Source organism: Limnospira fusiformis SAG 85.79 (assembly GCF_012516315.1).
GTDB classification, from domain to species: Bacteria; Cyanobacteriota; Cyanobacteriia; order Cyanobacteriales; family Microcoleaceae; genus Limnospira; species Limnospira fusiformis.
In genome coordinates, this window is sequence record NZ_CP051185.1 from 1,784,540 (window position 1) to 2,015,225 (window position 230,686).

A 230,686-nucleotide genomic window follows, 5' to 3' on the forward strand; every position below is an offset into this window, starting at 1 on the left:
CACCGAAGCCCTGTGGATTCTCACCCAAATGGCCCGTTGGGGCATTACCCCCTTCCCCCGCAACTGGATTGAAGTCATTGATCGCGTCCGCCGTCTCGATATGTTCTCCCAAGCCGCCCAAGGCTTAAACATGATGGACATTGGCCGCGATCGCTATCCCATCATCCTCTTCGACGGGGCTATTTTCAACCCAGACGATCCCATCCATTACCTAGAACAACTACAAATCAAAACCAACCTAACCATCACAGAAATCGATCTCAACCCAGCCCCCCGAGAACTATCGGCCGCCTAACCCCAAAGAACCCACCCCTAAGCCATCCCTAGAGGACAACCGATCCCCCATTCCTCTTTCACCCCTGCTACCTACTGTCTATTTCCTTCTTACCCAATGCAAACTGTAACCAACTCCACCTCCCACACCTACACCACCAATGACTCTTATCTGGTCATTGATGGCCTTAGCAAAACCTATGCCACCCCAGAGGGGCCCTATCGAGTTCTCGACAACATCCAACTCACCGTCCGGGAAGGAGAATTCTTATGTCTGATTGGGCACTCCGGCTGTGGTAAATCGACCCTCCTGGATATGGTTTCCGGCTTCCGTCAACCCAGCGAAGGAGAAGTTCGCTTAGAAGGACGACGAATTAAAGAACCCGGGCCTGATCGCATGGTGGTCTTCCAAAACTATGCCCTCCTGCCCTGGCTAACCGCCTACGAGAATATCTTCCTGGCTGTCAACTCCGTCTTTCCCAAGCTCAAACAACGGGACAAAGTGGCGATCGTGCGAGAACATCTGGAACTGGTGGGCTTAACTGAGGCCGCCGACAAGAAGCCCAAAGAACTCTCCGGGGGAATGAAACAACGGGTATCCATCGCCAGAGCCTTAGCCCTTCGCCCCAAAGTTCTCATTCTCGATGAACCTTTCGGCGCTCTCGATCCCATCACCCGGGAAGAACTGCAAGAAGAACTGCTACAAATCTGGGCCGATCACAAAGTCACCGTACTCATGATTACCCATGATATCGACGAAGCCCTCTTCCTGGGCGATCGCCTGGTCATGATGACGAACGGCCCGGCCGCCCGCATTGGTGAAATCCTCGACTTACCCTTCCCTCGGCCGCGCGATCGCACCCGACTCATGGAACAGCCAGAATACTACGAGCTACGCAACGAAGCCCTAGACTTCCTCTATCGTCGTTACGCCCACGACGACACCTAAAGCCCAGAAGAATCCTTTACGCCTCTGGATGAAATGGTCACCACCCCCGTTTCTGAGGCACTTCTTGGCGGCTGGGGAATAATACGTTTGCGTCAGATTGTAACAGTTTCAGATATTCAAATCTCCCCTAACCAAGTTTCGATTCTCCCAGGTCAACGCCTAAGCGATCGCCTATATCAATCAGATTCCCTTGATTCGGCGGAAAGCCTTTTAACGGCGCTTTTAGGGGTTCTGAGGTGAGAAATCGTACTCTCCTAGGTCAACGCCGAAGCGATTCTCCTGCCCAGACGCTTCGCGATCGCTTTTGGGGTCGGTTTTGTCGGGGTGAAAATTCGCCGCCAAAGAGGATGGCACTGTGGGGGAGGAGGTGGGGCGCGTTTTAGGGTTTTGAGGTGGCGATCGCATTTCCGGCGGGGTCTTCCTCGGGACAAGTGATTTCCCAAATCAGGGGGACATTGAGTCAGAAAAATGTTAATATAAGTAAATCGGCACGACAATAAATCTGAACATAAAATCAACCACTAGCGATGAAAAAGTCCATCGAACTCAATGAAGAATTGGTGAAAGAAGCATTGCGCTTAACCAATATTCAGACAGAACAAGAATTAATTAACTTGGCTTTATCCGAGTTAGTCAAAAACCGCAAAAAACGAAATTTACTCGATTTGAGCGGACAGATTCAATTCTCAACAGATTACGACTATAAAGCCTTACGGTTAAACCGGAATGTTTTTGATTGATACATCAGTTTGGATTGCTGTTTTGCGAGACAAGACGGGTACGGTTGGTCAATCTTTATCAGAAATTATTAAGGAGCAACCCATTTTTTTGAGCCGATTTACTCAAATGGAACTGTTGCAAGGTTGCCGAGATGAACGGGAGTGGAGGTTATTAGAAACCTATCTGCAAGACCAAGACTATATCGAACCCACTCCTAATACTTGGGTGGCGGCTGCCCGAATTTATTACGATTTACAACGACAGGGATTAACGGTTAGAAGTAGTATTGATTGTTGTATTGCTCAACTGGCGATCGCACATCAGTTGATCTTAATTCATAATGACAGGGATTTTGAGACAATTGCAACGGCAACCAGCCTTAATAGTTTACGCTTTCGACCTGACAATAATTAATTATCAACTCTCCTCTAACCCTATTCTAACCTAAAAAATGCCAATCCTCAAATCTCCCCTAACCAGGTTTCGATTCTCCTAGGTCAACGCCGAAGCGATCGCCTATATCAGATTCCCTTGATTCGGCGGAAAGCCTTTTAATGGCGCTTCTAGGGGTTCGTCGGTGAGAAATCGTACTCTCCTAGGTCAACGCCGAAGCGATCACTTCTGGGGTGGGTTGATTAACGGTGACTCGGAGCGATCGCCTCAATTTGAGAACACCAAGAAAAGTCCTTGATGTTAAAAGTGTAGATTGTGGTAACATCATGGGCTAACATAATCCCAATGTGCAGTAAATCAAAAACACCTCCATTGCTTACAGGTCTTTCTGCCAATAAACCGATCCAACGTTCAAACAAATCCACCGGAGTTGAAAGTAGACAGATATGGGGCATCTGACAAATCCGGTTAATGCGGATAATTGCTTCCGTTGGCTGTAAAGGCGTGGCTAAAATAGCGGGATTAGTAATATAGGAGTAAAATTCCGCTCAAACCTGCGATGAGACACACAAAATTTCCCTTTCGGTGGGTCTAAATATTTCTCAAGCGGCTTGATGTTGAGGGGCTTTGGTATTAGCAACATAAGCGAGGATGTTCGTATCCAGATAAATTCGTTTAGCTTCCCCTGCCATAAAGCATCGTCCGATTAAAGGGCTGGAGAATTTCGCTGGCAAAAAACCAGGAATTCAAGTCTGATTCTGAGAGATTTTCTCGGGTTGATTGTTTCTGCTGTTGATTAATAGTTTTAAAAGTTTCTATCATCTTGTGAATTTGCTCGATTTGTTCTGGGGTGAGTCCGGTGATATCAAGAGTTTGAGTCATTTTTGAGTTGGGGGCTAGGGGTTGTTGACATTTTAGCTAATTTTGGCGCTAAGGGTCAAAAACCGGGTTTCTTGAATCATCAAACCTCCTCTAACCCGGTTTCAATGGCGGATATCAGATGAGGTTGATTGGGGGGAAACCCTTTTTACCGAATCACTCGAATTTCGAGGTTAAGATTTAACTGACTCCATTGGCGGTCTGCGGTAATCACGGGTTGATTGAGAACAAGACCCAGGGCTAGACAAGCGCGATCGCCTAGGGATAAGCCTAGAGGTTTAGTCATGGGTCGTAGCATACCCGCAATTTGAGCTTGCGGTTCATCAAAGGGAACAATTTTTAAGTTCAAGTCGGACAAAATTTGCAAAATCTCGGTTTCTGAGATGCCAATTTCGGCCAATTTAGCAATAACTTCCGATAAATTAATGGTGCTAATCGTTGCATTTTCAATCAAGTCTGTTATTTGTTCACTCCCGCTTTCTTGATTGAGAAATGCTAATATAGCAGAGGCATCCATGATGACATTACTCATGGATAGACTCGTGACGGCGTTCTTGAATCAGTTCCTCTGTTAGGTTGCGATTTTTCGCATATTTTTTGACTATTTTTTGAGCCTGGGTGAGGGGGCTGGTGGAGTCAGTTATTAGTGGGCGATCGCCTTGTTTCTGCTGTTGATTAATAGTTTTAAAAGTTTCTATCATCTTGTGAATTTGCTCGATTTGTTCTGGGGTGAGTCCGGTGATATCAAGAGTTTGAGTCATTTTTGAGTTGGGGGCTAGGGGTTGTTGACATTTTAGCTAATTTTGGTGCTAAGGGTCAGAAACCGGGTTTCTTGGCTGCTTAAATCTCCTCTAACCAGGTTTCGATCGCAGATATCAGATTCCGTTGATTGGGGGGAAAGCCTTTTAACGGCGCTTCTAGGGGTTCTGAGGTGAGAAATGCGATTCTCCTACGGAGACGCTTCGCGATCGCAATTACCCCCGTCAGTTTTTGGCAAAAGGCGATCGCTTCTGGCGTGGGTTTCGTCCGGGTGGAAATTCGCCGCCGAAGAGGATGGCACGGTGGGGGAGGAGGTGGGGCGCGTTTTAGGCTTTTGAGGTGGCGATCGCATTTCGGCGGGGTCTTCCTCGGGATAAGTGATTTCCCAAATCAGTTGGCGATCGGGTGAGGGCGATTTCCCCTTCGCGGGTTTGGTTAGCGAGGATGTCAGCGTTGAGGCAATACAGGGGTAGGTGTTGCAGGGATTCCCCGGTGAGCGCTTATTCGGAGAAAGAATTGAGGAGCGCGATCGGCTATAATTTATGAGGTGTAATCACACATTCAGCCTTAAAAATATGACTTCAACTCCTGAATTAATGAGCCGAATTACGCAAAATCCCGGTCAATGTGGGGGTCGTCCCTGTATTCGCGGGATGCGAATTAGAGTCACCGATATTTTAGAAATGTTAGCGGAAAATGTGAGCATTTCTGAAGTTTTAGAAGATTTTCCCGATTTAGAACTAGCAGATATTCAAGCCTGTCTGCTGTTTGCGGCAAGACGTACTGATTTTCCCAGACTCACCGCATGAAAATTTGGGTCGATGCTCAACTTCCGCCTACGTTGGCAAGTTGGCTGACAGAAACCTTTGGTTTAGAAGCGAGTGCATTGCGGGATTTAGGCTGGCGGGATGCTCAAGATATCGAGATTTTTGCAGCAGCACGGTCTGAAAATGTGGTGATTGTCACGAAAGACAGTGATTTTATTGATTTGGTCTGTCGTTTAGGATCGCCTCCTCAAATTTTATGGCTAACTTGTGGCAATGTCACGAACCGTAATTTGCGAAAATTGTTAATGGCAACTTTACCGAATGCGTTAGAGCAATTGCAGCAAGGAGAAATGATTGTGGAAATTACGAATACTCCTTAATTTCCTCTAACCAGGTTTCGATCGCAGATATCAGATTCGCTTGATTCGGCGGAAAGCCTTTTAAGGGCGCTTCTGGGTTGTCGGAGAGGATGGTAATTTTCGCTCAGATTTGAGTGCAGTGGATTTTTTCAGGTTTTAATCAGGTTTTGTTGGCCGAGTTCCAGGGAGATGCCACTAATGCGATCGTCTCCAGGGCGATAGGATAACACTTCGATGCCAATGGGTTCATTGGTATCTCCATCTTTGAAAAGGATAATATCGTTCCCCAGTTCCGTAGCAATTTGGTTAGGGCGGGGAGATTGCCAAAAAATGGTTAAGAGTTCGGTTTCGGGTTCGTAAAAGACTTTTATTTGGGCCATAATTTTGCTCCTGTTTTGATTGCATCAGTTTGGTAAGCTGTAATCAAGTAACCCTCGCCATTTAAACGCCGATGCAAGGCAACCAGCCATCTTTTTGCTTTGATGGTGCGATAAAATAGCAAGACATCAATATCGCGCTGACTTTGGTAAATGGCATCGGGTTGATTAAGGGTTTGCTGAATTTCTGTTTCATAATGGGTAATATCGGGATGTTTGATTAGCAAAGTTTGCCAGTAGCTTTCGGTGGTGCGGACGGTGAACCCTAGGGGAGTAGAAACAATAAATTTAACAATTGATTCCATGTTTTAGCTGAAGGCTAGGGTTTGATGATATTTTAGCGAATTTGAGAACTTGGGGTGAGGGTTCAGAAACCGGGTTTCTTGGTGGCTGCTTAAATCTCCCCTAACCAAGTTTCGATCGCAGATATCAGATTCCGTTGATTGGGGGGAAAGCCTTTTAACGGCGCTTCTAGGGGGTCGTCGGCGAGAAATCGTACTCTCCTACCCAGACGCTTCCGGAACGCAATTACCCCCGTCAGTTTTTGGCAAAAGGCGATCGCTTTTAGGGTGGGTTGGGTCGGGGTGGAAATTCGCCGCCAAAGAGGATGGCTCCGTGGGGGAGGAGGTGGGGCGCGTTTTAGGGTTTTGAGGTGGCGATCGCCAGTCAGGCTATACTACAATTAATCAGAGCCTAAAATGAGGAATCAAGCCAAATGACTACCCAAAAATTATTAGAAAAATGGCAGCGTTTAGACCCTGAACAACAGCAACAAGTTCTCGCTTTTATTGACTCTCTTCATCAAACGCCCCAACCGACTAAACCCAGTTCCCCGCTTGGAGCAAAGTTAAGAAAAATCCGCCAAGAAATTATAGAATCGGGCATCCCCTTGTTAACGCCAGAAGAAATAGAACAAGAAAAAGCCGAACGCCGTGGAGGCTATGTGGACTAATAATGATCCGAACTTTTGTTGATGCTGGAGTGTTAATTTATGCGGCTCGCGCTGAAAATGAAATGGCTGAACTCGCTTTACAAATCTTAGAAGATGACCAGCGAGAATTTGCTTCTAGTATTTTTTTGAAATTAGAGGTTTTGCCAAAAGCCATTTATCATCAACAAAGTAGCGAGATAAAGTTTTATGAAACTTTTTTTGATGCCGTCATTTACTGGGCAAACGATATCAACACTATCATTGAACAAGCCTATCGAGAATCTAGTCAATTTGGACTAGGGGCTATGGATGCTTTACATATTGCAGCAGCAGTCTCGGTTGGAGCAACGGAATTCATAACCAATGAAAAACCTCAAAAGTCAATTCGTCGAACTCGAAGTATTAAGGTGATTTCTATTTATCAATGATAGTGTTAATTCATCAACTTGACAACGATATCGCCAAATATTTTAATCAATAAATAGGGTTTTATCACTCATCACTTTCTGTCGTGAATTTCATCTCGGGTTGGTTTGACCCACCCTTGAACCGGAATGGGGTTTTCTGCCAGTTTATCCATTAATCTGGGTTGGGGCTTTGCTTCTGAAACCACAATCACTCTCAATCCCTTCCTTCTTGAATACTTTGTTGATATTCCGGCGGAATTTCTATCATGCCTTGTTTGATTTTCGCTTTAAATTCAAAAGAATTAACCATTTTTTTACCTTTTTTGTCTATTAATCTATGGATATTTTAACCTAAAAAATGCCAATCCTCAAATCTCCCCTAACCAGGTTTCGATCGCAGATATCAGATTCCGTTGATTGGGGGGAAAGCCTTTTAAGGGCGCTTCTAGGGGGTCGTCGGTGAGAAATGCGATCGCAATTACCCCCGTCAGTTTTTGGCAAAAGGCCATGAGTTCTGGGGTGGGTTGGGTCGGGGTGGAAACCGTTTCGCTACCGAAGAGGATGGCACGGTGGGGGAGGAGGTTACCGCGTTTTAGGGTTTTGAGGTGGCGGCGCAGTTCAGCGGGGGTGGCGGGTTCCGGGGGGTCTTCGTCGGGACAGGTGATTTCCCAAATCAGTTCGCTGAGGGTGAGGGCGATTTCCCGTTCGCGGGTTTCGTCAGCGAGGAGGTCCGCGTTGAGGTAATACAGGGGCAGGTGTTGCAGGGATTCGCAGGTGAGGGGAGAGGCGAAAGAGGGTTCGCCGCTATGGGGGGAGGTGGGGGGATTGTGCCATGCTTGGTAAAATTCGGGATAGGGCAGATTTTCGGCACAATTCCAGAGGACGTTGTAGGATGGATGGAATCGTTTAAAGTTGTTTTGGTCAACTCCATCGCTGAGGTTGTGTTTTAAGGCGGTGACAACCCCTGCATATTGTTGGGGGGTAGTGAGGATTTTTGGCAGACTCAAAGCTAACCGCCAGCGGGTATCTTCATCCTCAGTAGTTTCTATAAGTTTAACCAAAACAGCGATCGCCTCGGGATTCCCTGGGTTGATTTCCCCTAAACTCTGAGCCGCCCACATCCTGTTTTTTTCATCCTCAGTGGTGGTGATAACATTGACCAACCCAGCGATCGCTTTACAATTTCCCGGGTCAATCCTCCCTAAACTCGCCGCCACACGCCAACGGATATCTTCAGACTCAGTGTTTGCGATAATGTTCTGCAAATTAGCGATCGCCTCGGGATTTCTTTGTCCGATTTTTTCTAAGGTCTCAGCCGCCATCCAACGGATATCTTTAGACTTAGTGTTTGCCATTATTTTGACCAAACCAGAGATGGCTTGAGGATTTCCCTGTCCGATTTTCTCTAGCAACAAAACCGCATCCAGCCGGGTATATCCAGACGGACTGGTTTCGATAACTTCGAGTAAATCCGCAATTTCTTGAGAGTTTACTGTGTTAATTTTATCTGGGCTCTCAGACGCTTGCCGCGAGGTATCTTTATCCCCGTTGGAGATTCTAATTGTGTTCCAAGGGCAAACTTTAGCATTTTTGGGATCAATTTTTTTTAAAATCAACATTGCCTGCATCCGGGTATCTTCATCTGGGCAATTATCAATAATTGCACTCAGTTCTGTAATCGTCAGCCGTCGAATGGTCTCATGTATCGCCTTTCTTGCCCCTTCTTCAACCGCTGCGCGAAAAGTCATCCATTTTGGCTTCTGAATGTCGAACTCACTCAACCCCCACTTCACCACCTGTCGCACAATCCCAGCAGCCAGGGAACAAGCCTTAAATTCATTAATTCCTGCTGCTGCTAAAAAATAGGCTTGATATTCATAAAATTCTCTATCTACTTTCTCAAAATTCCACTCTCCACAACCATCCTTAAACTCAACCAACCCCCGAATAAACCCCTCCTTCTCATCCTCCCCAACATCCTCACGCCCCAACCACAACAAAATCACCTGCTTCCACTGCGGTTCAAAAATCCGATACCGCTTCCCCTCCACCGGACGATCGCAATGATCCTTCGGCAGAAAATAATCCCAATCCTCCACCGCCAACGCCGCAAAATACTCCTGAAACGTCGCATGATAAAACGTATAGACTTTTTCGCGGCGACTTTCCTCCGCTACTCCCACCTCATTCAACCAGCTTAACTTCAACGCCAGAGGAAACAACGACCCCGCCGCCTTCGGTTTCCCCAAATGCTCACATACCAACCGATGAGTTAACCGAAATCGACTCGTTTCCGCCTCTAGGGATGCCTTCGCCAACTCTCCCAAAGCCGCATTTAACTGTTCCTTTTCCTCCTCCGTCACCGGAAAAGCCGTTTCCTTCCACCCATAGACCGACTCCACAAACCCCGCATACAAGTCCGCCATCGTTTCCGGTAGCGCATCCTCCACCTTCCAAGTCGCACATAACAACGTTAACCGCAGGGGATTGCGGCATAAATCCTTAATCCGTTCCTTCCCGGACTCTTGCAACTCTGACCACAAGGATTCCGCTAACTGGACATCCTCACCCTCCGCCACCAACCCCCGAAACCAGCGCCGGATAAACTCCTGCATTTTTTCATCCTGAAACGGTTGGGTGAGATAGGTTTGAAACCCCTGTAACTGGCTGGGGTTCCCTTGCCACAAATTCAAGCGACAGGTCATGATAATCTGTGCCTTGCTCACCCAACCTTGTAAATCTAAAGACTGTTGCTCACTCTGACTCATTTCATCGAAGCCATCTAAAAGCAGCCAGACTGCACCTGCCTCAAATTTTTTCCTCCAGTCTGCTTTGATTTGCTCCGTTGCATCAACTAATGTTTGATCAATCCAATTTTCTTTTAAATATTTGTGGAGTGGCTGATTGCCCAATTTTGCCAAGGATACCCAAACCACTAAATCATCGGTTTTTTGTAATAACCAAAATGCTAATTTTTGGAGTAACGTTGTTTTGCCCGCTCCCGCTTCTCCAACAATAGCAATATTTTTCTCGGTGCGTTCGCGAACGATTTTATCACGAAATTTTTCGTAAGCGAACTTTTCCTTTTCCTGCACTTCCTGCCTGGTGAAAAAGTCCGAACCTCTTTCCGGGTCAATATCTTGGGGGTGTTTTGGTTTCTCACTCTGTTTCGGTTTCACCAGGGCTAAATCGACAAACAAATCCTCATCAATTAAGTTGCGATCGCGATTTCCATCAACCTGACCGATAATTTCATTAATGGTTAAGTATTTCTGTTTAAGTAACATACGACGGCAAATATCTTGCCATTCATCAATGACATATTCTACCTGAAACTTCCCAATTTTTGTGTTAATCAGGGTTTTAAGTTGCTCATACCCGGTTTGGGAACTCTCCACAATCAGGATAATACTGCCTTCCTCAACCTTGGTAATGGAGAGGGTTTTATCCTTGAGGCGGTTTTGCAGGGTAGTGGTAATTTCGGTGAGTTGCCGTTGCGCTTCTTGATAGTTGCCTTTGAGTCCTAAAATGCAGCGATTGAGGGTTTGAGGGCGATCTATTATTATAAATTGCTCAATCAGCCATTGCCGCAAAATCCCCAATTTTCCCCGAGAGGACTGTTGGAGTTGGGGACAATCTGCCTGAAACTTTTTATAAATTTCTTGCATTCGCTTGGTGACAGTATCGACACCAATTTTATGCTTGACATCGGAAATTCCTTCATTGAGTATCTCGGTAAATTGGGCTTCAGTTTTAATATAACGCTCTTTCTCTGGAAATCGCTTCAATAAAGTCTCTGTCTCTTCTGGGGAGAGGCTGTGATTTTTGGCTTGTTGTCGGAGAAAGTCTTGCCACATTGCCCTGACCTCGACTCAGTGGATTCTGTTTCAAGTCTAGTTGATTTGAGTCTAAAAGTCAATTTAAATGCTATAAAATCATACCTTTCCACTTAATTCCACTTAATTATACTTAATTCTATTTGTGCTTCCAATTCACGGCTGTAGCCCGCCTATAGTCTAGGTTTTGTGATTCTAAACCAGACTAAAAATGAGGTTAATTAGCCATGATAGATGTGCAAGACAAATTCAAACAACGCGCCGCCTTAGAAGACGCATATAGTAATTTCGTCGAACCCTATGTTAATGAGGTGATGGAAATTCAGCTTAATTCCTCCTTAGAGACTCCTCCGGCTCCGGTGATGTCGGCTTGTTTGGGCTGTGTATCGGGATGGTTGCTGCTGACGTTCGTTTATTGTCTGTGGATGCGGGGACGGTGAGGGGGTTTGGGATGAAATCTCTCAAAATTGGGGGCGGTGAATGGTTGGGTTTCGCGCTTCGCTGCACCCAACCTACCAGACCAAGGCGCGGTCAATCTCTCGTTAAGTGAAATCATCCAGGGGTTTGGGTAAGTTTGATCTGGCGGTGAGTACATTACAATACTGATCAGGCAAAAATACAGAGGTCAAGAAATGTTGACCGTCGTTTCACCGCAAAAACTTTATCTTTCCGCCGGAACAGTAATGCGATCGCCTGCGACCTGGCAGGAATATCAAGCATTGTGCGAACAGCGGGGAGATGGTTCCATTCCTCGGCTTAAATATCGTTCTGGGGAAGTATTGTTGATGTCGCCTTTACCTAAGCATGGTCGAGATGTGAGTTTAATTGCTGCCATCATTACAACCTTGCTGGATCATCAGGAGCGAGAATACGATGCTTTCACACCCGTGACAATGCAACTGCCAGAAGAAAGCGGGATTGAACCAGATTATTGTTTCTACATTGACCATTGGCAAGCGGTTTCCGGTAAAGAACGGATTGATTGGCGCAATGACCCCCCGCCAGATTTGGTGTTAGAAATTGACATCACCAGCTACTCAGATGTGCAGGATTATCTGCCCTATCAAGTGCCAGAAGTCTGGCTATTTCGGAACCAGCAACTGATGATTTACCAACTTCAGGGCAATGAATACGGCATCACATCCCAAAGCCAATATTTCCCGGCGGTAAATCCAGCGGCTCTCGTTGCTCAATGTTTACAAATTGCCTATCAGAGAAATACCAGTGCAGCCATTCGTGATCTCAAGCAGCAACTCGGAGGGTAGGAGAGCGGAGAAAAGGTTGACATACTCTCCAGAAGATTCTCCAAACATCACTTTTGTTGAATAAAGGCTTGATGTTCTGGGGAAGCTAGTCCCCCTTGTAGGGTTTCCCAAACGGCGGCGAGGTTATTTTGCTATGACCTTCCTGCTATTCCGGGTGTTCTAAGTAGCGCACGATATTTTCTATGCTTTGCTTGAGCCATGGAAGTTCTTGCTCTACGACAACCCAAACCATATCCAAGTCAATTTCAAAGTAGTTGTGAGCTAAGATATTCCGCATTCCGATGATGTTTTTCCAAGGTATTTCTGGATGCTGGCTTCTGATTTCTGAAGTCAGCGCGCGGGCAGCTTCTCCGATGATTTGAAGGTTTTGTATAAACCAAGTCTGGATCAGTTCATTTTGCTCATAAGCCGATCGCCCCTGAACAGCATATCGCTCAATGCGTTCTATTGCTTCCAACATATCCAGCAATTTTTCGAGATCGCTTCTCATAACCGTATCGCTTCCGCTAGGACTTGTTGGCGAATCCTAGGACGTAACCCCTTCTCTGTGATAATATCAACCCGACAGCCTAGTAACTCTTGGAGTTCCATCAGCAGTCCACCCATATCCAGCAAGCTGCGTCCGGGCTGCATTTCCACCAAAAAATCTACATCACTATCCGCATCGGCTTCCCCCCGTGCCACGGAGCCAAAAACACGGATATTGCTGGCTCCATACTGGGCAGCTAATGCCAAAATTTCCTCTCGTTTCTCTTGCAGTCGCTCTGGTAAATTCATCAGTCGTTAAGTTGTTCTAACCTCTGTTTTAATCCGGTTGAATAAAGGCTTGATGTTCTGGGGAAGCTAGTCCCCCTTGTAGGGTTTCCAAAACGGCGGCGAGATTATTTTGTAATAGTTGCCTTGCGTTTAACCATAAACCGGGAAACACCCGACTGCACAAAATCCCCTCATCATTGGGAGAAAGAGACTGATAAACTCCCTCCTCCAGATAAAACCAATCTAGTTTTTGGTCGAAGATTTGCCACACTAGATATTCTTGCACCCCATTGCGCCGATAAACCCGTTTTTTATCCCCTAAATCGATCGCCGCACTACTAGCCGCAATTTCTACCACCAATTCCGGTGCGCCTTGAATGTAGCCTTCTGAGGTCAGTTGGGAACTTCCCCCCGGAATCAACAAAACTCCATCGGGTTGAAATTCGTTGTCGGAGTCCAGGCGAACCGTCGGTTCAATGCCTATTTCTGTCCCTGGGGTTGCCATTTTATAAGTCCATAGCAACCCGATTAAATCCGCGTGGGGTTTCGCATGGGTGGTAAACCGCAGGGGTGATGCCATATAAACTACTCCTTCAATTAATTCCGCTTTCTGATGGGTAGTCATGGCGGCGTAACGTTGCTCAAATTCTCGGTAAGTTAGGCGATCGCCATTTTCCAAAGGCGGATAGATGGGAGATTGAATCTGCATAGTATCGACCAGAGACTAGGGGACAGTTTGATTATAACAATTCCGTCATCGCCATCTATTGTTAAATGTTTGTATCTCGGCTGGCGGAAGATGTAAACCGACAAATATTAGTCATAAATCATCTTGATGGCCACGTTGTTGTAGCTTCTGTTGCAGTTGGCAGAAAACTGTTTCCCCATCAACAACCTCACCCCCTTCGGAAGCAGCAACACCAACCATAATTTCCCGTTGCAATTCCTCAAACCGCCGTTGATAAATGCGTTCTCGGTCTGCTAACAGCCTAATACCTGCGACGATCGCATCTTCAGCCGAAGCATACTTACCGCTTTCTACCAGACTTTCCAGAAACTGCTCAATTTCTGAACTTAACGATATATTCATTTCTCACCTCTGTTTTAATCCGGTTGAATAAAGGCTTGATGTTCTGGGGAAGCTAGTCCCCCTTGTAGGGTTTCCAAAACGGCGGCGAGATTATTTTGTAATAGTTGCGTTGCGTTTAACCATAAACCGGGAAACACCCGACTGCACAAAATCCCCTCATCATTGGGAGAAAGAGACTGATAAACTCCCTCCTCCAGATAAAACCAATCTAGTTTTTGGTCGAAGATTTGCCACACTAGATATTCTTGCACGCCATTGCGCCGATAAACCCGTTTTTTATCCCCTAAATCGATCGCCGCACTACTAGCCGCAATTTCTACCACCAATTCCGGTGCGCCTTGAATGTAGCCTTCTGAGGTGAGTTGGGAACTTCCCCCCGGAATCAACAAAACTCCATCGGGTTGAAATTCGTTGTCCGAGTCCAGGCGAACCGTCGGTTCAATACCCATTGCGGTGGAAGGGGTAGCGGCTTGATAAACCCCTAACCAGGTGATGAGACGACCGTGGGGTTCTGCATGGGTGGTAAACCGCCGAGGTGATGCCATATAAACTACTCCTTCAATTAATTCCGCTTTCTGATCTGTAGTCATGGCGGCGTAACGTTGCTCAAATTCTCGGTAAGTTAGGCGATCGCCATTTTCCAAAGGCGGATAGATAGGAGATTGAATCTGCATAGTATCGACCAGAGACTAGGGGACAGTTTGATTATAACAATTCCGTCATCGCCATCTATTGTTAATCGTAATTCATGGGGGCGATTTCCCATTGGTGATAATTATTTGATTACCCCCCCATTGGCGATACTTAGGTTAATTTCATCGGCGTTAAGATTTCTTGAGCATATTCACCTATACCATCATCTCAGGTGCGATCGCACTTTGGCGACCTTCTCTGGTGGGAATTGAGCCGCAGTTTTTCCCAAATTTAACCATCATCAGAAAAGCCGGGAGAGTTGGGTGTTGAGTTTTGTGGGTCTTAACCCATTGATAGATTTTTCAAACCCCCACAGATTCGGTATCCGTGTCAGAATATCTGTAAACTTGCACATTATTAGATAGCTAAATTTTGGGAGGTCATACATGGTAGCCCTCACTGACCGGGTTAAAGCAGGTCGGTTGACCGTTGAGGTAGCAGAAGTTACTACAGACACCACCACCATTCGATCGCTTGATTGGGACCGCGATCGCTTTGATATCGAATTTGGTCTGCAAAACGGTACAACCTATAACTCATTTATCATTCGTGGCGACCAAACCGCCTTAGTAGATACATCCCACGCCAAATTTCGGCAACTATACCTAGACACTCTCCAAGGATTAATCGACCCCGCCGCCATTGATTATCTGATTATTAGCCATACAGAACCCGACCACAGCGGTTTAGTCGCCGATATTCTGCAACTTGCGCCCCAAATTACCGTCGTCGGCGCAAAAGTTGCCATTCAATTTTTAGAAAACCTAGTTCATCAACCCTTTAAGTCTCAACAAGTTAAAAACGGTGATACATTAGACCTCGGTAACGGTCATGTGCTGGAATTCGTTTCCGCGCCTAACCTGCACTGGCCTGATACTATTTTCACCTACGATCGCCAAACCGAAACTCTCTTTACCTGCGACGCTTTCGGAATGCACTACTGTTCCGATCTCACCTACGACTCAAACCTCGCTGACATTGAGGCTGATTATCGATTCTACTATGAATGTTTGATGGCTCCCAACGCCCGGTCTGTTCTCAGCGCCATTAAGCGTATGAGACAACTGGGAAATATTACCACGATCGCCACCGGACACGGCCCCCTACTGCGCCATAACGTTCAGGAATTGACCGATCGCTATCAAAAATGGAGTCAGGAACAGTCCAAAGCCGAAACCACGGCGGCGGTATTTTACTATTCCGATTTCGGTTATAGCGATCGCCTTTCTCAAGCGATCGCCCACGGAATTACCAAAACTGGTGTCGCTGTCGAAATGATGGATCTGCGATCGGCTGATAACCAGGAAATCCGCGAGTTAGCTAGTATGGCTACCGGATTAGTCATCGGAATGCCTCCCGTATCTGGTCAAGATGCCGAACTCGCCCAGGAAGCCGAGGAAGCCATCAGCACCATTTTAGCATCTACCAACAAAAAGCAAACCTTTGGTTTGTACGAATCTGGTAGCGGTAATGATTTGTCTGTTTACCCCCTGGAAGTCAAGTTTAAAGCCGCCGGACTTAAACCCGCTTTTCCCTCAATTCGGATTACAGAAACCCCCACCGAAAACACCTATAAACTCTGTGATGAAGCCGGAACCGATATGGGACAGTTACTCAGTCGGGATAAGGCTATTAAGCAGATGAAATCCCTAGATAGCGATGTTGATAAAGCCTTGGGTCGCATTAGTGGCGGGTTATATATTATCACCGCGACTAAAGGGGAAGTGAGTAGCGCTATGTTGGCTTCCTGGGTGTCTCAGGCGAGTTTTGAACCTCTGGGGTTAACTATTGCGGTCGCTAAAGATAGGGCGATCGAAGCCCTAATGCAGGTGGGTGATACCTTTGTTCTCAATGTGTTGGAGGAGAACAATTATCAAGCCTTAATGAAGCATTTTCTCAAGCGTTTTCCCCCTGGTGCCGACCGTTTTGAAGGTGTGAAAACTCAAGCCGCTAATAATGGCAGTCCGATTTTAAATGATGCTCTGGCTTATCTGGAATGTCAGGTCGCTAGTCGCATGGAATTAACCGATCATTGGATTGTTTATGCCACTATTGATGGCGGTCGCGTTAGTAACCCTGATGCTTTACCAGCCGTTCATCATCGCAAGGTGGGAAATCACTACTAAAAAATTCCCTGATGGCGGGTTGATTCATATCTAAATATGGCTAAATCACCCGCCTTTCCTGGGTTGCTATGTTCACCACATTACTTTAAAAAAATGTATAATTCAAAAGCTCGTGATGTTCAAGTTTTCTTGATTGGGAATGATACAAAAGTTTTGCGATCGCGCACTTGGGATAGACTCAAGTTTGAGGTAGAATATTCCCTACAACGGGGGACTACAGCTAATAGTTATCTCATCGAAGCTGACCAAGTGGCGATTATCGACCCTCCCGGAGAATCTTTTACCGCCAACTATCTGAAATCCCTGGAAGACCGCTTAGATTTTAACAACCTAAAATATGTGATTTTAGGGCATTTTAACGCTAACCGAGGTGCGACAATTAAAGCATTGTTAGAAAAGGCTCCCCAAATTACTTGGGTGTGTTCTAACCCCGCTACCTTGGCGCTGCGGGAATCTTTCCCAGAATTAACCTTAAATATTTTAACAGTTAAAAGTGAGGAAAAATTAAACCTGGGTCGCGGACATGAACTGCAATTAATCACCGCACCAACTCCCCGATGGCCTGATGGTCTATTGACCTATGACCCCTGTACTAAAATCCTGTTTACAGATAAGTTTTTTGGCGCTCATGTCTGCGGTGATCAAGTCTTTGATGAAGGCTGGTCAGTCTACAACGAAGACCGCCGGTTTTATTATGACTGTCTCCATGCGGCACAACCCAAAAAAATTCTGTCAATCTTAGATAAAATTGCTGAGTTATCACCCATTGAATTTTATGCCACGGGTCACGGTCCCTTAGTTCGCTATGGGATGAATGAATTAACTAATTTATATCGACAATGGAGTGAAAAACAAAAATCTCAGGATTTGAATGTGGCGCTGCTATATGCTTCTGCTTACGGGAATACCGCCTCTATTGCTAATGCGATCGCCAGAGGATTAACTAGGTCGGGAGTAGCGGTAGAATTGATTAATTGTGAACACGCTAAATCTACCGAAATTCAAACATCCGTTGAAAAATGCGATGGATTTATTATCGGTTCCCCTACCCTCGGCGGTCATGCTCCCACCCAAATACAAACCGCTTTGGGAATTATTCTAAATACCGCATCAACTAATAAATTAGCCGGGGTTTTTGGTTCCTTTGGTTGGAGTGGAGAGGCGGTAGATTTAATCGCGGATAAGTTAAAAGATGCTGGCTATAAATTCGGCTTTGAACCAATTAGGGTCAAGTTTAAACCCACAGATATCACCCTACAAACCTGCGAGGAAACTGCTATTGATTTCGCCCAAATGTTGCGACGTGACCAAAAACGCCGCGCTCTCAAATCTACTTCCCAGTCTGCTAGTGCTGACCGAACCGCTCAGGCTGTAGGTCGTTTGGTGGGTTCCCTGTGCGTGGTCTCCTGTCGCCGTGGAGAGGTGGTAAGTGGGATGTTGGCTTCGTGGGTATCTCAAGCTACTTTTACCCCCCCAGGATTGACTGTGGCTGTGGCTCGCGATCGCGCTATGGAATCCATGACTCACATAGGCGATCGCTTTGTTTTAAACATTTTGGACGAAGGTAAACAACTGCGTAAACACTTTATGAAAAAGTTTGCTCCCGGTGAGGATAGATTTGCATCCTTATCAACCACAGAAGCCTCTAACGGATGTCTGATTTTAAATGATGCTTTGGCTTATTTGGAATGTGAGGTAAAAAACCGCATGGAATGCGGCGACCACTGGGTTATTTATGCTCAAGTCCAAAACGGCAAACTATTAAATAATGAAGGTGTAACAGCAGTTCACTATCGCAAAACCGGAACTTTTTACTAATCTTCTCCTCAAAAGGCGGGTTGATCAATCTTCCCCTTGGGAGGTGAGCAAATACCCGGTTTGGAGAGGGCGGGTTGATCAATCTTTCTGTGGGGAGGTGAGCAAATACCCGGTTTGGAGAGGGCGGGTTGATCAATCTTTCTGTGGGGAGGTGAGCAAATACCCGGTTTGGAGAGGGCGGGTTGATCAATCTTTCTGTGGGGAGGTGAGCAAATACCCGGTTTGGAGAGGGCGGGTTGATCAATCTTTCTGTGGGGAGGTGAGCAAATACCCGGTTTGGAGAGGGCGGGTTTATCAGTCTTCCTGTGGGGAGGTGAGCAAATACCCGGTTTGGAGAGGGCGGGTTGATCAATCTTTCTGTGGGGAGGTGAGCAAATACCCGGTTTGGAGAGGGCGGGTTTATCAGTCTTCCTGTGGGGAGGTGAGCAAATACCCGGTTTGGAGAGGGCGGGTTGATCAGTCTTCCTGTGGGGAGGTGAGCAAATACCCGGTTTGGAGAGGGCGGGTTGATCAGTCTTCCTGTGGGGAGGTGAGCAAATACCCGGTTTGGAGAGGGCGGGTTGATCAATCTTCCTGTGGGGAGGTGAGCAAATACCCGGTTTGGAGAGGGCGGGTTGATCAGTCTTCCTGTGGGGAGGTGAGCAAATACCCGGTTTGGAGAGGGCGGGTTGATCAGTCTTCCTGTGGGGAGGTGAGCAAATACCCGGTTTGGAGAGGGCGGGTTGATCAATCTTCCTGTGGGGAGGTGAGCAAATACCCGGTTTGGAGAGGGCGGGTTGATCAGTCTTCCTGTGGGGAGGTGAGCAAATACCCGGTTTGGAGAGGGCGGGTTGATCAGTCTTCCTGTGGGGAGGTGAGGAACTCGGAGAACCCGCCCCTACAGGATCTAACTTACCCAGTAGGGGCGAAAAATTGGTCGCCCCTATCATATCGATTTAATCGACAACTCTCATGCGCTGGGTAATGGAAGTAATACCATCACGACGCATAAGAATAGTAGAAACCCAGCTATCCTCAGGTGATGTGGGCGCTTGACCAATTTTGAAAATACCACCAGAAGTTAAAAACTGAATAGATACAGGCGTAGGCTCAAAGTAAGCATTAGTATTAACAGGTTGGACGATCGCCCCTCCAATCAACAATTCCGAACCTAGGGGTTCTTCGACTATAGCATCAAGGCTGAATTCTCGACCAGTGGTCACCTGTTGAGGAATATTCAATGTAACAGTTGGGGGAGCCTCACCAGAAGTTAACTGATTGCGTTCGGCTAAAATTTCTTGAGCCACAATCATATCATTCTCAATGCGCTGTTGGGAAGTAATCGTCGATCGCAAAATTACATCGCGATCGGGAAAGCGTTTCACCCCTTCAATTTCCGTAACCGTTGTCGCAATAATCGCATTTCCATCTCGTTCCCAATCCTGCAAAGTCGTGCGATAATTAAGAGAGTAGTATTGTTCCCAAAAATGCCTTAACCCCCGTTTTAAAGTATCATGATTTAAACCATCAGTATTTTGAAAATCGGGAGCATAAAACCTCATCAACGCTTCCAGATTTTGGCGATTAGCTTCAGTCTCAATATTTTCTAACAGCATTTTCAGTTCCGGTGGGGCGGTGGCTGGTTCCTCAGCCCAAGCGCGATCGCTCCCCCAGCCTAAACCGCACCAGAGAGCAATTGTCAGAATGGCTGATAAAACTGGGGAAAAAGCCGGGTAGCGCAGCGGAAAAATCACAAAGCGGGTCATAAGTATAGTTGTCAGGTGTGCGTCTTGGTTGTAAAGTGATCAGCAGTTAGGGATTTCCGTTAGGAATGCCCCCTCATGATGGCTCGATGTGTTTTGATTGTAGCGAAATTATTGAATATCGAAAGGAAAAGCAGCCTTGACCGAGACACCCACGCGATTATTAGTTGCAGCCAGTGGTACTGGAGGGCATCTATTTCCGGCGATCGCCACCGCCGACAGTTTAAGTGATTATCACATCGAATGGCTAGGCGTTCCAGACCGCCTGGAAACCCAGTTAGTTCCGCAAAAGTATCCGATCCATACTATCGCCGTGGGTGGATTTCAGGGAAAACCCGGCTTAGGAACTCTCATGACCGGGACTCGTCTAGCTACCGCTATCCTCAAAGCCCGCCACCTCCTCAAACAGGGTAATTTTCAAGGCGTATTCACTACAGGCGGTTATATTGCCGCCCCCGCCATTTTAGCAGCTCGTTCCCTCCGTTTACCCATAATTCTCCATGAGTCTAACGCCCTTCCCGGTAAAGTCACCCGCTGGTTAGCCCCTCGCTGTACCCAGGTGGCGATCGGCTTCGCCGTGGCTGCTAGATATCTTCCCAAGGCACAAACTACCGTCGTGGGTACTCCTGTACGCGCCGACTTTACCAACGAGTCAGAACCCTTGGAATTCCCTATTCCTGACCATGCGCCACTGGTCGTAGTTTTAGGAGGTTCTCAGGGCGCTGTCGCTGTCAATCGCTTAGTCAGGGCTGCTGCACCAGCTTGGTTAGAAGCAGGTATTTGGATAGTTCACCTCACCGGAAATCTCGACCCCGATGCACACAGCCTCCAGCATCCCCACTATATTGCTATGCCTTTTTATGATCATATAGCTCCTCTGCTGAAACGCGCTAATTTCGCAGTTAGTCGCGCCGGGGCGGGGACTTTAACTGAATTGGCGATTACTAAAACCCCCGCTATTCTGATTCCCTATCCCTACGCCGCCGAAGACCACCAAACTTTTAACGCCAAGGTTTTTGCCCAACAAGGGGCGGCGGTATTAATTCAACAGCAGGACTTGACACCAGAACAACTTCAAGGTAAAGTTTTGTATCTATTGGGTGACTCTACAGAACTCAATCGGATGGCTGAGGCGGCTGGGTCCTTGGCAGTAGTTGATAGCGCTAACCGCCTAGCTGAGGTGGTTAGGGCTGTTGTCGTGTAGATATAAAATGCGATCGCAGCATCTATTTTAGCTCCTGACTGTGATCTCGATCAGCTTACGGTGAGATTTTACTCATTTCTTTTTGGCTCAAAATGAGTCATAGTATATAGTATCGAGAGTCGAGGAGGGTGTGGGATGAAATTATTAACTTACGCGGCCGCAACATTAATTATTACCATTGGTATCACTACTGCAGTTCGTGCAGAAAACCCCGCCCACCTGAAGCAGTTGCTGGAGACTAAAAGCTGTGAGGGATGTGACCTGACCGGGGCACAGTTACAAGGATTAGACCTTAATGGTGCTAACCTAAGAAGGGCTGATCTAACTGGCGCTAACCTCGCGGGTGCTAATTTGAACGAGGCTAACTTCAACCGGGCTATCCTGGTTGATGCCAACCTAGCAGATACTACCCTGATTGCAGCTAAACTCCACGGCGCTGACTTAACCCGTACTAACTTGAGGAATGCTAATCTAACCCTAGCGGGGATGGTGATTGCTGACCTGACTGAGGCGAACCTGAGAGGCGCAAATCTAGTTGGTGCGAATTTGGAAAGTGCTGATTTAACTGGGGCGAATCTTCAAAATGTTCGTCAGTCTGTAGTTAGTTTGGGTTTGGTGCGTCTTCAAGAAGGCAGCCTATATGGCTTTGATATCATTGGTGTTAATTTGCGGGATACTGATTTAACAGGAACTAATCTAAGTGGGGCTGATTTGACTGCATCAGACTTAGCAGGCGCTAATTTGGATGATGCCAATTTATTCAATACTAATTTAATGAATGCCAGACGTTAGGAACCTGCTGAATTATCTGAACGTCAAAAGGAGGGGTGTAGCCTGGCTAGATCCCTCCTTCGTTGATTTTGAGATAGCTTTAAGATTCTTTGAGAGGATCAATATTGACGTGCATTTTCGATTTGCTTTCCTCATATTTCTCGGAATTGCCATCTCGATTTAATCGGGCTAATCCCCATACTAGGCTGACTAATGCTGCTTGACAAACGGCATTATTGCCTTCAGCGTTGGCTTTATCTATTAATGATTCATTGTTAGATTCATTGTTAACTGTTGGCTTATCCGTAATAACACCTCCTTCGTATTTCAGACTGGCTGAGTCGATCGCAGTTAAAGGTTCATATAATACTATTGTAGTCTCAATTTGCTCTTTTTGTGTATACAAGAGTCGATAGCCTCTATCGGGATCAAGGATAAATATGAGTCACTGATCAAGATCCTCCCTGTACAGTTGTCGGTCATAACAGGTTATGATAGAAAAATTAGGGTATCTCAGAATTGACTGAACCCATTTTGACGCAATTTTAACCATCCAACGAGATCCTACAAATGTCTTCCCAGTTACCTCCTGTTTCTAACTCCCCATCTAACCAGAGTCCTGAAGTATTATTACACCAGGCTGAGACTTCTTATCTTCAGGGAGAGTATGATCAGGCGATCGCCGCCTGTCAAAGGGCGTTAGAATTGAAACCTAACTGGCCTCCGGTTTATGTGACTATGGGTAATGTGTCTCAGGGTCGGGGTCAAATTGAAGAGGCGATCCGATGCTATGCCAAGGCTTTAGAATTTGACCCGAATTTACCCCAAGCCCATGCTAACTTGGGTAGTATGTTCTATAAACAAGGAAAATTGGAATCGGCGATCGACAGTTATCAAAAAGCGATCGCCCTCAAGCCAGATTTAACCGCAGTTTATGTTAACCTCGCCCGTGCTTTGCGACAAATGGGGCGAGAGTCGGAAGCCTTAATTGTTGAACAAAAAGCTAATCAAATTCATTCCTTAACTGGGGGTTCAGTTCATCTTTATAATCAGGGAAATCAACTTTTCAATCAGGGGAAACTAGAAGAGGCGATCGCCCTGTGGAAACAGGCTATTGTCGCTGACCCGAATTTGGCAGAAGCCTACTGTCAACTCGGTATAGTTCATAGACATCAGGGCCAGCCCCAAGAGGCGATTCCCTTCTTAGAAAAGGCGATCGAATTAAAACCCAATTTGGTCGCCGCCCACCAAAATATCTGTGGCATATATCGGGACTCCTCCGACCTCGCCGCCGCCCGCAATGCCGTAGATCGCTACCTGAAAAATTGTAGCAGTATCGACCCGATTATGACCGCCATTTATGCCGTTAGTATCTGTCAGGTTTCCGGTTTAAATGCCGTGGCTTTACCAAGATTTTTGCAGCTAGAATCACAACTGCCCGGTTTACTGGCTCACACCAAACCAGTAGAGATTAAATCCCTTTATGCTAACCTATTATTCGCCCTGCCCTATCTGCGGGATGATTTGGAAAAGAATTATAAACTACAACGATTAATTGGCGATCGCTATGTGAGCCTGATATCTCCTACTTCCACCCCCCCCCGTATTCAAACTACTAAAGGATTTGGCAATATCCCCAGCCCCAAAACCGTTAAAATTGGGATTCTTTCTAAAAACTTTTGTCGTCATTCCGTCGGCTGGTGTAGTGCCGATGTCATTAAAGAATTAGCAGCCCTCAATACAGAAATTTATCTATATTGGAGCGATCGACCTATCCGAGATAAGCAAACTCCAGTATTTGAACAAGTTGCCCACAAAGTTTTTGCCCCCCAAAACTTCCCCCAGGGACTCCCCAACCCCCAAGAAATTGTTAACGCTATTCGCCAAGACCAAATCGATATTCTCCTAGACTTAGACTCTCTCAGTGTGCAAATTAATACCGAAGTTTTAGCCCAAAAACCTGCCCGCTTTTGTATATCTTGGCTAGGTTTTGATAGCCCTCAAATTGCCTCCGATAACTATTTTATTGGCGACCATTATACCCATCCCCCCGGACGAGAATCTTATTATACCGAAAAGTTAATTAGGATGCCTCAGACATTTATGGCAGTCTCTGGCTTTCAGAGAGTATCAGCAGATCCAAATACCCTCAGACAAGCCTACCGTATTAGTCGCGACCAGGTGGTTTATTTGTGTGTAGCACCAGGACGTAAATTTAACCCTGATTTGGTGAAAGCCCAGGTCAATATCCTTAAACAAGTTCCCGACAGTATTTTAGTTCACAAAGCATTAGGAGATACCCAGATAATTCGTGAGACCTATGCGGCGGCTTGTAAGGCGATCGGTGTCGGTCAACATCGCATTAAGCAAATAAGTCGATTTGCTACCGAAGAAGAACACCGCAAAATCTATATGTTGGCAGATGTGCTATTAGATTCCTACCCCTACAATGGTGGTACTCATAGCTTGGAAGCCCTCTGGTTTAATACTCCCCTAGTCACTCGCCGTGGCTCACAATTTTTATCCCGCATGGGTTATTCTTTCTTAAAGGGTGTGGGTGTGGAAATGGGAATAGCCGACTCCTGGGAAGAGTATCAAAATTGCGGTATCCGTTTGGGTATTGAACCTGAACTTAGACAATCAATTCGCCAACAGTTAATGGCATCGAAAAAATCTGAGAATTTAGCCCCTTTATGGAATCCTAAAGCCTTGGCGAAAAATTTATATTCCCAGTTTCAGCAATTACTCAATCAATAAACCTAAAAATTACAATATATTTGACATTCTGGTAAATTTCCGGTATAATCGGGATAGTCGGTGATATAATGGGGTGTATTGTACCCATTCATACCCATGAGCAACCTTCCAGACTTCCAAAATCAAGGTTATCACACCATTAGGCAATTGGGATGTAACCCAGAAGGGGGGCGGATAACCTACCTGGCAACCCATGCCAGAACTAATCAACAGGTGACAATCAAAGAATTTCGCTTTGCGTTTACAGGGGCGAGTTGGGCGGGGCTAAAAGCCCATGAACGGGAAATTGAGATGTTACAACAGATTAGACATCCCCGAATACCACGCTATCTGACATCTTTTGAGACTCCGGCTGGCTTCTGTTTGGTGCAGGAGTACAAAAAGGCACCATCCCTAGAGTCTGGTCAACGCTTCACGCCAGAACAGATTAGGCAAATTGCCATTTCTATATTAGGAATTCTGGTATATTTACAACAGCATAATCCCCCAATTATTCACCGTGATATTAAGCCGGCTAATATTTTAGTAGACGATCGCCTGAATGCTTATCTAGTCGATTTTGGCTTTGCTAAAGTAGGTGGAAAAGATACCGCCACCAGTAGTATCGCCGCTGGGACACCGGGGTTTATGCCACCGGAGGAACTATTTAACCGACCGTTAACAGAATCTTCAGACCTCTACAGTTTGGGGGCTACCCTAATTTGTCTGCTAACAGGGACTCATCCCGCCCATATTGGTCAGCTTATTGATGATAACTATTGTTTCCAATTTAGACAACTGGTAAAAGGTGGCGATCGCCGTTTTTTGGCATGGTTAGAAAGGCTGGTAGAACCTAGCACAAAAAGACGGTTTAAGAATGCCTCCCAAGCCTTATCCGCTTTGACTAGGACGACCACTTCCCGGGACGTAGTTATCTCTCAACTCAAACCCAGACGACCACTTCCCGGGACGTAGTTATCTCTCAACTCAAACCCATTGGGGCGCTATTTTTTATGGTGCTAGTGGGCAATATGGCTATGCAAGAGGCGCGAGATTTTAGCAATTCTCAAGAAGCAAAATTTAGCCGACCATCAGATGGTTTAAGAGTTAGTGCGCCCTGGTCAGAGGCGGTAAAATTACGCCGTCAAGGTCAGAATTTTTTGGATTTACAACAATATGATCAAGCCTTAGCCGCCTATAATCTGGCTTTGGATATTAACCCCAATTATCTGCAAGCCCTAGAGGGTCGCTGTTCAGCATTATATCATTTAGAACAGTATGATCAAGCCCTAAAAAGTTGCGAGGCGGCGATCGCTATTAACTCTCAGTCATATCAGAGTTGGCATCAACGAGGCAACATCTTAAATAAATTAGGGCGATATCGGGAAGCCTTAGAATCTTATAATAAGTCTATTGCGATTCATCCTAATTATGTCCATAGTTGGAATGGTCGCTGCTGGTCTTTGAATAACTTACAGGAGTTTCAGGATGCTTTAAACGCCTGCGATCGCGCTATGGAAATTGATGATAATTCCGAGTGGGTATGGAATAATCGAGGTTATGCTTTAGAGAGATTATCACGCCACCAGGAAGCGCTACAATCCTACAGTCGCGCCCTCAGTATCAACCCTCAGAATACCATGATCGCCCGCAATTATCAACGGGCTACGGAGAGATGGCAGAAAGCAGCTATATCTAACTACACACCTACTGAATTGTTTAATCAGGGAGAAATATCGCGCCATAAAGGTGATTATGAACAGGCTCTAAGTGCCTATAATCAAGCCCTTGCCAAAAATCCTCACTATTTTGATGCCCACCTTTATCGTTGTCGGGTGTTGCGTATTTTAGACAGAATGCCGGAAGCCCTGGGGAGTTGCGATCGCGCCTTAGTAATCAATTCTAACTCCCATTTAGCCTGGGAAAGTCGCGCTTGGGTGTTGCGAGGTTTGGGTCGTTATCGGGATGCTATACAAGCAAGCGATCGCGCTTTAGCAATTAATCCCCACGCCTATTGGTCTTGGATAGAAAAAAGTGTAGCCTTGCGGAATTTAGGGGAATATCAACAAGCATTAGAGGCGGCGCAAAAGGCGATCGCCATTGACCCCAATCAACTAAATGGCTGGTTAGACACGGGGATAGCCTTAAATCATTTGGGCCTTTATGAACAGGCATTAATAGCCCTAAATAAAGCCCTAAATGCCGACCCCAAAGACCGAGAAGTGTGGCATCAAAGGGGATTAGCTTTAGAGGGTTTAAACCGCGATGCAGAAGCCACCGATGCCTATAATCAAGCCTTAATCTTGGATTTGAAAAGTCAACAGCCAACCGCCAACTGAGCCATCAATTACAACCTGTTCAGAAATCATCTGATCACATCTCAAAGTCCCTCTCCCTCTTTGGGATCCAGATTTAGGGTGAGGGCAATATATTAAGCGACTGGTGAACAAGCTGTAATGATTGAAATCATCATCAACTCTAAAATGTTCCCAAATTGTCCGTAAATATGAGATAATATCAAATGGTGGCTTGAGGGATAGAGATGGCGAGAATCGCAGTAATTGACTATGATATGGGTAATCTGCACTCCGTCTGTAAAGGCTTGGAAAATGCAGGAGGAACCCCAGAAATTACCGATGATCCAAAGGTGATCAGTGCGGCTGATGGTGTGCTTTTACCAGGAGTAGGGGCTTTTGACCCGGCGGTACAACATCTGCGATCGCGTAATCTCATTGAACCCATTAAACAGGTAATTGCGGACGGTGTGCCATTTTTGGGGATTTGTTTAGGGTTGCAAATTTTGTTCGAGTCCGGGGAAGAAGGGGACGAACCCGGGTTAGGAATTTTTCCAGGTAAAGTGCGACGGTTTAAATCCGAACCCGGACTGACTATTCCTCACATGGGTTGGAATCAACTAACATTTACTCAACCATCAGTCAGTCTTTGGGAAAATTTAGGAGATAATCCCTGGGTGTATTTTGTGCATTCCTATTATGTCGATCCGGCTGATGCGACAATTACCGCCGCCACTATCACCCACGGAAGCCAAACCGTCACTGCTGCGATCGCTTACCAAAATGTGATGGCGGTACAATTCCACCCCGAAAAATCCTCAGTCGCCGGACTGCAATTATTATCTAATTTTGTGCAGTTGGTGAACTCTTCTCAGAAGGTAATTACTTCGATGGGATAGTGTTCACAGATGGCCTTGAGAATTTATGGTAATCGCCAACTAAAAACCCTCCCCGGACAAAATACCCGACCTACTCCCTCACGGGTCAGGGAAGCCGTGTTTAATATTTGGCAGGACATTACTGGATGTCGTTGGCTGGATCTTTGTGCTGGTAGTGGGTCAATGGGGGCAGAGGCCCTATGTCGTGGGGCGGCGATGGCAGTGGCGATCGAACAGTCGGGGTCAGCTTGTCAAATTATTAAGCAAAATTGGCAGCAAGTGGCTACACCAGAACAACAGTTTCGCGTCCTACGGGGAGATGTAGTTAAACGGCTAAAATCCTTAGCCGCCGAGGAGTTCGATCGCATTTATTTTGACCCACCATATACAGCCAATTTATATGAACCTGTCCTAGAAGCGATCGCCAAATATTCCCTACTCGCCGCCGGAGGAGAGTTAATTGCTGAACATGACCCAAAACGAGAAATGGTAGAGGTTTCCGGTTTAGCGATCGTCCGCCAAAAAGTCTACGGAGGATGTGCGATCGCCTTTTATGAACCGATTAATTCCCCTGTTCCTTAATGATAGCTTTAGCCCTATCCCATAAGACATCTAATTCCGCTAGGGTGTAGTCTGCTAAAGGGCGATCGCAGGCTGCCTCTACCATAGAAAATCGGCGAATAAACTTATGATTAGTCTCCCGTAGTGCTTCATGAGGGTCGATATCATACCAACGAGCTAAATTGACTAACACGAATAAAATATCTCCCAATTCCGCTTGTTGTTCTGCCTTATCTTGGTGGTGTAAGGCTTCTTCAAATTCCGCCAATTCCTCATGAAACTTATCCCAAACCCCCTCAATATTATCCCACTCAAAGCCAACAGCAGCCGTTTTTTTAGATAATTTCATAGCTGCTATGAGAGGCGGAAGTTGTCGGGAATAACGGTTTAATTTAGCACTCAAAGACTGGGAATCTTGATGATTTCCCGCTTCTTTATCCTTAATAGCTTCCCAGTTTTCGTGTACTTCTTCGACGCTATCAACCTTCACATCTGCGAAAACGTGGGGATGTCTGCGGATGAGTTTTTCCGTAATACCAGCCGCCACATCAGCCAGGGAAAATTGCTGAGATTCGCTGGCAATTTGAGCCTGGAGAACTACTTGCAATAATAAATCTCCTAATTCATCAGCGATCGCTTTTGGGTCTCCCGTAGCGATCGCATCAACTACCTCATAGGCTTCTTCCAGAATATAAGGGGTTAAACTTTGGGGAGTTTGAGCCAAATCCCAAGGACACCCACCATCAGGCGATCGTAATTTAGCCACCACATCAATTAGTTCTTGCAAGGCATTTAGGGTGTCGTTTTCCCGTTGATTATGACTAGATTCAGACATATTGATTAATAGGGTCGGATTATACAAATTTGACTCACTGATAAAAGGCTACAGTATATATGCCCATTATTGCTCCCAACAGTTAGGATATATGCTATTGTTTGCGGGAGTTTCCCACAGTCGAGGAATTGCTAGAACGACGACTGCTTTTTTTTTAGGGGAAGTTGACGACGAATTGGAACGAGACCGCCGCGAGGTGCTATTTTTCGGTTTTTTGACTAGAGCCGATGGTGGTATCAGTCCATATACCCCTTGGCTTTGAAGACGTTTATAAATAGATGACCCCCAATCAGATAGATAGTGGCTCATAGCACCGACTTCTAAACCGCAGAAGATAGCGATCCATTCCATAGAGTGGTTTAACAGAAATTGCCATAGTTCCCCTGCTAAACTCGATAGCGTCCACTCTACCGGAAACAGAAACTCGATCGCCATAGTCATAATCAGACCAAAACCGCCTAGCCAGGTGAACAAGTACAGAACCCGTAAAGCCGTCCCAATAAAAGGCCCGTGGGACAGAAACGAGCGATGATGTAAACTGTTTTGATAGGGAACCCATAGCCAACGGAACCACCCCCAACGTTGAAACTGTCGTGAGTTTAGATCTAAATCTGGCCCAAACATCAGGCCACTAAATAGAAAACTGCCAGATACTAGGAGAGTTAGATGGCTGCTGCGAGTTTGTCCAAACGTCAAAGCCGCCACCAGTGGCAAGCTCCAGAGTGTTATGCGATCGTGGGTTTTGCCAGAAGGCATAGCGCAAAAATTTTTTTCAAAAATAGCTTCCCTATTTTAGCGATTGCTGCTACAATAGAAAACATCGAATGCAAAAGGGCGATTAGCTCAGTGGTAGAGCGCCTGCCTTACAAGCAGGATGTCACTGGTTCAAGTCCAGTATCGCCCATTTTCGGGAAATCCTTATCCTAGCAGCGATAACCGGGATTCACTTAACCCGATAGTCGCACCTAATTACTCAGATATTACTCACAATCTAGTCCTAGCACAGGAAAATAATTCTGTCAATAGGATGATTACTCAGTCAACAAGCACAACTTAATCAATCTGTCAAATACCCATATCACTCCCTAAACCCGACGCTGATAGGGTAGTTCCCTTGTGATACCTGTCAATGGCAAGCCTATCGGTTCGTTCGTCACCATTGACTGCTATCACGTCGGTCACTTCCCCAAGAGTGCTTTTCCCGGTTATGGGGGGAGGGTATGTTTCAAAGCCAACACGATAGCCGTAGGTGGGGGGGAACCCGCTAGGGAATCAACGTACAAAGATATCAGACCGCCTTTCAGTATCAGATTATGAAAGTATGGCGATCGCCTATCCGGTTATCTATGGGTCTGATTCATAATCTCCGGTGAGGGGAAACTATGGGCTATCATCTGGCTGATATTAAAAGTGCGATCGCCAAATCTAAACTATCATCTACCGGAACCAACCCGATACCCCTCAACAACTTTTCAACTGGAGGCAATTACCGGGGGTAGTGCCTAATATTAATGATAGAGGTGTAAAAACCGACTCGGGTTCAATTTCCATGCCTACCTGCCCAACTTGTACATCTACCCAATTGTTAGACTAAATGGATTAGGCTCAATATCATTTTGAACCGCTGGCTCCGAACCCATACGCATCGATGACTTTGGCGCCGTCAGTATTGCTGACGTCGTCGGTATCGGAACCACAGTAGCACAAACAAGATTAGATGTTAATGGAAATATAAGAGGGCATAGAATTAATTTCAGTAATTTACCGACAAGCCCTACAGGTTTAAGGGTTGGTGATTTATGGTGCGATACAGCTAACGATCATGTAATCAAACAGATTAGATAATGCCTAACAACTATGATATATCTGAGACTCATTGGTTTTGAGTTTATCACCAATATTTCATCAAAGAGGATGATTCAAAACATGGTAGTCAGAAATTTCCAGATATATCAGGTAGCCAATTTGTGAGGATATTATTTGAGGCGGACCAAATTCCTGTAGATTGGAAAATCGCGGGATGGTTAAAATTTTACGCATACAATGATGCCCAACAGAATATGATGGTTAAACAATATATTATTTGGCTTAATCAATATCAAATCATTGCCGAGCCGCCATATAGCAATTTTGACGCAGTATTTGACCCCTTAGAGAGGATTAAGTGGTTGACCATTTATTTTTGGAGATTAATACAATGAATCTAATTATACTAGAGGTGGCATTATTGATAATTGTTATTTTTTATTTGGTAATTTCTTTATTTATAGGTAATAAAATCATGGAGTCTAAGCTAGATTAAGACAATAAAAATTTAGACATATTATTTGAGTTTTTTAAATATTCGTTAGATAGTATAATCTGCCCCAAAATATATGACCATGATACGCGTTTACCACCTAACTCAATCAACAGAGATGATATTGACGATGATGGTTGGCGTAAACCCTAACAGCCTAACAGCTAACTCAATAACTTAATGACCCCCTATGGTTTCTGACTGTAGGGGGTGTCTATGTATTTTGGGCTAACAGTCTAACGGCAACAGTCTAATTAAATGTCAATTTTTTCATTAGCTTAAATGCTAACAGTCTAACTGCAACAGTCTAATTACGGGTTTATATGAATGCTCACCCTATCATGTCCAGATATTACCCATAACGGATATTACCCCTAACCGATCGCTTTACCTACAACCTACGACTAAGATTTTTGGGTAAGGCGATTATGTTGGTAGTGACTGTTGGACGTGATGATTACCATCAAAGATTGGAGACTTGCTGAGAATTATGTGGGTATCGATTCCCATCCCGGTAATTGCCTCCAGTTGAAAAGTTGTTTGGGGGGTATCGGGTTGGTTCCGGTAGATGATAGTTCAGGTTTTGCGATCGCACTTTTAGTTTCCCTCACCGGAGATTATCAATTGGACCCATAGATAACCGGATAGGCGATCGTGTTGGCTTTGAATCATACCCTCCCCCCATAACCGGGACAAGCACTCTTGGGGAGTGACCGATGTGATAGCAGTCAATGGTGAGGAACGAACCGATAAACTTGCCATTGACGGGTATCACAAGGGAACTACCCTATCAGCGTCCGGTTATGGGGGTGATATGGGTATTTGACATATTGATTAAGTTGTGCTTATTGATTAACCCGTCAATGATTAAGATTTATTGCTAAGGGATATGCACTAATTGTCCCGTGTGCTAAGACTGAATGGAGTGCATTTTGAGTGTAACGGTACGACTATCGGGTTGAGTGTTTCCCGGTTATCGTAGCCAGAATAGGCTTTTAAGCGATATGGAGAATAGGGGGGTCGAACCCCTGACCTCTGCGGTGCGATCGCAGCACTCTACCAACTGAGCTAATTCCCCAAGTATAGAGAGAGATAGGACACAACCGCCCATTATAACATCAATCGGGTTCCGATAGTGCAACTTCTCCAGAGATTCCCAAAATCCTCTCTAACTCCAAGTCCTGGAGATAGTCCACACACCAATCAGCGCGACGCTGTAGCATATGGAAAGGATAAGTATGGGCTACCCCCACGACAGGAATACCCGCGCGTTTCGCCGCCTCAATACCAGCAAAAGTATCCTCAATAGCTAAACACTCTTCCGGCTGCAAATTCAAGGTCTCATCAGCAGAATTTAGCCTTTGTAGCGCCAATAAATAGCCATCAGGTTCCGGCTTGCTGGTGGTAATATCATCCCCAGCGACAATGATGGAAAAATAATCAATCAACCCCGCGCGAGTCAAAACTAACTCAACTTCCTCTCTAATAGCGCCGGTAACTAGGGCGATTTTCAAATTCGCCGTCTGAATGCGTGTAATTAGTTCCCGCAACCCATCATATAGAGGTAGGTCTGACATAGCATTTAACCGCTGTTGATAGGCTTGTGCTTTCCGCGCGATCAGGTTTTCTAGCTCCTCAGAAGTTACGACTCTGCCGTATAATGAGAGTAAATCCTGTAAACAGGCGCGATCGCTTCTTCCTAAGCAAACTTCACGAATTTTATCTGGTTTCACCCGCAGATTTTCAGCGACCAATAATTCCTCGATTAACTGTTCATGAATCGATTCATCATTGATAATTACACCATTAAAATCAAAAATAACAGCCTTTAAACTCATACCCAGTTAATGGATAATGGACAAATGTTATCTATGGAAATTATTAATTAATAATTATTAATTAATAATTATCTGTGGGAATTGAGATTGACAGCAGAACCCGCCCCTACATGATAACCAATTATTGATGGATATGGGGTGGGTTGGGGGCGGGTTTACCAGTTTTATCTGTGGGAATTGAGATTGACAGCAGAACCCGCCCCTACATGATAACCAATTATTGATGGATATGGGGTGGGTTGGGGCGGGTTTACCAGTGTTATCTGTGGGAATTGAGATTGACAGCAGAACCCGCCCCTACATGATAACCAATTATTGATGGATATGGGGTGGGTTGGGGGCGGGTTTACCAGTTTTATCTGTGGGAATTGAGATTGACAGCAGAACCCGCCCCTACATGATAACCAATTATTGATGGATATGGGGTGGGTTGGGGGCGGGTTTACCAGTTTTATCTGTGGGAATTGAGATTGACAGCAGAACCCGCCCCTACATGATAACCAATTATTGATGGATATGGGGTGGGTTGGGGGCGGGTTTACCAGTGTTATCTGTGGGAATTGAGATTGACAGCAGAACCCGCCCCTACATGATAACCAATTATTGATGGATATGGGGTGGGTTGGGGCGGATTTACCAGTGTTATCTGTGGGAATTGAGATTGACAGCAGAACCCGCCCCTACATGATAACCAATTATTGATGGATATGGGGTGGGTTGGGGCGGGTTTACCAGTGTTATCTGTGGGAATTGAGATTGACAGCAGAACCCGCCCCTACATGATAACCAATTATTGATGGATATGGGGTGGGTTGGGGGCGGGTTTACCAGTTTTATCTGTGGGAATTGAGATTGACAGCAGAACCCGCCCCTACATGATAACCAATTATTGATGGATATGGGGTGGGTTGGGGGCGGGTTTACCAGTTTTATCTGTGGGAATTGAGATTGACAGCAGAACCCGCCCCTACATGATAACCAATTATTGATGGATATGGGGTGGGTTGGGGGCGGGTTTACCAGTGTTATCTGTGGGAATTGAGATTGACAGCAGAACCCGCCCCTACATGATAACCAATTATTGATGGATATGGGGTGGGTTGGGGGCGGGTTTACCAGTGTTATCTGTGGGAATTGAGATTGACAGCAGAACCCGCCCCTACATGATAACCAATTATTGATGGATATGGGGTGGGTTGGGGCGGGGTTTACCAGTGTTATCTGTGGGAATTGAGATTGACAGCAGAACCCGCCCCTACATGATAACCAATTATTGATGGATATGGGGTGGGTTGGGGGCGGGTTTACCAGTGTTATCTGTGGGAATTGAGATTGACAGCAGAACCCGCCCCTACCATGATAACCAATTATTGATGGATATGGGGTGGGTTGGGGGCGGGTTTACCAGTGTTATCTGTGGGAATTGAGATTGACAGCAGAACCCGCCCCTACATGATAACCAATTATTGATGGATATGGGGTGGGTTGGGGCGGATTTTACCAGTGTTATCTGTGGGAATTGAGATTGACAGCAGAACCCGCCCCTACATGATAACCAATTATTGATGGATATGGGGTGGGTTGGGGGCGGGTTTACCAGTGTTATCTGTGGGAATTGAGATTGACAGCAGAACCCGCCCCTACATGATAACCAATTATTGATGGATATGGGGTGGGTTGGGGCGGGTTTACCAGTGTTATCTTTGGGAATTGAGATTGAAGCACCCTCGACCTGGGATTGGAATGAGATTGACAGCAGAACCCGCCCCTACATGATAACCAATTATTGATGGATATGGGGTGGGTTGGGGCGGGTTTACCAGTGTTATCTGTGGGAATTGAGATTGACAGCAGAACCCGCCCCTACATGATAACCAATTATTGATGGATATGGGGTGGGTTGGGGCGGGTTTACCAGTGTTATCTGTGGGAATTGAGATTGACAGCAGAACCCGCCCTGCATGATAACCAATTGATGGATATGGGGGGCTTGGGGCGGATTTACCAGTGTTATCTGTGGGAATTGAGATTGACAGCAGAACCCGCCCCTACATGATAACCAATTATTGATGGATATGGGGTGGGTTGGGGCGGGGGTTTTTACCAGTTTTATCTGTGGGAATGAGATTAAACCCCCCGCCCTACTGATAACCAATTATTGATGGATGGGGATTGACAGAACCCGCCCTACTGGTGGGGTTAACCAGTGTTATCTGTGGAATTGAGATTGACAGCAGAACCCGCCCCTACATGATAACCAATTATTGATGGATATGGGGTGGGTTGGGGCGGATTTACCAGTGTTATCTGTGGGAATTGAGATTGACAGCAGAACCCGCCCCTACATATGATAACCAATTATTGATGGATATGGGGTGGGTTGGGGCGGATTTACCAGTGTTATCTGTGGGAATTGAGATTGACAGCAGAACCCGCCCCTACATGATAACCAATTATTGATGGATATGGGGTGGGTTGGGGCGGGTTTACCAGTGTTATCTGTGGGAATTGAGATTGACAGCAGAACCCGCCCCTACATGATAACCAATTATTGATGGATATGGGGTGGGTTGGGGCGGGTTTACCAGTGTTATCTGTGGGAATTGAGATTGACAGCAGAACCCGCCCCTACATGATAACCAATTATTGATGGATATGGGGTGGGTTGGGGCGGGTTTACCAGTGTTATCTGTGGGAATTGAGATTGACAGCAGAACCCGCCCCTACATGATAACCAATTATTGATGGATATGGGGTGGGTTGGGGCGGGTTTACCAGTGTTATCTGTGGGAATTGAGATTGACAGCAGAACCCGCCCCTACATGATAACCAATTATTGATGGATATGGGGTGGGTTGGGGCGGGTTTACCAGTGTTATCTGTGGGAATTGAGATTGACAGCAGAACCCGCCCCTACATGATAACCAATTATTGATGGATATGGGGTGGGTTGGGGCGGATTTACCAGTGTTATCTGTGGGAATTGAGATTGACAGCAGAACCCGCCCCTACCAAAGTATTAATTATCTTAGGCTGGGGCAGGAAATGGGTTATGATTGGGCTGTTGTTCCCATTGTGAATTGATGTTGGGGGAATGGTTAATAATCGGTTTGAGACCTACGGTAACTTGATTTATCCACCATATATCCTCCGATCGCACTTTCGCAAAACCCGCCGCCCCAAGAGTTGCATCAACGCTTCCGGTGGCATAATCTTTGAGATAGGGTTCCTCAAAAATTTCGGTTAGCCAGGGGTTTTGGCGTAAGATTTTCTGATGACCGTCAAGAATCATTACTTCTCCCCCGGCTTTCAGAAGTCGGAAAGCCTCCCGCGCTATGGCTATGGCTATTTCTGGGGGGGTTTCATGGAAAAGCAGGGAAGCGGAAACTAAGTCAAAAGATTGAGATTCAAAGCGATCGCTTTCTTCTGCTAAACCATGATAGAATTTGATATCTAAGCCGGCTTGTTTGGCTTTAGTTTCCGCCACCGCCAACATATAGGGAGATAAGTCTAAGCCGATCACTTCGGCATTAGGAAAGGTTTGTTTTAATAGTAGGGTAGTTGAACCTGTGCCGCACCCTAGGTCTAATATGCGTCTAGGTTTAACGGTAATGGTATCAATAGCTTCTTGGCGGACCCAGGTTTCATTGGGGGGAATGGCGTATTGGGTAATGGGGTCGTAGGTGAGGGCGGCGCTTTTATTCAGGTATCCTCCCTCGATACCGTGAAAGTCTTGGGTTTGGTAATATTGGGGATAGACGAGGTTGGGGTCAGTAAGGCGATCGCACACTGATTCCCAATCGATACTTTTGTCCAAGTTATCGATCGCTTCTCGGTCTACCAATAATTTGAACATGGGCGCTAAATAGCGCTCAAAAATTGTATCCTGACGTGGCATGACTGCGACCTGATTTTGGGCAAAGCTGCCACCATTATAACTAATTTTTCTCGATTGGGAAGGTTTTAGGATCGTTCAGGACCGGCGATTTTCTCATTTAACGCACGGCGGGCGATTTGGGTGACATAGACCGTGACGGCTACGGTGGCTACAAGTCCCACGCCATAGAGTATCCACTCCCCTGTTGTGCGCGATCGCTCAGTTCCCAGGGTGGCTAAACTACCCGCAATAGATCCAATATACACATACATGACTGTTCCTGGCATCATACCTATCCAGGAAGCCAGAAAATAATCTTTTAGGGAAACTTTGGTTAAGCCCAAACTATAATTTAGCAGGTTAAACGGAAAGATGGGCGACAGGCGCAGGAGTCCTACGATTTTCCAGCCTTCCTTCCCTACTGCATTATCGATCGCTTGGAATTGGGCTTGACCTGCGATTTTTGCCGATACCCAACCCCTAGCTAAATATCGCCCGATTAAAAAAGCACAAATTGCCCCCAAAGTTGAGGCGATCGATACATAAACAGAACCCCAAATTACCCCGAAGACAAACCCCGCACCTAGGGTTAATATCGAACCCGGTAAAAAGGCAACAGTTGCCACAATATACAGGAGCATAAATACTCCCGCCCCCCAGCCGCCTAAGCTGTCTATCCACTCGATCGCATTTCTTAATATATCTTGAATTGCCAACATTTTTGCCAAACTCACCTTATAACTTATCCGCTAATTAGCCAGGAATTATCATTGATTTTACTTGACATATTCCCGGCTTTATGGTAGGCGATAGTCAAGGGTATGAGCCTAAACTAGCCCCCAAATCATTATGTTAAAGCACCTCCACAACTAGAACCGCAGCCCGCAGTACAACCATAGCAATAGGCTTCAGTGTGGACGGTTTGAATGATATCTAAACTGTCAGCTTCCAGAAGTGTTTGAACTGTGATATTTTGACCATCAGGGGTTCTGGCGGGTCGATTTTCCATCTGGTTAAAATCACAGTCGTAGACATTTCCCAGATAATCAATTGATAATTCATTCCGACACATGAGATTTTCCACGGTATCAGGATTATAGTGATCCGCCAAAAAATCTAAGTATTTATCGTGGAGTTTTTGACGCTGTAAAAATAACTTAGTGCGACCTATGGGAAGGTTGGTAATGGTGAGAAGTTGATTAAACTCAATATCGAATTTCTCTCGCAGATAGACCTTATAGGCTTGTTGTAGGTTTTCCTGTTGGGGGGGGAGGGAAAAGCTGTCTGAGGTGGGTAAAGCTGGGTTATAGACTAGATCTAAAATCAGATCCGGCGCGTGACCATATCCTAGCTGGTTGAGTTTTTGAATGGCGGCGATCGAGTCTTGATATACCCCTGAACCTCTCATGCGATCGACATTATCTTGCAAATAGCAGGGTAAAGATGCTATAATCCTGACTTGGTGGTGGCTACAGTAGGCGGGGATATCCTCAAATCCCTTAACCAAATAAATAGTTAAGTTGGAACGGACAATTACTTGTTTATTGAGGGATTTCGCCACTTCTAATAATGGCTTAAAACCATAATTTATTTCGGGCGCACCACCAGTTAAATCTACCGTTTCAATTTGTGGAAAACGCCGAATTAACTCAATTAATTGTTCACAAATTTCTGGGGTTAATTCTTCGGTGCGTCGCGGACCAGCTTCTACATGACAATGAGTACAGGCGAGGTTACAGCGTTTTCCTAGATTAATCTGTAAAACCCTAATCGAGTTTTTGGTTAAAGGGGATTTAATTGTTTCGTGAAATGGTGCGATCGTGGTCTGAATCATGATTAATTGGCTAGTACTATGATGATCAGTTATTGTAACAACTATCTAGCTAAAATTACCGGAAATTTTGAAAACACAAGTTTCTTCCCCAGTCTATCTCAGATACCATATTTATGCCATGGTTAGATCTAATCATAGCTGAAAATTTCTAAAATTATCCCATGTTTGGTAATCGCGGATACAGTCAATCAGGAGAGATGATATAAATGCAAATCTTTGACCCAGAATCAAAAGAAGTTTTTTTATGGGAATGTTTATTAGTTTTGGTGATACTATACAATTTTGTTGTTATCCCATTTCGCATAGCTTTTGATACCACTACTTCCCATTTATGGTTAGGGATAGATTTAGCCGCAGACTTAATTTTCATCATGGATATTTTCCTAAGATTTAGGATGGCATATATTGACCAAGGAGAATGTATTACAGACCTGCAAAAAATCGCTCAAAATTACCGGGCTACATATTTGAAAATGAACCTAGCCGCTAGTCTCCCCCTGGATTTAATGGCTAGGCTATTTTTTCCTCAATTATCAGTATTGATATTGGCTATCCTCAGAATACCGAGGCTGTTGAGACTGTCGCAATTTTTTAGAATTTTTCGGCGATGGGAGACTAATGTTAAAATTAATCCAGCCCTAGTGCGTATGACTGAGTTAGTGCTGATTATATTTCTGATTGATCATTGGGTCGCCTGTATCTGGTTTTGGATTGGTAAGTCAATGATTGCTTACGGAGACTCTTGGTTAATTAATTCTAACTTAGATACAGCCCCCATAGCTACCCAATATATGAAATCTCTATATTGGTCAATTACTACTTTAACAACTGTCGGTTATGGCGATATTACCCCCACCAGTAACTTAGAGATTGCATTTACTTTAGTTGTAATGATTTTGGGGGTGTCTATGTATGCGTTTATTATTGGTAATGTGGCTTCTGTGGTCAGTAGTTTAGATGCTAGTCAGGCTAGGTTTAGAGAACAACTTGATCAAGTTCAGTCTTATATGCGCGATCGCCAAATTCCCGCTTTTTTACAGGCGCAGGTTAGGGACTACTATCAATATCTGTGGGAATGCAACCGAGACACATCATTTGACCGGGATTTTCTTGATGAAATCCCCAATTCTTTAAAAACCAAAATTTATCTGTATTTGTATCAGGAATTATTGGAAAAAGTCCCCCTATTTAAAGATGCTGATCCGGCTTGTATTGAAGCCTTAGTGGTTAAACTAAAGCCGAGAATATTGCCACCTAATGACTATATAATTAGGGAGGAACAGTTAGGACATGAAATGTATTTTATCCAACGGGGAGAAGTGCAAGCCTTTTCCGAGAAAACTGGAAAAGTATATAGAATCATGTCAGCCGGGTCATTTTTTGGCGAAATTGCTCTACTTTATTCTACCCGTCGCACAGCTTCGGTTAAAACCCTCAGCTATTGTGAGCTTTTTGTGCTGTTAAAAGAAGATTTTGACAGTGTTTTAGAAAACTATCCGCAATTTTCTAAAAAAGTCAAAGAAATCGCCGAACAGCGGTATAATACGGAATAATTAATCAGAAAAGAAAATTCATAACAATTCTTCAAATGGTGGGATGCTAGAGTTATTACTAGGTTGAGCATTAATATCCAATCGATTCATGATATAGACAACCCCCGCCGCAATAAACAACCCTAAAACTAAGCCAATAACTACTAGAAACAGAAAGGAATTTTTGAGATTTTTAACCACTCGCGGATCATATTCATTAAATTGCAGGTCTTCGATTTCTGATTCCGAGGGATGATGGATATTGCTTAATCCATTGGGGGATTGATGATTTTTATGAGAATTAGGGTTCTGATGGGAAAATGGATTCATGAGCTTTCCTGGTATCAACAAGACAAGACTATATACAATTATATCATATATGGTTTTCACCAGACCAGCGGCCATAAGTCTTTTGTGAATTTACCCCCCCACATACTAAGCAACCCTTGTGTCAATCATTGGCTAGTGAAGGCGGGTTCATTATTGTGATTGACCTGGTGGGTCAGCAGCCGACGAGAATAGGTAAAATCAAAAAATCCCCCCAGCAGTTGGGGGGGGAATGATTAATTAGGTATTGAATTGGTTAAATTGGTTAATTCTCAGACAGGGACTTACCGATAATGGGAGCATTTAGAGAAACCAATTCTTGAGTATTGGTAGCAATGGGATTATTGTTAACCAAAGTGGGGACAGACTGCCGCATTAAAGCGGTGAGTTGAGTTGTGGTTGAATCATACATTTGTGTTACCACTTTGGGATATAACCCAATGCCAATTATCGGCACTAATAAACAGGCGATAACGAAGACCTCCCGGGGTTCTGCATCTACGAGTTTTTCGTGGGAGGTGAGTTCCTGATTTTCAGGGCCATAGAGAATTTCCCGCAGCATGGACAGCAGATAAATTGGGGTAATAATTACACCTACGGCGGCGAGGAAGACGACTAAGACTTTAAAGGTGGCATTGTAAGCGTCACTGGTAGCAATACCAATAAACACCATTAATTCAGCCACAAATCCACTCATTCCAGGTAGGGCTAGAGATGCCATTGAACAAGTAGTCCACATGGCAAAAACTTTCTTCATCTTTAAACCAACCCCCCCCATTTCATCTAACATGAGGGTATGGGTGCGGTCATAAGTACAGCCGACCAGGAAGAATAAACTAGCCCCAATTAAGCCATGGGAAATCATCTGCAACATGGCACCACTGAGGCCTATTTCTGTGAATGAGCCCATACCAATTAACACAAACCCCATGTGAGAAATTGAGGAATAGGCAATTTTGCGCTTGAGGTTGCGTTGGGCGAAAGAAGTGAAGGCGGCATAGACGATGTTAACTACGCCTAAAATCACTAAAATGGGGGCGAAGGTGGCATGGGCATCGGGTAGCATTCCCACATTCATGCGTAGCAAGGCATAACCGCCCATTTTTAGGAGGATACCCGCTAGTAACATATGGGCGGGGGCGGTAGCTTCTCCGTGGGCATCAGGTAGCCAGGTGTGAAGGGGAAAAATGGGTAATTTGACCCCGTATGCAATCAGAAAGCCACCATACAGGAGTAATTGTAGTTTAATGGGGAAGTCCTTAATGGCGATCGCCTGCATATCAAAGGTAACAGCATCGCCATAGAAAGCCATAGTCAGGGCTGCCACCAAAATAAACAGGGAACCGCCTGCGGTATACAAAATAAACTTAGTAGCCGCATACAGGCGCTTTTTACCGCCCCAAATTGAAAGAATTAGGTAAACCGGAACTAATTCCAACTCCCAAACCAGGAAGAATAACAACATATCCTGGACAGCGAAAACGGCAATCTGACCGCCATACATCGCCAACATTAGGAAGTAGAAAAGTTTGGGCTTAAAAGTCACTGGCCAAGCGGCTAAAATCGCTAGGGTGGTGATAAATCCGGTGAGGATAATTAGGGGCATAGATAAGCCATCAGCCCCCACAGACCAACTCAAACCGATTTCGGGCAGCCAGTCATAACGTTCTACCAACTGTAAACCGGGGGTATTCAAGTCATAGCCAGTACAGAAGGCATAAACAATAATTGAAAAGTCAATCAATCCCACGATTAGGGCATACCAGCGCACCGTTTTCCCTTCTTTATCAGGGATAAACGGTAGAAAAAGTGATGCCACAATGGGAAACAGAATTGTAATCGTCAGCCAAGGAAAATTAGCCATTGTCATGTTTTAGTTGTCCTTTCACGCTTAGGACACAAGCGCCAATCATTCACTACAAGATTGGGAAAGTGTTGTGAATCTAATGGTTAGTTAAACCGGAGATTTTCCACTTCCCCAAATTACGGAAACACGGGGGTAATTGCAGTTAGCCAATGCCGGAAAATACGACAAAGCCGAGGACTGCTACAAATACAATTAGGGCGTAAAATTGAGCGCGACCATTCTCTAAGTATTTGAGACCTTCTCCGGTGACTAAAGCGACTAAACCTGTTAAGTTAACAGCACCATCAACAACTCGATAGTCAACTTCGAGAATTTGACGGGCGAGGCGGCGACTTCCTTTGACAAAAAGGAGGTCATTAATATCGTCGAGATACCATTTGTTTAGGGAGAATTGGTAAAGAGGTTGGATTTTTTTAGCGATCGCATTTGGAGCTATTTGATGTTTCAAGTACATCAAGGATGCCAAAGTAATACCAATCAAAGCAATGCCAACGGAACTCCCCGCCATAATCACAAATTCGCCGAGTTCAAACTCAGCCAAATGTTCCATAACCTCGGCTATTGACTCCCCAGGAGCATGAATAAACATCTCGAAATAGTTATTAAAGGGAGTTCCTAATAACCCAATAAACACAGAGGGAACAGCCAAAGCCATCAAAGCTATAGTCATAGTCCAGGGAGACTCATGGGGGCTATCACTATGACCATGACCGTGATTATGACCATGACCATGATCATCGCTATGTAGTTCCTCTGGGTTCATCGCACCCGGACCAAAGGCATAATTAGGGCCGTTAGCCTCCGCCGTTAGCTGTTGCTGTATGGTTGTATCATTACCCCGAAATTGACCTTCAAAGGTACTGAAATACATACGGAACATATAAAATGCCGTAATACCAGCCGTTAGCCAGCCTACCACCCACAAGGCAGGATTAGAAGCAAAGGCACTGCTGAGAATCTCATCTTTTGACCAGAAGCCAGCAAAGGGGGGAATGCCGCAAATAGCCAGAGTCCCAATCAAAAAGCAGGTGCTAGTGATGGGCATATATTTCCGCAGTCCCCCCATTAGTCGCATATCCTGGGCTAGAACCGGGTCGTGCCCGACTACGGCTTCCATACCATGAATAACCGAACCGGAACACAGGAACAACATTGCCTTAAAGTAGGCGTGGGTCATTAGGTGGAACAGTCCGGCGCTATAAGCACCGACACCCATTGCCATGACCATATAGCCTAGTTGGGAAATGGTGGAGTAGGCGAGTCCTTTTTTGATGTCGTTTTGGGTGATAGCGATACTAGCGCCTAGAAATGCAGTAAAGCAACCTGTCCAGGCGATCGTAGTCATCACCACGGGGATACCCTCAAACACCGGGTACATTCTGGCGATCAGGAATACCCCAGCCGCTACCATGGTGGCGGCGTGAATGAGAGCGGAAATCGGGGTCGGGCCTTCCATTGCGTCTGGAAGCCAAACATGGAGGGGAAATTGAGCCGATTTCGCCACGGGACCTAAGAACACTAGGATGGCAAATAGAGCAGCCAGCGCCCCACTAATGGACCCGCTTTCTACTAGGTGTTCTAGACGAGACCCCATTAACTCAAATTCAAAGGTGTTAGTCGCCCAATATAAACCGAGGATCCCTAACAGCAGACCGAAGTCACCGACACGGTTAGTGATGAAGGCTTTTTGACAGGCATCTGCTGCTGGTTTGCGATCGTACCAAAACCCGATCAGTAGGTAGGAAGATACCCCCACCAATTCCCAGAAAATATAGACTTGTAGCAGGTTGGGACAAACTACCAGACCCAACATAGACGAGCTAAATAGGCTCAGATAGGCATAAAAACGAACATATCCTGGATCATGAGCCATATACCCGTCGGTGTAGACCATTACCAATAGGGCTACAGTCGTGACGATCGCCAACATCACAGCGGTCAGATGGTCAATTGTGTAGCCCATACTGATTTTAAAGTCTCCAGCCGCCGCCCACTCAATTATACGAGTGTAGGATTCATGGCCGTTGATTTGACTGGCTAGGAGAGCAAAGGACAAAACCATTGATGCACCTAACAGGGAAATCAGGAATATAGCGCTTCCCTGTCTAATTTTGTTAGTGGCTTTGTTCAATGAGATTAGCCCTATGCCTACCAGCATTGCACCAAAGAGGGGCAACACCGGAATTAACCAGGCATATTGATAAAGGGGTTCCATAACTGATGACAGCTTTATACTTCTTAACAAATGGGTTAAACCGATCCCAATTGTGACACAGAGTTTGTCGCTTCTGAATAAATATCCATCTTTTTCAACCAAAGTCCCTAGAAGTGGTCCACCGACCCCATTTTTTAATAGACTCAAATGAGTTGACATACCTATAACCATAGACTATAATCAATCTTGACAGTCAAGGATCACCCAGGACACAAAAAAAAACAAAGCCTGAAACCCTGACTGTCAAGTGAATTCAGACAATCTCGAAACAAAATTTGCCAAAAGGCTTAACAAAACTTTACTCTTTGAGTATAATTCACTAACAACCAACCAATAGGTATTTATTCTCACACACTGACCATGAGCAGTCAAATTCCCTGGTTAACAGCAATTATCCTATTTCCCCTGTTGGCATCCTTTGCCATTCCCCTAATTCCCGACCGAGAAGGCAAAACTATCCGCTGGTATGCCCTAGGAGTCGGTTTGCTCGACTTAGTTCTGACAATTGTATGCTTCTTTTCTAACTACAATCTCAACGATTCAACATTCCAACTAGCCGAAACCTATAGTTGGATTCCCCAATTAGGCATGAACTGGTCAGTAGCAGTAGACGGCCTATCAATGCCCCTAATCGTGCTAACAGGTTTCGTTAATACATTAGCTATTCTAGCTTCCTGGCGCGTCACCAACAAGCCCAGACTATTTTATTTCCTCTTATTAGTGCTGTACTCCGCCCAAATGGGGGTATTCGCAGCCCAAGACCTGCTATTATTTTTCCTGATGTGGGAACTAGAACTGGTTCCCGTTTATATCCTGATTTCCATCTGGGGTGGAGCCAAGCGCCTCTATGCAGCTACTAAATTCATCCTATATACTGCCCTAGGTTCCATCTTCATCCTAGCCGCCGCCCTAGCCATGGCATTCTACGGCTCCAACCCCAGTTTCGACATTAGCACCCTCGCTCACAAAAACTATCCCCTAGCCTTAGAATTATTCTTGTATGCAGGCTTCCTAATTGCCTTCGCCGTCAAACTCCCTATCTTCCCCCTCCACACATGGCTACCTGATGCTCATAGCGAAGCATCCGCCCCTGTATCAATGATTTTAGCGGGTGTTCTGCTCAAAATGGGTGGTTACGGCTTAATCCGCATGAACATGGAAATGCTACCCAACGCTCACCTGTATTTTGCCCCAATTCTGGCAATTCTAGGAGTGGTTAATATTGTCTACGGTGCATTAAGCGCCTTTGCTCAAGATAACCTCAAACGTCGATTAGCTTGTTCCTCTATCTCCCACATGGGTTTTGTCCTCCTGGGTATTGCTTCCTTAACTGAATTGGGACTGAACGGCGCGGTTCTGCAAATGATTTCCCACGGTTTAATCGCCGCCATGCTGTTCTTCCTAGCAGGTGTTACCTACGAACGTACCCACACCCTATCAATGGCAAAATTAGGCGGTATGGCTAAGGATATGCCTAAAGTGTTTGCCCTCTTCACTGCTGGTTCAATGGCTTCTTTAGCACTACCTGGAATGAGTGGTTTTGTCGGAGAATTAACTATCTTCCTCGGTATCACAACTAGCGATATCTACAGTTCCAGCTTCAAAATTGTAGTGATTGGTTTAGCTGCTGTCGGTCTAATTTTAACCCCCATTTATTTACTGAACCTATTGCGGGTTGTCTTCTACGGTGAAAATAGTGGCGGATTCAACATTGATAAATATCTGGGAGATGCCCAACCTCGCGAAGTGATGATTGCTACCTGTTTGCTATTACCAATTATCGGGATTGGTTTATATCCCAAAGTAGCTACTCAAACCTATGATGTAAAAACTGTTGAAGTTGCTTCTCAAGTCCGTGAAATCTTCCCGGTATTTGCTCAACAACAACGCGGTTCGGTGCTTTACTCAGGCGGGTTTGTAGCTCCCAAAATCGCCCCCGATACCTCGGTAGAAGCTCTCCTACCTACTAACGATTCTAACGCCTAGAATCGTGTGTAATTAACCGCTAAATCAACAAATAAATAAAGACGGAAGGTTGGTAATATCTTCCGTCTTTTAATTGGGGAGAAACCAGATTTATCAATATATCCAATATATCTCTTTCTGATTAGTGATAATTAGCAGATTAAACTAACTCATGATAAGTTAGTGTCCAATTCCCACATATTGGAAACCAAGTTCTTGGAGTTTTTCGCGGTCTAAGAAATTCCGACCATCGATGATAACAGGACTGTGCATAGATTTAACCATTTTGGCATAGTTAAGGTTTTGGAACTGTTCCCAATCGGTTACTAAGACCAAAGCATCACAACCCTCAGCCATCAATTCTGGGTCGGTTTCCACCATCACATTAGACAGACCATGACGCATTCCGCTTTGGGAAATAATCGGGTCATAGGCTTTCACCCTGGCTCCCAAACGGCTGAGTTGTTCAATCAAATTCAAAGCGGGTGCATCCCGCATATCATCAGTATCCGGCTTAAAGGTTAACCCCAGTAAACCAATGGTTTTCCCTTTCAGAATTTTGAGAACTTGCTGCAATTTTTCGATCGCAATTACCCGCTGCTGATTATTGACCTCTACGGCTGATTTCAACAGTTTGGCATCATAATTATAATCATCGGCGGTATGAATTAAAGCCGAGACATCTTTAGGGAAACAGGACCCCCCCCAACCAATACCAGCTTGCAGGAATTTGTTACCAATACGGGAGTCTAAACCGATACCAGTGGCTACCTGTTTAACATCAGCACCAACGCGATCGCAAATATTGGCGATTTCATTAATAAAACTGATTTTAGTCGCCAGGAAGGAATTAGCCGCATATTTGACCATTTCCGCAGAACTTAAATCAGTCATCACCACCGGAACCGGAGGTAAATCGGGATCATCAGCATATTTACGGTCTACAATGGGTTGATATAATTCCTGCATCAGACCCAAAGCCTTTTGGCTATTGCTTCCCAAAACAATGCGATCGGGATTAAAAGTATCAAAAATCGCCGAACCTTCCCGCAGAAATTCCGGGTTACTAACCACATCAAACTGCAATTCTCCCGCCGACCCAGAAGTTCCTTGTTCCTTTTGTTGTTCAGTAAAACCATCAAGAACAATCATCCGCACCCAGTCCCCCGAACCGATAGGAACCGTAGACTTATTCACCACCACCTTATAACCAGATCCACGGGTCAAATTAGCGCCAATTCCTCGCGCCACTGCTTCCACATATCGAGTGTCACTTTCTCCTGTTGGTAGGGGAGGGGTTCCCACCGCAATAAACAAAATATCCCCATGTTCAACCCCAGCTTTCAGGTCAGAAGTAAAAGACAACTTCCCAGACTCCGCACAGGACTTCATCAACTCCGAAAGTCCCGGCTCATAAATTGGGGACTGTCCCGACTTCATCAACTTAACTTTTTCTTCGTTGTTGTCCACACAAATCACATCATGACCTGTATGAGCCAAACAAACCCCGGTTACTAAACCCACATATCCAGTACCGATTACACAAACACGCATACAAACTTCCTCAAATGATTGATACAACAGGAGTTATAGCAGTGCCATGATTTATTAGCACAACCATTTAGAATTGTAGAAGACCCATCAATCGGCAATTACCTAAACTACTTACTCTCAAGGATAACCCGACTCCGAAAATCTTCAATGGTTAGCTCGAGTCCATCATCTAAATGTACCGTAGGTTCCCAATTAAGATACTTCTTGGCTTTGGTAATATCCGGTTGTCGCTGCTTCGGATCATCTTGGGGTAAGGGTTTATATTGAATCTCGGCATCAGGATTAATCATCTGTTGAATTTTGGTAGCCAACTCCAAAATCGTATATTCTCCCGGATTACCCAAATTAACTGGCCCTATATACTCCCCATTCATCAGGCGAATCAGTCCTTCCACCAAATCCGAAACATAGCAAAAACTACGGGTTTGGGAACCATCACCATAAACTGTTAAAGGAATTCCCCGGATAGCTTGGACAATAAAATTGCTCACCACCCGTCCATCATTTTCCAGCATACGGGGTCCAAAGGTATTAAAGATGCGCGCCACCCTAATATCTACCTTATTTTGATGGTAGTAGTCAAAAGCCAGAGTTTCCGCTACCCGTTTCCCCTCATCATAACAGGAACGGGGACCAATACAGTTAACATTACCCCGATACTCTTCAGTTTGGGGGTGAACATCTGGATCTCCGTAAACTTCTGAGGTGGAAGCCAGCAAAAATCGAGCCTTGACCCGTTTGGCTAAACCCAGCATATTCAAAGTCCCCATGACATTAGTTTTAATGGTCTTGACCGGGTTGTATTGATAATGTACTGGGGAAGCAGGACAAGCCAAGTGATAAATCTGATCCACCTCTAGGCGAATTGGCTCAGTGATATCATGGCGGATCAGTTCAAAGTAAGGATTCCCTATCCATTTAAGAATATTCTGCTTATTCCCCGTGAAAAAGTTGTCCAGACACAGAACATCGTGTTTCTGTTCCATTAGTCGGTCAATCAAATGGGAACCAATAAATCCGGCTCCACCCGTTACTAATATTCTCATACCCTCAACTCCTACTTGGCTGAATGTCCTAAACTGTAGATGTTATAGTTGGTTTAGGCTTAACTTGGTGGCCATGTATGCCAACTCATCTCTTGTCTAAGATACAATCCAGTTTACTCTTAACAGAACTGACATGATTACAATTGCTCAACCTCAGCTTGAGTTGGAGGAGTTTCTGAAACTTCCGGAAACTAAGCCAGCTTCAGAATTTATCAATGGAGAAATTACTCAGAAAGTTATGCCACAGGGAGAACATAGTTCAATTCAAGTCGATCTTTGTGAAGCTATCAATCAGGTAGCCAAGACTCAGAAAATTGCTAAGGCTTTTCCTGAATTGCGCTGCACTTTTGATGGCAGGTCAATTGTGCCAGATATTTCTGTATTTCGCTGGTCCAGGATTCCTCGCGAACCTTCCGGGAGAATTGCTAATCGCTTTCAAACATATCCTGACTGGTGTATTGAAATTTTGTCCCCAGAACAAAACTTGACCAGAGTTCTGTCTAAGTTGTTATTGTGTTCAAGAAATGGTACGGAGTTGGGATGGTTAATTAATCCAGATGAAGATGGCAGTGTCATCCTGGTGTTTCCTGAACAAAAAATAGAGTTGTATGAGGGAGATACTGTGCTACCTGTTTTGGATGGTATCCAGTTGGAATTAACACCCAATCAAATTTGGGGATGGTTGAGTTTTGATTGAACTATCCCCAATTTATGGGTATCTTTATTGCCATAATCGTAGATTTAGGTCAACTCTTCTGGGTTGACCAATGATGAGTCTTGAGGTAGTCCTAAACTCAAGATAAAAGTCTTAGAATAACGAGCCTGTTCCCAATTTTTGGCTACTCTAATTTGTTGGGGGGTTAATCCCTGAGCATTTTGCAGGTTAGCGCTTTGTAAATTGGCTTCTTCAAAATTCACCCCGGTTAAATTGGCATCTTTAAGATTGACTCCCCGCAAGTTGGCTCGTTTAAAGTTGGCATCCTGAAGATAGGCTCCCTGAAGGTTTGCACCTTTTAAATTTGCTTCTTGAAAGTTGGCTCCTTGTAAGTTTCCTAAAATATAGGCTCCCTGTAGGTTGGCTTGCTGTAAATTAGCTTCTAATAAATTGACTCCCTGAAGTTCAGCATTTTCTAAGTTGGCTGCATTTAGGTTGACTTTCTGGAGTTGGGTAAGCAGAAAAAAACATTCCTGTAAATTGGCTTTCCATAGGTTAGCGCCTTGGAGTTGGGTGAGTTCAAAGGTACTGCCTTTTAGGTTGGCTTCCTGGAGTTTAGCGGTTTTTAGATTTGCTTCTTTGAAGTCGGTGTCTACCAAGGTCACTTGTTCCAGATCAGCCATTGGTAAAGATAAACCTTTAAGACTTACTCCGTCTTTTGATAATTCTTCTAGGGCTTTAATGCGAGCATGGCTAATTTTAATGCCTTGAGCTGAGTCAATGACTTGCCATGCTTCGTAATGAGATTTCTTTTTTCCTTGTCTGACATAAATTACTAATGCTGTGACAATACTGATGCTTTCAAATGTGCCAAGAATTCGGGACTTTTCTAGGGCATTTATAAAGAATTTACCCCATTCTGTGTTGGCTTGTAGGGTGTCTTCTATATATAGGATTGCAGAAATTAACAGGAAAACAGCTACTAAAATTAACACGATTTCTATCAATTCTCGGAGTAGTTGGGCTAAGGCTCTAACCAGTTTAGATAGTTGTCTGCGGTTGAATATTTTGGACAACTGCCATTTTAATCTATTCATAATTGGTTAATATATATTGAGTATAAATGGTGACTAACTAGGTGTTAGTCAAATTTACTATCTATTATAAATCTACTGTCACGATAAATATCAGGACTAAAAGTACATCCCTCAAGGTGACTAGCCAGCTCATCAGATCATGGTCCTGTAACTTGTCCTCGCAGTCTTGGTGGGTGGTAATACCCATGATGGGCATAACCCCTTATTATATTGTTGTTCTTTACAAACCTCTGGGATTTATAAAATTTGCTCAAAATTGCGTAAATTTTTGATAAGGAGACAGAGAATATTGAGCCAATCCACAAGTAATATGCTACTGATTTAAATATAGAACTATTACTATATAATTCATGAAATGAATACTACTAACGATAACAAACCGCCACAATACCAAAATGTGATGGAGATTTGGGTAGATGAAGAAATTGATCGTCAGTTACAGCGTCTGTCACAGAATTTACTAAAGTATATTAGTCGGGTTGAAGTAGCAACCTATGCTCTTAACCGTCTGCCGCCGTTGTATGCGTCTTGTCAGGAGGGTAGAAACAAACAGGAGCAACGAGCGAAAACCTACAGGGGTAAAATCCAAGAAACGGTGCGTCAGGCGATCGCTGCTGTTCAGCGAGATCCAATTAGATTATCCACCCCGTTGATATCTCCCGAAGAAGTCCAGTACGAGCAAACTATCCGGGAACTAATAGATTTGTTACCGAAACAAACAGATGCTCGTAACAGTGCGATTAAACTGCTCAAGGATGCGATCGCACCATTAGCATCTCCCCCGACTTCTCCTACTCCTCCTCCCCCTCCGCCTCGGAGAACTGTAGCGGGTCGGAAAGTTCCCCGTGAACCGCTTCTGAGTCACCGAGATCAGATTCAAGAGCAGCTTAGAATTGCCAAAACGCTGAACGGTGATCCTTCTGAGTCATCGGGAACCGAGAAAACAGGCGATCGCAGTTGGCCACAGTCCCGCCAAACCACCGTCAGTCATCGAGAGCAAATCGAAGAACAGCTTAAACTGGCAAAAAAAAGCCAACTCTGATGATTCTGACGCAGCCAAATCAACTTGAGACTCCCTTCGCCTCTGTTAATCATCAGTAGGAGCGAAAAATCTCCCCCCTACTGATGACTGGCTATTGGTTGGGGGAGTTATTCTGCTGGGGACAGTTTATAACCAGCCAAAAATGTGACCAACAAACCAACCGTAAAGCACAAAAAATAGCAATCCTTCCCATTGTGTTACCTGTTTATCTTGGGTGACAAAGAAAAACAGTAAAGTCGCCGCCAGCATGACCGGAAGAGCATTAATTAAGATCTCATCAGGGATATCTAACGGTTTAATCAGTCCCGGCACTCCCATAACGATTAAGGAGTTAAAAATATTGGAGCCGACCACATTTCCGATCGCCACTTCTGCATTACCTTTTCGAGCGGCAGAAATAGTGACTACCAACTCCGGTAAAGATGTCCCTAAAGCCACTACAGTAACGGCAATAATCTCAGTTCCCAGATGGAAAATTTCTGAGAGTTTAATAATCGATTCAATGGTATAGTTAGCGCCGACAAAGATAAAAACCGCGCCCAAAATCACAATCGCCAAATTCACAATCACAAATCGAGTGGAGTTCACCTCCTCGTCAATTTGCTGGTCATTATCCTCTTGACCTTCTCGGATAATATAAACCAGATAAATCACAAATCCGATGAGACATAACAGAGCTTCTCCGGTGGTGAAAAAATCATCACTAATGGTAAAATAGAGCAAAATAGCGGAACCAACCAACATAGGTAGATCCACAGAAATCAGGTCATAATTAATCTTCATCGGACTACTGATAACGGCGGCAAACCCAACAATCAGAAAAATATTAGTAATATTAGAACCAATAACATTACTAGCTACAATTTCTGATGTATCTCGATAAACGGCTACCAGAGAAGAAACCAGTTCAGGAAGAGAGGTACCGATCGCCACAATGGTCACGCCCACAATAAAGGGACTCAAGCCGAAAAATAGCCCCAGTTTACTAGCTGATTCTGTAAAGGAATCCGAGGCATAGATGAGAACCGCCAGACTAACTGCAAAAATCCCTATCCAAATAAGTGCTTCTAACATTTTGACTGCCTGTTGTCCATCAAGTAAATAGTGAGCCCCAAGAGAGCGCGGTTTAATTTATTTTTATTTTATATGGCTTGTGTATATTTGGGTAAATATAGATTCTGTTCTGTGAAAAAACCGGGATTTAATAGTCCATAAATCCACATAACTAAACAACGAAGAGTTGACCTAATGCGATAAAATCAGCCAGTATAGATGTTGATCACCCTTGGGGATGGTCAAAGGGCCGATTTGTATATAATCGGCAAAAAATATCATGTTTTCTGTAATCCAACCACTGCGTAATCGGCAGCCGAAAATTATGTCTTCTCTAATCCAACAGATGCGATCGCGATTTGAAACAGCCCTAACTGATGCCTTTGGGGAAACCGTCAGCGGGACTGATCCATTAATAGTTAACAGCAGTAACCCCAAATTCGGGGATTATCAGTGCAACGTTGCCATGTCCCTAACCAAAAGGCTCAAAAGTAACCCTCGCCAGATAGCCAGCACCATTATAGAGCATCTTCAAATTGATGATATCTGCTCCCCTCCAGAAATTGCCGGACCTGGGTTTATCAATTTGCGCCTCAAATCAGAGTACCTAGAAACCCAACTTAATGCTAAATTAACTGACCCTCGGTTAGGAATCGCCCCGAATGGAAACCCACAAAACGTGATTGTAGACTTTTCTAGCCCCAATATTGCCAAAGAAATGCACGTTGGTCATTTGCGATCGACCATTATCGGGGACTGTATCGCCCGGATTTTAGAGTTTGAAGGTCATCAGGTGCTACGACTGAATCACGTTGGCGACTGGGGGACACAATTCGGGATGTTGATTACTTACCTACAGGAAAAATACCCCTCAGCCTTAACTACTGCTGACGTTTTAGATATTGGGGATTTAGTCGAGTTTTACCGTCAAGCCAAAAAGCGGTTTGATGAAGATGAAGAGTTTAAAGAAGCCTCTCGCGAGCAGGTAGTCCGTTTACAATCAGGAGCCGAGGATAGTCGCCGCGCCTGGGAATTGCTTTGTGATCAGTCTCGCCGGGAGTTTCAACAAATCTATGATCGCCTTGATATTAAACTCACCGAAAGGGGTGAATCATTTTATAATCCCATGTTGGCGGAAGTGGTGGCGGATTTGGAAGCATCTGGGTTATTGGTGGAAGACCAAGGCGCAAAATGCGTATTTTTAGAAGGATTTACCAATAAGGAAGGAGACCCCCTACCATTAATCGTGCAGAAGTCCAATGGCGGCTATAACTACGCTACTACGGATTTGGCCGCGGTGCGTCATCGGATTAACACGGAAGGTGCTACTCGTCTAATTTATGTCACTGATGCAGGTCAGGCTAATCATTTCGCCCAGGTGTGGCAGGTGGCCCGTCGGGTGGGGTGGATACCGGATGGGGTGGATGTGGTCCATGTTCCCTTTGGTCTCGTTAAGGGAGAGGATGGGAAAAAGCTAAAAACTCGGTCTGGGGAAACGGTCAGGCTGCGGGATCTTTTGGACGAAGCGGTTAAACGCGCTCAGGAGGATTTGGAAACTCGCCTACAGCAGGAAGGACGCGCAGAGTCTCCAGAATTTGTGCATCATGTGGCGGAGGTGGTTGGTATTGATGCGGTTAAATATGCTGATTTGAGTCAAAATCGCACCAGTGATTATATCTTTAGTTTTGATAAGATGCTGTCTCTACAGGGTAACACGGCTCCCTATATGTTATATGCCTATGTGCGGATTCAGGGGATTAGCCGTAAGGGGAGTATTGATTTTGAACAGGTGGGGGATAGGGCGAGTATTCATTTACAAGACCCTTCTGAGTTGACTTTGGCTAAACATTTACTACAATTACATGAGGTTATCGATACGGTAGCCCAAGAGTTGTTGCCGAATCGATTGTGTCAGTATCTGTTTGAATTGAGCCAGAAGTTTAATCAGTTTTACGATCGCTGTCCAGTTTTGAAAGCTGATGAATGCGATCGCGCTTCTCGTTTAGCTTTGTGTCACTTAACGGCTGAAACTTTGAGGCTGGGTCTATCCCTATTGGGGATTTCGGTATTAGATCGAATGTAAGGGCTTTGCCTAAACTTTACAAATTTTTGCATAAAGTTCACACAATATGCTTGTTTTTTGTGCTTCTATGGGTTATTATCTAACTTATAGAATCCGAAAAGACCTTTACCTAACTGGGAAAAACGGATAACTAGACTGACTATTAAATTGGGTGGTCTACTCGATATTTGACTGGACACTGATAGGGGACTTTTTTGAAAGTTCCCTTTTTTCATGGCTAGGGCTGGGAACTGTGGATATTCAATAATTATTACTGGTCAATTACTTAGATATTTACCATGGCTTTTTTTCAATCGTAGGGCTGTCGGGTTTCAGAATCATAGTCTTCATAGGAGGGTGGGTTTCCCCCTAATTGAAGTCGATCGCGATCGGATGGTAGTCTCTGGGAGGAGCGTTCTGGGGGTAAACTGGGTTGGTGGGAAGGGCGACCTTTACCCGTGAAGGTTCCCCAACCGACACGGATACCTGCGACAATACTCCCAGTCCCGATTTTTAGTTGTTTCGCTTGTTGTTTAGCGCTGCTAATACTGCGATCAACTTGTTTAACTACTTGGTTAGCACTTTGGACTCCTTCGGCTACATCATCTGTCAGATCGCTAATTTCCATCCCCGTTAGGCGAATAGCCTCTAGGGTGGGAGGAAATTCCCGCGACAGGGTATCAGCTAATTTTTCGACGCTGCGTGCTGCTCTCCCCAAGGCGAGTATCGCCGGGAGTGCTGCAATTAATAAGGCGGTCAGGCTGACTGCAACCAATAATAGGGACAGTCCTAGCCAAAAAATAGGATCAAGCACAACAATGGTAGGATTCGGCGATAACGGACAACACTATGATATCGAAACTGGCGATCGCTAGTGTCTCTTCGCTCCAAACACGATAACTATTTTTAGCGGCGATCGCTTTTCGTCTCCTGGGGTTCAGCCAAATTCTGATTCTCAAGTTCCGATAGAGTCTGACGTTCCATCTGACTCGCTTCTAGTCCGGCGGCGATCGCTTCTTTTAGTCGCACTAGCGTATCATCCCAACTACGCAAAGCTGATGCTGACATTCGTTCAGCTTGATTTTGCACTGTGGTTGATACATCTTCCGCTAACTCCGGGAGAGTCGCCGCCGATTTTTGTAATAGTTTTCGAGTCTCGCGACCAGACCGCGGCGCAATCAGTAGACCGACTACTGTACCAAGGGCAGACCCAATCACTAGACCGCTAACAAATAATCCAGAACGGTTTTTTGACATATTTTCTGATCAATATCTGTACATATAATTTTAGGCAATCTGATGAAGCTCACCCCACCTGCCCAAGGCAGGTGGGGGTGTCGGTGCTAACCTGGAACCGTGCTAGTCCACAGGTCACACAAACAAGCCCAGCTTCTAGGCGATCGCCCTCGAACTTTGGCTCGAGGGCTCCTCACTGTCCTTTCGGCGAGTGAGCTGAAGAATACCTCGTGCAGCAATATTGAGCGCCCCATTGAGGTCGGCATTGTATCGCTTGCCCGAGGAAAATTTAGCCAGGGCATAGTTTTGGCCGTCCCGCCCTTTCGACTCCACTGCCGTCATAAGCCAGCTTTTAGGTGGAGCTACGACATCAATGACCTTACCGCCTATCTCTTGCCACTTCATCTCCGTCAAATCTCGAATCATCCTTTTGAGCCATCCATGAAAGCGTTGGCGAAGTAAGGAGCGTTTTCGCCCCCCCTTAGCCTTCCATCCTTTCAGGTTCTCAAAGACAATAGCATCGGCATTGAACTGTTGGGCAATCTGCACGATGCGCTTCGAGACAATTTGCCCAATTTGACGGTTGATATTACGGCATTTGCGGTAGGTATGAGAGCAGAAGCCTTTCTGGAGACTTCCACCTAGCCCCATCGTCTTACTATAGCACAAGACAGAACACTTAGGACGTATAATGGAGAGGACGAGATGACTAAGAAGACCAAAAATGCCAGCCCCCTATAGTTACGACCTCAGACAAAAAGTTATTGATGCCATTGAACTAGACGGTATGCCCAAAACAGAAGCCAGTCAAGTTTTCCATGTTAGCAGGAACACCATTAATCTCTGGCTGCAAAGAAAAGCACAGACCGGAGACTTCCTCCCTAAACCTCATCACCGACCTGGCAATAACCACAAAATTACCGACTGGCAAAAATTCAAGGCTTTTGCCCAAGAGCATGGCGACAAAACAGCAGCTCAAATGGCTGAACTTTGGGATGACGACATCTCTCCTCGCACCATATCCAGAGCCTTGAAGAAAATTGGCTTCACCAGAAAAAAAAACTTACGGCTACCAAGAACGTGATGAGCAACAGCGAGAGGAGTTTATGGCTCAGATTGAACATATGGAGCCGGAAGAAGTGGTCTACCTCGATGAAGCCGGCATGAATAGTCAGGACTCGGATTACCCTTATGGTTACTGCGAGGAAGGAAAACGCTTCCATGCACTCAAATCAGGGAAGAGGCAGGGCAGGGTAAGTATGATAGCCGCATGGTGTCATCAACAACTCTTAGCTCCCTTTAGCTTTGAGGGTTGTTGTCATCGGACAGTGTTTGAGTTGTGGTTGGAGTTCATCTTAATTCCAACATTGAAGCCAGGTCAGACTCTAGTATTGGACAATGCAACGTTTCATAAAGGGGGACGGATTGCTGAACTGGTGGAGGCAGCTCAATGCCGTTTACTCTATCTACCACCTTATTCGCCAGACCTCAACAAGATAGAGAAATGTTGGTCGTGGCTGAAAGCCCGTATTCGCCACTGCATTGAGCAGTTTGATTCTCTCCATGATGCCATGGATTCCGTTCTCAAAGCTGCGTCCTAACCACCTTGACTAATGCTATAGCTCGTTTAGATACTGATTTCAGCCGCTTATCCCGACGGTCGCCGTTCCGCTGGACGCAGGTTCCAGCGGCTGCGGCGACTTCGTCTATGTCTCTGGCCGGATGAATAAACTCCCGATGGATTACAGTGCCGTCAAAATTCACGACTGCCACAGTAGCGGTGGTGTTGATACCCAGGTCAACACTTACAACTCGACCCTCTCCCTCCCGTTGAGGTGGATGACACTCAAATGGAACTGAGAGATGACAGGCTTTTTTCTGCTCATTGAAGATAAGGGACGGTGACAGCAGCTTGTTACTATCTACGGTATGCCGTTCTCGTAGGCTGGTTATCTCAATGGTAGTCCAGACCCAATCAGTTCCGTTAAATACCTTGATGTCGATGCGGTCATAGCCATGGAGTTTATAGCACTGACCCTTATACAGGGTCGGATAACAGCCACTGTTGGGATTGAGGACGGGAGGTTTGGCATCCCGACGTTGACGAGTTCCCGATTGCCATTCCCGATATCGGGTCATGTAGCTACTGACTTGGCCAGAGCGCGAAGACGATGGCAGCCCTTCGGTAGTAGCTGGGGAACTTGTAAAAGGTCTGGTCAAATTGCCGGTATTTGGGGTTAGGGTTCTTGGCGGTTTGGTGAATCAGTTTCTCAACGGCTAGAACCCGTTTTTGACTCGATAACCCTCCGATAGACGGCCAATGGGTTAAGAGAATTCCCATCAAATGCCGACAGACACCTAGGGAGACCTCAACCGTTTGGCTCAGAAGCACTCGCGCTGCTGCTGTCGGGTTAAGATTCCATCGGTCTGTACGGATGATTGATGTGGTTTGTGCCATAACGGTATGATAACCCAAGGTTTGTCAGATCGGCGGCTCCTTGACCCCCACCTGCCGTTCGGCGAGGTGGGGGAATGCATCGCTATTTTTGTTCGTGCGAGACGTTTAGGAGTGAAATAGGGCTGCAATGCCTGAAATAACTTCCTAGTGGGACTTTCACACCTTGGTGAAATATAAGGGACTCGTACCCTGACCATCCCATAACTGTTTATATGTCCCAACGCTTGGAGAAATCTAAGCAAGGCAGGGAACTCAAGGTCAATCCCATTTTAAGAAATCGCAATATACCGTCCAAGTATACCTAGGAGGAGTATTAAACCCACTTGGGGCGATTATGGGATAGAGTAACGGCGATAGCCACCCCCAATTTGAGGATTCACACTCCTAGGGTTGAAGCGGGGAACGGAAGGCGTAATAGGGGAACCTACCTCTCACTCGACCACTGCCAACCATCCATGACTAAGGAAATCTGAATGTTCCGACTTGAACCATCGTCAATAGTAAGTAGCGAAATAGGTTGATACGCTGCACTCAAAAGAGTAAGGAGAAAAGTAGGAGTCTGAGCACGCTACCTACACAGACCTTTTTAAGTAACCCGGTGGATAGGACAAGTCTAAAGATGGAATGCCCGTATAAACGGAACGTTTAAACCCCTTTTAGGCTCTCAGTAGTGTTGTGTCTATTGAGTAGTCAAAAGTGTAAGCGTATACCTTTAAGGGGAAAGGATGTGACTGAAAGCTAATGCCTAACTGTAATGGTTAGGATATGCCCACTAGTCACGGTGTGGATATAGAGACTGCGGTAAGTAGGAGTCCTACGGCGAAAGCGAGTTTAAAGACTACGTATGTCATATAGCTCTGAAAGTTGAAGTCATAAAGCGGGGGGTTGTAGTCCCGTTCCTACTGACAATAGGGTATTCACATTAGGAGCCGTGTGATGTGAAAGTATCAAGCACGGTTTGGAATTGGAGTTGGCGAAGGTGACTTCCCTTTCGACCATAACAACGAAAGAAAATTTAGATACTACTGAGCAGGTCTCCTCCGTCGTTGCCACCGCCACAGGCTTAGGCCCAAATTTACCAGGGTTAATATTTTCTGAAGCTGTTGGATTTGGACCTCAAGACGCGAATATCGCTGTTTCAGATTAGAACTGACGACCTGTTGCTTTTCAAAAACATGGGTCGTCTGTTGCAGAACCGTATTTACCCGTCGGTCTAGTAAAAGTATCCGGCGTTCTAGGCGTTCTAGTCTATAATGAAGTCTCCAAGTCCGTCTGGCCAAAGAAAAACAGCCTATGGCAATGGTGACATTCATTAAAACAACAATCCACATTTTTCTGGTTCAGTTACATACCAGACATTATACAAGATTACTTGTTGAATTTAAACCATTTCCGGTGAATTTTGATACAATAGCAGTAGTCAAGCATCCTTAGTATTTATTCCTAGTTTTAAGTTGACTTGATGCCTGAGCAGAGCCGCAGCAGTTAACCTGCTTGGTCATGAGCATTGGTATTTGGGGAGAACCATTCAAAGTGTTCCGTAATTTTTTTGACCATTTGCCACTACAGTTTTTTCTGATTGTTCCTTTTGTCACTCAGATTTTTGTCGCTGTTGGCTTAACTGGGTGGCTGTCCTGGAGTAATGGCGATCAAGCTGTTAATGAAGCCGTCAATCAGCTTCAGGATGAAATTACTAATCGGATTGAGGATCAACTTGATCAGTTCTTGATGACTCCGAATTTGATTAATCAACTTAATCGCGATCAGGTATTATCCAATAACTTGGATTGGCAAGATGGTCAACAAATGCAAAAATTGTTTAGGAGCCAATTAGAGCATTTTGATTTAATTGACTCGATTTTTTGGGGCAGTGACACTGGTGAATTTGTCGGGTTGGCACGCATTGACGGTAAACAACCTCACTTAATGATTGCCGGAGAAAAAACTAATGGCAACATTCAATTTTTTAGCTTGGATGAATCAGGAAATCCTCTGGTAATGGTCAATGAAAAACCTGATTTTCCGGTGAAAAGTCGGACATGGTATCAGGCGGCGATCGCCTCTGGGCATGGGGTGTGGGGGGATATTTTTTCCTATCATGCCTATCCGAAAATGGCTTTAGCTGCTAGTGTAGCCGTGAGGAATCCTCAAGGGCAAATAAATAATTGGGGTATTTGTCAGCAACTTTTTTTTGGACAAAATTAGTGATTTTTTGCAATCGTTAGATGTTTGTAATTATAGTAGAATTTTGATTGTAGAAAGGTCTGGATTAGTGGTAGCTAGTTCTACAATGGCACAGCCATTTCATATTTAAAATAAACAAGCATCCCGAATATATATTGATTCTAGCCAAGATAATTTAAGCCGAGAAGTTTATAGTTTTTTAATTGGTAATTGTGGTAGTTTATTTAATATTAATTAAAGTTTTAACAAAAGGTTAATAATACATCAGGATCGCTACTTTTTACATGTTTTACCATATCAGGATAATCTAGGTTTAGATTTGTTAATTGTCGTGGTAATTCCTGAGTCGAATTTTATGGAGAGGATTCACAGTAACGCTCGTTAAACGTTGTTGTTATGTTTATTAACTTTAATTGTGGCAATTTTCCTTGGTGTTTACACTTCCCGTTGGGTCGCAGAACCGATTTTACAATTGATTAAAGCTAGTGAAGCGATCGCCAATGGAGAATTCAACCATCGAGTCGATATTAAAAAAATCAGAGAGGTCAAGAAATTATCCCAAACTTTTAACCAGATGAGCAGCCAGCTACAAGAATTATTTGAAACCCTAGAAATTCGTGTCGAACAACGGACAGCAGAACTCCGAAAAGCCAAGGAAAACGCCGAAGTTGCCAATCAAGCTAAGAGCCAATTTTTGGCTCACATGAGCCACGAACTGCGAACCCCATTAAATGCAATTCTTGGTTTTACTCAACTGATGCTGCGCCAAATTAGCTTAGAAAATAACCATAACCCGAATAATTTTAGAGAGCATCTGTGCATTATTCAACGCAGTGGGTAACATCTGCTGCAACTAATTAATGATGTCTTAGATATGTCGAAAATTGAGGCTGGTCAAATCTCCCTTAATCAGAATAACTTTGACCTGTGGAGTTTACTAGATTCTTTAGAGGAGATGTTCTCTATCAGAGCCGCAGCGGAGGGATTAAAATTAATTTTTGTGCGATCGCAGACTCTCCCCCATTATATCAAAACTGATGAAAGGAAACTGCGACAAGTGCTAATTAACTTAATCGGAAATGCCGTGAAGTTTACGGAAAGTGGCTCTGTGACTCTCCACAGCGAAGTTATTGACCCACCTAGCCAAATTGATAACCAACAGGAAGCGGAGATGGTTTTACAGTTCACAGTAGAAGACACCGGACCCGGTATTGCACCCGAAGATATAGACCAGCTTTTTGAGCCATTTATACAGACGGAAACTGGCCGAAAATATCAGCAAGGAACTGGCTTAGGTTTACCGATTAGTCAGGAATTTTTCCAGTTAATGGGGGGTGATATTTCCGTATCTAGTACACGAGGGGTCGGTAGTGTGTTTAAATTTAATATCAAGGTAAATTTAGGATACCCAGAAGAAATATCAAGCAGTCAACTCCTGGCTCAAAAGATTGTTTCCTTGGCTCCGAATCAACCGAAATATCGGATTTTGGTGGTCGATGACCGCGAAAGTAACCAACAGCTTTTGGTTAAATTCCTCATTCCTGTAGGGTTTGAGGTACTGGAAGCTGAAAACGGCCAAGAAGCGATCGCCATCTGGAATCAATGGGAACCTCATCTAATTTGGATGGATATGCGAATGCCAGTTATGGACGGCTACGAAGCCACTAAACGAATTAAATCCCATTTAAAGGGTCAAGCCACCGTGATTATTGCTCTCACCGCCAGCGCCTTTGAGGAAGAACGTGAAGTTGTCCTCTCCGCTGGATGTGATGATTTTGTCCGCAAACCTTTTGAAGAACAGATTTTGTTTGAGAAAATGGCTAAACATCTAGGTGTTCGCTATATTTATGAAAAACAGATAAGCTCTCAACCTACGCGTGTGGTTCAACATCAGCCCTTAGAGGCGAATTGTTTGATGGTGATGCCAACAGACTGGGTTGTGCAACTTCACCAGGCAGCTACTGAATTAGATGATAAGCTAGTTCTACAACTTCTTGAAGAGATTTCCGAAGACCAACTGGCATTGAAGCAGAGTTTAATTGATTTGGTTGAAAGGGTGCGGTTTGATATGATTCTTAGTTTGACCCAATCGGCATTGAAGTTATGAAATCTGATGAGGTGAATATTATTCCTGGTCATATATTAATAGTTGATGACTTTCTGGAAACCCTTAATCTTTTGACAAATTTGTTAGAAGAACGCGGTCATCAAGTCCGGCGTGCAATTAGCGGGGAAATGGTACTAATGGGAGCAAAAGCTAGTCCTCCAGACTTGATTTTGCTGGATATTAATATGCCGGGAATCAGTGGCTATGATGTTTGTAAACAACTGCAATCTGAACCAAACACACGGGGAATCCCGGTAATTTTTATTAGTGCTTTTAATGAGGTTTTTGATAAGGTTCAAGCCTTTGAGGTCGGCGGGGTTGATTATATTACTAAACCCTTTCATATTGAGGAGGTTATTGCTCGCATTGAAAATCAGATTGCTCTCAAACAGGCTCAGAAGCAAATTCAGCGCCTTAATTCTGAACTGGAACAGCGGGTTCTACAACGAACTGAAGAACTAGAGTCCGCTAATGAAGAGTTAAAAAAAATGAATAGTCTTTTAGAGAGGGAGATTCTTCATCACCAACAAACACAAAGTAAGCTGCTACACATGGCTTCCCATGATGCACTAACGGGTTTACCTAATCGTGTGTTTTTTATGGATAAATTGATGCAAGCGATATCCCAAACTAAACAAAATCCAGATTATCGCTTTGCGGTGTTATTTTTGGATTGCGATCGCTTTAAGGTCGTTAATGATTCCCTCGGACATTTAACTGGCGATCGCCTTTTAATTTCCTTAGCCAGAAGGTTGCAATTAACCTTAAAAATGTCTCCCACTAATTTGGCGAGATTTGGAGGAGATGAATTTACAATTTTACTGGAAAATATTGAGAGTCCCCAAGCCGTTACCAATATTGCTAAACGCCTACAAAAAGCCTTAACTTGGCCGTTTCAACTAGATGATCAAGACTTGTTTTTAGAGGCTAGTATTGGTATTGTTATCGGTACATCAGAATACACAGAACCCGAACAAATCTTGCGGGATGCTGATATTGCTATGTATAAGGCAAAAAGTCAAGGTCGCGGCTGCTATCGGGTTTTTGATGGCACAATGCACGATGATGCTCATCGCAGATTTCAACTAGAAAATGAACTGCGATTAGCAATAGAAAATAATCACTTTGTCCTCAACTATCAGCCTATTATTGAACTCGCAGATGGCTCCGTCATAGGCTTTGAGGCCCTTTTGCGTTGGCATCATCCCGAACATGGCATAATTTCCCCCGCCGAATTTATTCCCATAGCTGAAGATACTGGGTTAATTATTCCTATTGGTTTATGGGTTTTAGACCAGGCGGTTAAACAGTTAAATGAGTGGCAAAAAAAAGGGTTAATTACTCACGGGTTTCGGATGAGTGTTAATTTGTCAGTTAAGCAGTTTACTCAGCCTTATTTGATTGAAGAAATCGACCGTATTCTGGTTAAAAATAACTTTCAAAGTTGTTACCTAAAGCTGGAAATAACCGAAACGGCGATCGTCGAAAATCCCGAAGCTGCTAGACAACTTTTACAACAGCTTACTCATCGCAATATCCATTTGAGTTTGGATGACTTTGGCACCGGTTATTCCTCCCTAAGTTATTTACATAGGTTTCCCGTTAACACTTTAAAAATTGACCGTTCATTTATTACTTGTATTGGCACACCTAACGAAAACCTACAAATTGTTGATGCCATTATCACCCTCGCTCATCAATTGCAAATTAGCGTAGTTGCGGAAGGTATAGAAACCGCCGAACAACTCGCTAAACTTCGCAGTTTAGGCTGTGACCAAGGACAAGGTTACTATTTTTCTAAGCCAGTGGAAAGCATCATTGCTGAGAACTTGCTCAAACAGAGAATCTTATGTTAAACTTGAAACAACTATGAGAGAATCATCTAGTTATCAGCTTCCCGTTCTAATAACAGGGTTACAGGACCATCATTTTCAATATACACATTCATCATCGCTCCAAACTCACCTGTGGCGACTTTTAACCCACTTATTCGGAGCTTTTCAATAAATAACTGATATAACTTTTCGGCAGCTTCTGGAGCCGCTGAACGCTCAAAGGATGGACGGCGGCCCTTGCGACAATCTCCGTAGAGGGTAAACTGACTCACAACTAATAATTCTCCTCCAATATCTTGCACGGATTTATCCCAACGTCCGCTATGATTATCCGGGTCGGGAAATAATCGCAAATCCAGACATTTTCTAGCCATCCAGTCTAGTTCTGCTTCTGTATCCGTCGCTGAAATACCCACCAGCAGATTTAGTCCTTGATTAATTTTACCAATAATTTGACCATTAACTGTGACCTGTGAAGATTTAACTCTTTGGATAACAACTCGCATAGGTTACTGATTGCTTAATTTGACTGAGAGGGTAGGCAACCATAGAAGGTTGCCACTACCATCTAACTACCTCGAAAAGCCTTGACCGCGAGTTGGGGAAGGTTTACAGAAACAATTTTCAACCTGAGATTTTAGGGTGGGTTTATCTAGGTTTTGACCAATTAACACCAGTTGGGTTTTTGGGGAACCTTTCCACTCATCATCATCAATGGAAAATCGCTTACCGCTGAGGTGGAAAATATGACGTTTCGGACTTTCATCAAACCAGAGAATTCCTTTAGCGCGAAATATATTAGCTGGTAATTGATTGTCTAAAAAATATTGGAATTTCCGCAGGGATAGGGGGCGATCGCTCTCAAAGGAAATCGAAGTAAACCCATCATTTTCTAGGTGGTTAGAATGATGGTCATGGTGGTGATGATGTTCGTGTTCATGGTCATGGTCATGGTCATGGTCATGGTGGTGATGATGTTCGTGTTCATGGTCATGGTCATGGTGATGATGGTCTGATTCTTCCCTGTGTTGGAAATACTTGTCAGACTCAAATAAACCCACACTGAGAATCAAAGGAAGGGGAACTTGAGAACGTTTAGTTCTGAGGATTCGAGCATCTTTTTTCATGTCTCGGAGGCGAACTTCTAGCAGATCCACATCAGCCTCATCTACCAAATCAGTTTTATTGAGGATAATAATATCCCCATAGGCGATTTGACTCTCCGCCGCTTGGCTATTAAACAAATCCAAACTAAAGTTTTCACAGTCTACCATAGTGACAATGGAATCGAGGCGAGTCATGTCTCTTAATTCCGTCCCCAGAAATGTCAAAGCCACCGGTAGCGGGTCAGCCAAACCCGTAGTTTCAACTACGATATAATCGACTTTTTCGGGGCGTTCCAGGACTTTGTAAACTGCGTTCACTAAATCTTCATTAATGGTACAACAAACACAACCATTGCTTAGTTCTACCATAGTATTATCTGAGTCGGTAGCCACAATTAACTCGTTATCAATTCCGACTTCGCCAAACTCATTAACCAAAACCGCCGTTTTTAAGCCTTGTTGGTTGGAGAGTATGTAGTTAAGAAGGGTAGTTTTACCGCTACCGAGAAAACCGGTAATAATTGTCACAGGTAAAGCGGCTTGGGGTTCGTCCATGGTCTTTTCGGGATGGGGATTGACTGCTGATTGCATAGCCCTACTGTCCAAAATGTTAGAAACTCGAGAATCTCCAGTTGTTATTTTATCGCAATTACTGAATTTTATTTAATAAATTTGCATAATCCTCTCTCGGAGGTGCGGATAAATTCGCACAATTCCCGGACTAATTCTGAGGTAAACTCAGATTCTAGTTTTTCCAGAGCTTGAGAAATATTGAGATTTGACCTATACAGGATTTTAAAGGCTTGCTGAAGTTCCCGGCGCTGTCCTTCGTTGAAGCCAGACCGTCGCAGTCCGACCACATTCAAACCCATAACGGTATTAGTGCTGAGGCTGCGGGTGATACAGAAGGGGGGAACATCTTTTTGGATAGCACAGCCGCCAGACATCATGGCTAATCGCCCAACTCTGGTAAACTGGTGAATGAGACAGTTACCGCTGATAAAAGCCCGATCGCCTACTTGGGCATATCCAGCTAATAAGGCTCCATTGGCAATAATCACGCGATCGCCTACCTTCACATTATGACCTATATGGGAGTTAGCCATCAATAGGCAATCATTACCCACCAGGGTCATTGAACCTGCCTTAGTGCCGCGATGGATAGTTACACCTTCACGGATTACACAATTATTACCTATTTTGACTGAGGATGGTTCGTCTAAGAATGCTAAATCTTGGGGTGTGTCCCCCAATACCGCCCCGGCATGAACTTGGGTGCGATCGCCTAGGGTAGTTCCACATAGAATGGTAACATGGGATGCGATCGTGCAGTGGTCGCCAATTGTCACCCCCGCTTGAATATAGCTAAGTGGTCCAATTGTTACATTCTCGCCTAATGTTGCACCCGGTTCAATTATAGCTGTGGCGTGAATCGTCATCTGTGGATAGAAGGTTTGATGGGAGACGACATAATCATACCATTACTGCTCAATTGGTGGGTGAGTTGATTTGTATCTGTCATCAATCAATGATTATCGATAGGTCTAACCCTACCAGCTAACAGCTAAACCCCGTCAATGAATAATTAATAATTAATAATTAATAATTAATAATTATCACCGCCGTAGGGTGCGTCACAGGGATAACCTATCGGGTCAACGGCCAATTTTGTTCATCTGACGCACCGCCCCTATCGTGGTCAAGAAACCCGGTTTATCAAAGAAACCGGGTTTCTAAGCAAACGGTGGGGTGAGAGAACTAACAGCAGAACCCGCCTCTACAATTAATAATTATCACCCTCGTAGGGTGCGTCACAGGGATAACCTATCGGGTCAACGGCCAATTTTGTTCATCTGACGCACCGCCCCTATCGTGGTCAAGAAACCCGGTTTATCAAAGAAACCGGGTTTCTAAGCAAACGTTGGGGTGAGAGAACTAACAGCAGAACCCGCCTCTACAATTAATAATTATCACCCTCGTAGGGTGCGTCACAGGGATAACCTATCGGGTCAACGGCCAATTTTGTTCATCTGACGCACCGCCCCTATCGTGGTCAAGAAACCCGGTTTATCAAAGAAACCGGGTTTCTAAGCAAACGTTGGGGTGAGAGAACTAACAGCAGAACCCGCCTCTACAATTAATAATTATCACCCTCGTAGGGTGCGTCACAGGGATAACCTATCGGGTCAACGGCCAATTTTGTTCATCTGACGCACCGCCCCTATCGTGGTCAAGAAACCCGGTTTATCAAAGAAACCGGGTTTCTAAGCAAACGTTGGGGTGAGAGAACTAACAGCAGAACCCGCCTCTACAATTAATAATTATCACCCTCGTAGGGTGCGTCACAGGGATAACCTATCGGGTCAACGGCAATTTTGTTCATCTGACGCACCGCCCCTATCGTGGTCAAGAAACCCGGTTTATCAAAGAAACCGGGTTTCTAAGCAAACGTTGGGGTGAGAGAACTAACAGCAGAACCCGCCTCTACAATTAATAATTATCACCCTCGTAGGGTGCGTCACAGGGATAACCTATCGGGTCAACGGCCAATTTTGTTCATCTGACGCACCGCCCCTATCGTGGTCAAGAAACCCGGTTTATCAAAGAAACCGGGTTTCTAAGCAAACGTTGGGGTGAGAGAACTAACAGCAGAACCCGCCTCTACAATTAATAATTATCACCCTCGTAGGGTGCGTCACAGGGATAACCTATCGGGTCAACGGCCAATTTTGTTCATCTGACGCACCGCCCCTATCGTGGTCAAGAAACCCGGTTTATCAAAGAAACCGGGTTTCTAAGCAAACGTTGGGGTGAGAGAACTAACAGCAGAACCCGCCTCTACAATTAATATAGCATTAGTCAAGGTGGTTAGGACGCAGCTTTGAGAACGGAATCCATGGCATCATGGAGAGAATCAAACTGCTCACGTGCAGTGGCGAATACGGGCTTTCAGCCACGACCAACATTTCTCTATCTTGTTGAGGTCTGGCGAATAAGGTGGTAGATAGAGTAAACGGCCTGAGAGGGTGACAATAGAGCTAGACTGATTGCTGTACAAGGGATAGAGCATTTAGTCCTTGCCGAAAATTCTGAGCTTTATGAGGCTTGAGGGCCATTAATGCTAACATCTCTTCTTGCCAGAAAACTAGCGACTGGCTCCAAGCATAACCCGATAATCCGAGCCCAAAAATACTGTGATGGGGAAAATTATTAGGAGTTTTTTCGCTTCGACCGAGGTAAGCTACTAAGTGATTAGCTTCCCACTCATGACCTCCTAGTGTCGCCAGCCAATAAGCAAAAGTAATCAACAAAACCAAGGCTAAAAATCGGGTTGAATCCACCCGAGTAGATTCCATATTATAGCCCCCACTTTGACAATCTCTAAACATCATTTCGATACCCCACCGCGCTTGATAAAGTTGCTTAACCAGCTTGGGGTTATCAAGCGTAGTTAGTAAATACCAAGGTTTTTTTACCTTTTTTCCTCGGTGAATTTTTTGCCAATAAACTCCTAGGTTAAATCCATGAATAGGTGCAAATTTTTGCAAGGTTACATTTTTAAAAAAATGGGATTCGCCCGACTTAAATCCTTGAGTTTTTAAAGACTTACCTGGCTGGCATGAGGTAGCTACAAAAGCACTCTTTTTCTGACGAAATACAACATTTACACCCCTTACTCTGAGCCAGTCCGCGAGTTGAGCACTATGAAACTCACGGTCTCCTATCACTACAACCGGATAAGGTTTTAAAAGAGCCAACACCGGCCCTAATACCCGTTTCTGTTCCCGGAAAGAGCTACTGCCTAACTTTGGGAGTAGCTCCCAATATATTGGTAAAGCATGATGTCCCCAAATTATCGTGACCATCAGGAGATTTCGGTCTCTCCATTGAGTGCGGTCGAGAGCAACCGCTACATAGTTTTTGGTTTTCAATCTGAATTTTGAGCGCTTTCTCCGTTGCTCTCTATTTAAATGTTTTTCTCTAAATTCAGATTTGAGAGCGGCCTTGATTATTGGGAACCACAGCAACTTAGCCGAAAGTTGGGGGAGTTTCAGAAATCGTTGGATATTTCGGAGGCGACTACTGTATTGAATGGGTTGTGGAAAAACGTTGGCGAGGGTTGATAATCTGACTTGCCGATAACTTTGAAGCATCAACACTAAGAGTTCTAACGTCTGTGCTTGACTCTCGCTCAAATTGATTCGTAATAGTTTTTGGTATAATGTCCTTAGCATTTTTTGTCAGGGTGGCTCCCAAGGCCACCCGCTTTTTGACGATATCTCCATTATCTCAAACAATTGCCCTGTCTGGGTTTGACCTCCGTTGTCACCCTCTCAGGTAAACGGCATTGAGCTGCCTCCACCAGTTCAGCAATCCGCCCCCCTTTATGAAACGTTGCATTGTCCAATACTAGAGTCTGACCTGGCTTCAATGTTGGAATTAAGATGAACTCCAACCACAACTCAAACACTGTCCGATTACAACAACCCTCAAAGGTAAAGGGAGCTAAGAGTTGTTGATGACACCATGCGGCTATATAGCTTACCCTGCCCTGCCTCTTCCCTGATTTGAGGGCATGGAAGCGTTTTCCTTCCTCGCAGTAACCATAAGGATAATCCGAGTCTTGACTATTCATGCCAGCTTCATCGAGGTAGACCACTTCTTCCGGCTCCATCTGTTCAATCTGAGCCATAAACTCCTCTCGCTGTTGCTCATCACGTTCTTGGTAGCCGTAAGTTTTTTTTCTGGTGAAGCCAATTTTCTTCAAGGCTCTGGATATGGTGCGAGGAGAGATGTCGTCATCCCAAAGTTCAGCCATTTGAGCGGAGGTTTTGTGGCCATGCTCTTGGGCAAAAGCCTTGAATTTCTGCCAGTCGGTAATTTTGTGGTTATTGCCAGGTCGGTGATGAGGTTTAGGGAGGAAGTCTCCGGTCTGTGCTTTTCTTTGCAGCCAGAGATTAATGGTGTTCCTGCTGACATGGAAAACTTGACTGGCTTCTGTTTTGGGCATACCGTCTAGTTCAATGGCATCAATAACTTTTTGTCTGAGGTCGTAACTATAGGGGGCTGGCATTTTTGGTCTTCTTAGTCATCTCGTCCTCTCCATTATACGTCCTAAGTGTTCTGTCTTGTGCTATACATCAGGAGCCGTGTGCTGGGAAACTCGCAAGCACGGTTTGGAATTGGAGTTGGGGAAGGTGACTTCTCTTTCGACCATAACACAGTCAGGCTAGGAGCCGTATGAGGTGAAAGTCTCACGTACGGTTTTGTATGGGAGGGGGAGATGGCGACATCTCTCTCGACCCCTACTCAGTTCGAGGAAGGTATGGAAGAGCAGAGAGAGGATATTAAGGGTTGCCAGTAAAGAGGAAAGATGCTGCTTACCATGGCCGAAATTGTGTTCCAGATTGTAGCCCTTGGTCTTGAGGGTGTTGTGGTTTTCATTTTCCACCTTCCACCGGGTTCGCCCTGCCAGCACGACTTCTGCGACATTTTCCTCACTGAGGGGATAATTCGTAGCAAAGGCATTGTGATAGCTCACCTGGCCATCGGCAGTGGTGACGGTGAGTTCGCACCAGTTGACCAACAGGGCATCATCACTGTCTCTGAGCGGCACGGCGTTGAGATAGCGGTAGGTATAGGTTTCCTCGACTTTCCCGGTCCAACCAAGGGTTGTGACTGTGGGTAGCTCAATGCCATCAAGGTGTTCATGGAGGGTGGTGTGGGACTCCTGACGACAGACGAGGATGAAGTTGAGTTGGTGCTTTAGAAATTGCTCACACAAGGGTTGGTGACAATACAGGTCATCCCCTAAGACCGTAACGTTCCATCTAATGATACGTTCCCCTTGCCGCGATAATCACCGTTTGGCTGCCGCCGTCTCACAGTCCTGCTTGTCATGACCATCTTGGGGCACGATAAATTCAGGAACCAAGGGAATCAGATGCTTTTGTCCTGGACAAACGATGACCGCAGTCACCACCCCATGGAAGTAATGGGTTGCCCCAGACTTATAGGTGCGTGTCGAGCACTGGGGGCAGTGGATTTTCTCCGAACTCAAATATTCAGTCCCATCCAACGCCACTAACAGACTGTTGACAATAGAACGGAATTTTACCAACTGCCCCTGGACTTCGAGCACCGGCAAGATATCCTCAAAGACCGGAAAGATGTGGTCTGGTGACACTGTCGCCCAAAAATCCCGGATGTGGTTGTCGCCGGGAATTTGATGAACCCCAAACAAGCTTTGAGCATTGCTCTTGCCTTTGTTGCCTTCCATCGTGCGTTGATAGGCAAGGAATGATGGGGTTTGAGTGAAGAACACACTAAACGCGCGATTGGCTGCGTCTTCCATCCCATAGTGGCTATTCTTACCAGTAGGCTTGTCCGGTAACGAGGACAAACGCTGGCGAAAAGAACTGACGATTGTGTCAAACAACTCATGTTTTTCCAACGGCTCTGACCCTATTGGCTCTTGGATGTCCTTACAGTACCCCATTTTCCGTCCTTGAGTCGCTTTTTTCTCAAATGAGAATTGCTGATATCATCCAATGCCTATTGACATATAGGTGTCAAGCTGATCTATAATGGAGAGGTTTGAGTACAACGGGATGTAGCGCAGCTTGGTAGCGCGCCTGCTTTGGGAGCAGGATGTCGCAGGTTCAAATCCTGTCATCCCGATTTAACTTAAACCCTTATCCTGACTACTATCGCGGGAATTGCTTTAACCCGATAGTCGTACCGTTACACTCAAAATACACGTGCGAGACGTTCAGGCATGAAATAAGGTTGCAATACCTGAAATAACCGCCTGGTGGGGATTTCAACCCCTCGGTTGAATATAAGGAGCGCACTCCTGACCATCCCCATAACTGTTTATATGTCCCGACGCTTGGAGAAATCTAAGCAAGGCAGGGAACTCAAGGTCATAAACAAACTGAGAAATCAGGGAGTAGAGAGTAAAGGCGATAGCCACCCCCAATTTTGGGAATCACAACCCCAGGATTGAAGCGGGGAACGGAAGGCGTGAAGTAGAACCTACTACCAGATGCGACCACTGCCAACCATCCATGATTAGGGAAACCGAATGTCCGGCTTGAACCATCGTAATGAGTGAGTAGCGAAATAGGTTGATACGCTGCGTTCAAAAGAACATGGGGAAAAGTAGGAGTTTGTTTGTACTATAGCATTAGTCAAGGTGGTTAGGACGCAGCTTTGAGAACGGAATCCATGGCATCATGGAGAGAATCAAACTGCTCAATGCAGTGGCGAATACGGGCTTTCAGCCACGACCAACATTTCTCTATCTTCTTGAGGTCTGGCGAATAAGGTGGTAGATAGAGTAAACGGCATTGAGCTGCCTCCACCAGTTCAGCAATCCGCCCCCCTTTATGAAACGTTGCATTGTCCAATACTAGAGTCTGACCTGGCTTCAATGTTGGAATTAAGATGAACTCCAACCACAACTCAAACACTGTCCGATTACAACAACCCTCAAAGCTAAAGGGAGCTAAGAGTTGTTGATGACACCATGCGGCTATCATACTTACCCTGCCCTGCCTCTTCCCTGATTTGAGTGCATGGAAGCGTTTTCCTTCCTCGCAGTAACCATAAGGGTAATCCGAGTCCTGACTATTCATGGCGGCTTCATCGAGGTAGACCACTTCTTCCGGCTCCATCTGTTCAATCTGAGCCATAAACTCCTCTCGCTGTTGCTTCCAACGTTCTTGGTAGCCGTAAGTTTTTTTTCTGGTGAAGCCAATTTTCTTCAAGGCTCTGGATATGGTGCGAGGAGAGATGTCGTCATCCCAAAGTTCAGCCATTTGAGCGGAGGTTTTGTGGCCATGCTCTTGGGCAAAAGCCTTGAATTTCTGCCAGTCGGTAATTTTGTGGTTATTGCCAGGTCGGTGATGAGGTTTAGGGAGGAAGTCTCCGGTCTGTGCTTTTCTTTGCAGCCAGAGATTAATGGTGTTCCTGCTGACATGGAAAACTTGACTGGCTTCTGTTTTGGGCATACCGTCTAGTTCAATGGCATCAATAACTTTTTGTCTGAGGTCGTAACTATAGGGGGCTGGCATTTTGGGTCTTCTTAGTCATCTCGTCCTCTCCATTATACGTCCTAAGTGTTCTGTCTTGTGCTATAGCATTAGTCAAGGTGGTTAGGACGCAGCCTTGAGAACGGAATCCATGGCATCATGGAGAGAATCAAACTGCTCAATACAATGGCGAATGCGGGCTTTCAACCACGACCAACATTTCTCTATCTTGTTGAGGTCTGGCGAATAAGGTGGTAGATAGAGCAAACGGCATTGAGCCGCCTCCACTAGCTCAGGAATCCGTCCCCCTTTATGAAACGTTGCATTGTCTAGCACTAGAGTCTGACCTGGCTTCAGTGTTGGAATTAAGATGAACTCCAACCACAACTCAAACACTGTCCGATTACAACAACCCTCAAAGCTAAAGGGGGCTAAGAGTTGTTGATGACACCATGCGGCTATATAGCTCACCCTGTCCTGCCTCTTCCCTGATTTGAGGGCATGGAAGCGTTTTCCTTCCTCGCAGTAACCATAAGGGTAATCCGAGTCCTGACTATTCATGCCGGCTTCATCGAGGTAGACCACTTCTTGTGGCTCCATCTGTTCAATCTGAGCCATAAACTCCTCTCGCTGTTGCTTCCAACGTTCTTGGTAGCCGTAAGTTTTTTTTCTGGTGAAGCCAATTTTCTTCAAGGCTCTGGATATGGTGCGAGGAGAGATGTCGTCATCCCAAAGTTCAGCCATTTGAGCTGCTGTTTTGTCGCCATGCTCTTGGGCAAAAGCCTTGAATTTTTGCCAGTCGGTAATTTTGTGGTTATTGCCAGGTGGGTGATTAGGTTTAGGGAGGAAGTCTCCGGTCTGTGCTTTTCTTTGCAGCCAGAGATTAATGGTGTTCCGGCTGACATGGAAAACTTGACTGGCTTCTGTTTTGGGCATACCGTCTAGTTCAATTGCATCAATAACTTTTTGTCTGAGGTCGTAACTATAGGGGGCTGGCATTTTGGGTCTTCTTAGTCATCTCGTCCTCTCCATTATACGTCCTAACTTTCCTGTCTTGTGCTATACAATAACCCCTTTGTGCGAGACGTTTAGGAGTGAAATAGAGCTGCAATGCCTGAAATAACCTCCTAGTGGGACTTCTACCCCTTGGTAGAATATAAGGAGTGCGCCCTGACCATCCCATAACTATAGCATTAGTCAAGGTGGTTAGGACGCAGCTTGGAGAACGGAATCCATGGCATCATGGAGAGAATCAAACTGCTCAATACAATGGCGAATGCGGGCTTTCAACCACGAACAACATTTCTCTATCTTGTTGAGGTCTGGCGAATAAGGTGGTAGATAGAGCAAACGGCATTGAGCCGCCTCCACTAGCTCAGGAATCCGTCCCCCTTTATGAAACGTTGCATTGTCTAGCACTAGAGTCTGACCTGGCTTCAGTGTTGGAATTAAGATGAACTCCAACCACAACTCAAACACTGTCCGATTACAACAACCCTCAAAGCTAAAGGGGACTAAGAGTTGTTGATGACACCCTCAGTACAGGACAAAAAAGCTGAAAGTCTTAGCCAAAAGGGAATCTAGCCGAAAATTCTGAAGGGGGCGCTCCGGGCTGAGGTGAAAGTCGAGGGGTGGGGGGGTAGCGCCAAGTTGGGGTGAGAGGGTTAGATCGGAATTACCACAAACCAAACTTCCCTCTCATGAACGAGCTTAACCGATTACGAGACACTTTGCGCCCTCACTTGCCCTGGCACGGGGCGAGATTAAACTTTGTCTGCCTGTTCCTGATGGCGCTATTCCAAACAAAGACGGTTAATCTGATGGAAATAGCGACTGTATTCGCAAATCCTGTGCAAATTTCCTCAAATTACCAGCGATTACAACGTTTTTTTCGGCAATTCAAATTTGACCGGGCAGAGATTGCCCGTTTCGTCGTTAGCCTCATTGACATTCCCCAACCTTGGACTCTTAGTCTCGACCGCACCTGTTGGTCTTTCGGTCAAACCCATTTCAACATCTTGATGTTGGCAGTCGTCCACGAGGGGATTGCCTTTCCCCTGCTGTGGACGATGCTTGACAAAAAGGGTAATAGCAACAGTGGCGAACGCATGGACTTATTCGACCGCTTCGAGGCACTATTTCCTGACGTGGAGGTGGCTTGTCTGACCGCTGACCGGGAATTTGTGGGGCGAGATTGGCTCTCGTATCTTCTCATCGACCCCGAGGTTCCTTTCCGCCTACGCATCCGCCACAGCGAGCTGATTAGTCCTAAGTTAGGAGGAACTCGGCGTAGCGGCGAACGAATGTTTGATTCTCTGCGACCCGGAGAATTTCGCCAGCTTTCGGGTCGCCGTTGGGTTTGGGGACGGCAGGTTTACGTCATTGGCTCTCGTCTGGCTGATTCGGGGGAGTTGTTGATTCTCATCACTAACGCTTGCCCCGAAACGGCCCTCCCCGACTATGCTCGGCGTTGGGGTATTGAAAACCTCTTCGGAGCCTTGAAGACTCGGGGCTTCTGTCTCGAATCGACTCACTTTAAGGACCCTGAGCGCTTGAGCCGTTTATTGGCTTTGCTTAGCCTGGCTTTTACTTGGGCTATGAAGGTGGGTTTGTGGATTCACCAAGGTTCACCCATTCCTTTGAAGGCTCACGGACGATGCTCCCAGAGTCTTTTCCGCACTGGCTTCGATTTTCTACGCCGCACTTTCTCTAATCTGCCTTTGTTTTCAGGGCGGTTTCACCAGGCTCTACAACTTTTGTCCTGTACTTAGGATGACACCATGCGACTATATAGCTCACCCTGCCCTGCCTCTTCCCTGATTTGAGGGCATGGAAGCGTTTTCCTTCTTCGCACTAACCACAAGGGTAATCCGAGTCCTGACTATTCATGCCGGCTTCATCGAGGTAGACCACTTCTTCCGGCTCCATCTGTTCAATCTGAGCCATAAACTCCTCTCGCTGTTGCTTCCAACGTTCTTGGTAGCCGTAAGTTTTTTTTTCTGGTGAAGCCAATTTTCTTCAAGGCTCTGGATATGGTGCGAGGAGAGATGTCGTCATCCCAAAGTTCAGCCATTTGAGCTGCTGTTTTGTCGCCATGCTCTTGGGCAAAAGCCTTGAATTTTTGCCAGTCGGTAATTTTGTGGTTATTGCCAGGTCGGTGATGAGGTTTAGGGAGGAAGTCTCCGGTCTGTGCTTTTCTTTGCAGCCAGAGATTAATGGTGTTCCGGCTGACATGGAAAACTTGACTGGCTTCTGTTTTGGGCATACCGTCTAGTTCAATGGCATCAATAACTTTTTGTCTGAGGTCGTAACTATAGGGGGCTGGCATTTTTGGTCTTCTTAGTCATCTCGTCCTCTCCATTATACGTCCTAACTTTCCTGTTTTGTGCTATAATTATCACCCTCGTAGGGTGCGTCACAGGGATAACCTATCGGGTCAACGGCCAATTTTGTTCATCTGACGCACCGCCCCTATCGTGGTCAAGAAACCGGGTTTCTAAGCAAACGGTGGGGTGGGAGAACTAACAGCAGAACCCGCCTCTACAATTAATAATTATCACCCTCGTAGGGCGCGTCACAGGGATAACCTATCGGGTCAACGGCCAATTTTGTTCATCTGACCCACCGCCTTTAGCCGGAGAAATTCGCCCAATTGTTCGGTAAAATAAATTACCATATTAATCAAAACCGGAAAGACAATTAGGTATAAAGCATGACCGCAACCACATCAAAACCCGTTTCCGCCATTCCCGAATTTTGTCAGGGCATCCAGTATTTTAGCGAAACATTCCCCAGATTAGAAACTTACGGTCAGAAGCCAGCCATAGCTGAGGGGAAAGTGGCTATTTCCGACCCTAAAGACCCCGTAGCAGTATATCAAACCCTGCTGTACGCGGACGCGCTGCGGTACTTAATTCTACAGGTAACAGGTAGTAAAGCATCAGGACACCCAGGGGGTTTCGCCAGCCAAGCGGAAGCCTATGCAGCCTTAGTCATGCTGGGTTATAAAAATATTATTACGGAAGTGGGACACCATGCGCCAGGCTTCTATAGCGCGGTTTTCCTCGATCGCTCCTTAGAAGACATGGAAATCTACACCGTGCAACAACTGCGCGATCGCTTCCGGGAAATGCACGGACTGCTGGGGCATCTTTCCGGTTATATTCCCGGTCTACTGAACCCCGCCGGACCCCTAGGACAAGGTCAGCATTTCGCCATGGCCGCCGCCCTCTTACACAGGGACAAACTCTTCCCCTTCACCCTAGGTGATGGTGGTATGGGAGAGCCTTACCCCATGAGCAGCATGGCGCATTTTAACACAGCCTATCCTAATGTAACCAACTTCCTGCCCATATTAGTTTGGAATGGCTACAGCCAGGAACATCACAGCATGGTCTCCACTAAAACTAATGAGGAAATGATCGCCTATTGGAAAGGTAACGGCTTCAAAGAAGTCTTGCTAGTCGATGCTAAAGACTTCGACGACCAAAACCAACCCGGAGATTATGTTGATAGTACCGCTTTTTCCATTGATCGGCGCATGGCTTTCACCCAGGCGGTGATGGAAACAGTAGACAAAGCCGCAAAATCCGCCCTAAATGGTACATTGACCGTATTTATTATTAAACAACTCAAAGGGGCCGGTGTTCATGCCCGGGGTGCGAAATCCCATAATCTCTATCCCGGAGATACCCTCGACAGTCCCCATATTATTAAGGCCCTCCAGGAGCGATCGCTACCAGTAGCCGCTTGGGAGTTGGTGCGTAAAAACATTGAACGAGCAGGCGGTGGTCCCGCTTCTAAGACAGTCGTAACTGAGTTTGAGTACCCGATCGCCGATTTGGGTACACTCCCCTTAGAAGAATATACAGTCGGCGGTGATCCGAAAGTCGCAACTACCGCTATGGGGGCGATCGTTGGTCATGTTGGCCAAAAAGACCCCCATTTTCTCGTCACCAACGCCGATGGTAACGCCGCTTCCGGTATTAACAACATTAACCAAGCCCTGAAAATTATTCACCCTACCCCTGATGATACCTATTTCCAGGGACCCAATGGACAGGTTTATGAGCCACTCAGTGAAGACGCTTGCGCCGGAATGGCTGCAGGTTTAGCCTTAATGGGCGCACGGACTCTGTGGTGTTCCTACGAGTCTTTTGCTATTAATGGTTTACCGATTTGGCAAACTGTCACCCAGGCTATGGCTGAGTTGCGCCACCTCACCCCCTCCACCATTACCTTATTTACCGCCGGCGCTTTGGAACAGGGACGCAACGGCTGGACTCACCAACGCCCGGAAATTGAGGCTTATTTTGCCGCTATGTTACGCAACGGTAATGTTTTCGCTCTGTTTCCCCCAGATGCCAATAGTATCCAGGTCTGTTATCAATGGGCACTCAATACTAAAAATAAGGGCATTACTATTACTGCTAGTAAGTCACCTTTACCGATTCGTACTACCTTTGAACAAACCCGCCAAGGCTTGCGAGATGGAGCCGTGATTTTGGAAGAAGTCAAAGGTGATAAAACTGTCGTTTTTGCTGTCATTGGAGATATGACTTTAATCCCCGTTTTTGAGGCGGCGGCTTACCTGGAAACCGAGGGAATTGGTACTCGCATTGTCTCCGTGATTAACCCCCGCCGTTTGTATCGTCCTACTGATGTCGCTTGGGATACTTGTTCCGAACCTGATGGCGATTTTATCAGTGATGAACTCTTCGATAATTTGTTTGGTGGGGATGCTTTGATTGGGGTGACAGGCGGCGCTAGTTTGATGCTGGAACCGATTATGTTGCGTAGTAGTGTCCGCCGCGATACTTTCGCATGGAAACGGGGAGAAACTACTTCTAGTGCGGGTCAGTTGATGGCTTTTAATGGCTTGACTGCTGAGACTTTGACTAAAAGAGCGATCGAGTTAATCCACTAGGTTTAACTGGTTTTTCCTGCGTGTCCGTTGGGGGGGAGGAGTATTCCCGTTTTCCGTCATTCTCCCCGACCCCCCCTACTTCTTCCTACTTCTTCCTAGGACTCGACACCCTTCCAACTCTGATTGGTGTCACAATATAATCTTGATGTAATCTGCAATTATACCTTATGTATCTAACTTGGTTGGACAGTAACTCTTGGTTAGTGGAGATGGCTGGTAAGTCTATCCTGGTTGACCCTTGGTTGGTGGGGTCTTTGGTGTTTGGTAATTTACCCTGGTTATTTAAAGGGGAAAAACAGAAAACTCGCCCCATTCCCGAACGCATTGATGCTATCCTTCTGTCTCAGGGGTTGGAAGATCATGCTCATATTCCTACCTTAAAAATACTCGATAAAAATATTCCCGTCGTCGCTTCCCCTAATGCGGCTAAGGTGGTGCGAGAATTGGGTTATACTCAGGTTCATTCTTTGAATCATGGGGAGACTTTTCAACTGGGCGCGAGCCTCGAAATTAGGGCGGTTCCCGGTTCCCCTATTGGTCCGACTTTGGTGGAAAATGGCTATGTTATCTCTGATACTACTACTCACCACAGTCTCTATTATGAACCCCACGGCTATCATTCCCCCACTTTGAAAGAATTGGCTCCCATTGATGTCGTAATTACTCCTATTATGGATTTGGCTTTACCCTTGATAGGTCCCATTATTCGTGGCACAAAATCCGCCCTAGAGTTAACCAAAATGGTACAGCCACAGGTGATATTACCAACCGCCGCCGCTGGTGATGTCTCCTATGAGGGATTATTAGTTGCGGCTTTAAAGGTAGTCGGAAACCTAGAAGATTTTCGCTCTCTCATCGCTCGCAATAACCTGAAAACTCGCGTGCTTAATCCGCAGGCGGGTGAACGTTTTGCCATTGATTTATAGTTGGCTTTCCATAGAGGCGATCGCATTTTTCCCCAGCCGGGAATTTCGGAAAAGTAAACCTAGGTGGCAAAAAAAAATTTTCTGGGCGCGCCCCCGCGCTTTTTTTTCAGAAAACCCTATCTTTTTCAGGGAGTCCGTGCTACAGTATAAGATAATTGCGATAGTTGCGAAAATATTATTTTGGCTCACATCTAATTATGTGATATACTCCTATCATAGCCGACTAGCGCCGCCGTGTCAACCCCCTTTTCACTACTTTTTGATATACTAGATCACACTGGTAGCAATTTTCGTGGCGAGAATGCCAGCTTGTTCGATCATAAATACCCTTGCATCCGGGCTAGGGTCATCAGTGTAAATTGCAAATATAAAATATCTATGTCTGCTCTATAAAACTTAAACAAAACCGGACATAGCCGGATATTGATGTTTATTTCTGGCTTCGTCCGGGACTGTCGGCAGCACCCCGTCCACAAGTGTAATCGTCGAAACCCGGCAATTTTTCTAAATTTATACTGGCGTTCAAATCTCTATCAATCTTCAGGCCACAGTTTGGACATTCAAAAGTCCGACGGACTAGGGGCATTTTTTGACGATAACCGCAATTAGAACACAGTTGACTGGATGGATAAAATCTATCGGCAATAATCAACTTTGAACCATAACGTTCTGCCTTGTCACCTAGTTGCCGACGGAACTCATAAAATGAAGCATCAGCGATAGAACCCGCCAAACCATGATTTTTCAGCATACCTGACACATTCAAATCTTCAATGACTACTTGGCTGTGGTTTTTAGCCAAAAAAGTAGTGATTTTATGAATGGTGTCACGGCGAATATTAGCGACTCTTTGATGTAGCTTTTTAACTTTTAAGAGACATTTGGCCCGATTTTTTGAGCCTTTGACTTTGCGACTTAAATGACGTTGTAATCTGGCTAGTTTTTTGGTCGCTGCTTTATAAGCCTTGGGATTAGAGAATTGGGTCCCATCGGAGCAAGTCGCCCAATTGTTAATTCCTAGGTCTACCCCGATTCTCTCTCGATATTTCGGTGTAATTTCTGGTGTGATTTCTACGAAAAAGCTCATATACCAGTCCCCTGCTTGGCGGGCTATAGTGACTTTCTTAACCCAACTTTCGGGTTGTGCCTCAAATGTAGAAACCCAGCCCACAAAAGGCAGCTTATGGCGAGTTCCTGACAGATTGAATGGCTGTCCGGAATTGTCAAGCGTAAAACTATCATGGTGGCCTTTCTTCTTAAATTTAGGATAACTGCTTATTCCCTTGAAGAAGCGCTTAAAGGCATCCCCTAGATTAATGAAGGCATATTGATCAACTTTAGAAGACAATTCGGACATCCAAGGATATTGAGGTTTCACATAATTAGTAAAAACCTTTTTAATGGAGTTTATATTAGGCTTGAGTCCCTCTTCATAAGCTGACCTCCATAAGTGTAATCCCCAATTAAACACGAACCGAGCATACCCCGCGTGTTTGGCCATCAAGGTGCGATGACGGTCATTGAGTTTGAGTTTTGTCCGGAAAGCTTTGATTGGTTATGGTCGAAAGGGAAGTCACCTTCCCCAACTCCACTTCCAAACCGTACTTGAGACTTTCACCTCATACGGCTCCTAATGTAGATACCCTTTTTGTCACTAGGAACAGGGTTACGAACCCCCGCTTTATGATTCCAACTTTGGGAGCTTGGCATACAACTCGTAGTCTTTAAACTCGCTCTCGTCATATTACTCCTACTTGTCGCAGTCTCTATATCTACACCGTGACTAGTGGGCATATCCTAATCATTACAATTAGGCATTGGCTTTCAGTCACATCCTTTCCCCTCAATGGGTTAGGGGTCGAGAGTGAAGTCACCTTCACCCTCTCCCATTCAGAACCGTGCTTGATAGTTTCCCATCACACGGCTCCTGGTGTGGATACCCTATTTGTCAAAGGAGCAGAATCAAGAGACCTGCTTTCTACTTCGATGTTCAGAGCTATATGCACCACGTAGTCTTTAAACTCGTCCTCGCCATTATACTCTTACTGACCGCAGTATCTATATCCCCACCGTGACCTGTGGGCATATCCCCACCATGACAATTGGGCTTTAGCTTCTGGTCACATCCTTCACCCTCTAAGCATGCGCTTACATTTTTCACTACTGCCTTGTGAATAGCATTACTCACTGGTTTATAGGCAGAGCATTAGAGGGGTTACAACGTTCCGATTATATGGGCATTCCATCGTTAGATTTGTCCTCTCCGCCGGGGTACTTTTAAAGGTCTGTGTAGGTAGTCGCACGAACCCCCTACTTTTCCCCTTGCCCCTTTTGAGCGCAGCGTGTCAACCTATTTCGCTGCTAGTGTATTACGATGGTTCAAGTCGGACATTCGGTCTTGCTAATCATAGATGGTTGGCAGTGGTCGCGTCTTGGTAGTAGGTTCTACCTCACGCCTTCCGTTCCCCGCTTCAATCCTGGAGTTATGATTTCCAAAACTGGGGGTGGCTATCGCCGTTACTCTCTACTCCCTGATTTCTCAGTTCGTTTATGACCTTGAGTTCCCTGCCTTGCTTAGTTCCCTAAGCGTCGGGACATATAACCAGTTATGAGGATGGTCAGGAGAGGTCTCCTTATATCCAGATTCGGAGCTGGAATCCTCACCGGGTAGTTATTTCGGGCATTTCAGCCCTATTTCATACCCGAACGTCTCGCACTATACGCTTACACTTTTCACTACTCCTTGTGAGTAATATTGCTCACTTTTTTGATAAGGAGAACCAATGAGGAGTTTAAACGTTCCGTTTATATGGGCATTCCATCTTTAGACTTGTCCTCTCCACCGGGGTACTTAAAAAGGTCTGTGTAGGTGTTTTATGCAAAACCCTACTTTTCCCCTTGCTCTTTTGAGCGCAGCGTGGCAACCTATTACGCTGCTAAATCATTACGATGGTTCAAGCCAGACATTCGGTTTCCCTAGTCATGGATGGTTGGCAGTGGTCGCATTTGGTAGTAGGTTCTACCTCACGCCTTCCGTTCCCCGCTTCAATCCCAGAATCGTGTATCCTGAAATTGGGGGTGGCTATCGCCTTTACTCTCTACTCCCTGATTTCTCAGTTTGTTTATGACCTTGAGTCCCCTGCCTTGCTCAGATTTCTCCAAGCGTCGGGACATATAAACAGTTATGGGATGGTCAGGATACGAGTCCCTTATATTCCACCAAGGGGTGGAAGTCCCACTAGGAGGCTATTTCGGGCATTGCATCCCTATTTCACTCCTAAACGTCTCGCACGGTTATGGTCGAAAGGGAAGTCGCCTTCCCCAACTCCAATTCAAAACCGTGCTTGATACTTTCACATCACACGGCTCCTGATGTGGATACCCCTTTTGACATCGGGAACAGGGTAACGACTCCCTGCTTTTGTGATTTCAACTTTTGGAGCTAAATACAACATCGTAGTGTTTAAACTCGCTTTCGTCGTAAACACTCCTAATTGTCGCAGTCTCTATATCCACACCGTGACTAGTGGGCATATCCTAACCATTACAGTTAGGCATTGGCTTTCAGTCACATCCTTTCCCCTTAAATAAAGGTATACGCTTACACTTTCACTACTCCGCAGGTACATCCTGCCACTTGAGAGCCTAAAAGGGGTTTAAACGTTCCGTTTATACGGGCATTCCATCTTTAGATTTGTCCTCTCCACCGGGGTACTTTTAAAAGTCTGTGTAGGTGATGTCATGATTACCCTACTTTTCCCCTTGCTCTTTTGAACGCAGCGTATCAACCTGTTTCGCTGCTAAATCATTACGATGGTTCAAGCCGGACATTCGGTTTCCCTAATCATGGATGGTTGGCAGTGGTCGCATTTGGTAGTAGGTTCTACTTCACGCCTTCCGTTCCCCGCTTCAATCCTGGGGTTATGATTCCCAAAACTGGGGGTGGCTATCGCCGTTACTCTCAACGCAATTGTTAAGGAATCATTAATATTTCCAGTTGGGCGTTTTGACCTTGAGTTCCCTGCCTTGTTTTGTATATTTCTATACCAAACGTTGGGACATATAAACAGTTATGGGATGGTCAGGGTACGAGTCCCTTATATTTCACCAAGGGGTGAAAGTCTCACTAGGAGGTTATTTCAGGCATTGCAGCCTTATTTGACTCCTAAACGTCTCGCACCATGATTGGATTTTACCATGAAGAATCCGACTTGATGAGTATGTCGTCAGGGAAATTTGGCATGGTCTGGGGTTTGACCGTATATTCATTATTGAGTTGCGAATCTTTTTGGGTATTGTACCTTATTGTCCTAAGATGTCAAGCAAATCTTGGATTAAATTCTTGCTCCCCCCCTGGAACAATACACCGTTAACCTAGAAGAAACCGGCGAGTTAATGATTCCCGAACCTGTGCGGAAACAACTGAACCTGCAAGCGGGCGATCAACTCACTTTAACCCTTGAAAAAGATGGCAGCCTGCGTCTGGTCAGTTGGCGTGAGCAAGTCCAAAAACTCCGGGGAATTTTTAAAGATATTTCAAACGGTGTAAGTCTCGCCGACGAACTGATTCGAGAACGGCGTTCCGAAACACAGCCGGACGACCAATGGTGAGTCAAAATCCCCGTGCCTCAATGTCCTGAGAATTGGGGCGATCGCATTTTTCCCCCGCAGGGAATTTCGGAAAAGTAAACCTAGGTGACCAAAAAAAAATTTTCTGGGCGCGCCCCCGCGCTTTTTTTTTCAGAAAACCCTATCTTTTTCTGGCAGTCCGTGCTACACTCTAATATAATGGGAATATTTGCGAAAATATTATTTTTTCTCACATACCATTATCTAACATACTCCTATCATAGCCAACTAGCGCCGCCGTGTCAACCCCTATTTACTAAGGCGGGCGGGCCATAATTTTTTAAAAAAAAGCGGCAGGTTGATAACCTAGTTAGAGCGATCGCCTAAAACTTTCCAGGTTTTTTCATCTACAACCCCGGTAGCTTCTAAGCCCATAGCCAACTGAAAGTCAGAGACAGCCGACAAAGTTTTCGGACCAAATATACCATCAACAGGACCCGGATCATGTCCAGTCAACTCTAGGCGAGTTTGCAGAGTTCTGACTTTAGAACCGCGATCGCCTTGTTTAATGAGAGTTTCTGCTATAGTCTGCTGGTGAGGATCTTTTGAGAGAGCCTGCCAAGTGCTGCGATCGACCACTCCAGTAGGTCTGAGACCCTTAGCCAATTGAAACTGAATGAGGGATCGTTCAGTGCGGGGACCAAAGAGACTATCTATACGACCGACAGAAAAGCCATGTACTTCCAGGCGCTGCTGTAAACCGGCGACCTGTGCTCCTTCAGTTCCTCGCGCTAGGGTCATTTCCCTAGGTCGAACCTGGTTTTCTTCAGGTTGATAGAAGGGTTCAGCAAAGGTAGTTTCTTCGCGAATTTCCTCACTGGGTTGGTAGAAAGGTTCAGCAAAGGTAGTTTCTTCGCGAATTTCCTCACTGGGTTGGTAGAAAGGTTCAGCAAAGGTAGTTTCTTCGCGAATTTCCTCACTGGGTTGGTAGAAAGGGTCAGCCAAAGTGCGACGATCGCCTGTTGGCTGTTCTGGCTGATAAAACGGTTCCGAGAATAGACTTTGATCATCAGAGAAACTCCGACGATCTTGGGTTAGTTGGAGAAGTCGTTCAATTTCGGACTCTGCGATCGCCGATCTAGTCCCGGACGTGGCGATCGCGGGACCTGTAAAGCTGGGAATTGCTAAAGCCATGATGCCAGCAATGATAGCAGTTTTGATACCCATTATGACTAAGCGTGCGTATTATGGTTTGAGGTTATAGCTGTTAGTTAAGCTATCCGAGATCACATTGTAACATCCGGATCGGTTTTCCGACACACTCAAACCGATCCCAAATGACTCAAATCTCTAGCCCGGTTCGCGGAGACCAAGCTATCTCTAACGCTGTAGATGCTGTTGTAATAACTCCTGAGACCTGGGTTTATAGATCAAATAGAATAAAGCCTCCAAATAGCGCATCATATCGGCGCGTTTTTCTTTAGAGATATATTTCCAGAACCCATAGACGCGGGTAAGAGTCAACAATCGGGAAGTGTGTATTTTCCAAGTATAGCTGCTGTAAACCCGATCCATGCCCCGTTGAGAAATTTCATTCCAGAAGCCAATATTATATTGACATCGAAGCAGAAACTCATCTAACTTAGCAGCAGTCTCGTCATAGTTAGTGGGGTTAATGTAAAAGCCATTAATTTTATCTTTGATAATTTCCAGGGGTCCACCGAATTGAGTAGCAAAGGTAGGTAAACCGGATATCATGGCTTCTAAAATAGTTAACCCAAAGGCTTCAAATAGAGCCGGTTGTACAAAGACACCATGATGGTCAGCAATTACCCGATACATTTCCCCGGTATCAGTTTTAGAAAGACGGACACCGAGCCAGCGAACTTTATCATAAAGATTATAATGCTCAATGAGATGATACATCTTTTGAATTTCTTCGGCTTCTTCATAGTCGCTAGAATCTTCAACCCGCAGTTTTCCCGCAATAAAAATCAAGTTAGCTTTTTCTTGGAGTTCGGGATGTTGACCATAGCATTCTACCAAACCAGTGATATTTTTAATCCGGTCTAAACGAGCGACAGAAAATAGGGGTGGTTTAGTTGGGTCAGCCAATTTCCCAAACACTTGACTAGGGTCATCCAGGTGAAAAATCAAATTTTCTAGTCGTTGGCGATCGCTTGATATGCGTTCTTCGGTGCGAGTATAGGGGAAGAAAATGGTCTCATTGACCCCAGGGGGAACCACATTAAATTTCGGGCTAAATAGTTCGATACCATTGACCACATGATATAAACCGGGCATAGTATAAGACTTATAAGACTCATACTGACCGACACTATCAGTAGTGCCAATAATTTCTTGATAGGTGCTGCTAATAATAAAATTAGCGGCATTCATAGCAATCAAATCGGCGGTAAATTGCAAGGAGAAATGATATTTATCCTCCATATTCTGCCAGTACAAATCACTAAACACATATTTAGATTTTTCTAAAGCATGAGCTACATTACACTGAATAACATTCAGGCGTTTAGACAGCAAAAATGCCACCAAATTACCATCAGAATAATTGCCAACAATTAAATCAGGGCGACCTTGGAACTCCGCCAAAATTTCAGTTTCAGCATCAATAGAAAAAGTTTCTAGGTAAGGCCATATCTCAAACCGAGATATCCAGTTTTGGGTAACATTAGGGTTAAATTCCCGGAAGGGAACCCTGAGAATCCAGGCATTTTTAGTGCCATAAACTTTTTCTAATCGTTGATGACAACGAGTTCCATCACTATGAGGAATTAAACGAGTTAAAATCATCACTTTTGGTTGCACCCCCAAAACACTCAAGCCCGAGAGTTTCAATTCTTCCTCTAGTTCCATTTCTAAGCTACGCGCCTGGTCTAAAATATAGACAACTTGACCGCCTGTATCAGGACGACCTAAGACCCCTTCCTGACCAAACCAGCCATGAATAGAGACTAAAACGATACGGAAAATCATGGGAATACGAGCGAGGAATGCTTCTAAAACTTGATGGTCGGGAGAGTCCAGAAGTTCGTCTAGCATTTCTAGGGTTTCTAAGGCGCGTCTGGCGGTATTTCCCCATCCGGGTTCAAAGCCAATTTCTTGCAATTCAAACCGGAAGTTTTCGTAGGGTTCTTTGGGGGAACGCTTATTAAGTAATGAAATGGCTTTTTTAATGGCGTGGGAAAGTTGGTTTTGATTAGTGATGCGATCGTTAATCATTAATTGTAAGCCATTATAAGAATGGAGGCTCAGAAATTGATACAGAGATTCCAGCCATTGATTAGAGTCTTGAAAGAGTTTGCTCGATAAATAGCGGTTGAGATAACGGACTCCTTTACCGATATTTTTGGAGTCTCGCAGTTGGGGAGAATAGTCATAAAAGGGGCCAAAGTCTATGGCGAAAATATTACCTTCATGGGGATGGTGATGGTCCACGAAGTGATCTCGTAAATCGAGCAATTCCTGAACACTCATGACATCAACGGATAGATCAGGTCGGAGACGAAACCTTTCCTGGGTGGCTATCTGGGGACGTACAATCAAGCAAATGCTTTCATTTTCGAGAATAATTTCTTGGGTATAGTAAATCAGTTTACTGAGGTTAGAACTATGAACAAAATGATCTGATTTTTGAAATTTAAGGCAATAATCAGCAAAGGCTTGTAGGATATCATTGCGGAGTAAATATCGCTTTTCTGAGATTCTCAGTTCACTAGCGAATTGTCGCAGATCCTGTTTTTCGTCGCTATCAATTACGTTCTGAATGAGTTCGGACATGAAAAATTCTCCTGATTAGTTTCTTGTCGATGTTGTGGTTATCCCTAACCCTGGCTTGATTTATAGGTCTTCGTTTGTTGATCACACATCTTACCCAGTATAGATTTTGGCTGGGAAGGTTTGACAAAAATTTATGGTGATATGGTGATATGTTGATGGGTCTTGTATTTTGGCTATTTTCTGATTTCCCATATCTGTCAGGGAGAGGGGTGGAGACTTAAATATCCCTGAAATGGGGGGTTATGCTAATGGGGGTGACTCTGGTTGGGACAATATACTTAGGGGGTGGGCGCTATTTCATCAAAAATGGTGAAATGATGATTTAGATCCTGATCCCCCGGGAAGGCGATCGCATGATTTCATAGAAATATGGTAGTTTTCTATGATTTAGCTTTCCCCTTATACCTGGGTCCCTAATCTGTTGTTAGGTATAGTTATGATCCGAATTATTAGATTAATTATTATTTGTTGTACAATCTGATGGTATTTTGGTCTCTCAATCTATAAGTGATATGTCAACAATGGATTACAACAATACGCCGAAACCCATCACGGGTGAAATGGATGATAAGGCTAAAGCCCGTTTGCTTCTGACATTATGGGCGTTGGGAGGAACACAGACTAAGGTTAAGAAAAGTGATCTGACCAGTAAAGTCAAACAAAAACGACAAGGTAAGAAAGTCGGGATTTATCAGGGACTCTATGAGGATCTCAAAAATGCTGGGGCGATTGAGATTCATAAAGAAAACCAAGTCCCAATGGTTTTATTAACAGAAACAGGTAAATGGATGTTGGTTGAAGCCTTACAAAATCATGAATTTGAGTTTGAGGGAACTGTGGTTGCGTCTCGGTTGGCTAATGGATTAGTTGATTTAGTTCGAGCCATAAGTCAGAGAACATCTGGGACTGATACCTAATCATATTTAGCCAAAAATTGGGAAGTTGAACTGTCTTGACTATCCCCCAACCAATGACCCTATTTCCCCCTAATCAAAACATGGGATAGATTTGAAAAACCTTCCTTGTAAATACCAGCACTCAAATCTGGATCGCCTTTCATTTCCGTGATCAAGTTTACTCCTCACACTTTCTTAAACGCGATAACGGATTCAGATCCAGATTGATGTGGTCTAATTATGAGGTGTGTCTACTAACAATCAATACACCCCTATCATGTTGCTTGAATGGAGATGTTATTGTGGCTTCGATTTGCCTTTTTTAACCATAGCACCAACTCCTCAAACAATTAAAGCTACAGTGGCTGAAGGTTCGGGGACAGATTTCTTATTATATTCTGTTTGCATTTGATGATAAACGCCACTAGCAATAATTTGATGGGCTGTGGTAGTGGGGTGGATATAATCCCAGAATAGATACTCGTGGGGGTTCTGACAAATTGTGCCTGATCTTAAGGATAGACAGCTATCAGTTACGTTGGTTAATCCAAATTGTTGAGGGTTAGCGATCGCATTATCGAATAAACTACCCACATCAAAAAAGCTAATATGGGCATTAGATAAACTTTTATTTAACCCTAATATTCCTTGCTGTAAGGCTTGATTATGTTGGATACTGAGGCTATTAAGTGCGGCGGGGTTAAAGGAATTAAAAGGGTCAACTGGGTCGAAGGGATTAAATTGGGCAATGGGTGTTTTTCCTAATTGCGGTAAATTTAGCACTAGAAAATTACGGGCTCCCACACCATACAAAGAACTTACAGCTTGCGTAATATTATTAACCGGGATATTTACATCAGTTTCCCTTCCCCCTAAATAATCATTTGCTCCCGCCCAAAGAATATATAACGCATCAGATTCGCGGATTGACCGGACATTAATAAAGGGGCAATAAATGCCTGTAATTGAGTTGATCAACCTGGTCAAAATCCTGGGTGGCGTTAAAATCTCCGGTTGTCGCTCCATTAAAGGCAAAATTTACCCCGTCAATGGGAGAGTCTGGGTCGATTAATGTAGTCGGATTTAAACCGAATTCTGAGGCTAAATAATCTACAAATAGTAATCCATTAGATGCTCGTTGGTCGAAGTAGGGTAGACCTTGAAAAATGGCTCCGCTAGTGGCTTGATAAGCGTTACCTGTATCTGATCAACCATCTCCAAATATATAGATTTGACTAAAGTTAAAGGTGGCGGTGATCGCTGAGGTCTCGGTAATTATATTTATGGCGATCGCACCAATAATGCTAGTAGTTAATGAGATGCTTTTGTAGATGCTTTTCATAACCAGCCCTGGTGTGAATTGGGGTAATTTGTACATGGTAAGGCAACTTTAACATGATGACTCCGTGAAATTACATAGGCTGGTGTAAACTTTCAGGATGATTTTAGTAAAGGTTTGGTAAAGCCATGGCGCTGAGGTCAGGGGATAATCAATAGTTAATTTACCCCCAGACCTAAAATTAATGGGAATTAAGTATCTTTGAAGGAACGCATAGTTGGGAATAAAATAGCATCGCGGATACTCTGGGTATCAGTTAAAAACATAACTAGGCGGTCAACTCCAATTCCCATACCACCACAGTTAGGCATCCCCAAAGAAAGTGCTTGAATAAAATCTTCATCCATGGGGTGTGCTTCATCATCTCCGGCTTGTTTTTGAGCCAATTGTTCCTCAAATCGCTGGCGTTGATCTACGGGGTCATTTAACTCAGAAAACCCGTTAGAATATTCAGTGCCATGAATAAATAATTCAAACCTCTCTACAAATCCCGGCTTAGAACGGTGTCGTTTAGCCAAGGGACTGACTTCTACGGGAAAATCAATAATAAATGTAGGTTCAATTAGGGTTGATTCTACCTTTTGGTCAAAGACGGCATAGAGTAAATATCCCAAATTTTGAGTATTTAAGTCTGTGAGTCTCACGCCGATCGCTTCAGCTTTGGATTTAGCTTCTGAGAATTCCAGGGTATCAAAATCTAAGCCAGTTTCATCTCGGACAGCTTCGACCATAGTTTTAACCCGCCAATGTTTTCCGGTGAATGTGGGATAAATATTGCTGTAGTCATATTGGCGATCGATACTGATTTTATCTCCCTGATAATCAATCTGAGTAGACCCGCCCAAAACCTCTGTAGCTACGGCACAGATTAAGTCTTCAACCAAAGCCATAATTTGGAAATAGTCAGCATAGGCTTGATAGACTTCAATGGAGGTAAATTCTGGGTTATGGGTGCTATCAATTCCCTCGTTACGAAAGACACGACCAATCTCGAAAACCTTTTCCATACCGCCACAAACGGCACGTTTTAAGAACAATTCGGTAGCAATACGCAAGTATAAATCAATATCTAGGGCATTGTGATGGGTAATAAAGGGTCGCGCCGCCGCGCCGCCATAAATAGTCTGGAGGACGGGGGTTTCAATTTCATCAAATCCGGCATTCCATAGATAGGTGCGAATGCTGCGGATAATGCGGCTACGGAGTTTAAACCGCTGTAGGGATGTGGAATTACTAACTAGGTCTATTTCCCGGTGGCGGCGACAGAGTTCGGGGTCATTGATGCCATAGTAGGAGTCGGGGAAGGGTATGGTAGCTTTGGAGATCACGTCAAGGCGGGATACTTGAATGGAGAGTTCCCCCCGGTTGGTGCGGCAGCCAATACCCTCGACTCCGATAAAGTCGCCAATATCGAGAAGTTTTTTAATTTGGTTGAATGTTAAACCGGGGTCGCCTGTGACGAGTTTTTTCTCGATTTTGAGTTGAATGGTTGCTGATGCGTCGGTTAAGCCAATAAAGCCAATACTACCGCTATCGCGTTTGAAGGTGATGCGACCACAGACTCGCAGGGGAAGTGCTTGGGGGTCGGCTTCTCCGTTGGCGAGTTGGTGTTGTGGTTGGGAAAAGTGATCGTGAATTTCTTGGGCGAGGTGCGATCGCTCAAAAGCTACGCTAGGATAGGGTTCAATACCCTGACTACGCAATTCTTCGACTTTTTTGGCACGAACTTCTAATTCGTTGCGGGTTGGATTCTCAGGCATTTCGGAAATTACATTATAGATTAGAGTCCTAGGATCTCATATCATAGCGATGGTGAAGATCAGAAGAACCGGATATTTATCAGTTACTGTGGTTAACACTTGTTTATCCCATGAGGAAGGTTAAACCCAAAGTTAGGCTCGTTGTCCTGGGTGCTATTATACTGGCAGTAGGTGCGATCGCTATTGGTTTAGCGTTCAGGCCTGATGCTGAAAAGGATTTGAAGGCTAATGGGGATGCTCTGTTTGAGCCGATAGTGGGGAATCCTGGCTTTGAGGGGGAACCGCCGCCAGAGGTGAGGCGCAATTTTCCTGATGGTGAGTTTCGGGGTGCTGATTTTTACCCGCGAGCCAAGGCTAGAATTAGGAGTAATCGGGTAAATGTTCGCCGACTGGCTACTCTCAACACTGGAAGTATTGCTAGGTTATCGGAGGGGACGGTGGTGGAGGTGGTCGATCGCATTGATATAGCATTAGTCAAGGTGGTTAGGACGCAGCTTGGAGAACGGAATCCATGGCATTATGGAGAGAATCAAACTGCTCAATACAATGGCGAATGCGGGCTTTCAACCACGACCAACATTTCTCTATCTTGTTGAGGTCTGGCGAATAAGGTGGTAGATAGAGCAAACGGCATTGAGCCGCCTCCACTAGCTCAGGAATCCGTCCCCCTTTATGAAACGTTGCATTGTCTAGCACTAGAGTCTGACCTGGCTTCAGTGTTGGAATTAAGATGAACTCCAACCACAACTCAAACACTGTCCGATTACAACAACCCTCAAAGCTAAAGGGGGCTAAGAGTTGTTGATGACACCATGCCGCAATCATGCTCACCCTGCCCTGCCTCTTCCCGGATTTGAGGACATGGAAGCGTTGTCCTTGCTCACAGTAACCATAAGGATAATCCGAGTCTTGACTATTGATGCCAGCTTCATCGAGGTAAACCAACCCTTCCGGCTCCATCTGTTCAATCTGAGCAATAAACTCCTCTCGCTGTTGCTCATCACGTTCTTGGTAGCCGTAAGTTTTTTTTCTGGTGAAGCCAATTTTCTTCAAGGCTCTGGATATGGTGCGAGGAGAGATGTCGTCATCCCAAAGTTCAGCCATTTGAGCGGAGGTTTGATCGCCATGCTCTTGGGCAAAAGCTTTGAATTTATGCCAGTCGGTAATTTTGTGGTTATTGCCAGGTGGGTGATTAGGTTTAGGGAGGAAGTCTCCGGTCTGTGCTTTTCTTTGCAGCCAGAGATTAATGGTGTTCCGGCTGACATGGAAAACTGGACTGGCTTCTGTTTTGGGCATACCGTCTAGTTCAATTGCATCAATAACTTTTTGTCTGAGGTCGTAACTATAGGGGGCTGGCATTTTTGGTCTTCTTAGTCATCTCGTCCTCTCCATTATACGTCCTAACTTTCCTGTCTTGTGCTATAGATACTGCGATTAGTAGGAGTATTACAGCCTTTACACAAAACACAAAGTACAGTATAATGTATGGCTATTGTATAAGTTATCACAACCAACTACCATGAGCCGTTACTCTTTAGATTTTCGGAAAAAGATAGTAGAAGCCTATGAAAAAGGAGACACTTCTATCCGAAAAGTAGCGAAACGCTTTTTGGTGAGTCCAGACACGGTAAGGCGACTGGTCAAACAGTATCGATTAACGGGAGACTTATCTCCTCGTAAGTGTGGCACTAAAAAGAAAAGCATTTTATCTAAGCATGAGGAAGCCGTGATAGATATTGTAGAAGCCCACCCCGACCTGACCTTATGGCAATATAGTGATAAGCTCAGAGACAAGCTGGGCATAAATGTCAGTACGACCATGATAGATAGATTTTTAAAGCAGCACGATATAAGTCTCAAAAAAAACATACAGGAGCGAAAAAGTAGTAACAGAAGAAGTACAGAAAGCGCGAGTAGATTATTGGTAAAGAATTAGAGATGTGGCTCCTGAAAAGCTTGTGTTTATTGATGAAAGTGGGTTATGGGTAGGGATGAGCAGACCGTTAGCCAGAGCTACGAAAGGGAAAAAAGTCTATGAACTGCGGAAATCCTATCGAGGTCAAAAAATGACAATAATTGGTGCAATTAAGCTCTCCGGAGTGGTGGCGACTCAAACATTATAAATGTCCATGAAAAAAGAGGATTTTCTCCAATTAATCAAGTTAGATTTATTGCCAAAATTAAAAAAAGGAGATGTAGTGGTAATGGATAACTGAAATTCTCATCATCGAGAAGAAGTCAAAGAAATGATAGAGTCAGTAGGAGCCAGGGTAGAATATCTGCCGGTGTATTCCCCTGAGTTTAACCCGATAGAGATGATGTGGTCACAGCTCAAAAGTTTAGTGTGCAAGTTCAGGACGGAGACCATGGAATTATTAGTGAGATTGGTAGAAGTGGCGGTAAGCCTTGTGGATTTACAGTGTTTGAATAACTGGTTTACCAAGTGTTATTACTGTGCTTAATGATTGAGATAAAGGCTGTACTGCGACGATTAAGAGTATTATGACGAGAGCGAGTTTAAAGACTACGTGGTTGTATACAGCTCCAAAAGTCGAAGTACGAAAGCAGGGGGTAGTAACTCTGTTCCTACGAAAAAGGGTGTCCATATCAGAAGCCGTGTGCTGGGAAACTCGCAAGCACGGTTTTGAAGTGGAGTTCGGGAAGGTGACTTCCTGTTCGACCATAACTCAGGGAGTTGTCAATCATTGGGGGGGATACAGACCACCGACCAATTGAGCAGGTCTCTAACGTAATACATCGAGGAAGGCGAAAACCGCCGGAGGATGCAGACCATTACTAAGAATAGCCGCGCCGATCGCCCTTTCTAAGGGTACTGGAAGCGATCGCACTTTCACCGACTTAGGAATAGGTAGCGCCGCCAACCGGGGCAGAATTGCGGCCCCTAAACCTTGAGCCACCATACTAACAATAGTAGAATCTTCCTTAATCTCATAGGCAATTTTTAGGGTCTGTCCCCACCTAGCCCAATGTTCTCGCACCGCCGAAGTACACTCAGCATAATTGTACAATATAAAAGCATGAGCTGACAACTCTTCCCAGGTTAAATTTTGGGGAATTGGTTGCTTAGAATTGGGCAATAATACTACATACTCATCCCGGGCAATTTCCCAAGTATCAAACTCTTCAGATCGCGGTAAAGGAACTAAACCAATATCCACCTGACCCGTCCGCAAAGCCTGTTCCACCCCCACAGGATCAGTCTCGGTAATTTTCACCTCTACATTAGGAAAACGACTGCGAAACTCAGCCACTTTCGGCGGCAAAATATGGGTAGCCGCACTGCGAAAAGAAGCCACCCGCACCTTAGACCCCTGTAACCCCTTTTCCAAATTCACCTCGTGGTCGATAGTCTCCCGCAGTTCCAGGATTTTCTGGGCGTGACCTAGGACTTTTTCACCAATGGGGGTTAAATGCGCTCCAAAGCGCCCCCTACACAATAGGGGAATCCCTAACTCATTTTCTAAAGATGCGATCGCCCTACTCACCGAGGATTGGGAAATATTCAAATCCAGCGCAGCCTCAGAAAAGCTACCCTTGGCGACCACAGCCATTAACACCCGCACATGAAACAAATTCATAACAATTGACCGAACCGGAGACCATCGTCATTAACAATCATCCATCCAGTTTACGCATGGAAATTATGCTTAATGAGTTTTGCATGATACCGAATCAGATCATTAAGCTATGGGAGAACTGAAAAATTTAATCGCTACTCTAATCATTTATGTTCGAGTTACTGCCCTTCCATAAGTTCCGTGATACCCCTAGCGTGCGTTTTTTCGATATCACCATCCCCAACTCTAATGCTAGGGATCTGGTTTTTCACGAAGGACCAGCTACCAGTCCCAACAACACGGAGGATGGCCACTGGCAGTTCTATCTACACCCCAACCAAGAAGATAACCTACTGGCTGTTTCCGGGGGTCGTACTTTCTATCTAGTTAATTTCGCTTGGGAATGTCCCTATCATATTGTCCGACTAGACGCTAATCGACACATTTTGCGGATTCCCCCAGGAACCTTCCATCGGTCAGTATCCGACCCCGAAGGTTCCCTAGTCTTGAATCAAGCTATCCGTACCCACAGGGCTACTGTAGAAAGCGAGTTCCGAGTATATAATAGCGCCGAAATTTCCCGCCTGTATAGAGTGACTTCTGATAAGGCTCGCCCCCCTATCTTACACGGCTTTGAACGCCTGCGCGTCGCTTGATGGATTATCCATCATCTGGGGGAGAGTTCCCAACCATCCGGGACTCTCCCAGATTATGTTAACTTTTGTAACAAAAAGTTAAAAAATGTTACAAAAAATTTTTTTTGTGGGCGGGTAGGTTGATTTTTGGGTAAGTTTCTGCTATAATTTTAGATAATTGGAATAGTGACAATTTAAAAAAAAGTAGCTATGAAAAAATTATATATTTTCCTGACAGAATATCACAATTGAGCAGTGTTTGTCAACCCCCCAAAATATCCGGGGAGAGGGAGGCGTGATAGAATTAGTTATTGATTATTGATGATGGATTACTTCGAGTTAGAATGTGGTTTCATATTAATTCAGCCACCCCAAAGTGAGTAGAGATATATTTGCGATCGAAGCCCTAGGGCAAATTCCTAAAATTCTCACCTTGCTAGATCGGAACCCCCACAGTCCGACCTATGGGTGTTTTGACCGAAACTTCTGGCATTATAAAATTATCGACTTCCCCAGTGGCATGGCCCAGGAGTTTGTCTGGCCCCTGGCTTTAGCCCACGAAGTCAATGTTCCCGATAATTCCTATTACCAACACCCCGCTATCAAGGAATGGGTACAAGCGGGGATAGCTTTTGCAGCCCGCAGCGCCCATGCAGACGGTTCTAGTGATGACTATTTCCCCTATGAAAGGGCGGCGGGGGCTTCGGCGTTTTCTTTGCTGGCTTGTGTGGAAAGTTATCGACTATTGGGGTTAGTTGATTATGAGGCGCTGAGGTTTTTTGAACGACGGGCGAACTGGTTGGCTAACCACTACGAAAGTGGTCAACTGGCGAACCATGAGGCGTTAATTATTCTAGCTTTGGAAAGGTTGGGAAACCTGCTGCAAACTTCTAAATGGCGGCGGATACAAGGGACGAGACTCGATCGCCTTTTAAGTTGGCAAACTGAAGAGGGATGGTTTCGGGAGTATGAGGGTTGCGACCCCGGATATCATACTCTCACCCTTTCCTGTTTGGCAGAATTGGACTGCCTTAAACCTGATGACCGGGTGAAAAATGCGATCGCCAAAGGTGTAGAATTAGCGTCCCATTTCATCCACCCTGATGGCACTTATGGCGGGGAATATGGCTGCCGCAACACTTATAATTTCTTTCCCCATGGTTTTGAGTTAGCGGGGAAGTGGCTACCAGAAGCCCTGCGGATTAATGACCAGTTTTTACAGGGTATAAAAAATGGCTTGGGTCCTTGCTATGCTGATGATCATATTATTGGGCATCATGCCTGGAATTATCTGCTGGCTTGGCAAGATTTCGTGAGCGATCGACCTCAGCCTCTGCCCCGGGACGTGGCTAGTCTTTGGTTAAAAGACGCCCAAATTTTAATCAAACGTCGTCCCGGGGTTGAGTTATATATGGGCTTAAATAAAGGCGGAGTTTTCAAGATATTTAGGAACAATAAATTAGTAATTTCTGACACTCAAATATCCCTGCAAATTAGCAAGGGGAAAAATTTAAAAAATGCCGTCAGTCACCTAATCGAACCTTACCAGGTCAAAGTAGAACAGGACGAAATCACTATCGAAGGGCAGTTAGGATGGGCGAAACAAACCCAAATGTCACCCTTAAAATTAATCCTGTTACGGGTAGTCATGTTAACTTTTGGGCGGTTTTTTCCCAACTTAATTCGGAAAATGCTGCAAAAAATGTTAATAACAGGCAAGCAGGATGCACCGTTTCACTTTCGGCGAAAATTACTCTGGCAAGATAATCAATGGCTGGTGACAGATGAAATTACCGCCTCTTCTTGGCAGGGTGTAATTAGTGCAGGAATTGGGGCTTCCCAAACCTCTATTTATGTGGTCATGAGTCGCACATTTCAACCGGGACAACTACAACCCTGGTTAGATTTAACTGAGGAAATTAAGAAACTTACACCGGGTCAAACACTGAGGGTAGAACGCACTTTTTAGGGGGCTTTCTGTTATCAATTAATTATCGGGTGCGAAACGTTCAGGCATAAAATAGGATTGTGATACCCTAAATAACCGCCTGGTGGGGGTTTCAGCCCCTGGGGTGAATACAAGAAGCTCGCTTCTGACCACCCCATAACTGTTTATATAGCACAAGACAGAACACTTAGGACGTATAATGGAGAGGACGAGATGACTAAGAAGACCAAAAATGCCAGCCCCCTATAGTTACGACCTCAGACAAAAAGTTATTGATGCAATTGAACTAGACGGTATGCCCAAAACAGAAGCCAGTCAAGTTTTCCATGTCAGCCGGAACACCATTAATCTCTGGCTGCAAAGAAAAGCACAGACCGGAGACTTCCTCCCTAAACCTCATCACCGACCTGGCAATAACCACAAAATTACCGACTGGGAAAAATTCAAGGCTTTTGCCCAAGAGCATGGCGACAAAACAGCAGCTCAAATGGCTGAACTTTGGGATGACGACATCTCTCCTCGCACCATATCCAGAGCCTTGAAGAAAATTGGCTTCACCAGAAAAAAAACTTACGGCTACCAAGAACGTGATGAGCAACAGCGAGAGGAGTTTATGGCTCAGATTGAACAGATGGAGCCGGAAGAAGTGGTCTACCTCGATGAAGCCGGCATGAATAGTCAGGACTCGGATTACCCTTATGGTTACTGCGAGGAAGGAAAACGCTTCCATGCACTCAAATCAGGGAAGAGGCAGGGCAGGGTAAGTATGATAGCCGCATGGTGTCATCAACAACTCTTAGCTCCCTTTAGCTTTGAGGGTTGTTGTCATCGGACAGTGTTTGAGTTGTGGTTGGAGTTCATCTTAATTCCAACATTGAAGCCAGGTCAGACTCTAGTATTGGACAATGCAACGTTTCATAAAGGGGGACGGATTGCTGAACTGGTGGAGGCAGCTCAATGCCGTTTACTCTATCTTCCGCCTTATTCGCCAGACCTCAACAAGATAGAGAAATGTTGGTCGTGGCTGAAAGCCCGTATTCGCCACTGCATTGAGCAGTTTGATTCTCTCCATGATGCCATGGATTCCGTTCTCAAAGCTGCGTCCTAACCACCTTGACTAATGCTATATTTCGGGTATTTCAGCCCTATTTCATACCCGAACGTCTCGCACGTTAGGGGTCGAGAGTGAAGTCACCTTCACCCTCTCCCATTCAGAACCGTGCTTGATAGTTTCCCATCACACGGCTCCTGGTGTGGATACCCTATTTGTCAAAGGAGCAGAATCAAGAGACCTGCTTTCTACTTCGATGTTCAGAGCTATATGCACCACGTAGTCTTTAAACTCGTCCTCGCCATTATACTCTTACTGACCGCAGTATCTATATCCCCACCGTGACCTGTGGGCATATCCCCACCATGACAATTGGGCTTTAGCTTCTGGTCACATCCTTCACCCTCTAAGCATGCGCTTACATTTTTCACTACTGCCTTGTGAATAGCATTACTCACTGGTTTATAGGCAGAGCATTAGAGGGGTTACAACGTTCCGATTATATGGGCATTCCATCGTTAGATTTGTCCTCTCCGCCGGGGTACTTTTAAAGGTCTGTATAGGTAGTCGCACGAACCCCCTACTTTTCCCCTTGCCCTTTTGAGCGCAGCGTGTCAACCTATTTCGCTGCTAGTGTATTACGATGGTTCAAGCCGGACATTCGGTCTTGCTAATCATAGATGGTTGGCAGTGGTCGCGTCTTGGTAGTAGGTTCTACCTCACGCCTTCCGTTCCCCGCTTCAATCCTGGAGTTATGATTTCCAAAACTGGGGGTGGCTATCGCCGTTACTCTCTACTCCCTGATTTCTCAGTTCGTTTATGACCTTGAGTTCCCTGCCTTGCTTAGTTCCCTAAGCGTCGGGACATATAACCAGTTATGAGGATGGTCAGGAGAGGTCTCCTTATATCCAGATTCGGAGCTGGAATCCTCACCGGGTAGTTATTTCGGGCATTTCAGCCCTATTTCATACCCGAACGTCTCGCACCATCCGCTTACACTTATCACTACTGATTACCTCGACCAGATAATCAGAGCCTTAGAGGGATTACAACGTTCCGTTTATATGGGCATTCCATCTTTAGATTTGTCCTCTCCACCGGGGTACTTTTAAAGGTCTGTGTAGGTAGTTGCAAAAGTCCCCTACTATTCCCCTTGCTCTTTTGATCGCAGCGTATAAAAACTTATTCCGCTACTAAATATTTACGATGGTTCAAGCCGGACATTCGGTTTCCCTAATCATGGATGGTTGGCAGTGGTCGCTTTTGGTAGTAGGTTCTACTTCACGCCTTCCGTTCCCCGCTTCAATCCCAGAGTTGTGATTCCCGAAACTGGGGGTGGCTATCGCCTTTACCCTCAACATACTTTGTAACAAATTGTTAGGATTTATTACAAAGTATGTTGACCTGGGGTTCCCTGCCTGGTTTTGGTATCTTGTGATACAAAACGTCGGGACATATAAACAGTTATGGGGATGGTCAGAAACGAGTTGTCTTGTATTCAACCAAGGGGTTGAAGTCCCCACTAGGAGGTTATTTCGGGCATCTCAGCCCTATTGAACTCCTAAACGTCTCGCACTTTGCTGATATTTTAGCGAATTTGAGAACTTGGGGTGAGGGTTCGGAAACCGGGTTTCTGGGTGGCTGCTTAAATCTCCCCTAACCAGGTTTCAATGGCGGACATCAGATTCGGTTGATTGGGGGAAAGGCCTTTTAAGGGCGCTTCTAGGGGGTCGTCCGTGAGGAAGGCGATCGCTTCTACCGAGACGCTTCGCGATCGCTATTTCCCCCGTCAGACAAAAGGCGATGATTCTGGGTGGGTTGATTAACGGTGACTCGGAGCGATCGCCTCAATTTGGGAACACCAAGAAAAGTCCTTGATATTAAACGTGTAGATGCTGTTCACTTCATGGGCTAACACGATCCAAATATGCAGTAAATCAAAAACTCCTCCATTGGTTACAGGTCTTTCTGCCAATAAACCAATCCAACCTTCAAACAGATCCACCGGAGTTGAAAGTAAGCAGATATGGGGCATCTGACAAATCCGGTTAATGCGGATAATTGCTTCCGTTGGCTGTAAAGGCGTGGCTAAAATAGCGGGATTAGTAATATAGGAGTAAAATTCCGCTAAAACCTGCGATGAGACACACAAAATTTCCCTGTCGGTCGGTCTAAATATTTCTAAGGCGGCTTGATGTTGAGGGGCTTTGGTATTAGCAACATAAGCCAGGATGTTCATATCCAGATAAATTCGTTGAGCTTCCCCTGCCATAAAGCATCGTCCGATTAAAGGGTGGGAGAATTTAGCTCTCAAAAAACCAGGAATCCCGGTCTAATTCCGAGAGATTTTCTGGGGCTGATTTGTTCTGCTGTTGATTGATAGTTTTAAAGATTTCTATCATTAGATAAATTGGCTCGATTGGTTTTGGGGTTAGTCCGGTGATATCAAGAGTTTGAGTCATTTTTTCGTCGTGGGCTAGGGGTTGCTGACATTCTAGCTAATTTTGCGGCCCAGGGTCAAAAACCGAGTTTCTTTGCTGCTTAAATCTCCTCTAAACCGGTTTCAATGGCGGATATCAGATTCGGTTGATTGGGGGGAAACCTTTTTACCGAATCACTCGAAATTCGAGGTTGAGATTTAGCTGACTCCATTGGCGGTCTGCGGTGATTACGGGTTGATTGAGAACAAGACCCAAGCCTAGACAAGCCTGATCGCCTAGGGATAAGCCTAGAGGTTTAGTGATGGGTCGTAGCATACCAGCAATATGAGCTTGCGGTTCATCAAAGGGAACAATTTTTAAGTTCAAGTCGGACAAAATTTGCCAAATCTCCGGTTCTGAGATGCCAATTTATGCCAATTTAGCAATAACTTCCGATAAATTAATGGTGCTAATCGTTGCATTGTCAATCAAGTCTGTTATTTGTTCACTCCCGCTTTCTTGATTGAGAAATGCTAATATGGCAGAGGCATCCATGATTACATTACTCATGGATATAGCAATCCTAAATCAGTTGTGGAAGACCCTCACCCCCAACCCCTCTCCCAGAACGGGAGAGGGGAGAAGAAGATGTTATAAATCATTTAGGACTGCTATAGACTCGTGACGGCGTTCTTGAATCAGTTCCTCTGTTAGGTTGCGATTTTTCCCATATTTTTTGACTATTTTTTGAGCCTGGGTGAGGGGGCTGGTGGAGTCAGTTATTAGTGGGCGATCGCCTTGTTTCTGCTGTTGATTAATAGTTTTAAAGGTTTCTATCATCTTTTGAATTGGCTCGATTGGTTCTGGGGTGAGTCCGTTGATATCAAGAGTTTGAGTCATTTTTGAGTTGGGGGCTAGGGGTTGTTGACATTTTAGCTAGTTTTGCCGCTAAGGGTCAGAAAGTGGGTTCTTGAATCCTCCAATCTCCCCTAACCCGGTTTCGATTCTCCTGGGTCAACGCTTCCGGAACCCCGATATCAGATTCGCGCTTATTGGGGGGAAGCCTTTTAATGGTGCTTCTAGGGGGTCCTCGCTGTTTAAAGCTATGGCGATTACCCCCGTCAGTGTTTGGCAAAAGGCGATTCTCCTGGGTCAACGCTTCGCGATTCTCCTGTGGAGACCCTTCGCGATCGCTTCTGGGGTGGGTTTCGTCGGGGTGGAAAATGTTTCGCCGCCGAAGAGGATGGCGCGGTGGGGGAGGAGGTGGGGCGCGTTTTAGGGTTTTGATGTGGCGATCGCCGATCAACTGTTGCGGCGGCGCAGGCGAGTCATAGCCAGGGCTCCGACCCCCAAACCGATCGCCAGGGTGGGTTCGGGGACAGGTTGCGTTTCCCAATTCACCACTTGAATTGGGTAAGCCAGAGCCGATTTGAGGCGGTTTGCTGCAGCCCGTGAGGGTGAAGGGTTCGGTCACGTCGCCAATCCACAGGTAGTCCGCGCCCCATCCGTCGGTGGGATTCTCCACGGCGGAGCGATCGCCCACCGCCACGCCGTCCCGGAACCGGTTGTCCACCACCCGGCTCATCCCAAAACATCCGTAAATTATCGGTTAAAATTAGGCTAATGAGTCCGAGTTTATTAAGAGTTTAAATATATCCATAAACCGGCTGCCCCTGATGTCCAGGTAATTTCAATTCTCGATGGCCTGACGGAGCTGTGGCCGCTTTTCTGCGGGCAGCTCCATGACTTTATTAAAAAAATAAAAAGAATCGACTTCCTGCCATCGCTTGAAGGCTAAGGTATTAAAAAATTATCCGATAGTTTCTCGTCCCATTTGCGGGTGCAGTAACCGACAGAACGACTAGGATTCACTCTTTTTTTTGAAGGGGGATGAGTTTTTTCGTTAGTCCCAGCCCCAAACTGGCATCAGGGAAAATGTGATCAGCATCGTGACAACTGCAAGGGGAGCGATCGGGCCAGGAAGCGGCGATCGTGTCCTTGGCTAACAATGTAGAATCTCTCAACAAAACAGGAACTTATGTACCTAACAAAAGACAAACTCCAACATATTAGTACAATTACCCATGAGGGTAAGGTCGTCGTATTCGGCACCGATACCGAGGGTAAGGTCTTCTATACGGTGAAGCAAGATGGCTTTGAAGATAGCTACTTGAATACCCCTGCCGACCAAAGAACCGGATGGGAAACCTGGCAACCTCTGGAATTCCCCAATGAGGTGGATGATCAATCGGTGATTGAACAGGAGAAAGCTGAACTCACCTATCAGAATGATCCAAGTCGCTATTTGCTACGATCGCGCTACTCGACCCAAGGTATGACAGCCGTTGCCCCCGTTCAGGCGATCGCGGCCCTTGATCATATTTATGTGTTCCGTCAATCTACAAACAATACGCTATTAGTGGATCGATTTGTGTTGGATGGCATGGCCAACAAACTGAACCGCAAACTGGAAGTTCGCTTTAAGCGGAGTCGGCAAAAGCATATCCCGACTAAAACGATGGCGATGGGTAACAACGGCCTCAGCAATGTTGATACCCTCGACTTCCGGGATGCCAATGGTAATTTCTTCTATGAACCCACAACGGAACTTTGCTTGGTCAGCAACCTGCACAAAGGTTGGTTTTCTGTGGTAGTAGTGCCCACGATTGAAAATGATGTTCATCGGTGGCATATCTTTGCCTACAATAGCCAGACTAAAAAAGTTGAACTGACGACCCTACGCGCCTCACAGGAAGGTCTCTTCGACCTCAAAGACTACACCATTTACGAAGAGGCGGAGGGTAGTCTGGTGCCCAAGAAGATTCCAGGGATTATCCAGCGCACGTTGGATATTGATGGGGTTTCCATTACCAATGGTCTGTCAGCCACCAAGTACGATCTTCAACAGGAACAGGAAACCCAAGCTGGGGATACCCAACTGCTGCGGAGCGCCACTAAACTGATGGTCGCTATCCCCACTGATAAAGGGGTTGCAGCCCTGAGCTTTGCCATTGCCGGAGATGGCACCCTGTCTGAAATTGATGAAACCCCTGAACGCACCATTGCCCGCAGTCGTCAGCGGGAAATTTTGCTGCCCCTCAATACCCTAGATGAAGTCAAAGCCCTGGCCGACCAAACCCCACCACCCCTGGGGGTGATCCGTGGATTGGCCCTGGGTACTGATGCCGATGATGCCGAAGACCTGGTGATGGTATCCACCGAAGGAGAGGCGGGCCAACTGGCCAACGGCGATCTGGTGAAAATCTCCGGAACCCCTGATATACGGGGGCTCTATGGGGCTCAGAAGATCGACGACCGTACCTTCGAGATTGCGCTACCTACCCCCGCCGATAACTTAGGCTATTGGGAAAAGGAAGATCTAGAGGAGGCGGGCTTAATTTTCGATGGCATGATTGCCGCCTATGAAAAGACTGCTGACGGCAAGCTGCGCGTTACCTGCGATTACCACGGTCTTGAGGATGGGGATGAGGTGCAAATCATTGGCACCGATAGCTATGACAATACCTATCCCGTGCAGACCGTTGATGATAATCACTTTGTGATCGAGCGGCGGTGGGCTAAAGGGGAAGCCGTCAACATCAAAGTTGTCTCTCGCAAACGGCGCGGCATTGTCTTTGATGGCGTGAAAGATTACGTCGAAATTTCCCAAAAACCATCACTAAACTCCAAGTGTTTTACGGTCTCTTTTTGGGCAAAGGTTACGGGCGGTCAAGGTACCCATCGTTCACCCTTGACTTCCCGTGATCCCCATGCCTTGACGGGGTATTTAGTCTATGCCAATGCCAAGAATCAGTGGGAATTGGTTGTTGGGAATGGTCAATGGAGTGCTGTAACAGGGCCAACGATTCTCCTGGATACCTGGACACACATTGCTGGCACCTATGACGGCAAGACGCTCAAGCTCTATGTCAACGGTGTTTTATCCGGCAGCTTAGAGACTCCTTATACACCGAATCGCCAAGCTCCTCTACGGGTGGGTACTGGAAGTCATCACCACCATGGCCCTTTCTACTTTTTCCCTGGCCAAGTCTCTGAGGTTTGCATCTGGTCACTGGCTCAAGATGCTGAAACCATCAAAAATAATATGTACTTGCCCTTGCGAGGTAAAGAAGTAGGGCTAGAAGGATATTGGCGTTTGGGTGGCCTTGCAGAAGGCAAGGTGAGCGACTTTTCTATCCATGGCAATGAGGGCACCGTTTATGGTGATCCCTATGTCAGTGCGGCTACCCTCAGTCGCAAGCTGGCCAGTGGAGCCAATGTGGTGAAATACAGCAATCCTGACCTGTTTGCCGTGAGTCAACGCGCCACCTATGAAGAAAGCTTTGAGTTCAAGGTCAATGCTGCCAAACCATTGACGCTGGCGGATCTGAACAATGCCGATGGTCGGGGGCAAGGTACCAAGATCTTCACCTTCTCTCACTGGGGTAAAACTAGCCGCAGCACTAACGACATCATTGCAGTCTCGGCGGTGCAAGATGAGTTTGAAGATCTGGGAAGCGGCTGGTATCGGGCTTCCTGTACCCTAACGATTCCTGATGAGATCAGTCTGCTGCGCTCCTTTGAGATTGCTAAGGTACAGGGTAACTGGAACGCATTGGAAATCCGAAAGCATCGCATTCGTCTGTTGTCTGATGCAATTACAACGGCAAAGTATACCGATGACGTAGCTCTAGCAACGTTGGCTAATGACCAGACTACGCTGTCAGCAAAGTTGAAAGAATTGCAGTTGAAAGAGAAACAGGAGAGGATTTTACTCAAAGAAAAGTGGGAGTTAGAAGCAAAAATTGCTGGGTCAAAGAATCTCGAACAAACACGAGTAAATTTCAATAATTTAACCGCTCAAGTTCAACGTCTTGAATTCGAAGAACAAAATCTCAAGTCAATTTATAATTCTGGCGCGGACAACCCTTTAAATTACTGGTGTTTTCTTCAACATAAACAAACAGGCTTGTTTTGGGAACACGTGAAGAGTGGCGACACTGTAACGGTTGAACTGATCTCTTCTTGTGGTGATGATTGGACTAAGTGGAAATTCACGGATGCAGGCGGTGGATACTACTATATCCAAAATAAGCAAACAGGCTTGTTTTGTGAACACGTGAAGAGTGGCGACACCGTAATGGTTGAACTGATCTCTTCTTGTGGTGATGATTGGACTAAGTGGAAATTCACGGATGCAGGCGGTGGATACTACTATATCCAAAATAAGCAAACAGGCTTGTTTTGTGAACACGTGAAGAGTAGCGACACCGTAATGGTTGAATTGATCTCTTCTTATGGTGATGATTGGACTAAGTGGAAACTTGAACGAACAGATGAGCAAACCAATAATAAGATCGAAAAGTATTATCAAGATTGGCAACTAATATGCGAAAAACTTAATCTAGCAAGGATTGAATTAGATCAAGCAAGGCAAGTATTAAACGCTGGTGAGACTGAGAAACAACAATGGGAAACTCGCCTAAAAGCAGTTATTGCTCAACTCACCCAAATTCAAACTGATATCAACACCCTGAATACTGACTTCCTCAATGTTGTCAAAAACACCCAAACAAAACCCCAAGCCATGCCCGAGTTTGCTAAAGATAGCAAGGGATTAGTGACTCAAGGAGCGTTACTTGGTTTTGTCGAATCTATCAGCCGCCTCCATGCCCTAGAAACCTGTGAGGGGAACGTCCAACTGAGTTATTTTGATAATCAGGGACGGATGCGGCAAACCAACTACGATGCCACTGCTGATAGTCGAAATGCAACCTTTGAACAGTGGATTCCTGATGCCCATCGGGCTTGTCTCAACTTCAACCTCAGCACTAGTGTCTTGACCTTAAAAACCACCTTGCCCCTACCGATGGATTGGAGCATGGAAGCTTGGTTTGTCTATCCTTTGCCTGAAAAGTTGGAATGGAATACCTTAAGTCGTTCAGACGGTGGGCACCATGTTCTGGTCAAAAATGGTAAACAGTTGGGGATCTGGTTGCAGGATGATATTCAAGGACAGAGGTTCTTTGACTGCGGTTTTAATTTAGATCGACTCTCCTTTGGCTGGCACTATCTAACCGCAGTTGCTAAAGGAGATACGACCCTGTTTTACGTTGATGGCCAACGGGTTGGTGACACCAAGGCTAAGGCTCTAGCTGATGCCAAGGAAAGTTTGACAAAATCCCCCAATGATTCTGCGGCACAGCAGAAAGTCGAAGCCATCAAGAAGGCAATCATCAAAGTGACTGGCGCTGTCCATACGATTGGCAATACATCTGATGGGGGACAACCCTTTGGCAAGCTTTCCGAAGTTCGCATCTGGAGAGATGCCCTCAGTGAAGAGGAAATTGCTATTAACAGCAAAACCTTACTGAGTGGTAATGAACCAGGGTTATTGGCCTACTATCCCATGAGTGAAGCGACGGGCGTAGAAGTTCGCGATCATTCTGGCAACGGCAACAATGGCACGGTATCCGGTACTAGTTGGTGGGCCTCTACGGTACCTATCGGTAATCCTGGGCATACAGTGATGCAATTTGATGGGGTTGATGACTATCTGGAACTAGCACGGCCATTGCCCATTTTCTCAAGTTCGTTCACCGTTTCTATGTGGGTGAAAATTCCGACTCATAAGCGGGGAATCTTGCTAGGAGACTATGGTCTGCAAAACGCGCTCAATATCAACTTTGAGATTCTTGCTGGTGGAAGCCTGAGATTTTACTGGGATGGCTCCGGGGCTCTTGGCACTGTAAAGCTAGGGCTCAATCAATGGCACTTCATTAGCTTTGTCAGAGATCGAGAAAACCAGAAAGTTTACACTTATGTTGATGGTGTGCGTGATCTGGAACACTCCGGAGCCTTTGCCGATAAAACTGCGACCATTTCTCACCGTATTGGGCGCGATGTGCGGGGCAGTGACAGCGGCACTGTGTTTCAGGGTTGTATGGCTGATCTTCGTATCTGGAATATCGCCCGTACCCAGGATGAAATTCAGGCAGACATGAATACCCGCCTCGGCGGCAAGGAACCTAACTTGGTTGCCTACTATCCACTGAATGAAATCAAGATGGAAGGCAACACTGGCAAGGTTCAAGACCTAGCGGGCAACCGCCATGGCACAGTTCATGAAGCACTAACCACCGCAGACAATACCCTGCCCATTGGCGGCGATGCCCTGGTCTCTGCGGAGTACAGCACCGTTACCCTGGATCCAACCACCAAGCGCAAGGCCGCAATCATGCGGCGCTTCCTGGGTGCGCCCACCATCAATGGGGCCACGCTGCTGCCGGATAAGCGAATCGAAACCCTGGAACTGAAGTGGATTGGCAATGCCCAGTTTGCCCCAACCCTGCTGGGGTACATCGAAGGGCCACCACCCGTTCCCAGCGAGAACTTGACCATCGAAGAAGACTACAACGGTGCCACCTCGGTGGAGCTGACCATGTCGGAAGATGTGGACTTTAGCTGGAACCGCGCCCAAGATAGCGGATTGGGTGCAGCGGCAGAGATTTTTGCCGGGGCCGAGACCGAGGCCGCAGCGGGTCTCGGATTCACGACCCGAGTGGCCACCATGCGGGCCGGGTTCAAAGGCAACTTTGACTTCAGCTACCAGTTCTTAAACGAGAGCAACATTACCTCCAGTTCGTCCCTCAGCTTGACCGATAGACTGGAACTGCGGGGAACCCCTGAAGTGAAGCCCCACTTCCCTCATCTCGGCACCCGCTTTATTCCCAAGAATATTGGCTATGCCCTAGTAGTCTCGGCCATCTCCGATGTGTTTGTGACCCGCCTAGCCCGCAGCGGCAAGATGGTGGGCTACCAGGTGCGTCCCGTCGAAGGTCTGCCGCCAGATGTCAATACCATCACCTTCTTGATGAACCCGGCCTACACCATGAACGGCAGTCTGGATGGCATGACCGGCAGCAGCGCCACCAGCGATCGCTTCTTCAAGCACGTTCCCGAAATGCGATCGCAATATGGCTCCCTCTATCCAGCCAGCTACTACCGCCTCAAAGAAGCCTACGACCTGAAAGAACAGATCGAAGCGGAGGACAAGCGCCGAGAATCCTACTTCTCTAACTTCAATGTGCGCCTCTTGGATGAAACCTCCCTGAATCGAAACATTGACAGCGGCCCAGCGCCTAGCACGATTGGCGTTAATCGTGAGGAAGACCAACCCGCCACCCAAATGACGGAAGAAGAGAAGAAAGCCGCCGACGCGGCAAAGCTTCAAAATCTCCAAGCCAATGCCAATGCCAATGTGGATAAACAGAGCCAGGCCACCCAAGCCAAACAAGCGGAAATTCAGAGCAAAATCACCGACCAAGAGAAGCAGGTTCAAGCAACAGAAAGCTTTGCCGGTTGGCAGAAACGGATGGAAGATCTGCAAATTCGCGCTGCGAAACGGAACATTGTCAATACCTATGTGTGGGATGCCGATGGTGGGCTGCGCTCAGAACAGCAAAGCTTTGCCAACACAGTGGAACATACCATTGGTGGTTCATTTACGATGAATGCAGCCTTGGGGGCAGAAGCCAAGTTTGGTGCAATGGCTACGGCAGAACTCACCGCCCAAGCGACTGTAAACCTGACCCAAACGATGACCAAAACTGAAGCCCGAAGCAAGGGATTTGAGTTGAGTGTAGACCTGAGTGGTTTGGAATATAAAGGCATCACCGACTACAACGATCGCCCCATTCTGCCTGGGGAAAAAGTCGATCGCTATCGGTTTATGAGCTTCTACCTGGAAGGCAGCACCGATCACTTCCAAGACTTCTTCAACTATGTAGTCGATCCCGAATGGCTACGCAGCAACGACGAAGAAGCGCGGGCACTGCGCCAGACCCAGGCGGGTAAACCCAACAAAGCCTGGCGGGTGCTGCACCGGGTCACCTATGTAGAACGTCCGGCCTTGATGGGCTTTGGTCGGGATGTGCGTAAATTGCGGGTGGCGGCTGAAGTTTCAGAAAATCAAGCACTGTTGGATAAGATTGCCAAATTGGAGGATAAAAACCAAAAACTTGAGGAAAAACTGGATACTATCCTCGGCTTGTTGAAAGAGCAGAAATAGTCGATCATTAGATCATTAAAAGGAGGGGAAATAATTTCCTCTCCTTTTTTGATTGAGGGCGATCGCCGGATGATTTGGAAATTTTGGTTGGATCGAATCATATCAAATCCAGTTATAGCATTAGTCAAGGTGGTTAGGACGCAGCTTTGAGAACGGAATCCATGGCATCATGGAGAGAATCAAACTGCTCAATGCAGTGGCGAATACGGGCTTTCAGCCACGACCAACATTTCTCTATCTTGTTGAGGTCTGGCGAATAAGGTGGTAGATAGAGTAAATGGCATTGAGCTGCCTCCACCAGTTCAGCAATCCGCCCCCCTTTATGAAACGTTGCATTGTCCAATACTAGAGTCTGACCTGGCTTCAATGTTGGAATTAAGATGAACTCCAACCACAACTAAAACACTGTCCGATTATAGCACAAGACAGAACACTTAGGACGTATAATGGAGAGGACGAGATGACTAAGAAGACCAAAAATGCCAGCCCCCTATAGTTACGACCTCAGACAAAAAGTTATTGATGCCATTGAACTAGACGGTATGCCCAAAACAGAAGCCAGTCAAGTTTTCCATGTCAGCCGGAACACCATTAATCTCTGGCTGCAAAGAAAAGCACAGACCGGAGACTTCCTCCCTAAACCTCATCACCGACCTGGCAATAACCACAAAATTACCGACTGGCAAAAATTCAAGGCTTTTGCCCAAGAGCATGGCCACAAAACAGCAGCTCAAATGGCTGAACTTTGGGATGACGACATCTCTCCTCGCACCATATCCAGAGCCTTGAAGAAAATTGGCTTCACCAGAAAAAAAAACTTACGGCTACCAAGAACGTGATGAGCAACAGCGAGAGGAGTTTATGGCTCAGATTGAACAGATGGAGCCGGAAGAAGTGGTCTACCTCGATGAAGCCGCCATGAATAGTCAGGACTCGGATTACCCTTATGGTTACTGCGAGGAAGGAAAACGCTTCCATGCACTCATATCAAGTCCGGATAATCAATTATAGTAAAGTCTCGGTTTGAGGCCACCAATGAAAACTGGTCAAGCCTCGAATTAATTCGCGCTGTTTCCACAAACTTCGGCAGCGAGCACACAAGAGTTCCTCTAGCTGATCAAGATTCTCAAATGAACGATTGGCAATGGGTTCATCTACCAGAGGCCACAGTCTTTCTGCTGGTTGTAGTTCCGGGGAATGGGACGGTAGAAACATTAAATGCAGTCCTTCGGGTACTTTCAGATTCTTACTGATATGCCATCCGGCTTGATCAACCACTAACATAATGTGTTGATTTGGACCTAATTTAAATTCGGCAGCAAACTCCTGTAACACTCGACTAAATAGAGTTGTATTGACGTAAGGTATAATCCACCAATAAGTCTCTCCCGTTTCCGGTCTCACAAAACCATATAGCCATAACCACTCGAATTTCCAATTAATATGGGCGAGTGGTTGACAATCTTCCGCTACATAAATACGTCGCATCACCGGTTTGAGTCCCAGACGGTGTTCATCTTCGCTCCACAATTGCACCTGTGCATCAGGGTATCTCCGGCGAAGTCCCTCTAACTCCGTTACCAGTTTTTTTTCCAGGCTTGCTGCTCGTCTTCGTCACTTTCGATGTGAGCCGGTCTCGGTACACGAAGCCGAAATGTCATTTGTCGCAGAATCTCCCATCCCCTTTGTCGGCTAATTTTTCGTCCAGTTACTCCTGTCAACCAGTCTGCCACCTGGCGACCGTTCCACAGTCCCCCATCCGGCGCTGTTCCTTGCAGGGCTTGCCATAACTGAGCTTGAGTCACATCATCAATTAACGGTGGATGTCCGGGATTTCCTTTTCGGCGCGCACCCAGCCCTTTTAATCCCAATTGGTTGTATCTCTTTACCAATTCATAAATCCAGATGCGACTGTAGCCCGTAATTTCTTGGACTTCCTCCGTGGTCTTCCCCTTAGCCAACAACCAAATATAGCACAAGACAGAACACTTAGGACGTATAATGGAGAGGACGAGATGACTAAGAAGACCAAAAATGCCAACCCCCTATAGTTACGACCTCAGACAAAAAGTTATTGATGCCATTGAACTAGACGGTATGCCCAAAACAGAAGCCAGTCAAGTTTTCCATGTCAGCCGGAACACCATTAATCTCTGGCTGCAAAGAAAAGCACAGACCGGAGACTTCCTCCCTAAACCTCATCACCGACCTGGCAATAACCACAAAATTACCGACTGGGAAAAATTCAAGGCTTTTGCCCAAGAGCATGGCGACAAAACAGCAGCTCAAATGGCTGAACTTTGGGATGACGACATCTCTCCTCGCACCATATCCAGAGCCTTGAAGAAAATTGGCTTCACCAGAAAAAAAACTTACGGCTACCAAGAACGTGATGAGCAACAGCGAGAGGAGTTTATGGCTCAGATTGAACAGATGGAGCCGGAAGAAGTGGTCTACCTCGATGAAGCCGGCATGAATAGTCAGGACTCGGATTACCCTTATGGTTACTGCGAGGAAGGAAAACGCTTCCATGCACTCAAATCAGGGAAGAGGCAGGGCAGGGTAAGTATGATAGCCGCATGGTGTCATCAACAACTCTTAGCTCCCTTTAGCTTTGAGGGTTGTTGTCATCGGACAGTGTTTGAGTTGTGGTTGGAGTTCATCTTAATTCCAACATTGAAGCCAGGTCAGACTCTAGTATTGGACAATGCAACGTTTCATAAAGGGGGACGGATTGCTGAACTGGTGGAGGCAGCTCAATGCCGTTTACTCTATCTTCCGCCTTATTCGCCAGACCTCAACAAGATAGAGAAATGTTGGTCGTGGCTGAAAGCCCGTATTCGCCACTGCACGTGAGCAGTTTGATTCTCTCCATGATGCCATGGATTCCGTTCTCAAAGCTGCGTCCTAACCACCTTGACTAATGCTATAATTCCAACACTGAAGCCAGGTCAGACTCTAGTGCTAGACAATGCAACGTTTCATAAAGGGGGACGGATTCCTGAGCTAGTGGAGGCGGCTCAATGCCGTTTACTCTATCTACCACCTTATTCGCCAGACCTCAACAAGATAGAGAAATGTTGGTCGTGGTTGAAAGCCCGCATTCGCCATTGTATTGAGCAGTTTGATTCTCTCCATGATGCCATGGATTCCGTCCTCCAAACTGTGTCCTAACCACCGTGACTAATGCTATAATTTGATATTGGCGACTTTCCAAGCTCTCTTGGGCTTGGTGATCAGCCCGGCCAAGTTCTTCGGTACTTAAGTGGGGAGCTATACTAATTCGTCTGGGCATAACGCAAGTTTGGCATTGGTCACTGATATTATAACCGATTAAGCGAACTTGATATCAAATCAGGGAAGAGGCAGGGCAGGGTAAGTATGATAGCCGCATGGTGTCATCAACAACTCTTAGCTCCCTTTAGCTTTGAGGGTTGTTGTCATCGGACAGTGTTTGAGTTGTGGTTGGAGTTCATCTTAATTCCAACATTGAAGCCAGGTCAGACTCTAGTATTGGACAATGCAACGTTTCATAAAGGGGGACGGATTGCTGAACTGGTGGAGGCAGCTCAATGCCGTTTACTCTATCTTCCGCCTTATTCGCCAGACCTCAACAAGATAGAGAAATGTTGATCGTGGCTGAAAGCCCGTATTCGCCACTGCACGTGAGCAGTTTGATTCTCTCCATGATGCCATGGATTCCGTTCTCAAAGCTGCGTCCTAACCACCTTGACCAATGCTATACAAGCGATTACAACGTTTTTTTCGGCAATTCAAATTTGACCGGGCAGAGATTGCCCGTTTCGTCGTTAGCCTCATTGACATTCCCCAACCTTGGACTCTTAGTCTCGACCGCACCTGTTGGTCTTTCGGTCAAACCCATTTCAACATCTTGATGTTGGCAGTCGTCCACGAGGGGATTGCCTTTCCCCTGCTGTGGACGATGCTTGACAAAAAGGGCAATAGCAACAGTGGCGAACGCATGGACTTATTCGACCGCTTCGAGGCACTATTTCCTGACGTGGAGGTGGCTTGTCTGACCGCTGACCGGGAATTTGTGGGGCGAGATTGGCTCTCGTATCTTCTCATCGACCCCGAGGTTCCTTTCCGCCTACGCATCCGCCACAGCGAGCTGATTAGTCCTAAGTTAGGAGGAACTCGGCGTAGCGGCGAACGAATGTTTGATTCTCTGCGACCCGGAGAATTTCGCCAGCTTTCGGGTCGCCGTTGGGTTTGGGGACGGCAGGTTTACGTCATTGGCTCTCGTCTGGCTGATTCGGGGGAGTTGTTGATTCTCATCACTAACGCTTGCCCCGAAACGGCCCTCCCCGACTATGCTCGGCGTTGGGGTATTGAAAACCTCTTCGGAGCCTTGAAGACTCGGGGCTTCTGTCTCGAATCGACTCACTTTAAGGACCCTGAGCGCTTGAGCCGTTTATTGGCTTTGCTTAGCCTGGCTTTTACTTGGGCTATGAAGGTGGGTTTGTGGATTCACCAAGGTTCACCCATTCCTTTGAAGGCTCACGGACGACGCTCCCAGAGTCTTTTCCGCACTGGCTTCGATTTTCTACGCCGCACTTTCTCTAATCTGCCTTTGTTTTCAGGGCGGTTTCACCAGGCTCTACAACTTTTGTCCTGTACTTAGAGTATTGTCCTATTTTTATGGCAGAGTATATTCTACCAATTGCATCTTGTGCGGACCGTCCAGGACGGAACCCGTAGCTAGTGTCTTCAAATCTTGATTCCCATTCGGGTTCGAGAGCCGATTTAACCAAGGCTTGCCTTGCTCTATCTTGGATTGTAGGAATACCTAGTGAGCGTTTTTCATCCCTTCCAGGTTTTGGTATCCATACTCTCCTAAGTGCTTTTGCTTTGAGGTTTCCCTTGATGTTCTCGACGAGTTCAAACCTTTGTCTTGGGGAGATTGCTCTCATTCCGTCAACGCCGGCTGTTTTCTTGCCTTGATTATCTTGGAGGGCGGGTTTATTAAGCTGACTGTTGGGAAGCATGGCTGACCGTGGAACCCGCCCCTACAGTCGCACTGCTAAGAGTCGGGCATAATATGATTTCACCAATAGACGTTGCAACCTTCGTGCCTTTGCGTCCTGTCCCGATTTAGCTGCTTGAAATATCCTCTTTTGGAGTTTGAAAACTTTTCGCTGGACTTTCGCCCATGGAATTGCTTTCCATGCGTTTTTCGTAGTCTTGATTGGTTTGGGTTTACCAAAGCCTTTCTTTAAACTCGCTTGCGCCATATATGCTCCTATTAGACTCTATTCTTGACAATCAAACCGCAACCTGTCAGCATATCCCTACCATTACAGTCGGGCGTTGGCTTCTGGTCACATCTCACATCCTCTAAGACTTGCGGTTACACTTATCCCTACTGATATCTCGACCAGATATTCAGAGTCTAAGAGGACTTAAAACGTTCCGTTTATATGGGCATTCCATCTTTAGATTTGTCCTATCCACCGGGGTACTTTTAAAGGTCTGTGTAGGTGTCTTGTAGAAAACCCTACTATTCCCCTTACCCTTTTGGGTGCAGCGTGTCAACCTGTTTCGCTGCTTCATAATTACGATGGTTCAAGCCAGACATTCGGTTTCCCTAATCATGGATGGTTGGCAGTGGTCTCGCTTCTGGTATTGGGTTATACCTCGGAGCCTTCCGTTCCCCGCTTCAATCCTGGGGTTGTGTATCCCAAAACTGGGGGTAGCTATCGCCGTTACTCTCAACGCAATTGTTAAGGAATCATTAAGATTTCAGTTTTTGCGTTTTGACCTTGAGTTCCCTGCCTTGTTCTGTGTATTTCTATACAAAACGTCGGGACATATAAACAGTTATGAGGATGGTCAGGAGTGCGCTCCTTATATTCAACCAAGGGGTTGAAATCCTCACCAGGCGGTTATTTCGGGTATTGCAACCCTATTTCATGCCTGAACGTCTCGGTTATGGTCGAAAGATAAGTCACCTTCCCCAACTCCAATTCAAAACCGTGCTTGCGAGTTTCCCAGCACACGGCTCCTGATGTGGATACCCCTTTTGACATCGGGAAAAGGGTAACGACTCCCTGCTTTTGTGATTTCAACTTTTGGAGCTAAATACAACATCGTAGTGTTTAAACTCGCTTTCGTCGTAAACACTCCTAATTGTCGCAGTCTCTATATCCACACCGTGACTAGTGGGCATATCCTAACCATTACAGTTAGGCATTGGCTTTCAGTCACATCCTTTCCCCTTAAAGGTATACGCTTACACTTTCACTACTCCGCAGGTACATCCTGCCACTTGAGAGCCTAAAAGGGGTTTAAACGTTCCGTTTATACGGGCATTCCATCTTTAGATTTGTCCTCTCCACCGGGGTACTTTTAAAAGTCTGTGTAGGTGATGTCATGATTACCCTACTTTTCCCCTTGCTCTTTTGAACGCAGCGTATCAACCTGTTTCGCTGCTAAATCATTACGATGGTTCAAGCCGGACATTCGGTTTCCCTAATCATGGATGGTTGGCAGTGGTCGTATTTGGTAGTAGGTTCTACTTCACGCCTTCCGTTCCCCGCTTCAATCCTGGGGTTATGATTCCCAAAACTGGGGGTGGCTATCGCCGTTACTCTCAACGCAATTGTTAAGGAATCATTAATATTTCCAGTTGGGCGTTTTGACCTTGAGTTCCCTGCCTTGTTTTGTATATTTCTATACCAAACGTTGGGACATATAAACAGTTATGGGATGGTCAGGGTACGAGTCCCTTATATTTCACCAAGGGGTGAAAGTCCCACTAGGAGGTTATTTCAGGCATTGCAGCCTTATTTGACTCCTAAACGTCTCGCACCACCAACAAGATTATGATACCATTGAAGCCTATTTTATTCCTAAAATAAACGCGCCCAAGGTCAAGTCCCGAGATGCGATCGCCGATACGTTTTTATTGGCATGGAGCCTTTGTCCCCATGAAAATCCCTCGGACCTGTGGCATCATGTCCTGTACCGAATTTACCTCCGCACTAAGCAAGGGACAAATCCCCAACAAAGTTGGGTGAGAACTTCCGGTGAAGCTTTCGATCTAGCATTATCCCAAAAATACAATCCCATTTTACGCAATCACGGCATCAAATTAACGCCTTTATTTTCCAAAAAAGACAAAAAAGAGACATTAGAGCGCATGGGAATTTCCGATTTAGTTGGCTCTAGTAAAATTGATATAGCCATTGAAAAGTAGGGTGAAACGAGAGGACTATTACCGAATGGATATGGCATCATCGGTGGCATTCACGCTAAAGTTAGCTTGGCTGAAAGAGTATCGGATGATATTCCGGCCAGTCGAATTATGATGCAATATGGGTTTCTGAGTCTCTTATCGACCTTAGATGTTAAATCCTTCCCCCCTCCTGGAGGAGATTTAATTAATCGCGCAGAGTTCGGGTCACCGGACAATCCCAGTGACAAACGGCGCTATGGGGCGCATCTAGAAGTTGGGGGAGGAGGTAGAAGGCTCAAAACAACTGCCCTCTGGAAACAAGTCATCAAAGCGACTATTTACCCAGGCAAGACGTAAATGTAACAGGTGATTAAATTCCTGACTACTCCACCGCATACCGACTCCCTTAAAGCGCTACTGAAATTTATACTGCTGCCTTGGGACTGAAGTCTATGCGTTGAGATTCAGCTATCTTCATTAGCTGCCAGACTGCCGATTGCCTGCGATGAGGATAATCGGCAGCATCTTGTTCCTACGAGCAAGAGAAGCAACCTAACAGGTTCACTTGTCCCATCCGCGCCAGGGACTAACTTCAATCGCCCCTGAAGGATGCAAGACCAGATGGAAATAGGCAAAATCTGCTTGATTTTGTTCCGTGCGTAAATTCGGCAAAGGGGTCTTGGTCACGAAATCGGCAGCCTTTTGATGCAGGGGTTGGTAGCTGGTAATCGCACCCTCTCGATTGACCGTGACCTGATAAGCTAAACTTTCAGCAAATTCTACCGATTGCCAATCGCCATCAATGCGCTCATACAAGATTTGATTGAGCTGCTCTAATTCCGTGCTCTGGGTAATCTCTGTAAAAATGTTTGGCGATTCTGAGGCGATTGCCGGTTTCGGGTCAGTGGGGGACTTGGGATCTATCGGCCACAATTTGATGGTTTGGTCACTACTGGCACTGACAAACTGGCGACCATCGGGACTAAAAACCACCGCTTGCACAGATTTAGCATGAGCTTGTAAGGTATCGAACACCTTACCCTCAGCGACATTCCACAGCCTCACCGTGCGGTCATGACTCCCACTAACTAAGGTACTGCCATCAGGACTCCATGCCAGGGATTGCACCCTATGAGAATGTCCCGTCAGAGTATTCAAGATGCTCCGGTTACTAGCATTCCATAGTGTAATGGTGCGATCGTCGCTGCCACTGGCGAAGAGTTGACCATCGGGGCTGACGGCAATCGCTCGGACTACCCCCGAATGAGCTTGGATGGTCAGAGACTTTTTGCCATCCTGAAGCTGCCAGATGCCGATTGTCCCATCCTCACAACCACTGAGCAGATATTGGCTGTCGGGAGTGAAGGCCAGCGCTCTTACCCAGTCCACATCCTGCAAGGTGGCAAGGGTTTCGCCTTGCAGATTCCAGAGTCTAATGGTTTTATCGGCACTGCCACTGGCAATTGTTTTGCCGTCCGGTGCGATCGCCACTACCTTAACGTCATCTCTGTGACCATTAAATGTGCGAATCAGCTTGCCCGTATCCAAGTCCCACAGCCTTACCCGGTTATCCACACTGCCGCTGATGAGATGCTTGCCATCCGGTGCGATGGCTAAAGATGCCACGGCACTGGCATGGGCTGCAATAGTCTGGCGCAGACTCCCGCTTTCTAAATCCCAAATCTTAATCGTACCGTCATAACTGCCACTGGCTAAAACTTTGCCATCGGGTGCGATTGCCGCTGCGTAAACCCATGCCGAATGTCCGTTCAAGGTGAGGCTAGGATACGAGAGAGAAGACATATCCGGACTGGAAACCAGCAGTTGCGTGCCAGTTTTTAACACAGTGAGTCCCACAATTGCGGTAAGAGTTGTCAATCCCAATCCCGCGGCATATTTCCAACCTGTCAGTTTTAAAATCATCTGTAAGTTCCCTGACTCAATTATTACCATTAAGCGTGTTCGTACCAGAAATCCCTTGAAGATTTGGGGTTCTAGTTCACTCAATCAGCCGTGGCAGATTTTGCTTTCTTCTGCTGTTGCACCTGCCATTCTTTCCAACGACGAACCAAAAATAACAGGGTAATACCCGTAATCATGATGGCCCCAAATGGAGTTAGATAGGTCCACTGGCCAGCCATTTTATCGAAAACGTGCCAAGTCAACATGAACATAGCCAAGTAAGTTAGCTCATGCAAGCGCTTCCAATTTTTCTTAAGTCTTTTCACGCTCCAATCATTGGAAGTAATTGCCAGGAGGGTAAAAATGATGAAAGTAACAACCCCTTGGATATAAACCCAGAAAGTCTTTAGGTCCGAAAAGTCAATATCTCTTTTTTTGACCAGAATATATCCATGCCCAAACGCCACAATAAAAGCCAAAATCCCAATCGTGCGACGATGCTTGAGCAGAAATTTAGGGATACTCGTTTGTTTCGTTTGGGGAAATACTACTCTGAGAATTGTCGGAAGTAAACTCAGGGTATAAAAAATTAAAGCCAAAAAGCCTAAAATAGTTAGGAAGTGGTGCAGAATTGATTGTTATCACCGTTGATTTTCCAGATACATTGCGAGTTATCTTAGTGGACAAAGAACTGAAAATGGCTTTTCTTGAAGTCAAGGCATGGCAATATCAAGCCCTAACACTAGAGAGGCAATAAAAGAACGAATTACACGCCAACGGAACGGTTTTCTACCCTTTCCCTAACTTGGGGTCAAAGTGTGACCATTAATTTCTCTAAAATGTGGCAGTAAAGTTGCAGAACCTGCGTACAGAAACGGATGCCGAAAATGGAACTCTTAGCCACATCCAAAGTAAGTTTTTAGGTTTGATTAACTAATAGGCTACAAACATTATCTACCGCAAAACCTGACATCCTTTGAAAATGCCAAGTCTATAACTCGAGATAACTGAAAACCGTGAAAAGTCGCCTTAGAAAACCTAATACTTACTATTAAAGAAACTTATAGCAGTCAATCCTGAAAAGCTCTGTTATAGAGGTTGTTCTTAACATCCATGTAGTAATTTAGTCGCGCCATCCCTGATTTTGAAACAAGTAGTGACATCTCTATCTCCTGAAAAGGATTGAGTACTTAAGTAGTATTCTGACCTCACTATAGCCTAGCAGATGTGTAGTGTCAAGCCCCAGAAAAAAAAAGAGAGTTCATCCTGGTGAAAACTAAACCCGTCAAGGGTTACGGGTTAGTTGTAGATCGCTACTACCAGTAAAACAGTAGGTTGGGTGAAACCCAAAGCGCGAAACCCGACCGTGAGACGATCGCCCTTATCAATCGTAACACAATTTACCATGTTTGATGTGGGATGTCCGAAACAGTAGGTTGGGTGAAACCCAACAGCAGTTGCTGAGGTGAAACCGGAACGCGATCGCCCTTATCAATCGTAACACAATTTACCATGTTCGATGTAGGATGTCCGAAACAGTAGGTTTGGTAAAACCCAACAGCAGTTGCTGAGGTGAAACCGGAACGCGATCGCCCTTATCAATCGTAACACAATTTACCATGTTTGATGTGGGATGTCCGAAACAGTAGGTTGGGTGAAACCCAACAGCAGTTGCTGAGGTGAAACCGGAACGCGATCGCCCTTATCAATCGTAACACAATTTACCATGTTCGATGTAGGATGTCCGAAACAGTAGGTTGGGTGAAACCCAACAGCAGTTGCTGAGGTGAAACCGGAACGCGATCGCCCTTATCAATCGTAACACAATTTACCATGTTCGATGTAGGATGTCCGAAACAGTAGGTTGGGTGAAACCCAACAGCAGTTGCTGAGGTGAAACCGGAACGCGATCGCCCTTATCAATCGTAACACAATTTACCATGTTCGATGTAGGATGTCCGAAACAGTAGGTTTGGTAAAACCCAACAGCAGTTGCTGAGGTGAAACCGGAACGCGATCGCCCTTATCAATCGTAACACAATTTACCATGTTTGATGTGGGATGTCCGAAACAGTAGGTTGGGTGAAACCCAACAGCAGTTGCTGGGGTGAAACCGGAACGCGATCGCCCTTATCAATCGTAACACAATTTACCATGTTCGATGTAGGATGTCCGAAACAGTAGGTTGGGTGAAACCCAACAGCAGTTGCTGGGGTGAAACCGGAACGCGATCGCCCTTATCAATCGTAACACAATTTACCATGTTCGATGTAGGATGTCCGAAACAGTAGGTTGGGTGAAACCCAACAGCAGTTGCTGGGGTGAAACCGGAACGCGATCGCCCTTATCAATGGTAACACAATTTACCATGTTCGATGTAGGATGTCCGAAACAGTAGGTTGGGTGAAACCCAACAGCAGTTGCTGGGGTGAAACCGGAACGCGATCGCCCTTATGAATCGTGGTTCGATGTAGCTTGGTAGGTTGGGTGAAACCCAACAGCAGTTGCTGGGGTGAAACCGGAAGGCGATCGCCCTTATCAATGGTAACACAATTTACCATGTTCCATGTGGGATGTCCGATGGTGGGAGATTCGGTCGAGAAGGGTTCAGAAAATCGTGGACAACCATCCCCAGCAGTAGACCACTGATGACCGTCACCAACACCGAGACATAAATCACCCACACAGACAGAGAATTTAGGCTGCTGATAGCACCAGAGATAGCGTTCGATTGTTTTTTACCTGATAAAGCCGCTAAAGCCTCTGTGGCATTTTGGTAACGCTTGCGACAATCAAAAGCCACCATTTTATTTAAAACCTCAGCCAATTGGGGGCTGACAGAAACTTGATCAGCCCAAATTACTTCTAGCGTGTTAGGGTTTATCCGTAACTTATCGGGAGGCAATCCTGTTAACCCTTGAATTGCCACCATTCCCACTGCATAAATATCGCTGGCAAAATTAGGACGGCCTTTCCATTGTTCGTGGGGTGTATATCCGCGAGTACCAATAGGTAGGGTAAAATTTCCTTGGGCGACCGTAGTTTCTCCACCAATGTCTTTGACCGTCCCAAAGTCGATCAGCACTATTTTTCCATCCCTAGTGCTGCGCCGGATATTGGAGGGTTTAAGATCGCGGTGAATTATACCTTGTTGGTGAACAACTTTCAGGACTTCTAAAATTTCTCGCAACAGTTGAGTTACCTGGGGTTCCTTGAGTGGAATGCCATTTTGGGGGCAGATTTCATCCGTCAAATCATGACCCTCAATATATTCTTGGACCAGATAAAACTCTTGATTTTCCTGAAAAAGGGCAAAAAGTTGGGGGATTTGGGAGTGTTCCCCCAGTTTATAGAGGGTTTTGGCTTCTCTGTCGAACCAATCCTGGGCTACTTTCAACACCCGGGGCTGAGTCGATGAGGGTTTGAGTTGTTTAACAATCCGGTGAGGATAATCAGGGAGATGAATATCCCGCGCCAAGTAAGTTTCGCCAAAGCCACCTTTACCCAACGAAGATTCGATCTGGTAGCGTCCGCCAAGCAGTTGTCCGACTTGCATAATTTGGGGGATAATGTTTTTGGGGGAATGGGATTTTAATTGAATTTTGGTATAATGAAAGCAGGTAGAGGGTAGAAGGTTTAATTGCCTCTTAGTCAATATTCTACTCAACTTACAGGAGTCAGGATATGATCAAACTTCAATACTTCGTGCTAATGCTAGTCCTTGCCGTTTTGGCTGGGTTTGGTGTCGGGGCTATTTTTAATCCTGGGTCTTCCACTACTGCTGCTGATCCTACAACCAATCCGGCGATCGATGAACAAACCACATTCAAATGCGTTGACGGAAGCAGCGGTTGGTCAACCGTAGCCGAGAGAGGGAATGCCGTTTCTAAAACGCCCATGATTACTTGGAATAGTGAAGAATTTGGGGATAACTGGACTCCCCAAGAGCGCTGTCACCAAGTTTCTGAGCGACTAACCCGGGCGGTGACCAATCATGGGGGGCAGTTATTGGGATTAGACTTAACCCATGGCAGAGTGAACCAGCTAACCGTGATTTGCGTAGTCAATTCCCGGCAGCAGACCTGCAGGGAGAATAATCTGCTGTTTACTCTCAGCCAGAAAAATGCCCCCACCCCCAGAACTACAATAGCAAGGATAATCGACTTTAGCCAGGGGCAGGATGTGTCGCCCATAGATGAGTCCGGTTATCCCCAGTATTTTACCCTGAAAAGTTGGGTAGATCGGCATTTACCCCATAGCAGTGGGTTTTAGGGTGGTTCACAAAGGGGGAGTGCTTAACCCAATGGAGATTATCATGCCCAAATTATCGCAGAAATCCGGTTTGTTGGTGGTGGCAGTGCTGGCGGTGGCTCTGGGTGTGGGGGGCTGTGGTCGGCTGTCGTCCGAGAATGTGGCGAAAAAAGCCCAGGAAGTCACGGTGATGGTCGATGGCTGTGCGGCGGGTTCGGGAATGATTTATCGCCGTCAGGGCAATACTTATTATGTGCTGACCGCTCATCATGTGGTCAGGAATGCTCAGGATACTTGTTTGATTATCACTCCTGACGGTATCCGCCATGAGGCTAATCGGGAAGTGACTGTCCCCCTGGCTGATGTGGATTTGGCGGTGTTGACTTTTACCAGCGAGAATGACTACAAGCTGGCGAGGTGGGGAAACTCTGACCGGGTGGCGGTAGGGCAAACGGTCTATGTAGCAGGCGCTCCGGTGGCTACTCAGGCGGTGCCTCGACGCACGGTGATTATCTCGGATGGGAAAATTATCGGGAAAGTCTCTCAGCCGAATGAGGGTTATAGCTTGATTTACAACAATAACACTCGACCAGGTATGAGCAGCGAGCCGGTATTCAATGACCGAGGACGAGTGATTGGGGTTCATGGTAGAGGCGACAAAACTGGGCGGAATTTGGCGATTCCCATTGCCACATTTTTGGAGAGACCTCAATCTGCGATCGCACAAGGGGGGCAGATTGTTGAAAGTCCTCCTCAAATACAGGAGGCAGCAAACCTGCGCGGCGATTTCACCCTCCCCGCATTACAACAACAAGGAATGATCAAGCGACTGGGACAGGGAGGAGTAAGACAAGTAATTCCCCTCAACCAGGAGTTAATGGTGGTCATTGCAGGTGGTGGGGCAAGTTTATTTAATCTCGCCACTGGGGAAGCGGTCTGGGAAATTGATTGTCCGGCTTTGGGTGGGGCGGTCAGTGCAGATGGGCAGTTATTGGCATTGCGTAGCAACAAAGATATTTATCTATGGGATTTAAGCACTGGGCAGTTGTTGCGCCAACTCACCGGACATACAAGGGATGTGAGAAGCGTCAGCTTCAGTCCAGATGGTCAAACCCTGGCTTCTGGGAGTGGGGATAACACAGTGCGACTGTGGGATGTGGCTACCGGACGGGAACTGCGCCAACTCACCGGACATACAGACTGGGTGTGGAGCGTCAGCTTCAGTCCAGATGGTCAAACCCTGGCTTCTGGGAGTGGGGATAACACAGTGCGACTGTGGGATGTGGCTACCGGACGGGAACTGCGCCAACTCACCGGACATACAGAGAGTGTGTGGAGCGTCAGGTTGAGTCCAGATGGTCAAACCCTGGCTTCTGGGAGTTGGGATAAAACAGTTCGACTGTGGGATGTGGCTACCGGACGGGAACTGCGCCAACTCACCGGACATACAAGCACTGTGTGGAGCGTCAGCTTCAGTCCTGATGGTCAAACCCTCGCTTCTGGGAGTTCGGATAACACAGTGCGACTGTGGGATGTGGCTACCGGACGGGAACTGCGCCAACTCACCGGACATACAGACTGGGTGTGGAGCGTCAGCTTCAGTCCAGATGGTCAAACCCTGGCTTCTGGGAGTGGGGATAACACAGTGCGACTGTGGGATGTGGCTACCGGACGGGAACTGCGCCAACTCACCGGACATACAAGCTGGGTGGAAAGCGTCAGCTTCAGTCCAGATGGTCAAACCCTCGCTTCTGGGAGTCATGATAACACAGTGCGACTGTGGGATGTGGCTACCGGACGGGAACTGCGCCAACTCACCGGACATACAGACTGGGTGTTAAGCGTCAGGTTCAGTCCAGATGGTCAAACCCTGGCTTCTGGGAGTTATGATAACACAGTGCGACTGTGGGATGTGGCTACCGGACGGCCACTGCGCCAACTCACCGGACATACAGACTGGGTGTTAAGCGTCAGGTTCAGTCCCGATGGTCAAACCTTGGCTTCTGGGAGTGATGATAACACAGTGCGACTGTGGGATGTGCCTACCGGACGGGAACTGCGCCAACTCACCGGACATACAAACAGTGTGAATAGCGTCAGGTTCAGTCCAGATGGTCAAACCCTGGCTTCTGGGAGTTGGGATAACACAGTGCGACTGTGGGATGTGGCTACCGGACGGGAACTGCGCCAACTCACCGGAGATACAAACTGGGTGAGAAGCGTCAGCTTCAGTCCAGATGGTCAAACCCTGGCTTCTGGGAGTTATGATAACATCGTGCGACTGTGGGATGTGGCTACCGGACGGGAACTGCGCCAACTCACCGGACATACAAGCAGTGTGAATAGCGTCAGCTTCAGTTCAGATGGTCAAACCCTGGCTTCTGGGAGTTGGGATAACACAGTGCGACTGTGGGATGTGGCTACCGGACGGGAACTGCGCCAACTCACCGGACATACAAGCACTGTGTATAGCGTCAGCTTCAGTCCTGATGGTCAAACCCTGGCTTCTGGGAGTGATGATGGGGTGGTGCGGTTGTGGAGGGTAGGGTTTTAGTGGAGTTGCTCGGGTTTCACCCAACATTTGTGGATCGGGTTTCACCCAACATTTGTGGTGTTGGGTTCCGTACCTCCACCCAACCGACTTAACTATTGACGAAAAAATCAGCTAAAATGTTAGCCAACTATAGACACCGACTCAATGGTGTATTCCAGTTCAATAATTGAGAGGTCTAATTTTATGGTAACTACCCCTCAACCCACACAACCCACAAAGGTCATCTACCCTGATTCTGATGGAAATCCCATGGCTGAAAATACCCGCCAGTTTCGCTGGATTGTAGTCATTAAAGAGAATTTGGAGATTCTGTTTGATGATGATCCGAATGTCTTTATAGCGGGAGATTTGCTCTGGTATCCCATGGAAGGCAATAATAAACTGCGACAAGCACCTGATGCAATGGTGGTGTTCGGGCGACCAAAAGGCGATCGCGGTTCCTATAAACAATGGGAAGAAGGGAATATCCCTCCCCAAGTGGTGTTTGAAATTCTCTCCCCAGGAAATCGTCTCAAGGAGATGGTGAAGAAACAGCAGTTTTACGATCGCTATGGGGTGGAAGAATATTATATCTTCGACCCAGACCGTTTTGATTTTCATGGGTGGATACGCAATCAAACCGGTTCCCTGGAACTGATTGAGCAGGCGGAAAACTGGACGAGTCCCCGGTTAGGGATTCGCTTTGAACTGATTGAGGAGCAGTTCACCATCTATCGTCCTGATGGTCAGCGATTTCTCACCCCCACAGAGTTAGCCAAAATCGCCGAACAGCAGCGCTTGGAAGCTGAACAGCAGCGTCAGGAAGCCCAACAGCAGCGCTTGGAGGCTGAACAACAGCGTCAGGAAGCCGAACAACAGCGTCAGCGGGCGGAGTTAGCGGAAACGCGGCTGCGGGAATTGGAGGCTCGCTTACAGCAACTGGAAGGCGATCGCTCTTTGTAGCTCTTTGTAGGTTGGGTGAAACCCAACATTTGTTGCTCGGGTTTCACCCAACATTTGTAGGTTGGGTGAAACGAGGGTGAAACCCAGCATAACGGAGAGATGGTGGTGTTGGGTTCCGTACCTCCACCCAACCTACTTAAATAAGCGATCGCTCTTTGTTGCTCGGGTTTCACCCAACAGAGGTAGCTCGGGTGAAACCCAACATCATTGAGAGATGGTGGTGTTGGGTTCCGTACCTCCACCCAACCTACTTAAATAAGCGATCGCTCTTTGTTGCTCGGGTTTCACCCAACAATGGTGGTGTTGGGTGAAACGAGGGTGAAACCCAGCATAACGGAGAGATGGTGGTGTTGGGTTCCGTACCTCCACCCAACCTACTTAAATAAGCGATCGCTCTTTGTTGCTCGGGTTTCACCCAACAGAGGTAGCTCGGGTGAAACCCAATATAACGGAGAGATGGTGGTGTTGGGTTCCGTACCTCCACCCAACCTACTTAAATAAGCGATCGCTCTTTGTTGCTCGGGTTTCACCCAACAATGGTGGTGTTGGGTGAAACCCAATATAACGGAGAGATGGTGGTGTTGGGTTCCGTACCTCCACCCAACCTACTTAAATAAGCGATCGCTCTTTGTTGCTCGGGTTTCACCCAACAGAGGTAGCTCGGGTGAAACGAGGGTGAAACCCAGCATAACGGAGAGATGGTGGTGTTGGGTTCCGTACCTCCACCCAACCTACTTAAATAAGCGATCGCTCTTTGTTGCTCGGGTTTCACCCAACAGAGGTAGCTCGGGTGAAACCCAATATAACGGAGAGATGGTGGTGTTGGGTTCCGTACCTCCACCCAACCTACTTAAATAAGCGATCGCTCTTTGTAGGTTGGGTGAAACCCAACAATGGTGGTGTTGGGTGAAACGAGGGTGAAACCCAGCATAACGGAGAGATGGTGGTGTTGGGTTCCGTACCTCCACCCAACCTACTTAAATAAGCGATCGCTCTTTGTTGCTCGGGTTTCACCCAACAGAGGTAGCTCGGGTGAAACCCAATATAACGGAGAGATGGTGGTGTTGGGTTCCGTACCTCCACCCAACCTACTTAAATAAGCGATCGCTCTTTGTTGCTCGGGTTTCACCCAACAATGGTGGTGTTGGGTGAAACGAGGGTGAAACCCAGCATAACGGAGAGATGGTGGTGTTGGGTTCCGTACCTCCACCCAACCTACTTAAATAAGCGATCGCTCTTTGTTGCTCGGGTGAAACCCAACAGAGGTAGCTCGGGTGAAACGAGGGTGAAACCCAATATAACGGAGAGATGGTGGTGTTGGGTTCCGTACCTCCACCCAACCTACTTAAATAAGCGATCGCTCTTTGTTGCTCGGGTTTCACCCAACAATGGTGGTGTTGGGTGAAACCCAATATAACGGAGAGATGGTGGTGTTGGGTTCCGTACCTCCACCCAACCTACTTAAATAAGCGATCGCTCTTTGTTGCTCGGGTTTCACCCAACAATGGTGGTGTTGGGTGAAACCCAATATAACGGAGAGATGGTGGTGTTGGGTTCCGTACCTCCACCCAACCTACTTAAATAAGCGATCGCTCTTTGTAGGTTGGGTGAAACCCAACAATGGTGGTGTTGGGTGAAACCCAATATAACGGAGAGATGGTGGTGTTGGGTTCCGTACCTCCACCCAACCTACTTAAATAAGCGATCGCTCTTTGTTGCTCGGGTTTCACCCAACAATGGTGGTGTTGGGTGAAACCCAATATAACGGAGAGATGGTGGTGTTGGGTTCCGTACCTCCACCCAACCTACTTAAATAAGCGATCGCTCTTTGTAGGTTGGGTTTCACCCAACAATGGTGGTGTTGGGTGAAACCCAATATAACGGAGAGATGGTGGTGTTGGGTTCCGTACCTCCACCCAACCTACTTAAATAAGCGATCGCTCTTTGTTGCTCGGGTTTCACCCAACAATGGTGGTGTTGGGTGAAACCCAATATAACGGAGAGATGGTGGTGTTGGGTTCCGTACCTCCACCCAACCTACTTAAATAAGCGATCGCTCTTTGTAGGTTGGGTTTCACCCAACAATGGTGGTGTTGGGTGAAACCCAATATAACGGAGAGATGGTGGTGTTGGGTTCCGTACCTCCACCCAACCTACTTAAATAAGCGATCGCTCTTTGTAGGTTGGGTGAAACCCAACAATGGTGGTGTTGGGTGAAACCCAATATAACGGAGAGATGGTGGTGTTGGGTTCCGTACCTCCACCCAACCTACTTAAATAAGCGATCGCTCTTTGTTGCTCGGGTTTCACCCAACAATGGTGGTGTTGGGTGAAACCCAATATAACGGAGAGATGGTGGTGTTGGGTTCCGTACCTCCACCCAACCTACTTAAATAAGCGATCGCTCTTTGTTGCTCGGGTTTCACCCAACATTTGTAGGTTGGGTGAAACGAGGGTGAAACCCAACATAACCGAGAGATGGTGTTGTTGGGTTCCGTTACCTCCACCCAACCTACTTATAGCACTAGTCAATACGGTTAGGACGCAGCCTTGAGAACAGAATCCATGGCATCATGGAGAGAATCAAACTGCTCAATACAATGGCGAATGCGGGCTTTCAACCACGACCAACATTTCTCTATCTTGTTGAGGTCTGGCGAATAAGGCGGAAGATAGAGTAAACGGCATTGAGCCGCCTCCGCCAGTTCAGCAATCCGCCCCCCTTGATGAAACGTTGCATTGTCCAGTACTAGAGTTTGACCAGGCTTCAATGTTGGAATTAAGATGAACTCCAACCACAACTCAAACACTGTCCGATTACAACAACCCTCAAAGCTAAAGGGGGCTAAGAGTTGTTGATGACACCATGCGGCCATATAGCTCACCCTGCCCTGCCTCTTCCCGGATTTGAGGGCATGGAAGCGTTGTCCTTCCTCACAGTAACCATAAGGATAATCCGAGTCTTGACTATTGATGCCAGCTTCATCGAGGTAAACCAACTCTTCCGGCTCCATATGTTGAATCTGAGCAATAAACGCCTCTCGCTGTTGCTTCCAACGTTCTTGGTAGCCGTAAGTTTTTTTCTGGTGAAGCCAATTTTCTTCAAGGCTCTGGATATGGTGCGAGGAGAGATGTCGTCATCCCAAAGTTCAGCCATCTGAGCGGAGGTTTGATCGCCATGCTCTTGGGCAAAAGCCTGGAATTTGTGCCAGTCGGTAATTTGGTGGCTATGACCAGGTGGGCGATTAGGTTTAGGGAGGAAGTCGCCGGTGTGTTCTTTTCTTTGCAGCCAGAGATTGATGGTGTTCCTGCTGACATGGAAAACTTGACTGGCTTCGGTTTTGGGTATACCGTCTAGTTCAATTGCATTAATAACTTTTTGTCTAAGGTCGTAACTGTAGGGGGCTGGCATTTTGGGTCTTCTGTAGATATCCTTGCCATTATACGTCCTAACTTTTCTGTCTTGTGCTATATAAACAGTTATGGGGAATGGTTCGAGGCTCCGACCTCTTATCCAGACTCGGGGCTGGCTTCCCCACTAGGAGGTGATTTCAGGCATCACAGCCTTATTTGGTCTCCTAAACATTTCGCACTCTCTACTCATTGTTATCATGGGGTCATAACTTCCCAGTCAAAACAGTTTGTTTTATGACCTTGAGTTCCCTGCCTTGTTTGGGGGTTCAACCCAAACGTTGGGACGTATAAACAGTTATGGGGAATGGTTCGAGGCTCCGACCTCTTATCCAGACTCGGGGCTGGCTTCCCCACTAGGAGGTGATTTCAGGCATCACAGCCTTATTTGGTCTCCTAAACATTTCGCACTCTCTACTCCCTGCTATCATGGGGTCATAACTTCCCATTCAAGCAGTTCGTTTGTGACCTGGAGTTCCCTGCCTTGTTTGGGTGTCGAATCCAAACGTCGGGACATATAAACAGTTGTGGGATGGTCAGTGCCTAACCACTTATATCCAACCAAGGGGTTGGAGTCCCCACCAGGCGGTTATTTCGGGTATCTCAACCCTATTTCATGCCTGAACGTCTCGCACCTACAATTATTAATTATCGGCGGTGGGGCGGGTTTATTAATATCGTCCTGGGGATGGATAATTGACGGCGGAACCCGCACCTACAATTATTAATTATCGGCGGTGGGGCGGGTTTATTAATATCGTCCTGGGGATGGATAATTGACGGCGGAACCCGCCCCTACAATTATTAATTATCGGCGGTGGGGCGGGTTTATTAATATCGTCCTGGGGATGGATAATTGACGGCGGAACCCGCCCCTACAATTATTAATTATTAATTATATCGTGCCATATAATCTTTTAAGTCTCTGGCGACTTGGGGACAGAGGAAATAAACCCCCAACAGGTTAGGGAATGCCATTCCTAATAACATTCCATCACTAAAATCAATGACGGGACCAGGGGCGACTATGGCTCCCATAAAAGTAGCCATTAGGAAGAGGATTTTATAGATAATTAAACCCTGCCCTCCGGTGAGATAATCCCAGCAGCGTTCCCCATAATAACTCCAGGATATCATAGTAGAAAAAGCAAAGAAAAAAACAGCGATCGCCAAAATTATGGGGAACCAAGTAATGGAACTGCCAAAAGCGGCGGCGGTCAATTCTGCCCCGGCTCCGGTAGCGCGTAATTGCTCATATTCGGGATTATTATATGCCCCAGTAATTACAATCACTAAAGCGGTCATATTACAAACTACAATAGTATCAATAAAAGGCTCTAAGAGGGAGACAATACCTTCTCGGATAGGTTCATCAGTGCGAGCGGCAGAATGAGCGATCGCGGCTGAACCTAACCCCGCTTCATTAGAAAAAGCCGACCGTCTAAACCCTTGAATAATTACGCCCAAAATCCCGCCCTCAATAGCTTCTGGCTGAAATGCTTGGGAAATAATCACCCAAAAAGCACCAGGGATAGCGGTAAAATTAGTCATTAAAATAAACAGAGAGGCAGTGACATATAAAATACACATAAAAGGGACAATTGTACCAGCGACTTGACCAATGCGGCGGACTCCGCCAATAATGACTAAGCCGACTAATGTTGCTAAAACTGCTCCATATAACCAATTAGGTACAAAGGGAAACACCCGGGAAACCGCGCCAAAGGACTGGTTAGCTTGGAACATATTTGCACCACCCAAGGCGGCGAAAATACAGAAAAAGGAAAAAGCGATCGCCAAAACCCGTCCGAAAATCGGATAATTAATCCTTTTTAAACCTTCTGATAGATAGCGCATCGGGCCACCAGAAATAGTGCCATCTGGGTTAACGACGCGATATTTTTGACCGAGGGTACATTCAACAAACTTACTACTCATTCCAAAAAAGCCACCGACAGTCATCCAGAAGACCGCGCCGGGTCCTCCGACACTAACAGCAATAGCTACGCCGGCAATATTTCCTAAGCCGACAGTAGCGGACAGAGCAGTTGCTAAGGCTTGAAAATGGGAGACTTCCCCGGAATCATTAGGATCATCATATTTTCCCCGCACCACGTCTACAGCGTGTCGGAAGGCGCGGATATTGATAAATCCCATGCGGAAGGTAAAGAAAATTCCCCCAACAATTAGCCATAAAACAATTAGGGGAATTCCCATGTCAATCCCAAAGAGATATTTAAATAGATACCCGGTCCCTGCATCCCAGAATAGGACACCAAATATAACATTGTTGACAAACCAGGCGAAACCATCATTAATAGCCTCAAAGACTGTTTGGCTGCGGCTTTCATCCTGAGCCCAAGCGATGGTAGGAATCAACAAAAACAGTAGGGTATATAGCCAAACCCGTTTTTTAGTTATCCTCATAAATGGTAATGGTTCACAAGACTGGGATGGATACTGAGAGAGTTTTGGGAAGTGAGGGAACAGACCGGAGGGGACTCCCCGGTGGGAACTGTTAACTAGCTTGGGAGTCTTTATCTGAAATTTTGTTAGCGATCGCCTGTCCAAATCCTAATACAATCAGGATATTGGATAGAGTCAAAAACAACTCAGCCCCCCCATGTAGCCAATCAATATTAGCTAAAGATTCGCTGTAGGCGACCTGAGCATAAATAGCGGCGGGAATGGTTACCGCCACAAATACCAAAGTTCCGTAAAATCCGATCAGGGCTAGTAGTGGGGTTATTCCTGAACGGGTAAGGAACCAGAGGAAACCGAGATAAGGAAACAAAGACAGAACAAATAGAGTATCTTTAGAGAACATGGTTAGTAGTTTTTAAGTTTCAAGTGATTTGGAAGTTCGCCAAAGCCACCAGGCGGCAATACACAAGGTAAAATTACCTGTAACGGTCATAGCAGCTTGTAGGGTGACCAGCCATTCTAGGTTCGGGGAGTTATCAAAATAATGCCAGGTACAAGCACACATAGCACTGATCAAGGCTGGTAACATAGCATAAGATAAACCCCACCAGGCTCGATTTTCGGTAATTACGCCGTAACTCCAGATTAGCAAAATGGCAACTATCCATTCAATCACGCTAGAAATATGAATGAGCCAGGTGGGAATTGATAAAGCGTGCATAAGCCAATTGTAAATGAATTTCCAACATTGTCGATAATCATCCTAAGTTTATAGGTAACAGACAAATGAGTGTGCATCCGATTAAAGATACGATCGCTCTGAATGAGACCCAACTTAATACATTAAGCAGAACCCTGAGATTATCTGAGGGACAGTTTACTCTGTTGTTGGTGCGTTGTAACTATACCAATTTGCGATCGTCAATGGTACAACAACTGCGGCAGAAATTTCCTTTACCCATTCGCGAGCTATATCTTCAGCCATCAATACAGAACTTGTATGGTGCTATTCAAGGGGAATTAGGTCAGGGGGAAGAACCAGCGGCGCTTATGGTCTACGGCTTGGAGTCTGTGAACAGTCTTGATGAAGTCTTAGACGCGACCAATTTTGCGAGGGAGTCTTTTCGGAACTTGGAATTTCCCCTAGTGTTATGGGTTGATGACAAAACCTGGCAAAGAATGAACCGCCGCGCTCAGGATTTTACCAGTTGGGCGACTACTTATGAATTTGTCTTAGGAACTCAAGAGTTATTGGAATTTTTGGAGGCTAAAACCCAAAGGGTCTTTGGGGAAGTTCAGAAATTTGGGTCGCTGCAATTTGTCCCCAATACCAAGATTTTGGGGACGGGTTCTCGGTCAGAAATAGAGTTGGCTTATCAAGACTTAAAACAAAGATTAACTAAGTTACCCACAGAATTGGAAGGGAGTTTACAATTTTTATTTGCTCGTTATTGTTATGCCAAAAATGACATCAATTCAGCCATCAAAAAGTATCACGAAAGTCTGAAATTGTGGCGGAATAGTTCCCATAAACCTCCTAATTTTCACCATGATTTAACTCATTTAGAATGGCAAGGATTGATATTATTTCATATAGGATTATGCGAGATTTATCAAGCTGACCAAAATCGTTGTGGTACAGGAAAAAAAGAATGGGAACGAGCCCAACAACATCTACAGCAATCTATTCAAAGGTTTGAAATTGCTCAACGCCAGGATTTGGTGGCTAAGTTTATTAATAAATTAGGGGAGGTTCTCAGTCAATTAGAACAGTGGGATGAGTTATGGGAATTGGCGATCGCCTCTCGGAAACTCCATCAATCTCCTGGTGAATTCAATCAGATTTTATTGGCTCAGGATTATGGATTTTTAGCAGAAGTTTCTCTGCATCGTTCTCAGTGGAATTATAGTAAAGAATTGGCTGAGGTGGCTTTAGATGTATTGATGCGGGCTAATGTTTCGGAGGCGATCAACTCTTCAATTTGTAATCAGCATCAGGGTCGTTTTCTGTGGCTATTAGCTGAATCTTTAGAAAAATTGAGTCAGCCGACTGTGGCAATTCAAAAATTAGAATGGGCGAAAAAAGCGACGATCGCCCAATATAATCCCCGGCTATATCTAGCGATTTTAGAAACTTTAAGGCGGCTATATTTTGACCTGGGCAATTACCGAGAATCTTTTGAGATTAAGGGAGAATATCGCCGCAAATCTAGCACTTTTGGCTATACGGCATTTATTGGCGCTGGTCGCTTGCAGATTCGCGAACGAGCCATTAATCTTAGTTTAACAGATGCTGATTATGGCTATTGTGCGGATGAAATCCAGACTTCTGGACGGGAAAAAGATATCGAAAATCTCCTGGCTCGCATGGCGAGTCCTCAGCATAAACTCACGGTTATTTATGGGCAATCAGGAGTTGGTAAAAGTTCCTTATTACGAGCAGGTTTAGTTCCTTCTCTGCAAGTTAAGCCTATCGAAGCGCGTCAAGTAGTACCTGTGGTTATTCGCAACTATAAGGCTTATATCAGAGAACTAGATCGGCAACTATCTGGTCTTCAAGAATCAGAAATAGAACCAGAAACCGATGTTGGGTTTCACCCAACCTACCTGGCTGCTGTTGGGTTTCACCCAACCTACCTGGCTGAAAAGGCTGTTAATAGCGGTTATCCTGAATTAACTAAAGCTGACGAAGGGGAGCAAAAATTTCTGATTAACCACATTTTAGAAACCTTGAAACACCATTCAGTTAGTCATCGGTTAACTGTGCTAATATTTGACCAATTTGAGGAGTTATTTTTTGTTTTAAATAAAAGCGATCGCCAGATATTTTTTAAATTATTACAGCAAGTTTTAAAAATTCCCTTTGTCAAAGTTATCTTATCCCTGCGAGAAGATTATCTGCATCATTTATTAGAGGCTTCTCGTCTGACTAACTTCGAGGAAATTGGCAACGATATTTTAAGTAAAGATATCCTATTTTATGTGGGCAACTTTAGCCGGGAAGAAGCATATAATGTGATTAAGAGTCTGACCGATAGTTCCCGGTTTTATTTAGAAGATGCTCTAATTAAAGCATTAGTCAATGATTTATCCACCGAATTAGAAGAAGTGCGACCCATTGAAATGCAAGTAGTGGGAGCGCAACTGCAAACCGAAAATATCACGACATTAGCAGAATATCAAAAACGCGGACCCATGCAAAAGCTGGTCGAACGTTTTTTGGAAGTGACCATAAAAGACTGTGGCGCGGAAAATGAGACGATCGCCAGACTAATGCTATACCTATTAACAGATGAAAATGACACCCGACCCCTAAGAACCCGTGCGGAACTTTCGGAAGAATTAAAAGACCGACTTAAATTATCATCAGTTACCGTTGAACTAGACTTGATTTTAGATATCTTTGAACAATCAGGCTTAGTGTTCCGAGTAGTAGAATATGATAGCGAATTTTATCAACTCGTCCATGATTATCTCGCGGGTTTTATTCGTCAACAACATCGCTTAGATCGCGATGCGGAGTTTGAACAACTCCAAGAAGAAAATGAGCAGATGCGACGGGAAAGAGAGTTAAATCAACGACTACAAGAAGCTCAAGCCAAACAACATGAAGCGGAGGAAAAATTAAAGCGACAACGCAGAAACTGGAGCATGATTGGCGCGGGGGTCTGTCTTTTCGTTTTGGCTATTGGCGTTTGGGAAGTGCAAAAATGGCAGCGCAATTCTGCCGATCGCCTCGCTGCGTTGAAATCCGTAGAACGCGCCTTGAGACTATCTGACCAAAACAATCAAATCGAGATTTTACTAACAACTTTAAGACTCAGTAAAGACATTGAAGACACCAACCCCACCGAGCAACAAAAACTTGAGGTAACATCTGGTTTACGGGAAGTTATATCTAATATTCAAGAAAAAAACCGCCTACAGGGACATACTAGCAGTGTTCTGGGGGTGGCGGTTAGTCCTGATGGGAATTTAATTGCTACAGCCAGTAATGATCATACGGCTAAGGTCTGGCGTATTGATGGTTTATGGTTACAGGACTTACCCCATCAAAATAGTGTCACCAGTATTAGCTTTAGTGAAGATAGTAAATTTCTGGGGACTACTACCGCCGATAATCAGGTAACAATTTGGGTCTGGGATGAACAACAAGAAAAATTCCAATATCTGCATAACTTAGTAGGTCATGAAGCCTTAGTTACCCGTGTTAAATTTAGTCCCCAAGGGGATTTAATCGCTACCTCTAGTAATGACAATACTATTCGCCTGTGGCGACCTGATGGGACGATGATTCGTGTCTTAGAAGGTCACACCGATAGAGTGTTAGACGTAGAGTTTAATTCCGATGGACAAAAACTAGCTAGTGCGGGTAAAGATAAAACTATCCGACTCTGGAACCGGGAAGGAGACCTATTAGCCACTTTGACCGGACACTGTGAGGGTATTGCTTCGGACTCTTTTGATTACTGCAATATTCATGATGTCAGTTTTAACCCCAAAAATGATAACATTCTGGTTTCCGGTAGTAGCGATCGCACTCTGAAAATTTGGGATTTGGAACAACAACGGGAAATCCGCACCCTCAAAGGACATAATGAGGAAGTTTTGACAGTCTTATTTAGTCCAGATGGGGAAGTAATTGCTAGTGGAAGTCGTGATGATACGGTGAAAATTTGGGGGTTACCAGATGGGAGTTTATTAAATACTTTAGTAGGTCATCAAAATGATGTTTGGTCGGTGGCATTTACCCCCGATAGTAAAACCATTGTTTCCGCTAGTGCAGATACTAGCGTTAAACTCTGGAGTCGCACCTATACACCAGAGGCGAAAAGGGTAATTCCAGCCAGTGATGCAGCTATTTGGAGCCTCAGCTTTACTCCCGACAGCCTGGGAATAGCTACAGCGGGTAATGATAGCTTAGTCAAAATGTGGGAGATTAATCAAGGTGATCAGCCTGCGTTATTGTGGCAATTAGAAGGTTTAGGACAGCCTAGGGATCTCAATTGGGTTACTGTCAGTCCTCAAAAATATCAGCCTCTGGTCGCCACGGGAGGTGCAGATAATACTATCAAATTATGGACTACCGATGGTGAAGCGATCGCCACTCTGACGGGTCACACTGAACCAGTAAACGCGATCGCATTTAGTCCCACACAAAATATCTTAGCTTCCGCTAGTTCTGATAAAAACGTGATGATCTGGGATGACGATGGTCAATTAATTCAAACTCTGAGTATTCCCGCTTTTCCTAATGATGGTATTGTCAGCGATATCAAGTTTAATGCTGATGGTACTATCTTGGCGGTAGCTATCGGTAATGAAATGGCTATCAGGGCAACCAATGAACTCTATGGGGTGGTATTATGGCGTAAACAAGGAGATAGTTGGATTTCCTATCCGAGTATCCCATTAGATGAAAGTGTCAATAATATCGCTTTTTCTCCTGAATTGGGAACACTGGCGATCGCATCTGGTAAAAATGTTAAACTATGGTCTCGTAATGGTACTCCTAGACCTGATTCTTGTCCCATGACCGCTTTGGCTACGGTTCGCAGTCTCAGCTTTAGTCCAGATGGTCAAATTTTAGCTACCGCTAGTGATGATAAAAAAGTCCGATTATGGGCGGTTAAACGCGATCGCGATAAACTCTGGCCTGCTGATGGTTGTCATGGCATTGACAGCGTAATTGAACCCATTACTACCATTAATCATAATGTCTTTGTTAACCGCATTGCTTTTAGTCCAGATGGTCAAACTTTAGCGATCGCCAAAGACAATGGTAAATTAATATTATGGAGTATGGATAACCTCAGTCTTGATAGTTTGATTAGTCGCAGTTGCACCTGGTTACATAATTATCTACAAACTAATCAAAATGTGCTACCCTCCGATCAGAAACTCTGTAACTTGACTTACCCCCAAATTACCCGCCGCTAAACTACCTCAATCTGTATGTTAACTTTTGTAACAAAAAGTTAAGAAATGTAAAAATTTTTTTGAGGGGGGATTGCTTTTTTGCTTGACTTCGGTTACAATTTTATATAATGGGAATGTAGACATTTTTTTATTTTAAGACAGATTTCCATTATGAAACCATACATTAATATCTTAGCATTAGTTTCCGGTGCTTGTCAACCCTCAGACCCAGGGCGGGCCGCAAAAAATTTTTTTTGTTTAGGAAATCCTAGAGTTTTACAGCCTGTTTAAAATCCTCCCTAAACCCGTGTGGGGGAACCCCAACCATTAACGCAGAATCATTGCGGATATGGAGTTCAACGTCCCGTTTTCTAGTGGTAAATAATGCCGATTGTGGGAGGTGGCGGGGGGTGACAAAGTGAATATTTTGGTTAGATGAACCACGCCAGCCTTGGTTATCATTCAGCGAGGCGATATATTGTCCGTCAATGAGAACATCAATTAATTCTAGTAGGGGGATGATATCGGCTTTGGTGCGAATTTCGTCCAGGGTAAATCCTGTATAACATATAATCGAAATATCCCGATGGTTTCGCAGGTGTTGAAACAGTTTTGTTAAAGCGATCGCCTGTAGCATAGGTTCGCCGCCAGAAACAGTGATACCGTCTAAATTTGGCTGAGATAAAATCAGATTTCCCAGTTTTTCCGGGTCAATTAATGTCGCTTGAGTTTGGGGTATCCACTCCGGGGAAATGCAGCCGGGACAGTTAAAGCTGCAACCTTGTACCCAGATGACAAAGCGGTTTCCGGGGCCGAGGGTGCGGGTGTGGGGGCAAATTTCAGCAATGTTTAAGAGAGTCATGAGGAAAAGTTAAGGGTGAGTTTTTGGTGTTTTTCGGCGTGGTGTTTTTGCAGGGTCGCCAATTGGCGATCAAGGTCTTCCAGTTGGGTTTTTATTTGTGCTAAAATCGGGTCAATTTCTCTGTGGTTGACCGGGAGATATTGGCAAAGTTGACGATCGCGATCGTAATGGTGGCTGAGGTCGTCCCGAATAGTGACCACTTGTTTTTGGTATTGGTTACAGTCAGCGATCGCTTTTTTCAGTTCATTTTGTAGGCGGTCAAATTCCGCTTTTTCTTGTTGCAATTCTGCCAGGGTATCTGATAAAATATGGTTGAGTTTATCCCGTTCCGTTTGGGTAAGTGTTATCAATTCCGTGGCGATTTCCTTCGTCTCGATTTCCCGTTGATTTTGGCATCCTCGCAGTCTTTGAATTTCCGCTGCTAGGCGGGTTTGCTGTGCCGCCAGTTGGTCCTGTTGCTGTTGGAGGGTTTCCAGTTCTTGATATTGGGGTTGGAGGGTTTGCGATCGCTTTTCGATGTCTTCGCGTAGTTGGTCTAGGTCGGTATTTTGTAGTTCGGTTTCTATATGGTTTAATTGAGTCGCGAGGCTGTTTAATCGTGCCAATTCTGCCGCCGCCTCTTTTAACTGATTTTCCTGACTAAAAAGCTGATTAGCTGCCGCCAACAGTTCCGAAGTTTCTCCAGATATTTCCGCTAATTTTTGGGAGTCATTTGCCAGCTTTTCCGTCAGCTTGGGGGGGATATTTAGGGTGGCAAAATGAGGTTGCCAGGTATCCAGCAGAGAGAGTTGTTGTCTGAGAGTTTGGGAGAGAGCGATCGCCCAAGCGTCCAGAGTATCCGGGTCCGAATTAGCCAGGTTTTCCAACACTTCTGGGGGGTAGAGATTTCCCCATAATTCTAGGGCGATTTGCACCAGTTTAAAAGGTAGGTCAATATAATCATAATCCCACACATCCTGATCCGGCAATCTCTGGGCAATTTTAATTAAGGCTGCGATTTGTTCTTCCATAGTCAAGCATTCTCATAACTTGGGCGGTAGGCGAGTCCAGAAACTGATCAATTTTGCCAACTATTACCCCAAAGGGGAGGGAGACTTAAATCTGGCTGGGGTGAGACTCAAACAACCCCGTTGGCGGACGACCATAAAGTTAAGTAATTTTACGGTGTTTGATTTCCCCGAAAAACATTATACTACACAATAGGAATTAAAATCAACCATTACTAACAAAATAGGAGCCATCAATGAGTGGTGAAAAACGACGGTATGTTCAGGTTGAGGATCAGGAGTTGCGGCGACTGCGGGAACAGGAGTCCAGGTTGCGATCGCTACAACAGGATCTCCCGGAAAGGTTAAACGCCGTTCAACAGCAAGCCCAGCGGGAGTTTCAGCAACGTCTCGCCCCCCTGGAACAGCGAACCCAACGCCAGCAACAAGAAATTAGCGGACTGCGAACCGGAATTAAAGACTTGGAAACCCAGACCAACCTACGACTACAAAATCAGCGGCGGGAATTTCAGCAGAGTATCCGAGAGTCGGAGTATCGTCAACAACAGCAATTACAACAGGAAGTCGGACGGCTAGAGTCTTCTATGCGGGAGGGCTTTACTCAGCAGCGACGGGAATATTTAGGATTGTTAAATAATCAACGCCAGGAGTATCTGAATTTATTTGAACAACAGGACCAAAAATTTAGTCACCTGATAGCTGAGGAGCGACAAGCCAGACAACAAGGACAACAAATCCTTCAGCAACAGATTAATCAAGTAGTTGAGAATTTGGAGGCGGAAAGTCAGCGGAAACAACAGTTAGCAGTTGATTATTTTGCCGATGTTGACCAGGTTTGGAAACAGATTGATCGCGATTATCAACACCAACGTTTTGCACCGGGTAAATTAGCCGATTTACGTCGGGATTTAGACCTAGCCAATAGCAATATTCAAGCGGGGGTTTTTGAAGCTGCGATCGCCACCTGTCAGCAAACCTATCTCAAACTAGCAGACCTGCGGCTGGAACTGGAACAAAAACAGCAGGAATGGCTATTTTATTATCAGGCGAGTTTAACTGATTTACGCAGTTTAATTACCGAGGTACAAACTCACCGGGAATGTGAAGTAGAAGTCGGACAGGGAAGTGATGCGGAAACCTTCAAATGTGAGGTTGACTACTGGACAAATGGGCGACTAAGCGAGTATGAAAACCAACTCAATCAGTTAGAATCGCAACTGGTGGAAGGGGAAGCCACCCTCACCACGGAACAGATTAAAAATATCGGCGAAAACATTAATCAATTGCAGCCTATTTTAGGGGAAATTCTCGAACAGGCGAGATGCTCGATTTTAAACTCTCAATTGCGGGTAGAAATTGCCGATCGCATTATCGAAACTCTCGAGAATATCGGTTATAGCCTGATTGATGATACCTACGAGGGAGAAGACCAACGCAACGCCTTTGTAGTTAAGGTGAAAAATGTGGCTGGGGATGAGGTCGTCACCGTGATTAGTCCTGAGTCAGAATTTGGGGCTAATTCGGTTTCAATTAATAGTTTTAGTGCGACTTTAATCGACGAACAAGCTACCAGCCAAAATGCAGAAGCGATTTTTCATATCTTGAATGAAGCTGGCGTTCAAGGTGTGGGTGATATAGAATGTAAAGAACAGGCGAACAGTCAATATCAGGATATTGATGCAGTCAAAACGCGAGTCCAAAAGCCATCTGTTCAGTCACCCCAGCCGAAACCTTCTGTTTCTTAACTCTCCATTTCTGACCCCTTCTCTCAAGGGTGGGGAGGGGTTAGAATAGATGTCATAATAATAGTATCAAATTATGGTTGAACGAATTACCGAGCAATTGAATCTCCAAACAGGCGATCGCTTTCTGGTTTTGTACGGAACCAATAGCGGAGATGGCTTTTTTACTGACGATTTATTATTGTCAGATATCGAACAGGTTTTGCATCGCTATTTACTAACCCAAGGCTTTAATCGTATCGTGTTCTATTCGGGAGTGAATAAGCTGTATTTTCTCGATTCTCAATCACTCCAAAACGCCAGGGAACAGCCGACAACCTCGCCGCCACCTTCCCCGTCCGAAATGCGAACAAAAAGCGGCGGTCCTTTGGGGAAACGCCGTGGCTTATTGAGACGAGAAACCCCTCCCGAACCGGAACCCCAACCCTCAGCAAATCGCCGTCCTGTGATGTCTGATATTCCATGTATCGGCTATTTTGAACACTTCATGAAAGATACCCGCTATCAAAGTGCGATTATCTTTTCTGACGTGGAGGATTTGCGGATGTTTGAAAACCCGCGAGAACTGTTTGGGCGGATGGTCACTTGGGGAAGACTCCCCCCGACCAACCGCAATTTATGTGTGTTTATTTCCCACCATCATAGTTTACAACAGTTTCAAGATTTTTGCAACCATACAGGCTTTACTTATTTGGGAAATTGGCTGCAAAACATGAGCGATCGCCAATTTAATTTAGTGCGGGTGTCTACCCCCACCGAACCGGAGTTAGAAAGTCTGTGGGATTATTTTAGACTGGTTCACCAAAAACCGATAAATTGGAGCGATCGCCGCCGTTTAATCTCGGCTATGGCTGCCGAAAATCAACCCCTAAAGACATGGTATCATCGCTTTAATTCTGTGGCGGAATTATCCTTAAAAGTCGCCAAACAAAACCAGTGGTTATCGGGGGATGTCAGCGATATACCCGCCTTAAAACGCTTACATAACTTGGTAGGTTTACAGAATGTTAAAACCGCCATCAACCAAAAAATCCTGTCATTATCTAAAGCTCAACAACGGCAACAACAAGGCATCAAGACCGACCCCCCTAGACTGCATTTAGTATTCAAAGGAAACCCCGGAACCGGGAAAACCACCGTGGCGAGATTAATGGGGGAAATTTATCGAGATTTAGGGTTATTGCGGCGGGGTCATGTAGTAGAAATTGGCGGGCGAGATTTGGTGGCGGGATATGTGGGACACACCGCAATTTTAACTAATGAAACAGTCGATCGGGCTTTAAATGGGGTATTGTTTATTGATGAGGCTTATAACCTCACTGAAGGGGGCGAAAATGACTGGGGAATGGAGGCGATTAATACCCTGTTAAAACGCATGGAAGATGAACGGGGAAGGCTGGCGGTAATTGTAGCCGGATACCCGGAACTTATGGATAATTTTATCACATCTAACCCAGGTTTACAAAGTCGTTTTGCCACAGAAATTATTTTCGATGATTATCAACCCTCCGAATTATTAACCATTTTCCGTCAACAGGTACAACGGGTTAAAAGTGCGATCGCTCCCGATTTAGAACCGCGTCTGGAGAACTTGTTCACCCAGATTTATGATAACCGAGACCGCAATTTTGGCAACGCCAGAGAGGTGGAAAAGTTATTTAATCTCATGGATGATTGTCACAGCGATCGCGTAATGAAACAGGGTTTAAATACCCTGACCGAACCCTTAAAAGTGGAGGATTTACCGCCAGTTTATCGGGAACTCTCCCAACGGGGAACCGCCGACGCAGAGAACCTAGAAAAACTCCTCGCCGAATTAGAAAACTTGACCGGGTTAGACTCGGTTAAACAGGATATCAAACAATTAATTAACACCCAAGCCGCGAATCAAAAATTAGCCAGTTTAGGGATGTTAGCCAGTAATGAAATCGAAACCCGTCATTTATTATTTACTGGAAATCCCGGCACCGGAAAAACCACCGTCGCTCGTTTAATTGGCGAAATTTATCGAGCCTTGGGACTGTTAAAAAAGGGTCAATTTGTGGAAGTAGAGCGCAAAAAATTAGTCGGACAATATGTCGGACATACCGCCGAAAAAACCGCCCAGGTGATTGAATCCGCCGTGGATGGGGTATTATTTATTGATGAAGCCTACTCCTTATCTCGTGGGGGAGATAGCCGAGATTTTGGACAGGAGGCGATCGATACTTTGGTTCCCATGATGGAAAATTATCGCGATCGCCTGGTGGTAATTTTAGCGGGATATTCGCGGGAAATGGTAGAGTTTCTCGACAGCAACTCCGGCTTAAAATCTCGCATTGCAAAAAAAATCGATTTTCCCGATTATAACGGTGCCGAAATGCACAGTATTTTTCTGGGAATGTGTCGGGAAAGCGGGCGAATTTGTCCCGATGATGTATCCACGCGGGTCAGGTCAATTATGGATTTTGCCTATCAAAATAGGGATGCAAATTTTGGCAATGGTCGCGATGTCCGCAATTTTTATGAACGGATGGTCAACAACTTAAAAAATCGCATCGTCCGGGACGAATTAAACGGGGAGGATATGATCACATTTACCTGTGAGGATATCTCCAGTTGGGAGTAGCGTTAATGAAATGTCAACACCATTGACCTACGAAGGAGTAGGGTGCGTTAATGAAATGTAACGCACCGTTGACCATTACAATGTTAATGAAATGTCAACACCATTGACCTACGAAGGAGTAGGGTGCGTTAATGAAATGTAACGCACCGTTGACCATTACAATGTTAATGAAATGTCAACACCGTTCATGCTCTCAATTGGCTGGCGGTGGGTTACGCACTCAACCCACCCTACGAAGGAGGAATATTATATGATAATAACATCATCCCCAAAATTGACATTTGCCGATTTTTTAGGAGTAGGGTGCGTTAATGAAATGTCAACACCGTTGACCATTACAATGTTAATGAAATGTCAACACCGTTCATGCTCTCAATTGGCTGGCGGTGGGTTACGCACTCAACCCACCCTACGAAGGAGGAATATTATATGATAATAACATCATCCCCAAAATTGACATTTGCCGATTTTTTAGGAGTAGGGTGCGTTAATGAAATGTCAACACCGTTGACCATTACAATGTTAATGAAATGTCAACACCGTTTATGCTCTCAATTGGCTGGCGGTGGGTTACGCACTCAACCCACCCTACGAAGGAGGAATATTATATGATAATAACATCATCCCCAAAATTGACATTTGCCGATTTTTTAGGAGTAGGGTGCGTTAATGAAATGTCAACACCGTTGACCATTACAATGTTAATGAAATGTCAACACCGTTTATGCTCTCAATTGGCTGGCGGTGGGTTACGCACTCAACCCACCCTACGAAGGAGGAATATTATATGATAATAACATCATCCCCAAAATTGACATTTGCCGATTTTTTAGAACAGTATCCCGACGGTTCAGGGAGGTATGAATTAGTTAATGGAGAATTGGTGAAAGTGGAACCAACCCGCGCCCATAAAAATATCGCTCGGTTTTTGGTTCGTCGTTTTGACCGGGAAAGTGAACGGCTGAATTTAGACTATATTATCGATAAAGATATCATCGTCAAAACCGTGACCCAGGAGGGGGAAGAAAGGGGGCGAAATCCTGATGTGGCGGTAGTGAAAGCTGAGGTTTGGAATCGCAACGTGCGGACTTATGGAGCCTTGACCGAACCCATTGAATTAGCCGTGGAGGTAGTTTCCACCAACTGGGAGGATGATTATATTGACAAGCGGGAGGAGTATCAGCGGTTGGGAATTGCAGAATATTGGATTGTGGATTATTTAGCGATCGCATCTCGTGCATTTTTAGGCAATCCCAAGCAGCCGCAGATTTTGGTTTATCGGTTGGTTGAAGGCGAGTATCAACTCCGGTCATTTTCCCGGAGCGATCGCATTTTTTCCCCCACTTTCCCAGAGTTGGAATTAACCGTCGATGAAGTATTGACAGCGAGTGGCATTCGCGAGTTATAATATAGAAAATCATATCATAGCTCACCCAAATCACATTGATCGCCGTCGCTATCCGACATAAATTTAATATAAATGGGACGCATTTAATGCCCGCCAAAGATGTTTATCATGATACTGTTTGTATTGCTCTGATGAAAGATGGTTGGACAATCACTGATGATCCCCTGATTCTAAAGATCGGGGAACGCTCGACGTTTATCGATTTGGGGGCTGAAAAACTAATTGCTGCCGAACGAGATCATGAAAAAATCGCTGTCGAAATTAAAAGTTTTTTGAGTCCTTCTCCAATCAAAGATCTGGAAAATGCCTGGGGACAGTTCTTTCTGTACGCCAGAGCACTTCAAAAAAAAGAATCAGATCGCAGTTTATATCTAGCGGTTAGCCGGAACACCTTCGATACTTTATTTCAAGAAGAAGCCGGACAACTGCTTTTAGAAGAACCATATTTTCGGATGATTGTTTTTGACCCAAATAGTGAGGAAATCCTGCAATGGCAACCACAATTAAACCTATAGATGATTGGCGGAATTTACTGGAAAAAATTATCCAAGATTATGCCGATATTCCCTATCGATATGGTGATGTAAAGACTTACCTGATTGTCAGTCGGGACGGCAACCATTTTATGCTGGTACACGAAGGCTGGGAAAATAATCGTCGGGTTCACGGTTGCATCGTTCATGCCGAGATTCGCGATGCCAAAATTTGGATTCATTACGATGGCATAGAAGATGGCATCACCGAGGAACTCGTTGCCGCTGGTGTTCCCAAAGATTGCATTGTCCTCGCCTTTCATCCTCCCCAGGTTCGGGAACATACCGGCTATGCGATCGCATAATTTTATCATTCCTTTTCCCGGAGCGATCGCATTTTTTCCCCCACTTTCCCAGAGTTGGAATTAACCGTCGATGAAGTATTGACAGCGAGTGGCATTCGCGAGTTATAATATAGAAAATCATATCATACCCGCCCCGCATTAGATTCTTCCAAGAACCCCAAAATAATGCGGTTTTCAGGAATGCCTTTTTCAATCAAATCTTGAGTAATTCCCGCTTCCATCCCATCATATTCAATCACAACTTTTCCTTCACGCAAAACAATATAGATGAGATTTACTCGGACTCGTCTACCTCGATCCCAACCCACTTGCATCAGTGCATAATGTTCTTGTTTATCATCAAATACCGTATCCAATCGAATCTCGCCATGAGATGGACGCAGTTGTGCATATTCACAGATAACTTGTTTGACAATTTCGCGATCGTGAGTTATGGTATCCATTGTTTAACCTCCGCTTTTTTCGCATCAACCACTAAGAGATTTAAAGGCAGTTTGTTTTCCCGGAGCGATCGCATTTTTTCCCCCACTTTCCCAGAGTTGGAATTAACCGTCGATCAAGTATTGACAGCGAGTGGCATTCGCGAGTTATAATAGATCGAATAATGCCACCCACTATAGCTATACTTGTAATGAGTGTCACCATTCCACGGTTTCTACGTCTTATCGGGGTTGAGAATCATGGCGAAATGTCCTGTTTGTGAAACCGAATATACACCAAATGAGGTGGAAACCTGTTCGGTGTGTGGTTATGACCTGACACCCTATCCCCCTGTGATTGGTGGGATACCCTCCGGGTTTTTGGAGAAGGAGAAAAAACGCATTGCCGCCGCCAAGCGGGTTTGGCAATTGTCTCAGTCTCAGGTAGAGTCCGCACAGTTGATGGTCTCTCACCTGCAATCTCAGTTAGATGAGACCACCCGAAAAATTGACGGTTTTACCACTACTCAATCACGGCTAGAATCTCAGATAGAAGCGATCGCATCTCAACTCCAATCCCAGAATGAAGCGATCGCATCTCAATCCCAATCACGGCTAGAATCGCAGATAGAAGCGATCGCATCTCAACTCCAATCCCAATCGTCACAGATAGAAGCGATCGCATCTCAACTCCAATCCCAGAATGAAGCGATCGCATCTCAACTCGAGTCGATAACTGAAGCCGTGGCAGATACTCCCATCGTGTCTTATTCTGGTTTTGATTATAGCCAACTCAACAGATTATTGAAATCAGGCCAGTGGAAAGCTGCCGACGAAAAAACGGCTAAGATGATGTGTAGGGTGGCGGGAAAAACCCACGATGGATATTTAAACTATGATGATATCAAAAACTTTCCCTGCGAGGATTTGCGAATCATCGATGGTCTTTGGGTCAAACACAGCAGGGGACGCTTCGGGTTTAGTGTCCAGAAGCAAATTTACATCAATTGTGGAGGTAAGCCTGATGGAAGCTATCCAAAAGGTGATGATATATTAGAGCGGTATGCTGACCAGGTGGGATGGCGAGTTGGAAGGTCTTGGATTTTGAAGTCAGATTGCACGTTTGCGGCGATTGCTCCCTGTGGCCATCTTCCTTTTTGGCCTTGGTTATACGAGTGGTATCAGGTAGGCCATTCATTGAAGTCTGTAGGAGTGCATTTGTTCTCTCGCGCACAGACTTGTCTACTGTAGCATATAAACACTTCAGGCAGTCCCTAGTGGTGCTTTAATGAAATGTAACGCACCGTTGACCATTACAATGTTAATCAAATGTCAACACCACTCCTACTCTCCATTGGCGGTGGGTTACGCACTCAACCCACCCTACGAAGTCTTACTTCTCCACTGGTGGTAGAAACTGGGTTTCTAGTTCCTCTCGGTGGGTTATAGTAGCATAAAGCCGGGTTTCTCTGCACCCGGTTTCTACGTCTTATCGGGGTTGAGAATTATGGCGAAATGTCCCGTTTGTGAAACCGAATATACACCAAATGAGGTGGAAACCTGTTCCGTGTGTGGTTATGACCTGACACCCTATCCCCCTGTGATTGGTGGGATACCCTCCGGGTTTTTGGAGAAGGAGAAAAAACGCATTGCGGCAGCCAAGCGGGTTTGGCAATTGTCTCAGTCTCAGGTAGAGTCCGCACAGTTGATGGTCTCTCACCTACAGTCTCAGTTAGATGAAATGACCCGGAAAATTGACGGTTTTACCACTACTCAATCACGCCTAGAATCCCAGAATGAAGCGATCGCATCTCAATCGCTATCACGGCTAGAATCTCAGGTCAAAGCGATCGCATCTCAATCGCTATCACGCCTAGAATCTCAGGTCAAAGCGATCGCATCTCAATCCCAATCGCTATCACGCCTAGAATCGCAGATAGAAGCGATCACATCTCAACTCCAATGCCAATCGTCACAGGTCAAAGCGATCGCATCTCAATCCCAATCGCTATCACGCCTAGAATCGCAGGTCAAAGCGATCGCATCTCAATCCCAATCGCTATCACGCCTAGAATCGCAGATAGAAGCGATCGCATCTCAATCCCAATCGCTATCACGCCTAGAATCGCAGGTAGAAGCGATCGCATCTCAATCCCAATCGCTATCATGGCTAGAATCTCAGGTCAAAGCGATCGCATCTCAATCCCAATCACGGCTAGAATCGCAGATAGAAGCGATCGCATCTCAATCCCAATCGCTATCATGGCTAGAATCTCAGGTCAAAGCGATCGCATCTCAACTCCAATGCCAATCGTCACAGATAGAAGCGATCGCATCTCAATCCCAATCACGGCTAGAATCGCAGATAGAAGCGATCGCATCTCAATCCCAATCACGGCTAGAATCGCAGATAGAAGCGATCGCATCTCAATCCCAATCACGGCTAGAATCGCAGATAGAAGCGATCGCATCTCAATCCCAATCACGGCTAGAATCGCAGATAGAAGCGATCGCATCTCAACTCCAGTCGATAACTGAAGCCGTGGCAGATACTACCATCGTGTCTTCTTCTGGTTTTTTGTATACCGAACTCGACAGATTATTGAAATCAGGCAACTGGAAAGCTGCCGACGAAGAAACGGCTAAGATGATGTTAGCGGTGGCGGGAAAAACCTCTAGGAGATATTTAGACGACGATGATATCAAAAACTTTCCCGGCGAGGATTTGCGAATCATCGATGGTCTTTGGGTCAAACACAGCAGGGGACGCTTTGGGTTTAGTGTCCAGAAGCAAATTTACATCAATTGTGGAGGATTGCCTGTAGGAAACTATCCAGGTGATACAGCGTGGTGTCAGTTTTGTGACGAGGTGGCATGGCGATATAATGGGGATTACGTGGTCTGGTCTGATTGCACGTTTTCCGCGACTGCTCCCCGCGGTCATCTCCCAAGTTATACCGGGCACTATAGTACTTTTACATCTCTTCTCTCGCGCACAGACTTGTTAACCTTTAACATATAAGCACTTCTAAGCACTTCAGGCAGTTGTCAAGTTCTTGTTTTCGGCAACTTTTTCACAGAAACATCGGCACCTCCCCCTATTCTATGCCTGGCACTCCACTCAAAGCGGTAGCCATTGGCTTTGACAAACTTTTAGGCCACTTCTGTAACCTCTGTACTTTCGCGTTTCCGGAATATTCCCAGGAAGTTTCATCTGTCCGGGAGATGTCTTTTTCCCACTGAGTGAAGAAACCCGGTTTCTATCAGGGTTATAGGTAAATACCGAAATATGTCCGTCGTAACCGAGTTTCTCAGTTCCTCTCGGTGGGTTATCATAGCATAAAGCCGGGTTTCCCTACACCCGGTTGTCGTGATTTATCAGGGTTGGGAATGATGACGAAATGTCCTGTTTGTGAAACCGAATATACAGAAAATGAGGTCGAAACCTGTTCCGTGTGTGGTTATGACCTGACCCCCTATCCCCCTATTGACGAGATACCGTCCGAGTTGTGGGAGAAGGAGAAAAAACGCATTGCCGTCGCCAAGCGGGTTTGGAAATCGTCTCAGTCTCAGGTAAAGTCCGCACAGTTGATGGTCTCTCACCTGCAGTCTTATTTATATGAGACGACCCGGAACATTTACGGTTTTACCCAATCCCAATCTCAACTTCCATCCCAGAGTCAAGCGATCGCATCTCAATCCCAATTGCTATCACGCCTAGAATCCCAGAGTCAAGCGATCGCATCTCAATCCCAATTGCTATCACGCCTAGAATCTCAGGTCAAAGCGATCGCATCTCAACTTCCATCCCAGAGTCAAGCGATCGCATCTCAACTTCCGTCCCAGAGTCAAGCGATCGCATCTCAACTTCCGTCCCAGAGTCAAGCGATCGCATCTCAACTTCCATCCCAGAGTCAAGCGATCGCATCTCAACTTCCATCCCAGAGTCAAGCGATCGCATCTCAACTCCAATCCCAGAGTCAAGCGATCGCATCTCAACTCCAATCCCAGAGTCAAGTGATCGCATCTCAACTCCAATCCCAGAGTCAAGCGATCGCATCTCAACTCCAATCCCAGAGTCAAGTGATCGCATCTCAACTCCAATCCCAGAGTCAAGCGATCGCATCTCAATCCCAATTGCTATCACGCCTAGAATCCCAGGTAGAAGCGATCGCATTTCAACTCCCATCCCAGAGTCAAGCGATCGCATCTCAATCCCAATTGCTATCACGCCTAGAATCCCAGAGTCAAGCGATCGCATCTCAACTCCCATCCCAGAGTCAAGCGATCGCATCTCAACTCCCATCCCAGAGTCAAGCGATCGCATCTCAACTCCCATCCCAGAGTCAAGCGATCGCATCTCAACTCCCATCCCAGAGTCAAGCGATCGCATCTCAACTCCCATCCCAGAGTCAAGCGATCGCATCTCAACTCGACGAGTCGATAACTGAAGCCGTGGCAGACATTACTTCCATCGTGTCTTCATCCTCTGGTTTTGATTATAGCCAACTCGACAGATTATTGAAATCAGGCCAGTGGGAAGCAGCCGACGAAGAAACGACTAAGATGATGTGTAGGGTGGCGGGAAAAACCTCTAGGAGATATTTAGACGACGATGATATCAAAAACTTTCCCGGCGAGGATTTGCGAATCATCGATGGTCTTTGGGTCAAACACAGCAGGGGACGCTTCGGGTTTAGTGTCCAGAAGCAAATTTACATCAATTGTGGAGGATTGCCTGATGGACGCTATCCAGGTGATACAATATGGGAGCGCTATTGCGGGGAGGTGGGATGGCGAGTGAATGGGTCGTATATATCATGGTCTGATTGCACGTTTTCGGAGGCAGCTCCCCTGGGCCATCTTCCCGCCCGTTTTGTTGGGGTTGGTTGGTGGTTGGGTTTTGGTGTGGGACTGGTAAGGCGTAGGTTAGCACTCTTCTCTCGCGCAGAGACTTGCAGACTGTAGCATATAAGCACTTCAGGTGAAGAAACCCGGTTTCTATCAGGGTTATGGGTAAATCCGAAAGATGTCCGTTTCTACCCGGTTTCTAGTTCCTCTCGGTGGGTTATCATAGCATAAAGCCGGGTTTCCCTGCACCCGGTTGTCGTGATGTATCGGGTTGGGAATGATGGAGAAATGTCCCGTTTGTGAAACGGAATATACACCAAATGAGGTGGAAACCTGTTCGGTGTGTGGTTATGACCTGACACCCTATCCCCCTGTGATTGATGGGATACCGTCCGGGTTTTTGGAGAAGGAGAAAAAACGCATTGCGGCAGCCAAGCGGGTTTGGCAATTGTCTCAGTCTCAGGTAGAGTCCGCACAGTTGATGGTCTCTCACCTGCAATCTCAGTTAGATGAGACCACCCGGAAAATTGACGGTTTTACCACTACTCAATCACGGCTAGAATCACAGATAGAAGCGATCGCATCTCAACTAGAATCCCAGAGAAAAGCGATCGCATCTCAACTAGAATCCCAGAGAAAAGCGATCGCATCTCAACTCCAATCCCAATCGTCACAGATAGAAGCGATCGCATCTCAACTCGAGTCGATAACTGAAGCCGTGGCAGACATTACTCCCATCGTGTCTTCTTCTGGTTTTGACTATACCGAACTCGACAGATTATTGAAATCAGGTGAGTGGAAAGCAGCCGACCAAGAAACGACTAAGATGATGTGGAGGGTGGCGGGAAAAACCAGGGGATATTTATACAACGATGATATCAAAAACTTTCCCTGCGAGGATTTGCGAATCATCGATGGTCTTTGGGTCAAACACAGCAACGGACGCTTCGGGTTTAGTGTCCAGAAGCAAATTTACATCAATTGTGGAGGATTGCCTGATGGAAGCTATCCAGGTGATACAATATGGGAGCGCTATTGCGGGGAGGTGGGATGGCGAGTGAATGGGTCGTATATATCTAGGTCTGATTGCACGTTTTCGGCGGCAGCTCCCCTGGGCCATCTTCCCGGAATGGCGATGGATGAGTATTGGGGGGTTTTTTTGGAAAGTGGGGTTGCACTCTTCTGTCGCGCACAGACTTGTAAACTGTAGCATATAACCACTTCAGGCAGTCCCTAGTGGTGCTTTAATCAAATGTAACGCACCGTTGACCATTACAATGTTAATGAAATGTCAACACCACTCCTACTCTCAATTGGCGGTGGGTTACGCACTGAACCCACCCTACGAAGGAGTAGGGTGCGTTAATGAAATGTAACGCACCGTTGACCATTACAATGTTAATGAAATGTCAACACCACTCCTACTCTCCATTGGCGGTGGGTTACGCACTCAACCCACCCTACGAAGGAGTAGGGTGCGTTAATGAAATGTAACGCACCATTGACCATTACAATGTTAATGAAATGTCAACACCACTCCTACTCTCCATTGGCTGGCGGTGGGTTACGCTACGCTAACCCACCCTACGAAGGAGTAGGGTGCGTTAATGAAATGTAACGCACCGTTGACCATTACAATGTTAATGAAATGTCAACACCGTTCATGCTCTCAATTGGCTGGCGGTGGGTTACGCTACGCTAACCCACCCTACGAAGGAGTAGGGTGCGTTAATGAAATGTAACGCACCGTTGACCATTACAATGTTAATGAAATGTCAACACCACTCCTACTCTCCATTGGCGGTGGGTTACGCACTCAACCCACCCTACGAAGAAGTAGGGTGCGTTAATGAAATGTAACGCACCGTTGACCATTACAATGTTAATGAAATGTCAACACCGTTCATGCTCTCAATTGGCTGGCGGTGGGTTACGCACTCAACCCACCCTACGAAGAAGTAGGGTGCGTTAATGAAATGTAACGCACCGTTGACCATTACAATGTTAATGAAATGTCAACACCGTTCATGCTCTCAATTGGCTGGCGGTGGGTTACGCACTCAACCCACCCTACGAAGAAGTAGGGTGCGTTAATGAAATGTAACGCACCGTTGACCATTACAATGTTAATGAAATGTCAACACCGTTCATGCTCTCAATTGGCTGGCGGTGGGTTACGCACTCAACCCACCCTACGAAGAAGTAGGGTGCGTTAATGAAATGTAACGCACCGTTGACCATTCAAATGTTAATGAAATGTCAACACCACTCCTACTCTCCATTGGCGGTGGGTTACGCACTCAACCCACCCTACGAAGGAGTAGGGTGCGTTAATGAAATGTAACGCACCGTTGACCATTCAAATGTTAATGAAATGTCAACACCGTTCATGCTCTCAATTGGCTGGCGGTGGGTTACGCACTCAACCCACCCTACGAAGAAGTAGGGTGCGTTAATGAAATGTAACGCACCGTTGACCATTCAAATGTTAATGAAATGTCAACACCACTCCTACTCTCCATTGGCGGTGGGTTACGCACTCAACCCACCCTACGAAGGAGTAGGGTGCGTTAATGAAATGTAACGCACCGTTGACCATTCAAATGTTAATGAAATGTCAACACCACTCCTACTCTCCATTGTTAATGAAATGTCAACACCACTCCTACTCTCAATTGGCGGTGGGTTACGCTACCCTAACCCACCCTACGAAGGAGTAGGGTGCGTTAATGAAATGTCAACACCGTTGACCATTACAATGTTAATGAAATGTCAACACCGTTCATCATTACCATGTCAGGAGTAGAGCGATCGCATTTTTTCCCCCACTTTCCCAGAGTTGGAATTAACCGTCGATGAAGTATTGACAGCGAGTGGCATTCGCGAGTTATAATAGATTGAATAGTGCCACCCACTATAGCTATACTTGTGATGAGTGTCACCATTCCACGGTTTCTACGTCTTATCGGGGTTGAGAATCATGGCGAAATGTCCCGTTTGTGAAACGGAATATACACCAAATGAGGTGGAAACCTGTTCCGTGTGTGGTTATGACCTGACACCCTATCCCCCTGTGATTGGTGGGATACCCTCCGGGTTTTTGGAGAAGGAGAAAAAACGCATTGCCGCCGCCAAGCGGGTTTGGCAATTGTCTCAGTCTCAGGTAGAATAGGCACAGTTGATGGTCTCTCACCTGTAGTCTTACGGAGATAAAATGACTCAGCCAATTGACGGTTTTACCACTACTCAATCACGCCTAGAATCGCAGATAGAAGCGATCGCATCTCAACTTCAATCCCAATCGTTACAGATAGAAGCGATCGCATCTCAATCCCAATCACGGCTAGAATCGCAGATAGAAGCGATCACATCTCAACTAGAATCGCAGATAGAAGCGATCGCATCTCAACTCCAATCCCAATCACGCCTAGAATCGCAGATAGAAGCGATCGCATCTCAACTAGAATCCCAGAGAAAAGCGATCGCATCTCAACTCCAATCCCAATCACGCCTAGAATCGCAGATAGAAGCGATCGCATCTCAACTAGAATCCCAGAGAAAAGCGATCGCATCTCAACTAGAATCGCAGGTCAAAGCGATCGCATCTCAACTCCAATCCCAATCACGCCTAGAATCGCAGATAGAAGCGATCGCATCTCAACTCGAGTCGATAACTGAAGCAGTGGTAGATACTCCCATCGTGTCTTCTTCTGGTTTTGATTATACCGAACTCGACAGATTATTGAAATCAGGCCAGTGGAAAGCTGCCGACGAAGAAACGGCTAAGATGATGTTAGCGGTGGCCCGACAAACCCAACGGGGATATTTAGACGAGGATGATATCAAAAACTTTCCCTGCGAGGATTTGCGAATCATCGATGGTCTTTGGGTTAAACACAGCAGGGGACGCTTCGGGTTGAGTGTCCAGAAGCAAATTTACATCAATTGTGGAGGATTGCCTGATGGAAGCATACCAAGTGATACAATATGGGAGCGCTATTGCGGGGAGGTGGGATGGCGAGTGAATGGGTCGTATATATCTAGGTCTGATTGCACGTTTTCGGCGGCGGCTCCCCGTGGCCATCTTCCCGTGGGGGGGGGGTTTGTATGTTATTGTGGGTGGTTTAGCGGGTTAGGGCGTGGGGGGGTTTACATTATATCATCTTCTCTCGCGCACAGACTTGTAACCTGTAGCATATAACCACTTCAGGCAGTCCCTAGTGGTGCGTTAATGAAATGTAACGCACCGTTGACCATTACAATGTTAATGAAATGTCAACACCACTCATAACTCATACTCTCCATTGGCGGTGGGTTACGCTACGCTAACCCACCCTACGAAGGAGTAGGGTGCGTTAATGAAATGTAACGCACCATTGACCATTACAATGTTAATGAAATGTCAACACCACTCCTACTCTCCATTGGCTGGCGGTGGGTTACGCACTCAACCCACCCTACGAAGGAGTAGGGTGCGTTAATGAAATGTAACGCACCATTGACCATTACAATGTTAATGAAATGTCAACACCGTTCATGCTCTCAATTGGCTGGCGGTGGGTTACGCTACGCTAACCCACCCTACGAAGGAGTAGGGTGCGTTAATGAAATGTAACGCACCATTGACCATTACAATGTTAATGAAATGTCAACACCGTTCATGCTCTCAATTGGCTGGCGGTGGGTTACGCTACGCTAACCCACCCTACGAAGGAGTAGGGTGCGTTAATGAAATGTAACGCACCATTGACCATTACAATGTTAATGAAATGTCAACACCGTTCATGCTCTCAATTGGCTGGCGGTGGGTTACGCTACGCTAACCCACCCTACGAAGGAGTAGGGTGCGTTAATGAAATGTAACGCACCATTGACCATTACAATGTTAATGAAATGTCAACACCACTCCTACTCTCCATTGGCGGTGGGTTACGCTACGCTAACCCACCCTACGAAGGAGTAGGGTGCGTTAATGAAATGTAACGCACCATTGACCATTACAATGTTAATGAAATGTCAACACCACTCCTACTCTCCATTGGCGGTGGGTTACGCTACCCTAACCAACCCTACGAAGGAGTAGGGTGCGTTAATGAAATGTAACGCACCATTGACCATTACAATGTTAATGAAATGTCAACACCACTCCTACTCTCCATTGGCGGTGGGTTACGCTACCCTAACCAACCCTACGAAGTCTTACTTCTCCACTGGTGGTAGAAACTGGGTTTCTAGTTCCTCTCGGTGGGTTATAGTAGCATAAAGCCGGGTTTCCCTGCACCCGGTTGTCGTGATGTATCGGGTTGGGAATGATGGAGAAATGTCCCGTTTGTGAAACCGAATATACACCAAATGAGGTGGAAACCTGTTCCGTGTGTGGTTATGACCTGACACCCTATCCCCCTGTGATTGGTGGGATACCCTCCGGGTTTTTGGAGAAGGAGAAAAAACGCATTGCCGCCGCCAAGCGGGTTTGGCAATTGTCTCAAAAACGCATTGCGGCAGCCAAGCGGGTTTGGCAATTGTCTCAGTCTCAGGTAGAGTCCGCACAGGCGATGGTTTCTCAGTTGCAGTCTCAGTTAGATGAGACCACCCGGAAAATTGACGGTTTTACCACTACTCAATCACGGCTAGAATCTCAGATAGAAGCGATCGCATCTCAACTCCAATCCCAGAATGAAGCGATCGCATCTCAATCGCAATCACGGCTAGAATCGCAGATAGAAGCGATCGCATCTCAACTCCAATCCCATAATGAAGCGATCGCATCTCAACTCCAATCACGGCTAGAATCGCAGATAGAAGCGATCGCATCTCAACTCCAATCCCAATCGTCACAGATAGAAGCGATCGCATCTCAACTCCAATCCCAATCGTCACAGAATGAAGCGATCGCATCTCAATCCCAATCACGGCTAGAATCGCAGATAGAAGCGATCGCATCTCACCTCAAATCCCAGAGAAAAGCGATCGCATCTCAACCTAAGCAGATTTCAAAACCAGTGCCAGATACTCGCATCCTGTCTTCTTCTGGTTTTGATTATAGCCAACTCAACAGATTATTGAAATCAGGCCAGTGGAAAGCTGCCGACGAAGAAACGGCTAAGATGATGTTAGCGGTGGCGGGACAAACCGGGAGATATTTAGACGACGATGATATCAAAAACTTTCCCTGCGAGGATTTGCGAATCATCGATGGTCTTTGGGTCAAACACAGCAACGGACGCTTCGGGTTTAGTGTCCAGAAGCAAATTTACATCAATTGTGGAGGTAAGCCTGATGGAAGCTATCCAGGTGATACAATATGGAAGCGGTATTGTGACGAGGTGGGATGGCGAGTGAATGGGTCGTATCTATCATTAATCACGTTTTCGGCGGCGGCTCCCCGGGGCCATCTACCCTTCGGTTGGCGTAAGGTGAGGGTTATGGGCGGTTCAGCTTCTCTCGCGCACAGACTTGTAACTTGTAGCATATAACCACTTCAGGCAGTTGTCAAGTTCTTGTTTTCGGCAACTTTTTCACAGAAACATCGGCTTTTTCCTTATGGGGTGGCTTTGACCAACTTTTGGGCGACTTCTGCAACCTGATAACTTTCTATATCCGGGATATTCCCAGGAAGTTTCATCTGTCGGGGAGATGTATTTTTCCCACTGAGTGAAGAAACCCCGTTTCTATCAGGGTTATGGGTAAATACGGAAAGATGTCGGTAGTAACTGGGTTTCTGAAGCCGATCGCATCTATAATATGAATAGCCCTGCATCCACAGTCAAAAACCCGCGATGGCATCATATAAAATCGGTCTGGACTTCGGCACCACCAACTCCACTATATCCTACCTGGAAAACGGCGAACCGGTCGCCTTTAAATATGGCGGACAACAATCAATTCCCTCCTTCATCGCCTACGAAGACGACGGCTATATCGACATCGGAAAAGCGGCTAGACAAGCAGCAGCCAACGACCCGCAACTAGAAAGTTACGGTAACTTTAAAATGGACTTGCCGCTAACGGAAAACTTTGCCAATAATTACTCATCCCAACATACCCCCATCACCGTTACCACCGACTACCTGCGACAACTCCTCCTCTTCCCAGAAAATACCTACAGCTTCCGCCGCCAACAGGGGGAAATCGAGGGTTTGGTGGTGTCGGTGCCGGAAATTTGGCAGCGAGATATCTACAACCGGGGACGGGAAAACCTGCAAACTTTAATTGCCCAGAATTTGGGACTAGAAAAACAACTGATTCAACTGGTGAGTGAACCGGTGGCAGCCGCCGCCTATTACGCCTGGGAAACCCAACGCCGACACCAACGGGAAAATCAGGAACCTTTCCAAGGTAATCTCCTCGTTTGCGATATGGGTGGGGGAACTTTTGATGTCAGTTTGTGCCGCCTTTATGGAGACAAAAAGGTTGAGGTTTTGTACTTCGACGGAGAAGGCGATCGCGGTTTAGACTCAGCCGGGGTAGCCTTCGATCGCCGTTGTGTTATCCAAGCCTACCAACAAAAAAACCGCACAGAACCCGACCTCCACAGCCAGGAATTTATGCACCTCCTACAGACCTTTGAAACGGTCAAAATCGAGGGGCATGACCGATACACCAGAAAACTCAAAAACTACTGCAAAAGCCCTTCAGACTTCGCAGAAGCCACGCTCTATAGCTTTTCTAGTGGCTATACCATCACCAACGGGCAAGTTTACCAAGCCTTCCAGCCGATCGCCGAGGGAATTTGCCGAGTATTAGAACGGGTAAATCAGTGGATGGCTAAACATCAGCAAGAATGCGATCGCATTTTTTTAGTGGGGGGATTTTGTCAGTTTTACCTAGTGCAAAAAACCATCCTAGATGCCCTAAAAATAACGGAGACAGACCCCCGAGTTGATAATGATTTTAACCTGATTCAGAGTGCCTTTGCCATTTCCTACGGTGCTTGTTTAATCGCCAATGGTTTAGTCCAACCCAGCGAAACCTACATCCACACTATCGGTATTGTGGTGGATATAATCACGGCTTCTATGGAAGTAGAAAAAACATTTATTCCCATCATTGAAGGAGGCACAAATTTAGACGACCTCGCCTCGGTATGCTTGGCGAATATCCCCCCTCTGGAAGCATTCCACGACACCCCAGAGGTGATATTAGGGGTGATTCCCCAATCCAAGGGACCAATTTTTAAAAAGGTTTTACCGGATACGGTCAAACTCCCAATCAGCGCCACCTCAGAAAAATGGCGGGTGGGAATGCGGGTGAACCGTTCCCAAGTAGCTTATTTGGCGATCGTCTCGGTGGGGGGAAAGCGAAAAGTTGAATATGAACTGGGAAATATCATCGCGCAAATGTTCCCAGGTTTTGTCATGCGTGAGGACGAATTTATCAACTGATTACCGAGGAAATATGGCGGTTTTTTTAGGCTACCCAAAAACTCTGCCACCAGGGGAGGAAATACCCCCCTAGGGTTTAAGTGCTATTCAACCGGGGATTAATGGGATTTTATTCAACTTCACTGACCCGCAACTGATAACGACCACGTCCAGTAGCATCATAGGAGTTGACAATCACCCGATAGGTTCCCGTTTCCGGTAAGGTAATAATGATGCGTGAATTGGTGTTAGTTTCATCAATATCATCATTTTCTTCCAGCAGTTCATCTTGGGGATTAAACAATGCTAAATAGGTGTCAAACTCAGAACTTTCCAGGAGAATCTTAACCCTTTTCCCAGCCTCCCCAAAGAAAGTATGTTGATGGAATAAACTACCATCAGTGGGCAAAACTGGATCGCCATCTCTCAGTTCCCCCTCTTCCAACAAAATAATTTCTCCCACGACAGGTTCTGTATCTTGCTGGGGTAAAGACTCCGACTCGGGGAGGGGGGTATCAACGGCATCAGGTTCCATACCTTGAGCCAAAGAAGACTCTGAGGGAGCGAAAGAAGACTCTGAGGGAGCGAAAGAAGACTCTGAGGCGATCGCAGAAGAAAAAGGCAGTAGAATCGAAATGGGCAGAAGTGCGAATAGACTGGTGGCTGTAGCCGCGAAAACTTTAATAAGCATAAAAGACCTCAAACAACAAATTAGATTGACCAACCACCAACAGAAACAGTTTCCTCAGCATCAAACCTTATATAGAAACTTCACGAACTGTCAGCAGGTACTGACCACGACCGGTACTATCAAAAGCGTTAACCACGACTCGATAAGGACCAGTAGCAGGGAGAGTCACGGTCAGGCGGGAATTGGTATCGGCATTACTGATATCATCATTTTCACCAACCAGGCGACCATTGGGACCAAACAGCGCCAAATAAGTATCAAAATCAGAACTGGTTAGATCAATTCTCACCGATTGACCGGCCTCTCCATCAAAACTATACTCACGGTAAAGACTACCATCAGAAGGAAGTACAGAAGCGCTGTTAGGGTCTAACATTCCCGATTGACGCAAAATGACATCATCAGAAGAAGAGGGTAACTCGGAACGGCGATCGCCTGCAACCCGCAACCTTAATCGATAGTTTCCGGTTTCTCCAGCCTGGTAGGAGTTAGCCAGCAGGGTATAAGTGCCAGTGGCAGGTAATGTCACCTCAATGCGGGCATTGGTATTATCGCCCCCATCATCATCCTGAGCCAATTCATTGCCATCAATATCGAGTAGAATCAAATAGGAGTCGAAATCATCACTCATCATGTCGATGATTACCCGCTGACCTCGCTGCCCATCAAAAGTATAAAGATTGTAAAAACTGTTATCAACGGGTAGAACATTAGCACCTTCTGCTAGAACTCCCCTAACCTCCTGACCGTCTAATGATAAGTGTTTGGCATCCTGATTGTTAAACATAATCGGACGCTGTTGCTGGGCGGTGCGGGGGGCGCGTCCTTCTTTGGCGGCTTGCAAAAATGGGGGTACATTGTCTACGGAAATGGCAAAACCAATGCCAATATTGCCACCTCCACGACCTCTAGTAAAAATGGCGGTATTCACGCCAATTAATTCCCCTTGACTATTCAGCAGGGGTCCGCCAGAGTTACCTGGGTTGATAGCAGCATCAGTCTGAATTAAATTCCGTTCCTGGTCAATGCGGCTGACAATGCCGACGGTAAAGGTATTTTGGAATTGACCGAAGGGATTACCAATGGCAAAGGCCCTTTGTCCTACTCTGACGGAACCGGGTCTAGCAATGGGAATGGTCGGCAAATTTCTAGCATTGCGAATCCTCAGCAAAGCCAAATCTAGCCCATTCTCGCCATAAGCAACTACATCGGCAACCATTTTACGACCATCGGCAAGTGTTACCTCTACCTGACCGCCTTGGGAGACAACATGGGCGTTGGTAAGCACCATACCATCTGCGCTGATAATTGCACCGCTACCATTAGCTTTATCTGTGTTGATGGAAACTACAGCAGGACTGGCTGTTTCATAAACCCGGATATTCGTTTGTTCCTCGATATCGGAAGCGATGAGAATAGGAGAGGACTCTGGTTCGGTGATGGGGGAAATGGCACTAGCTGGGGCTATATTCAGACCTAGGCTGGTGCTAAGAGTTAAAAATCCAGATGTTATAATATTTAAGAATATATGCTGGTTCATCATGACTGTTTCCCTGATCAGGTATTTGGCTGTCAACTAGGGTGGGGGTTATGCTATTGATTGGATTTTTCTGGGGGAACAAAATTTAGAGCGATCGCTACTTGGGGGAAAATTACCACTACCTTCTAGTTTGACATACTCTACCCAAAACCCGGAAACTCTACCGGGAGTTTAGGGTATATTTAGGGCTTGACCGTATCGGTTATACACGACAATATCCCACTGCCCATTGAGACTAGACTCGAAAGCAATTACACTGGCATCAGCGTTAATGGTGGGATGGCGTACTTGAGCGTTGAGGCTGTCGGTCAGGTTTCTGAGTTGGCGGGTGTTTCGGTTATATAAATAAATATCTGATTGTCCGCCACGGGTAGAATTGAAAACAATATAATTCCCGTCGCTGGAAATGGCGGGTTCTGAGGCGATCGCATCTATGGAATTTAAGCCGGGTAGATCGATAAATTCGGCTTGTTGGCGATCATAAAGATAGATGTCTTGACGACCTTGGCGATCGGATGCGAAAACTAGATAATCAGAAGATATCTGGGGGTTCATCTCAGAACTGGGAGAGTTTACACTGTTTCCGCTCTTGTCGGGGGGTAAATTTAACAGTCGGGGATAGCCACCACAACCGCTAACCATTCCCACACAAATTACTAATAATCCGATTATAAATAGACGTTGGTAATATGGGTTGATCATGATTCAGACAAAGAGGTTTCTGTGTCGAGTTCAATATTCGGACCGCGATCGATAATTTCAATATCCCACTGACCTCGCCTAGATCCCTCAAAGCTGATATAACGACCATTAGGGCTGATGTGAGGATGTCTGACAGCACCTCGATATCCACGGGTGAGCATTTCTAATCGGTAGGTAAGGCGATCGTATAAGTATATATCAGCACGGCCTGAGTCATTGGCGCTATAAACTATATAACGCCCGGTATAACTTAGACTGGGGCTTTCCATTACTGTTAGCGATCGCCTCAATTCTAGCAAGGTTTTATAGCTACGTCGCCGCAGGTCATACAGGAACAATTGATTTTGACCTTCTCGGTTAGACACAAATGCCAAAAAACGACCGTTTCCACTTAATGCGGGTTGCTCATCGGTGGCTATGCTATTGATAGCACCATCAACCATAGAAGAATTGATGGCTACTGAACTACAGCCCACCATGAGCGCCTGAAACAGCAATAAAACCGCCAGGACGAATTTCGCCCTACCAGTCCCCTGACTCCGCCGCCAGGGAAATATTTTTCCCCACAGTCGGCTTTTAGAGTATTGGAAAATCCTAGTATTCCCCAGAGCGGTTGTAATCATCATCTGAGTAGTCTACTGGACGATACTCTACATAGTCGGTGGTCGCCACATCCCTCCGGTCTGGTCGATTGGCGGCTCTGGAAGACCGAGAAGACCGACTTCTGGGGGGTGATGGTTCATCTGTATCTGAGTAGGAGTATCCCACACTCTCAGCGCCGCTGCGGTCTACTGATGCAGGTCTACTGCTGCGAGTCCGACTCGGGCGACTATCGGTTTCTAGGTCAGATTCCCAGCCGTCTGATCTGGGTCTGCTGCTACGGTCGGGCGCAGTTCTGGGGCGCGATTTGCTACGTTCTACGGAACTATTGACGGCGCTACTACTGCGACGACTACTTGGGCGACGACGCTCCGATTCTGTATCATACATATCGGATTTGGAGGGGCGAGAATCTCGGCTTCCGCGAATTTGACGAGCCATGGGGGCGTACTCTTCGACGGGTTCGATTTCATCTAGTTCTGCATCTACCCGATAAACATCACTTACATAGCGATCGTCATCGACAAAAGATGCTCGTTCCTTAGCCTTAGTTGTCGCGACTCCCCGTAGTTTAATACTTTCGACTGCAAAGAAAATAGCAGTCCCAGTTAACATAAACTGACCAAAAGCCAGAATCGGGTCAAGTCTCCATCCCTGAAACAGAAGAATCCCGCCACAGAGTAAACCAACTGCAGCGAAGAAAATATCATGATCACGAGCTAACTTCGGCTTCCACGAACGGAGAAAATATAGCGCGGCACCAGCCACGGCTAGGACAATCCCTAGTAGGCTGCTCCAGTTCAATCCTAAATTGACCATTATCTAAATCTGATACATTTACGCGACATTTTTCCGGTTGTTCCCGGACAATGCGACGATAGCACTATTACCCGTTAAGGTAACAGAGGCGGTATCCCGCAAAGCTTTTCGAAAGATTCCAAAAGCACCGTTCCAGTCCCGTGGTAGAGTGAACCCGCACTCCGGACATCGGAACACTTTTGAGCCACCTAGCTGGGAATGGACACGACCACAGTGAGTACAGGTTTTGCTGGTGTATTCTTCGGTCACATCTACAACTGTTCAGTTATTTCCCCTTGATGTCTCAGGGTTAGTTTGAATCGATAATGCGCCCATGTCAGCATGGCGCGGGCAGTCTTAGACCTGATTAGACGCTTCACCTGACTGGCCATATTGGCAGTCTCGAAGGTGGGCCAAAAAATCCGGCTGTGTTATGGGATGGTCAGGGATGCGACCCAATCAACCAAGGGGTTGAAGTCCTCACCGGGTAATTATTTCGCCCATTTCAGCTCTATTTCATACCCGAAGGTCTCGCACCCATACTTGGTATTGTAGCGCATCGCCCTAATTGGTTCAACTAATCTGCGATTAAATTAAGCTCCAGCTTCAGCCCTATCTTAACTAAAACGACGAAAATCGCGCTAGGTGAGATCCAATAATTAAAAAAACCCCTGTAATGGGGGTTGACAAAATACATTAACTGTGCTATAGGCTCACAGCAAATAAAGCAGGATAAACAGAATAATCCAGATGACATCAACAAAGTGCCAATATAGTTCTGCGGCTTCGGGGCCAAAGTGGGAATCTTTGGTGTAGTGTCCATCTTTGGCGGAACGTACCAACACGCCACTAATGAGGAGAACGCCGAAAGTTACGTGCAAACCGTGAAAGGCAGTTAACACATAAAAGCAACTGGCGTAAAGGTTAGTAGTTAACCCAAACTCTAAGTTACTGTATTCATAAACCTGACCAGCCAAAAAGATAGCGCCCATGATAGCAGTGGCGGCGAACCAGACCCGTAAACCGGCTTGGTCATCGTTTTTAATGGCTTTGTTGCCGCGATTCATGACAAAGCTACTAGAAATCAGGATGAGGGTATTAATTCCGGGTAAGAGTAGTTCCCGTTCAATGCCTTCTGGGGGCCACTGTGCGGACATGGCGCGATAAATTAAATAAGCAGAAAACATCCCTAGAAAGATCATGCTTTCTGCGACTAGGAAAACGACGACCCCTAGAATACGATGATCTGGGTGTTCCTCATGGTGCTGCCCTGAAGAAGCGATCGCCTCTGTAGCTAAGTTGGTAGTAGTTTGGGACTTGTCAACTGATGTAAATTGCATGAAATTCTAATCCAAGTTGTGTAATACAAACTGCTAATCACGGCCGAACTTGAGAGGAAGTCCGACCGCTTAAATTAGGAATTTCTAGGGATGATTGTCAGAATCAGAATCCTGGATATCTCCTAGTAATGATGAAGACTGCGCCTCGGAAACGGGAACCCCGATTTCTTTATTGCGGGGGGGTACACCACTAGCCATTTCTTTGAGACGCGCACGAATTGACAAGGTTTTCTTCATACCATAGTCGTAGGGTCCAGTTCTCAATACTGGGGTGGTGTGGAAATTCTCAATGGGGGGAGGAGAAGAGGTCATCCATTCCAGGGTTAAAGCATCCCAGGGGTTTCCGGGTGCTTTGGGACCTTTTAGCCAACTCCAAACGGCATTGATGATAAAGGGAAAAGTAGAAACCGCCAGAATGTAAGTACCAATGGTACAAACCACATTGAGTTCTGTAAATCGGGGGTCATACATGGCAACCCGACGGGGCATTCCTTGCAGTCCCAAAATGTGCATGGGCATAAAGGTCATGTTAGCGCCAATTAAGGTCAGCACAAAGTGAACAATACCCCAATTTTCATTCATCATGCGCCCGGTCATTTTGGGGAACCAGTGGTAAATTCCGGCAAAAATACCAAATACTGCGCCGCCAAATAAGACATAGTGAAAGTGGGCCACGATAAAGTAGGTGTCGTGGACGTGGATATCAAAGGGTACGGAAGCGACCATGACTCCTGTTACGCCACCAATGACAAAGGTAGCAATAAAACCCATGGCGAACAACATGGCGCTATTGAGGCGGAGTTTGCCTCCCCAAATGGTGGCCAGCCAACCAAAGACTTTAATTCCGGTGGGAACGGCGATGATCATGGTGGTGATCATAAAGAACATCCGCAGCCAACCGGGAGTCCCGCTGGTGAACATATGGTGCGCCCAGACAATTAAGCCGAGGAAACTAATGGCGAGACTAGAATAGGCGATCGCCTGATAACCAAAAATCGGCTTACGCGCATGAACGGGGAGAATATCGGAGATCAGCCCAAAAAAGGGCAGAATCATGATGTAAACCGCCGGGTGTGAGTAAAACCAAAATAAGTGCTGGTAAACCACAGGGTCGCCGCCTCCGGTGGGGTTAAAGAAATTGGTTCCCGCCAATAGGTCAAAGGAGAGCAAAATCAAGGCGGCGGCGAGGACGGGGGTGGAGAGTAAAATCAGGGCGGAAGCTGCTATCATTGCCCAACACATAAGGGGCATATCATTTAGCCCCATGGTGGGTATACGCATTTTAAAGATGGTGACGGAGAAGTTGACGGCTCCTAAAATTGATGAGGTTCCCAATAGCAAAATACTGAGAATCCAAATTTCTTCGCCGACTTTACCTGTCACTAAACTGAGGGGAGGATAGGAGGTCCAACCCGCTTGGGGCGCTTCGATGAGGAAACTGGCTAATAATAGCAGTCCGCCGGGGGGAATTAGCCAGAAGGCGACGGCGTTAAGTTTCGGAAAAGCCATATCCCTGGCTCCAATCATCAGCGGAATTAGATAATTGGCAAATCCTGCCCCCGCCGGGACGATCCACAGGAAGATCATGATCGTTCCGTGGACGGTGAATAGACTGTTATACATTTCTGGATCGACCAGATCCGGGTCGGGGGTGGCTAGTTCGGTGCGGACTATACCAGCCATAAACCCGCCAATTAGATAAAAGATAAAGGAGGTGACCAGATATTGAATCCCGATCACTTTATGGTCGGTGCTGAAGCCGAAAAAGTCCAGAGGGCGACGTTCTCCCTCTTGGTTACTCATGGCTGAGTCGCCTGTGATGTTTATTTGTGCTTGAGCCATATATCAAACAGTGAAAGGGTTAACCTGAGTTGGGGCTATGTGTTCAGGAAATGATGAGATTTGGGCGCTAAAGTCCGACAACCCCATGGTGATGTCGCAACTGTGCGATCGCATTATGCTGCTCAATCCCCATTTGTGCCACATAAGGGGCGAGAAATTCACCCTCGGACATATCCCTGGGATTAGTGGCTACGGTGGGTTGTTGGTCTGGGTTGTTAGCAAAGCTATTTTCTGCTACCCAGGCTTCAAATTCTTCGGGGGTATGAACTACCATTGCTGTCCGCATGGCTCCGTGATAACCGCCACAGAGTTCGGCACAAACTACATTATAGGTTCCGACTTGGTTGGCTGTAAACCTCAGTTCGGTTGTGCGTCCGGGGATAGCGTCTTGTTTAAGGCGGAGTTCAGGAACCCATAAGGCGTGAATCACATCTTGGGCGCTGATGTTTAATTGCACTTCCTGACCAGCGGCTACATGAAGTTCGCCGGAAATTACCCCTTGATTTTGATAGTTAAAGATCCAGGCATATTGAAGACCATTAACATCAATAGTTATATCGGCAGGTGAGCCTATTCGTGAGGGAGATGCACCAATCCCTAGGGAGATTTGCTGACCTCCTGGGGTGATATCTTCTGCATCATATAAAGAAGCGGCGATCGCTGCTCCCGACATCTTAGCGTGATCCGCCATGGAATGGGAACCCGATGCCATAGGGTCTAGTCCCCCCATTTGGTTATATATGTCGAAACTATAAATTCCGATCCCCAAAACGATAACTGCTGGAATTGCCGTCCACACAATTTCTAGGGGAATATTGCCATGAATAGGGGGGCCGTCGGTATTGTCTCCGGGACGGCGACGGAACCGAATTAAGGAGACGACTAAAGCCCCCTCAACTAATAGCACCAAACCAAAGGCAATGGTCATCATCAAATCAAAAAGTTGATCGACCTCTGCTGCTTCGGGAGAAGCTGCTACAGGTAATAAGTCATGGTTCTGACCATACCAGAGGCTAATCAGAGTAATGGCAATCCCGACTAACAAAGTCCAGATTGAGCTAGGAATGTTCACGAAAACCCCCTGCTGTAAAAGTTCTATCGCCATCCTATCTTACAGCAATTGACCAAACTGCACAGATGACCCAGGGCGGCGGAGAGTGAAAGTTGCACAGTTGGGGCAGATAAGTCAAAATTATGCCATTGACTAGGTGTGAGACTCATGACCAATACTGTCTATCAGACTGACCAAATCTCAACCCAACAACTTCCTCAAGAAAAAATTCGCCGCCTGGTGTGGAAGCTATGTATCGCTACTTGGCTACTGATGGCTGTTGGTAGTGCTACTAGGGTGATGAATGCCGGATTGGCTTGCCCGGATTGGCCTTTGTGTTATGGTCAACTGGTTCCTACGGCTCAGATGAATTTGCAAGTTTTCTTAGAATGGTTTCACCGACTCGATGCCGGCCTAATTGGTTTGGGTACAACCTACTTAGTGGGTTTATCCTGGTGGCATCGACAACATCTTCCGGGCTGGATGCCTTGGGCTTCTACTTTCGCCCTGTTTCTGGTGGTGTTTCAGGGGGTTCTCGGTGGTTTGACTGTGACTGAACTATTGCGGTTTGATATCGTTACGGCTCATCTGGGAACTGCGTTATTATTTTTCTCGACCCTAATGGCGATCGCTTTTACTCTGATGCCTTATCAGGGAACTGGTAATGCTGGATATTTGCCCTGGGTGAGTCTGGCTGCTGCTGTCCTGGTATATCTCCAAAGCCTCTTAGGTGGCTTGGTCGCTTCTCAGTGGGCTTTGCATCAGTGTTTTGGTGCTTCTCAACTGTGCGGGGTGATGAATGGTCATATCCTGGGAGTAGTCCCGCCTACTTTGATGACTCTTTTTGTGGTGACTTTAGCTAGGCGTACTTCTGCCCTTAATCCGATGATACGACGATTGGCATTAGGGGCGGGTCTTTGTGTGATTGCACAAATTTTGTTAGGTGTGGCAACCTTTAAGCTACATTTACAGGTTGAACCTCTCACGATCGCCCATCAGGGCATGGGAGCTATACTATTAGGCATTTTAGTCGCTCTCACTGTTTTGGGATGCCGCGATCGCCAAGTGTCTCCCCAGGAAAATCGCCGATTTTTGGGGATATAACTCGATTTAATTGACCAAGGACTAGGGCCATTATCCCGGAAATATGGGCTCGGTGTTCTGATTAACTACTCATAACCAATTGATCCATGCAAGAGATTATTCAGACTAACTCATCTCGACACCACAATAACCCGCTACAAGTGCTGAAAAGCTACTATCAACTTACTAAACCTCGAATTATTTTGTTATTGCTGATTACAACGGCGGCGGGAATGTGGTTGGCTGCAGAAGGGGAAGTTGATCCTCTGCTGCTGTTGGTGACTATGGTGGGGGGAACCTTAGCTTCTGGGGCTGCTAATACCATTAACTGTCTTTACGACAGTGATATTGACTATATTATGGAACGTACCCGCTGGCGGCCTATTCCTTCGGGACGGGTTAAGCCTCGCGATGCCATGATTTTTGCGATCGCTTTAGCGATTGCTTCTTTTACCCTCCTAACTGTTTTTGCTAACCTCCTGGCTGCTTTATTGGCTATGTCCGGTATTGTCTTCTATGTGGCAATTTACACCCACTGGCTGAAGCGCCACAGTACCCAAAATATTGTCATTGGCGGCGCAGCCGGGGCTATCCCTCCCCTGGTAGGATGGGCAGCAGTTACCGGAGATTTGAGTTGGGCCGCCTGGTTGCTGTTTGTGATTATCTTTTTATGGACTCCTCCCCATTTTTGGGCCTTGGCTATTATGATCCGCGATGAATACCAGGATGTCGGTGTCCCTATGCTGCCAGTTATTGAGGGAGATGAACTCACAGCACAACAAATTTGGATTTATAGTCTGGTTTTGATTCCTACCAGTCTGTTATTGGTTTATCCCCTCCATACCAGTGGCTGGGTTTATGGGGCGATCGCTTTGGGGTTGGGGGCAGTTTTTCTCCAGAAAGCCTGGGAATTACTCCAAACTCCCCATAACCGTGATGTGGCGCGATCGCTATTCAAGTATTCTATTCTGTATCTGATGCTACTCTGTGCGGGTATGGTGGTTGATAGTCTCCCTGCTACCCATGAGATGACTATGGCTGTCGCGCACACTTGGCAAACTTGGATGGGAGTTAATAGTTGACAGTTCACCGTTGACCGTTGACAATTGATTCATTCCCCTATTCCCGACCTGACCGGGGGTAGGGGTTTTTGTCCTGATATGAAAGAAATTGATCAAGTCGTCGCCGCCTTGGAGAGTCAAGACTATCGAGAGGCGGCGAAATTACTTAAAAAATTACAAAAGGAATCGCCCCAAAATCCCTGGGTACAGTTTTATATCGGACGCTGGTATGAGGCGACCGATAAATTAGCGTCCGCTGAAAAGGTTTATCGAAAATTACTGAAAACTACCACCAATCCTAAAGTTATTGACCAGGCGCGTCAGGGGGTCAAGCGGTTAGAAGCTATTGAACAACAACGCCGCCAAAATGCGATCGCAGATGCTAAGACTAATCCCCGCAATTGTGAACCGGGAGTTTTGATATTAGAACCTATTGCGCCAGAAGATAAGCCAGAGGCTGCCAAAACTTTGGCACGGATTCTCAAAACTGATGCCTATAGCGCTCGGATGCAGTTACAAAGTAAAGGATGGCGACTTTATAAGACTGGAGAAATGGGAGAGTTGGGGGTGTATGGTCAAGAAATGCGATCGGCTAATATTCCCGTGTTTTGGGTGTCTTTAACTGACCTGGAAAAATTGCACGTTTTTCGGGTCTGTTATGTGCAATCTCTGTATCCACAATTGGGGGTGGTTTGTTTGGATGAAAGCGATCGCCTGGGAATGTTAAATTTGAATTGGTCCGAAGTTAGCCACCGTGTCGAAGGTTTATTACCTTTATTTGCCGAAACTATGGATTATGATCCTCGCCGCAGTAGAGGCGATCGCTTTCGCCACAAGGAAGTTACCCAGGACTATGCCAAAATCCATGATCTGCATTTACCAGGTCGTCATTCCATTATCAGGTTTTGTGATGTCACATTAGATTTTCATCAGGGTATTCAGTTGTCAACAGCCGAAAATAAACAAACTTCACGTCTTCAGTGGAATAGTTTATTAGATAGGTTTAATCAAAACCTGGACAATATACCAGTCTCGTCAGAATTTACCGCTTTTGCTGAAACCGTCTTGGATTATACACAACTTCTCAGTAGGATTAAATCTTATATCGATTTAGAACGACAGTCCGAGACTCCCTGGGACCCAGCCTTTCAGCTTTATAGTGGCTTGCTTTTTCTTAAATGGTCTCAGCATTAGCAATTATGCAATTACGGCCTTTACTTTTCGCTTCATAAAGCGCAGCATCAGCTAGTTTAATTAATGATTCTGGACTGCGATCGTGATTGGGGACTTGACAAGCAACCCCCAACGAGAGAGTCACATAGCCGGAAACCTCCGATTTCTGATGTTCAATTTCTAGGGCTCTGATCTGATGTTGAATTTTATCAGCTACCTGTAATGCTCCCTTAATCCCAGTATTAGGTAATACTATCACAAATTCTTCCCCGCCATAGCGACTAGCAAGATCCGTAGAACGTTGGGCACAATTTTCTAAGATTTTCGCAATTTGTTTAAGGCATTCATCCCCCATCTGGTGGCCGTAGGTGTCATTATAGGCTTTAAAAAAGTCTACATCACACATAATCACAGATATGGGTGCAGTTTCCCTTAATAACCTTTGCCATTCCCTTTTTAAGTGCAGATCGAACTGTCGCCGATTCGCCACTCCGGTTAATCCGTCTAGGCTGGCTAGGCGTTCCAATTCTTGATTAACTGTTTGCAATTTCGCGTGTAATTCTCCCTGTTGAATAGCTACAGCAATGGGAGTAGCAATAGACCGCAACGCTTCGATTTCCTCCGGTTGCCAACCTCGGGTATTATCGCACTGATGAATGACCAGTAAACCCCATAAACAATTGGGGGATTCAGTTGGCTGTGACCGCAAATCTGGGTGGCGATGAATAATCGGTAAAATGAGCTTAGACTTCACTTGTAACCCATCTAATTTATTCCGTAAATTGATGGGAATATTGGCTTTATCAACATTAGATATAGACCAAATTTTTAGATAATTAGCAGCAGCCATCTCCGTGATAACTTCCGATAAACCAGAGTAGTTAATTGTCGTTCCTAACAAAGGTTGCCAAGGGGGGGATACTGACTCCATAACTACCCGATAATTGCCATCATTTTCTAGGCGATAAATTAAAGCGCGATCGCTCACAAGAAATTCCCGAATTTGATTAACAGTACATTCTAAAACTTGTTCTAAATCTATACATTCATGAAGGCTTTGGACAATTGCCCTTAACATTCTTTCCCGTTCCGCATGACTCCATAGTTCTTGTTCTGCTTCCTGACGTTCCGTGATATCTGTGGAAACTACCAATAAATATGGGGTTTGACCATCATTACCAATTAACGGTATTTTGTTGGTCTGAAACCAACGAACTTCTCCATTATTTAACCTGACGGGTTCCGCGGCAATTAGTCGCGGTTTACCAGAAGTCATAATTTCGCGATCGCTTGCCAAAATATAATCATTGTTATACTGCTTATGATTCAAGTCTGAATGGGTTTTGCCCATCATATTATCTACAGTAGTTTCATATAAATTCGCCGTGGCACGATTAGCCAAAGTAAACCTTCCATCCCAATCTTTAATAAAAATCAGATTGGGATTAGCATCAATTACCATCCTTAGTAAAGCCCTTTGTTTTTCTAAAGCTAACTTCGCTATTTCCGATTTATGACTTTCAAAATTTAAACCTAAATCCTGTTCTTTGATTTGGTGTTTCTGACGCTGTAGAGTAATTTGATATCCTATGCGTTTCAGCATTTCTTGTTCATGGAAAGGTTGGGTGAGATAATCCGCCGCACCCACATCAAAAACCGTATGCTTATTCAACAAATCACCCCTGCTTTCCATGATAATAACTGGTATTTTTTGAAATTTTGCTTTCGATTTTAGCCAATTACATAACTCATAGCTATCTCCATCATGTAATTTACTGTCTAACAGAATTAAATTTAATGGCCATGATTGAATGGCATTATAAGCTGGTTTTAATCCTATAACCAGATGAACTTCATATCCATTATTTTGCAAGATACTTTGTGGTAAACTATGATTATCATTTCCCACATTTCCGGCAATCCATAGGATTTTACTTCGGTCTTCCATTAACTGATTCATAAGTCACCCTACTCAAAATCTAATAATTAGCCAAAATCCAGATTTTGAGTATCGCGGAAAAACTTAAATGGCGATGTCTATCAACCCAGATTTTTGGTCAAATTGTTGGCAGTTTACTCAACACAAAAGAAATGGGTTTCAAACAAACACCTTTGGCTTTTGATAAATTTGACAATCCATAATATATATAGTATTCCCAAAATCGATAGCATTATTACAGTGTCACATCCCAGAATTTGAAAAATAGATAAGTAAGTAAGACAGAGAGGACGGCTAGATACAGATATTGATCGAAAAAGCTGTCAGAGATTCGGCCCACTTGCGGCACATTCCTTGTAGCGCTATCAAGTATTAGGCAATTTTTATTAGCAAAAAATGTTAGAAAAAGCCAATTTCTTAATAAACATTTGAGATTGTTTGTGGTGGCTATTAAACCGAAGTCATTTAACATTTCAATACTGGCATAGGCTGTGTGGGGCTGTCAATAGGGTAGTTGCAATCACCCAATGGTCTTAACAAAATGCAACTATTTATTTAAATTTGGGGAAAGTAAAGTAAAACTGTGTGCCGACTCCGGGGTTGGACTCTAGCCAAATTTTGCCCCCATAGCTTTCAATGATTTTTTTACAAATGGATAAACCGATACCTGTACCGGGATACTTTTTGAATGTATGTAGACGGGTAAAGATTTTAAAGATATTCTCAAAATCTTTCGATTCAATACCAATACCATTATCAGCACAACAAAATATCCAGTTAGTGTCAGTTTCTTGACAGGAGATATTGATTGATGGTGCTAAATCATCAGAACGATATTTAATGGCATTACTAATGAGATTTTGGAATACTTCTGTTAGATGAATATGATTAGCTTTTATTTTGGGAAAATTATCATATTGAATAGTCGCATTGTTTTTATCGATTTCCAATCTTAAATCTATCAGTATCTGGGCTAATAATTGGTTGCAATCAATTAATTCTAAATTAGGAGAATGTGTATCACAACCACAATAAATCAATAAATCTTGAATCATCGTTTGCATCCGAATTGACGCATTAATAATATGATTAACATATTCTCTAGGTTTTTCTCTCAATTCATCATGACATTCAATCTGGAGTAATTGAGCAAAAGCCTTTAAGCTAGTCAGAGGTTGCTGTAGGTCATGGGATACCACAGAAGCAAATTGTTCAAGTTCCTGATTAGATCTGAGTAGTTGTTGATTTAGTTGTTCTAGGCGTGCATTTTGTTCGGCTAGTTGTCGCTTTTGGCGCACAATAGTAAGTTGATTTTCAACCCTAGCCAAAATTTCCAGTAATTCAAAAGGCTTAGAAATATAATCAACCCCTCCCACATTAAAGCCTTTCACCTTTTCTGATACATCTTTAAGCGCACTTAAAAAAATGATAGGAATATCCTGAGTTTCGGGTTGTTCTTTAAGGATTTTACAAACCTCATAGCCGTTTAAATTAGGCATCATGATATCCAGTAAAATCAAATCTGGGGGGTCAAATAAAGCTACATTTATGGCTTGTTTACCGTTAATAACCCGCCGAACATCATAACCATTTTCAGTTAACATGGTAAATAAAAACTGTAAATTTTCGGGTTTATCATCGACAATTAAAATATCTCCTTTATTTTGATTAACTGCTACATTATTCATGGGTATATGGCTCCATTAAATCAATAATTTGGTCAAAGTAAAGATGATTAACATACCAAGTTAAAGCTTGAATAATTACCGTATTATCTGGAGGAATTTCAGCAATTAAATCCCTAAGTTGAGACTCCCTAGCTGCCATAGCTGCTCGATAGAACTGTTGAATCCATTGATGGTCTAAAATAGCAATATCCTTTGTAGTTAAGCGAGGAGGCCCTAACTGAGTTGAGGAACGAGAGTTAGAGATAGATTTTGCATAAATATAGTTTACCCCAAGATTGACACTAATGCAATCAAGAAGGGTTTTAATATTAAAAGGTTTATGAATTAAGTCATTACAGCCTGTCGCCAGAATTGACGATCGCTCTGACTCAAAAGCATGAGCGGTAATGGCAATAATGATGGTAGACTGACCCTGTGGAGTTTGTCTAATCTGTTGGGTAGCTTGATAACCGTCCATCACTGGCATTCTCATATCCATTAAAATTAGGTGTGGATGCCACAGTTGCCATAAATCCAAAGCCTGTTGACCATTTTCTGCTTCTTGTATTTGAAAACCCAAGGGAGTTAAAATATTAACTAATAGTTGGCGATGGTTAAAATTATCTTCTACCAATAAAATCCGATAATTTGGTTGATTAGGAGCGAGATTAATGCAGCTAATATCATCGATAGTTAATTCTTCTTCTGGGAGATATTCGAGGTCAATATTTTCGGAGTTAATCACTTCAACGGGGAGATTAAACATAAATTTTGCCCCACCATCTACCACACTAACAATGGTAATTTTGCCCCCCATTAAATTAACATATTGCTGAGAAATTGCTAAACCCAGACCAGTACCTTGTTGATGTCTGCGACCCACATCGGTTTGTACAAATGGTTGAAATAAGCGTTCTTGTTCGTCGGGAGTAATACCAGGTCCGGTATCTTCTACCTCAAAATAAAGTTGGCTAACAGAGCTAACAAATGATCCGCGCAGGGTGACATAACCAGCATCGGTAAACTTGATAGCATTATCTAGTAAATTGACCAAAACTTGCCGAAGTTTTGATTCATCAGTTTTGACATAATCCGGAATATCTTGATCTAACTGTATATCCAGAACTAAATTCTTAGAACTTGCCTTAATTTGGAGCATGGTATTAATCCGTTCTAGCAAAGTTCTCAGGTTAAAATTGGTGGGATTTAAGGTTACTGTTCCCGCTTCTATTTTGGATAAATCCAGGACTTCATTAATTAGGGATAATAGATATTTTCCTGATTGTTGGATAATTTGTAGATAGTCTTGTTGTTGGGAAGTTAGACCGGAATTTTGCCCTAAAAGTTGGGTAAAACCCAGAATAGCATTGAGAGGAGTACGCAGTTCATGGCTCATATTAGCTAAAAATTCGCTTTTGGCGTGGTTGGCGGTGTCGGCGGCTTCTTTGGCTTGTTGAAGTTGGGTAAATAATTCGGCTTGGTAGATAGCAACTCCTAACTGTCGAGCAATTTGGGTTAGCAATTTTACTTCATGGTGGAGCCATTTACGGGGTTCTTTTTGGTAGGTGGCTAAGATACCCCACAGGGTTTCGCCTACATAAACAGGAACTCCTAAATATGCTTGAATATTTAGACTCTTTAATAATTTAATCTGACTAGCAGAAATGCCACTATCTTGGTGACTGTCAGCCATGATAACTTGACCCGCTCTCAGATGCTTGACTACCAGTTTAATATGGGGAGTTTCTTGGTTCTTTTTCGCGGATATAATTCGCAAATCTGGTAATAATAAATGGTGGTAGTAATTGTCAGGGTTATTGAATTGATGAATCACGACGCTATCACATTGTAAAATTTGTTGTACATCTTTGGTAGTATTGTCAAAAATCCGATCTAGTTCTAAGGTTTGACTAATCTGTTGAATGAGTTGGGTAATTGCCATTTCCCTGACTAGGCTTTCTCGCAAGGCTTCCTCGGCTTGAGTTCGGTCATTTAATTCTACTTGTAACTGATGATAAAGTTCGGCTTGGTAAATAGCGATCGCCAATTGGGTTGCCAATTGTTTAAGAAGCTGAATTTCCCAATTTGCCCAGTTTCGCAGACGTGCTACATGATGGACAATTAACAGACCCCATAAATTATCTCCCTGATAAATTGGTACAGAAATCCGAGATTTTGCTTGCAGATTAAAGGAATAATGCTGCGGATAAAAGGCTCTAAGATTAGCATCATCATCATAGATAATTAATGGTTCTTTTTGGCTATCTTGTTGACCATGATTATACAAATAATCCTGATATTTACAGCCCCGAATTGTCTCAATTCCTGGCACAATTGATTCATGGGTAACAGTGGCTAAGTTTTGGTCATGACAGCGGAGAATCAACACCCGATCTAAGTTAAGTAAGTGACGCAACTCATTAACTGTATTTTGCAGAATATCATCAAGATTGAGAGATTGACTAATATGGAGGGTTAGTTGATAAAGAAGATGCTCTCTTTCCGCCTGTTGGCGTAGGTGTTCTTCGGTTTTTTTCCGGTTAGTAATATCTTCAGCAATGCGAGCAACTCTAACCACATCACCGCGCTCATTCTTAATAGGGAAAGCCCGATCGCAAATCCACAAAACATCACCATTAGGTCTAAATATGCGATATTCTATAAAGCTAGATTGAGCATATTCTTGGTCGGAAAAATTGACGATTACCGACTGTAAATCATCAGGATGTACTGCTTCTAACCAGGAGCCAGGATCATCATAAACACTCTGACAACTACGACCCCAAATTTTTTCGTAGGCTGGACTGATATAAAACAACTTGTCTCCCCTAGGACTGGTCAGCCAGAAAACATCTTGAATATGATTAACTACTTGGCTAAATCTCTCTTCACTTTCCTGTAGAGCTTCTTGGGTTTTACATCGCTCTGTAATATCCCGAAAACAAACTACATAAAACGGTCGTTGTAACCACTCAGTTTCAGCCACAGTCATTTCTACCATGACCAGTCCCCGTTTGGGGTTAATAATTCCTAATTCTGCTACATTTCCCACGGTTATTGGTAATCCCAAATGGTGGTTAATTAACTCTTCTGAAGTGCGCCCAAATAAATTTAATCCGGCGGGATTAACCGCATGAATTATCCCTTGGCAATCTACCATTAAAATACTGTCAGAAATACTATTAAAAATTATTTGTAAACGAGCTTCGCTTTCTTGCAGTTGGGATTCTATGAGTTTGTGGGAAGTAATATCTTGGGCGGTTCCTAAGACTTGTACAGCCAGACCATTGGCATCTTTGGTAAATGGCACTTCTTGCGATCGCAGCCAGCGATAGGAGCCATTTTTATGGCGTAGGCGGTATTCAATATCTAAAACTTCACCCTCTGATAAGGCTGAAACTTGCTCTAATATGGTTTCTAATATAGGTAAATCATCGGGGTGGATCTGCTCCCAATAAAAGCGATCGCCCAAATTGTGTAAATCTTCTGGTGTCAAACCAAGTATCTTAATTAATTGTTGATTTACATAAATATTTTTCAAGCTTTTGACATCATAAATATATATCAATTTTGGAAAACTATTAATTATGGTTTTTATGAATTTTGGGTTGTGATATAAATGGGTAATATTACAATTTTCTGCGGAGCAGTCAATTGGGGGATTATGGGCTTTACCTAAAGCTAAACTTAATCTTAGCGATCGCTCTATTTCCTCAAGAATAAGTCGATTTTTGGGCAGATAATCTGTAGCACCCATATTCAAAGCAGCTAGACCCGCCTCTGAGTTGTCAACTAAGGCAATAACTGGGATAGGTAGTACCCGATGAATCCAATCTGGGAGGGAATATGTAGTATAATCGATAATATAAAGATGATATTCAGGGAAATTATACTCTAAGGACTCCAAGGCGGGGGAGTATCGCTCTAATTTAACAGAAAGCGATCGCATAAATTTTAGCAACTGTCGGAGTTGGCCTTCGTAAACAGGATCATTTGTTACCAGGAGAATATTAAAGGATCCGTAGTTCATAACATTCTCAGCTTCTCTTGAGTAATAGTTGACAGGAAAGATCTGCGAACCCCAATTCACCCCAGAGTTATGGATAATTACCATTGTACCAGTATTTATACCAATATATGGTTTCTGATGTCACCCAGATTTTGGGGGTCAAACTGTTTATACATGATCAACACCTTAGTATATATTATGATAATTACTATGAACGGCAAAGCCTTACCTATTTTAGATATGGAATTTGAGTACCCTAATGATCCTGTACCCCTGAATTCACCCTTTTATATTGATCACCCGTCTATTGAAGAACTAGCCTACCGAGAAATACAGAAACCGGGAAGTGTGATCCGTATTCGTGCGCCTAGGAAAATGGGTAAAAGTTCTCTGTTGCAAAGAATCTTGTCTTATGGTAAACAGAATAATTATTATATAGTCAACTTAGATTTAAGACAAACTGAAGCCTCAATTTTATCAGATCTGAAACGTTTTTTGCGGTGGTTTTGTGCTAATGTCGGTCATTTCCTAAATTTACCATCTAGGTTAGATGACTATTGGGATGAAGATATCGGCAGTAAAGTTAGCTGTACAATTTATCTAAAATACTTGCTAAATTTAATCGACTCACCTCTGATTATAACCATTAATGAAGTTAACTATCTGTTTGAGTATCCCCAAGTGGCGGGGGAGTTTTTGCCGATGTTGCGCTCCTGGCATGAGGAAGCCAAGCAATCGGAAGAAATGCAAAAATTGCGATTAGTTATGGTACATTCAACGGAGGTTTATATTCCCCTAAAATTAAATCAATCTCCCTTTAATGTAGGACTCCCGATCCGACTGCCATTTTTCACACAAGAACAGGTGAAAGATTTAGCTAAACGTCATGGGATAGAGGATACTGATGGCAATTTAGTCACGTCATTAATGGATATGGTGGGAGGTCATCCCTACTTAGTTAGGTTAGCTTTATATCATCTGGTAGTCACCCCAGATAATGATAAAAAAAGCATAAGCGATCGCCTCCAAAAAATTATCAGCGAAGCCTATACTCAAGGGGGGATTTATCATCAACATTTGTGCGAACAATTAGCGATTCTTAAAGACCAAGCAGAACTATTACAAATTTTACAGTTGATTGTGATGTCTAATGACGGGATAATAGTCGAACCCATTGCAGCTTATAAATTGGAGAGTTTGGGGTTAGTCAGGCTAGAAGGAAATCAAGCGATCGCCAGTTGTCAACTCTATCGCCAGTATTTTCAAAGCCTGTATGAAAAAGGAATATTTAATGAATATTCTCGCCTGCATCAACTAGAAGCTATGAATCAGCAACTGGAGAAACTCGCCAATATAGATGATTTAACTCAAGTCCCCAATCGTCGTTTTCTGTTTTCATCTTTAGAAAAACAATGGCAAAAACATAGTTATACAGGGGAAGTTATTTCGATAATTTTGTGTGATATTGACTGCTTTAAGCTGTATAATGATACTTATGGACATATTGCGGGGGATAAGTGCTTGCAAAAAGTCGCGAAAGTTCTCCAATCTAGTCTTCATCGTTAAAGCCTCAGTGATGACGACTACCAATTTTTGTCAGCTTCCACAGAATTAGATGCTTTAGAAATCAAAAAAGCCCTAGAAGCCGAGCGCGCCAAAACCATCGAATTGCAACTGGTATCCCAGCAGAAAACATCCCGACTGCAAAGATTACTGTTAGGGGCAGTTAGTGCAGGTTTTACGATTACATTAATTCTGGGTTTGGCGACATTTTGGCAATATCGACAAGCGAAACTTAGCGAAATTCAAGCCCTCACGCAATCCTCGGAAGCCTTCCTCGCCCTCAACCGTCCTTTAGAGGCACTTTTACAAGCAATTAAAGCCAAAAAATCTCTGAATAAGCTGTGGTGGTCTAATGCAGAAATCCAGGCAAAAGTTGAGTCTGTGCTATCACAAACGGCTTATAGTATTCAAGAGTTTAACCGCTTTTCAGGACATAGGGGTTCCATTTATAATATTAGTTTCAGTCCTGATGGCAGATTAATTGCTTCTGTGGGTCAGGATAAAACGGTGAAACTGTGGCAGCCAGATGGTGAACTTTTGGCTAATATAAGCAGCTTTGAAGATGAAACGATCGCCATTAATTTCAGCCCGGATAATCACCTAATAGCGGTTGGTGTCCGGGATGGAAATGTGCAAGTTTGGAATGTTAAGCAAACTCCCCCCACCCTCGAATATTCCTGGAATGCACATCAACAACCCGTGATGTCCGTCGTCTTTAGTTTTGATGGTGAATTGATCGCCTCAGTTAGTCTTGATGGTAGTGCCAAACTGTGGAAAATCAACGGAGAATTACTCACCACCCTTAGCAATGATGGAATCCCACGGCGGGCGATCGCCTATAGTCCTAATGGTGAAATGATCGCCCTTGGTGGAGAATCGGGAATTATCGAACTTTTTAACTCCGATGGTTCCCTCTTAAAAACCCTGCCAAATCATCAAGGGGAAGTGATGGCGATCGCCTTTAGTCCCGACTCTGATCACCTAGTTTCAGCTAGTCGCGATCGCACCATAAAAATCACCAATACCCAGGGAGAAATCCGGCAAAGCATCGAAAGCCATGATGATGAAGTTTGGGATATTGCCTTTAGTCCAGACGGCAAATTGATCGCCTCTGGGAGTCGTGACAAAACCGTGCGATTGTGGAAAAAAAGCCCCATAGATCAACTTTACTATCCCCGGGAAGTATTTCGCGGTCACGAAGGCGAAGTTGATGCTGTCTCCTTTAGTCCCGATAGCCAAACCCTAGTTTCTGGGTCTTGGGATCGGACTTTACGACTGTGGAAAATCGATCATCCCCTGATGACAAACTTTCAGGCTCATGAGGGAGAAATTTGGGATATTGTGTTTAATGCCACCTCTGGGGTCATGGCTTCTGCTTCTAGTGACCAAACCATCAAGTTATGGGACTTCATGGGAAACCCCCTAGCCACCTTGACAGGTCATATCACCAGAGTCAACCAACTCGCCTTTAGTCCCAATGGTAAATGGTTAGCCTCGAGTTCCCATGATGGTACTGTGAAACTATGGAACTTGGCATCAAATTCAGTCCACCGTACCCTCACCGACCATCAAGCCAGTGTTTGGGGGCTGCAATTTACCCCAGATAGCCAAAAACTGGTGACAGCGAGTTGGGATAATACCCTAAAAATGTGGGACGAATATGGCAATATTTCCCAGGTTTTCACCGGACATATCGGGGCGGTTTGGGGGGTTGATATTCGTTCCGATGGTGAGATGATGGTGTCTAGTTCCCATGATAATAGCCTCAAACTCTGGAGTTTAGATGGTAGATCCCATTCTCGGCTAAATAGCCATCAAGATGGGGTCTGGTCTGTGTTGTTTAGCCCTGATGGTGATCTGATCGCCTCTGGAAGTCGCGATCGCACCGTCAAATTATGGCTGTGGAACCCCACCACACAAACCTATAACCTTTACCAGACCCTATCCGGTCATCAGGGTACAGTCATTCAAGTAACCTTTAGCAATAATGGACAATATCTGGCTTCTGCTAGTGACGATCAAACCGTCAGAGTCTGGAGTCGCTATGGTGATAGCTTAGTTCATTTGGGGGGAAACTGTGGCATGGTCAGAACCGTAGAATTTAGCCCCGATGACCAAATTCTGGCTAATGGGGGGGGTAATGGCACCATCACATTATGGCAAATTGACAAGATCTTAGGTCTCAATACCCTAGAATATGCCTGTGGTTGGATAGGGGATTATTTACGCACCAACAAGAAGTTAGAAAAAAGCGATCGCCGTCTTTGTGAATTTTAGGGAAACGATAACTATGGATCTGCCTTCCTTTTTGTGGTTATGGAAAATCGCCGCCTGGTCTATGGGTCTTTCCATCACCGCTTATCTGATCTTAGCAATGACAGGGGGTTGGATGTTCACCTGTAGCCAGCAAAACGCTTCCCGTCCTCTGTGGTTGCGACCCCTTCATTATGCGATCGGCATGATTATGGTGGTTTTAGTTCTATTATTGTTAGCTGTGGGCATCATCGGAACTATTGGTCACTATGGGAACCTAGGACACTCTGTACATCTTCCGGCTGGTTTGACCGTCGTGGCTTTAGTCTTGCTTTCGGCCTGGAGTGCCCACCAAATTAACCCAGAAAAATCTTGGGCGCGATCGCTTCACATTACCATCAATGTTATTCTATTCTTTAGTTTTGCGATCGTCTCCCTCAGCGGTTGGGTCGTCGTTCAAAAATATCTGCCCTAATTTAACCTGCCCGAAAACTTAATCTGACTTAATCATGAACGGCAACAGTTTTAAACACCTGTGGTTTTCTATGATGGTTCTCCAGATCATGGCGACAATATTACCATCAACAGCGATCGCCAACCCAGACCTCCCCACCTCAGACACCTGGGAACAACTCCAACGTTACAGCCAGGAAGGCAAAAAAAAGCCCCAACAATCTCAAGTTACCTCCGTTTCCCAACTTAGCGACGTTCAACCCACAGACTGGGCTTTTCAAGCCTTACAATCTCTAGTAGAAAGATTTGGCTGTATAGCAGGTTATCCCGACGGAACCTTTCGCGGAAATAGGGCCTTAAGTCGCTATGAATTTGCCGCCGGAGTCAATACTTGTCTCGATCGCATTTCAGAAATCATCGCCGCCGAAACTAGCGATCGTATGACCCAAGGAGAATTACTCGCCGTTAAACGTCTCCAGGAAGAATTTGCCGCCGAATTAAGCCTATTACGACAGGACATTCGCCGCATAGATACCCGTCTCGACCAAATCGAGAATAATCAGTTTTCCCTCACTACTCAACTGCGAGGGGAGGCAATTTTCGCCCTAACTGATGCTTTTGGAGAAGACACCGGAACCGATCAAACCGTATTCCAAAATCGCATTCGTCTCGACTTTAACACCAGTTTTACCGGACGAGATTTGTTATTGACCCGCCTACAAAGTGGTAACGCCTCCAGCTTTAACCGAGGAGTTATCGGGGAGGGAACCCAAACCTTTAACATTGTCGGTGATACAGAAAATCAAGTTCAGCTAGAACGCCTATTCTATCAATTTCCCGTCAGCGATCGTCTTTATTTCATCCTCGCCGCCAAAGGAGTTACCTGGGATGATTTTGTTCCTACCCTCAACCCCTATATTGATGACTACGACGGCGGAAAAGGCAGTTTAAGCGCCTTTGGTCAACGTAACCCCATCTACCGACTCGGGGGAGGCGCTGGAATTGGTATCAATTATGAATTTCGCGATCACAGTTTAACCAGCATCTTCGGTCCCACATCCCTATCTGTCGGATATCTCACCCCCACCGCCACCAATTCACAACCATCACAAGGCTTATTTAACGGCGATTTTTCCATTCTGGCACAATTGACTGTTACCCCCACAGATAACCTACAATTTGCCCTAACTTATAACCATAGTTACTTTACCCCCGGAAACTTTGGCTTTGATAATGGTCAGAACAATGGCCCCGTTTTTAATCGCACCACCGGAGAAGTTAACCGCAATGCCTTTAACGGCTACACTGGTACTGGCATAGCTAATTCCCTGCTGGGATTAACCAACGGACTTAACCCCCTAGGGGTCGCCACAGGCGTTTCTAGTCATTCTTATGGCCTACAATTATCTTGGCGTGTTCACCCTCAAGTTATCCTCGGAGGTTGGGGAGGATATACCGCCGCTAGGGCTCGTGGTGTCGCTGATGGGCAAATTTGGAACTATGCTATCACTGTGGCATTACCTGATTTATTCCATGAAGGCAGTTTAGGCGGCGTGATCATTGGTCGGGAACCATATCTGGCTAATCTTGATGCTTCAGGAAGGTTGGGGCGTACCCTTCCCACTGACTCATCCTGGCATTTGGAGGGGTTTTATCGTTATCAGTTAAATGATTATCTTTCCATTACTCCAGGTATCATTTTGATTACTAATCCTAATCAAAGCGATCGACATCAAGACCTCGTAATTGGCACGATCAGAACTACCTTTACATTCTAGTACCCATCCGCTAGACCCCTTAACCACTGCCTCACATCTAAAACTGCCTTGATCAATTTTATCAATTATGGGAAAATTCACAATATCTTAACACTTACCACCTAGCCTAATCGTAGCTCGCCTATTCGTCTCTGAATTACACCAGGTTTATCCAATGTCCCCAATTTTTGATGCCATACCCCCAACCTATTCCGACATCATTTTGTGCTACTATCAAAATGCCACCACTAAATTAGAAATTATCCGAATTTCTAATATCCCCGGATGGTACTTTGAACACATTCTCTTTCCCGGAGAACGCTTACTTTTTGAAGCAGTTACCGAAGCGAAACTTGAGATTTATCGAGGCGATCGCGTAAAGCCAAACCTCGCACAAGTAGTCCCCTGTATAGATTTAGCCACCAAAGAAAATCAAATAGCAGAACCCCATTTAGTCCTTGGCTGCGGTTAATAATCCATAAGCCAGCAGTGTTGACGGGTGCGGTACCAACGTAGGGGCGCGCCTCCGCAGTTAGTCACATTATTACCAAACCCGCCCTCTCTCCCCCAAAGTTCAAGAAACCCGGTTTCTAACCAATTATTAATTATTAATTATTAATGATTAATTATTCATAATGTCGATGCACGAGTTTTAGTGTCCCCAGCCATGTCCCATTGTCACCCTATTGACAAAAGAGATATTTTGTGGATATATTCGTGAATGATGCGCCATTATCCTCTCTATAGCCGAGTTTCTCCCCCACAGTTCAAGAGACCCGGTTTCTTTGAGAAACCGGGTTTCTAACCAATTATTAATTATTAATTATTAATTATTAATTATTAAATATGCGTCTTCCCTTTCCTCAGTTTGAGATCAACAACCGTCACCATAACCACTTTGCCGAGGTGATAGAAACATCAACCTCCGAATTTTTAGCCCAGTGTTTAGAACCAGAAGACCTCAGTTTTCCAGTAATGCCCCCCTTTGGTAGTTGGGTAACAGCAATTGATGAGGAGTCCAATAATCGCGTCTATGGCGTAGTTTACCACGCCACCACCAGCCCCATTGACTCCGTACATAGAGCCAGGGCTTTAGGCTTATCCCTGGAAGAATTGCGGGAACAGCAGCCCCAAATTTTCGCCATGTTGAAAACAGAATTTAAGGCTGCTATTGTCGGCTTTGAGAAAACCTCCGGGGGGCTAAATGGTTCCACACCACAACGGGGACAGATTTACCAATATATCCCCCCCCGACCTCCCCAAATTCATCAAGCTGTGTATCGGTGTGAGTCGGAGGACATAGTTTATTTTAGCGAAAGCCTGGATTTTTTAGCCAGCTTACTACAAGTGATGAATGCCCCGGTAGACTCTTTAGTGGCAGCAACTATCCGGGAAATATATCATAAGCGAAATTGCGATCGCAGTTGGTTAATTGAAGCCGGACGGTCTATTAGTGTCCTGCTCAAAGATGATTACGATCGCCTGCGAATGATTTTAAAACAAATTCACCCCTAATAGTATGAGAATTAATTTAATATCGAATTTGTAATGTCACCGAAGCCCTAACCTCTTGTTCCCCTCCAATAACAGGGGTTGAAGCCTCTGGGGCGCTGGCTAAAGCGTCCGATCGCATCATCGGTCTAGGAACAGGGCTGCTGATATGATTGATCTGAATATTGACAATTTCCCGGCGGTTCAAGTTCAAGGTATCTAACACAGTATCAGCCTGTTGCTGGGCTTGTTGAGTCGCCAACTGTAGGGCTTGTTTGTGGGCGGCAGTCAGATCAGCATCAGCAGCCACAAAACTAATACCATCAATGCGAGTAGCGCCAGCATTTACCGCCTGATCAAGTAAGTTCCCAACCTCCTCCGTTTTGAGGCGAAACGTCACGCTATTGGTCGCGCTATAGCCGATTAACTCTCGTTGGTTATTGCGATGGTTATAGTTGGGGTTGAGGCGAATTCCCGCCGTTTCCAACTTTTCAACATTGCGCGATCGCAGTAATTCTACCACCGCTGATGTACGTCTAGCCGCTTCTTGCTGAACCTCTTGGGCTGTTCTCCCTTGAACTTCCACCCCAAGCTGTACCTGAGTTAACGTCGTGGGAATAGTCACGATACCTTCACCACTGACCGTTAATGTTCTCGCCATTTGTTCCTGGGCGACCACCGGAGGGACAAAAGGAAGACTGATAAACCCCAAACCCAAGGATAAAGCAGCGATCGCCCCCCAGGGGTTGATAGAATTACGAGATAAGCGGGTTGTATTCATGATGGTATTTCTCCCCTGAATTATAGGCTGGATAAATGTGTCAAAGTTTGCTAACCCCAAAAATCGCATAACTTCCAGGCTGCTATAGCCAAGATGTTCAGCAACCGTCTATCTGTTTCATCCTATCAGTTCTTGATTCAGGACATATCAATAAACATGGGATTTCCTTTATCATGGCTTTTCCATAGCCCACTAGGTAGCACCAAATCACCAGTGAAACCCCAGCCGCCAAAATTCGACAAAGGTTCTCATCGACCATTATGCGCTCGGATGAGAGAAAACCCAAATGTCATCAACCAGTTTATTAACCGTCTACTCTTACATCCCTATAAAAAAATCAGTCTTTTATCTCCTGTAACTCTAGCTGAATAAGGATTCTAGGGCTTCACTTCTAGGAGACCGCCAATCTTATTAATCCTGTCTAAGTTGGGATAGTATCACCTAGGATTCAGAAATCACATAATCACCCTCGTAGATTCTAATTGTAGAGTCAAATTCGAGTGATGCTTATCTCACAATTAGTCAGCCTAGCCCTGCTAACTGTTTTACCTCCCTTGAGTTTAATGGCTTCTAAGCCAGCCTGGGCAGATTACATTAGAGCAAATCCCCAAAATGTCTTTATTATTAGCGTCGAAAATGCCACTCATAATATCAATGAAGCACCGGTTATCACTGATTTTGATTGGTTTCATGGGGATAAAATTGGTTTGACTGGTGGCTTAACAGAAGAGGACTTAGATTATCAATTACTCATTGATTTTAACAATGATGGATTTGCCAACGATACAGTCATCCGTCTGCGGGAAACTCAGGAAATTTTGGGGGTGGTAATGAATGCCGATGATTTTGTCTTAGATGGTGAATTTATCCCCATATCATCATACCAGATTAAGTCCTGCATGAAACAGGACAACATCCTTAATTGCAACTTTAACTTTCCTCAGATTAGGGAATAATGACAGGTAGACACTTAAAACCCCTATCTTTCTTGGGGAGAGGGGTCAGGGGTGGGGACAAAAGAAACCCAGTTTCTAAGTAACCCTCCACTGGGGAAGGGGAAACTGATACATTTACGCGACATTTTTCCGGTTGTTCCCGGACAATGCGACGATAGCACTATTACCCGTTAAGGTAACAGAGGCGGTATCCCGCAAAGCTTTTAGAAAGATTCCAAAAGCACCGTTCCAGTCCCGTGGTAGAGTGAACCCGCACTCCGGACATCGGAACACTTTTGAGCCACCTAGCTGGGAATGGACATGACCACAGTGAGTACAGGTTTTGCTGGTGTATTCTTCGGTCACATCTACAACTGTTCAGTTATTTCCGCGCTTATGTCTCAGGGTTAGTTTGAATCGATAATGCGCCCATGTCAGCATGGCGCGGGCAGTCTTAGACCTGATTAGACGCTTCACCTTGGCAACCATATTGGAAGTCTCGAAGGGGGGCAAAAAAATCCGGCTGTGTTATGGGATGGTTAGGGATGCGACCCAATCAACCAAGGGGTTGAAGTCCTCACCGGGTAGTCCCCACGCCCATTTCAGCTCTATTTCATACCCGAAGGTCTCGCACCATACTTGGTATTGTACCGTATTGCCGTAAAATGTTAACCTAATTTGAGATTAAATCATGCTCTCCTAGAAACCGGGCTTCTCGACGGTTGGGGGTGGAGGGGGAATAGCGATCGCCCCTAGCCCCCCATAAACCCCAATTTAGCTAAAAATCGGCTCCTGTCAAGTTTCTAAGAACGACGGATGATTTTATCCTTCTGGCTAATAAAGATTAACCCAACAGTTGCCGGGACGACAATGATCAGGATACCAGCCAGCAAGCTATAGAAGAAATTCATCAATGAAGGTGTCATCTTAATCAGATCCTTAGAGTGCAAGTGCAGATTATATTTTTATTATTGTAAACTACCCGACGCTGAATCGAAGATTACAGCCCGGGCTTCCTACCTACCAAACCGCCTATAGCAGTTTTTTCTCTACTATTTGATCTTACGGTTTGGCGATCGGCTTTGCCCCGCGTTCCACAGGTCATCAACATGGTTATCACTATTTGCCATGTCATTTGACACTCCCCGCGCTAAAGCGACGGGGATTCTTCACTCAACGAGCCAACTTGCTCAGACAGGATTGCTCCAGCCAAAGTAGAGGTCGATTCTCCTGAAGCGTTGCTTGCGTCTAGCGCCAAAGTTCCGGTATGCCCTACCGTACTCAATCCCCGACTAAGGATGTTTCTCGCTGCATTATAGTCCCTGTCCATCACACATCCACATCGACAAACATGAGTTCGAGTGGATAAAGTCTTCTGCACAATGACACCGCAGCGAGAGCATTCCTGGCTTGTCCTGTGGGGTGGAACAGCAATAGTGCTCTTGCCGAACACCTTGCCCAAATATTCCAACCACACCCTAAACTGATACCAGGAAGCGTCGCTAATCGATTTAGCAAGGCTGTGATTTCGCACCATATTCCTGATTCTCAAATCTTCATAGGCTACCAAGTCGTTAGACTGGATTACGCATCTTGCCAACTTCACAGCCAAATCTTTACGCTGCCTACTTATCTTGAGATGGCGCTTGCCTAGAACCACCTTGGCCTTGGCTCGATTCTGACCCCCTTTCTTCCTTCTGGAAACAGTGCGCTGCGACTGCTTTAGTCGTGATTCACTTTTCCTGAGATGCCGGGGGTTTCCAACTGTTTCACCGTTGCTATCGGTGTAGAACTCTTTGAGTCCAACATCCAAGCCGATGGCTCGACCAGAGGGTTCAACAAATTCAGTCCGTTCTACACGAATACAGAACTGAACATAGTAGCCATCGGCTCTTTTGACGAGGCGAACTCGCTTAATCTGCTCTATTGGATAGAAATGCAGATCACGAGTGCCTTTGAGCTTTAGTCTACCAATGCCCTTCTTGTCGGTGAAGGTGATTGCCTTGCGATTCGAGTCTAACTTCCACCCAGAGGTTTTGTACTCTACCGAGCGGTTATTTTTCTTAAAAGAGGGAAACCCTTTCTTTCCGGGGATACCCTTCTTGCAGTTTTCGTAGAATCGAGAGATTGCACTCCAGGCTCTTTCTGCGGATGCTTGCCGAGCCATGCTGTTGAGTTCAGCAGCAAAAGGGAATTCCTTAGCAAGTTGAGCACATAGCTTTTGCAGGTCGTTCTGTCCAGTTCCCTGGTTGTCCATCCAATAACGGATGGCTTGGTTTCGGATGAACTGAACTGTTCTCACCGCCTCGTCTATGGCGCTGAATTGCTGGGGTTTTCCGTAGGCTTTGAACTCTAGTACAGTTAAACTAAGCCGGGTAGTCGCCCACCCGACTCGTCTCCAAAACCGGACTTGAGACTTTAACCTCATCCGGCTCCTCGATAACTTGGCTCTTGTCATGAGAACCGTGACTACCATCTAAGGCCGTCTTAACGTCGTGACAGTGACGGTGAAGAAGTTGGAGGTTCTTGTATGTATCCTTTCCGCCTTTCGACTTAGGGATGATGTGGTCGATTTCCATCACGTCTTCTTCCCGGAATGTTAGTCCGCAGTGGGCGCACTTCCCTTTTTGTTTCTTCAAGAGCTTTGACACCCTTGTAGGAATTCCTGGTTGTTTGCCCATTCTTGTACTCCAGTATTTAAGATTACCGTCGTATGGACTGGCTTCGCCTTTGACCTTGGTGTGGTGGATAATTGGTGTTTCTGCATGGCTTCGTAACTGCATCGGGTTTGACTCCGTGCGAGTCGCGAAAGCCCAATTTCTACTTCCAATCTTCCGCCAATATTTCCGAGCTACCCATTTCCCAGTCTTATTTGAGTGTCTTCTTTTTCCCCATCTGGCTAATTTCCAATAGAGGAGTTCGTCCAATTGGGAGAATATTTGTTTTGACACCGCAGTTGAGTAGTAGTTACTCCATCCCCTGATGACCGGATTAAGGTGCCTAATTAGCCCCTCTTGTGGTGCGACGATGTGAGAATCTACTATCTGTTTCAATTTCTGGTAATGGGACTTGACAGCCTTCTTGCTGGGTTTGATGATGGTTTTGAATCCTAGAGGCTCATTATGGGTATTCTTCCCGGTTTTGTATTTGCCAACTTTATGTTGTCGGATGTTAAAACCGAGAAAATCGAATCCCGGGTTATCACACTCTTGAGTGTGAGTGATATGAGTTTTTTCCTCTTTGAGTTCTAATCCCATCCCTTTCAACCATTCCTGGATGTGGTCACGACATTTCTCGATTACCCCAAGGTTTTCGTGAATGATAACGAAGTCATCTGCGTATCTGATTAAGGATACTGCTCGTCTTCGATTGGTACGACTACCTTTTCCAGGTAGTTGTTCCACTAATTCCTTGATGCTCTCTTCCATGCCGTGGAGGGCAATATTTGCCAGTAGGGGACTTATTACGCCTCCCTGTGGTGTCCCCTCATCGGTCGGGAATAGCTGTCCAGAATCTATTACCCCAGCTTTTAACCATGCCCGGATTTGTCGTCTGATGGCGGGTATCGTTTCGAGCTTGTCCAATAGTTTGCCATGGTCAATCCTGTCAAAGCATTTAGCAATGTCGGCGTCTAATACCCATTTAGGTTTGCACCTAATGGCATTGAATATTGCCCCGATTGCGTCCTGACAAGACCTACCTGGTCTTAACCCGTATGAGTTAGGTTCAAATTTGGCTTCCCATTGGGGTTCGAGTGCCATTTTGACTAAGGCTTGTAATGCGCGGTCGTATATTGTGGGTATTCCTAATGGTCTCTTTTCGTCTCTTCCCGGTTTGGGAATCCATACCCGACGTGCGGGTTTGGCTTTTGAGTTGAGCTTCAATTGACCTACAAGGCGCATACGTGCTTTTGGGGATAGGGATTTAACCCCATCCACTCCTGCCGTCTTTTTGCCTTGATTATCTTGTGTAACCCGACGAGCCGCTAACATTCTGGCTGACCAGCTCTTCAGCAGTAACTTTTGGAGTCCGCGAACTGTTTTGATGTCACCACGACGTTCGGCTTGATGAATCCGTTTTTGCAGGCGGAAGACTCGACGTTCGATTGATTTCCAATCAACATCTTGCCATTCCAGCACCACCGTATTGTTTCCAATCGTTTTGGGCATTTCCATGCTACTAAGGCTCCATCTTCCAAGTTATCGTGAGTCCGTCAGCATATCCTGGGCATTACCCCAGACATTCGCTTCTGACTCAATCCTTCCTCACGTTGGCTTGCGGATGGTTTCCTACTCAGGATTTCGACCTTATTCCTGAGAGCAACAACGGAGGTTACTTCGTTCCAGATATCGATTGATTGTGCCTTTAGGATGCCACTTTACGCCGGGTTTATTTGGGTGTATGAGAGGTCTGTATGATATCAGCCTCCCCTTTATCCTTTAGCCATTTTGGCTCCTGCGTGTCAGTCTAATTTTCGCAGGTTTATAGTAACGACGCTTTCGGACGTGACTTCGTTTTCTATCCATGGACACTTGCTCAAGAGGGCGCCCGTTTAGACCCAGGCTTACTCCCTTTCATCCCCGCTTCACAGATTGATGACCAGTCGCTACTGTGGGGGACGTGCTTTCACGCGATACACCTCGCGGGATGGACTTTCACCACCATCGATATCTAGTTGTCAAGGTTCAATGCCCTTTGGGGGCTGTGTTCCCTGCCCCGCCTACGTTTCAGGAATTTTCCTTCTACTTTTGGCGGGAACGAATCGCACATCATGGCTATATCCATGCACACAATATAAGCCGTCTTGGCAGGACGGCGACTCAAGTCGCCGTGTCGTCTTTCATCCCCGCGCTAAAGCGACGGCGCTTTCAGACTCCCGCACTATTGTCGTAATGTCATGTGCATCTATCATACCATCAACCATGAATATGTCAATTAGCCCATCAAACTCCCTTTTAGTTACAGTTTGTTCACCAGTCGCTTAATATATTGCCCTCACCCTAAATCTGGATCCCATAGAGGGAGAGGGACTTTGAGAGGTGATCAGATGATTTCTGAACAGGCTGTAACTTGGCAACCACTGCCAATTTAGGGGGCTGGCTAACCCCTAAAATGGGAAAAGGTTAACAAACTTCAACTCAAGGCCATGACAACTTTTACCATCTTAGACTGGACTCTGGGCTTGTTCCTGGCGGGAATGACCCTATTATTTATTTTCCGCATTGTTTTGACCTGGTATCCCCAAGCCGAGTTAAATCAGTTTCCGTTTAATCTGATTTTCTGGCCAACGGAACCCTTTTTAGCCATCACCCGCAAAGTGATTCCCCCTTTGGGAGGCGTGGATATTACCCCGGTGATTTGGGTAGGGATTTTTAGCCTCCTGCGGGAATTGTTACTGGGACAACAGGGAATTCTGAGAATGATTGTTTAACGAGAAGGCAAATTTTTGTTCATCCACTGTTCCACAAAATTGGTGTAAACCTTACCCTCGAGAAACTCCGGGGTTTCCATAATTTTCTGATGAAAACTGATGGTTGTGGGAACTCCGGTAATAGCAAATTCACGCAAAGCGCGTTTCATCCTTACTATAGCCGCTGCCCGGTCAGGACCCCAGACAATTAGCTTACCAATGAGAGAATCGTAATAGGGGGGAATCTCATAATCGGTGTACACATGGGAATCAATCCTGACCCCATTACCCCCCGGTGGAAGATAGCCGCTGATGCGTCCGGGGTGTGGTCTAAAGTTGCGATCTGGATCTTCCGCATTAATCCGACATTCGATCGCATGACCCCTAAGCTGAATTTGATCTTGGGTGAGATGCAATTTTTGTCCTTGGGCGATGCGGATCTGTTGGGCGATTAAATCTAGCCCCGTTATCATTTCTGTTACCGGGTGTTCTACCTGGATACGGGTATTCATTTCCATAAAGTAGAACTTCCCATGGCGATCGAGTAAAAATTCTACTGTTCCCGCCCCGGTATAGTTAATTGATGCGGCTGCTTTCACCGCCGCCTCTCCCATTTTTCGCCGGAGTTCAGGATTTAAAGCCGGACTGGGCGCTTCTTCCAGTAGCTTTTGATGTCGTCGCTGAATTGAACAGTCCCTTTCCCCTAGGTGAATCACATTCCCAAATCCATCGGCTAAAATCTGAAATTCAATATGGCGGGGACACTCGATAAATTTCTCGATATATAAGCCTGGGTTTCCAAAGGCTGCTTCTGCTTCTCCTTGGGCGGCGGAAAATAGTTTCGGGAGTTCCTCGGCGCTTCGGACCAGTCGCATTCCCCGACCTCCTCCCCCGGCGGTGGCTTTGATAATTACTGGATAGCCAATTTTTTGGGCTATTTTTTGGGCAGCTTTGTCATTGGTGACTAAGCCTTCACTACCGGGAATGGTGGGAACACCGAAACGCTGCATGGTTTCTTTGGCTGTGGACTTATCTCCCATTGACCTAATCGCCTCCGGGGTTGGACCGATAAAGGCGATGTCGTGGTCAGCACAAATTTCCGCAAATCTGGCATTTTCCGCTAAAAAACCATAGCCAGGATGAATGGCGGTGGCGTTCCGGGTTAGGGCTGCGGAGATGATGTTGGGGATGTTTAGATAACTTTTGCTGCTACTGGGTTCGCCTATGCAAACAGCTTCGTCGGCTAACTGGACGTGCAAGGCATGGCGATCTACAGTGGAGTGGACGGCCACTGTGGCAATCCCCATTTCTTCACAACTTCGGAGAATCCGTAGGGCAATTTCCCCACGATTGGCAATCAGGATCTTTGAAAACCGCATTTTCGGTGGTGTTCGGGCAATAATCAGTTAGGATATGTTATTTTGGGACTTTGTGGAAGATACTACCCAAATTTGTTGGCAAAAAAAGTTTGGCAATTTTGGAGTTTGGTGCTACAATGGTAAATTAGCACACCGATGGGAAAAATCATTCCTAGTCCTCGGTTGTCTTCTGCGGATGTGGCGGAATTGGTATACGCGCACGTTTGAGGGGCGTGTGGCTTTGCCTTGCGAGTTCGAGTCTCGCCATCCGCATTTTACTTAAACCCCTATCCTGACTACTATCGCGGGAATTCACTTAACCCGATAGTCGTATCGTCACACTCAATATGCACTCCATTCAGTCTTAGTATACGGGACGATTGGTGCATATCCTTTAGCAACAAATCTTAATTATTGACGGGTTAATCAATAAACACAACTTAATCAATCTGTCAAATATCCATACCTCCCCCCAACCAAACACCGATAGGGTAACTCCCTTGTGATACCCGTCAATGGCAAGCCTATCGGTTCGTTCCTCACCATTGACTGCTATCACGTCGGTCGCACCCCCAAGAGTGTTTGTTCCGGTTGGGGGGAGGATATGTTTCAAAATCAACCACGACAACAGCAGAAGATAATTCCCCAAGCTATCAATGTACAAAGATACACCTATCAATGTATAGTATTAGGCAAGGTGGTTAGGACGCAGCTTTGAGAACGGAATCCATGGCATCATGGAGAGAATCAAACTGCTCAATACAATGGCGAATGCGGGCTTTCAACCACGACCAACATTTCTCTATCTTGTTGAGGTCTGGCGAATAAGGTGGTAGATAGAGCAAACGGCATTGAGCCGCCTCCACTAGCTCAGGAATCCGTCCCCCTTTATGAAACGTTGCATTGTCTAGCACTAGAGTCTGACCTGGCTTCAGTGTTGGAATTAAGATGAACTCCAACCACAACTCAAACACTGTCCGATTACAACAACCCTCAAAGCTAAAGGGGGCTAAGAGTTGTTGATGACACCATGCGGCTATATAGCTCACCCTGCCCTGCCTCTTCCCTGATTTGAGGGCATGGAAGCGTTTTCCTTCCTCGCAGTAACCATAAGGGTAATCCGAGTCCTGACTATTCATGCCGGCTTCATCGAGGTAGACCACTTCTTCCGGCTCCATCTGTTCAATCTGAGCCATAAACTCCTCTCGCTGTTGCTTCCAACGTTCTTGGTAGCCGTAAGTTTTTTTTCTGGTGAAGCCAATTTTCTTCAAGGCTCTGGATATGGTGCGAGGAGAGATGTCGTCATCCCAAAGTTCAGCCATTTGAGCGGAGGTTTTGTGGCCATGCTCTTGGGCAAAAGCCTTGAATTTATGCCAGTCGGTAATTTTGTGGTTATTGCCAGGTGGGTGATTAGGTTTAGGGAGGAAGTCTCCGGTCTGTGCTTTTCTTTGCAGCCAGAGATTAATGGTGTTCCGGCTGACATGGAAAACTTCACTGGCTTCTGTTTTGGGCATACCGTCTAGTTCAATGGCATCAATAACTTTTTGTCTGAGGTCGTAACTATAGGGGGCTGGCATTTTTGGTCTTCTTAGTCATCTCGTCCTCTCCATTATACGTCCTAACTTTCATGTCTTGTGCTATACAAAGATATCAGACCGCCTTTCCGTGGACTAGACCTATAGGTAAACCTATGAGCGATCGCCTATCCGGTTATCTATGGGTCTGATTCATAATCCTCGGTGAGGGGAAACTATGGGCTATCATCTGGCTGATATGAAAAGTGCGATCGCCTAATCTAAACTATCTCCTACCGGAACCAACCCGATACCCCTAAACAACTTTTCAACTGGTGACAATTACCGAGCAGAAACCGATACCAACATAATCAGTTCACCCCCAAAATCTTAGCCGTAGGTTGTAGGTAAAGCTATCTGTTGGGGGTAACTTAGTTCTGGGTAATATCTGGACATGATAGGGTAGGCATTCATATTTTAGAAGTTACATAATGTAAATACATTATGTATAGCATTAGTCAAGGTGGTTAGGACGCAGCTTGGAGAACGGAATCCATGGCATCATGGAGAGAATCAAACTGCTCAATACAATGGCGAATGCGGGCTTTCAACCACGACCAACATTTCTCTATCTTGTTGAGGTCTGGCGAATAAGGTGGTAGATAGAGTAAACGGCATTGAGCCGCCTCCACTAGCTCAGGAATCCGTCCCCCTTTATGAAACGTTGCATTGTCTAGCACTAGAGTCTGACCTGGCTTCAGTGTTGGAATTAAGATGAACTCCAACCACAACTCAAACACTGTCCGATTACAACAACCCTCAAAGCTAAAGGGGGCTAAGAGTTGTTGATGACACCATGCCGCAATCATGCTCACCCTGCCCTGCCTCTTCCCGGATTTGAGGACATGGAAGCGTTGTCCTTGCTCACAGTAACCATAAGGATAATCCGAGTCTTGACTATTGATGCCAGCTTCATCGAGGTAAACCAACCCTTCCGGCTCCATCTGTTCAATCTGAGCAATAAACTCCTCTCGCTGTTGCTCATCACGTTCTTGGTAGCCGTAAGTTTTTTTTCTGGTGAAGCCAATTTTCTTCAAGGCTCTGGATATGGTGCGAGGAGAGATGTCGTCATCCCAAAGTTCAGCCATTTGAGCGGAGGTTTGATCGCCATGCTCTTGGGCAAAAGCTTTGAATTTATGCCAGTCGGTAATTTTGTGGTTATTGCCAGGTGGGTGATTAGGTTTAGGGAGGAAGTCTCCGGTCTGTGCTTTTCTTTGCAGCCAGAGATTAATGGTGTTCCGGCTGACATGGAAAACTTGACTGGCTTCTGTTTTGGGCATACCGTCTAGTTCAATTGCATCAATAACTTTTTGTCTGAGGTCGTAACTATAGGGGGCTGGCATTTTTGGTCTTCTTAGTCATCTCGTCCTCTCCATTATACGTCCTAACTTTCCTGTCTGGTACTATAAATGATTGTAGTGGAGTTTAAAGCCAAAGGGAAGTCAAATCACGTGCATTGCCATTTATGAGGCCATCCGAACTGCTCAGTTCATCCGCAATAAAGCCGTCCGTTTCTGGATGGATAATTCAGGAATTGGGCAGAAGGATTTGTATCGCCTAGCGCAAAACACGCTCGAGATGAATTTCCTTTTGCTCGCGACTTAAACTCCAGTGCCTGTCAAGCTTCCATTGAAAGAGCATATTCGGCGATCGCAAGGTTCTACGATAACTGCCGGAAAGCCATTCCAGGAAAGAAAGGCTTTCCCAAGTTCAAAAAGAACAGTCGTTCAGTTGAATACAAGACTTCTGGGTGGAAGCTATCAGAAACTCGTAAGAAAATAACCTTCACCGACAAAAAAGGCATAGGCCAGCTTCAACTCAAAGGAACATGGGATTTACATTTCTACCCGCTCGAACAAATCAAACGGGTTAGGCTTATTCGTCGTGCGGACGGCTACTATGTTCAATTTATGCTCAAAGCGGATGTTAAAGTAGATAGTCAGCCCACGGGTAAAGCGATTGGTTTGGACGTAGGATTAAAGGAATTTTATACCGATTCTAATGGTCAAGCGCGAACCTAACCCCAGATTTTATCGAAAGGGTGAGAGCCGCTTGAAATTTAGACAAAAGCGTGTTTCTCGCAAAAAGAAAGGCTCATCCAACCGAAAGAAAGCGATTAACCAACTAGGACGAGTACACCTCAAGATAAGTAGGCAACGTGTTGGCGAAGCCTGCGCGAAGCGCATAGAACACGCCAAGAGACTGGCGCGTTGCGTAATCCAATCTAACGATTTGGTCGCTTATGAAAACTTGAGGGTAAAGAATTTGGTTAGAAACCACTGTCTCGCCAAGTCGATTAATGATGCTCTTTGGTATCAATTCAGGAAGTGGCTAGAGTATTTTGGGGTTAAGTTTGGCAAGGTGACGGTTGCCGTTAACCCGGCTTATACTTCCCAAGAATGCTCTAACTGTGGTGCAGTGGTCAAAAAAGCCCTATCCACTCGAACTCATGTTTGTCAATGTGGGTTAAACTTGGATCGGGATAGGAATGCTGCGCTCAACATCCTGTTCGCGCAGCGTTGCGCAGCAAAGTCAGCCTTGTGTACGCTAGGGCATAGCGGAACATGGGTCTTATACCCGAACGCTTCAGGAGATTCGACCTATACTATGGCTGGAGCAATCCTGTCAAAGCAAGTTGGGTCTATGAATGAAGAATCCCCTCGCCTTTAGGCAATGGGAGTGTCAAAGGATTATCTGATGAAGAATATTCCCCTTGACGAGTTGATTCCCAAACTGCAAACTCCAGAGGAACGGGAATTGGTTTTGGCTTTGGGTTATCAGGTGATTAGCTCTAGTGCTAGGGTTACAGAGGAGCCAATGATTAATGATGAAGAGGCACGCGCCTATCAAAAATTGCTAGAATTGCTTAATCTTCCCGAAGCCCGGGTTAAGGAATTAGAAGCAACAGTTGACGCTCAACTTCAAAAATCCGAAGGACTGGTGAAGTCAATGAGTCGTCAATTAGGGCAATTTTTTCGGGAAGTCAGTCAATAGCTATAGTTTCGGCTGCTAAATGATGGATGCAATTAATGATTTGATCAAACAGGCTCACCAAGGTAGTGTGGTCGCCATAGTTGAGGTACTTAATTATTATCTGGCGGAAAGTAAGGTAATAATTAGGGCTGTTTTTGTGGGGGGTATTCTGCAATTACTTTGTGAAGGAAAGCAAGCAGAATATCTGGATAAATCATATTTAGTCCGTGAGATTAAGGACGTTTTAGAGACAATTGCTCCCCGGAAGATTCGCCGAGTTAGCATCCATAGTCGTGTCTTTAATCAACATCAATTACTGTGGTTAGAGGATATTCTGGATAGTCCAGATAGTGAACTGCTTTGGTCAGAAAATATCACCATAAAAAAACCACATATATGGGCGGGATTACCGGGTCATACTAGTGGGGGACTAATTGATAGTTATCCATCTCAGGAATTGGTGCAAAAGCAACAATCGTCACGGGGTATATTAATTGCGCTCATCAGCATAATTGTGTTATTAATTGTGGGGGTATTTGCTTTTTATCAATGGATGAGTTTAGCGGTTACTCAATTGTTTAACTCGGATTATACATCGGTGAAACCTACTCCCAATCAGACAATTTCTGATGATGTATTATCGGATGAAGAGTTGTTTAAACAGGCTGTCCAATTAGCTGAAAATGCTGTGTCTTTAGGAAGGGATGCAATGACTGATAGGGAATGGTTAGAAATTGCGGAAAAATGGCGGGCGGCGGCTGATTTAATGGCGGCTGTATCTCCTAGCTATCCTCGCTATGCTACGGCTCAAAATCGGGTGGCTTTGTATCGTCGGAATCAGGAAATAGCTTTGTCGGAAGCGAGAATTTCTCGGTAATCTAATCAGCAAAATTTGGTGGTGTGAGGGGATAATTGAATGCGTAAAGAATATTATAAACTGGTGCGCGATCGCATTCCTGAAATGATACGACAATCTGGAGGTAAGCCGGAAATCAAGGTTTTATCTGAGGCGGAATATCGCATAGCTTTACGAAATAAGTTAAGGGAAGAAGCCGAGGAAGTTCAAGAAAGCGATGATGCTAGTCTATTGGAGGAATTAGCAGATATTTTAGAGGTGGTTGAATCGTTGAAGAAAAGTTATAACATATCCGATGAGCAGATACAATTAAAAGTTGATGAAAAACGAGCGCAACGAGGTGGTTTTAAACAGAAAATAATGTTATTATGGACTGCATAAATTTCGGATAATTGGTCAGCTATTATCACACCATAATTTGAGATATATAAATGCAATCAGACATAGAAAATAACTGGGGGATTCAAGCCATTAACTTATTAGTTAATATAAACATTATTTTAGGGTATCCAGATGGTACATTTCGCCCCAATGCACCTGTAACTAGGGCTGAGTTTGCTACGTTAATGTGTAGGATGTTTGATGATGCACCGATAATTCAGGAGGCGATCGCCTATAAAGATGTTGCCGATAACTATTGGGCAAAATCGAATATTGAACAAGCGACTCGCCGAGGTTTTTTGGCCTGCTATCCTGACGGTACATTTCGCCCACAGCAACCTATTCCTAGGGTGCAAGCCTTAATTGTTTTAGCGGCACATCTACAGCATAGAATCCCTGAAAACCCGGAAGAAATTCTCACACAATATTTTGATGATGCGGCGGCAATCCCCAATTATGCTAGGGAAAGAATTGCCGCTGGGGCGATTGAAAATTTAGTGGTTAATTATCCATAAGTTCGACAACTCAAGCCTAATCAAAATGCTACTAGGGGTGAAATCGCGGCTTTTTTATGTCAAGCCTTGCGACCTAGAAATGTGGTGTCTTGGGAATATATCGCCTATAGTAATTTATTCGCAATTACCCCTCAATTTGACTATGCGGCAAAATTTTCCGAAGGATTAGCTAATGTCATCATTAATGGTCAAAATTGCTTCATTAATACAGAAGAAAATATCGTGATCACTTTGGCAAGTGATATTATATCTTTGGGGGCATTTTCGGAGGGAATGGCTAGTGTCAACATGGATGATAAAAGTGGATATATTGACCGGGAAGGTAGACTAGCAATTCCTGCCAAATTTAGTTTGAATCCTGTCTATTATTTTGCGGAAGGTTTGGCATTAGCTAAACTTTATGATCAGACAAAATGGGGATATATTAATAAATCAGGTGATTGGCACATTATAGCTAAATTTGATGGTGGGGGTAGCTTTTCCCAAGGACGGGCAAAAGTTAGGATCGGATCTGAATGGGGATATATTGACCGGGAAGGTAACTCGATTATTGAACCTAAATTTTCAGAAGCTGGGGAATTTGCGGAGGGTCTAGCCCCAGTTAAATTAAATCATCAATGGGGATACAGCCTTTACACAAAACACAAAGTACAGTATAATGTATGGCTATTGTATAAGTTATCACAACCAACTACCATGAGCCGTTACTCTTTAGATTTTCGGAAAAAGATAGTAGAAGCCTATGAAAAAGGAGACACTTCTATCCGAAAAGTAGCGAAACGCTTTTTGGTGAGTCCAGACACGGTAAGGCGACTGGTCAAACAGTATCGATTAACGGGAGACTTATCTCCTCGTAAGTGTGGCACTAAAAAGAAAAGCATTTGATCTAAGCATGAGGAAGCCGTGATAGATATCGTAGAAGCCCACCCCGACCTGACCTTATGGCAATATAGTGAGAAGCTCAGAGACAAGCTGGGCATAAATGTCAGTACGACCATGATAGATAGATTTTTAAAGCAGCACGATATAAGTCTCAAAAAAAAAACATACAGGAGCGAAAAAGTAGTAACAGAAGAAGTACAGAAAGCGCGAGTAGATTATTGGTAAAGAATTAGAGATGTGGCTCCTGAAAAGCTTGTGTTTATTGATGAAAGTGGGTTATGGGTAGGGATGAGCAGACCGTTAGCCAGAGCGACGAAAGGGAAAAAAGTCTATGAACTGCGGAAATCCTATCGAGGTCAAAAAATGACAATAATTGGTGCAATTAAGCTCTCCGGAGTGGTGGCGACTCAAACATTAGAAGGGTCAATGAAAAAAGAGGATTTTCTCCAATTCATCAAGTTAGATTTATTGCCAAAATTAAAAAAAGGAGATGTAGTGGTAATGCATAACTGAAATTCTCATCATCGAGAAGAAGTCAAAGAAATGATAGAGTCAGTAGGAGCCAGGGTAGAATATCTGCCGGTGTATTCCCCTGAGTTTAACCCGATAGAGATGATGTGGTCACAGCTCAAAAGTTTAGTGTGCAAGTTCAGGACGGAGACCATGGAATTATTAGTGAGATTGGTAGAAGTGGCGGTAAGCCTTGTGAATTTACAGTGTTTGAATAACTGGTTTACCAAGTGTTGTTACTGTGCTTAATGATTGAGATAAAGGCTGTATATTAATCGGGATGGTGATTGGGTAATACAGCCAGAATTTGGGCGGGCTGAAAATTTTATTTATGGAGTTGCTAAAGTTGTTAAAGGCGACCAATATTATCTGGTTGATACCAGTGGAAATCTCACGTCAATTGTACCAAATGGGTTAGGATATTTACAATTTTCTGAGGGATTAGCCCCCTGGGGAACTGGAGAAGGGAAGGTTGGTAATTTGATTCAACCTCTGCGTTATGGTTATGTAGATACTACGGGAAAAACAATTATTCAACCTCAATTTTATGGGGCTGAACCTTTTTCTGAGGGGTTGGCTGTAGTACAGTTAAACGGTCACTACGATTGAGGAAGCTGGGGGGAAGCAAGTCAAGGAATGCCTCCAGAATCTTTGAGAATTGTTCGCGGGGGGAAATATGGATATATTGCTAAACCTTGAATATCATCTGATGTTGATGAGATTAAAAGAGTTTTCAGTGGTGATAGCTTCGATAATGCTGAGGGGAGGGTGAGTTAGCAAGAAGGGAAAATACAGTAGTGTGTAGCCAGGGTCAAGAAATGATGTTGATTGGTGCTAGTTTTAGCTTAAACTATAGTTAAAATTAATTCACATTCGATTAAACAATGGCTATTAACAGGGTTAGAGTCGCTAAAGATAAAGCAGACCTAGTGCGAGATTTAACCGAATCCGAAAACAAAAGCGGCCCGTTTCAGACCTATGCAGATGTAATAGTATTCGCCGCCTCTGTAGGTATCCGCCACCAAAAGCGAGTACCGATTGAGGCTGTTTCTCAGAGAGATCCCGCGCCTATTTCCCTAGAGATATTCATTTCGAGGGGTTATGATTGGGTAATTAAACTGATAGCGATCGCCCATACTAAGGACAGCAAAACAATCTCACCTTTTGACCCAGAATTGGAAGCAGAAAGAGTGAAAATTTTTGAAGAATTTGCCAATGGTGGACTAGAAATTTTACGAGAAGAATTTAGGGGGGCGGTAGATTATGGCGATCGCCTGTTATTATTGCTGATGTCGGAACGCGATCGCTTCAAAAAACCGGAATCAGAATTTGATCTGAGTCAATTTTTAGGCTAATTCAGCGGCGGTCACTCTTACCGTTGTATGCTTCTAGGATCGAGGGCATCTCGGAGACCATCTCCCAGTAAATTAAATGCTAAAACGGTTAAAATAATCAACAATGCTGGCGGCCAAATTAGCCAAGGTTGTAGCACCAAAATGGAAGCATTAGTAGCAGAAGAAAGTAAATTCCCCCAGGAAGGATCTGGCTGTTGAATACCCAAGCCAATTAAACTAAGCACGGACTCAGAAATAATAAAACTGGGGATGGTCAGGGTAGCCGAAATAATCACATAGGTAGCTGTTTGGGGGAGTACATGACGGATAATAGTATAAATTGGTTGAGCCCCCATTACCCTAGCCGCTTGGATAAATTCGCGTTCTTTAATAGAGAGAACCTGTCCCCGAATGACTCTAGCTAGTCCCGCCCAACTAATAAATGAAATGATAATTACAATTAGTAAAAACCTTTGGGCGCTGGAAAGTTGGGGAGGAAGGACTGCTGCTAAAGCTACTAATAAATAAAGTCCGGGAATGGTCATTAAAACTTCCACTAATCGCATGGATATAGTATCAATCCAGCCACCAAAATAGCCGGAAATTCCCCCAACCAACATACCCAAGGGGAAAGCAATAGCAATTCCGACTAAACCGATACTGAGGCTGATACGACTACCAAAAACTAAGCGACTCAACTGATCGCGGGCTTGTTCATCGGTTCCTATGAGGTTAATATAGGCTGGACCCACTACGCCAAAAAGATGAAGGTCAAAGGGAATTAAACCTAAAATTTTATAGGGGTCTCCTTTGACGAATAACCGCAGAGGAGAAGGTTGTTCCCAGTCTACTATAGTTTGTCTTTGACCTGTTTCAATATCAACGGGTCCCTGAGTTGTGGGATAAACATGGAGTCCGATAAATTCTCCTTGAGGGTTGACCCAATGAATTGGGGTGGGGGGTAATAGGGATCCGTCTAATTGGGAATTATAGGGATTATAGGGAGCGACAAAATCAGCAGCGATCGCCATAATATAAAACAGAATCAGTATTCCCGCGCCCAATTTTGCCAAGGGATTTTTTTGTAGTCTTTGCCACCATTTCATAAACTTATTAACCTCACCTGCATATCTATCTATAACATCTGATGTTAGCATAAGAGATTACCGCTGGTGGGGGTTAATGACATTACAGGTCAATCCCAGCAGCATCTTTATCCATTCCCATCATTAGTGATTTCGGAAACCTGTAAGTTAGGAGAGTTGTCGATATCTTGGGGAAGATTAGTAAAAAAGGAACCGGCTTGGGGTGGTAACTGAGGGTTAAAGATGATTTCAATAATGCTCTTAATTACCCCAGTGATGGGAATAGCTAAAATTACTCCTAATAAACCACTAACTTTTCCTCCTAATAAGATGGCTGATCAAATCACTACCGGACTTAATACTGTGAGAATAGTATGACTCAAACCCCTATCCTAACTGCGATAATCGGGATTTACTTAACCCAATAGTCGTACCGTCACGCTCAATATGCACTCCATTCAGTCTTAGCATACGGGACGATTGGTGCATATCCTTTAGCAACAAATCTTAATTATTGACGGGTTAATCAATAAACACAACTTAATCAATCTGTCAAATATCCATACCCTCCCCCCAACCAAACACCGATAGGGTAACTCCCTTGTGATACCCGTCAATGGCAAGCCTATCGGTTCGTTCCTCACCATTGACTGCTATCACGTCGGTCGCACCCCCAAGAGTGCTTGTTCTGGTTGGGGGGGGAGGTATGTTTCAAAGTCAACATGATAGCCGTAGGTAGCCATAGAAAGGGACTTATTAATTTATCAATGTACAAAGATATTAGGCTGTCTTTCTATGGACTAGACCTATAGGTAAACCTATGTGCGATCGCAAAACCTGAACTATCATCTACCGGAACCAACCCGATACCCCTAAACAACTTTTCAACTGGTGACAATTACCGAGCAGAAACCGATACCAACATAATCAGTTCACCCCTATGTTATTGCCTATCAATAAATGCCAAAATCAACAATAACAGTTATCAATAACATCACCTCTAGTATGATTATACTCATTGCATTAATCTCCAAAAATAAAGGGTAAACCATTTAATCCTCTCCAAGGGTTCAAAGATTGCGTAAAAATTACTATATGGTGGTGATTCAATTATTTGATATTCATTTAGCCAAATAGTTTCACGTTTAACCATCATATTCTGCTTCATATCATTGTATGTGTAAAATTTTAACCATCCTGCCATTTTCCCATAAATAGAAACTTGGTCTGCATCAAATAATATCCTCACAAATTTGCTACCTGATATATCTGGCAATCGTTTACTTCCGTGTGCTGTATCATCCTCTTTGAGTAAGTATTGGTTGTAAGCTAAAAACCAATTAGTTTCAGATATATCATATTTGTTAGACATGATCTCACCTGCTTGATTACATTATCGTTATCCGTGTCACACCATAAATCACCTACACTTAAACCGATAGGGCTTGTCGGTAAATTACTGATCTTACCATTTGTAGATGCTGTGGGTTTACCTAGTGCGTCTAATTTTTGAGATAATTCTTGAATCCCTGCCACTAATAAAGGAACTAATTTTTCATAAAGAATCGTCAGATAATCTATTTTTTTGTCGTCAACTTCAGGGCTATCTGTGTGGTCATTTTGAACCACTTAAACTGCATCGGGGTAGTGCTCTTGAACTTCTTGTGCGATTAAACCGATTTTAGTTTATTGTGTAGAAAATCCATGGCTGCTAACTCATTATATTTAAATTTAATTAAATATAATTTTTGAAGTCAATCTAAGCTATTAATACTCTCATTAAAAACTGTTGTAAATCTCATATCCGAAGAACCTTTAACATAATCTCCACTATCGTTAATCAAAGATACGTTTGTGCCTCCTACTCTAAATCTAGTATGTACTCCAGATGATGAAAGAGTTGAGTGCTTCATAAAATATGTCTGCCCGTTATATAAGTGTATTGCATATCTATCGCTAGGAGCACCTCGCCAAACATTACTTTCAAGAAAATTAATACCATGATATATAAATACTCTAGGATTAGCCTCTGCTTCAAGTCGCATAGAATAATTTCCCTGATGAGAAAACGCCCAGCTATTTCCTCCAACTCTACTATTTAGTACTAAACTTGCCGAACCAGCAGTAGACCCTATCCGGCGTATGTCAAACCCCCTCCAAACATTAAAATTAATAAGCATATTTTTATCAAAACAACTTTCATTATTTAAAAAATATACGGGATTATTTATTATGTTAAATGTTTTAATTCCTGTGAAAGTGTGATTGCCTGTAGTTCTTACTACAGTTGAATCTACATTAATTGTTCTATTAGCTGCTAATGTTCCTCCTCCTGATAAACCATCTCCTGCGGTTAATGTAATGTTTGAATGTGTATGCTCTGATGGAGTAAACGTTGTCGGTTTACTTGTAACTTCAGACCAAGTAGCCACCTGGTTGCGGTAGCAGGCGCACTACTGATGTCGCCCCATATATGACCGTGACCGGATGGCGCGAAATTAGTATTTGAGTCAATAACTGCTTGTATCCGTTCATTAGTTAAATACAGATTAACTTCAGCTTCTGGCAAGTCATCGGTTGATTGCCCAAATTTACTAGAGTAAATATTGAAATTAGTCATAATAAAGATTCCGAAAAAAGGGGGGATTATCCCCCAACTATTTAATCTACAGTGACCAGCTCAACCAAGGTCACTGAAATATCAGCAACTGATTCGGCAATAGCTTGTAGTTTACTAGCGCCAATAGTGAGCATAACAGTATCACCCGGCTTCACAGAAAATGCGGCATTAGCTACGGTATTTTTTGTGGGTTCTAAGATGAAATGAACGGGTACATTAGACCGATTTTTGATAAATACATTACGCCCGTTTGTGTTAGCATTTACTGCCACTAATTCGGCAACTGTATTAGCCGTTAAACTAATAGCGGTTGTAACGGGAGTACCCGGTATCTTAGCAGTAATATTGAGAGTGTCTAAATTTAGAGCGCTACTATAAACCGAAAAACTCATAATCACCTACCTCCTAAATAATTCCATTGTAGCCGGTTAGTAAGTGATTGTCTGCTCTAACCCGACAATCTGCGAAACACTATCCTCTGTTATCCCGTAGATACTAGCAGTAGATTTTAACTCGTCATCCCATGCAGTGTTAGGCGGTAGCCATAAACATTGACCTGGTATGCAATTGCTGATGTGTCCATGACTAAACCAAACCCCAACGCTACCCGTGTTCTGTAGGTGTAAGCGATATCTCTAAGTATTGGCTGCGCGGATAAGTGTAGGGGTATTACCTACGGAAATCCCAAAATTTTCGGGTTGAGTTAATGATGGTGTTTTGGGTAAGGTATCAAGTTGGTATTCTGCCATACCAAAAATATTAATTGAATCATTATTGTGTAATTGATTTAAACATCTAGCTTGTCATACAGAATGTGAATCTATAGCTAATCCTTCTGTCTGATTGGTAATCAATTCGATTAATAAATTTTCGGTATGGATTCCCCCATAATAAGGGAGTTTTATGATACCTAGATTTAACCCGTTTTCTGTGGCTAGGTTCCCATCAAATATCTGTAAGTCTATAGAACCTTGTAACACATCTTGTTTCTTAAACGAATAAACACATTGCCAGAATGGCTAATGTACAGATTTGACATAGATGACGAAAGATGGGGTGAATTTGAAGTTAAAGTAGAGATTGATGATGTCAATCTCATGACCAAAGCCGAAGAAAAAGCCGAAATCAAATTACCTAACTTAGCTGAATCAATTGCTGAAATATTTGGTATGGTAATGGAAATTGCTATCTCTCATCAGGTTACAAAAAACGCTGTTTTAACGGCGTTACATGAAGCAGGTTTGGCTCATGCTGCCGCTTTTAAAGCTGGTAGGAAAGTATCTGAAATAATTGATGATTTGGGATTCGCTACCGAGGAAAAATATGAAACAATTAAAACAGCATTTACCCCGGAGGCTGATAATTTTGAGGAGCTACTGGGACCCAATGAAAGCAAAATTAAGATTACCAACCAGAAGGATGCAAAAGAAACATTACAAACAACATTAAATCAAATTCAATAAATATTTGCTTACGCGCTCAAGGTACTTTACAGGTGAACAGTAATGACCCAGCAAAAGACATATTAGCCGATTTAACGCGGTTATATGATTCAATGAAAAAACAGGATGATATCAGAGAAGAGGAAACCGAAAAAGTACAAGAATTACTGAAAAAAGACTTTCCTGATATCAAGATAGAAACCGAATTGATTGATGGCGATAACCCACTAAGAGGGACTTTGTAATGGTTGCCAGAAGTGCAAGAATGCTAAGGAGTACTCGTAGCTTGTCTAGTCGTCAAACCCGTAGCAGTATAGGTAGAAATGGCGTTAGACAAGTTAATTTAGCCCAAAGAACATCTACCCAGGAAATGGGTTGGTTTGGCAAATTATGAGCCAAATTTACTGGTAAAGTTGTTGAATGGGGCAAAAGTTTTGGAGGTTGGCTATGGGAAGGAATTACTAAGTTTTTATCTAACTTTAGCTTTGAGAAAGTAGCGAGATTTATTACCTCTAATTGGGACAGCTTTGGGAATTTTAATGGGAATATTAGCGATAGTGATATTGATAGAAACATCCCAAATATTGCCGGACAATTTATAACCACCACGGCTGGGTTTTTAGGTAATATGGCTGGGAAATTAGTATGTGGTGTTTTACCAGTAGCAGGTCTTGCATTTATCAATAAAGCGGCTGCTATGCACGTAGCATTAAGCAAGGGGCCTGAAATGCTTATGGAAGTATCTACAGCATTCGGTTCATGCGTTAAACAGTCATTTAACATGGCTATGAAAGCAATAGCATGGACGTTATTTAAACACGGTAGATGGGTTGTTAAAATGTTTTTAACAAAAAGCCCAACAACACTAGCAAGGTCTATTGTTTAAATGGTTCCTGGTGGTAAAGGAACGATTGAAAAATGGGGTGAAGAAAAAGGTGAAGAATGGTCTTTGGGAAAACAGAGAAGGGAAGCTAGGGAGAAATTACCAGAAAAATATGATGGAAATATAAACACTATTTGGAACCAAGACAGTTCCGAGGAATTCGGGGATGAGTTTAGCGAGAACTGTAAAGAAGCTATCATCTTAGTCGCTCAAGGTTTAGATGAATATATGGCACTGCAAAGAATAGAAGAAAATAGATAACAACAATTAGTTAATGCTGTAGTATAAGCTGGTGGAGAAAGATTCAGACTTGTGTCATCTTTGAGAAATTTGCCGGAAAATGTTGCGAGTACATTGGCTCAAACTGAAATACTAGGGAATAGGGATATAGGTCAATTTATGGGGTCAGGTGATTTTCGGGAAATCAGTACGTCAGCTAATCTTAAAATACAGTTAACTTTGGTTTTGTACAACTACGAAAAACCACCATACTGGACTAAAGATAGGCGGTCAACACTGCCAAAAACTCAAATAGAGTTACCGTCGGTTAGTAGGGATAAAATTACATGGGATAGGTGACAAAGGATATTTACTCAACCCAGTAAATCAGCATTTACTAAAGGGAATATTAAGGTTACTTGTACTATGAGTAATGGCAGAAGATTTGCGTTTTTTATGAATGAATCTAGTCAAAATGAGGCAGAAAATATCTGTAAACAATTAGTTGATTTAACTGACGCTAAAATCGTGTATCCTATTACCTTCGAGGAAAGAAAAGGTTTTGGCGGTAGGGAAAATGCGAAAAGAATTAAAGAGAGCAAAATGTATATCAGTGAAGTGAAAATACTTAACTGGGAATTAATTGATAAATTTGAACAAGCTAAAATCGACTTAGGTGAAGGTAGTGTCTTGGCGATGTATCAGGACCCTAGAAAAACCAAAGTCAAAATTCCTCTACATTTCCAGAGAAAACCTAGTTGGGTTGATAATGTCATACGGAAAGCTACGAGGACATCGTTAGAGTGAAAAACTGGAAATCAACCCCCAACTACAACCTAATCATTGAGTCATATCAGTCACTAACTATCATCCACGATGAAAGAGATTACCAACATACTTAGACATGGTTAAACTGGTAGTTAGCGTAATGTTGGTATTGGTAGCGTACCGTCGCGTTTAACTCAAAAGCTGCTACATATATGTAGCTTCTGTTGAAAGAACCATAGCAGCCACAATCAGCAAATACACTGCTATAGTCTAGGTATTGAATAAAATCAAGGTGAGATTATGGCTACTAAGAAAACGCTAGGCGCTGCGACACTGGAAAACCAATTACTTGAAATTATTGAGCCAACCCAACGAATGCAATCTACTGCAAGTAATAATCCTGATGGTGCAACCGTAGTCACTGCTTATACCCGAAATATGGCTACAGGTCTCGTAACTGTTTCATTGTCAATTCCAACAGACGATGTTTTAGACCCTACTGACGGCAGTATTGATGTAATAGCTACAGAGCTATTTGTTGATTAATGGATATCGGGTAGGCGCTAATATCATCGTTTTACCTACCCTGATTTAGACAATTTAGAAAAAAGGAAACTGATATCATGCCTTTAGCTGACGCATGGAACAAATACAAAGATGATTGGATAGCAAACTTAGCAACAGCCAAGGGTCCACACCTAGGCAGAAGTTTAGTAGTTGAAGTTCCAGTGGATGCAACTTCAAAAATAGGCGTACCTATGCCTATGCTTTTACTCCACATTTTAAGTGGAAGTTCAGTAACTAATGAGCCAGCCAATGTTAGGGAATTAACCATTTGGAGACCACCTGTTAGCAATACTTCCACGCCTAATGCTAACAGACGTAATATCCTAAGAGGAACTCGAGTAAGAGCATACAAGAAGTCTGAATACACCCGCTTCTTTGTTGAGGCTCCGGTTAATCCTGGCTAGTGGCGTAAATACACCCAAACACGGGTAGGCGAAAAAATACTGAGATTTATCAGTATTAAAGCACCTCCTATCGTTTCTGTTAGTGGCTTGTTATATGTATTTGCTCACTATTTTACTATCAAGCCAGCATCATTAAGAACCTATAACAGTATGTTCAGAATTCCTAGCAGCGATGGGCTTGCCCTAGCTAACCTGGGTGAATTAACTGTTGAGAGAAGTGAAGCACCAAACCAAGTACAGGGTGAACTTTTCGCTGATGCTCCTGTTAGCAGCGAAGGCAATAAGAGTGTGAAAAAATAAATCAGCATCAAAAAGTAGACAAAGAGAATTGACCACTATATAAAAAAATAGTGGTCTTTTGTTTGAGTTGTATGTGGCGATAATTTAAACATTTCACAATTATGGTATAAAGTCAATAATTCTTTTATTTTTTTGGGCTTATATGTTTCTTATGTATTTATAAGTATTAATTAGATTAAAAATAATCATCATCAACAACAAAAAATATCAAAAACAGTGATTTCCAACTCAATAACTCAATCGTATTTTGGAAAAATGATTTTGTCCATGAGTTGAAAATCACTGACAGATGCGTAAAAACCAAAATACATTAGTAGACCAAAATACCGCTATTTACCAGCTTGACAAAGACAGCGTAAAAACCAAGGATACACATGGACTCTCACCTAGTGAATATCTGGCAATCTTAAAAAGGTTCAGCAACTTTGCCGGATTTCTTGACCAGGTAGTTCCTTATCTGCCATATCCCAAAACATCACCTATCTACACATTAAAAGAAAAGTTGGTGTTTGCATCTGTAACGGACGAAAAGGACTTTAATCTGGAATTAACCTACTCTGAGATTATCGCGTTAAAGAATAGCATTAAAGCTATTCTAACTCTGATTAAACTTGGTGGTGGTGTCAGGGGTGTACGTAAAGTTTCTGGTGCTATTGCTGACGATATCGCTGCCTTGGAGGGTCACTTTTTTAATCTCTCCGATAATCATGTTGACCCTGATATGCCCGAATCATTGCCTGACCCTGACCCGTTTTCAGATTGGCTTCAGACTAACGCCTAATTAGCAAAAAAAAGGCTACCCGTGAAAAGGTAGCCAATACACCAAACATCGAGGACTATCACCATGATATCAAAGCACTGGAAAGAAGTGCGGTTAAATCTCAGGAATATTAAACTTGACCCGTTGATGTATGTGGGAACGTCGTTTGCTATAAAGGTTCCTAACTATGCAGGAAGAGGACGACTTCAATGGCAATTAACAGCCGTTAAGTTTGATAAAGAATTTCTGGCTTATTGTCTGGGAGAAATGATTAAAAAATTAATTCCATTACACCCAGATAAAATTGAGGAAATTCTCAACGAGGCACTCGAATATTATCGAGCGGAATGGAACATTTATCAAACTGAATCTGGCGGCGATAGAGAGCCAGATAATGAAACTTATTTTGGGGAGATAAATGATGATTAACAAGTATCATGCCAAAGGACAATACTACGACGGGTATTACTTTGGGTCAACATTAGAGAGCAAGGTTTATCACCTACTCAAAAAGTATGATGACAACCTATCAATACACCCCCGATTAACTTTGGTTGATGGCAAGAAACCTTGGCGACCAATTACTTGGAAACCTGACTTTTATAGTCCAGTTTTCAACCAATACATCGAAGTAAAAGGAACGCTAACACCTGAGTTTAAGCTCAAGATGCAATTGCTTCATTACCTTAATCCCGGAATGATTGAAGATATTTGGTTTGTCACTCGGAACAGGTCTTATCGCTGGCAAGGTATTTATTTAATGAATATCGATGAGTTCCAACGACACCTAAAAGCACAAGAATTTAAGTTAATAGGAGAACATCAACCGTGAGAAATCTACACTATAAAGGCATATTTAGCCTCAATGGTGAACTTGTGCAAACTCACTACAATCCGCATGAATTTGATAAAACTGCAATCATTGTGGCTTATCAAATTCTGACACATATTGAGGAACACAAAACACCTGAAGTAAAGAATATTACCTATCAGGTAATGGGTAGTTACAGACCACGTGGTGATTATCAAGGCTCTGCAATTATTAGACTTATCAAGCAAACTCACTTAGTTGAACTTGTTAAGGAGTCAAGACTTCGAGTCTATTTATCTGGCAATCCACTGTTTTGGGCTGCTTGTCGCCAAATTGCAGCCAGAATCGAATCACCTAACACAATCAACAATCAACAATTAACTGAGGAAGAGTAATCACGAGTATTGGATATTACGGTAAAAAAGATGACGATAAATTCGCATTCTGTAGCGCGGTTAAGCCGGGAGAATCTGGAACATATTTGGAAATCACTAGCGCTATGTTTGTTGTACAATCGCCTCACCTGTGGCTTATTGGCTATGGATTAAGTGGTGATTTCCAGAACTTCAATGATAGGTCGTGGAAATTTGAAGAGCAATTAATCGCAGTACGCTTTTGTATTGCTGAGTACTCTAGTGAATATCAAGGGAAAAAAACGGGAATACAAGCCTACTTCGGTTGAATTAGCGTTACTGCATTTAGTCGAAAGTGACGCTATGCTGACAAACGGTAAAATGATGTTTACCGGAACTGTAAATCTAGGACAATCAGCCACACGGGTAGCCGAGCGACTCCTTGAGGTAAATAGTGAGAATTCAAATGATTTTGAATCAGCCAAGAATAAGCATGATTTAGCACGATTTATCCTCGAATACAGCACAGGATTAGATACCTTTGAATCCACTGTTGCCGGGTACACTGTACAAGAAGCTATTGATTTTGTTGAATCAAAAACTAGTAAAAAAATGGTAGTTTTGGCGGTAAGGCCAAATATAAAACCTGGGAAGAACGGGTTGAGTCTACAGCAAAAATTCTTGATTGTGAGCCTGATTTTGATAGCCTATACAGCAAGGTTAAAAAATTGGACGCTGATACCCTAATCGCGTTACTTGAGTTAATGAAACTCAGCTAATTACCACAAAAATCCCCCCCAATATTGGGGGGGATGACTACCATACAGCAAGCCAACATATTAAGAGGTCACTACCATGTCTGAGGACTATTTAGATTATAGGCTAATACGCGACTCATTGGCAGATGAATTAGAGGAAATAATTGTTGACGGTACATTAGGGACACAAGTTGAGTCAATATGTAGGGCTTGTGCTATCCTACCCTATCCGGATGTTCAATTCCCAATTATTACTAGCTTTATTTGCTCACCTGTCACGCTAATGTAAACCGCTGGGTGTCTGTTTCTTTGGGGGTCTAGTGGAACGGGTAAAAGCCAGATAGCTACTATTGCGGCTTCACTGTATCGCACCGACACAGTGTTAGCTAACAGCACATTTGCTTCACTGAGAAACAAGATACAGCAAGAGAGATATGACGACCCGTTACAAAGCGAGTTGGAACGTAATTTTTTATTGGTTTGGGAAGATATCACCCCCAATTTATTAATTGAAAATGAAAATATGCTTTCACTGTTTAAAGTCTTCAACAGGAAAAATAGTCGAATAACAATTAGCAGCCAAACACCCGGTCACAACATGATTTTGAATGCTTTCGCTTTAAAAGTAATTAACTCAATACATCCTTTATGGACGTTTTGGCAACTTAACGAACTTAAAATAAGGATGTTTCCTATGTGGTTTAAAAATAGACAATCAATGACAAGTGAAGAATATGCAGGTAATCAATTTGAATTGTCAGAACTTTCGGATATTGAGGATATAAATCTTGGTAAGATATCATCTCGCTTAGAAATGTTTTGGAGAGATATGAATAATTGCACTAATTATGCTCAAACCAAAAGAGGACTACAAAAAAGGAAACAAGATATAGCTAACTACAGATTATCCATTGATGTAATCGCTACACATTCAATGATATATAAATCATCAATGGATAATTCAATCAAAGTATTTAACCATTACTGGGAGTTAGCAGAAACCAAAATATTCGCAGTATCTAGCGGAACAGAACAATTCTTAGACCATTTTATCGCTCCAAGTCTTGAGAGCAAAACTAAGCAAAATAAGCAAGCAACAAAAGCAGGTTTTCCTGAATTAATCGAACCAGTTACAGACATTGACCCTAAGACTCTGAAGATAGCCATAGAAACCGCCAAAAATGATGGTTATTTAGATTCACGGGTTACTGTAAATGAATTAACCAATTTAATGAAAAACAGAGGTTATAACATGATTAATGTTAACGGTAAAAACCTGTGGAAGCAAATCATTTGACTTCCAATTAGTTCATTGACCTAGGAGAATAACACAATGATGGCAGATATCAAACATCAGATGTTTGTGAAGTTTAAGACTATGGTAGACAGTTGAGTTTACAACATTAACAAAGAAGATGGTTTGGCAACATTAAAGTCAATACTAGATGATTGCGAAAAAGAATTAACCATTACTGAACTTAAAAAGCAATTGCTGATTAAGGAACTGAATTACACAAAGCACTTAATAGATAAAGTCCAGTAAATACCCGTCCGCGATGACGGTAAACTACGGCAAACAACACACTAAGAGGATAAAACCATGACAATTGACTTGGGTAAACTACTTAACCCGAATACCTATCATAGTGATAGGTTAAGCAGCAAGCTAGTCTCTATATTGGACGCTGTAGAACTTGCCGATTGTCCTACACAATTTTATGAATGTCGTCTGTTGGAGCTTGAAAGCACTTTTCTGGTTATGCACAATTCCTTGATTACAGCAATCAATCAATTGTTGAACGAGAAAATCAAGCAATACGAAGAAGACAATAAAAATGAGTTTTAATCATGCCATAAATCCTCAAGTAAGTTAAATAATTTCGTCAAAAAAGGAAACACAAAACCATGAACGAAGAACAAGCAAGGTTAATGGTTATCGCGGAATTAGCACGTGATATTTACGCCCAAATGATGTCACGAGATATCCCCTACGCTAACCAAGATACCAGGGTGAAATTAGCCGAAATCGCCCATAACGCCGCTGTTGATTTTATGGCGGTACAAGAAAAGTGGGTATCGTCTCAAGAGACAGTTATTCAGCCAGCATCATTTATGCCCGACTTTAGTGGCAATGGTTACAGTAGCGATATCTTTATGGGGGGTGACTTCAATGCCTAAGTTATTGCCAGTAATCAGCCTACATACTGGAAATTTCAGCAATTTTCTACAGGGCCCCGGTGGAACTTGTGTAGAACTAGATACGCCCGAGTGGTTTGACTACCTGAGAAAAAACAAGTCATTCTCTGTTGAGTTAAACGGCAAAAGGTTTACGGCTTGCAAAAAAACATCTATCAACAATTTCGCGTACTGGAACCTGAAGGGCTGGGACGGTAAAATCAACCACCATATCTATATCGGAAAATCTGACCAGACTACCAATGAGAAGATTCAACAGGCTGCTATAGCTATGTTTTATCGGTGCAACCCCAAGTTGGCGTAAGCCCTAACAGCTAACAGCCTAACAGCTACTCCAATAACTTAATAGCCCCCTATGGTTTCTAACTGTAGGGGGTGTCTATGTATTTTCTCATTTATAGCACCAGACAGGAAAGTTAGGACGTATAATGGAGAGGACGAGATGACTAAGAAGACCAAAAATGCCAGCCCCCTATAGTTACGACCTCAGACAAAAAGTTATTGATGCAATTGAACTAGACGGTATGCCCAAAACAGAAGCCAGTCAAGTTTTCCATGTCAGCCGGAACACTATTAATCTCTGGCTGCAAAGAAAAGCACAGACCGGAGACTTCCTCCCTAAACCTAATCACCCACCTGGCAATAACCACAAAATTACCGACTGGCATAAATTCAAGGCTTTTGCCCAAGAGCATGGCCACAAAACCTCCGCTCAAATGGCTGAACTTTGGGATGACGACATCTCTCCTCGCACCATATCCAGAGCCTTGAAGAAAATTGGCTTCACCAGAAAAAAAACTTACGGCTACCAAGAACGTTGGAAGCAACAGCGAGAGGAGTTTATGGCTCAGATTGAACATATGGAGCCGGAAGAAGTGGTCTACCTCGATGAAGCCGGCATGAATAGTCAGGACTCGGATTACCCTTATGGTTACTGCGAGGAAGGAAAACGCTTCCATGCCCTCAAATCAGGGAAGAGGCAGGGCAGGGTGAGCTATATAGCCGCATGGTGTCATCAACAACTCTTAGCCCCCTTTACCTTTGAGGGTTGTTGTAATCGGACAGTGTTTGAGTTGTGGTTGGAGTTCATCTTAATTCCAACACTGAAGCCAGGTCAGACTCTAGTGCTAGACAATGCAACGTTTCATAAAGGGGGACGGATTCCTGAGCTAGTGGAGGCGGCTCAATGCCGTTTGCTCTATCTACCACCTTATTCGCCAGACCTCAACAAGATAGAGAAATGTTGGTCGTGGTTGAAAGCCCGCATTCGCCATTGTATTGAGCAGTTTGATTCTCTCCATGATGCCATGGATTCCGTTCTCCAAGCTGCGTCCTAACCACCTTGACTAATACTATACATCAGGAGCCGTGTGCTGGGAAACTCGCAAGCACGGTTTTGAATTGGAGTTGGGGAAGGCGACTTCCCTTTCGACCATAACTGCTTATTGATTAACCCGTCAATAATTAAGATTTGTTGCTAAGGGATATGCGCTAATTATCCTGTGTGTTAAGACTTAATGAAGTGTATTTTGTGCGCAACGATACCACTATCGGGTTGAGCGATATCACGCGATAGTAGTCAGGATAAGGGTTTACAGTAAACGGGTGTGGTAGGACTCGAACCTACGACAAACGGCTTAGAAGGCCGCTACTCTATCCAGCTGAGTTACACACCCAGGCAAGTCTTGCATTTTACCTGAAGTTGACACCTATAGTATCAACTAGTATCAACCTAAATCAAGTAAACTCAAGTCCCAAGGCTTGATCATCAATGGACACGTGTAGATGATAACATAAAAGCGATCGAGATTGACAGTTGACTGGCAAAAATTATCTGGGATGATTAAGTTTGCCACATTGGAGATTATAGCGCCATGGGTTCAACAAGCACTACAATAACAAACACGAGCCGACCTGCAACTCTGCCAAGAGTAGGTACATAGTGTTATGTTTATTCTGAAACGACAGGATGTTGAGATCTCCACGATCCAACACCCCAATCGGGATCAACAGATTCCCATTCTCTATTATCAAGGGCAGACGTTCCGTCTGATGAAGGTTTTTACTGTTCAGCAAGAAAACGAAGCCAGAGCTTATTGGCGAGACTTGACTGATAACAAGGGTAAAGCCTGCGTACTACTCGAAGAACCAGAACGCTATAGTGTTTGGGGTAAAGTTCGCCTTGAACAACTCGGTAGTGAGGGGGGTGGAGGTACTGATGCTAAGGTATCAGGCCTCATTCGCGCTTCTCTATTGGTCTTACAAGCAGTTTACTTTGATGTTGAGGATTTATTGGGGTCAAGACAAGCTGTAGCCTTTGAAAAGGATCTGCTCAAGATTCTTCAAAAAGGTAAATTTCCCGCCCATGATAACTCAGAGGCGGTCAAAACTCTTTTGACCAAAGACCCCCTGGAAAGTTTACAAATTCCTTCCTGGAATGAAAATAACCTGAAAACATTGCTAGAAGAAGTTTACCGTCTGGGTAAGAGCTACTTCGGAAATACTAGCTTTGCAGAAGGCTTAGATGAAGTTCTACAGGACTTGGCCCAAGAAGACCGGGATTCATTTATCAGTTGGCTGGGTGAATCTACTCTGGGAAATCTCTGGGAGATAAGTTAAGTAATGTTAGGATTTTTTGGTTTTGGTATCTAAATATGGGAGGCTCGAATTGAGATTAGTTTTTGAATGAGTATTCTTGGGCAAATCTATTGCGATCTGGTTTAGTAATGGTTTTCAACTGTAGATTTCTTGTTATTGTATCGCTATGAGTAGCACGTCACAACAAAAATCATCGGTTATATCATCTCTGGTATCTCCGCAAAATCTGCTGATATTTGGCATCACCTGGGTGGTTCTGGCTCTGTTGTTCTTCCTGCTGTTTAGTGTAAGTGCGCCAGGGGAAGAACGACCTTTATGGTATTCCGTTGGCACTTATATCTTTGAATTGGGTGCTTTTCTGATGGCTGCACTGGTTTGCTATAGAAATTGGCGTAGCCCCCAAATGGTCAGCGGACGCAATGTCTGGCTGGGAATTGGTCTAGGATCACTGTTTTATTTTATGGGAGGTTTACTATTTGGTTTATGGGAACTGGTATGGAACCTTGACCCGGTGGTTTCCCTAGGGGATGGGTTCTATGTCCTCAGCTATTTGTTGTTTGGCTGGGGAATGGTTACGGCGGTGACTTCTAAACGCCTAAATCTGGAGGTTTGGCAGTGGGCGACTCTGGCTGGTGTGGCGATCGCTGGTATAACTTTGGCAACCTGGGTAGCTGATCCGTCATTTTTTGGGCTGTTAGGGACTACTGAAGAACCCCCGGGTCAGGAACAGATAGTCACTACCCCTAATGGAGTGGCTATGGTTGATGAAGCCATGGCTGAGGAGGAAGAAGAAAGTACGGCCCCAGATTGGGTGCTGGCAGTTGATGCTAAACTTGAACCTCTGGGATTTTGGCTGAATTTGTTTTACATCTATGGTGATGTGGTGTTGCTGATTCTAGCAACTGCCCTGATTCTGGCTTTTTGGGGAGGGCGCTTTTCTCAGTCCTGGCGTATGATAGCCTTTGCTATCTTCTCGCTGTATGTGGCGGATACTTACTTTAAATGGTCTGATTCTCGGGTCGAAATTGAGTATGAAAGTGGCAACTTGCTAGAAGTGTTTTTTGTCTTTACTGGCATTTTGTTTGTGATCGGTGCGGTCCTAGAATATGACATATCAACTCGTTCTCGCCAAAGCCGACGTAGACGCACCAGCAGAGGCTAGAATGAAAGTTGATATGTCTAGTTTTGTCGCTGGATTTTTCAGAGAACTTCAAGTTTTGATGTTCCTAATCGTTCAAGAAAATCTGTAGAGAAAATTAGCCAAAGAGGCGATCGCACTTAGAGGGATCCCTTCTAAGCCTGTGGAAATTAACTCCAATGTCCAATTTAGACCAAATCTGATGACATCCTCAAAACTTTCTGACTCCCAAAAACAGGAAATCGTTAGGCTTTATCAAGATGTACCGGAGGAAACGACCATCACCCTAGCGGAAAAGTTCGGGGTGAGTAGTTCTACGGTAAGGCGTATTCTACAAAGTGCCGTCCCACGGGATGTTTATGATGTTCTAACTCATCAGAAGCAACGGTTACGAAATCAGAAAAAACCCCAACTCAAGGATAGCAGATCTGAATTTACTGATGGGGAGTCTCAAGCATTGGAATCTGAGGATTCTAAGTTAGATTCTGATGCTACGACGGAGGTCTGCCTGCGGAAACGCTCATCTGTGTTAGAACCTGAGACTGTAGAAGCCACGCCAGATTCAAATTCTGGGGAAACTACCCGTGCGCCGTTGCGGGAACAACCCAATTTGAAAACTCCAAATGATGAGATGGAGGAGTTGATCACACCGGAGTTGTTTTCTGGGGAAGAATTTAGCGATTTTGAGGATGATGAGGATGAGGATGAGGATGAGGATGAGGATGAGGATGAGGATGAGGATGAGGGTTATGGGGACAATGATCAGGATTTGTTCGATCGCCCCCTTACCCCTGATGCTAACAGCTTAGTTCAAATTCTCCCCCTGACGGAGGCTGAGTTACCTAAAATTTGCTATTTGGTGATTGATCGGGCTTCGGAACTGATTGTTAAGCCTTTGAAGGCTTTTGCGGAGTTAGGACGTATCCCGTCGGAAGAAATTCAGGAAAAAACTCTACCTGTTTTTGATAATCATCGGGTGGCTAGTCGGTTTTCGGCACGCAATCAGCGGGTTTTTAAGGTTCCTGATGGCAGGTTAATACAAAAAACAGCCCCCCATTTGCAAGCGAAGGGAATCACTAGGTTGTTGATTGACGGTCAGGTTTATCACTTTTGAGTTGGGTTAATTTAGGGAACAGGAAACAGCTTTCACGCGCCCGGTTTCCTGTTCCTATTGTTGAGGAGTTAGTTAATTGGCTTGATCGCTATTCTAACGAACACTACTAGGAACAACACGACCAGGACCACGACCATTACCGGGACCACCACCGGGACCACGACCATTACCGGGACCACCACCAGGACCAGGACCACGACCCTGACGTTCCCCCATTCTTTCTTGGAGTTGCGATCGCTGTTCTGGGGTGAGAACTTCCCGCATTTCTAACATGGTATCGAACCGCTGGTCACTCAAGGCGCGACTCAACTCTTGGATTCTTTGACGCTGTTGGCGCAATTGTTCTGGACTGGCGTTGCTTTGTTGTAGCGATCGCATTTGTTCCCGACTGGCTTGGAGTTCCTGGCGTTGACGCTCTGAGGAAGTGGCGGCGCGATCGCGAATTGCTTGCATCATCTCCTGTTGTTGGGGGGTTAGGTTCAGACTATCAAAGCATTGACCTTTACGGGGACCAGCAAAAGCGGCGGTGGTAGTTATGGGGACAATTAAGGCGGTAGCAGCCATTAGAGAAAATAAGCGTTGCATATTCATAATCTATAATCCGGGAATATCTTTGAGATTATCGACTCGGTTTGAGCTTTAATCTCATTGTAGGTAGATACAAGCTGCGATCGCCTCGATCAGAATACCCAAATCATGATAGGTCAAAGGTAACGGTTTCTGATAGTCCTAAAGTACCAAAAGAGATATCCGGGGGGGTTGGCTGCTCGTGAAAAATATTTTGGGTCGTCGGAGTTTTCCAGTACCTTTGCTGCTGTATTTAGAGTGGGTGCTGTTGGCGATCGCCCTGTTAACCGCCTTTAGCCCCCCTGTCATCCACAGTCCCGGACAACAGGGACAGGGACACAGGATTCACCGTCACATCCACAGACCAGAAACTATAACGGATAATCAACAGAGGCGATCGGGGTATGGCGCGCGCCAGAGAAACCGGAATTGGGGACACTACCGCAGTCGTCGGTTTCCCCTGGGGATTTTGGTTAGTATTGGGAGTTTGGGTCTCATGGGGTTGAGATTACCTGAGCGATCGCGCACACCTGCGATCCGGTGGGTATATATCGCCTGTGGGTTTACCTTTAGTTGGTTGGCGGTGGTATTTGGGGGGCGGGGGGTGAGTTTTTTATCCGCCCTGTTGCTAGTCGTGGTTATTCGCGCCTGTCTGTTATTTTCCTGGCGCGATCGCATTGCGGTCGCTATTTTTGCCTATGGCTTATTTCTGCTGTGGGTATTTCTGCGCCTGAGACCCCTGGCTGGTAATTGGGCTGATCCAATTCAGGGGCTAGTATTGACTCTGACTTTTAATTCTAGTGTTTTATTTGGGTTAGTATTACTGTTTGTTTTATTGTTAGTAGGAGCGCTATTATCAGAGCAAGAAAGTCGCCAGAAATTGGCGGAAGCGAATCAACAGTTAAGGGAATATGCTATGTTGATTGAGGATAGGGCAATTAGCCAAGAACGTAATCGCATCGCCCGAGAAATTCATGATTCTGTAGGTCATCATTTGACTGCCCAAAGTATTCAATTGGAAAATGCGGCTCTATTTATCGCTGAGGATAAACAACGGGCTGCCCGACATCTTCAACAGGCTAGGGAGTTGGGGAAGGAAGCCTTAAAAGAGGTGCGGGCATCGGTGAAATCTTGGCGATCGCATCCTCTAAAACAGTCTTTTTTGCAGGCACTATCACAGCTAATTTCCGAGTTTGAGGCGACTACATCAGTCCCGGTAGCATCTAATTTACAAATCCCGGATACATTACCCCTTGATATTTCTATCGTTTTATATAGGGTCATTCAGGAGGCTTTGACCAATATATCTAAGCACGCCCAAGCCACAAAAGTAGATTTATTTTTATTAGAAAATAGCCGAGAATTTGCTCTGAAAATTGAGGATAATGGCTGCGGGTTTAATCCTGCCCAAAATACCACGGGATTTGGCTTGCAAGGTATGGGGGAAAGGGTGATGGCTGTGGGGGGTCATTTCGACTTAAACAGTTCTCCCGGTGAAGGGTGTAAAATTGAAGTAAAAATCTGGAAAAATCAGCATCATGATTCGAGTTCTGTTGGTTGATGATCAGGGGATTATTCGGGAAGGGTTACGGAGTTTATTAGAGGCGAAACCAGACTTGGAAATAGTGGGAGAGGCTGAGAATGGGAAATTGGCGGTGGAATTAGCCTTAAAATTAAAGCCGGATGTGGTGTTAATGGATGTGCGAATGCCAATTATGGATGGGGTGGCGGCGATGCGATCGCTTGCTGAACAACAGCCGGAAATTAAGGTTTTGGTATTAACGACTTTTGATGATGATGAATATGTCACCCAAGCTATGGAATCCGGCGCTAAAGGATACCTATTAAAGGATACACCTTCCGATGAACTAGCGCAAGCTATTCGGGCAGTGTATAAAGGATATACACAGTTAGGACCGGGTTTATTTGAGAAGGTGATGGCTGCTAGGTCTAAGGCTTCTAGGGATGAACCTTTACCAGATAATTTACAAGATTTAACTCCTAGGGAATTGGAGGTTTTGCGGTTAATTGGTAAGGGTTACAGCAACCGAGAAATTGCCCAGGAGTTATTTATTAGCGAGAGAACTGTGAAAAATCATGTTTCTAGTATTTTAAGCAGTCTGAATTTACGCGATCGCACTCAGGTGGCTTTACTGGCTAATCAATACCCAATTCTGTCTGATCATCAACCTCCCCCATAATTGACTCTGAGATACTATAAATCCCCGTGCTAGGCTTCCCTGTCAGAAGTGGCGATCGACTCCCAAAATAGTAAAATCGTGCTAAATTAATCATCATAACTTTACCAATAATCATTATAACTATGACTAACTATATTGTTGTCAAGGGAACATCAGGCATTGGTAATCGTGTTTTTGCAGTAGCTACCGGGATTTTATATGCTCAGTTGAGTGGTCGTCAGTTAGTAGTTGATTGGCGAGATGGGAGTTATTCTAATAGTGGAACTAACTTATTTTTCCGGTATTTCGACTGTCCCGTAGCACAGTCCGTAGAAGTGTTACCCGCCACCGATTCGATTTATCCTACCCATTGGCAAAATAAACTTAATCGGTCTTTGGGTTCTGTAATCAATGAGTCGGGTCTTAGTTACTATAAAGACTTGTCCTTTGATGTGTCTCGTTTGGATTATACCGAAACTATTATAGTGTTGTCCGCTTATACCCATAAAATTGGTTTTATGCGCCCTTTATTTACTGGGTCAGCTAGTCGTTTTGCCTCAATGAATAATCTGGAAATTCTCCAGTTGGTTTTGCAGTCTAACCTCAGCTTAAAAGAGGACATTCGGTTACAGGTTGAGGAATTTAAACGAGAATATTTTGCCGATTATATGATTGGGGTGCATATTCGTTACTCCGATATGAAAGTGCCTTTATCAGAGGTAGAATCATCTCTGGCATCAATCATCAGGTCGGTTAAGTCAAAACACCCTAACTATAAGATATTTGTAGCCACCGATTCTCAAGAGGTGCTGTCTTCATTTAAACAGAAATTTCCGGTTATTATCTCAACTAATAAGTGGTTTTCTGCTTCGGGAAAACGACTGCATCAAAATCCCGAAGAATGCGAGGACTTAATTCAAAATGGCATTGAGGCTCTGGTAGATTTAGATTTGCTGGCTGCTTGTGATGAGTTACTATTTGCATCCCGCTCATCTTTTGGTTTATTGTCGAGTATGTTAATGGATAAACCCCAGGCTATTCGCCATGATATTGATACCCAAAAACCACTAATCAAACGAGTTCAACTCAAGCTAAAAAATCTAGCCAAGAAGCTGAAGATTGGGGGGTAAATCAACGATCACAAAATCGATAAAGACCAATCATCAAAGTGTGGTAGCGCCACCGACTATCTGAGAAACCCTCATAAACCGTGTTTCTAGGATAATCTGGAGCATCCTTGCCGAAATCTAGCTTTGAGACTGGACTTCATCATCTTGAGCCAAAAGCTGAACTATAATATTCGCATCAACTGCTCCCCCCAATCGGCAGAAGAAACTCGGTTTTTGACACCGTTGTAACTGGAGCGATCGCCCCGAAAAATCACCCCCTACCCCGATAGTTTTTCGCGACGATAGGCCCACCGCGCCAACATCCCCGCCACAATTGTCCACCACAACAGCCACAGAATGTGAATCACCTGGTAGCCATCAAAACGGAATATCCCCTCTAGTTCCACCTCTCCCATCCAAGCCACCAGTTGGCCGTAGTGATAGGTGGGTAGGAGGAGAATTAAATCTGCAAGCCAAGGTCGGGGAAGTAAAAGGGAGATATTGAAGCCAGACCCAAGTAACATCACAGCCAGGAGGGCTACAGTGGCCCAGGACAAGGATTCCGTTTTGAAGAGGTATCCTAGGCTGAAGCTAAAAATCGCGAAGGGAATCACCCCTAAAACCAGGACAAAGCTGAGGTAAAACATCCAAGGTTCCCATTCCCAGACAAAGGAACTGTTTTCGCTGAAGTGACTGCCAACCCAACCACTCACAAAGGCTAATCCCGTCATTAAGGAGGCTAAGACTAGGAAGTTTCCCACTTTGGCTGCGACATAGGTTGTAAAGGACAGGGGAGTGATCCGTAGTAACTTCAACCAGCCGCGATCGCGTTCTGAGGCAATCTTAACCCCAAACTGACTCACACAGAGAAAAAGCACCAACCCCGCGAGTGAAACCGCCACGACGGATTGAAACTGGTCTGAGTTCTTCTGTTCAATGAAGAATCCTGCAATAATTGCCAATCCCAGGGCAATAACAATGGTGTCAATTTTACGAAAGGTTTGCAGCAGTTCAACATAGAGTTGTCCCC

The 230,686-nt window shown here is 45.0% G+C and carries 219 protein-coding genes, 5 tRNA genes and 23 pseudogenes (2 of these 247 cut by a window edge); 124 read left to right on the top strand and 123 right to left on the bottom strand.

Annotated features, from left to right (window positions below; all coding sequences use genetic code 11):
* The 3 genes from HFV01_RS08425 to HFV01_RS08435 form a co-directional block, all read left to right on the top strand.
* Positions 1-295: the final stretch of an ABC transporter ATP-binding/substrate-binding protein gene (locus tag HFV01_RS08425; RefSeq protein ID WP_006624708.1), read on the top strand. It extends 1,718 nt beyond the left edge of the window; only the last 295 of its 2,013 coding nucleotides appear in the window; its start codon lies beyond the left edge, outside the window; it ends in the stop codon at positions 293-295.
* Between the two features lie 96 nt (positions 296-391).
* A complete protein-coding gene (locus HFV01_RS08430; RefSeq protein ID WP_006624709.1) occupies positions 392-1,222 on the top strand; it encodes a nitrate ABC transporter ATP-binding protein in 831 nt (276 codons plus the stop codon).
* Between the two features lie 33 nt (positions 1,223-1,255).
* A complete protein-coding gene (locus HFV01_RS08435) occupies positions 1,256-1,462 on the top strand; it encodes a hypothetical protein (protein ID WP_006624710.1) in 207 nt (68 codons plus the stop codon).
* Here HFV01_RS08435 and HFV01_RS08440 read toward each other — a convergent pair.
* Positions 1,445-1,627, bottom strand: coding sequence for a hypothetical protein (locus tag HFV01_RS08440; protein WP_155839148.1), 183 nt, complete (start codon positions 1,625-1,627; stop codon positions 1,445-1,447). The genes HFV01_RS08435 and HFV01_RS08440 overlap by 18 nt on opposite strands.
* A 122-nt stretch (positions 1,628-1,749) precedes the next feature.
* Between HFV01_RS08440 and HFV01_RS08445 the strand changes: the two genes are divergently transcribed.
* Positions 1,750-1,962, top strand: coding sequence for a type II toxin-antitoxin system VapB family antitoxin (locus HFV01_RS08445; protein WP_006624713.1), 213 nt, complete (start codon positions 1,750-1,752; stop codon positions 1,960-1,962).
* Positions 1,949-2,356 (top strand): type II toxin-antitoxin system VapC family toxin, encoded by a 408-nt coding sequence (gene vapC, locus HFV01_RS08450; protein WP_006624714.1) that lies wholly within the window; start codon positions 1,949-1,951, stop codon positions 2,354-2,356. Before HFV01_RS08445 ends, vapC begins: the two co-directional genes overlap by 14 nt.
* 221 nt (positions 2,357-2,577) lie before the next feature.
* On the opposite strand, the gene HFV01_RS08455 is transcribed toward vapC, so the two are convergent.
* From HFV01_RS08455 to HFV01_RS32010, 5 genes are all read right to left on the bottom strand, one after another.
* Positions 2,578-2,790 (bottom strand): hypothetical protein, encoded by a 213-nt coding sequence (locus HFV01_RS08455; RefSeq protein WP_006624715.1) that lies wholly within the window; start codon positions 2,788-2,790, stop codon positions 2,578-2,580.
* Between the two features lie 220 nt (positions 2,791-3,010).
* Positions 3,011-3,217 (bottom strand): hypothetical protein, encoded by a 207-nt coding sequence (locus HFV01_RS08460; RefSeq protein ID WP_006624717.1) that lies wholly within the window; start codon positions 3,215-3,217, stop codon positions 3,011-3,013.
* Between the two features lie 145 nt (positions 3,218-3,362).
* A complete protein-coding gene (locus tag HFV01_RS08465; protein WP_006624719.1) occupies positions 3,363-3,746 on the bottom strand; it encodes a type II toxin-antitoxin system VapC family toxin in 384 nt (127 codons plus the stop codon).
* Complete coding sequence (locus tag HFV01_RS08470; RefSeq protein ID WP_006624720.1) at positions 3,739-3,975, bottom strand: hypothetical protein; 237 nt, start codon at positions 3,973-3,975, stop codon at positions 3,739-3,741. Before HFV01_RS08470 ends, HFV01_RS08465 begins: the two co-directional genes overlap by 8 nt.
* Positions 3,976-4,054: 79 nt before the next feature.
* Positions 4,055-4,219, bottom strand: coding sequence for an NACHT C-terminal alpha/beta 1 domain-containing protein (locus tag HFV01_RS32010; protein WP_396442561.1), 165 nt, complete (start codon positions 4,217-4,219; stop codon positions 4,055-4,057).
* Here HFV01_RS32010 and HFV01_RS08475 point away from each other — a divergent pair.
* The 3 genes from HFV01_RS08475 to HFV01_RS08485 all read left to right on the top strand — a co-directional run bounded on the left by HFV01_RS08475 (position 4,146) and on the right by HFV01_RS08485 (position 5,120).
* The gene (locus tag HFV01_RS08475) at positions 4,146-4,382 is read left to right on the top strand and encodes a hypothetical protein (protein WP_157234382.1); all 237 of its coding nucleotides are present in this window, start codon (positions 4,146-4,148) and stop codon (positions 4,380-4,382) included. The two genes, HFV01_RS32010 and HFV01_RS08475, sit on opposite strands and share 74 nt — an antisense overlap.
* Positions 4,383-4,548: 166 nt before the next feature.
* A complete protein-coding gene (locus HFV01_RS08480; protein ID WP_006624722.1) occupies positions 4,549-4,782 on the top strand; it encodes a DUF433 domain-containing protein in 234 nt (77 codons plus the stop codon).
* The gene (locus HFV01_RS08485; RefSeq protein WP_006624723.1) at positions 4,779-5,120 is read left to right on the top strand and encodes a DUF5615 family PIN-like protein; all 342 of its coding nucleotides are present in this window, start codon (positions 4,779-4,781) and stop codon (positions 5,118-5,120) included. The genes HFV01_RS08480 and HFV01_RS08485 overlap by 4 nt, the downstream gene beginning before the upstream one ends.
* Here the strand turns inward: HFV01_RS08485 and HFV01_RS32015 are convergent.
* From HFV01_RS32015 to HFV01_RS32020, 4 genes are all read right to left on the bottom strand, one after another.
* Positions 5,104-5,217: an NACHT C-terminal alpha/beta 1 domain-containing protein gene (locus HFV01_RS32015; protein ID WP_396442562.1), complete on the bottom strand. Its 114-nt coding sequence runs from the start codon at positions 5,215-5,217 to the stop codon at positions 5,104-5,106. The genes HFV01_RS08485 and HFV01_RS32015 overlap by 17 nt on opposite strands.
* Before the next feature lie 31 nt (positions 5,218-5,248).
* Positions 5,249-5,479, bottom strand: coding sequence for a hypothetical protein (locus HFV01_RS08490; RefSeq protein ID WP_006624724.1), 231 nt, complete (start codon positions 5,477-5,479; stop codon positions 5,249-5,251).
* Positions 5,467-5,781: a hypothetical protein gene (locus HFV01_RS08495; protein WP_046320855.1), complete on the bottom strand. Its 315-nt coding sequence runs from the start codon at positions 5,779-5,781 to the stop codon at positions 5,467-5,469. The genes HFV01_RS08490 and HFV01_RS08495 overlap by 13 nt, the downstream gene beginning before the upstream one ends.
* A gap of 89 nt (positions 5,782-5,870) precedes the next feature.
* On the bottom strand, positions 5,871-6,146 hold the full coding sequence (locus HFV01_RS32020) for an NACHT C-terminal alpha/beta 1 domain-containing protein (protein WP_431522212.1): 276 nt from the start codon (positions 6,144-6,146) through the stop codon (positions 5,871-5,873).
* 45 nt (positions 6,147-6,191) lie between these two features.
* On the opposite strand from HFV01_RS32020, the gene HFV01_RS08505 reads away from it, so the two are divergent.
* Complete coding sequence (locus HFV01_RS08505) at positions 6,192-6,428, top strand: hypothetical protein (protein ID WP_193521000.1); 237 nt, start codon at positions 6,192-6,194, stop codon at positions 6,426-6,428.
* A gap of 2 nt (positions 6,429-6,430) precedes the next feature.
* Positions 6,431-6,835 (top strand): type II toxin-antitoxin system VapC family toxin, encoded by a 405-nt coding sequence (locus tag HFV01_RS08510; RefSeq protein ID WP_193521001.1) that lies wholly within the window; start codon positions 6,431-6,433, stop codon positions 6,833-6,835.
* A 347-nt stretch (positions 6,836-7,182) separates the two neighbouring features.
* Here the strand turns inward: HFV01_RS08510 and HFV01_RS08520 are convergent, their stop codons facing one another.
* Positions 7,183-10,671, bottom strand: coding sequence for a HEAT repeat domain-containing protein (locus HFV01_RS08520; RefSeq protein WP_193521002.1), 3,489 nt, complete (start codon positions 10,669-10,671; stop codon positions 7,183-7,185).
* 206 nt (positions 10,672-10,877) lie between these two features.
* Between HFV01_RS08520 and HFV01_RS08525 the strand changes: the two genes are divergently transcribed.
* Together HFV01_RS08525 and HFV01_RS08530 are read left to right on the top strand one after the other, a co-directional pair.
* The gene (locus HFV01_RS08525) at positions 10,878-11,090 is read left to right on the top strand and encodes a hypothetical protein (RefSeq protein WP_193521003.1); all 213 of its coding nucleotides are present in this window, start codon (positions 10,878-10,880) and stop codon (positions 11,088-11,090) included.
* A gap of 192 nt (positions 11,091-11,282) precedes the next feature.
* Positions 11,283-11,915 carry a Uma2 family endonuclease gene (locus tag HFV01_RS08530; protein WP_193521004.1) on the top strand — a complete coding sequence of 211 codons (633 nt, stop codon included), beginning with the start codon at positions 11,283-11,285 and terminating at the stop codon, positions 11,913-11,915.
* A 47-nt stretch (positions 11,916-11,962) separates the two neighbouring features.
* On the opposite strand, the pseudogene HFV01_RS32025 reads toward HFV01_RS08530, so the two are convergent.
* From HFV01_RS32025 to HFV01_RS08555, 6 genes and pseudogenes are all read right to left on the bottom strand, one after another.
* Positions 11,963-12,046: pseudogene (locus tag HFV01_RS32025) on the bottom strand (Uma2 family endonuclease); the annotation flags it as partial.
* A 14-nt stretch (positions 12,047-12,060) separates the two neighbouring features.
* A complete protein-coding gene (locus HFV01_RS08535; RefSeq protein WP_008049718.1) occupies positions 12,061-12,405 on the bottom strand; it encodes a HepT-like ribonuclease domain-containing protein in 345 nt (114 codons plus the stop codon).
* Positions 12,402-12,692, bottom strand: a complete 291-nt coding sequence (locus tag HFV01_RS08540) for a nucleotidyltransferase family protein (RefSeq protein WP_006624758.1) — start codon at positions 12,690-12,692, stop codon at positions 12,402-12,404. The genes HFV01_RS08535 and HFV01_RS08540 overlap by 4 nt, the downstream gene beginning before the upstream one ends.
* A 28-nt stretch (positions 12,693-12,720) precedes the next feature.
* Complete coding sequence (locus HFV01_RS08545) at positions 12,721-13,380, bottom strand: Uma2 family endonuclease (protein ID WP_006669981.1); 660 nt, start codon at positions 13,378-13,380, stop codon at positions 12,721-12,723.
* A 111-nt stretch (positions 13,381-13,491) separates the two neighbouring features.
* Complete coding sequence (locus tag HFV01_RS08550) at positions 13,492-13,761, bottom strand: ribbon-helix-helix domain-containing protein (RefSeq protein ID WP_006669982.1); 270 nt, start codon at positions 13,759-13,761, stop codon at positions 13,492-13,494.
* A gap of 14 nt (positions 13,762-13,775) precedes the next feature.
* Positions 13,776-14,435 carry a Uma2 family endonuclease gene (locus HFV01_RS08555; protein ID WP_193521005.1) on the bottom strand — a complete coding sequence of 220 codons (660 nt, stop codon included), beginning with the start codon at positions 14,433-14,435 and terminating at the stop codon, positions 13,776-13,778.
* A gap of 405 nt (positions 14,436-14,840) precedes the next feature.
* Between HFV01_RS08555 and HFV01_RS08560 the strand changes: the two genes are divergently transcribed.
* Together HFV01_RS08560 and HFV01_RS08565 are read left to right on the top strand one after the other, a co-directional pair.
* Entirely contained in the window at positions 14,841-16,580 is a 1,740-nt protein-coding gene (locus HFV01_RS08560; RefSeq protein ID WP_006624761.1) for a diflavin flavoprotein, read from the top strand.
* A 93-nt stretch (positions 16,581-16,673) separates the two neighbouring features.
* Entirely contained in the window at positions 16,674-18,398 is a 1,725-nt protein-coding gene (locus tag HFV01_RS08565) for a diflavin flavoprotein (RefSeq protein WP_193521006.1), read from the top strand.
* Positions 18,399-19,333: 935 nt separating this feature from the next.
* Here HFV01_RS08565 and HFV01_RS08570 read toward each other — a convergent pair.
* Positions 19,334-20,143 (bottom strand): nuclear transport factor 2 family protein, encoded by an 810-nt coding sequence (locus HFV01_RS08570; RefSeq protein ID WP_006669986.1) that lies wholly within the window; start codon positions 20,141-20,143, stop codon positions 19,334-19,336.
* Positions 20,144-20,279: 136 nt separating this feature from the next.
* On the opposite strand from HFV01_RS08570, the gene murG reads away from it, so the two are divergent.
* Both murG and HFV01_RS08580 read left to right on the top strand, forming a co-directional pair.
* On the top strand, positions 20,280-21,344 hold the full coding sequence (gene murG / locus HFV01_RS08575) for an undecaprenyldiphospho-muramoylpentapeptide beta-N-acetylglucosaminyltransferase (protein ID WP_193521007.1): 1,065 nt from the start codon (positions 20,280-20,282) through the stop codon (positions 21,342-21,344).
* 135 nt (positions 21,345-21,479) lie between these two features.
* Entirely contained in the window at positions 21,480-22,136 is a 657-nt protein-coding gene (locus HFV01_RS08580; protein WP_006624766.1) for a pentapeptide repeat-containing protein, read from the top strand.
* Positions 22,137-22,215: 79 nt separating this feature from the next.
* On the opposite strand, the gene HFV01_RS08585 is transcribed toward HFV01_RS08580, so the two are convergent.
* Entirely contained in the window at positions 22,216-22,521 is a 306-nt protein-coding gene (locus tag HFV01_RS08585; RefSeq protein ID WP_006624767.1) for a hypothetical protein, read from the bottom strand.
* Between the two features lie 164 nt (positions 22,522-22,685).
* On the opposite strand from HFV01_RS08585, the gene HFV01_RS08590 reads away from it, so the two are divergent.
* The 5 genes from HFV01_RS08590 to rsmD all read left to right on the top strand — a co-directional run bounded on the left by HFV01_RS08590 (position 22,686) and on the right by rsmD (position 28,605).
* Positions 22,686-24,872, top strand: coding sequence for an O-linked N-acetylglucosamine transferase, SPINDLY family protein (locus HFV01_RS08590; RefSeq protein WP_006669988.1), 2,187 nt, complete (start codon positions 22,686-22,688; stop codon positions 24,870-24,872).
* A 96-nt stretch (positions 24,873-24,968) separates the two neighbouring features.
* Complete coding sequence (locus HFV01_RS30315) at positions 24,969-25,826, top strand: serine/threonine protein kinase (RefSeq protein WP_318286221.1); 858 nt, start codon at positions 24,969-24,971, stop codon at positions 25,824-25,826.
* A 38-nt stretch (positions 25,827-25,864) separates the two neighbouring features.
* Positions 25,865-27,190: a tetratricopeptide repeat protein gene (locus tag HFV01_RS30320; RefSeq protein ID WP_318286222.1), complete on the top strand. Its 1,326-nt coding sequence runs from the start codon at positions 25,865-25,867 to the stop codon at positions 27,188-27,190.
* Between the two features lie 203 nt (positions 27,191-27,393).
* The gene (gene hisH / locus HFV01_RS08600; protein ID WP_006624770.1) at positions 27,394-28,044 is read left to right on the top strand and encodes an imidazole glycerol phosphate synthase subunit HisH; all 651 of its coding nucleotides are present in this window, start codon (positions 27,394-27,396) and stop codon (positions 28,042-28,044) included.
* Positions 28,045-28,053: 9 nt separating this feature from the next.
* Complete coding sequence (gene rsmD, locus HFV01_RS08605; protein ID WP_187758093.1) at positions 28,054-28,605, top strand: 16S rRNA (guanine(966)-N(2))-methyltransferase RsmD; 552 nt, start codon at positions 28,054-28,056, stop codon at positions 28,603-28,605.
* On the opposite strand, the gene mazG is transcribed toward rsmD, so the two are convergent.
* Positions 28,586-29,419, bottom strand: coding sequence for a nucleoside triphosphate pyrophosphohydrolase (gene mazG, locus HFV01_RS08610; RefSeq protein ID WP_006669989.1), 834 nt, complete (start codon positions 29,417-29,419; stop codon positions 28,586-28,588). The two genes, rsmD and mazG, sit on opposite strands and share 20 nt — an antisense overlap.
* A gap of 66 nt (positions 29,420-29,485) precedes the next feature.
* Entirely contained in the window at positions 29,486-30,175 is a 690-nt protein-coding gene (locus HFV01_RS08615; RefSeq protein ID WP_035759390.1) for a metal-binding protein, read from the bottom strand.
* A 76-nt stretch (positions 30,176-30,251) separates the two neighbouring features.
* On the opposite strand from HFV01_RS08615, the gene HFV01_RS08620 reads away from it, so the two are divergent.
* The 3 genes from HFV01_RS08620 to HFV01_RS08630 all read left to right on the top strand — a co-directional run bounded on the left by HFV01_RS08620 (position 30,252) and on the right by HFV01_RS08630 (position 32,354).
* Positions 30,252-30,323: transfer RNA gene (locus HFV01_RS08620), tRNA-Val, on the top strand.
* A 1,063-nt stretch (positions 30,324-31,386) separates the two neighbouring features.
* Complete coding sequence (locus HFV01_RS08625) at positions 31,387-31,620, top strand: hypothetical protein (protein ID WP_006624774.1); 234 nt, start codon at positions 31,387-31,389, stop codon at positions 31,618-31,620.
* 551 nt (positions 31,621-32,171) lie between these two features.
* Positions 32,172-32,354, top strand: coding sequence for a hypothetical protein (locus tag HFV01_RS08630; RefSeq protein ID WP_006669990.1), 183 nt, complete (start codon positions 32,172-32,174; stop codon positions 32,352-32,354).
* Positions 32,355-32,723: 369 nt separating this feature from the next.
* Here HFV01_RS08630 and HFV01_RS08635 read toward each other — a convergent pair.
* The 5 genes from HFV01_RS08635 to arsS form a co-directional block, all read right to left on the bottom strand.
* Positions 32,724-32,796, bottom strand: a tRNA-Ala gene (locus HFV01_RS08635).
* A gap of 40 nt (positions 32,797-32,836) precedes the next feature.
* Positions 32,837-33,556 (bottom strand): HAD family hydrolase, encoded by a 720-nt coding sequence (locus tag HFV01_RS08640; RefSeq protein WP_006624778.1) that lies wholly within the window; start codon positions 33,554-33,556, stop codon positions 32,837-32,839.
* A 3,028-nt stretch (positions 33,557-36,584) separates the two neighbouring features.
* Positions 36,585-37,454 carry a class I SAM-dependent methyltransferase gene (locus HFV01_RS08645; protein ID WP_006624779.1) on the bottom strand — a complete coding sequence of 290 codons (870 nt, stop codon included), beginning with the start codon at positions 37,452-37,454 and terminating at the stop codon, positions 36,585-36,587.
* A gap of 65 nt (positions 37,455-37,519) precedes the next feature.
* Positions 37,520-38,152 carry a TVP38/TMEM64 family protein gene (locus HFV01_RS08650; protein WP_006669992.1) on the bottom strand — a complete coding sequence of 211 codons (633 nt, stop codon included), beginning with the start codon at positions 38,150-38,152 and terminating at the stop codon, positions 37,520-37,522.
* A 128-nt stretch (positions 38,153-38,280) separates the two neighbouring features.
* The gene (gene arsS, locus HFV01_RS08655; protein WP_193521008.1) at positions 38,281-39,267 is read right to left on the bottom strand and encodes an arsenosugar biosynthesis radical SAM (seleno)protein ArsS; all 987 of its coding nucleotides are present in this window, start codon (positions 39,265-39,267) and stop codon (positions 38,281-38,283) included.
* Positions 39,268-39,473: 206 nt separating this feature from the next.
* Between arsS and HFV01_RS08660 the strand changes: the two genes are divergently transcribed.
* A complete protein-coding gene (locus HFV01_RS08660) occupies positions 39,474-40,820 on the top strand; it encodes an ion transporter (RefSeq protein ID WP_006624782.1) in 1,347 nt (448 codons plus the stop codon).
* An 18-nt stretch (positions 40,821-40,838) separates the two neighbouring features.
* Here HFV01_RS08660 and HFV01_RS08665 read toward each other — a convergent pair whose 3' ends face one another.
* The 3 genes from HFV01_RS08665 to HFV01_RS08675 all read right to left on the bottom strand — a co-directional run bounded on the left by HFV01_RS08665 (position 40,839) and on the right by HFV01_RS08675 (position 45,208).
* On the bottom strand, positions 40,839-41,129 hold the full coding sequence (locus tag HFV01_RS08665; RefSeq protein ID WP_008049677.1) for a hypothetical protein: 291 nt from the start codon (positions 41,127-41,129) through the stop codon (positions 40,839-40,841).
* Between the two features lie 262 nt (positions 41,130-41,391).
* The gene (locus tag HFV01_RS08670) at positions 41,392-42,990 is read right to left on the bottom strand and encodes an NAD(P)H-quinone oxidoreductase subunit 4 (RefSeq protein ID WP_006624785.1); all 1,599 of its coding nucleotides are present in this window, start codon (positions 42,988-42,990) and stop codon (positions 41,392-41,394) included.
* Between the two features lie 145 nt (positions 42,991-43,135).
* Entirely contained in the window at positions 43,136-45,208 is a 2,073-nt protein-coding gene (locus HFV01_RS08675) for an NAD(P)H-quinone oxidoreductase subunit 5 (protein ID WP_008049675.1), read from the bottom strand.
* Positions 45,209-45,568: 360 nt separating this feature from the next.
* Here HFV01_RS08675 and HFV01_RS08680 point away from each other — a divergent pair, with 360 nt between their 5' ends.
* Complete coding sequence (locus tag HFV01_RS08680) at positions 45,569-47,194, top strand: NAD(P)H-quinone oxidoreductase subunit 4 (protein ID WP_006624787.1); 1,626 nt, start codon at positions 45,569-45,571, stop codon at positions 47,192-47,194.
* 159 nt (positions 47,195-47,353) lie between these two features.
* On the opposite strand, the gene HFV01_RS08685 is transcribed toward HFV01_RS08680, so the two are convergent.
* Both HFV01_RS08685 and HFV01_RS08690 read right to left on the bottom strand, forming a co-directional pair.
* Complete coding sequence (locus HFV01_RS08685; RefSeq protein ID WP_006624788.1) at positions 47,354-48,727, bottom strand: UDP-glucose dehydrogenase family protein; 1,374 nt, start codon at positions 48,725-48,727, stop codon at positions 47,354-47,356.
* A gap of 107 nt (positions 48,728-48,834) precedes the next feature.
* Positions 48,835-49,773, bottom strand: a complete 939-nt coding sequence (locus HFV01_RS08690) for a UDP-glucuronic acid decarboxylase family protein (RefSeq protein ID WP_006624789.1) — start codon at positions 49,771-49,773, stop codon at positions 48,835-48,837.
* Between the two features lie 133 nt (positions 49,774-49,906).
* Here HFV01_RS08690 and HFV01_RS08695 point away from each other — a divergent pair, with 133 nt between their 5' ends.
* Positions 49,907-50,470, top strand: a complete 564-nt coding sequence (locus HFV01_RS08695) for a Uma2 family endonuclease (protein WP_006624790.1) — start codon at positions 49,907-49,909, stop codon at positions 50,468-50,470.
* Between the two features lie 44 nt (positions 50,471-50,514).
* On the opposite strand, the gene HFV01_RS08700 is transcribed toward HFV01_RS08695, so the two are convergent.
* Complete coding sequence (locus tag HFV01_RS08700) at positions 50,515-51,525, bottom strand: pentapeptide repeat-containing protein (RefSeq protein ID WP_006624791.1); 1,011 nt, start codon at positions 51,523-51,525, stop codon at positions 50,515-50,517.
* Between the two features lie 355 nt (positions 51,526-51,880).
* Here HFV01_RS08700 and HFV01_RS08705 point away from each other — a divergent pair, with 355 nt between their 5' ends.
* Positions 51,881-52,567 carry a late competence development ComFB family protein gene (locus tag HFV01_RS08705; RefSeq protein ID WP_006624792.1) on the top strand — a complete coding sequence of 229 codons (687 nt, stop codon included), beginning with the start codon at positions 51,881-51,883 and terminating at the stop codon, positions 52,565-52,567.
* Between the two features lie 126 nt (positions 52,568-52,693).
* Here the strand turns inward: HFV01_RS08705 and HFV01_RS08710 are convergent, their stop codons facing one another.
* Entirely contained in the window at positions 52,694-53,641 is a 948-nt protein-coding gene (locus HFV01_RS08710; protein ID WP_193521009.1) for a calcium/sodium antiporter, read from the bottom strand.
* A gap of 304 nt (positions 53,642-53,945) precedes the next feature.
* Between HFV01_RS08710 and argS the strand changes: the two genes are divergently transcribed.
* Positions 53,946-55,703: an arginine--tRNA ligase gene (gene argS / locus HFV01_RS08715; RefSeq protein WP_150105289.1), complete on the top strand. Its 1,758-nt coding sequence runs from the start codon at positions 53,946-53,948 to the stop codon at positions 55,701-55,703.
* A 289-nt stretch (positions 55,704-55,992) separates the two neighbouring features.
* On the opposite strand, the gene HFV01_RS08720 is transcribed toward argS, so the two are convergent.
* The 3 genes from HFV01_RS08720 to HFV01_RS08730 all read right to left on the bottom strand — a co-directional run bounded on the left by HFV01_RS08720 (position 55,993) and on the right by HFV01_RS08730 (position 57,569).
* Entirely contained in the window at positions 55,993-56,496 is a 504-nt protein-coding gene (locus tag HFV01_RS08720) for a hypothetical protein (protein ID WP_006624795.1), read from the bottom strand.
* 92 nt (positions 56,497-56,588) lie between these two features.
* Complete coding sequence (locus tag HFV01_RS08725; protein WP_006624796.1) at positions 56,589-56,939, bottom strand: YtxH domain-containing protein; 351 nt, start codon at positions 56,937-56,939, stop codon at positions 56,589-56,591.
* A 135-nt stretch (positions 56,940-57,074) separates the two neighbouring features.
* Positions 57,075-57,569: an IS200/IS605 family accessory protein TnpB-related protein gene (locus tag HFV01_RS08730; RefSeq protein ID WP_006624797.1), complete on the bottom strand. Its 495-nt coding sequence runs from the start codon at positions 57,567-57,569 to the stop codon at positions 57,075-57,077.
* Positions 57,570-57,642: 73 nt separating this feature from the next.
* Between HFV01_RS08730 and HFV01_RS08735 the strand changes: the two genes are divergently transcribed.
* Positions 57,643-58,519 (top strand): IS630-like element ISAtsp1 family transposase gene (locus HFV01_RS08735; RefSeq protein WP_193521010.1). Its coding sequence is split into 2 segments (ribosomal slippage): positions 57,643-57,972 and positions 57,974-58,519, totalling 876 coding nucleotides; the frame shifts between segments, so codons are not numbered across the junction.
* Here HFV01_RS08735 and HFV01_RS30325 read toward each other — a convergent pair.
* From HFV01_RS30325 to HFV01_RS08745, 3 genes are all read right to left on the bottom strand, one after another.
* On the bottom strand, positions 58,503-59,057 hold the full coding sequence (locus HFV01_RS30325) for a hypothetical protein (protein ID WP_006668138.1): 555 nt from the start codon (positions 59,055-59,057) through the stop codon (positions 58,503-58,505). The two genes, HFV01_RS08735 and HFV01_RS30325, sit on opposite strands and share 17 nt — an antisense overlap.
* A 4-nt stretch (positions 59,058-59,061) precedes the next feature.
* Entirely contained in the window at positions 59,062-59,376 is a 315-nt protein-coding gene (locus HFV01_RS32295; RefSeq protein WP_039932128.1) for a hypothetical protein, read from the bottom strand.
* 1,022 nt (positions 59,377-60,398) lie between these two features.
* The gene (locus tag HFV01_RS08745; RefSeq protein ID WP_006624800.1) at positions 60,399-60,707 is read right to left on the bottom strand and encodes a hypothetical protein; all 309 of its coding nucleotides are present in this window, start codon (positions 60,705-60,707) and stop codon (positions 60,399-60,401) included.
* 169 nt (positions 60,708-60,876) lie between these two features.
* Here HFV01_RS08745 and HFV01_RS08750 point away from each other — a divergent pair, with 169 nt between their 5' ends.
* From HFV01_RS08750 to HFV01_RS08765, 4 genes are all read left to right on the top strand, one after another.
* Positions 60,877-61,581: a PDC sensor domain-containing protein gene (locus HFV01_RS08750; RefSeq protein WP_006668139.1), complete on the top strand. Its 705-nt coding sequence runs from the start codon at positions 60,877-60,879 to the stop codon at positions 61,579-61,581.
* A 394-nt stretch (positions 61,582-61,975) separates the two neighbouring features.
* Positions 61,976-62,401 (top strand): histidine kinase dimerization/phospho-acceptor domain-containing protein, encoded by a 426-nt coding sequence (locus HFV01_RS08755; protein ID WP_157234541.1) that lies wholly within the window; start codon positions 61,976-61,978, stop codon positions 62,399-62,401.
* Positions 62,402-62,434: 33 nt separating this feature from the next.
* Positions 62,435-63,667 (top strand): ATP-binding protein, encoded by a 1,233-nt coding sequence (locus tag HFV01_RS08760; protein WP_006624804.1) that lies wholly within the window; start codon positions 62,435-62,437, stop codon positions 63,665-63,667.
* Positions 63,664-65,523, top strand: a complete 1,860-nt coding sequence (locus HFV01_RS08765) for an EAL domain-containing response regulator (RefSeq protein WP_193521011.1) — start codon at positions 63,664-63,666, stop codon at positions 65,521-65,523. The genes HFV01_RS08760 and HFV01_RS08765 overlap by 4 nt, the downstream gene beginning before the upstream one ends.
* Before the next feature lie 26 nt (positions 65,524-65,549).
* On the opposite strand, the gene dtd is transcribed toward HFV01_RS08765, so the two are convergent.
* The 7 genes and pseudogenes from dtd to HFV01_RS08800 all read right to left on the bottom strand — a co-directional run bounded on the left by dtd (position 65,550) and on the right by HFV01_RS08800 (position 73,035).
* Positions 65,550-66,008, bottom strand: a complete 459-nt coding sequence (gene dtd, locus HFV01_RS08770) for a D-aminoacyl-tRNA deacylase (protein WP_006624807.1) — start codon at positions 66,006-66,008, stop codon at positions 65,550-65,552.
* Positions 66,009-66,074: 66 nt separating this feature from the next.
* On the bottom strand, positions 66,075-67,199 hold the full coding sequence (locus HFV01_RS08775; protein ID WP_006624808.1) for a CobW family GTP-binding protein: 1,125 nt from the start codon (positions 67,197-67,199) through the stop codon (positions 66,075-66,077).
* Positions 67,200-67,267: 68 nt separating this feature from the next.
* Complete coding sequence (gene lpxA, locus HFV01_RS08780; RefSeq protein ID WP_006624809.1) at positions 67,268-68,047, bottom strand: acyl-ACP--UDP-N-acetylglucosamine O-acyltransferase; 780 nt, start codon at positions 68,045-68,047, stop codon at positions 67,268-67,270.
* A gap of 1,429 nt (positions 68,048-69,476) precedes the next feature.
* A pseudogene (locus HFV01_RS30330) lies at positions 69,477-69,624 on the bottom strand (transposase); the annotation flags it as partial.
* 22 nt (positions 69,625-69,646) lie between these two features.
* Positions 69,647-70,843 (bottom strand): IS4-like element ISAtsp5 family transposase, encoded by a 1,197-nt coding sequence (locus HFV01_RS08790; protein WP_006670966.1) that lies wholly within the window; start codon positions 70,841-70,843, stop codon positions 69,647-69,649.
* Between the two features lie 104 nt (positions 70,844-70,947).
* A pseudogene (locus HFV01_RS08795) lies at positions 70,948-71,682 on the bottom strand (IS630 family transposase); the annotation flags it as partial.
* A 156-nt stretch (positions 71,683-71,838) separates the two neighbouring features.
* Positions 71,839-73,035, bottom strand: a pseudogene (locus HFV01_RS08800) (transposase).
* 180 nt (positions 73,036-73,215) lie between these two features.
* On the opposite strand from HFV01_RS08800, the gene HFV01_RS08805 reads away from it, so the two are divergent.
* Positions 73,216-73,289 (top strand) — tRNA-Pro (locus HFV01_RS08805).
* A 245-nt stretch (positions 73,290-73,534) separates the two neighbouring features.
* On the opposite strand, the gene HFV01_RS08810 is transcribed toward HFV01_RS08805, so the two are convergent.
* From HFV01_RS08810 to HFV01_RS08825, 4 genes and pseudogenes are all read right to left on the bottom strand, one after another.
* Positions 73,535-73,756: a hypothetical protein gene (locus HFV01_RS08810; RefSeq protein ID WP_081593301.1), complete on the bottom strand. Its 222-nt coding sequence runs from the start codon at positions 73,754-73,756 to the stop codon at positions 73,535-73,537.
* Positions 73,757-73,810: 54 nt separating this feature from the next.
* Complete coding sequence (locus HFV01_RS08815; protein ID WP_006668146.1) at positions 73,811-74,686, bottom strand: IS630 family transposase; 876 nt, start codon at positions 74,684-74,686, stop codon at positions 73,811-73,813.
* 81 nt (positions 74,687-74,767) lie between these two features.
* Complete coding sequence (locus HFV01_RS08820; protein WP_193521012.1) at positions 74,768-75,643, bottom strand: IS630 family transposase; 876 nt, start codon at positions 75,641-75,643, stop codon at positions 74,768-74,770.
* Between the two features lie 207 nt (positions 75,644-75,850).
* Positions 75,851-76,177 (bottom strand): annotated as a pseudogene (locus HFV01_RS08825) (transposase); the annotation flags it as partial.
* A gap of 167 nt (positions 76,178-76,344) precedes the next feature.
* On the opposite strand from HFV01_RS08825, the gene HFV01_RS08830 reads away from it, so the two are divergent.
* On the top strand, positions 76,345-77,415 hold the full coding sequence (locus HFV01_RS08830) for an IS4-like element ISAtsp3 family transposase (protein ID WP_006668148.1): 1,071 nt from the start codon (positions 76,345-76,347) through the stop codon (positions 77,413-77,415).
* A gap of 1 nt (position 77,416) precedes the next feature.
* Here HFV01_RS08830 and HFV01_RS08835 read toward each other — a convergent pair.
* Positions 77,417-77,972: pseudogene (locus tag HFV01_RS08835) on the bottom strand (IS630 transposase-related protein); the annotation flags it as partial.
* A gap of 384 nt (positions 77,973-78,356) precedes the next feature.
* Between HFV01_RS08835 and HFV01_RS08840 the strand changes: the two are divergent.
* On the top strand, positions 78,357-80,570 hold the full coding sequence (locus HFV01_RS08840; RefSeq protein ID WP_006668151.1) for a phosphoketolase family protein: 2,214 nt from the start codon (positions 78,357-78,359) through the stop codon (positions 80,568-80,570).
* Positions 80,571-80,737: 167 nt separating this feature from the next.
* Positions 80,738-81,496 (top strand): MBL fold metallo-hydrolase, encoded by a 759-nt coding sequence (locus HFV01_RS08845; protein WP_193521013.1) that lies wholly within the window; start codon positions 80,738-80,740, stop codon positions 81,494-81,496.
* Here the strand turns inward: HFV01_RS08845 and HFV01_RS08850 are convergent.
* Entirely contained in the window at positions 81,491-81,685 is a 195-nt protein-coding gene (locus HFV01_RS08850) for a hypothetical protein (protein WP_039932137.1), read from the bottom strand. The genes HFV01_RS08845 and HFV01_RS08850 overlap by 6 nt on opposite strands.
* A 241-nt stretch (positions 81,686-81,926) precedes the next feature.
* Positions 81,927-82,997, bottom strand: a complete 1,071-nt coding sequence (locus tag HFV01_RS08855) for an RNA-guided endonuclease InsQ/TnpB family protein (protein ID WP_318286278.1) — start codon at positions 82,995-82,997, stop codon at positions 81,927-81,929.
* A gap of 873 nt (positions 82,998-83,870) precedes the next feature.
* On the opposite strand from HFV01_RS08855, the gene HFV01_RS08860 reads away from it, so the two are divergent.
* From HFV01_RS08860 to HFV01_RS08875, 4 genes are all read left to right on the top strand, one after another.
* A complete protein-coding gene (locus tag HFV01_RS08860; RefSeq protein WP_006625930.1) occupies positions 83,871-84,050 on the top strand; it encodes a hypothetical protein in 180 nt (59 codons plus the stop codon).
* Positions 84,051-84,402: 352 nt separating this feature from the next.
* Positions 84,403-84,624, top strand: a complete 222-nt coding sequence (locus HFV01_RS08865; RefSeq protein WP_193520191.1) for a hypothetical protein — start codon at positions 84,403-84,405, stop codon at positions 84,622-84,624.
* A 642-nt stretch (positions 84,625-85,266) separates the two neighbouring features.
* Positions 85,267-85,473, top strand: a complete 207-nt coding sequence (locus tag HFV01_RS08870; protein ID WP_158536364.1) for a hypothetical protein — start codon at positions 85,267-85,269, stop codon at positions 85,471-85,473.
* A gap of 418 nt (positions 85,474-85,891) precedes the next feature.
* Complete coding sequence (locus HFV01_RS08875; protein ID WP_006624814.1) at positions 85,892-86,107, top strand: AbrB/MazE/SpoVT family DNA-binding domain-containing protein; 216 nt, start codon at positions 85,892-85,894, stop codon at positions 86,105-86,107.
* 324 nt (positions 86,108-86,431) lie between these two features.
* Here HFV01_RS08875 and HFV01_RS08880 read toward each other — a convergent pair whose 3' ends face one another.
* Both HFV01_RS08880 and HFV01_RS08885 read right to left on the bottom strand, forming a co-directional pair.
* A complete protein-coding gene (locus tag HFV01_RS08880) occupies positions 86,432-87,292 on the bottom strand; it encodes a peptidoglycan-binding domain-containing protein (RefSeq protein ID WP_006624815.1) in 861 nt (286 codons plus the stop codon).
* A 153-nt stretch (positions 87,293-87,445) separates the two neighbouring features.
* On the bottom strand, positions 87,446-89,866 hold the full coding sequence (locus HFV01_RS08885) for a sucrose synthase (protein WP_006668154.1): 2,421 nt from the start codon (positions 89,864-89,866) through the stop codon (positions 87,446-87,448).
* Between the two features lie 521 nt (positions 89,867-90,387).
* On the opposite strand from HFV01_RS08885, the gene HFV01_RS08890 reads away from it, so the two are divergent.
* Positions 90,388-90,783 (top strand): hypothetical protein, encoded by a 396-nt coding sequence (locus tag HFV01_RS08890; protein WP_006620051.1) that lies wholly within the window; start codon positions 90,388-90,390, stop codon positions 90,781-90,783.
* A gap of 321 nt (positions 90,784-91,104) precedes the next feature.
* Here the strand turns inward: HFV01_RS08890 and HFV01_RS08895 are convergent, their stop codons facing one another.
* The 3 genes from HFV01_RS08895 to lysS all read right to left on the bottom strand — a co-directional run bounded on the left by HFV01_RS08895 (position 91,105) and on the right by lysS (position 93,861).
* Positions 91,105-91,788 (bottom strand): SGNH/GDSL hydrolase family protein, encoded by a 684-nt coding sequence (locus HFV01_RS08895; RefSeq protein WP_006624817.1) that lies wholly within the window; start codon positions 91,786-91,788, stop codon positions 91,105-91,107.
* Between the two features lie 181 nt (positions 91,789-91,969).
* Positions 91,970-92,104, bottom strand: coding sequence for a hypothetical protein (locus tag HFV01_RS30335; RefSeq protein WP_008057216.1), 135 nt, complete (start codon positions 92,102-92,104; stop codon positions 91,970-91,972).
* A gap of 188 nt (positions 92,105-92,292) precedes the next feature.
* Positions 92,293-93,861 (bottom strand): lysine--tRNA ligase, encoded by a 1,569-nt coding sequence (lysS, locus tag HFV01_RS08900; RefSeq protein WP_006668156.1) that lies wholly within the window; start codon positions 93,859-93,861, stop codon positions 92,293-92,295.
* Between the two features lie 110 nt (positions 93,862-93,971).
* On the opposite strand from lysS, the gene HFV01_RS08905 reads away from it, so the two are divergent.
* Positions 93,972-94,457 carry a hypothetical protein gene (locus tag HFV01_RS08905; RefSeq protein ID WP_006668157.1) on the top strand — a complete coding sequence of 162 codons (486 nt, stop codon included), beginning with the start codon at positions 93,972-93,974 and terminating at the stop codon, positions 94,455-94,457.
* Here HFV01_RS08905 and HFV01_RS08910 read toward each other — a convergent pair.
* Positions 94,345-95,220 carry an IS630 family transposase gene (locus tag HFV01_RS08910; RefSeq protein WP_006668158.1) on the bottom strand — a complete coding sequence of 292 codons (876 nt, stop codon included), beginning with the start codon at positions 95,218-95,220 and terminating at the stop codon, positions 94,345-94,347. The genes HFV01_RS08905 and HFV01_RS08910 overlap by 113 nt on opposite strands.
* Positions 95,221-95,380: 160 nt before the next feature.
* On the opposite strand from HFV01_RS08910, the pseudogene HFV01_RS08915 reads away from it, so the two are divergent.
* Positions 95,381-96,323, top strand: a pseudogene (locus tag HFV01_RS08915) (IS630 family transposase).
* A 282-nt stretch (positions 96,324-96,605) separates the two neighbouring features.
* Here HFV01_RS08915 and HFV01_RS08920 read toward each other — a convergent pair.
* Positions 96,606-97,460, bottom strand: coding sequence for a LysR family transcriptional regulator (locus tag HFV01_RS08920; protein WP_006624820.1), 855 nt, complete (start codon positions 97,458-97,460; stop codon positions 96,606-96,608).
* 149 nt (positions 97,461-97,609) lie between these two features.
* On the opposite strand from HFV01_RS08920, the gene HFV01_RS08925 reads away from it, so the two are divergent.
* The 5 genes from HFV01_RS08925 to HFV01_RS30340 all read left to right on the top strand — a co-directional run bounded on the left by HFV01_RS08925 (position 97,610) and on the right by HFV01_RS30340 (position 102,443).
* On the top strand, positions 97,610-98,095 hold the full coding sequence (locus tag HFV01_RS08925) for a hypothetical protein (RefSeq protein WP_006624821.1): 486 nt from the start codon (positions 97,610-97,612) through the stop codon (positions 98,093-98,095).
* A gap of 355 nt (positions 98,096-98,450) precedes the next feature.
* Complete coding sequence (locus HFV01_RS08930) at positions 98,451-100,043, top strand: hypothetical protein (protein ID WP_006624822.1); 1,593 nt, start codon at positions 98,451-98,453, stop codon at positions 100,041-100,043.
* A 211-nt stretch (positions 100,044-100,254) separates the two neighbouring features.
* Positions 100,255-101,130, top strand: coding sequence for an IS630-like element ISAtsp1 family transposase (locus HFV01_RS08935; RefSeq protein WP_157883425.1), 876 nt, complete (start codon positions 100,255-100,257; stop codon positions 101,128-101,130).
* 586 nt (positions 101,131-101,716) lie between these two features.
* Complete coding sequence (locus tag HFV01_RS08940) at positions 101,717-101,896, top strand: hypothetical protein (protein WP_008056150.1); 180 nt, start codon at positions 101,717-101,719, stop codon at positions 101,894-101,896.
* Positions 101,897-102,320: 424 nt separating this feature from the next.
* Positions 102,321-102,443: a hypothetical protein gene (locus HFV01_RS30340; protein ID WP_008056149.1), complete on the top strand. Its 123-nt coding sequence runs from the start codon at positions 102,321-102,323 to the stop codon at positions 102,441-102,443.
* Between the two features lie 275 nt (positions 102,444-102,718).
* On the opposite strand, the gene HFV01_RS32030 is transcribed toward HFV01_RS30340, so the two are convergent.
* The 8 genes from HFV01_RS32030 to HFV01_RS08980 form a co-directional block, all read right to left on the bottom strand.
* Positions 102,719-102,823 carry an NACHT C-terminal alpha/beta 1 domain-containing protein gene (locus tag HFV01_RS32030; protein ID WP_396442575.1) on the bottom strand — a complete coding sequence of 35 codons (105 nt, stop codon included), beginning with the start codon at positions 102,821-102,823 and terminating at the stop codon, positions 102,719-102,721.
* Between the two features lie 72 nt (positions 102,824-102,895).
* Positions 102,896-103,345 (bottom strand): type II toxin-antitoxin system VapC family toxin, encoded by a 450-nt coding sequence (locus HFV01_RS08945; RefSeq protein ID WP_006624827.1) that lies wholly within the window; start codon positions 103,343-103,345, stop codon positions 102,896-102,898.
* Between the two features lie 31 nt (positions 103,346-103,376).
* Positions 103,377-103,535: a hypothetical protein gene (locus tag HFV01_RS08950; RefSeq protein ID WP_006624828.1), complete on the bottom strand. Its 159-nt coding sequence runs from the start codon at positions 103,533-103,535 to the stop codon at positions 103,377-103,379.
* Between the two features lie 144 nt (positions 103,536-103,679).
* Positions 103,680-103,889, bottom strand: a complete 210-nt coding sequence (locus HFV01_RS30350; protein ID WP_008056148.1) for a PIN domain-containing protein — start codon at positions 103,887-103,889, stop codon at positions 103,680-103,682.
* A 33-nt stretch (positions 103,890-103,922) separates the two neighbouring features.
* Positions 103,923-104,063 (bottom strand): PIN domain-containing protein, encoded by a 141-nt coding sequence (locus tag HFV01_RS30355; RefSeq protein ID WP_008056147.1) that lies wholly within the window; start codon positions 104,061-104,063, stop codon positions 103,923-103,925.
* An 81-nt stretch (positions 104,064-104,144) separates the two neighbouring features.
* Entirely contained in the window at positions 104,145-104,393 is a 249-nt protein-coding gene (locus HFV01_RS08960; RefSeq protein WP_006624831.1) for a hypothetical protein, read from the bottom strand.
* A 55-nt stretch (positions 104,394-104,448) separates the two neighbouring features.
* Entirely contained in the window at positions 104,449-105,078 is a 630-nt protein-coding gene (locus tag HFV01_RS32035; RefSeq protein WP_228116361.1) for a hypothetical protein, read from the bottom strand.
* Between the two features lie 283 nt (positions 105,079-105,361).
* Entirely contained in the window at positions 105,362-105,502 is a 141-nt protein-coding gene (locus HFV01_RS08980) for a hypothetical protein (RefSeq protein ID WP_155839150.1), read from the bottom strand.
* Between the two features lie 29 nt (positions 105,503-105,531).
* On the opposite strand from HFV01_RS08980, the gene HFV01_RS08985 reads away from it, so the two are divergent.
* A complete protein-coding gene (locus tag HFV01_RS08985) occupies positions 105,532-112,563 on the top strand; it encodes a LamG-like jellyroll fold domain-containing protein (protein WP_193521014.1) in 7,032 nt (2,343 codons plus the stop codon).
* Between the two features lie 133 nt (positions 112,564-112,696).
* On the opposite strand, the pseudogene HFV01_RS08990 reads toward HFV01_RS08985, so the two are convergent.
* Positions 112,697-112,984, bottom strand: a pseudogene (locus HFV01_RS08990) (transposase); the annotation flags it as partial.
* A 58-nt stretch (positions 112,985-113,042) separates the two neighbouring features.
* On the opposite strand from HFV01_RS08990, the pseudogene HFV01_RS08995 reads away from it, so the two are divergent.
* Positions 113,043-113,553 (top strand): annotated as a pseudogene (locus tag HFV01_RS08995) (IS630-like element ISAtsp1 family transposase); the annotation flags it as partial.
* Between the two features lie 15 nt (positions 113,554-113,568).
* On the opposite strand, the pseudogene HFV01_RS09000 reads toward HFV01_RS08995, so the two are convergent.
* Positions 113,569-114,533 (bottom strand): annotated as a pseudogene (locus HFV01_RS09000) (IS630 family transposase); the annotation flags it as partial.
* 64 nt (positions 114,534-114,597) lie between these two features.
* Between HFV01_RS09000 and HFV01_RS09005 the strand changes: the two are divergent.
* Together HFV01_RS09005 and HFV01_RS09010 are read left to right on the top strand one after the other, a co-directional pair.
* Positions 114,598-115,474 (top strand): IS630-like element ISAtsp1 family transposase gene (locus tag HFV01_RS09005; protein ID WP_235720137.1). Its coding sequence is split into 2 segments (ribosomal slippage): positions 114,598-115,410 and positions 115,412-115,474, totalling 876 coding nucleotides; the frame shifts between segments, so codons are not numbered across the junction.
* 17 nt (positions 115,475-115,491) lie between these two features.
* Positions 115,492-115,737: pseudogene (locus tag HFV01_RS09010) on the top strand (transposase); the annotation flags it as partial.
* Here the strand turns inward: HFV01_RS09010 and HFV01_RS09015 are convergent.
* Positions 115,730-115,858 (bottom strand): annotated as a pseudogene (locus HFV01_RS09015) (IS630 family transposase); the annotation flags it as partial. The pseudogenes HFV01_RS09010 and HFV01_RS09015 sit on opposite strands and share 8 nt — an antisense overlap.
* Positions 115,859-115,911: 53 nt before the next feature.
* Between HFV01_RS09015 and HFV01_RS09020 the strand changes: the two are divergent.
* Together HFV01_RS09020 and HFV01_RS09025 are read left to right on the top strand one after the other, a co-directional pair.
* A pseudogene (locus tag HFV01_RS09020) lies at positions 115,912-116,287 on the top strand (IS630 family transposase); the annotation flags it as partial.
* Positions 116,288-116,305: 18 nt separating this feature from the next.
* Positions 116,306-117,208 (top strand): annotated as a pseudogene (locus HFV01_RS09025) (IS4-like element ISAtsp3 family transposase); the annotation flags it as partial.
* Here the strand turns inward: HFV01_RS09025 and HFV01_RS09030 are convergent.
* Both HFV01_RS09030 and HFV01_RS09035 read right to left on the bottom strand, forming a co-directional pair.
* Complete coding sequence (locus HFV01_RS09030) at positions 117,147-117,572, bottom strand: RNA-dependent RNA polymerase family protein (RefSeq protein WP_006668167.1); 426 nt, start codon at positions 117,570-117,572, stop codon at positions 117,147-117,149. The pseudogene HFV01_RS09025 and the gene HFV01_RS09030 sit on opposite strands and share 62 nt — an antisense overlap.
* A gap of 21 nt (positions 117,573-117,593) precedes the next feature.
* Positions 117,594-117,818, bottom strand: a complete 225-nt coding sequence (locus HFV01_RS09035) for a reverse transcriptase N-terminal domain-containing protein (RefSeq protein WP_008055233.1) — start codon at positions 117,816-117,818, stop codon at positions 117,594-117,596.
* A gap of 283 nt (positions 117,819-118,101) precedes the next feature.
* On the opposite strand from HFV01_RS09035, the gene HFV01_RS09040 reads away from it, so the two are divergent.
* From HFV01_RS09040 to HFV01_RS09050, 3 genes are all read left to right on the top strand, one after another.
* A complete protein-coding gene (locus tag HFV01_RS09040; RefSeq protein WP_193521015.1) occupies positions 118,102-118,311 on the top strand; it encodes a hypothetical protein in 210 nt (69 codons plus the stop codon).
* Positions 118,312-118,985: 674 nt separating this feature from the next.
* Positions 118,986-119,192 (top strand): hypothetical protein, encoded by a 207-nt coding sequence (locus HFV01_RS09045; protein ID WP_193521016.1) that lies wholly within the window; start codon positions 118,986-118,988, stop codon positions 119,190-119,192.
* Between the two features lie 299 nt (positions 119,193-119,491).
* Positions 119,492-119,782 (top strand): PDDEXK family nuclease, encoded by a 291-nt coding sequence (locus HFV01_RS09050; RefSeq protein WP_006624823.1) that lies wholly within the window; start codon positions 119,492-119,494, stop codon positions 119,780-119,782.
* Between the two features lie 540 nt (positions 119,783-120,322).
* Here HFV01_RS09050 and HFV01_RS09060 read toward each other — a convergent pair.
* Both HFV01_RS09060 and HFV01_RS09065 read right to left on the bottom strand, forming a co-directional pair.
* The gene (locus HFV01_RS09060) at positions 120,323-121,684 is read right to left on the bottom strand and encodes a WD40 repeat domain-containing protein (protein WP_318286223.1); all 1,362 of its coding nucleotides are present in this window, start codon (positions 121,682-121,684) and stop codon (positions 120,323-120,325) included.
* Between the two features lie 80 nt (positions 121,685-121,764).
* Complete coding sequence (locus HFV01_RS09065; protein WP_006668172.1) at positions 121,765-122,262, bottom strand: ferric reductase-like transmembrane domain-containing protein; 498 nt, start codon at positions 122,260-122,262, stop codon at positions 121,765-121,767.
* Between the two features lie 32 nt (positions 122,263-122,294).
* Between HFV01_RS09065 and HFV01_RS30365 the strand changes: the two genes are divergently transcribed.
* Positions 122,295-122,420, top strand: coding sequence for a hypothetical protein (locus HFV01_RS30365; protein WP_008055230.1), 126 nt, complete (start codon positions 122,295-122,297; stop codon positions 122,418-122,420).
* Between the two features lie 1,606 nt (positions 122,421-124,026).
* On the opposite strand, the gene HFV01_RS09070 is transcribed toward HFV01_RS30365, so the two are convergent.
* Positions 124,027-124,224: a hypothetical protein gene (locus tag HFV01_RS09070; RefSeq protein WP_193521018.1), complete on the bottom strand. Its 198-nt coding sequence runs from the start codon at positions 124,222-124,224 to the stop codon at positions 124,027-124,029.
* The gene (locus HFV01_RS09075) at positions 124,218-125,318 is read right to left on the bottom strand and encodes a serine/threonine-protein kinase (RefSeq protein ID WP_228116360.1); all 1,101 of its coding nucleotides are present in this window, start codon (positions 125,316-125,318) and stop codon (positions 124,218-124,220) included. The genes HFV01_RS09070 and HFV01_RS09075 overlap by 7 nt, the downstream gene beginning before the upstream one ends.
* A 29-nt stretch (positions 125,319-125,347) precedes the next feature.
* Here HFV01_RS09075 and HFV01_RS09080 point away from each other — a divergent pair, with 29 nt between their 5' ends.
* The 3 genes from HFV01_RS09080 (at position 125,348) to HFV01_RS09090 (ending at position 129,410) form a co-directional block, all read left to right on the top strand.
* Entirely contained in the window at positions 125,348-125,935 is a 588-nt protein-coding gene (locus tag HFV01_RS09080) for a COP23 domain-containing protein (RefSeq protein ID WP_193521019.1), read from the top strand.
* Positions 125,936-125,978: 43 nt separating this feature from the next.
* Complete coding sequence (locus HFV01_RS09085; protein WP_193521020.1) at positions 125,979-128,468, top strand: WD40 domain-containing protein; 2,490 nt, start codon at positions 125,979-125,981, stop codon at positions 128,466-128,468.
* Between the two features lie 183 nt (positions 128,469-128,651).
* Complete coding sequence (locus tag HFV01_RS09090) at positions 128,652-129,410, top strand: Uma2 family endonuclease (RefSeq protein ID WP_046321879.1); 759 nt, start codon at positions 128,652-128,654, stop codon at positions 129,408-129,410.
* Between the two features lie 204 nt (positions 129,411-129,614).
* On the opposite strand, the gene HFV01_RS09100 is transcribed toward HFV01_RS09090, so the two are convergent.
* From HFV01_RS09100 to HFV01_RS09155, 12 genes are all read right to left on the bottom strand, one after another.
* Positions 129,615-129,779, bottom strand: a complete 165-nt coding sequence (locus HFV01_RS09100; RefSeq protein ID WP_157883447.1) for a hypothetical protein — start codon at positions 129,777-129,779, stop codon at positions 129,615-129,617.
* A 5-nt stretch (positions 129,780-129,784) separates the two neighbouring features.
* Entirely contained in the window at positions 129,785-129,940 is a 156-nt protein-coding gene (locus HFV01_RS09105; protein ID WP_193521360.1) for a hypothetical protein, read from the bottom strand.
* Positions 129,937-130,182 carry a hypothetical protein gene (locus HFV01_RS09110; protein WP_235720139.1) on the bottom strand — a complete coding sequence of 82 codons (246 nt, stop codon included), beginning with the start codon at positions 130,180-130,182 and terminating at the stop codon, positions 129,937-129,939. The genes HFV01_RS09105 and HFV01_RS09110 overlap by 4 nt, the downstream gene beginning before the upstream one ends.
* 74 nt (positions 130,183-130,256) lie before the next feature.
* Positions 130,257-130,424, bottom strand: a complete 168-nt coding sequence (locus HFV01_RS09115; protein ID WP_193521022.1) for a hypothetical protein — start codon at positions 130,422-130,424, stop codon at positions 130,257-130,259.
* 74 nt (positions 130,425-130,498) lie between these two features.
* On the bottom strand, positions 130,499-130,792 hold the full coding sequence (locus tag HFV01_RS09120) for a hypothetical protein (protein ID WP_193521023.1): 294 nt from the start codon (positions 130,790-130,792) through the stop codon (positions 130,499-130,501).
* Between the two features lie 195 nt (positions 130,793-130,987).
* The gene (locus HFV01_RS09125) at positions 130,988-131,140 is read right to left on the bottom strand and encodes a hypothetical protein (protein WP_193521024.1); all 153 of its coding nucleotides are present in this window, start codon (positions 131,138-131,140) and stop codon (positions 130,988-130,990) included.
* Between the two features lie 427 nt (positions 131,141-131,567).
* Positions 131,568-131,720, bottom strand: coding sequence for a hypothetical protein (locus HFV01_RS09130; protein ID WP_193521024.1), 153 nt, complete (start codon positions 131,718-131,720; stop codon positions 131,568-131,570).
* The gene (locus HFV01_RS09135; protein WP_233498084.1) at positions 131,717-131,917 is read right to left on the bottom strand and encodes a hypothetical protein; all 201 of its coding nucleotides are present in this window, start codon (positions 131,915-131,917) and stop codon (positions 131,717-131,719) included. The genes HFV01_RS09130 and HFV01_RS09135 overlap by 4 nt, the downstream gene beginning before the upstream one ends.
* Positions 131,918-131,947: 30 nt before the next feature.
* Positions 131,948-132,822 (bottom strand): IS630 family transposase gene (locus HFV01_RS09140; protein WP_193521025.1). Its coding sequence is split into 2 segments (ribosomal slippage): positions 131,948-132,495 and positions 132,495-132,822, totalling 876 coding nucleotides; the frame shifts between segments, so codons are not numbered across the junction.
* An 890-nt stretch (positions 132,823-133,712) separates the two neighbouring features.
* The gene (locus tag HFV01_RS09145) at positions 133,713-135,248 is read right to left on the bottom strand and encodes an alanine/glycine:cation symporter family protein (RefSeq protein WP_006624836.1); all 1,536 of its coding nucleotides are present in this window, start codon (positions 135,246-135,248) and stop codon (positions 133,713-133,715) included.
* A 91-nt stretch (positions 135,249-135,339) separates the two neighbouring features.
* Positions 135,340-135,648, bottom strand: a complete 309-nt coding sequence (locus HFV01_RS09150) for a DUF3593 domain-containing protein (RefSeq protein ID WP_006668178.1) — start codon at positions 135,646-135,648, stop codon at positions 135,340-135,342.
* A 12-nt stretch (positions 135,649-135,660) separates the two neighbouring features.
* Complete coding sequence (locus HFV01_RS09155) at positions 135,661-135,966, bottom strand: DUF2499 domain-containing protein (protein ID WP_006668179.1); 306 nt, start codon at positions 135,964-135,966, stop codon at positions 135,661-135,663.
* 65 nt (positions 135,967-136,031) lie between these two features.
* Between HFV01_RS09155 and HFV01_RS09160 the strand changes: the two genes are divergently transcribed.
* Complete coding sequence (locus HFV01_RS09160; RefSeq protein ID WP_193521026.1) at positions 136,032-141,185, top strand: nSTAND1 domain-containing NTPase; 5,154 nt, start codon at positions 136,032-136,034, stop codon at positions 141,183-141,185.
* 247 nt (positions 141,186-141,432) lie between these two features.
* On the opposite strand, the gene HFV01_RS09165 is transcribed toward HFV01_RS09160, so the two are convergent.
* Positions 141,433-142,026 carry a 4Fe-4S single cluster domain-containing protein gene (locus HFV01_RS09165; RefSeq protein ID WP_193521027.1) on the bottom strand — a complete coding sequence of 198 codons (594 nt, stop codon included), beginning with the start codon at positions 142,024-142,026 and terminating at the stop codon, positions 141,433-141,435.
* On the bottom strand, positions 142,023-143,036 hold the full coding sequence (locus HFV01_RS09170; protein WP_193521028.1) for a coiled-coil domain-containing protein: 1,014 nt from the start codon (positions 143,034-143,036) through the stop codon (positions 142,023-142,025). The genes HFV01_RS09165 and HFV01_RS09170 overlap by 4 nt, the downstream gene beginning before the upstream one ends.
* Before the next feature lie 233 nt (positions 143,037-143,269).
* Here HFV01_RS09170 and HFV01_RS09175 point away from each other — a divergent pair, with 233 nt between their 5' ends.
* The 5 genes from HFV01_RS09175 (at position 143,270) to HFV01_RS09195 (ending at position 149,629) form a co-directional block, all read left to right on the top strand.
* On the top strand, positions 143,270-144,778 hold the full coding sequence (locus tag HFV01_RS09175; protein ID WP_193521029.1) for a hypothetical protein: 1,509 nt from the start codon (positions 143,270-143,272) through the stop codon (positions 144,776-144,778).
* Positions 144,779-144,851: 73 nt separating this feature from the next.
* Positions 144,852-147,383 carry an AAA family ATPase gene (locus HFV01_RS09180; RefSeq protein ID WP_193521030.1) on the top strand — a complete coding sequence of 844 codons (2,532 nt, stop codon included), beginning with the start codon at positions 144,852-144,854 and terminating at the stop codon, positions 147,381-147,383.
* A 787-nt stretch (positions 147,384-148,170) separates the two neighbouring features.
* Positions 148,171-148,791 (top strand): Uma2 family endonuclease, encoded by a 621-nt coding sequence (locus HFV01_RS09185; protein ID WP_008053754.1) that lies wholly within the window; start codon positions 148,171-148,173, stop codon positions 148,789-148,791.
* An 86-nt stretch (positions 148,792-148,877) separates the two neighbouring features.
* Positions 148,878-149,306, top strand: coding sequence for an element excision factor XisH family protein (locus tag HFV01_RS09190; RefSeq protein ID WP_006668186.1), 429 nt, complete (start codon positions 148,878-148,880; stop codon positions 149,304-149,306).
* Positions 149,282-149,629: a XisI protein gene (locus HFV01_RS09195; RefSeq protein WP_006668187.1), complete on the top strand. Its 348-nt coding sequence runs from the start codon at positions 149,282-149,284 to the stop codon at positions 149,627-149,629. The genes HFV01_RS09190 and HFV01_RS09195 overlap by 25 nt, the downstream gene beginning before the upstream one ends.
* Positions 149,630-149,751: 122 nt before the next feature.
* Here the strand turns inward: HFV01_RS09195 and HFV01_RS09200 are convergent, their stop codons facing one another.
* Positions 149,752-150,072, bottom strand: a complete 321-nt coding sequence (locus HFV01_RS09200) for a XisI protein (protein ID WP_006668188.1) — start codon at positions 150,070-150,072, stop codon at positions 149,752-149,754.
* Between HFV01_RS09200 and HFV01_RS30370 the strand changes: the two genes are divergently transcribed.
* From HFV01_RS30370 to HFV01_RS09235, 7 genes and pseudogenes are all read left to right on the top strand, one after another.
* Positions 150,055-150,222, top strand: a complete 168-nt coding sequence (locus HFV01_RS30370) for a hypothetical protein (RefSeq protein ID WP_318286224.1) — start codon at positions 150,055-150,057, stop codon at positions 150,220-150,222. The two genes, HFV01_RS09200 and HFV01_RS30370, sit on opposite strands and share 18 nt — an antisense overlap.
* 87 nt (positions 150,223-150,309) lie before the next feature.
* Positions 150,310-151,299, top strand: a complete 990-nt coding sequence (locus HFV01_RS09210; RefSeq protein ID WP_006668189.1) for a GUN4 domain-containing protein — start codon at positions 150,310-150,312, stop codon at positions 151,297-151,299.
* 256 nt (positions 151,300-151,555) lie between these two features.
* Positions 151,556-153,070: a GUN4 domain-containing protein gene (locus HFV01_RS32045; protein ID WP_006668190.1), complete on the top strand. Its 1,515-nt coding sequence runs from the start codon at positions 151,556-151,558 to the stop codon at positions 153,068-153,070.
* A gap of 368 nt (positions 153,071-153,438) precedes the next feature.
* Positions 153,439-155,016 (top strand): GUN4 domain-containing protein, encoded by a 1,578-nt coding sequence (locus tag HFV01_RS09220; RefSeq protein ID WP_193521031.1) that lies wholly within the window; start codon positions 153,439-153,441, stop codon positions 155,014-155,016.
* A 160-nt stretch (positions 155,017-155,176) separates the two neighbouring features.
* Entirely contained in the window at positions 155,177-156,109 is a 933-nt protein-coding gene (locus HFV01_RS09225) for a GUN4 domain-containing protein (protein WP_006668192.1), read from the top strand.
* 1,770 nt (positions 156,110-157,879) lie between these two features.
* Positions 157,880-159,100 (top strand): annotated as a pseudogene (locus HFV01_RS09230) (GUN4 domain-containing protein).
* A 1,108-nt stretch (positions 159,101-160,208) separates the two neighbouring features.
* Complete coding sequence (locus tag HFV01_RS09235) at positions 160,209-161,375, top strand: GUN4 domain-containing protein (protein ID WP_193521032.1); 1,167 nt, start codon at positions 160,209-160,211, stop codon at positions 161,373-161,375.
* Between the two features lie 65 nt (positions 161,376-161,440).
* Here the strand turns inward: HFV01_RS09235 and HFV01_RS09240 are convergent, their stop codons facing one another.
* Positions 161,441-161,659: a hypothetical protein gene (locus HFV01_RS09240; protein ID WP_071829354.1), complete on the bottom strand. Its 219-nt coding sequence runs from the start codon at positions 161,657-161,659 to the stop codon at positions 161,441-161,443.
* Positions 161,660-161,678: 19 nt separating this feature from the next.
* Between HFV01_RS09240 and HFV01_RS09245 the strand changes: the two genes are divergently transcribed.
* Positions 161,679-163,283 carry an Hsp70 family protein gene (locus tag HFV01_RS09245; protein WP_193521033.1) on the top strand — a complete coding sequence of 535 codons (1,605 nt, stop codon included), beginning with the start codon at positions 161,679-161,681 and terminating at the stop codon, positions 163,281-163,283.
* Between the two features lie 109 nt (positions 163,284-163,392).
* On the opposite strand, the gene HFV01_RS09250 is transcribed toward HFV01_RS09245, so the two are convergent.
* The 9 genes and pseudogenes from HFV01_RS09250 to HFV01_RS09290 form a co-directional block, all read right to left on the bottom strand.
* Entirely contained in the window at positions 163,393-163,953 is a 561-nt protein-coding gene (locus HFV01_RS09250; RefSeq protein WP_193521034.1) for a PPC domain-containing protein, read from the bottom strand.
* Positions 163,954-164,020: 67 nt separating this feature from the next.
* The gene (locus tag HFV01_RS09255; protein WP_396442700.1) at positions 164,021-165,496 is read right to left on the bottom strand and encodes a trypsin-like peptidase domain-containing protein; all 1,476 of its coding nucleotides are present in this window, start codon (positions 165,494-165,496) and stop codon (positions 164,021-164,023) included.
* A gap of 168 nt (positions 165,497-165,664) precedes the next feature.
* Complete coding sequence (locus HFV01_RS09260; RefSeq protein WP_006624857.1) at positions 165,665-166,195, bottom strand: PD40 domain-containing protein; 531 nt, start codon at positions 166,193-166,195, stop codon at positions 165,665-165,667.
* On the bottom strand, positions 166,192-166,821 hold the full coding sequence (locus tag HFV01_RS09265) for a TolB family protein (RefSeq protein WP_006668204.1): 630 nt from the start codon (positions 166,819-166,821) through the stop codon (positions 166,192-166,194). Before HFV01_RS09265 ends, HFV01_RS09260 begins: the two co-directional genes overlap by 4 nt.
* Complete coding sequence (locus tag HFV01_RS09270) at positions 166,790-167,614, bottom strand: Ycf66 family protein (protein WP_008052258.1); 825 nt, start codon at positions 167,612-167,614, stop codon at positions 166,790-166,792. The genes HFV01_RS09265 and HFV01_RS09270 overlap by 32 nt, the downstream gene beginning before the upstream one ends.
* An 18-nt stretch (positions 167,615-167,632) precedes the next feature.
* A pseudogene (locus tag HFV01_RS09275) lies at positions 167,633-168,021 on the bottom strand (zinc ribbon domain-containing protein); the annotation flags it as partial.
* Between the two features lie 285 nt (positions 168,022-168,306).
* Positions 168,307-168,933 carry a cytochrome c oxidase subunit 3 gene (locus HFV01_RS09280; RefSeq protein WP_006624861.1) on the bottom strand — a complete coding sequence of 209 codons (627 nt, stop codon included), beginning with the start codon at positions 168,931-168,933 and terminating at the stop codon, positions 168,307-168,309.
* 84 nt (positions 168,934-169,017) lie between these two features.
* A complete protein-coding gene (gene ctaD / locus HFV01_RS09285; RefSeq protein WP_006624862.1) occupies positions 169,018-170,775 on the bottom strand; it encodes a cytochrome c oxidase subunit I in 1,758 nt (585 codons plus the stop codon).
* A 67-nt stretch (positions 170,776-170,842) separates the two neighbouring features.
* Complete coding sequence (locus tag HFV01_RS09290; protein ID WP_006668207.1) at positions 170,843-171,880, bottom strand: cytochrome c oxidase subunit II; 1,038 nt, start codon at positions 171,878-171,880, stop codon at positions 170,843-170,845.
* Positions 171,881-171,994: 114 nt separating this feature from the next.
* On the opposite strand from HFV01_RS09290, the gene HFV01_RS09295 reads away from it, so the two are divergent.
* The 3 genes from HFV01_RS09295 (at position 171,995) to HFV01_RS09305 (ending at position 175,164) form a co-directional block, all read left to right on the top strand.
* Positions 171,995-172,930 carry a COX15/CtaA family protein gene (locus HFV01_RS09295; RefSeq protein WP_006624864.1) on the top strand — a complete coding sequence of 312 codons (936 nt, stop codon included), beginning with the start codon at positions 171,995-171,997 and terminating at the stop codon, positions 172,928-172,930.
* Between the two features lie 86 nt (positions 172,931-173,016).
* A complete protein-coding gene (locus tag HFV01_RS09300) occupies positions 173,017-173,991 on the top strand; it encodes a heme o synthase (protein WP_006624865.1) in 975 nt (324 codons plus the stop codon).
* Positions 173,992-174,069: 78 nt separating this feature from the next.
* Entirely contained in the window at positions 174,070-175,164 is a 1,095-nt protein-coding gene (locus tag HFV01_RS09305) for a tetratricopeptide repeat protein (RefSeq protein ID WP_006668208.1), read from the top strand.
* Here HFV01_RS09305 and HFV01_RS09310 read toward each other — a convergent pair.
* From HFV01_RS09310 to HFV01_RS09320, 3 genes are all read right to left on the bottom strand, one after another.
* Positions 175,145-177,103, bottom strand: a complete 1,959-nt coding sequence (locus tag HFV01_RS09310) for a diguanylate cyclase domain-containing protein (RefSeq protein WP_008052254.1) — start codon at positions 177,101-177,103, stop codon at positions 175,145-175,147. The genes HFV01_RS09305 and HFV01_RS09310 overlap by 20 nt on opposite strands.
* 530 nt (positions 177,104-177,633) lie before the next feature.
* Positions 177,634-178,770, bottom strand: a complete 1,137-nt coding sequence (locus tag HFV01_RS09315) for a sensor histidine kinase (RefSeq protein ID WP_006624870.1) — start codon at positions 178,768-178,770, stop codon at positions 177,634-177,636.
* Positions 178,763-182,779, bottom strand: coding sequence for a GAF domain-containing protein (locus tag HFV01_RS09320; protein ID WP_318286226.1), 4,017 nt, complete (start codon positions 182,777-182,779; stop codon positions 178,763-178,765). Before HFV01_RS09320 ends, HFV01_RS09315 begins: the two co-directional genes overlap by 8 nt.
* Positions 182,780-182,932: 153 nt before the next feature.
* On the opposite strand from HFV01_RS09320, the gene HFV01_RS32050 reads away from it, so the two are divergent.
* From HFV01_RS32050 to HFV01_RS09350, 6 genes are all read left to right on the top strand, one after another.
* Positions 182,933-184,324, top strand: a complete 1,392-nt coding sequence (locus tag HFV01_RS32050) for an AAA-like domain-containing protein (protein WP_438861259.1) — start codon at positions 182,933-182,935, stop codon at positions 184,322-184,324.
* 27 nt (positions 184,325-184,351) lie between these two features.
* A complete protein-coding gene (locus HFV01_RS32055; protein ID WP_438861260.1) occupies positions 184,352-186,598 on the top strand; it encodes a WD40 domain-containing protein in 2,247 nt (748 codons plus the stop codon).
* 13 nt (positions 186,599-186,611) lie between these two features.
* Positions 186,612-187,049 (top strand): DUF4079 domain-containing protein, encoded by a 438-nt coding sequence (locus tag HFV01_RS09335; protein WP_006624874.1) that lies wholly within the window; start codon positions 186,612-186,614, stop codon positions 187,047-187,049.
* Positions 187,050-187,083: 34 nt separating this feature from the next.
* Positions 187,084-188,805: an iron uptake porin gene (locus HFV01_RS09340; protein WP_006624875.1), complete on the top strand. Its 1,722-nt coding sequence runs from the start codon at positions 187,084-187,086 to the stop codon at positions 188,803-188,805.
* A 154-nt stretch (positions 188,806-188,959) separates the two neighbouring features.
* Positions 188,960-189,256 (top strand): DUF1830 domain-containing protein, encoded by a 297-nt coding sequence (locus tag HFV01_RS09345; RefSeq protein ID WP_006624876.1) that lies wholly within the window; start codon positions 188,960-188,962, stop codon positions 189,254-189,256.
* Between the two features lie 374 nt (positions 189,257-189,630).
* Positions 189,631-190,299 carry an HAS-barrel domain-containing protein gene (locus HFV01_RS09350; protein WP_006624877.1) on the top strand — a complete coding sequence of 223 codons (669 nt, stop codon included), beginning with the start codon at positions 189,631-189,633 and terminating at the stop codon, positions 190,297-190,299.
* Between the two features lie 16 nt (positions 190,300-190,315).
* Here HFV01_RS09350 and HFV01_RS09355 read toward each other — a convergent pair whose 3' ends face one another.
* Entirely contained in the window at positions 190,316-191,125 is an 810-nt protein-coding gene (locus tag HFV01_RS09355; RefSeq protein ID WP_006624878.1) for an SIMPL domain-containing protein, read from the bottom strand.
* A 434-nt stretch (positions 191,126-191,559) separates the two neighbouring features.
* Between HFV01_RS09355 and HFV01_RS09360 the strand changes: the two genes are divergently transcribed.
* The gene (locus tag HFV01_RS09360; RefSeq protein ID WP_006624880.1) at positions 191,560-192,012 is read left to right on the top strand and encodes a hypothetical protein; all 453 of its coding nucleotides are present in this window, start codon (positions 191,560-191,562) and stop codon (positions 192,010-192,012) included.
* Between the two features lie 114 nt (positions 192,013-192,126).
* On the opposite strand, the pseudogene HFV01_RS09365 reads toward HFV01_RS09360, so the two are convergent.
* The 4 genes and pseudogenes from HFV01_RS09365 to ltrA form a co-directional block, all read right to left on the bottom strand.
* Positions 192,127-192,519: pseudogene (locus HFV01_RS09365) on the bottom strand (zinc ribbon domain-containing protein); the annotation flags it as partial.
* Positions 192,520-192,794: 275 nt separating this feature from the next.
* A complete protein-coding gene (psbX, locus tag HFV01_RS09370) occupies positions 192,795-192,917 on the bottom strand; it encodes a photosystem II reaction center X protein (RefSeq protein WP_071533658.1) in 123 nt (40 codons plus the stop codon).
* 224 nt (positions 192,918-193,141) lie between these two features.
* Positions 193,142-194,305, bottom strand: coding sequence for an RNA-guided endonuclease InsQ/TnpB family protein (locus HFV01_RS09375; protein WP_046319790.1), 1,164 nt, complete (start codon positions 194,303-194,305; stop codon positions 193,142-193,144).
* A 52-nt stretch (positions 194,306-194,357) separates the two neighbouring features.
* Positions 194,358-196,160 (bottom strand): group II intron reverse transcriptase/maturase, encoded by a 1,803-nt coding sequence (gene ltrA / locus HFV01_RS09380; protein WP_438861261.1) that lies wholly within the window; start codon positions 196,158-196,160, stop codon positions 194,358-194,360.
* A 977-nt stretch (positions 196,161-197,137) separates the two neighbouring features.
* On the opposite strand from ltrA, the gene HFV01_RS09385 reads away from it, so the two are divergent.
* Positions 197,138-197,422: a YggT family protein gene (locus tag HFV01_RS09385; protein ID WP_006624885.1), complete on the top strand. Its 285-nt coding sequence runs from the start codon at positions 197,138-197,140 to the stop codon at positions 197,420-197,422.
* Here the strand turns inward: HFV01_RS09385 and accC are convergent.
* The gene (accC, locus tag HFV01_RS09390; RefSeq protein ID WP_006668217.1) at positions 197,419-198,780 is read right to left on the bottom strand and encodes an acetyl-CoA carboxylase biotin carboxylase subunit; all 1,362 of its coding nucleotides are present in this window, start codon (positions 198,778-198,780) and stop codon (positions 197,419-197,421) included. The two genes, HFV01_RS09385 and accC, sit on opposite strands and share 4 nt — an antisense overlap.
* Before the next feature lie 171 nt (positions 198,781-198,951).
* Here accC and HFV01_RS09395 point away from each other — a divergent pair.
* Positions 198,952-199,032 (top strand) — tRNA-Leu (locus tag HFV01_RS09395).
* A 428-nt stretch (positions 199,033-199,460) separates the two neighbouring features.
* Here HFV01_RS09395 and HFV01_RS09400 read toward each other — a convergent pair.
* On the bottom strand, positions 199,461-200,336 hold the full coding sequence (locus HFV01_RS09400) for an IS630 family transposase (RefSeq protein WP_193521037.1): 876 nt from the start codon (positions 200,334-200,336) through the stop codon (positions 199,461-199,463).
* A 464-nt stretch (positions 200,337-200,800) separates the two neighbouring features.
* Positions 200,801-201,676, bottom strand: a complete 876-nt coding sequence (locus HFV01_RS09405; protein ID WP_006668218.1) for an IS630 family transposase — start codon at positions 201,674-201,676, stop codon at positions 200,801-200,803.
* A 66-nt stretch (positions 201,677-201,742) separates the two neighbouring features.
* On the opposite strand from HFV01_RS09405, the pseudogene HFV01_RS09410 reads away from it, so the two are divergent.
* The 10 genes and pseudogenes from HFV01_RS09410 to HFV01_RS09460 all read left to right on the top strand — a co-directional run bounded on the left by HFV01_RS09410 (position 201,743) and on the right by HFV01_RS09460 (position 207,805).
* Positions 201,743-203,003 (top strand): annotated as a pseudogene (locus HFV01_RS09410) (RNA-guided endonuclease InsQ/TnpB family protein).
* 27 nt (positions 203,004-203,030) lie between these two features.
* Positions 203,031-203,327 carry a hypothetical protein gene (locus HFV01_RS09415; RefSeq protein WP_006668220.1) on the top strand — a complete coding sequence of 99 codons (297 nt, stop codon included), beginning with the start codon at positions 203,031-203,033 and terminating at the stop codon, positions 203,325-203,327.
* 19 nt (positions 203,328-203,346) lie between these two features.
* Positions 203,347-204,183 carry a hypothetical protein gene (locus HFV01_RS09420; RefSeq protein ID WP_006668221.1) on the top strand — a complete coding sequence of 279 codons (837 nt, stop codon included), beginning with the start codon at positions 203,347-203,349 and terminating at the stop codon, positions 204,181-204,183.
* A 39-nt stretch (positions 204,184-204,222) separates the two neighbouring features.
* The gene (locus tag HFV01_RS09425; RefSeq protein WP_006624895.1) at positions 204,223-204,543 is read left to right on the top strand and encodes a nucleoside triphosphate pyrophosphohydrolase; all 321 of its coding nucleotides are present in this window, start codon (positions 204,223-204,225) and stop codon (positions 204,541-204,543) included.
* 50 nt (positions 204,544-204,593) lie between these two features.
* On the top strand, positions 204,594-205,058 hold the full coding sequence (locus HFV01_RS09430; protein ID WP_006624896.1) for an S-layer homology domain-containing protein: 465 nt from the start codon (positions 204,594-204,596) through the stop codon (positions 205,056-205,058).
* A gap of 84 nt (positions 205,059-205,142) precedes the next feature.
* Positions 205,143-205,661 (top strand): annotated as a pseudogene (locus HFV01_RS31680) (WG repeat-containing protein); the annotation flags it as partial.
* 93 nt (positions 205,662-205,754) lie between these two features.
* Positions 205,755-206,699 (top strand): annotated as a pseudogene (locus HFV01_RS09445) (IS630 family transposase).
* A gap of 21 nt (positions 206,700-206,720) precedes the next feature.
* Positions 206,721-206,804, top strand: a pseudogene (locus tag HFV01_RS32300) (WG repeat-containing protein); the annotation flags it as partial.
* 126 nt (positions 206,805-206,930) lie between these two features.
* Positions 206,931-207,059: a WG repeat-containing protein gene (locus HFV01_RS09455; RefSeq protein WP_006624898.1), complete on the top strand. Its 129-nt coding sequence runs from the start codon at positions 206,931-206,933 to the stop codon at positions 207,057-207,059.
* Between the two features lie 275 nt (positions 207,060-207,334).
* Positions 207,335-207,805, top strand: coding sequence for a DNA phosphorothioation-associated protein 4 (locus HFV01_RS09460; RefSeq protein ID WP_006616424.1), 471 nt, complete (start codon positions 207,335-207,337; stop codon positions 207,803-207,805).
* 17 nt (positions 207,806-207,822) lie between these two features.
* On the opposite strand, the gene HFV01_RS09465 is transcribed toward HFV01_RS09460, so the two are convergent.
* The 6 genes from HFV01_RS09465 to HFV01_RS09485 all read right to left on the bottom strand — a co-directional run bounded on the left by HFV01_RS09465 (position 207,823) and on the right by HFV01_RS09485 (position 211,881).
* On the bottom strand, positions 207,823-208,941 hold the full coding sequence (locus tag HFV01_RS09465) for an ABC transporter permease (RefSeq protein ID WP_084831806.1): 1,119 nt from the start codon (positions 208,939-208,941) through the stop codon (positions 207,823-207,825).
* Between the two features lie 943 nt (positions 208,942-209,884).
* Positions 209,885-210,241, bottom strand: coding sequence for a hypothetical protein (locus HFV01_RS09470; RefSeq protein WP_006625357.1), 357 nt, complete (start codon positions 210,239-210,241; stop codon positions 209,885-209,887).
* Positions 210,199-210,498 (bottom strand): hypothetical protein, encoded by a 300-nt coding sequence (locus HFV01_RS09475; protein WP_006625356.1) that lies wholly within the window; start codon positions 210,496-210,498, stop codon positions 210,199-210,201. Before HFV01_RS09475 ends, HFV01_RS09470 begins: the two co-directional genes overlap by 43 nt.
* Entirely contained in the window at positions 210,499-210,549 is a 51-nt protein-coding gene (locus HFV01_RS32060; protein ID WP_396442620.1) for a tail fiber domain-containing protein, read from the bottom strand. It lies immediately after the preceding gene.
* Positions 210,550-210,623: 74 nt separating this feature from the next.
* Positions 210,624-211,301, bottom strand: coding sequence for a hypothetical protein (locus HFV01_RS09480; RefSeq protein ID WP_318286227.1), 678 nt, complete (start codon positions 211,299-211,301; stop codon positions 210,624-210,626).
* Between the two features lie 229 nt (positions 211,302-211,530).
* Positions 211,531-211,881, bottom strand: a complete 351-nt coding sequence (locus HFV01_RS09485) for a hypothetical protein (protein WP_006668228.1) — start codon at positions 211,879-211,881, stop codon at positions 211,531-211,533.
* 597 nt (positions 211,882-212,478) lie between these two features.
* On the opposite strand from HFV01_RS09485, the pseudogene HFV01_RS30395 reads away from it, so the two are divergent.
* The 19 genes and pseudogenes from HFV01_RS30395 to HFV01_RS09580 all read left to right on the top strand — a co-directional run.
* Positions 212,479-213,176: pseudogene (locus tag HFV01_RS30395) on the top strand (hypothetical protein); the annotation flags it as partial.
* A 20-nt stretch (positions 213,177-213,196) separates the two neighbouring features.
* On the top strand, positions 213,197-213,325 hold the full coding sequence (locus tag HFV01_RS30400) for a hypothetical protein (protein WP_257720166.1): 129 nt from the start codon (positions 213,197-213,199) through the stop codon (positions 213,323-213,325).
* A gap of 234 nt (positions 213,326-213,559) precedes the next feature.
* Positions 213,560-213,817, top strand: coding sequence for a hypothetical protein (locus HFV01_RS09505; RefSeq protein ID WP_008052552.1), 258 nt, complete (start codon positions 213,560-213,562; stop codon positions 213,815-213,817).
* The gene (locus HFV01_RS09510; protein ID WP_006625347.1) at positions 213,818-214,075 is read left to right on the top strand and encodes a hypothetical protein; all 258 of its coding nucleotides are present in this window, start codon (positions 213,818-213,820) and stop codon (positions 214,073-214,075) included.
* A gap of 384 nt (positions 214,076-214,459) precedes the next feature.
* The gene (locus HFV01_RS09515; protein WP_006622121.1) at positions 214,460-214,840 is read left to right on the top strand and encodes a hypothetical protein; all 381 of its coding nucleotides are present in this window, start codon (positions 214,460-214,462) and stop codon (positions 214,838-214,840) included.
* Positions 214,841-215,101: 261 nt separating this feature from the next.
* The gene (locus HFV01_RS09520) at positions 215,102-215,347 is read left to right on the top strand and encodes a hypothetical protein (protein WP_006622122.1); all 246 of its coding nucleotides are present in this window, start codon (positions 215,102-215,104) and stop codon (positions 215,345-215,347) included.
* 77 nt (positions 215,348-215,424) lie between these two features.
* A complete protein-coding gene (locus HFV01_RS30405) occupies positions 215,425-215,772 on the top strand; it encodes a hypothetical protein (protein ID WP_006668232.1) in 348 nt (115 codons plus the stop codon).
* A 589-nt stretch (positions 215,773-216,361) separates the two neighbouring features.
* Positions 216,362-216,853 (top strand): hypothetical protein, encoded by a 492-nt coding sequence (locus tag HFV01_RS09530; protein ID WP_193521039.1) that lies wholly within the window; start codon positions 216,362-216,364, stop codon positions 216,851-216,853.
* A 63-nt stretch (positions 216,854-216,916) separates the two neighbouring features.
* On the top strand, positions 216,917-217,261 hold the full coding sequence (locus HFV01_RS09535; protein ID WP_006668235.1) for a hypothetical protein: 345 nt from the start codon (positions 216,917-216,919) through the stop codon (positions 217,259-217,261).
* The gene (locus HFV01_RS09540; protein ID WP_048895126.1) at positions 217,251-217,664 is read left to right on the top strand and encodes a DUF1064 domain-containing protein; all 414 of its coding nucleotides are present in this window, start codon (positions 217,251-217,253) and stop codon (positions 217,662-217,664) included. The genes HFV01_RS09535 and HFV01_RS09540 overlap by 11 nt, the downstream gene beginning before the upstream one ends.
* The gene (locus HFV01_RS09545; RefSeq protein WP_008052488.1) at positions 217,661-218,038 is read left to right on the top strand and encodes a hypothetical protein; all 378 of its coding nucleotides are present in this window, start codon (positions 217,661-217,663) and stop codon (positions 218,036-218,038) included. The genes HFV01_RS09540 and HFV01_RS09545 overlap by 4 nt, the downstream gene beginning before the upstream one ends.
* A gap of 104 nt (positions 218,039-218,142) precedes the next feature.
* Positions 218,143-218,325, top strand: a complete 183-nt coding sequence (locus HFV01_RS30410) for a hypothetical protein (RefSeq protein WP_318286228.1) — start codon at positions 218,143-218,145, stop codon at positions 218,323-218,325.
* Positions 218,279-218,743 carry a hypothetical protein gene (locus HFV01_RS09555; RefSeq protein WP_318286229.1) on the top strand — a complete coding sequence of 155 codons (465 nt, stop codon included), beginning with the start codon at positions 218,279-218,281 and terminating at the stop codon, positions 218,741-218,743. Before HFV01_RS30410 ends, HFV01_RS09555 begins: the two co-directional genes overlap by 47 nt.
* A 390-nt stretch (positions 218,744-219,133) precedes the next feature.
* The gene (locus HFV01_RS30415) at positions 219,134-220,051 is read left to right on the top strand and encodes a hypothetical protein (RefSeq protein WP_318286230.1); all 918 of its coding nucleotides are present in this window, start codon (positions 219,134-219,136) and stop codon (positions 220,049-220,051) included.
* Positions 220,052-220,087: 36 nt separating this feature from the next.
* A pseudogene (locus HFV01_RS32065) lies at positions 220,088-220,297 on the top strand (hypothetical protein).
* A 57-nt stretch (positions 220,298-220,354) separates the two neighbouring features.
* Positions 220,355-220,600, top strand: coding sequence for a hypothetical protein (locus tag HFV01_RS09570; RefSeq protein ID WP_193521040.1), 246 nt, complete (start codon positions 220,355-220,357; stop codon positions 220,598-220,600).
* Between the two features lie 59 nt (positions 220,601-220,659).
* Positions 220,660-220,932, top strand: coding sequence for a hypothetical protein (locus HFV01_RS09575; protein WP_006622134.1), 273 nt, complete (start codon positions 220,660-220,662; stop codon positions 220,930-220,932).
* Complete coding sequence (locus tag HFV01_RS30420; RefSeq protein ID WP_006668239.1) at positions 220,925-221,254, top strand: hypothetical protein; 330 nt, start codon at positions 220,925-220,927, stop codon at positions 221,252-221,254. The genes HFV01_RS09575 and HFV01_RS30420 overlap by 8 nt, the downstream gene beginning before the upstream one ends.
* Before the next feature lie 157 nt (positions 221,255-221,411).
* Positions 221,412-222,287 carry an IS630 family transposase gene (locus HFV01_RS09580; protein ID WP_193521041.1) on the top strand — a complete coding sequence of 292 codons (876 nt, stop codon included), beginning with the start codon at positions 221,412-221,414 and terminating at the stop codon, positions 222,285-222,287.
* Positions 222,288-222,552: 265 nt separating this feature from the next.
* Here the strand turns inward: HFV01_RS09580 and HFV01_RS09585 are convergent.
* Positions 222,553-222,626, bottom strand: a tRNA-Arg gene (locus HFV01_RS09585).
* Positions 222,627-222,897: 271 nt separating this feature from the next.
* On the opposite strand from HFV01_RS09585, the gene HFV01_RS09590 reads away from it, so the two are divergent.
* The 3 genes from HFV01_RS09590 (at position 222,898) to HFV01_RS09600 (ending at position 225,800) form a co-directional block, all read left to right on the top strand.
* Entirely contained in the window at positions 222,898-223,569 is a 672-nt protein-coding gene (locus tag HFV01_RS09590; RefSeq protein ID WP_006624902.1) for an Npun_F0813 family protein, read from the top strand.
* Between the two features lie 145 nt (positions 223,570-223,714).
* The gene (locus HFV01_RS09595; protein ID WP_006624903.1) at positions 223,715-224,710 is read left to right on the top strand and encodes a hypothetical protein; all 996 of its coding nucleotides are present in this window, start codon (positions 223,715-223,717) and stop codon (positions 224,708-224,710) included.
* 178 nt (positions 224,711-224,888) lie between these two features.
* On the top strand, positions 224,889-225,800 hold the full coding sequence (locus HFV01_RS09600; protein ID WP_006668241.1) for a helix-turn-helix domain-containing protein: 912 nt from the start codon (positions 224,889-224,891) through the stop codon (positions 225,798-225,800).
* Between the two features lie 93 nt (positions 225,801-225,893).
* Here HFV01_RS09600 and HFV01_RS09605 read toward each other — a convergent pair whose 3' ends face one another.
* A complete protein-coding gene (locus tag HFV01_RS09605) occupies positions 225,894-226,385 on the bottom strand; it encodes a Spy/CpxP family protein refolding chaperone (protein ID WP_008048864.1) in 492 nt (163 codons plus the stop codon).
* Between the two features lie 184 nt (positions 226,386-226,569).
* On the opposite strand from HFV01_RS09605, the gene HFV01_RS09610 reads away from it, so the two are divergent.
* The 3 genes from HFV01_RS09610 to HFV01_RS09620 all read left to right on the top strand — a co-directional run bounded on the left by HFV01_RS09610 (position 226,570) and on the right by HFV01_RS09620 (position 229,677).
* Positions 226,570-227,928, top strand: a complete 1,359-nt coding sequence (locus HFV01_RS09610; protein WP_006668242.1) for a sensor histidine kinase — start codon at positions 226,570-226,572, stop codon at positions 227,926-227,928.
* The gene (locus HFV01_RS09615; protein ID WP_006624908.1) at positions 227,906-228,568 is read left to right on the top strand and encodes a response regulator; all 663 of its coding nucleotides are present in this window, start codon (positions 227,906-227,908) and stop codon (positions 228,566-228,568) included. The genes HFV01_RS09610 and HFV01_RS09615 overlap by 23 nt, the downstream gene beginning before the upstream one ends.
* Positions 228,569-228,690: 122 nt before the next feature.
* Positions 228,691-229,677 (top strand): nodulation protein NodZ, encoded by a 987-nt coding sequence (locus HFV01_RS09620; protein ID WP_193521042.1) that lies wholly within the window; start codon positions 228,691-228,693, stop codon positions 229,675-229,677.
* Between the two features lie 117 nt (positions 229,678-229,794).
* Here the strand turns inward: HFV01_RS09620 and HFV01_RS09625 are convergent, their stop codons facing one another.
* Positions 229,795-229,968, bottom strand: a complete 174-nt coding sequence (locus HFV01_RS09625; protein WP_193521043.1) for a hypothetical protein — start codon at positions 229,966-229,968, stop codon at positions 229,795-229,797.
* On the bottom strand, positions 229,935-230,686 hold the end of the coding sequence (locus HFV01_RS09630) for an ABC transporter ATP-binding protein/permease (RefSeq protein WP_052741567.1). Its footprint extends 802 nt past the window's final position; the window shows 752 of its 1,554 coding nt (coding positions 803-1,554); its start codon lies off the right edge, out of view — the gene reads right to left on this strand; it ends in the stop codon at positions 229,935-229,937. The genes HFV01_RS09625 and HFV01_RS09630 overlap by 34 nt, the downstream gene beginning before the upstream one ends.

What these genes read in the sequence shown, in the direction of transcription:
- HFV01_RS08430 (WP_006624709.1), top strand. Translation starts at nt 392, where the DNA reads ATGCAAACTGTAACCAACTCCACCTCCCACACCTACACCACCAATGAC.
- HFV01_RS08435 (WP_006624710.1), top strand. Translation starts at nt 1,256, where the DNA reads ATGGTCACCACCCCCGTTTCTGAGGCACTTCTTGGCGGCTGGGGAATA.
- HFV01_RS08440 (WP_155839148.1), bottom strand. Translation starts at nt 1,627, where the DNA reads ATGCGATCGCCACCTCAAAACCCTAAAACGCGCCCCACCTCCTCCCCC.
- HFV01_RS08445 (WP_006624713.1), top strand. Translation starts at nt 1,750, where the DNA reads ATGAAAAAGTCCATCGAACTCAATGAAGAATTGGTGAAAGAAGCATTG.
- vapC (WP_006624714.1), top strand. Translation starts at nt 1,949, where the DNA reads ATGTTTTTGATTGATACATCAGTTTGGATTGCTGTTTTGCGAGACAAG.
- HFV01_RS08455 (WP_006624715.1), bottom strand. Translation starts at nt 2,790, where the DNA reads ATGCCCCATATCTGTCTACTTTCAACTCCGGTGGATTTGTTTGAACGT.
- HFV01_RS08460 (WP_006624717.1), bottom strand. Translation starts at nt 3,217, where the DNA reads ATGACTCAAACTCTTGATATCACCGGACTCACCCCAGAACAAATCGAG.
- HFV01_RS08465 (WP_006624719.1), bottom strand. Translation starts at nt 3,746, where the DNA reads ATGAGTAATGTCATCATGGATGCCTCTGCTATATTAGCATTTCTCAAT.
- HFV01_RS08470 (WP_006624720.1), bottom strand. Translation starts at nt 3,975, where the DNA reads ATGACTCAAACTCTTGATATCACCGGACTCACCCCAGAACAAATCGAG.
- HFV01_RS08480 (WP_006624722.1), top strand. Translation starts at nt 4,549, where the DNA reads ATGACTTCAACTCCTGAATTAATGAGCCGAATTACGCAAAATCCCGGT.
- HFV01_RS08485 (WP_006624723.1), top strand. Translation starts at nt 4,779, where the DNA reads ATGAAAATTTGGGTCGATGCTCAACTTCCGCCTACGTTGGCAAGTTGG.
- HFV01_RS08490 (WP_006624724.1), bottom strand. Translation starts at nt 5,479, where the DNA reads ATGGCCCAAATAAAAGTCTTTTACGAACCCGAAACCGAACTCTTAACC.
- HFV01_RS08495 (WP_046320855.1), bottom strand. Translation starts at nt 5,781, where the DNA reads ATGGAATCAATTGTTAAATTTATTGTTTCTACTCCCCTAGGGTTCACC.
- HFV01_RS08505 (WP_193521000.1), top strand. Translation starts at nt 6,192, where the DNA reads ATGACTACCCAAAAATTATTAGAAAAATGGCAGCGTTTAGACCCTGAA.
- HFV01_RS08510 (WP_193521001.1), top strand. Translation starts at nt 6,431, where the DNA reads ATGATCCGAACTTTTGTTGATGCTGGAGTGTTAATTTATGCGGCTCGC.
- HFV01_RS08520 (WP_193521002.1), bottom strand. Translation starts at nt 10,671, where the DNA reads ATGTGGCAAGACTTTCTCCGACAACAAGCCAAAAATCACAGCCTCTCC.
- HFV01_RS08525 (WP_193521003.1), top strand. Translation starts at nt 10,878, where the DNA reads ATGATAGATGTGCAAGACAAATTCAAACAACGCGCCGCCTTAGAAGAC.
- HFV01_RS08530 (WP_193521004.1), top strand. Translation starts at nt 11,283, where the DNA reads ATGTTGACCGTCGTTTCACCGCAAAAACTTTATCTTTCCGCCGGAACA.
- HFV01_RS08535 (WP_008049718.1), bottom strand. Translation starts at nt 12,405, where the DNA reads ATGAGAAGCGATCTCGAAAAATTGCTGGATATGTTGGAAGCAATAGAA.
- HFV01_RS08540 (WP_006624758.1), bottom strand. Translation starts at nt 12,692, where the DNA reads ATGAATTTACCAGAGCGACTGCAAGAGAAACGAGAGGAAATTTTGGCA.
- HFV01_RS08545 (WP_006669981.1), bottom strand. Translation starts at nt 13,380, where the DNA reads ATGCAGATTCAATCTCCCATCTATCCGCCTTTGGAAAATGGCGATCGC.
- HFV01_RS08550 (WP_006669982.1), bottom strand. Translation starts at nt 13,761, where the DNA reads ATGAATATATCGTTAAGTTCAGAAATTGAGCAGTTTCTGGAAAGTCTG.
- HFV01_RS08555 (WP_193521005.1), bottom strand. Translation starts at nt 14,435, where the DNA reads ATGCAGATTCAATCTCCTATCTATCCGCCTTTGGAAAATGGCGATCGC.
- HFV01_RS08560 (WP_006624761.1), top strand. Translation starts at nt 14,841, where the DNA reads ATGGTAGCCCTCACTGACCGGGTTAAAGCAGGTCGGTTGACCGTTGAG.
- HFV01_RS08565 (WP_193521006.1), top strand. Translation starts at nt 16,674, where the DNA reads ATGTATAATTCAAAAGCTCGTGATGTTCAAGTTTTCTTGATTGGGAAT.
- HFV01_RS08570 (WP_006669986.1), bottom strand. Translation starts at nt 20,143, where the DNA reads ATGACCCGCTTTGTGATTTTTCCGCTGCGCTACCCGGCTTTTTCCCCA.
- HFV01_RS08580 (WP_006624766.1), top strand. Translation starts at nt 21,480, where the DNA reads ATGAAATTATTAACTTACGCGGCCGCAACATTAATTATTACCATTGGT.
- HFV01_RS08590 (WP_006669988.1), top strand. Translation starts at nt 22,686, where the DNA reads ATGTCTTCCCAGTTACCTCCTGTTTCTAACTCCCCATCTAACCAGAGT.
- HFV01_RS30315 (WP_318286221.1), top strand. Translation starts at nt 24,969, where the DNA reads ATGAGCAACCTTCCAGACTTCCAAAATCAAGGTTATCACACCATTAGG.
- HFV01_RS30320 (WP_318286222.1), top strand. Translation starts at nt 25,865, where the DNA reads ATGGTGCTAGTGGGCAATATGGCTATGCAAGAGGCGCGAGATTTTAGC.
- hisH (WP_006624770.1), top strand. Translation starts at nt 27,394, where the DNA reads ATGGCGAGAATCGCAGTAATTGACTATGATATGGGTAATCTGCACTCC.
- rsmD (WP_187758093.1), top strand. Translation starts at nt 28,054, where the DNA reads ATGGCCTTGAGAATTTATGGTAATCGCCAACTAAAAACCCTCCCCGGA.
- mazG (WP_006669989.1), bottom strand. Translation starts at nt 29,419, where the DNA reads ATGTCTGAATCTAGTCATAATCAACGGGAAAACGACACCCTAAATGCC.
- HFV01_RS08615 (WP_035759390.1), bottom strand. Translation starts at nt 30,175, where the DNA reads ATGCCTTCTGGCAAAACCCACGATCGCATAACACTCTGGAGCTTGCCA.
- HFV01_RS08630 (WP_006669990.1), top strand. Translation starts at nt 32,172, where the DNA reads ATGATTACCATCAAAGATTGGAGACTTGCTGAGAATTATGTGGGTATC.
- HFV01_RS08640 (WP_006624778.1), bottom strand. Translation starts at nt 33,556, where the DNA reads ATGAGTTTAAAGGCTGTTATTTTTGATTTTAATGGTGTAATTATCAAT.
- HFV01_RS08645 (WP_006624779.1), bottom strand. Translation starts at nt 37,454, where the DNA reads ATGCCACGTCAGGATACAATTTTTGAGCGCTATTTAGCGCCCATGTTC.
- HFV01_RS08650 (WP_006669992.1), bottom strand. Translation starts at nt 38,152, where the DNA reads ATGTTGGCAATTCAAGATATATTAAGAAATGCGATCGAGTGGATAGAC.
- arsS (WP_193521008.1), bottom strand. Translation starts at nt 39,267, where the DNA reads ATGATTCAGACCACGATCGCACCATTTCACGAAACAATTAAATCCCCT.
- HFV01_RS08660 (WP_006624782.1), top strand. Translation starts at nt 39,474, where the DNA reads ATGCAAATCTTTGACCCAGAATCAAAAGAAGTTTTTTTATGGGAATGT.
- HFV01_RS08665 (WP_008049677.1), bottom strand. Translation starts at nt 41,129, where the DNA reads ATGAATCCATTTTCCCATCAGAACCCTAATTCTCATAAAAATCATCAA.
- HFV01_RS08670 (WP_006624785.1), bottom strand. Translation starts at nt 42,990, where the DNA reads ATGGCTAATTTTCCTTGGCTGACGATTACAATTCTGTTTCCCATTGTG.
- HFV01_RS08675 (WP_008049675.1), bottom strand. Translation starts at nt 45,208, where the DNA reads ATGGAACCCCTTTATCAATATGCCTGGTTAATTCCGGTGTTGCCCCTC.
- HFV01_RS08680 (WP_006624787.1), top strand. Translation starts at nt 45,569, where the DNA reads ATGAGCAGTCAAATTCCCTGGTTAACAGCAATTATCCTATTTCCCCTG.
- HFV01_RS08685 (WP_006624788.1), bottom strand. Translation starts at nt 48,727, where the DNA reads ATGCGTGTTTGTGTAATCGGTACTGGATATGTGGGTTTAGTAACCGGG.
- HFV01_RS08690 (WP_006624789.1), bottom strand. Translation starts at nt 49,773, where the DNA reads ATGAGAATATTAGTAACGGGTGGAGCCGGATTTATTGGTTCCCATTTG.
- HFV01_RS08695 (WP_006624790.1), top strand. Translation starts at nt 49,907, where the DNA reads ATGATTACAATTGCTCAACCTCAGCTTGAGTTGGAGGAGTTTCTGAAA.
- HFV01_RS08700 (WP_006624791.1), bottom strand. Translation starts at nt 51,525, where the DNA reads ATGAATAGATTAAAATGGCAGTTGTCCAAAATATTCAACCGCAGACAA.
- HFV01_RS08705 (WP_006624792.1), top strand. Translation starts at nt 51,881, where the DNA reads ATGAATACTACTAACGATAACAAACCGCCACAATACCAAAATGTGATG.
- HFV01_RS08710 (WP_193521009.1), bottom strand. Translation starts at nt 53,641, where the DNA reads ATGTTAGAAGCACTTATTTGGATAGGGATTTTTGCAGTTAGTCTGGCG.
- argS (WP_150105289.1), top strand. Translation starts at nt 53,946, where the DNA reads ATGTCTTCTCTAATCCAACAGATGCGATCGCGATTTGAAACAGCCCTA.
- HFV01_RS08725 (WP_006624796.1), bottom strand. Translation starts at nt 56,939, where the DNA reads ATGTCAAAAAACCGTTCTGGATTATTTGTTAGCGGTCTAGTGATTGGG.
- HFV01_RS08730 (WP_006624797.1), bottom strand. Translation starts at nt 57,569, where the DNA reads ATGGGGCTAGGTGGAAGTCTCCAGAAAGGCTTCTGCTCTCATACCTAC.
- HFV01_RS30325 (WP_006668138.1), bottom strand. Translation starts at nt 59,057, where the DNA reads ATGACCCGATATCGGGAATGGCAATCGGGAACTCGTCAACGTCGGGAT.
- HFV01_RS32295 (WP_039932128.1), bottom strand. Translation starts at nt 59,376, where the DNA reads ATGGCACAAACCACATCAATCATCCGTACAGACCGATGGAATCTTAAC.
- HFV01_RS08745 (WP_006624800.1), bottom strand. Translation starts at nt 60,707, where the DNA reads ATGTGGATTGTTGTTTTAATGAATGTCACCATTGCCATAGGCTGTTTT.
- HFV01_RS08750 (WP_006668139.1), top strand. Translation starts at nt 60,877, where the DNA reads ATGAGCATTGGTATTTGGGGAGAACCATTCAAAGTGTTCCGTAATTTT.
- HFV01_RS08760 (WP_006624804.1), top strand. Translation starts at nt 62,435, where the DNA reads ATGTCGAAAATTGAGGCTGGTCAAATCTCCCTTAATCAGAATAACTTT.
- HFV01_RS08765 (WP_193521011.1), top strand. Translation starts at nt 63,664, where the DNA reads ATGAAATCTGATGAGGTGAATATTATTCCTGGTCATATATTAATAGTT.
- dtd (WP_006624807.1), bottom strand. Translation starts at nt 66,008, where the DNA reads ATGCGAGTTGTTATCCAAAGAGTTAAATCTTCACAGGTCACAGTTAAT.
- HFV01_RS08775 (WP_006624808.1), bottom strand. Translation starts at nt 67,199, where the DNA reads ATGCAATCAGCAGTCAATCCCCATCCCGAAAAGACCATGGACGAACCC.
- lpxA (WP_006624809.1), bottom strand. Translation starts at nt 68,047, where the DNA reads ATGACGATTCACGCCACAGCTATAATTGAACCGGGTGCAACATTAGGC.
- HFV01_RS08790 (WP_006670966.1), bottom strand. Translation starts at nt 70,843, where the DNA reads ATGCTAAGGACATTATACCAAAAACTATTACGAATCAATTTGAGCGAG.
- HFV01_RS08815 (WP_006668146.1), bottom strand. Translation starts at nt 74,686, where the DNA reads ATGCCAGCCCCCTATAGTTACGACCTCAGACAAAAAGTTATTGATGCC.
- HFV01_RS08820 (WP_193521012.1), bottom strand. Translation starts at nt 75,643, where the DNA reads ATGCCAGCCCCCTATAGTTACGACCTCAGACAAAAAGTTATTGATGCA.
- HFV01_RS08830 (WP_006668148.1), top strand. Translation starts at nt 76,345, where the DNA reads ATGAACGAGCTTAACCGATTACGAGACACTTTGCGCCCTCACTTGCCC.
- HFV01_RS08840 (WP_006668151.1), top strand. Translation starts at nt 78,357, where the DNA reads ATGACCGCAACCACATCAAAACCCGTTTCCGCCATTCCCGAATTTTGT.
- HFV01_RS08845 (WP_193521013.1), top strand. Translation starts at nt 80,738, where the DNA reads ATGTATCTAACTTGGTTGGACAGTAACTCTTGGTTAGTGGAGATGGCT.
- HFV01_RS08855 (WP_318286278.1), bottom strand. Translation starts at nt 82,997, where the DNA reads ATGGCCAAACACGCGGGGTATGCTCGGTTCGTGTTTAATTGGGGATTA.
- HFV01_RS08860 (WP_006625930.1), top strand. Translation starts at nt 83,871, where the DNA reads ATGGTTCAAGTCGGACATTCGGTCTTGCTAATCATAGATGGTTGGCAG.
- HFV01_RS08875 (WP_006624814.1), top strand. Translation starts at nt 85,892, where the DNA reads ATGATTCCCGAACCTGTGCGGAAACAACTGAACCTGCAAGCGGGCGAT.
- HFV01_RS08880 (WP_006624815.1), bottom strand. Translation starts at nt 87,292, where the DNA reads ATGGGTATCAAAACTGCTATCATTGCTGGCATCATGGCTTTAGCAATT.
- HFV01_RS08885 (WP_006668154.1), bottom strand. Translation starts at nt 89,866, where the DNA reads ATGTCCGAACTCATTCAGAACGTAATTGATAGCGACGAAAAACAGGAT.
- HFV01_RS08890 (WP_006620051.1), top strand. Translation starts at nt 90,388, where the DNA reads ATGGATTACAACAATACGCCGAAACCCATCACGGGTGAAATGGATGAT.
- HFV01_RS08895 (WP_006624817.1), bottom strand. Translation starts at nt 91,788, where the DNA reads ATGGAGCGACAACCGGAGATTTTAACGCCACCCAGGATTTTGACCAGG.
- HFV01_RS30335 (WP_008057216.1), bottom strand. Translation starts at nt 92,104, where the DNA reads ATGAAAAGCATCTACAAAAGCATCTCATTAACTACTAGCATTATTGGT.
- lysS (WP_006668156.1), bottom strand. Translation starts at nt 93,861, where the DNA reads ATGCCTGAGAATCCAACCCGCAACGAATTAGAAGTTCGTGCCAAAAAA.
- HFV01_RS08905 (WP_006668157.1), top strand. Translation starts at nt 93,972, where the DNA reads ATGAGGAAGGTTAAACCCAAAGTTAGGCTCGTTGTCCTGGGTGCTATT.
- HFV01_RS08910 (WP_006668158.1), bottom strand. Translation starts at nt 95,220, where the DNA reads ATGCCAGCCCCCTATAGTTACGACCTCAGACAAAAAGTTATTGATGCA.
- HFV01_RS08920 (WP_006624820.1), bottom strand. Translation starts at nt 97,460, where the DNA reads ATGAATTTGTTTCATGTGCGGGTGTTAATGGCTGTGGTCGCCAAGGGT.
- HFV01_RS08925 (WP_006624821.1), top strand. Translation starts at nt 97,610, where the DNA reads ATGTTCGAGTTACTGCCCTTCCATAAGTTCCGTGATACCCCTAGCGTG.
- HFV01_RS08935 (WP_157883425.1), top strand. Translation starts at nt 100,255, where the DNA reads ATGCCAGCCCCCTATAGTTACGACCTCAGACAAAAAGTTATTGATGCA.
- HFV01_RS08940 (WP_008056150.1), top strand. Translation starts at nt 101,717, where the DNA reads ATGGTTCAAGCCGGACATTCGGTCTTGCTAATCATAGATGGTTGGCAG.
- HFV01_RS08945 (WP_006624827.1), bottom strand. Translation starts at nt 103,345, where the DNA reads ATGGCAGGGGAAGCTCAACGAATTTATCTGGATATGAACATCCTGGCT.
- HFV01_RS08950 (WP_006624828.1), bottom strand. Translation starts at nt 103,535, where the DNA reads ATGACTCAAACTCTTGATATCACCGGACTAACCCCAAAACCAATCGAG.
- HFV01_RS30355 (WP_008056147.1), bottom strand. Translation starts at nt 104,063, where the DNA reads ATGAGTAATGTAATCATGGATGCCTCTGCCATATTAGCATTTCTCAAT.
- HFV01_RS08960 (WP_006624831.1), bottom strand. Translation starts at nt 104,393, where the DNA reads ATGACTCAAACTCTTGATATCAACGGACTCACCCCAGAACCAATCGAG.
- HFV01_RS32035 (WP_228116361.1), bottom strand. Translation starts at nt 105,078, where the DNA reads ATGAGCCGGGTGGTGGACAACCGGTTCCGGGACGGCGTGGCGGTGGGC.
- HFV01_RS08985 (WP_193521014.1), top strand. Translation starts at nt 105,532, where the DNA reads ATGTACCTAACAAAAGACAAACTCCAACATATTAGTACAATTACCCAT.
- HFV01_RS09030 (WP_006668167.1), bottom strand. Translation starts at nt 117,572, where the DNA reads ATGCTTCCCAACAGTCAGCTTAATAAACCCGCCCTCCAAGATAATCAA.
- HFV01_RS09035 (WP_008055233.1), bottom strand. Translation starts at nt 117,818, where the DNA reads ATGGCGCAAGCGAGTTTAAAGAAAGGCTTTGGTAAACCCAAACCAATC.
- HFV01_RS09060 (WP_318286223.1), bottom strand. Translation starts at nt 121,684, where the DNA reads ATGATTTTAAAACTGACAGGTTGGAAATATGCCGCGGGATTGGGATTG.
- HFV01_RS09070 (WP_193521018.1), bottom strand. Translation starts at nt 124,224, where the DNA reads ATGGTAAATTGTGTTACCATTGATAAGGGCGATCGCCTTCCGGTTTCA.
- HFV01_RS09080 (WP_193521019.1), top strand. Translation starts at nt 125,348, where the DNA reads ATGATCAAACTTCAATACTTCGTGCTAATGCTAGTCCTTGCCGTTTTG.
- HFV01_RS09085 (WP_193521020.1), top strand. Translation starts at nt 125,979, where the DNA reads ATGCCCAAATTATCGCAGAAATCCGGTTTGTTGGTGGTGGCAGTGCTG.
- HFV01_RS09090 (WP_046321879.1), top strand. Translation starts at nt 128,652, where the DNA reads ATGGTAACTACCCCTCAACCCACACAACCCACAAAGGTCATCTACCCT.
- HFV01_RS09145 (WP_006624836.1), bottom strand. Translation starts at nt 135,248, where the DNA reads ATGAGGATAACTAAAAAACGGGTTTGGCTATATACCCTACTGTTTTTG.
- HFV01_RS09150 (WP_006668178.1), bottom strand. Translation starts at nt 135,648, where the DNA reads ATGTTCTCTAAAGATACTCTATTTGTTCTGTCTTTGTTTCCTTATCTC.
- HFV01_RS09155 (WP_006668179.1), bottom strand. Translation starts at nt 135,966, where the DNA reads ATGCACGCTTTATCAATTCCCACCTGGCTCATTCATATTTCTAGCGTG.
- HFV01_RS09160 (WP_193521026.1), top strand. Translation starts at nt 136,032, where the DNA reads ATGAGTGTGCATCCGATTAAAGATACGATCGCTCTGAATGAGACCCAA.
- HFV01_RS09165 (WP_193521027.1), bottom strand. Translation starts at nt 142,026, where the DNA reads ATGACTCTCTTAAACATTGCTGAAATTTGCCCCCACACCCGCACCCTC.
- HFV01_RS09170 (WP_193521028.1), bottom strand. Translation starts at nt 143,036, where the DNA reads ATGGAAGAACAAATCGCAGCCTTAATTAAAATTGCCCAGAGATTGCCG.
- HFV01_RS09175 (WP_193521029.1), top strand. Translation starts at nt 143,270, where the DNA reads ATGAGTGGTGAAAAACGACGGTATGTTCAGGTTGAGGATCAGGAGTTG.
- HFV01_RS09180 (WP_193521030.1), top strand. Translation starts at nt 144,852, where the DNA reads ATGGTTGAACGAATTACCGAGCAATTGAATCTCCAAACAGGCGATCGC.
- HFV01_RS09185 (WP_008053754.1), top strand. Translation starts at nt 148,171, where the DNA reads ATGATAATAACATCATCCCCAAAATTGACATTTGCCGATTTTTTAGAA.
- HFV01_RS09190 (WP_006668186.1), top strand. Translation starts at nt 148,878, where the DNA reads ATGCCCGCCAAAGATGTTTATCATGATACTGTTTGTATTGCTCTGATG.
- HFV01_RS09195 (WP_006668187.1), top strand. Translation starts at nt 149,282, where the DNA reads ATGGCAACCACAATTAAACCTATAGATGATTGGCGGAATTTACTGGAA.
- HFV01_RS09200 (WP_006668188.1), bottom strand. Translation starts at nt 150,072, where the DNA reads ATGGATACCATAACTCACGATCGCGAAATTGTCAAACAAGTTATCTGT.
- HFV01_RS09210 (WP_006668189.1), top strand. Translation starts at nt 150,310, where the DNA reads ATGGCGAAATGTCCTGTTTGTGAAACCGAATATACACCAAATGAGGTG.
- HFV01_RS32045 (WP_006668190.1), top strand. Translation starts at nt 151,556, where the DNA reads ATGGCGAAATGTCCCGTTTGTGAAACCGAATATACACCAAATGAGGTG.
- HFV01_RS09220 (WP_193521031.1), top strand. Translation starts at nt 153,439, where the DNA reads ATGATGACGAAATGTCCTGTTTGTGAAACCGAATATACAGAAAATGAG.
- HFV01_RS09225 (WP_006668192.1), top strand. Translation starts at nt 155,177, where the DNA reads ATGATGGAGAAATGTCCCGTTTGTGAAACGGAATATACACCAAATGAG.
- HFV01_RS09235 (WP_193521032.1), top strand. Translation starts at nt 160,209, where the DNA reads ATGATGGAGAAATGTCCCGTTTGTGAAACCGAATATACACCAAATGAG.
- HFV01_RS09240 (WP_071829354.1), bottom strand. Translation starts at nt 161,659, where the DNA reads ATGCAGGGCTATTCATATTATAGATGCGATCGGCTTCAGAAACCCAGT.
- HFV01_RS09245 (WP_193521033.1), top strand. Translation starts at nt 161,679, where the DNA reads ATGGCATCATATAAAATCGGTCTGGACTTCGGCACCACCAACTCCACT.
- HFV01_RS09250 (WP_193521034.1), bottom strand. Translation starts at nt 163,953, where the DNA reads ATGCTTATTAAAGTTTTCGCGGCTACAGCCACCAGTCTATTCGCACTT.
- HFV01_RS09255 (WP_396442700.1), bottom strand. Translation starts at nt 165,496, where the DNA reads ATGATGAACCAGCATATATTCTTAAATATTATAACATCTGGATTTTTA.
- HFV01_RS09260 (WP_006624857.1), bottom strand. Translation starts at nt 166,195, where the DNA reads ATGATCAACCCATATTACCAACGTCTATTTATAATCGGATTATTAGTA.
- HFV01_RS09265 (WP_006668204.1), bottom strand. Translation starts at nt 166,821, where the DNA reads ATGATGATTACAACCGCTCTGGGGAATACTAGGATTTTCCAATACTCT.
- HFV01_RS09270 (WP_008052258.1), bottom strand. Translation starts at nt 167,614, where the DNA reads ATGGTCAATTTAGGATTGAACTGGAGCAGCCTACTAGGGATTGTCCTA.
- HFV01_RS09280 (WP_006624861.1), bottom strand. Translation starts at nt 168,933, where the DNA reads ATGCAATTTACATCAGTTGACAAGTCCCAAACTACTACCAACTTAGCT.
- ctaD (WP_006624862.1), bottom strand. Translation starts at nt 170,775, where the DNA reads ATGGCTCAAGCACAAATAAACATCACAGGCGACTCAGCCATGAGTAAC.
- HFV01_RS09290 (WP_006668207.1), bottom strand. Translation starts at nt 171,880, where the DNA reads ATGGCGATAGAACTTTTACAGCAGGGGGTTTTCGTGAACATTCCTAGC.
- HFV01_RS09295 (WP_006624864.1), top strand. Translation starts at nt 171,995, where the DNA reads ATGACCAATACTGTCTATCAGACTGACCAAATCTCAACCCAACAACTT.
- HFV01_RS09300 (WP_006624865.1), top strand. Translation starts at nt 173,017, where the DNA reads ATGCAAGAGATTATTCAGACTAACTCATCTCGACACCACAATAACCCG.
- HFV01_RS09305 (WP_006668208.1), top strand. Translation starts at nt 174,070, where the DNA reads ATGAAAGAAATTGATCAAGTCGTCGCCGCCTTGGAGAGTCAAGACTAT.
- HFV01_RS09310 (WP_008052254.1), bottom strand. Translation starts at nt 177,103, where the DNA reads ATGAATCAGTTAATGGAAGACCGAAGTAAAATCCTATGGATTGCCGGA.
- HFV01_RS09315 (WP_006624870.1), bottom strand. Translation starts at nt 178,770, where the DNA reads ATGAATAATGTAGCAGTTAATCAAAATAAAGGAGATATTTTAATTGTC.
- HFV01_RS09320 (WP_318286226.1), bottom strand. Translation starts at nt 182,779, where the DNA reads ATGAACTACGGATCCTTTAATATTCTCCTGGTAACAAATGATCCTGTT.
- HFV01_RS32050 (WP_438861259.1), top strand. Translation starts at nt 182,933, where the DNA reads ATGATCAACACCTTAGTATATATTATGATAATTACTATGAACGGCAAA.
- HFV01_RS09335 (WP_006624874.1), top strand. Translation starts at nt 186,612, where the DNA reads ATGGATCTGCCTTCCTTTTTGTGGTTATGGAAAATCGCCGCCTGGTCT.
- HFV01_RS09340 (WP_006624875.1), top strand. Translation starts at nt 187,084, where the DNA reads ATGAACGGCAACAGTTTTAAACACCTGTGGTTTTCTATGATGGTTCTC.
- HFV01_RS09345 (WP_006624876.1), top strand. Translation starts at nt 188,960, where the DNA reads ATGTCCCCAATTTTTGATGCCATACCCCCAACCTATTCCGACATCATT.
- HFV01_RS09350 (WP_006624877.1), top strand. Translation starts at nt 189,631, where the DNA reads ATGCGTCTTCCCTTTCCTCAGTTTGAGATCAACAACCGTCACCATAAC.
- HFV01_RS09355 (WP_006624878.1), bottom strand. Translation starts at nt 191,125, where the DNA reads ATGCGATTTTTGGGGTTAGCAAACTTTGACACATTTATCCAGCCTATA.
- HFV01_RS09360 (WP_006624880.1), top strand. Translation starts at nt 191,560, where the DNA reads ATGCTTATCTCACAATTAGTCAGCCTAGCCCTGCTAACTGTTTTACCT.
- psbX (WP_071533658.1), bottom strand. Translation starts at nt 192,917, where the DNA reads ATGACACCTTCATTGATGAATTTCTTCTATAGCTTGCTGGCTGGTATC.
- ltrA (WP_438861261.1), bottom strand. Translation starts at nt 196,160, where the DNA reads ATGCCCAAAACGATTGGAAACAATACGGTGGTGCTGGAATGGCAAGAT.
- HFV01_RS09385 (WP_006624885.1), top strand. Translation starts at nt 197,138, where the DNA reads ATGACAACTTTTACCATCTTAGACTGGACTCTGGGCTTGTTCCTGGCG.
- accC (WP_006668217.1), bottom strand. Translation starts at nt 198,780, where the DNA reads ATGCGGTTTTCAAAGATCCTGATTGCCAATCGTGGGGAAATTGCCCTA.
- HFV01_RS09400 (WP_193521037.1), bottom strand. Translation starts at nt 200,336, where the DNA reads ATGCCAGCCCCCTATAGTTACGACCTCAGACAAAAAGTTATTGATGCC.
- HFV01_RS09405 (WP_006668218.1), bottom strand. Translation starts at nt 201,676, where the DNA reads ATGCCAGCCCCCTATAGTTACGACCTCAGACAAAAAGTTATTGATGCA.
- HFV01_RS09415 (WP_006668220.1), top strand. Translation starts at nt 203,031, where the DNA reads ATGAAGAATATTCCCCTTGACGAGTTGATTCCCAAACTGCAAACTCCA.
- HFV01_RS09420 (WP_006668221.1), top strand. Translation starts at nt 203,347, where the DNA reads ATGATGGATGCAATTAATGATTTGATCAAACAGGCTCACCAAGGTAGT.
- HFV01_RS09425 (WP_006624895.1), top strand. Translation starts at nt 204,223, where the DNA reads ATGCGTAAAGAATATTATAAACTGGTGCGCGATCGCATTCCTGAAATG.
- HFV01_RS09430 (WP_006624896.1), top strand. Translation starts at nt 204,594, where the DNA reads ATGCAATCAGACATAGAAAATAACTGGGGGATTCAAGCCATTAACTTA.
- HFV01_RS09460 (WP_006616424.1), top strand. Translation starts at nt 207,335, where the DNA reads ATGGCTATTAACAGGGTTAGAGTCGCTAAAGATAAAGCAGACCTAGTG.
- HFV01_RS09465 (WP_084831806.1), bottom strand. Translation starts at nt 208,941, where the DNA reads ATGCTAACATCAGATGTTATAGATAGATATGCAGGTGAGGTTAATAAG.
- HFV01_RS09470 (WP_006625357.1), bottom strand. Translation starts at nt 210,241, where the DNA reads ATGTCTAACAAATATGATATATCTGAAACTAATTGGTTTTTAGCTTAC.
- HFV01_RS09485 (WP_006668228.1), bottom strand. Translation starts at nt 211,881, where the DNA reads ATGAGTTTTTCGGTTTATAGTAGCGCTCTAAATTTAGACACTCTCAAT.
- HFV01_RS30400 (WP_257720166.1), top strand. Translation starts at nt 213,197, where the DNA reads ATGCTAAGGAGTACTCGTAGCTTGTCTAGTCGTCAAACCCGTAGCAGT.
- HFV01_RS09505 (WP_008052552.1), top strand. Translation starts at nt 213,560, where the DNA reads ATGGCTGGGAAATTAGTATGTGGTGTTTTACCAGTAGCAGGTCTTGCA.
- HFV01_RS09510 (WP_006625347.1), top strand. Translation starts at nt 213,818, where the DNA reads ATGGTTCCTGGTGGTAAAGGAACGATTGAAAAATGGGGTGAAGAAAAA.
- HFV01_RS09515 (WP_006622121.1), top strand. Translation starts at nt 214,460, where the DNA reads ATGAGTAATGGCAGAAGATTTGCGTTTTTTATGAATGAATCTAGTCAA.
- HFV01_RS09520 (WP_006622122.1), top strand. Translation starts at nt 215,102, where the DNA reads ATGGCTACTAAGAAAACGCTAGGCGCTGCGACACTGGAAAACCAATTA.
- HFV01_RS30405 (WP_006668232.1), top strand. Translation starts at nt 215,425, where the DNA reads ATGCCTTTAGCTGACGCATGGAACAAATACAAAGATGATTGGATAGCA.
- HFV01_RS09530 (WP_193521039.1), top strand. Translation starts at nt 216,362, where the DNA reads ATGCGTAAAAACCAAAATACATTAGTAGACCAAAATACCGCTATTTAC.
- HFV01_RS09535 (WP_006668235.1), top strand. Translation starts at nt 216,917, where the DNA reads ATGATATCAAAGCACTGGAAAGAAGTGCGGTTAAATCTCAGGAATATT.
- HFV01_RS09540 (WP_048895126.1), top strand. Translation starts at nt 217,251, where the DNA reads ATGATGATTAACAAGTATCATGCCAAAGGACAATACTACGACGGGTAT.
- HFV01_RS30410 (WP_318286228.1), top strand. Translation starts at nt 218,143, where the DNA reads ATGTTTGTTGTACAATCGCCTCACCTGTGGCTTATTGGCTATGGATTA.
- HFV01_RS09570 (WP_193521040.1), top strand. Translation starts at nt 220,355, where the DNA reads ATGACAATTGACTTGGGTAAACTACTTAACCCGAATACCTATCATAGT.
- HFV01_RS09575 (WP_006622134.1), top strand. Translation starts at nt 220,660, where the DNA reads ATGAACGAAGAACAAGCAAGGTTAATGGTTATCGCGGAATTAGCACGT.
- HFV01_RS30420 (WP_006668239.1), top strand. Translation starts at nt 220,925, where the DNA reads ATGCCTAAGTTATTGCCAGTAATCAGCCTACATACTGGAAATTTCAGC.
- HFV01_RS09580 (WP_193521041.1), top strand. Translation starts at nt 221,412, where the DNA reads ATGCCAGCCCCCTATAGTTACGACCTCAGACAAAAAGTTATTGATGCA.
- HFV01_RS09590 (WP_006624902.1), top strand. Translation starts at nt 222,898, where the DNA reads ATGTTTATTCTGAAACGACAGGATGTTGAGATCTCCACGATCCAACAC.
- HFV01_RS09595 (WP_006624903.1), top strand. Translation starts at nt 223,715, where the DNA reads ATGAGTAGCACGTCACAACAAAAATCATCGGTTATATCATCTCTGGTA.
- HFV01_RS09600 (WP_006668241.1), top strand. Translation starts at nt 224,889, where the DNA reads ATGACATCCTCAAAACTTTCTGACTCCCAAAAACAGGAAATCGTTAGG.
- HFV01_RS09605 (WP_008048864.1), bottom strand. Translation starts at nt 226,385, where the DNA reads ATGCAACGCTTATTTTCTCTAATGGCTGCTACCGCCTTAATTGTCCCC.
- HFV01_RS09615 (WP_006624908.1), top strand. Translation starts at nt 227,906, where the DNA reads ATGATTCGAGTTCTGTTGGTTGATGATCAGGGGATTATTCGGGAAGGG.
- HFV01_RS09620 (WP_193521042.1), top strand. Translation starts at nt 228,691, where the DNA reads ATGACTAACTATATTGTTGTCAAGGGAACATCAGGCATTGGTAATCGT.